Below are 225,027 nucleotides of genomic sequence, written 5' to 3' on the forward strand. Positions count from 1 at the left end.
GCAAAGACACCCGCTGCCAAGACGCCGGCAGCGAAGACGCCTGCTGCCAAGACCGCAAAGAAGTAATTCTTTCGCGCCTTGTGCCGCAAACGGCCCGCCTCGTGCGGGCCGTTTGCTTTTGTGCAGTGACAACCTCCCCTCATAATTTCCAGATGATCAAGCTCTTCGTCGGCCTCGGCAATCCGGGCCCGGAATACGAAGCCACGCGGCACAACGCGGGCTTTTGGTGGACCGATGCATTGGCGCGTGACCTCAAGGTGTCGCTGGTGCCCGAGCGCAGTTACCACGGCTTCGCGGCACGCGCGCAGGTCAACGGTCAACCGGTCTGGTTGCTCCAGCCACAGACCTTCATGAACCTGTCGGGCAAGTCGGTCGCGGCACTTACTCGCTTCTTCAAGATCGCGCCGGAAGAAATTCTGGTGGCCCACGACGAACTGGATGTGATGCCTGGCGAGGCCAAACTCAAATTCGGCGGCAGCCACGCCGGACACAACGGCCTGCGCGATATCCATGCGCAACTCGGCACTGGCGACTACTGGCGACTTCGCCTCGGCATCGGGCACCCCGGCGTGAAATCCGAGGTGGTGAACTGGGTGCTCAAGAAGCCATTGAAGGAGCAGCGCGAAGCTATCGACGATGCCATCGTGCGCACGCTACACGCGGCGCCGGCGCTGCTGGCCGGGCAGATGGAGAAGGCGACTTTGCTCATCCACACCAGCAAGCCGCCGAGACCCAAACCGCCGCGCCGTGAGCCGGATGGTGGCGGTGGAGGCGCTGGCAGCGAAGGCGGCGCTGCGCCAGCCGCAGCCTGACAAGCGACACGACACAAAGGGAGAACAAAAATGAAAGCAACGAAGTTACCGAAACAACGCATCACCGGTCTGCTCATTGCCGCGGGCCTTTTCGCAATGGCTGCAACGGCTGCAGCGGCTACCGCAGCATCCACTGCGCAGTCGAATGCACAAGGCACCTGGCGCTGCGGCAATACCTACACCGATCAACCCTGCAAGGGCGGCAGCGAGGTGAAGGTCGACGACTCGCGCAGCGAAACAGACCGCCGTGCGGCCGATGCGGCAACGCGACGCGATGAGCGCCGTGCCGACGAACTCGAACACAGCCGGCTCGGTCGAGAGAAAGCGGCAGCAGAAAGCGATCGTCGCGCTACAGCCGATGCGCGCCGCAACGCCATCGCAGAGCGCAAGCTGGCATCTGCCGAAAAGTTGCAACAAGCGCGCCTGCGCAAGCTCGCCACCGAGCCGCGCAAATCAACGCAGACTTTTAAGGGCCAGGCGAAGCCGTAGCACCGACAGTCGCCTTGTCGGCCGTCAGGCGCTCGAACTTCATCCACAGCGTCTCGCGTGTCTCGACGTGCCCAGGGTGGGTCGGTATGCACGCCACCGGACAGATCTGCACGCACTGCGGCTCATCGAAGTGGCCGACGCACTCGGTGCACTTGTTCGGATCGATCTCGTAGATCTCGACACCCATGTAGATGGCGTCGTTCGGGCACTCGGGTTCGCACACATCGCAGTTGATGCATTCGTCGGTGATCATGAGTGCCATGGGGTCAATTATCCGCGCGGCGGCATGGCGCTTGCGTGTGTCGGGTTATGCTGCGCCCCGCCTCATGAGTCTGTTTCTTCTAAAGCGCCTCGCCACACTGATCGGTACGCTGATCGGCGCTTCGGTCATCGTCTTCCTCGTACTAGAGATCCTGCCCGGCAATGCCGCGCAGTTGCTCATGGGCCCCGATGCCGCGCCTGAAGCGGTGGCGACGCTGGCCACCAAGCTCGGCCTCGATCCGCCGGCCTGGACACGCTACTGGCACTGGATCGGCGGCATCCTCACCGGCAATCTCGGCGACAGCTATGCCTACAGCTCACCGGTGCTCGACCTTATTCTCGAACGGCTTGCGCTTACCGTGCCGCTAGCCCTGATGGCGATGGCGCTCACCACCGTGCTCGCGCTGCTGGTCGGCGTGACTGCTGCAGCGCGTCACAACAAGCTCGGCGATGTTGGCCTGATGGGCATGACGCAGATCGGCATCGCGATTCCCAACTTCTGGTTCGCGATCCTTCTGATACTCGTCTTTTCGGTCAACCTCCAGTGGTTCTCGGCCGGCGGCTTCGACGGCTGGGGTGAAGGCATTGGCGGTGTGGCGGCCGGCATCAAGGCCCTTCTGTTGCCCGCGTTGTCGCTCGCAGTCGTGCAGGCGGCCATCCTTGCGCGCATCACGCGATCTGCCGTGCTCGAGGTCATGCGCGAAGACTTCGTCAGGACGGCCCGCGCCAAAGGCGTATCGCAACGCGCCGTGTTGTGGACCCATGTGCTGCGCAACGCCATGATCCCCGTCGTCACCGTCATGGGCATGCAGTTTTCGGAGTTGCTGGCCGGCACCATCGTGGTCGAAAACGTGTTCTACCTGCCCGGCCTCGGCCGCCTCATCTTTCAGGCCATCAGCAACCGCGATTTGATCGTCGTTCGCAACTGCGTGATGTTGCTCGCGGCCATGGTGGTCATCGTCAATTTCGTGGTCGACGTGCTGTACGCGGTCATCGATCCGCGCATCAAGGCCAGCGACATATGAACGCCATCGTCATTCCGAGCGGTGCGGCGCTCACAGTGCCGGGCTTCTGGCGCCGCGCATTGCACCACCGCAGCTTCATGCTCGGCGCTGTGCTCACAGCGCTGCTGCTGCTGGCGGCCGCCGTGTCTCTCGTGTGGACCCCGTGGTCACCGTACGAGATTGACCTCGCCGACAAGCTGAAGCCGCCTTCGGGTGCGCATTGGCTCGGCACCGACACCTATGGCCGCGACGTCGTCTCGCTGTTGCTGGTTGGCGCACGCGCGTCGATCCTGGTCGGCATGATCGCTGTCGGCATCGGCCTCACGGTGGGCACCGCCCTCGGCTTGCTCGCTGCGGCACGGCGCGGCTGGATCGAAGAAGCCGTCATGCGGTTTTCCGACTTCACGCTGGCCTTTCCTGCCATCCTGTCGGCCATCATGATGACGGCGGTGTTCGGCGCCGGCATCGTCAATGCGATCGTCGCGATCGGCATCTACAACATTCCGACCTTTGCGCGAATCACGCGCGCATCGGCCAACGCGATCTGGTCGCGTGAATACATTGCGGCCTCGCGCGCCTGCGGCAAGGGGTCGTTCGCAATCACCATGCAGCACGTGTTGCCCAACATCTCGGCCGTGCTGATCGTGCAGATCAGCATTCGCTTCGCCATCGCGATCCTTGCCGAGGCCGCCCTCTCCTACCTCGGCCTCGGCACGCAGCCGCCGCAACCTTCGTGGGGCCGCATGCTGAGCGAGGCGCAGACCATGATGTTCCAGGCGCCGTTGCTCGCGGTGTTTCCGGGCGTGGCCATCGCGCTGGCGGTGCTTGGGCTCAACTTGCTCGGCGACGGGCTGCGCGACCTGCTCGATCCACGTCTTGCGCGCGCTCGTTGAACACCCCGACGAGCACCCGATGAAGCCCCGCTGAAAAATCCCATGGCACTGCTCGAAGTCAACGATCTCCACATTCAACTGCAAACGCAACGCGGCCCGGCCGAAGCAGTGCGCGGCATCGGCTTTGCACTGGAGCGCGGCGAGACGATGGGCATCGTCGGCGAATCGGGCTGCGGCAAGTCGATTTCCGTGCAGTCGTTAATGGGCTTGCTGCCCTCGACCGCGAAGGTCACCGGCAGCATTCGCTTCGACGGCACCGAACTCGTCGGGCTCGACGAGGCTGCCATGTGCGAGATTCGCGGCAACCGCATCGGCATGATTTTTCAGGAGCCGATGACGGCACTGAACCCGGTGCACACCATCGCGCGGCAAGTGGGCGAGCCGTTGCGATTGCATCGCCGGTTGTCGGGTGCAGCGGCACGCAAGGAAGTGCTGGCACTGCTCGACCGCGTCGGCATCCCCGATGCAGCGTCACGGCTCGACGCCTATCCGCACCAGTTCTCCGGCGGACAACGGCAGCGCATCGGCATTGCGATGGCGCTGGCCTGCGGTCCCGATCTGCTGATCGCCGATGAGCCGACCACCGCGCTCGACGTCACCATTCAAAAGCAGATCCTCGACCTGATCCAGAGCCTGGTCGCGGAACGCGGCATGGCGCTGATCTTGATCTCGCACGACCTTGGCGTCATCGCGCAGAGCGTCTCGAAGATGATGGTCATGTACGGCGGCAGCATCGTCGAAAGCGGTGCGACTTCGGTCGTCTTCGCTGAACGTGCGCATCCGTACACACAAGGTCTGTTCGCAGCACGGCCTGCCCTCGGCGCACCGCGCGGCGTGCGGCTGGCGACTATCAAAGGCAGCGTGCCCGAGCTGGTCGACATGCCGCCAGGCTGCCCCTTCGCGGGGCGCTGTGCATACACCATCGATGCCTGCGTTTCGACGCGACCACCGCCTGTCGCATTGCCGAGTGGCGACGTAGTGCGTTGCATACGACTCGGCGATCTCACGCCCCTGCCACCTTCAAGCCCGATGGCTTTGGAGGCAGTGTCGTGAGCGCATCCGTGAGCACCTCTGCAACCAGTTCCATCGCACCCAAGCTGCTCGAAGTCACCGACCTGGTGCGCCACTACGCCATGCCGCGTGAGTCGTTGTTCGCTGCGCCCAAACTGGTGAAGGCGCTCAATGGCGTGAGCTTCTCGATCGAACAAGGCCGCAGCCTCGGCATCGTCGGCGAGTCGGGCTCTGGCAAGTCGACCATCGCGCGATTGGTGATGGCGCTCGACAAGCCGACTTCTGGCCGTGTCGAATTGCTGGGTCGCGATTTGCACACCTTGCCGCGTGCCGATTTGCGGACTGCGCGACGCGACATCCAGATGGTGTTTCAAGACCCGTACGGCTCGCTCGACCCACGTCAAACGGTCGCGCGCATCGTTGCCGAGCCGCTTGAGGCGCTGGCCGAAACGACGCGCGCCGAGCAGCGTGAACGCGCTAGTGAATCGCTTGCCGCGGTGGGTCTGCGCTCGACCGACATGAACAAGTATCCGCACGAATTTTCGGGCGGCCAACGGCAACGCATCGCGATCGCCCGTGCGCTCATCACGCGACCCAAACTCATCGTGGCCGACGAACCGGTGAGTGCACTAGACGTGTCGGTGCAGGCCCAAGTGCTCAACTTGATGAACGACCTGCAGCAGCAGTTCGGCATCAGCTATCTCCTCATCAGCCACGACCTCGCAGTCGTCAACCATCTGTGCGACGACGTGTGCGTGCTGCACCGTGGCGTCATCGTGGAACGCGGTGCGCCGCAGCAGCTGTTCGCGCACGCGCAACACCCCTACACGCAGGCGTTGCTGGCGGCCGTCCCCCGGGCGGAACCGGTGATGCCCGCATAAGCAAATGCTTGCCGGCCCACAGGCTGATCGCGCATGATGTAACTTTGTTTTTCCTTGATTTCATCAGTCCTTCTGGAGCCCCGACCATGCTGAACAGACGCACCGTCCTCACCTCATCTGCCGCGGCCGCACTGGCCTCGACCTTGCCAACGCTTGCCTTGTCGCAAGGCCGCAAGGATTCGATTGTGATCGGCATGGCGCTCGAACCGCCGGGGCTCGATCCGACCGTAGGCGCCGCCGCAGCCATTGCCGAGATCGTTCAATACAACGTGCTCGAAACGCTGACCAAGATCAACGCCGACGGCAGCGTGACGCCGATGCTGGCCGAAAGCTGGGAGGTTTCGCCCGACCTGAAGACGTACACCTTCAAGTTGCGCCGCGGCGTCAAATTCCAGAACGGCGAACCGTTCAACGCGACGACAGTCAAGTTCGCCTTCGACCGCGCCGGCGGTGAGAAGAGCACCAACAAGGACAAGCGGACGTTCGCCAACCTGAGCACGCAAGTGATCGACGACGCCACCGTGGTCGTGATCAACAAGGAGATCGATCCCGACCTGCCCTTCGTGCTGGGGCAAGCGACGGCCGTGATCGTCGAGCCCAAGAGCGCCGACACCAACGCGACCAAACCGATCGGCACCGGCCCCTACAAACTGGAGAGCTGGGCCAAGGGCTCGTCGCTCGTTCTGACCAAGTGGGAAGGCTTTCGCAGTCCCGGCAACGCCAAGATCAACAAGGTCACGTTCCGCTTCATCGCCGACACCGCCGCGCAGGCGGCGTCGCTGCTGGCCGGCGACGTCGATGCTTTCCCGCGCGCCGGCACACGCATCGTTCCGCAGTTCAAGAGCAACCCGCAATTCCAGGTGATCCTCGGCGGCTCGCGCGCCAAGACCATCGTCGCCATCAACAACAAGAAGAAGCCGCTGGACGACGTGCGCGTGCGCCGCGCCATCCTGGCTGCGCTCGACCGCAAAGCCTTTATCGAAGGCGCCGCCGATGGCTTTGGCGTGCCGATCGGAAGCCACTACGTGCCGGGCGCGGCGGGCTACATCGACACCACTGGCATCAACCCGTTCGACATCGAAAAGGCCAAGAAACTGCTGGCCGAAGCCGGCGTCAAGACGCCGCTCGAACTGACGATGACCTTGCCGCCACCGCCCTATGCGCGGCAGGGCGGAGAAGTGGTCGTGGCTCAGCTCGCCAAGATCGGTATCGTCGTCAAGGTGCAGAACGTCGAGTGGGCGCAGTGGCTCAGCAACACCTACGGCGGCCCGCACAACTACGACCTGTCGATCATTTCGCACGTCGAACCGTTCGACATCGGCAACTACGCCAAGCCGGACTATTACTGGGGCTACCAGTCGAAGGCTTTCGACACGCTGTTCGACAAGATCAAGAGCACCGGCAACGCGGCCGAGCGCCTCAAGCTTCTGGGCGAAGCGCAAAAGATGCTGGCGACCGATGCCGCCAACGGCTTCATGTACCAGCCGCAGTTCCCCACCATCGCCAAGAAGGGCGTGAAGGGACTGTGGAAAGAAATGCCGATTTCCGTCAACGATCTGTCGGCACTGAGCTGGTCGTGAGCCAGGCACTCAACGAACTGACTGCGCGCGAGCTGGTCGACGCCTATCGCGATCGCGCGCTTTCGCCGGTCGAGGTGACGCAGGCGGTGCTCGCGCACGTCGAGCGTTGGGAGCCGCACCTGCAGGCGACGTACCTGCTGCGTCCCGAGTCCGCGCTCGAGCAGGCGCGTGCATCGGAAACGCGCTGGCGCAACGGTTCACCGCTCGGCCCGCTCGACGGTGTGCCGACCACGATCAAGGAAAACATCGCGACGCGCGGTGATCCGCTGCCGGCCGGCACGGCGGCTGTCGAGCTGCGCCCCGCCCCCGCAGACGCGCCTCCCTCGGCCCGCCTGAAAGAAAGCGGCGCAGTCATCGTCTCGAAAACGACGATGCCCGACTACGGCATGTTGTCGTCGGGCCTGTCGAGCTTTCATACGCTGGCGCGCAACCCATGGGACTTGAGCAAGACGCCGGGCGGCTCAAGCGCCGGCGCAGGTGCTGCCGCAGCCGCTGGCTACGGACCGCTTCACGTTGGCACCGACATCGGCGGATCGTTGCGCCTGCCGGCCGGCTGGTGCGGCATCTTCACGCTCAAGCCGAGTCTGGGCCGTATTCCGATCGACCCGCCGTACATGGGTCGCTCGGCCGGTCCCATGACGCGCACCGTGGGCGATGCGGCGTTGATGATGGAAGTGCTGGCACTGCCCGATGCACGCGACAGCATGAGCTTGCCGGCGCAAGACATTGCATGGTCTTCCAGCGAAGTCGCTGTCGACTACTTGAAGGGACTGCGCATCGGCCTGCTGCTCGATGCCGGCTGCGGCCTGGCGGTCGAGCCCGAGATCAAGGCGGCCATCGAAAATGCAGCACGTCTCTTCGAACAAGCCGGCGCCATCGTCGAGCCGATGCAGCCCTTCATGTCGCAGGCCATGCTCGACGGTATGGATCACCTGTGGCGCATGCGCTCGCTTGTGGACATGAAGACGCTGCCGCCTGAGCGACACGCCAAGGTGCTGCCGTACATTCTCCAGTGGGCCGAGAGCGCCGCCGGGTTCAGCGGCGAACATGTGTTCCGTGCCCTCAGTCAGTTCCATGCGACCCGCGTGGCAACGGTCGATGCCTGTGCGAAGTACGACTACGTGATCTCGCCCGTTTCGCCCAACATGCCGGCCCCTGCCGACCATGCATCGCCGACCAACGATCCGTTGCGGCCGCTGGAGCACATCGGCTTCACGGTGCCGTACAACATGTCGGAGCAGCCGGCGTCATCGATCAACTGCGGCTACAGCGCGGCGGGTTTGCCCATCGGGCTGCAGATCGCCGGACAACGCTTCGACGACCTGGGCGTACTCAAGGTGTCGCGCGCTTTCGAGCTGATTCGCGAGCCGCAACGCGCATGGCCGCAACCGCCTAAAAACTGAGAACCCGGTCGATTCCGCGACTCGCACGCACATGCTCACGACAGACAGTCTCGGCAACCCGTTGACCCTCGACGACGAGGCCAGCCGGGCCTCGGTCGACGACTTCGTCATGGGCTTCATCTCGACCGAAGGCCGGGCCGTCAACTTGCTGGCCGTCGCCAACGCCGACCTGAGCCCGATCGTGCAGGCGTATGCGGCGACGCTGCATCTGTTCGCGGAGTCGCGCGATGCGGTCGCCAACGCGACGCCGTACCTCGACCGGGCGAAGGCGGGTGCGATCGACAATGCACGCGCCACACCGCGCGAGCGCCGCTACATCGCAGCCGTCGAAGCATGGGCTGCCGGCGACATCGCACGCGCCATCGCGCTGCACACCGAGCAGGCGCGCGAGCATCCACGCGACCTCGTGTCGCTCAAGCTCGGCCAATACCACTGCTTCAACACCGGCGACGGCCCCGGCATGCTGCGGCTGGCACTGGCTGCCCTGCCCGTTGCGGCCGATATTCCGTACATGCACGGCATGGCCGCTTTCGGCTACGAGCAGTGCCACCTGATGCGGGAGGCCGAGGCGAGTGCCCGCCGAGCCATCGCCATGTGCCGCAAGGAGCCATGGGCACATCACGCGCTGGGGCACGTCATGCTGACCGAGGGCCGGCTCACCGAAGGGCTGGCGTTCATGCAGGACGTGAGCGACACCTGGACTGGTCTCAACTCGTTCATGGTGACGCACAACTGGTGGCACGTGGCGCTGTTCCTCATCGATCTCGGCCGTGATGCCGAGGCACTGGATATCTACGACCGGCAAGTGTGGGGCGTAGCCAAGGACTACTCGCAGGACCAGATCGGTGCGGTGTCCCTGCTGGCCCGCTTCGAACTCGCGGGCATCGACGTCGGCCATCGGTGGAACGATGTGGCCGGCTACCTGCCGCGCCGGCTCGACGACCACGTGCTGCCGTTTCTGGACCTGCAATACCTTTACGGCCTGGCACGCGCCGATCGCCCCGAAGCCGACACGCTGCTGCGCAACATCGAAGCCTTTGCACCGCACGCGCCGGCGTCGACGCGCTCAGCCTGGCAACGCGTGTGCGTGCCGGCCGCCATGGGCTTGATGGCGCACGCACGCGGCGACTTCGTGACGGCCATCGAAGCACTCGGCCAGGCTTTGCCGCGACTGATCGAGATCGGCGGCAGCCATGCGCAGCGCGATCTGTTCGAACAGGTTTATCTCGACGCACTGGTGTGTTGCGGCACCGAGGCCACGCTGACAGGTGCGCAAGGCGTGCTGCAACAGCAGCTCAATGGACAACCCGAATCGCTCCGGTTGCGCCGGCAGACAGCGGCGGTGTACGTGCGCCTCGGCCTGGACACGATGGTCACTGCACCGGACAGCTAGCGAGTCCTGGTGCTGCTAGCGCTTGGGCAGGTGCCGCGTCTGGTCGTATGTCGGCTGCGCCGGCAGATCGTCGAGGTGACGCGTGTCGGCCCAGTCGAGAATCTCGATGCTTGTCGGCACCGCCGCATCGGCGATGCGAACACGATTGAACCCGGCATTCGGAATGTCGCTGCGACGCGGTCCGCCCAGGCCCAGGCCATTGGCGGTGCGCCACACCATGTCGAGCACGCCGCCGTGCGTCACGACCAGCACGCGCTGGCCCGCATGGAGCGCCGCGATGTCACCGAGCGCGCCCATGATGCGCGCATGAAAATCGCGCGCATTCTCGCCTTCGGGCATCGCGTGGTCCTCGCGAAACTCCAGCCACTGCTCCCATGCACGCGGATGCAGGTTCTGAATTTCATCGGCACGCATGCCCTCGACAAGGCCGAAGTTCTGCTCCCGCAGCGAGACACGCGTCACGACGGACAGGCTAAGTTGCTGAGCGGCCGGCGCAGCCGTTTGCTGCGCTCGCATGAGGTCGCTGCTGAGCAGATGCTGCACCGTCTCGCCTGCCAGTCGCAGGCCGAGACGACGCGCCTGCTCGTGCCCCATGTCGTTCAACGGCACGTCGATATGACCCTGGAATCGCAACTCGCGATTCCAGTCGGTCTCGCCGTGGCGGATGAGGATGATTTCGGTGGCGGAAGGAGATGCGGTGATGGGCGTTGGCATGAAGGTCTATTTTCCCTTGCAACTGCGACGACCGTGTTGCGCCTCTCCGAGGACTTCGACGACTTTCATCGGCATGCTCTATCGACCGCCAATGGCACGCCGCCGCTTCACCGAAAATCGTCTGATGACCTCGCTCACTCGCCCCGTTCGCCTTGTTCTTCTTCCCGGTCTTGCCTGCGATGCGCGCTTGTGGCGCGATCAACTTCCCGCGTTGCCGGCGGCGCTCGAAACAAAGGTCAGCGATGCAGCGACGCGATACGGCACCATCCCCTCGATGGCCGCCGCAGTGCTCCGCGAGAACGCCGGCCTGCTCATTTTGTGCGGTGCCTCGATGGGCGGAATGATCGCCATGGAAGCCGCGCGACAAGCGCCCGAGCGCGTCGTCGGGCTGGCATTGCTCGGCACCAACGCACAACCTGAAGGCGCTGAAACCTATGCATTGCGCGAAGCGGCCATCGAACTGTTCGAGCGCGGCGACGTGCGCGACGTGATCGAGCCGAACATCGTGTTCGCTTTTCATCGGGCACAGGCGACCGACCGCGAACTCACGCAGCGGTACCTGCAAATCGTGCTGGACGCGGGCGCCGTGCAACTCATCCGCCAGAACCGCGCCGTGATGCAGCGGCCCGATGCGCGCACGCACCTTCCTTCGTTGCGCTGCCCGGTGCTGGTGATGTGCGGTGACAGCGACACCTTGACGCCGCCTGCCTGCTCACGCGAAATCGCCGCGTTGGTGCCGCAAGCAGAGGTGGTTTGGGTGCCGCAATGCGGCCACATGCTGACGATGGAAAAGCCGGCGCTGGTCAACGCCGCCCTGGTCGACTGGCTCGAACGCGTCAGCGCAGCCTGAACACGCCATCAGGCGTGCACGGCAATGCCTTCTTCGAGCAGCCGCTCGCGGATGCGTTTGGCAAACGCCAGCGCATGCGCGCCATCGCCGTGCAGGCACACGGTCTGCGCATTGACCGCGACGATGCTGCCGTCGATGGCCGTCACCTGGTGGTCGCGCACCAGCGACAGGGTCTGCGCCAACGACTGTGCTTCATCTTCGATGAGCGCGCCGGGCTGGCTGCGCGGCACCAAGCTGCCATCGGGCTGGTAGCCGCGGTCGGCAAAGACTTCTTCGACCGGCGTCAGGCCGGCCTTTCGCGCCGCATCGATCATCCCGCTGCCCGCCAGCCCGAAGAACTTGAGCGAAGGATCGAAGCGGCGCACCGCCTCGCAAATGGCGGCGGCGAGTTCGGGCTCTTTCGCCGCCTGGTTGTAGAGCTGGCCGTGCGGCTTGACGTGGGCCAGCGTGCCGCCCTCGGCCTTGACGATCGCAGCCAGCGCGCCGATCTGATACAGCACGCCAGCGGTGATCTCGTCTGGCGGCAAGTGCATGGTGCTGCGGCCGAAGTTCTCTCGATCGGGGAAGCTCGGATGCGCGCCGATCGCGACGCTGTGCCGGATGGCCCAGCGCACGCATTGCTGCATGGTCTTTGCGTCGCCAGCATGCCAGCCGCATGCGATGTTGGCCGAACTCACCAGCGCGAGAAGCGCTTCATCGCTGCCGGCGCCTTCGCCAAGGTCGGCGTTCAAATCAATCTGCATGGCTTGTTCCTTCGATCACCTCTCGGGGCAATGGTTCGACCACCGCATTCTGGGACGACACCGGCCAGCCTGCAGAAGCGAGGCCTTGATCGACCTGCGCCAGATAACGTTGCTGTCCATCCCACGCCGCCAGCGCTTCGGTGGCATCGACTCGCACCATCTGCAGTTGGCCGTTGAGCGGCGCCTGCGCCAGCTTCCACAGGTCCGCGCGAATCACCACGCCGACGCACGGATAGCCGCCAGTGGTTTGCGCATCGCCCATCAGGATGATCGGCTTGCCCGACGGGGGCACCTGAATAGTCCCCGGAATCACGCCTGCCGACAGCATGTCGACGTTGCGCTTGCGCCTGAGTTCGGGTCCATCGAGCCGGCTGCCCATGCGGTTGCTCTGCGGCGTCACGCGCCATGTCGCGCTCCATAGCAACTCTCGCGAAGCGACGGTGAACTGATCGAACTCGGGGCCGGGCATCACGCGCAACGGGATCGGCGCATTGGCGCTCACGTGATGGCCGTCGATACCCCAGCCCGGCGCGCGCAACCCAAAAGCGCGACGCCTCAACAACGCCGGGGTCAACGTCGAAACGCCGATCGGCAAGCGGTCGCCCTTCTTCAATGCGCGGCCCTGATGACCACCGAACCCGGCCTTGAGATCGGTGCTGCGCGAGCCGAGTATCTGCACCACGTCGATGCCGCCGGCCACTGCGAGCCAGCTGCGCAGGCCCTGCTTGGCGCTCTTGGCGTTGGCGCCGGCGAGCACCAAGGTCTGCCCGGCGGACACCGGCACGCTCCAGTTCGGCCAGAGCGGAACGCCATCGAGCGTCGCACCGAAATCGTCACCCGCCAGTGCGATGCGTGTCGCGGCTTCGAAGCGGAATTCGCACCGGCCCATCGTCAGTTCGAGGCCGGCCGCGTTGTCGTCGTTGCCGACCAGCCGATTCGCCAGTGTGAGCGCCAGCGCATCGAGTGCGCCCCCAGGGCAAATACCGAACTGTCGATGGCCGTAGCGCCCCAGATCTTGAACCGACGACAGCATGCCGGGCCGCACGACGACAATCATGGTTGCACGCTTTCGGCGACGAAGCGCACGCGATCACCGGGACGCAGCAAGGTCGGCGGTTCGTTCTTCGGGTCGAACAGCTCGATCGACGTGCGGCCGATCAGCTGCCAACCGCCGGGCGACACCAGCGGATAGATGCCGGTCTGCTCGCCGCCGATGCCGACCGAGCGTGCCGGCACCGCGGTCCGCGGCTCTGCGCGACGCGGCGTTGCAAGCGATGCCGGCAGGCCGCCCATGAAAGCGAAGCCGGGCAAAAACCCGAGGAAGTAAACGATGTAGTCGGCAGCCGCATGGCGCTGCACCACCTCGGCCGGCGTGAGGCCCGTGTGAGCTGCGACGTCGGCCAGGTCGGGACCGTCTTCGCCGCCATAGCGCACCGGAATCTCGATCTGCCGGCCTTCGATGGCCGTGGCGGTGAGTTGCGGCCACGCAGCGAAGACCTGTATCTCGAGCTCGGAAGCCTCGATCTCGAGTGGGTCGAACAGCAGGGTCAGATTGTTCATGCCCGGCAGCACTTCATGCACACCGCGCCAGCGCGATGCTTCGCTGGCGAGCGCCCAGATTTTCTGTTGCTGCGCCAGCGTGGCCGGCGCGGGTAACTCGCAGAGCAAGGCTGCATCGCCGAGCGCGTGCAGGCGGGGTGGCTCGGCCGACGCCCCCATCTATTCGCGGCCCAGGCTGCGGACTTTGGCGATGAGTTCGGTCTGCACGCTGGGCGAAACGAACTTGTCGACTTCACCGCCGAGCATCGCGATCTCGCGCACGAAGGTGCTGGAGATGAACTGGTATTTGTCACTCGGCGTGAGGAACACGGTCTCGACGTTGGGCATGAGGGAGCGGTTCATGCCTGCGAGCTGGAACTCGTAGTCGAAGTCGGTGACGGCGCGCAGGCCGCGCACCATTGCCTTGCCGCCGCGCGCCACCACGAAGTCGCGCAACAGGCCCGAAAAACTTTCCACGGTCACCTGGTCGCTGTAGGGCTCGACGGCCTGTTGCGCCATCTGGATGCGCTCTTGCAGCGAGAACAGCGCCTTTTTGTGATGGCCGGCAGCAACCGCGACGATCACCTTCGAAAAAAGCTGGGTGGCACGTCGAACCACGTCTTCGTGGCCGAGAGTGATGGGGTCGAAGGTGCCGGGGTAAACCGCGATCACGTTGCTGGTCATGGGCTCCACTCCTTCGGCCTTTGCGGCCGGGTCGGCGGATTATGCAGCGCTGGCCGGGCCCTTTCGCAGCAGATGGGCGTGCACCGCGCCGGCCTTCAGGTGGCGGTAGACATGAAGACCGAGCGGCGCCAGCTCTTCGTCGTTCCAGAGACGCGCGGCTTCGAGATAGACCGCGCCATCGTCGTGTACCGCGCGCGCCGCGGCACGCAACGCCGGCTCATACAGCGCCGGGATTTCGAAAGGCGGGTCGAGAAACACCGCGTGCATTGAGTTGGCCGTCGTGCGCTCGAGTGCCGTGACGCCGTTGCCGCGCTCGATGCGCACCGCCTCGGCCGCAAGCTTGGTCTTAAGCTTGAGCAACTGGTCGACGAGCGCGGATTCCTGATCGACCAGCAGCACGCTGACGGCACCGCGCGACGCCGCTTCGAGCCCAAGCGCTCCGGTGCCGGCAAACGCATCGATGCAGTGCCAGCCGGGCAGAGCGCCGCCGGTAGCGCCGGATGAAGCGCCCGCAAGGCTGGCGAGCCAGTTGAACAACGTCTCGCGAACCCGGTCGGGCGTCGGACGCAGCCCCGGTTTGTCGGCGACGGCGAGGCGCGTGCGCTTCCACTGGCCGCCGATGATGCGGACCTCATGCGGTCGTTTGTCGGCGCGGCCAGTCGGCTGAACGCGTGCTTTGGTCTTGTCTGGTTTTTTCATGGCTTGGCGCCGACGATAACCGTGACCATGCGCTCTGGCTGCAATTTGCGGGCAAACGCGGCCTTGATGTCGGCCGCAGTGATCGCGTTCATGCGCGCGGTCCAGGTGTCGAGGTAGTCGAAAGGCAGGTCGTACCAGGCAATGTTGGCGATGTTGCCGAGCAGTTTCTTGTTGCTGTCGAGCAGCAAGGGGAAACCGCCGATCACGTTGTCCTTGGCGGCCTTGAGTTCGGCGTCTGTCGGACCGTCGGCGACGAACCTCGCCAGTACCTCGCGGGACACCTTCACAGCTTCGTCTGCTTGGTCGGGCCGCGTCTGGAAGCCGATGCGAAAAGCGCCGGCCTCGAGCCCTGGCGCAAAGCCGCTGTAGATGCTGTAAGTCAGGCCACGCTTCTCGCGCACCTGCTCCGTCAAACGCGAGACGAAGCCGCCGCCGCCCAGCACGTAGTTGCCTAGGTTCAACGCGAAGTGATCGGGATCGTCGCGCCGGTAGCCCGGCTGGCCAATAACGACCTGCGCCTGCGCGGACTCGAACGGGATGCGCTCCACTTTCGGTGCCGTGAGCGCAGCGACTTGCGGAATGATCGGCAGTGCGGCGCACGTCGCCGTTTGCGGCAAGCGAGCCAGCAATGCGGTCGCAATGGCGTCCGCCTGCGCTCGCGTCACTGCGCCGACGATGCTCAGCTTGGCGCGGCACGGCTGCATGAGCGCCGCGTATCGCGCGCGCATGGTCGCCACGTCGATGCGCGCCAGCGTGGTCTCGTCGGTCTCCTGGCCCAACGGATTGGACCCATACACCGCATGCGAGAAGTTGCGTGCCGCGACAACGCCGGGCTTGGTGTTCGCCTCCTTGATGGCCGCGCTGAGGCGCTCTCGCTCCCGCTGCCAGACGTCGTCGGGGAACGCCGGCTCGCCGATGACGCGTGCCGCCAGCGCAACGGCCTTGTCGAGCAACTTGGGATCGGAGAGGCTGCGCAGCGCGAAGCTCGTGCGCTCGCCGCCGGCGCCGACGTTGAACTCGGCGCCCAGATCGGCCCAGGCTTCGCCCAGCGCGTTCTGGTCCATGGCAGGTGCACCGTCCACGGCACGAATGCCCTTTTCGACCATGTCTGCAGTAACGCCGGCCAGGCCCGCTTGCGCATCCGGGTCGCGGCGGCTGCCTGCATCGAAGTCGAGCTGCACATCGACGATGGGCAAGGTGCTGACGGCGCCGAGGTACACCTTGGCGCCGTTTGGCAAAGTCCAGTGCTGGATCGGAATGGCGGCCTGTGCACTCGAAACGGAAAGCGTCGCAGCGGCGGTCAATGCGGTCATGGCGGCCACAGCCGCGATCTTCTTGAAGGTCAACATGGATTGCATTTCTTTCAGCGCAGTTCGCCCGCAGGCACGGCGGGCGCACGCGGGCGCCGGTTCTTGTCGACCGGCAGCGGCCGCAATGTGGCGACTGTAAGTTGATCGTCACCGAAGTATTTGGCGGCGACCGCCTGCACTTGCGCCGGCGCGATCGCCTGCAGCCGCGCGATGATCTTTTCGCTGGCATCGAGCGGCAGTCCCTCGACCCAGTTGCTGCCCAACTCACGCGCTTGCGCCATCACCGAATCGAGCTTGTAGGTTTCGCTGGCGACCCATTGCGTCTTGACGCGCGCCAGCTCGGCGGCGCCCACGCCATCGCGTGCCACGCGCGCAATTTCGGCGCGCAATGCAGCCTCGACCTGCTCGGGTGTCTTGCCGGCTGCCGGAACACCGTCGAGCATGAAGACCTGCGGACCGCGACCGACAAAGCCGGCCGATGCGCCGGCCGAGTCCGCTACGCGGTCGGGGCCTTGCGTGAGCGCGCGGTCGAGACGCGAGCCGGAGTAGCCGTCGAGCACGGCCGACAGCACGACCAGCGCCCACACGTCGCTTTCGGCGTCCAGGCTGGTGATTTGTGGCGAACGAAACGCGAGCGACACGTACGACTGCTCGGCGGGTGCCTTGAACTCGACGCGGCGAACGCCCTTCTGTTCCGGCTCGGTGCGCGGCTTGCGCACCGGCAACGCACGCGCCGGGATGCTGCCGTAGTATTTTTCGGCCAGTGCACGCACGCGCGCCACGTCGACATCGCCGGCGATCACGATGGCCGCGTTAGCGGGCACGTACCAACGCTGATGAAAATTGCGCACGTCATCGGGCGTCATCGCTTCGAGATCGCTCATCCAGCCGACAATCGGGCGGTGGTACGGCGACGCGGTCCAGATGGCGGCGTTTTGTTGTTCGCCGAGCAAGGCACGCGGCTGGTCGTCGGTGCGAAGCCGCCGCTCCTCTTTCACCACTTCGATCTCGCGCTTGAACTCGTCGTCGACCCACTGGCTGTTGGCGAAGCGGTCGGACTCGATCTTCATCACGTCTTCGAGCTTGCCTTCAGGGATCTGCTGGTAGTAGCCGGTGTAATCGCGCGTGGTGAAGGCGTTTTCGCGGCCACCGAGGGCTGCCACGCGGCGCGAAAATTCGCCGGGCTTGAGTGTCTTGGTGCCCTTGAACATCATGTGTTCAAGCGCATGGGCCACGCCCGAAGTGCCGTCGACTTCGTCGATCGACCCGACCCGCACCCAGACCATCTGTACCGCCGTCGGCGCGCGCCGGTCGGGCTGCACGATCAGCGTCATGCCGTTGGAGAGGGTGAATTGCTGAGGCTGCGTCGACGTTGATGCGGGGGTGGCGGTCGCGGTGGGAACAGAGGGTGAGGGCTGGGTTTGAGCCTGTGCAGGTGCCGTCCACAGCGCCATGAGCGCCATCGTCAGCACCGCACCGGACGCAGCACGGCGTGGCGAGGGGTGTTTCATAGAATGGGTCGGATTGTAAAAACCTCCCGAATGTTCAGTTTCTTCAAGAAAAAGCCTGCGGTCGAAAGTCCTGCGGCACCCATTGCCCCTCCCGCGCTGGAAAAGCCTGCCGAATCGCCTGCTCAAGCAGCGCCGGCGCGCTCGGTTTTTGCGCCCTCGACATGGTTCAAGGGCGAGACGGCGGTAGAAGTTCCGGTGGCGCCGCCGCCGGTTGCGGTGCCCACGACACCACCGGTGGTCGCTCCTGCGCCTCAGCCGGTGGTAGCGCCAACGCCCGTCTCCGCTTTAGCGGCAACGGTAGCGCCCCCCGCCACTCCCGCCTCCCGCGCCGGCTGGATGGACAAGCTCAAGTCCGGCCTCCGCAAGACGGGCACCAGCATTGCCGCGACCTTCGTCAATGCGCAGATCGACGACGCCTTGTACGAGGAACTGGAGTCGGCACTCCTGATGGCCGACACCGGCGTCAAAGCCACAGAATATCTTCTGGAAGACTTGCGCCGCCGGGTGAGAAGCTCCATGCCAAGCAATGCAGCGCAAGTCAAAGTGCTGCTGGCCGACGCTATCGCCGACCTGCTGAAGCCACTCGAAAAGCCGTTGGTCATCGGGCAGCACACACCCACGGTGATCATGGTGGCGGGCGTCAATGGCGCCGGCAAGACGACGTCGATCGGCAAGCTGACCAAGCACCTTGCCAACGAAGGCGCGTCCGTCTTGCTGGCTGCGGCGGATACCTTTCGGGCCGCGGCGCGCGAACAATTGCTGGTGTGGGCCGATCGCAACACGGTCGAGATCGTCAGCAACGCGGGCGGCGATCCGTCCGCCGTGAGCTTCGATGCCGTCAAGGCGGGCAAGGCGCGGGGCAAGGACGTGGTGCTGGTCGATACCGCAGGCCGGTTGCCGACCCAACTGCACCTGATGGACGAGTTAAAAAAGATCAAACGCGTCGTGAGCAAAGCCGATGCGACGGCACCGCACGAGGTCTTGCTGGTGATCGACGGCAACACGGGCCAGAACGCTCTGGCGCAGGTGAGGGCTTTCGACGAAATACTCGGTTTGACGGGCTTGATCGTGACCAAGCTCGATGGCACGGCCAAAGGCGGCGTGCTGTGTGCCATTGCGCGGGAGCGGCCGATTCCGGTCTATTTCATCGGCGTTGGCGAAAAGCTGGAAGACCTGGAAACGTTCGACGCCCGCGAATTCGCGCAGGCTTTGCTCGGATAGCAGCCGCTGAGTCAGCTGTCTCAGTCGGTAGTGAGCGACAAAACCTGGCCACTGAAGGCGGTCACGTCGCGTTCGAGAAATCGCAGTTCGTAGTCGCCGATGCGGATCACATCCTGATGGCGTAACTTTTGGCGCTGCACCTTGAGCCCGTTGACGAACGTGCCATTACTGCTTTCCAGGTCGCGGACAGAGAAAACTCCGTGATCAGAGGACAGCAGCGCATGCGCACGGCTGACCTGAGTGCCCTGCAGCACGATGTCGCTTTGGTCCGACCGGCCGACCGTGATCTGCGGCGATTCCAGCTCGATTTGTTTCGCACGTCCGTCGCTCGTGATCAGGATCACCTTGGCCATCGTTTCGCCCTCGTTGGTTGTTGAGCATGCTCAGCGCGTTGGCTGGCAGGGCTAATGTGACGCTGCCGACCTTAGTACAAAAGTGCAAATTCGACGAGGACGGCGTTTTTACCGGACGCTGCTCAACCATTTGACTCGAACGTGAAATAAATCGGTCGTCGGTTCGGTTGAACGACGGGAGCCCCAAAAACTGATGGCCAAGGAATGCGTCCGTGCCCTGGCCCACGGCCAAGACGGCCTGTTACCCGACAGCCAGACGCCATAAGCGAGGTAGAAACTAGTGGGAACCCTTACGTTAGCACTCGCTCTAACCGAGTGCTAATATGGTTTTAACGAAGGAGTTTCCCCAAATGACAACACTGTCTGGAGCCTCTGCAGCAAACCAGCTCGCCGTCGCCAACCCATGGTCGATGGTGCCCCCGCTGGGTAACCTGGACGCCTACATTTCTACAGCCAACCGGCTGCCGCTGCTCACACTCGAGGAAGAGCAGGGATTCGCGCGCAAGCTGCGCGACAACAACGACCTCGAGGCGGCCGGTGCCTTGATTCTTTCGCATCTGCGCTTGGTCGTGTCTATTTCCCGCCAATACCTCGGCTACGGTTTGCCTCACGGCGACCTGATCCAGGAAGGGAACGTCGGCTTGATGAAAGCGGTGAAGCGCTTCGACCCTGACCAAGGTGTGCGGCTGGTGAGCTATGCCATGCACTGGATCAAGGCCGAGATTCACGAGTACATCCTGAAGAACTGGCGCATGGTCAAGGTCGCGACGACCAAGGCCCAGCGAAAGCTGTTCTTCAACTTGCGCTCGATGAAGCAGGCCTACAAGGCCAACGATGCAGCCGCCAATGGCGACACACATCGCGCGACGCTGACTGAAAACCAGGTCACGCAAATGGCCGAGAAGCTGAACGTCAAGCGCGAAGAAGTGCTCGAGATGGAAATGCGTCTCTCGGGCGGCGACGTGTTGCTCGACCCGAGTCCGTCGGACGACGGCGAAGACCAGTTCGGCCCGATCGCCTATTTGGCCGACGCGACACAGGAACCGACGGCGCAGCTCGAATCGCGGGCTCGCGACCGGCTGTCGAGCGACGGCATCTCGACCGCGCTCGAAGCGCTGGACGAACGCAGCCGACGTATCGTGGAGGAGCGCTGGCTCAAGGTCAACGACGACGGTTCTGGCGGCATGACGCTGCATGACTTGGCTGCGGTGTACGGTGTCAGCGCCGAGCGCATTCGCCAGATCGAAGTGGCTGCGATGAAAAAGATGAAGAAGTCGTTGGTGGCTTACGCCTGATCTTCTTGCCCTCGCAAAGCAAAAAGCCCGACGGTGTCGGGCTTTTTTTTGGCTTTCAATCGGGGGGGCGGTGCCATGCGGGAACCCCGACAGGCTCAAGACGATTTCAGCAAAGCCTTCACGTCGGCCACCATCGCCGGAACACCCGAGCCGTAGCGCGCATAGAGGCGCAGCCGGCCCTGCGGGTCGTACAGGTAGCTCGCAGCCGAGTGGTCCATCGAATAGCTGGTCGGCGTGGTTCCGTCGACCTTCTTGTAATAAGCCTTGAAGTCTTTTGCCGTCACGGCGAGCTGCTCGGGAGTAGGAATCAGCGCGACGAAGCTGGGGTCAAACGCGCCCATGTACGCCTTCATAACGGTCGGCGTGTCACGCGCCGGATCGACCGTGATGAAGACCACTTGCAACTTGTCGGCATCGGCACCGAGCGCTTGCTTCACCTGTGCCATTTCGGTCATGGTCGTCGGGCAGACGTCGGGGCACTGCGCATAGCCGAAGAACAGCACGACAACCTTGCCCTTGAAGTCGGCCAGCGTGCGCACCTTGCCATCCGCGTCGGTCAGCGAAAAGTCCTTGGCATAGTCAGCGCCTGTCATGTCGACCGCATTGAACGTCTGCTTGGCTTCCTCGGTGCAACCTGAAATGCCAACGCTTGCAGCCATCGTCGCACCGGTCCACGCCGCGGCCAGTGCGATCGTTTTGAGCGCATTGCGCTTGTTCATGAAAAGGGTCCGTTTAAATCAGGTAGTGATCGACCAGCAGCGCCGCAAACAGCACGCTCAAGTGGATCAACGAAAAGCGAAATGTCTTGCGCGCCAACGCATCTGAATAGTTGCGCCACAGCGCGAAGGCATAGCCAGTGAAACCGATGCTGACCGCAATGGCCACCGCAAGATAAAGCCAGCCGCTCATGCCGTAGATGAACGGCATGAGACAGGCGGCGAACAACACGCAGGTATAGAGCAGGACCTGCAGCCGCGTGAACTCGTTGCCGTGCGTCACGGGCAGCATCGGCAAACCGGCCTTGCGATAGTCCTCGACGCGGTAGAGCGCGAGCGCCCAGAAGTGGGGCGGCGTCCACAAGAAAATGATCAGAAAAAGAATGAGTGCATCGGCGCTGACTTCGCCGGTCATCGCAGCCCAGCCCAGCACCGGCGGCATCGCACCCGAAGCACCACCGATCACGATGTTTTGAGGCGTCAGCGGTTTTAGGATGAGCGTGTAGATCACGGCATAGCCGACGAAGGTGGCGAAGGTCAGCCACATGGTCAGCGGATTGATGGCAAACCACAGTACTGCAGAGCCCGCTGCACACAACACCGCCGAAAAGATCAGCGCCTGCCGGTCGCTGAGCTGACCGCGAGCCGTCGGGCGCCATGCGGTGCGTTTCATCTTGGCATCGATGCCCTTTTCAACCAGACAGTTGAAGGCCGCGGCCGCACCGGCCACCAGCCAGATGCCGACACACGCCAGCACGCCGCGCTGCAGATCGCCCCAGCCCGGCACACCGGGAACCGCCAGCACCATGCCGATCAGCGCGCAGAAAACGATGAGTTGCACCACCCGCGGCTTGGTCAGCGCGTAAAACTGGCGGAACACGTTGGCAGTGCTGGTCTGCTCCAGGGGTAATGGGGTGCTCATGCAGCCTCCCAGTCTGGGCCGTTGTTCGATACCCGCGGCTGGGGGTGCAGGTCCGCATCGGAACGCGCAGGCGCGGCAGCCGTTTCGGGCTTGCTTTCACACAATGTCCATGTCAGGACGACTGCCAGCGCGGCCGCACCGCCGGTGTGCAGCACGGCGGCTGCCAATGGCCAGCCCAGCAGCACATTGCCAAGCCCGGTCGCCAACTGCAGCAGCGCGAGCCCCGCCAGCCAACGGCCTTGTGGCCGCAGCGCGGGGATGCGATTCAGGCGCCACGCCAGAATGCCGATCGCACCGAAGACCACGTAAGCCATCAGGCGGTGCACGTAGTGAATGGCCGTGAGCGCGGCGAATTCGATCGGCACCCCGTCCGATGTCATGCCGAGGTGACGCCAGATTTCAAAGCCCTGCGCGAAATTCATCGCGGGCCACCAACTGTCTTGGCAGGTAGGGAACTGCAGACAGGCAACCACTGCGTAGTTGGTGCTAACCCAGCCGCCGAGCGCAATCTGCAGCACCAGCAGGGCGGTCGTCGCAATCAACCCGATGCGGAGCGCTCGACCAAGGGCTGTCGGCGTGCGCCCGGAAGCTATTTGCTGGTAGCGCACAGCCTGCACGCACAACATGGCAAGCAACCCGATGGCCCCGAGCAAATGCAGTGTGACGATGGCCGGGTAGAGCTTCCAGGTCACCGTCAGGGCCCCGAACGCGCCCTGCATGCAGACCCATACCACTGTGACCGCCGGCCAGACGGTGCTGAGCGGAGCAGTTTCGTGCAACGGCATCGTGGCCTCCGATGCCCGCGTGACACGCAGCGAAAGACGCTGGCGCCTGCGCGCCACCAATGTCGCCAAGGCCAAAGCGACGATCAGCGCTCCCACGCCTGTGGCACCGTAGCGATGAATCATCTCGACCCACGCCTTGCCGTGCGTGACCGGTCCGGTGGGTTGCGCAGCCTGCGCTGCTGCGATGTCATGTCGCGCACCGACCGGGCTGGCATTGCCGTAGCAACCGGGCCAGTCGGGGCACCCCAGGCCGGAATCGGTCAATCGGGTGAACGCGCCGAACAGCGTCAGATCGAAGGTGAGAAACAGCGTGAGGACGGTGAGCGCGTGCAACCGCCGCGCTGCGCCCGCGCTGGCGTTGCGACGCCAAATCCACAGCAAGGGACCCAACGCAAGCAGCGCGCCGGCCACTATCAGCCAGACGATCGGTGTGAGGTCGTAGAGCGCTTGGGTGTTCATGGCATCGACGTCATCACGTCAGCGGTTGGGTTCATCCCAGGAAGCAGAGGCGCGAAGCAACCGATCGAGATCGCGCTTGGCACGCGTGGCGCCTTGCGTATCCATGCTCGCCGGAAAACGCATCATCCAGTTGCCCATCGGATCGACTACGTAAAGATGCTCGCTCAAGCCATGCCCGGCACCCGGTACCAGCCATTGCGCCAGCTCGGCGGCGGGCAAGCGAAGAACCGTCGCGCCGCGGAGTCCATTGTCGAGACGCTCTGGAATCGGCGCCGTATCGCTCACGAGCCAAACCCGGTCGAGGCGGTCTTTTTCGCGACCAAGGCCTTCGCGCATCTGGCGTTGCAAGTAGAGCTGCTGCTCGCACAAAGAATTGCACGCTGCATCAGCCACGGCAACGAGCAACCACTGCCCCTTGAGAGTCTGCAGGTCGACGCGCGCACCGTCACGCCCGGTTGCACTGAATGCAGGCAGCGGCTGCTGCGGATCGATCAGTTCGCCGTAAACGCTACGGCCTTCCGGCCGGACCACGTAATAAGTGAAGTAAGACGCAACGATCGGTGCGGCACAGCACAGCATGACTGCGATCATCTTCCAGCGCCCCTTGACCGTGCGGCGCGCGCCGTCGCCTTCCGGCTGCTGCGGCGAAGGCATCGAATGCACGGTGAGCGACAACGGTTCGTCAGCCATGCGGTGCACGACTGGTTTTGCGCCAGGGGGCGATGAGTTGAAACCAGACATAGAGAAGTGCGACAAGGGCCGAAAGGGCGAACCACTGAAATGCGTAGCCGTAGTGCCGTTCGATTCCCAGCGCCGGCGCCGGCCAATCGCGCTGCAATCCTTCGGAAGCCGACCCGGACTGCTGCAGCGAGAGATCGGTGCGGAGCGGCAACCCGGTTTCGACGCGAAACGCTTCAAGATCTAGATTCTGCCGGATCGCATAAGACCCTTCGGGCGCTGCCATGGCAGCGGTGGCAACCGATGAGGAGGCGACAGCCGATGCGGTACCGGAAGCGGTTGAACTGGCCGCAGCAGACGAAGCGGCCGCATCAGGTGGCACCACAACAGCGCTCTTGCCAAGTTCCATTAAATGCGACGGCGGCGGCGCGATGCGCCCGACCACTTCCACCAGGCCGGCAGGCGTTTGCACTGGCTGCAGTTGCGTACGGTTCTGGAAGTTGCGCTGGATCCAGCCGCGCTGCACCATGACTGTCTGATTGCTGCCCTCCAATGCAAAAGGTGTCAGCACATAGAAGCCAGGCACGCCGTGCATCTGCCGGTTGTCGAGATAGACGGTTTGGGCTCCGAGCCACAGGCCGCGCAACCGCACGGGCCGCAGCATCTCGTCAGAACCCTTGTCGGTCGACAGAAACGTCTGTTGATCGAGCTCTGGGCGCCGGCTCTGCGCCTCGCTTTCGGCCTGCATCGCTTCTTTTTGCGCTGCGCGCGACAGTTGCCAGCGCCCGAGCGACGCCGTCGCGGCAATGGTCAGGATGGCTGCGATGGCGATGACCCAGAAACGGCCTCTCCGTGCGCCTTTCCACTCCTCGCTGGAGCGGGTGGGGGCAGCGCGACCGCTAGTCTGCCCGCGCATATCGGCATCGTGGTCTGGATCGCCGTTCAGCACGGGAGAAGGGCTGGTCGGCCGATAATGTGAGTCATGAAATATGTCATCGCCTTGGCGTTCGTGGGCATCCTGGCGAGCTTGGGATTTGCGCTGTTCTTCATGCTGAAGGACGGTCGCGACGGCAGAGCCAAGGGGGGCGGCATGGTGCGCGCCCTGACTGTTCGGATCGGCCTCTCGGTGGTTTTGTTCCTGTGCATTCTGATTGCCTGGAAACTCGGGTACATCCAGCCAGGGGGACTGCCGGTCGGCAAGTAGGTCTTGCCGGCGAGCATCGCCGCTGTTGATACACCACGCCCATGAAAAAAGCGCCTTGCGGCGCTTTTTTGCTGTGCCGTCGTTACCCGTCAAAGCCAATAGACCAACGTGTAGAGGCCCAGCCAGACAACGTCCACGAAATGCCAGTACCAAGCGGCGCCCTCGAAGCCGAAATGGCGCTCTGGCGTGAAATGCCCTGAGCGAAGGCGCAGCGTGATGAACAGCAGCATCAACATGCCGATGAAAACATGCAGCCCGTGAAAACCGGTCAACATGAAGAAAGTCGAGCCATAGGCGCCGGAACTCAGCTTGAGGTTCAGCTCGGTATACAGATGGTGGTACTCGTAGCCTTGCACGCCCAGGAACAGCACCCCGAGCAGCACCGTTACCCACATGAAGCGGATGCATTGGGCGCGATGACCGGCGCGCAACGCATGGTGGGCGATGGTGAGGGTCACGCCGGAAGTCAGCAGCAGCGCGGTGTTGATCGTGGGCAGCCAGAACGGCCCGACAGTCTGAAAAGGCTCGACGAGATCGGCAGGAGCGCCGGTTGCGCCCGCAGCCATGCTGGGCCACACCGCTTTGAAGTCAGGCCACAGCAGCGCATTGTCCAAGCTGCCCAGCGCCGGAAGCGCGTGCGTGCGCGCCCACCACAGCGCCGTAAAGAAAGCGCCGAAGAACATCACTTCCGAAAAAATGAACCAGCTCATGCTCCAGCGGAAGGACAAGTCAACCTTGTGGCCGTACTGGCCGCTTTCGCTCTCCGCGATGGATTCGCGAAACCAGACGAACAGCGTGGCCAACCAGATCACCATGCCCATGGCGAGGACGTAAGCGCCCCACTCATGGCTGTTGATCCATTGCGTCGCGCCGAAGATCACGAACAGCAGGCCGAGTGAGGCCATGACCGGATAGCCCGAAGGCCCGGGCACGAAATAGTAGGGCGTGGTGCCGTGCGTGGTTGAGCTCATATCAGGTCCTGGCTTTTTCTCTCGATTCAAATTCTTATGAAAGTGGCGCCTCAGGGCGCGACCACGAAGCGCACCACCAAGATCAGGCCGCCGACAAAGACGATCACGCCCGCAAAGGCCACGACGATGATGTGCAAGGGGTTCAGCTTGGCCAAATCTTCCTGGTAGGCACTGTTCTTCCGAACGCCGAAGAATGACCAACCCACCGCCTTGATGGTGCCCAGGAGTGAACCTTTACGCGGCTGCGGCGGTGCTTTCACGAATTGGGCCCCAGCGAAATGGGGGCCGTAGCCACCGGTGCAGGTGGCGTCTTGCCACCCACTTCGAAGAAGGTATAGGACAACGTGATCGTCTTCACGTCCTTCGAGATCTTCGGATCGATAACGAAAGCGACTGGCCATTGCTTTTTTTCGCCCGGCTCCAACGTGTACTGATTGAAGCAAAAGCATTCGAGCTTGTTGAAATACTGGGCCGCTTGCTGTGGCGCATAGCTTGGAATAGCCTGCGCAGCCATACGCCGGTTTTGCGAATTCTGGAACTCGTACATCACAGTGTTCAATTCACCCGGATGGACCACCAGTGAATTGAGTGCGGGCTTGAATTCCCACAGTCCTCGCGCGTTGGCGTCGAACTCGACCGTGATGGTGCGGCTTTTGTCGACCTGCGTATTGTCGGGCAAGCGTACGTCGGCGCCTCCAGTGGCGCCACCGGGAACCCTGAGTTCGGCGACTGCCAGCACGTTGATTCCCGTGACCTCACAGATCGTTCGGTACAAAGGCACCAGTGCATAGCCGAACGCGAACATGCCAACTGCGATCACGGCCAGCTTGCCGACCATACGTGCATTTTCGCGGCGGGTGCGTAGCGGCAAGCCCATACGTCCTTCAGCGGCTGAACCACACCATGCGAACGATGAAACCCACGAAGAAAAGCACCGCGATGGAGGCCAGGGTCAGGCCCATCCTGCGGTTGTTCTTCTTTTGTTCAGGCGTCATGGTGCGGACAGATCAGGCCAAGATGCGGGTGGCGGTCGGATCAAGCCGCGGAGGCGTTTCGAAGGTATGGAATGGCGCAGGAGAAGGCACTTCCCACTCGAGTCCTTCAGCGCCTTCCCACGGTTTTTGCGTGGCCTTCTCGCCTTTGCCGCGCATGACAGGCAGCACGACGAAGAAGAAGAAGTAGACCTGCGCAAAACCGAAGAAGAATGCACCGACCGACGCCACAGCATTGAAATCAGCGAATTGCATCGGGTAGTCAGCATAGCGTCGAGGCATGCCCGCGAGACCGAGAAAATGCATCGGGAAGAAGGTAACGTTGAACGAGATCAGCGACCACCAGAAGTGGATCTTGCCGCGCGTCTCGCTGTACATCACGCCTGTCCATTTCGGGCTCCAGTAATAGAAGCCGGCGAACATGGCGTACAAGGAGCCGGCCACGAGAACGTAGTGGAAATGCGCAACGACGTAGTACGTATCGTGAAGCTGGATGTCGATGGGGGCGACCGCGAGGATCAGCCCACTGAAACCGCCCATCGTGAAGACGAAGATGAAGCCGACCGCGAACAACATCGGTGTCTCGAAGCTCATCGAGCCCTGCCACATGGTCGCGATCCAGTTGAACACCTTGACCGCTGTCGGCACCGCGATCAACATCGTCGCGTACATGAAGAACAACTGCCCTGTCAACGGCATGCCCGAAGTGAACATGTGGTGCGCCCACACGATAAACGACAGGATGGCGATCGACGAGGTCGCGTACACCATCGAGGCGTAACCGAAGAGCCGCTTGCGGGCAAAAGCCGGCACTATCTGGCTGACGATGCCGAAGGCCGGCAAGATCATGATGTAGACCTCGGGGTGACCGAAGAACCAGAAGATGTGCTGGTACATCACCGGATCACCGCCGCCAGCGGGGTTGAAGAAGCTTGTCCCGAAGTGCCGATCGGTCAACGTCATGGTGATCGCGCCGGCCAGCACAGGCATTACGGCGATCAGCAGGTAGGCCGTGATGAGCCACGTCCAGCAGAACATCGGCATCTTCATCAGCGTCATGCCGGGGGCGCGCATGTTGAGAATCGTCACGATGATGTTGATCGATCCCATGATCGAAGAGGCACCCATGATGTGCATCGCGAAGATGCCGGCGTCCATCGATGGGCCCATCTGCAACGTCAGTGGCGCGTACAGAGTCCAACCGGTCGACGGCGCTCCACCCGGCATGAAAAAGGAACTGACCAGCATGAGCGAGGCAGGGATCAGCAGCCAGAAGCTGAAATTGTTCATGCGCGCGAAGGCCATGTCCGAAGCGCCGATCTGCAGTGGCACCATCCAGTTGGCGAACCCCACGAACGCCGGCATAATCGCGCCGAAAACCATGATCAGACCGTGCATGGTCGTGAACTGATTGAACAATTCCGGATTAAGGAACTGCAGTCCAGGCTGAAACAGCTCAGCGCGGATCAGCAGCGCGAGCACGCCGCCGATCATGAACATCGTCAGGCTGAACAACAGGTACAGCGTCCCGATGTCCTTGTGGTTGGTGGCAAACACCCAGCGGCGCCAGCCGACTGGCGCTCCGTGATGTTCGTCGTGCCCATGGTCGTCGTGGCCGGCCGCGTGGCCGTGGGGATCGAGGACTGCGCTCATGAAATCTTCCTTGGCAATTCGGGGATCGGCCGGCTTACTTGCCGCGCTGCGCCAGCACTTCGGCCGGCTGGACCAACTGCCCTGTCTTGTTCGACCAGGTGTTCTTGGTGTATGTGATGACGGAGGCGATGTCGGTGTCGCTCAACTTGGCCCATGACGGCATCGCGCCGTTGTTCTGACCCTTCAACAATACTTGAATCTGAATCGCGTGATCAGGATTCAGCACCTTTTCGTCGCCGTCGAGCGCCTTGATCGGGCCGGCGCCTTTGCCATTGGCCTGATGGCAAGCAGCACAGTTGCCCGCGTAGACCTTTTCGCCGCGCGCCAGCATGTCGGGCAAGGTCCAGACCTTGGTCGGATCGTCGAGCTTGGCCGCCGCTTCTTTCTTCTTGCCGGCAACCCAGGTGGAGTAGTCCGCTGCCGAGACCACTTTCACATGAATGGGCATGTACGAGTGCTCTTTGCCACAGAGCTTGGCACACTGCCCGTAGTAGTCGCCCACCTCTTGCGCACGAAACCACGTATCCCGCACGAAGCCCGGAATTGCGTCCTGCTGGATTCCGAGCGACTGCACTGCGAACGCGTGGATCACGTCCTCCGCCGTCGTGATGATCCGGACCTTCTTGTCGACCGGAACGACCAGCGGGTTGTCGACTTTCAGCAGATAGTCGGCCGGCGGCGCTTCCCCGTTCGGGCCCTTGGCGCCGTTGTTGGACATGGCACGGTGCGAACTGTCTAGCGTCGAGATGAAGGCGAGGCCTTCGCCCTCCCCCTTGATGTAGTCGTAGCCCCACTTCCACTGGTAGCCGGTCGTCTTGATCGTGAGATCGGCGTTGGTCGTGTCTTTCTGGGCGACAAGCACTTTGGTGGCGGGCAGTGCCATTACGATCACGATGAGGAAAGGAACGATAGTCCAGATGACTTCGACCACCACCGACTCATGAAAGTTGGCCGCCTTGTGTCCTGCCGCTTTCCGGTGCTTCCAGATCGAATAGAACATGATCGCGAAAACGGCCACGAAGATGACGGTGCACAGCACCATCATTGCGTTGTGCAGAAAGTACTGTTCCTGGGCGATCTTGGTCACGCCGACCGGCAAATTGAGCTGGCGAACGGAAGGGCCGCCAGCCAGATCGCTGACTGCATGTGCCGCGCCGCTGAACGCCGCGCCGGCCGCCAGCAGCAGATTCGCCGGCTTGTACTTTTTGCGCCAATTGCTCTTCATCGTGTTCACTTCTTGAAAACCAGTTAACCCTGTGACCGCATGTCGATGCCCGCTTGCGCACGCCTGCCTATTCAGGCGCTGCGCAATGCCATGCGAATCTCGCGCGCCAGCGCCGCGCGCAGCTCGGGGCGCACATAGCGCCCCACCCTGACCGAACGACCTTGTCCTGAAACTTCGATCAGCGAGCGGTCGCCCGCCTGCGGCTCGATCCGTACTTGATGCGGCAAAAATTCTGCCCGCTCATAGTGGCCGCCGTTCTCCAGTTCGACCACCAGCCGGCCACCCTGCAAGGCAATCTTTTCTCCGTCGGTCGCATGCCGCGCATACAGCATGAAAGCAACGCCGACCGCTGTCAGTTCGAGCCACGCGAACGGCAACACCAGAGGCGCCCCGTTGACCCAAAACACCGTGCCGATGCCGAGCGAAATTACGCACAGCGACGCATAGAGCCAGCCGAGCTGGCTCGGCGTGACCGAGCAATTGCGCTTCAAAAACCAGTGGATGCTCTGGCCTGAAACAGTGGCAAATCGAAACACGGAATTCGTCAAGGGGCGAGTTCGGCAAATCGGTGCGCCGCGACTGTCAGACCGATGTCCGATTAGCCTCGATCACGGGCCAATTCCCGCGAGTTCACGCATCGGCGGATTGTAGCGGGTGGTTTGTGCGCTAATCCCATCAGCCCGGCCGTCCGCGCTGCAGCATGGTGCGCATCTCGCGCAACGAAACCGCGCTTTCGGACGAAAGCGAAACGCGTGGAGTCGGCTTGAAGGCATGGCCGTAGATGATCTCGAAGGTCAGCGTGATGCGCCCTTCGTTTTCGGCGATGCCATGCAATTCGCTTAAAGCATCGCCCAGCCGCCTGCGCCAGCCTTTGCCGCGCAATTGTGCAAACCGCGCAGGATGCAGGTTGCGCCCGAGCGTGCGAAGTTCGGCCAGCGCCGCCTCCGGTGTGGCCCAGGTCAGCACGATGCGCTCCATGTCCATGACAGGCTCGGCAAATCCAGCGCCGACCAGCATGTCACCCCAGTCGTGCATGTCGGTGAACTCATGGCCGGCTGGCGGCCAGCCATGGCGTGCATAGAGGGCACGAAGCTCATGCACCGTGTCGGGGCCGAAACACGAAAACATGAGGAAGCCGTTGGTGGCGACCGAACGATGCCATTCGCCGATGAGCGCTTGCGGATCGGCCGCCATATGCAGCGCCATGTTGGCCCATAGCAAATCGACGCCAGTCTCAGGCAAGCTATCGAATCGCGCGGCGCCGCCCTGCCAGCGGCGCGCGTTCCACCAGGGGACCGACACGGCCGCGGCGGTTCGCTCGACCAGCCCGCGCTCCTGCTCCACGACATAGGAAGCCGCCTTGGGATAGCGCTTCGACACCAGTGCGTGCGCCTCGAGCCCACCGTGCAGCGGCGACCAGTCGGCCCACGTCGCGGGCTGCGCCTTGATCCACTGCAATCGGTCCTCCATGCGTCGACCGATTTCTTCATGCAGCCAGGGCGATCCTTCTGCGGGAACCCAGCGCAACCAGCGTGCTGCCGCCGCGGGGTCGATGGTCGGCGGGCGTCGTTCGGGAGCAGTGGACATGGGTCGGCCAGTATATTGAGCGATGTCCGGCCCTTGGCTCGCAGGCCTTTTGCGGCCGATCTCTTCATTGCGTCCTGCCTGGCTCGAGCATCTGCCGAGCCAGTGCGCGGTGTGCCGCGCGTGGCCGTCGCGTCGCATGTGCGATGACTGCGTGATGCGCTTCGCGCCGCCGACGCTGCGTTGCCGGACCTGTGCGTCGCCGCTGCCCGATGGCCTTTCGCAGTGCGGCGACTGCGTAAAGCAGGCCCCGCCGCTCGATGCTTGCATGGCTGCGTGCGCCTACGTCTGGCCCTGGCCGGAATGCATCGCGCAGTTCAAGTTCAGAGGAGACGCCGGCTGGGCTGCTCCGCTCGCGACCTTGATGCGCAGCACACCTTGGGTCGAGCCGGCGCTCGATGCGTGCGACCTGGTGCTGCCGATGCCGCTGTCGCGCGAACGGCTGCGCGAGCGCGGTTTCAATCAGGCGTACGAACTGGCCTGTCGCCTGGCGCCCAAAAGGAAATGCGACGCGACCTTGCTGCTACGCACGCGTGAAACGACGGCGCAGAGCGGACTGACGCGCGCCGAGCGGCTGCGCAACCTTCAAGGCGCTTTCGCGTTGGAGCCCCTGCGCGCGACGGCGGTGCAAGGCAAGCGCATCGTGCTCGTCGACGATGTGATGACCAGTGGCGCATCGATGTTCTCGGCGGCGCAGGTTCTGCGAACGGCCGGCGCGGCGCACATCACGGCCGTCGTGCTGGCGCGCACCGATCCGCCTAGCTGATCGGCAGACCTTCGGGTGTCGCGCCCGTTGCGACAATGCGTGGATGTTTCATATCGTCCTGGTCGAGCCCGAGATTCCACCCAACACCGGCAATGTGATTCGCCTTGCCGCCAACACCGGCTGCATGCTGCATCTGGTCGAGCCGCTGGGGTTTTCCATGGATGACCGGCTGCTGCGCCGTGCCGGACTGGACTATCACGAGTACGCCGAAGTGCGCCGCTACGCCGGCTGGCAGCAATTGCTCGACAGCGAATCACCACCGCCCGATCGCATGTTCGCGCTCACGACGCGCGGCAGCCGTCCGGTCCATGAGGTGGCATTTGCAGACGGCGACTGGCTGGTGTTCGGTTCGGAAACCAAGGGACTCGACCCCGGATTGCGCGAGTCATTCCCCCAAGCGCAGCGACTGCGGCTGCCGATGCGAGAAGGCCAGCGCAGCCTGAACTTATCGAACGCGGTGGCAGTGACCGTGTTCGAAGCCTGGCGACAGATCGGGTTCAGATAACCCGATCTGCGCTGCATTACTTGTAGCGACGCACCACCGACTCGGCCACGCACGCCGGCTTGGGCGAGCCTTCCAGCTCGATCGTCGTTTCCCAGGTCATCTGCAGACCGTCGTTGGCAATCGGCTCCGATGTCAGAAGCTTCATGCGCCCGCGCAGCCGACCGCCGACAGGCACAGGCGCCATGAAGCGGACGCGATTCAAACCGTAGTTCACGCCCATGCGCGACTCGGTCACTTCGAAAGCCGCTTCGTAGAACTTCGGCAACATCGACAGCGTGAGAAAGCCGTGCGCGATCGGCCCGCCGAAAGGTCCAGCCTTGGCGCGCTCAACATCGACGTGAATCCACTGATGGTCGCCCGTCGCGTCAGCGAACCGATTCACCTGCTCCTGCGTCACGGTGATCCAGTCGCTCACCGCGACCTCCTGGCCAACGCAGTCGGCAAGATCCTGAAGGGTCTGGAATGTTTTCATGGCGGCACTCTAGCGCCGCGTCGGTCGGCGCGGCTGTCTGAAGCGTGACAGGGCTTGCCCCGATTGCGCTATGTTCGCGAGATGAGCTCAACCACCGCAACGGCTTCGAAGTCGCCCACCATTTATTTGCTGGCGGCGCATCCGCACTGGCGCGACTCGCGCGTCAATCGGCAGCTGGTGCGAGCCGCCCGCGGCGTCGAAGGAGTCGAAGTCAACGACCTCTACGACAGCTATCCCGACTATGCGATCGACGTCGAAGCCGAGCAAGCCAAGCTCGCTCGCGCCGATCTGGTCGTGCTCATGCATCCAATCCACTGGTATTCGATGCCGCCGCTTCAGAAGCTCTGGCTCGACGAGGTCTTGAGCTACGGCTGGGCTTATGGCACCGGAGGCACCGCGCTGGTTGGCAAGGACTTGTGGCTGGTCGCCACCACCGGCGGCCCTGAAGAGAGCTACCACCCGCAGAGCTACAACCGCTATTTCTTCGACGCGTTTTTGCCGCCCTATGAGCAGACCGGCGTCCTCTGCGGCATGCGCTTTTTGCCGCCGCTCATATTGCACGGCGCCCGCAGCGCAAGCGACGACGAGGTCCAGTCGCATGTCCAGACTTTCTCCGAGCGACTGGGCAGCTTTCCGAACTGGCCCGAGATCGACGCGCTCGGCGATTGCCCAACCTGCGTGGTACCGCCGACCGACCGGCCGCAAGAGGATGAGGATGCAGCGGCGATGTCGCGCGAATTCGGCAAGGCGCTGAGCAATGTTCCCGCTGCCATGTCCGGCACGGCAGAAAGCGCCTGAGCATGGAACACGCACCGGTCTGGCTGACGAGCAGCCTCATCTATCTGGGCGCCGCCGTATTGGTGGTGCCGCTTTCCAAAGCGCTGGGCCTCGGTTCGATCATCGGCTACCTGGTGGCGGGCATTGCCATCGGCCCCTGGGGACTCGGACTGGTGTCGAGCGTCGAGGACGTGCTGCACTTTGCCGAATTCGGCGTCGTGTTGATGCTCTTTCTGGTTGGGCTCGAACTGGAGCCCAAGCGGCTCTGGAACTTGCGACGACCGATCTTCGGCTGGGGCCTGGCGCAGGTCGCGAGCTGCGCCGTCGTGCTCTTCGGTATCGGCTGGTTGGCCGGCGCCGAATGGCGTGTCGCGCTGGTCGCCGCGCTGGGGCTCGCGTTGTCGTCCACCGCCATCGCCTTGCAGGTTTTCGGCGAGCGCAACCTGCTGAAGACCAGCAGCGGCCAGGCCGGCTTTTCGATCCTGCTGTTCCAGGACGTGGCCGCCATTCCGATCCTCGCGCTGCTGCCGTTGCTGGCCGGCGCTGCCGCTGGTGCACAGCAAGTGACAGGCCTCGACCGGCTCTTCGAAGGCCTGAAGATCGTCGGCGTGATCGCCGGCATCGTGTTGGGCGGCCGGCTCGCGTTGCGCCCCTTGCTGCGCTGGATCGCCCGCAGCAAAACGCCCGAAATCTTTACTGCCACCGCGCTGCTGTTGGTCGTCGCCATCGCGGCGCTGATGCAGTTCGTCCACCTGTCGATGGCCCTCGGCGCCTTCTTGGCCGGCGTGCTGCTGGCAGAAAGCGAATACCGACGCGAGCTCGAGACCGACATCGAGCCCTTCAAAGGCTTGCTGCTCGGACTCTTCTTCATCGCAGTGGGTATGTCGATCAACTTCGGCGTGTTGATCGCGCAGCCGCTGATGATGGCTTTGCTGGTCGTCGGCTTCATGGTCGTCAAGCTGGTGGTGATCTACGCGCTCGCCAAGGCGATGGGTATCCCGTACCAGCAGCGACCCGTGTTCACGTTGCTGCTGGCGCAGGGCGGCGAGTTCGCCTTCGTGGTGTTCCAGGCGGCCGGGCCCAACGTGTTGCCACCGGAAGTGACGTCGCTCCTCATCGGCGCGGTCGCGTTGTCGATGTTGTTGTCTCCATTGCTGCTGGTCGCAATCGACAAGTGGGTGCTACCCCGTTACAACGAATACGCGAAGAACGCAGGGCCGAAGATCGACGAAATTTCCGAGCAGCAGGAGCCCAAAGTGCTGATCCTCGGGTTCGGCCGCTACGGCCAGATCATTGGCCGCATGCTGTGGTCGCAAGGCCTGCCGCTCACCGTGCTCGATCACGATTCGGACACGGTCGAAGGCCTTCGTGAGTTCGGTTTCAGGGTGTTCTACGGCGACGCCACGCGGCTCGACCTGTTGCGCACAGCTGGCGCCGCCACGGCGCGGGTGGTGGTCGTGGCGGTCGACGACATCGAACAGTCGCTCACCATCGTCGACTTGTTGCGCGAGCACTTTCCCCAAGCCCGTGTGGTGGCCCGCGCACGCAACCTCAGGCACTTGTACCAATTGCGCGATCGCGGCGTGGAACACATCGAGCGCGAAGTGTTCGAGTCATCCCTGCGCAGCGCGCGCGCCACTCTTGAAGGGCTCGGCTGGCCGGCGTACGAAGCACGCGAAACGGCAATGCGGTTTCGCGCCCGGAACATCAAACTGATGGACGCGACCTATCCGCACTACAAGGACCGGGCCAAGGTGATCGCCGTGGCCAAGGAAGGCCGTCAGCAGTTCGAAGAACAGATGACGAAGGAACGCGAGGAGCGGCAGAAGCGGTCGGGAGTCGACTGGGGCAAGCTGGAATCGGAGGAAGAGCAGAGCTTGCCCTGAGGGATCCGGGACTGCGCGGACCGATCAGCGCACAGGGGCCCTCAGCTGGCAACCGCCTGATCCAGCCTCAACAACCGCACCGCATTCCCCTTCAAGATCCCGGGCACCACTTCCGGCTTGAACCCCGCCCCTTCAAAGTCTTTCAGCCACTTGTCGGGGGTGATGAGCGGGTAGTCGCTGGCAAAAAGAATCCGGTCTTTGAGCAGCGTGTTGGCGTATTGCACCAACTGCTTGGGAAAATACTTCGGGCTCCAGCCAGACAGGTCGATCCACACGTTGGGCTTGTGCGTCGCCACGCTCAATGCTTCGTCTTGCCACGGAAAACTTGGGTGCGCCATGACGATCTGCATGTCCGGAAAGTCGATGGCCACATCGTCCAGATGCATCGGGTTGCTGTACTCCAGGCGCAGTCCGCCACCGCAACGCATGCCCGAGCCGATGCCGCTGTGACCGGTGTGAAAAACGGCGGGCAAGCCGTACTCAGCAATGATTTCGTACAGCGGCCACGCCATCTTGTCGTACGGGTGAAACGCTTGCATCGTCGGGTGAAACTTGAAGCCCTTCACACCATAGTCTTCGATCAGTCGGCGTGCCTCGCGCGCGCCCATTTTTCCCTTGTGCGGATCGATGCTGGCGAAGGCAATCATGATGTCGCTGTTCTTCTGCGCAGCCTCGGCGATCTCTTCATTCGGGATGCGCCGGCGACCGGTGTTGGACTCGGCGTCGACCATGAACATCACCAGCCCGATCTTGCGTTCGCGGTAGTGGTCGATGCTCTCCTGGATGGTCGGCCGCTTGCCCGCCTTGAAGTACTTGTCTGCGGCGCGGTCGTACTCCTCGCCGTAGTTGTCGAACGGGTTCCAGCAGCTGATTTCGGCGTGCGTATGGGTGTCGATGGCAACGAGGTTGGCGTGGTCCATGGCGCTGTCTCCTATTTGTGGTCGGGCTGAGGGTAAGTCCCAATGTCGAGGTCGACTTTGCGCCTTGAATTGGTTATCTTGCATAACCATAATCGAAGCCAACACGGATTGCAATCATGACTCACCCCGATCTCCAGCTAGAAATCCTCGACGACGTCGCCGTGGTTCGCCTCACACGCATCGCCAAGCGCAACGCGCTGTCCGACGGCCTCATCCTGGCCTTGCGCGACGCCTTCGAGAGCCTGCCCGACACGGTACGCGCCGCAGTCGTCGACGGCGAAGGTCCGCACTTCTGCGCCGGCCTCGATTTGAGCGAGCTGAAAGAGCGCGATGCCGGCCAGGGTATGAAGCATTCGCGCATGTGGCACGCCGCTCTCGAGCGCGTGCAATACGGGCCGGTTCCCGTCATCGCGGCACTGCACGGCGCGGTGGTCGGCGGTGGGCTCGAGCTGGCCAGCGCCTGCCACATCCGCGTGGCCGACACCTCGACCTTCTATGCGCTGCCCGAAGGCTCGCGCGGCATTTTTGTCGGCGGCGGCGGCTCGGTGCGCATCCCCAAGCTCATCGGCGTGGCCCGCATGACCGACATGATGCTCACGGGCCGCGTCTACAACGCCGAAGACGGCGAGCGCGTCGGCTTCGCGCAGTACCTGGTGCCCGAAGGCACCGCATTCGACAAGGCGCTCGAACTCGCCAGGCGCGTGGCCAAGAACGCGCCGCTCACCAACTACGCGCTGATGCACGCGCTGCCGCGTATCGCCGAACAACCGGCCGACCAGGGCTTCTTCACCGAAGCGCTGATCGCCGGCATTGCACAGAGCGCACCCGAAGCCAAGGAACGCGTGCGCGACTTCCTCGAAGGCCGCGCTGCCAAGGTCGCCAAGTCATGAGCACGGGCGCAGCCCCCAGATATCGTTCGCTCGCCTTCGGCGTCACGCGCGGGGTGCTGCGCGAAGGCGCATCGGGTACGCGTTACCTGAGCGCCGAAGCACCGTTGGTGGCAAGCGCAGAACGCATGACCGACCGACTCGTCCATTGGGCCGAAGTCGCGCCCGATCGCACCTTTGTCGCGCGCCGCGAGCGCAAGGCCGATGGCAGCACCGGCGCATGGCGTCATGTGACCTTTGCGGAGGCGCTGCAGCATGCGCGGCGCATCGGGCAGGCGCTGCTCGACCGTGGGTTGCACGCCGATCGGCCGCTCGCCATCCTGAGCGAGAACGGCATCGAACACGCACTCCTCGCGCTGGGTGCGCTCTACGTCGGCGTGCCGCACTGCTCGGTGTCGCCGCCCTACTCCGTCGTCAGTCAGGACTTTGAAAAACTGCGCCACGTGCTCGACACGCTGACGCCCGGCCTGGTGTTCGCGAGCGATGCGGCACGCTTCGGCCGCGCCATCACCGCAGCGGTACCGGCCGACACCGAAGTCGTGCTGGGCGAAGGCTCGATCGAAGGGCGCGCTGCGCTGTCTTTCGCCGAGCTCGACGCCACCGTCGCGACGCCGGCGGTCGATGCCGCGATGCGCGCCACCGGGCCCGACACGATCGTCAAGTTCCTCTTCACCTCGGGCTCGACCAAGCTGCCGAAAGCGGTCATCAACACGCACCGCATGTGGTGCGCCAACCAGCAGCAGTTGCGCCAGTCGATTCCGGCGCTGGAAGACGAGCCGCCGGTGCTGATCGACTGGCTGCCGTGGAACCATACCTTCGGCGGCAACCACAACGTCGGCATCGTGCTGGCCAACGGCGGCACGCTCTACATCGACGACGGCAAGCCGACGCCGTCGGGCATGGCCGAGACGCTGCGCAACCTGCGCGAGATCGCGCCGACCATGTACTTCAACGTGCCGACCGGTTTCGAAGCCATCGCCAACGCGATGGAAACCGACACCGTCCTGCGCAAGAACCTGCTCTCGCGCGTGAAGATGTTTTTCTATGCCGGTGCCGCGCTGTCGCAGCCGGTCTGGGACAGCCTGCATCGCACGCAGGAAGCCGAAGTCGGCGAGCGCATCGTGATGGGCACGGGGCTCGGCATGACCGAGTCGTCGCCCTTCGCGCTGTACATCACGAGCCCGCAGGTGTCGTCAGGCGATCTGGGTCTGCCGGCACCCGGCATCGACTTGAAGCTCGTCGAGGTCGACGGCAAGACCGAGGTGCGCTACCGCGGGCCGAACATCACGCCTGGCTACTGGCGCGCGCCCGAAGCCACCGCCGAAGCCTTCGATGAAGAAGGCTTCTTCTGCACCGGCGACGCGGTGACCTGGATCGACCCTGACGACATCCACAAGGGCCTGCGCTTCGACGGCCGCATCGCCGAAGACTTCAAGCTGGCGACGGGTACCTTCGTGAGCGTCGGCCCGCTGCGCGCGAAGATCATCGCGGCCGGCGCGCCGTACATCCAGGATGTGGTGCTGACCGGCATCAACCTGAAGGAAGTAGGCGCGCTGATCTTCCCGACGCAAGCCGTGCGCAAACTCGCCGGCTTGCCCGCCGATACGCCGATGCAAGACGTGCTGCAGAGCACGCCGGTGCAGACCTACTTTCAAGGCGTGGTCGACACGCTGGCGCAGCACGCGACCGGCAGTGCCAATCGCATCGCGCGGGCGCACCTCGTGTCCGTGCCACCCTCGATCGACAAGGGCGAAGTGACCGACAAGGGCTCCATCAACCAGCGCTCGGTGCTGAAGCATCGCGCTGTGGAGGTCGAGGCGCTGCACACCGGCGCGCTGCTGTACACCTTGCAACCGAAATTGCAACCGACACCCCGAGGAGACAAGCAATGAAGATCGAAGGACAAGCCGCACTGGTCACGGGCGGCGCATCGGGCCTGGGCGAAGCGACCGCACGCGAGCTCGCGCGCCTGGGCGCCAAGGTCGCCGTGCTCGACCGCAATGCCGAGCTCGCAGCGAAGGTCGCAGCCGACATCGACAAAGAGTTTGGAGACGGCTGCGCCGTGGCGTGCGCGTGCGACATCACCGACACCGCGAGCGTCATCGCCGCGCTGGACAAAGCCGCCGCGGCGCACGGCCCGGCGCGCATTCTGATGAACGTCGCGGGCATCGGCAGTGCGAAACGCATCGTCGGCAAGGACGGCAATCCGGCGCCACTCGAAGACTTCGTGCGCGTGGTCAATATCAACCTGATCGGCGGCTACAACATGGCGCGGCTCTTCGCCGCGGCCTGCGCCAAGCTCGATCCACTCGACAACGGCGAGCGCGGGGTGATGCTCTTCACCGCTTCCGTCGCCGCCTTCGATGGCCAGGTCGGGCAGCAGGCTTACAGCGCATCGAAAGGTGGGCTGGTCGGCATGACCTTGCCGATGGCGCGCGACCTGGCGCAGCACGCCATCCGCGTGTGCACCATCGCGCCGGGCTTGTTCGCCACGCCGTTGCTGATGGAACTGCCCGAAGCAGTGCAAAAATCGCTGGCTGCATCGATCCCGTTTCCGCCGCGGCTGGGCAAGCCTTCGGAGTTCGCCGAGCTCGCCTGTCACATCGTCACCAACGGCCACCTGAACGGCGAAGTGATTCGCCTCGACGGTGCGCTGCGCATGGCGCCGCGCTGAGATTGCGGCCACCCGCTTCTCATTCCAATTCGCTCCCTTAGAGACAGTCAGATGAAGTTCACCAAAACCATCCTCGCTACCGCGTTCGCACTGATGACCATGGCCGCGCACGCCGACCTCACCATCGGCGTGGTGCAACCCCTGACCGGCCCGGCCTCGGGCCTCGGTATTCCCGTCAAGAACGCGGTTGCCCTCTGGCCCAAGACCATCGCCGGTGAAACCCTCAAGGTCATCGTGCTCGACGACGCGAGCGACCCGACGGCCGGCGTCAAGGCGACGCAGCGGCTCATCACCGAAGACAAGGTCGACGTGCTGGTCGGCTCGACCGCCACGCCGGTAGCGATTCCAATGGCCGAAGTGGCGGCCGAATCGGGCACGCCGCAGATCTCGACCGCACCGGCATCGCTGCCGCCCGGCAAGGACAAGTGGATGTTCCGCCTGCCGCAATCGAACGCGGTGATGGCGGTCGCGGTCGTCGGCCACATGAAGAAGATGGGCGTGAAGACGGTCGGCTTCCTCGGCTACACCGACGCTTACGGCGAAGGCTGGCTGAAAGACTTCACGGCAGAAGCCGAGAAGAACGGCATCAAGATCGTCGGCACCGAACGCTTCGCCCGCGCCGACACCAGCGTGACCGCGCAAGCGCTCAAGCTCACCTCGGCCAACCCCGACGCCATCCTGATCGTCGCCTCGGGCAGCGGTGCGGGCATGCCGCAAAAGGCCATCATGGAGCGCGGCTTCAAGGGCAAGGTCTACCAGACGCACGCCGCCGCCACGCAAGACCTGATGCGCACCGCAGGCAAGGATGCCGATGGCGCCTACGTGGTGTCCGGCCCGGCCGTCATCGCCGAGCAACTGCCCGACAGCCATCCTTCGAAGAAGATGGCGATCACCTTCGTCGAAACCTACGAGAAGGCTTACGGGCCGGGCTCGCGCAACCAGTTCGCCGGCCACGGATCGGACGCGCTCGTCGTGCTCGAAAAAGCGGTACCGATCGCGCTCAAGAAGGGCAAGCCCGGCACGCCGGAGTTTCGCGCTGCACTGCGCGATGCGCTCGAAACCATGGGCCGTACGGTGCTGGCGCACGGCGTCATCAACTGGTCGCCGACAGACCATTGGGGCTACACCAACGAAACCGGCGTGATGCTGAAAGTCGTCGACGGCAAGTTCAAGGTCGAGCAGTAAACACACACACGCAGAAAGCCGGCCCGTCACGTTATGGATTTTTCGATCGCCAGCATCCTGACGCTGGACGGGCTCACCAACGGCGCGATCTACGCGCTGTTGGGCATGGGCATCGTGCTCGTGTTCACCGTCACACGCGTCATCTTCATTCCCCAGGGCGAGTTCGTTGCGTACGGTGCACTGACCCTGGCGATCTTTCAAACCGGAAAGGTGCCGGGCACGGTGTGGCTGCTGATCATCCTGGCGGCGGTCGCGGCGCTGATGGAGCTGGTCACGACGTGGCGGCACCGTGGCGGCAACGCTGCAGCCGCAGCGCCCGCCCTCAAGGCGGCACTCAAGACCTTCGTCATTCCGGCGGTGATCTGCGCGGTGTCGGCCTGGGCCGGGCCGCGCAATTTGCCGCTGGCGGTGCAGGCGCTGCTCACCATCTGCATCGTGACCGCCTTCGGTCCGCTGGTGTACCGCGTGGCATATCAATCGCTGGCCGGATCGAGCTCGCTGGTTCTGCTGATCGTCTCGGTCGGCGTGCACTTCGCGATGACCGGACTTGGACTCTTGTTCTTCGGCGCCGAAGGCTTTCGCAATCCGTCGTTCTGGGATGTGCGCTTTGCACTGGGCCCGCTCAACCTGAGTGGGCAGACGATCATCATCTTCGGCGCGTCGGCGGCGTTGATCGTGCTGCTGTGGCTCTTCTTCGAGCGCAGTCTGTATGGCAAGGCGCTGCGCGCGACCGCGGTCAACCGCCTCGGCGCGCGGCTCATGGGCATCTCGACGCAGAACGCGGGGCAGCTCACCTTCGCGATGGCCGGCCTCATCGGCGCACTGTCGGGCCTGCTCATCGGGCCGACCACGACGATCTTCTACGACTCCGGTTTTCTGATCGGCCTCAAGGGTTTCGTGGCGGGCGTGATCGCCGGCCTGTCGAGCTATCCCGGCGCGCTCCTTGGTGCGCTGGCGGTCGGCATCATCGAATCGTTCGGCTCGTTCTGGGCCAGTGCTTTCAAGGAAGTAATCGTGTTCACCATCATCCTGCCGGTGCTGTTGTGGCGCTCGCTGGCCAGCGGTGGATCGGACGAGGAGCACTGACATGGCACTTGCTTCCACTCTCGATTCACTGCCCACCGGGCCGGCACGCAGGAACGTTGTGCGGGCCTGGGGGCCGCTGCTCGCCATCCTCGTCCTGGTCGCGCTGCCCCTGCTGCCGCTGCCCGACTTCTGGATCCTCCAGCTCAACTACATCGGCATCTACGCGTTGCCCGTACTCGGCCTGGTGCTGCTCACCGGCGTCGGCGGCCTGACCTCCTTCGGGCAAGCCGCCTTCGTCGGCATCGGCGCGTACACCACCGCCTATTTGACGGTGAACCTGGACATGTCGCCATGGTTGACGCTCTTCATCGGCCTGGGCCTGACCGCTCTCAGTGCGGCCTTCATCGGCGTCATCACACTGCGCATGTCGGGCCACTACCTGCCGCTGGCGACCATCGCCTGGGCGCTGGCGCTCTACTACCTCATGGGCAACCTCGATGCGCTCGGCAAATACGACGGCATCCTGGGCGTCAAGGGCCTGTCGCTGTTCGGCTTCGAGTTCGGCAAGCAGCGGATCTTCTACGCGCTGGTATGGGCGCTGGTGCTGATCGCTTCCTTCGCCGTCATACGGCTGCTCGATTCACGCAGCGGCCGCGCCATCCGCGCGCTGGCCGGTGGCTCGCAGATGGCCGAGGCGATGGGCGTCAACACGCTGCGCTTCAAGATCGGCATCTTCGTGCTGGCGGCGCTGTTCGCGTCGGTGTCGGGCTGGCTCTATGCGCACTTCCAGCGGACGGTGAACCCTTCGCCGTTCGGTCTGAAGATGGGCATCGAGTACCTCTTCATGGCCGTGCTGGGCGGCGCGGCGCACGTGTGGGGCGCAATCGCCGGCGCCGGCATCGTCAAGCTGCTGGAAGACCAGTTGCAGGTGCTGCTGCCGCGGCTGATCGGCACCAGCGGCAACTACGAACTCATCGTCTTCGGCATCATGATCGTGCTGGTGCTCAAGTACCTGCCGGACGGCGTTTGGGCCTTCGTCGACCGGCGCCTGCCGCGACCGCACCGGGCGCGAGACTGGGGTGACGGCGCTAACGTTACCGAGTTGCCCACACGCACCCGGCCGGCCGCCGGCGAAGTGGTGCTCGACGTGCAGGCCATCCGCAAGACCTTCGGCGGACTGGTGGCCGTCAACGACATCAGTTTTCAGACGCGCGCCGGGCAAGTCGTCGGGCTGATCGGGCCGAACGGTGCGGGCAAGTCGACCACGTTCAACCTGGTTACCGGCGTGCTCGGGTTGTCCGGCGGCACGGTCAAGTTCCGCGGTGAGCGCATCAGCGGCCTGCCCTCCCGCAAGATCGCCGAACGTGGCGTCGCGCGCACCTTTCAGCACGTGAAGATGGTGCCCGACATGACGGTGCTGGAGAACGTCGCACTCGGCGCGCATCTGCGCGGCCGCAAGGGCGCCATCGCCGCGATGCTGCGCACCGACCGCGGTGAAGAGCGCGCACTGTTCCGCGAAGCCGAGCGGCAACTGCAGCGCGTCGGCATGGGCGACATCACGAACGAGCTGGCCGGTAACCTCGCGATGGGCCAGCAGCGGCTGCTGGAGATCGCCCGCGCCCTCTGCGCCGACCCGGCCTTGCTGCTGCTCGACGAACCCGCCGCCGGCCTGCGCCACAAGGAGAAGCAGGCGCTGGCCGATGTGCTGCGCGGCCTGCGGGCGGGCGGCATGAGCATCCTGCTGGTCGAACACGACATGGGCCTGGTGATGGACATCTGCGACCACATCGTGGTGATGGAGTTCGGCACGCATTTGATGGAAGGCACGCCCGGCGAAGTGCAGCGCAGCGACAAGGTGCGCGCGGCTTACCTGGGCACGGAACACTGATGACCACACCTCTTCTCCAGATCCGAGACCTGCATGCCGGCTATGGCCGCGCCGAGGTGCTGCATGGCATCGACCTGCAAGCCGGCGAGGGCAGCGTCGTGACGGTGATCGGCCCCAATGGCGCGGGCAAGTCGACCTTGCTCAACGCGCTCATGGGGGTGCTGCCGGCCAAGGGGGTCATCGAGTATCGCGGGCAGTCGATCGCCGCGCTGTCGCTCGAAGAACGCGTGATGCTCGGCATCGCGCTGGTGCCCGAAAAGCGAGAGCTCTTCGGCACCATGCCGGTCGAAGACAACCTCGTGCTCGGCGCGTTCCGGCAGGTGCGCATCGGCAACCGGCAATGGCGCGACCAGATCGACCAGGTCTACACGCTGTTTCCCCGCCTCAAGGAGCGACGCACGCAATTGGCGGGCACGCTGTCGGGTGGCGAGCGGCAGATGCTGGCGTTGGGCCGCGCGCTGATGTCGCGGCCATCGCTCCTGATGCTCGACGAGCCGAGCCTGGGGCTGGCGCCGCTGGTGGTGCAGGAGATCTTCCGCACAGTGAGTGCGCTGCGTGCCACCGGCGTGACCATCTTGCTGGTCGAGCAGAACGCACGCGCTGCGCTCGAAGTGGCCGACCACGGGTATGTGCTGGAGATGGGCAGCGTGAGCCTCGAAGGCGCGGCGCGCGATTTGGCAGGGGATTCGCGGGTCATCGATACCTATCTGGGCGCTGCGCGGGCCTGAGCGCAAGCGCGATCACATGAACTACCAACCCAACCCCGAAGACGTCCGCTTCGTCCTGCACGCCGTGCTCGACGCGACGCCGCAACTCCGTGCCCTTGCACCATTCGCCGAGATCGACGAAGACCTGCAGATTCAGGTACTCGACGAAGCCGCGAAGTTCGTCGCCGAAGTCGTTGCGCCGGTGAACCGTGCGGGCGATGAAATCGGCTGCCGCCTGGTCGATGGCGAAGTCATCACGCCGCCTGGTTTTCGTGAGGCCTACGCAGGCTTTCAGCAAGGCGGATGGCCTGCCCTGTCGGCTGAAACCGAAGACGGCGGACAAGGCTTGCCGGGCGTGCTGGAAGCGATCGTGTTCGAGTGGTTGAGCGGTGCCAACCACGGCCTGACGATGGCGCCGGGCTTGCTGCACGGTGCCTATGAATGCCTGAAGCACCATGCCAGCGCTGAACTGAAGCAACGCTATCTGACGAAGATCGCGACCGGCGAGTGGCTCGCCACGATGTGCCTGACCGAAGCGCATGCCGGCAGCGACCTGGGCCAGGTGCGCACGCGCGCCGAGCCGCAACTCGACGGCAGCTATCGCGTCAGCGGCGCCAAGATTTTCATCTCCGGCGGCGAGCACGACCTGACGACCAACATCGTTCACCTGGTGTTGTGCCGGCTGCCGGATGCACCCGCAGGGCCCAAAGGGTTGTCTCTGGTCCTGATCCCGAAGGTGTTGCCCGACGGCCGACGCAACGCGGTGCAGTGCGACCGCATCGAAGAGAAGATGGGCCTGCATGGCAGCTCGACGTGCAGCATGCGTTTCGACGGCGCGGAAGGCTGGCTGATCGGCGAGCAGAACCGCGGTTTGGCCGCCATGTTCGTCATGATGAATTCGGCCCGGCTGCACTGCGCGATGCAGGGCATCGGCCTGCTCGACGCCGCCTGGCAAAAGGCCGATGCGTATGCCAGCGAGCGGCGACAGATGCGCGCGCCGGTGCAAGCGAACGTCGCAGCGCCAGCATCGCGCGGCGCTGAATCGGCTGACCTTATCGCCGAGCACCCAGCGATGCGCCGCATCCTCAATACGCAACGCGCCTGGATCGACGGCGCCCGCGCCATCGCCTACCGCACCGCCATTCAACTCGACGTTGCAAAGCACGCGTCGGACGTCAAGACGCGCGACCGCGCGCAGCGCTGGTGCGCCCTCGTCACGCCGGTGATGAAAGCCGCCTGTACACAGCAAGCCTTCAGCGGCGCGAGCGAATGCCTGCAGGTCTTTGGCGGCCATGGCTACGTGCGCGAGTGGGGCATCGAACAGGTGGTGCGCGATGCGCGCGTGACCATGATCTACGAAGGCACCAACGAGATCCAGGCGATCGATCTGCTGGTGCGCAAAGTGCTGGTCGACGGCGGCACCGGCATGTCGGGCGTGCTGATCGAGATGCGTGACCAGCTCGAGGCCTCGCGCGAAACCGATGCCAACGTGCAGCGGCGTCTCGCCCAGTTGCGCTATCTCACCACCACGCTGGCAATGGCCGCCCACATCGATCCGGTCCTGCCTTACGAGGTGGCCGACGACTACCTACGGGTCGTCATGATCGTGATGCTTGCATGGGCCTGGGCGCGCATCGACGTGGCGGCGGCGGTGGCCAATGTCGAGTCGAGCCGCTGGTCGCGACCTGCAGCGGCATTCCGGCGCTGGGTACTGCCCGAATTCGACATGCGGCTCGGCATCGTCAAGCGCGCGTGCGACGTGGTGATCGCGGCGCAGGCCGAGCGGACGACCGCTCCGACGACCGCGTGACGCAGGCAGATCGCGGCGCTACGCTCGGCACATGACCACCGCCCGAAAAAAATCAGCAGCGGTCGCTATGTCGCAAGCCGAGCATCCCGCCGCCGCCGCGTCGCGCCACGACCGCACCGATCGCCTCGACAGCCGGGTGCTCGAAGAACTGGTCGGCTACAACACGCGGCGCGCCTGGTCGATGATCAGCGCGGTGTTCTCCGAGCGCATGGCGCCGTACGGACTGAAGCAAGTCGATTTTTCAGTGCTGTCGCTGCTGGGGCACAACCCCGGCGCGACTTCACGCCAGCTCTGCAGCACGCTCGACATCCTGCCGCCGAACCTGGTGAGCCTGGTGGCGACGATGGACAGCCGCGGGCTGATCGAGCGGCGCCCGCATCCGCGCGATGGCCGTGCGGTCGGCCTCTACCTGACTCCCGCTGGCGAGAAGCTGGTGCACGAAGCCGAGCAGGCCGTGGTGCAGCTCGAACTGGAGGCCAGCGCCCGGCTCACCCCGCGTGAGCGGGACACGCTCATCAAGCTGCTGCAGAAAATCTATCTGTAGGCTGAAGCGGGCGCCGGCGCCGATCTCGGCCGCGTCTCAGGCCGGGTCGCGCACGTCGGCCACCGGCTTGCTGCCGAAATCCGGCCGTTCGAGGTAAGCCAGCACCTTCGTGGCGGCCGCATCGGGCGAGTCGAGCAGCCCTTTCTCCTGCAGATCGACGAAGCGACCACGGTCTGCGAAGAGGGCAGGATCGGTGGCGCGCATCTGCACCTGCATGTCGGTGTCGATCACGCCCGGTGCCAGCGACACGATGCGTGCGCCGTTCGGCGCTGCGGCTTCTTCGAGCGCCACGGCGCGCGTGAAGTGGTCCATGCCGGCCTTGGCGGCGCAGTACGAGGCCTGGCTCGCCATCGCGTTGCGCCCGAGGCCCGACGATATGTTCAGCACCTTGCGCACGCTGCGCCAGTCTTTGGTCGCATGCAAGAAAACAGAGGTCAGCAGCAACGGTGCCTCGAGGCCGACGCGCATGGCTTGCGCAAGCACCGCCACGTCGGCCGTGGCCAGCGGACGCGGATCGCCGATGGTGCCTGCGTTGTTGATGAGCGTCACCTCGTCGAACGCCTGCCCGTCTTGCAGCGCGAGCCACGCCGCCACGCGTTCGGCCGCAGCCACCGGGTCGGCCAGGTCTTGCTCCCATTGCTCGAGACCGGTGCCGCGTGAGCTCGCCTGCTCCGCGAGTGAGGGATCGCTGCGGCGCGAAATGCACAGCAGCTTGTTGCCCGGCTGCAGCAGGCGGCCGGCCATGGCGCGACCCATGCCGCGCGAGGCACCGGTAAGAATGATGAGACGTGATGTGGTCATGGGGTGAGCTCCGGGTCGGCGGTGCATGAAAAAGGAAAGCCGCCATCATGCACAAGCCACCGGCGCGCGTTACAGCGGCGAGCTGATCGGCAATCCGCCGCTCGGCTATGCGTCGCTCAGGCTGGGTGCATTGGGTGCGGCTTCAGGGTCCGACAGTGCCACGGACGGCACCGGTCCACAGCTCTCGGCGATCGTGCGGCTGCGGACTTCGTTAGTGGCTTTTTTCAGCGCGAGGCCGGTCCGGTCCATCCGCTTCGGCGCCCCGGGCTGCCGGCCGCTTCGAACTGGCGCGCGTTAGTGTCTATCGAGTCATCGAGCCTGCCCAGCAGCGTCACCGTTTCCTGAACCCGGTTCGCCATCTCGTCACCCAATTGCTTGGGCGACCGGCTGACCACTATGACGATCAAAATTCCGGCGCCGACGACAGAGAAAAGCCCTGCGAAAAACTCCGCTTGTGTAAACAGTTCCATGGTCATTTCTCCGTTGCTGACGCCGATGAGCAATTTGTCGAACAACGAGTCTCACATGTGACGCGCGGAGTTCCTATTCGCCTTTTGGCTAACTCGCCCGTATGCTTTTCGGCGCAGCCCGTCCGCATTAAAACTAAAGGCCTCAAACCTCGGCGTGAAGAACACGATATGGTCCTTTCACGCCGCACAAAGCGCGAGGGATAACACCGAGAAACAAAAACAACACGAAAAGGTCAGACGCGCTCGAGGATGACCGCGATGCCCTGACCGACGCCGATGCACATCGTGCACAGCGCATAGCGGCCGCCACCCTTGTGCAACTGGTTCACCGCAGTCGTTGCAAGCCGCGCGCCGCTGGCGCCCAACGGATGGCCCAAAGCAATGGCACCCCCGTTGATGTTGACGCGTGCGTCGTCGTCCTTCAAGCCGAGCAGCCGCAGCACCGCGAGGCCCTGCGCCGCAAAGGCTTCGTTGAGCTCGATCACGTCCATCTGGTCGATCGTCAAGCCAGTGAGCGCCAACACTTTTTGCGTGGCAGGTGCCGGGCCGATGCCCATCACGCGGGGTGGCACACCGGCCGTCGCCATGCCGACGACACGCGCACGGGGTATCAGACCGTTCTTGGCCGCCATCGACTCGCTCGCCAGCAGCAGAGCGCATGCGCCGTCGTTCACACCGCTGGCGTTACCTGCCGTGACGGTGCCATCGGGACGCACCACGCCCTTGAGCTTGGCAAGTGCTTCCATCGTCGTGTCGCGCGGATGTTCGTCCTTGCTCACAACGATGGCCTCTCCCTTTTTCTGCGGCACGGTGACAGACACGATCTCGCTGTCGAAGAAGCCCGACTTCTGCGAAGCGACAGCCCGCTGCTGCGATGCGAGCGCCATGCGGTCTTGCGCTTCACGCTCGATCTTGTAGTCGGTCGCAACGTTCTCGGCGGTCTCGGGCATGGAGTCCACGCCATAGAGCTCTTTCATTTTCTTGTTGATAAAGCGCCAGCCGATTGTCGTGTCGTACACCGCGTTGGCGCGACCGAAAGCGCTCTCGGCCTTGGGCATCACGAACGGTGCGCGGCTCATGCTCTCGACGCCACCGGCGATCATCAACCCCGCCTCGCCGGCCTTGATGGCACGCGCTGCGGAGCCGACTGCGTCGAGCCCCGAACCGCAGAGCCGGTTGATCGTGGCGCCGCCGAGTTCGAGCGGCAGTCCGGCCAGCAACGACGACATGCGCGCCACGTTGCGGTTGTCTTCGCCGGCCTGGTTGGCGCAGCCGTAGAGCACGTCGCCGACGGCTTGCCAGTCGACTTGCTTGTTGCGCTCCATCAAGGCGCGCAGCGGCACGGCGCCAAGGTCGTCGGTGCGAACGCTGCTGAGAGCACCGCCGTAGCGGCCGAAGGGCGTGCGGATGGCGTCGCAAATAAAGGCTTCGTTCTTGCTCATGGTCTTGTCTCTTTCAGGTAGTTGTCAGGCGGCGATCGGAAGGCCGACCAGCTTCTCTAATTCGTCGTGGGAGAGGCCTTCGACCTTGTCGATCAGCCTCAGCCCATCGGGCGTGCATTCCAGCGTAGCCAGGTCGGAATACACGCGCTTCACGCAACCGATGCCGGTCAGCGGGTAGGTGCATTCCTTCACCAGCTTGCTCGCGCCTTGCTTGGTCAGGAGATCCATCATCACCCAGGTCTGCTTGGCGCCGATGGCGAGGTCCATCGCACCGCCGACGGCCGGGATCGCGTCTTTTTCGCCGGTGTGCCAATTGGCCAGGTCGCCGGTGGCCGACACCTGGAAAGCCCCGAGCACGCAGATGTCGAGATGGCCGCCGCGCATCATCGCGAAGCTGTCGGCGTGGTGGAAGAAAGAGCCGCCGGGCAGCAGCGTGACGGGCTGCTTGCCGGCGTTGATGAGGTCGTAGTCTTCTTCACCGGCCGCGGGCGCGGGGCCCATGCCGAGGATGCCGTTCTCGCTTTGCAGGATGACTTCGCGGCCCGCAGGCAAATGATTGGCGACGAGCGTCGGCTGGCCGATGCCGAGGTTGACGACGGCGCCGTCGAAGATGTCTTGTGCAACGCGGGCAGCGAGCTGGTCTTTGGTGCGACGTTGGTAGGTTGCGGTTGTGGTGGTCATGATCATGCTGCCTTCTTGAAGCCACCGGCCTGCGTGGCGACACGCTCGATCTGGACGACCTGGTGAACGAAGATGCCCGGCGTGACGATGGTCTCCGGGTCGAGCGTGCCGAGTTCGGCGATCTCGTGCACGGTGGCGATTGTCTTTTTCGCGGCCATGGCCATCACCGGGCCGAAGTTGCGCGCGGCCTTGCGATAGACCAGGTTGCCCCAGCGGTCGCCGCGCTCGGCCTTGATGAGCGCGACGTCGCCTTGAATCGGGTACTCGAGCACGTACTGAACGCCATCGATGACGCGCGTTTCGCGGTCGCCCGACAACTGCGTTCCGTAGCCGGTTGGGCAAAAGAATGCGCCGATGCCAGCACCTGCTGCGCGAATGCGCTCGGCAAGATTGCCTTGCGGTACCAGTTCGAGCTCCAGCTTGCCGGTGCGGTACAGGCCATCGAACACCTGGCTGTCGGCCTGGCGCGGAAAGCTGCAGATGATCTTGCGCACGCGGCCCGCCTTGAGCAGCGCAGCAAGTCCCGCCTCGCCGTTGCCGGCGTTGTTGTTGACGATGGTCAGGTCCGTTGCGCCTTGCGCGATCAGGCCGTCGATCAGTTCGTTGGGAATGCCGGCGGTGCCGAAGCCGCCGATGAGAACGGTCGAGCCGTCCTGGATGCCGGCCATCGCTTCAGCGATGGAGCGGGCGATCTTGTTGATCATGGAATTTGTCTCCTGTGGGTTAGGGAACAGTGAGGGAACTTACCGAGAAATCCGTCTGCGTGTTCGCTCATTGTTCGACTGCCAACTTGTTCGCATATAGAACAATTGTTCTTATAATGAATTTTAGGAGATCCACTGCGCCATGGCAACCACCGCGAAACAAACCGACACGCCCCGCCCTGGCGATACCTATGTGCAGTCGTTCGCGCGCGGCCTCGAGGTCATTCGGTCGTTCAACGCCAGCGCACCGCGGCAAACACTCAGCGAGGTCGCCGCGGCCAGCGGGCTCACGCGAGCCGGCGCACGACGCATCCTGCTCACGCTGCAGACTTTGGGCTATGTCGAGAGCGACGGCAAGCTCTTCGCGCTGACGCCGCGCATCCTCGACCTCGGCTTTGCCTACCTGTCGTCGATGCCGATCTGGAACCGCGCCGAGCCGGTGATGGAGGCGTTGGTGCAGCAGGTGCACGAGTCGTGCTCGGCCGCCGTGCTCGACGCCACCGACATCGTCTACGTGATGCGCGTGGCCACGCAAAAGATCATGAGCATCAGCCTGGGCGTCGGCTCACGGCTGCCAGCCTGGTGCACGTCGATGGGCCGGCTTCTGCTGTCCGACCTGGACGATGCCAAAGTGCTCGCGCGGCTCGAAGCCGCACCGCCGGAAGCGCTGACCAAGCACACCGTGACCGATGTCGACGCACTGCTCGCCAAGGTGGTTCAGGCCCGCAAGCAACGCTGGTGCCTGGTCAATCAGGAACTCGAAGAAGGGCTCATCTCGATCGCCGCGCCCATCGTGAATCGCTCTGGCCGCATGGTCGCCGCGCTCAACATCAGCGGGCAGGCCAATCGCACCAGCGCCAAGGTGATGCAGGACACGATGCTGCCGGCGCTGCTTGCCTCGGCGCAGCAGATTTCGCGTTTGCTCTGAGCAGCTTCTATCGCAGCACCGCGCTCTATCAGCCGAGGCCGAGCATCCGCCGATTCATCGCGGCACCTGCGCCATCGCCACCGCCACCGCTTGACTTGTCACTTGCATCGCCAGCCGCGAAGTCATCGAAGGCTCGGTCCGCCACCCGAATGATGTGCTCGGCGATGAACGTCGCGCCCTCGCGCGCGCCGTCTTCAGGGTGCTTGATGCAGCACTCCCACTCCAGCACGGCCCAGCCCGGAAAGTCGTATTGCGCCATCTTCGAGAAGATCGCCTTGAAGTCGACCTGCCCGTCACCCAGCGAACGGAAGCGCCCTGCCCGGTTGATCCAGCTCTGAAAGCCGCCGTACACGCCCTGCTTGCCGGTCGGGTTGAACTCGGCGTCTTTCACATGAAAGATCTTGATGCGCTCGTGGTAGTGGTCGATGTAGGCCAGGTAGTCGAGCTGCTGCAGCACGAAGTGGCTCGGGTCGTAGAGCAAGCAGGCGCGCGGATGGTTGCCGACGCGCTCTAAAAACATCTCGTAGGTCACGCCGTCGTGCAGGTCTTCGCCCGGATGAATCTCGTAGCAGACGTCGACACCGGCATCGTCGAAGCGGTCGAGGATGGGCTTCCAGCGCCGTGCGAGTTCATCGAACGCGGTCTCGATGAGTCCCGGTGGGCGCGGCGGCCATGAGTACAGGTACGGCCAGGCGAGCGCGCCCGAAAAGGTCGCATGCGCGGTCAATCCCAGGTTCTGCGAGGCCTGCGCCGCGTACATCAGTTGCTGCACCGCCCACTGCTGGCGCGCCGCCGGATTGCCGCGCACTTCGGGCGCTGCGAAGGCATCGAAAGGCTCGTCGTACGCCGGATGCACCGCGACCAACTGGCCTTGCAGATGCGTCGACAGCTCGGTGATCTCGACGCCGTGACGCGCCAGCTTGCCTTTGAGTTCATCGCAATAGGTCTTGCTTTCAGCAGCGATCCTGAGGTCGATGAGCCGTGGATCGCACGGAATCTGAACGCCCTTGTAACCCAGCCCGGCAGCCCAGGCGCCGAGCGATTCGAGCGTGTCGAACGGCGCGGCATCGCCGAGAAACTGGGCCAGAAAAATGGCGGGGCCTTTGATGGTTCTCATGGTGTTTGTCTCATGGCTCTTGTCTCCTTGCAAAACCGCAAACGGGTCGCGGAATGGTAGGCAATGCTAGCCTCGACGTCATGTTCAATCCCTCTCAGGAAGAAGTTCGCCGCTTCTTCTGCGACGTCTACGCCAAGCAACGCCGGGGCTTGCCGATGGAGCCGCTCGAAACCATCGCCGCCGGCTGGATCGACGCGCACCCTGAATATGCTGACGACCTCGCCGATGCCGACGCGGCCGTGGCGCGCATCTACGACGGCGCGAACGGACGCGAAAACCCTTTCCTGCATCTGTCGATGCACCTGTCGATCAGCGAGCAATGTTCCATCGACCAGCCGCGCGGCATCCGGCAGGCGGTCGAGTTGCTGGCGGCAAGGCGCGACTCGTTGCTCGACGCGCACCACGAGGCGATGGAGTGCCTCGGTCAGATGATGTGGGAGAGTCAGCGCGCTGGCCGGCCGCCCGATGGCGATGCGTATATCGCCTGCGTGCAGCGCCGCGCCACGCGAGATTGACGGGCGTCGCGCCTAAAGCTGAACGCCGCGCGTGAGCGCGCCGTCGACCACCAGGTTGGTACCGGTGATGAAACTCGCCGCCGGGCTCGCGAGAAACGCTGCAGCGTTGGCCATTTCCTGTGGCGTGCCCATGCGTCCGGTCGGGTTGAGTGCCAGCGCCTGCGCGTAGAGCGTGGGGTTGCCCTGCTCGATCTGGTCCCACACGCCGCCTTTGAAGTAGGTGTTGCCAGGCGATACCGAGTTAGCGCGGATGCGCTTGGCCGCCAGTTGATGCGCCAGGCCCTGCGTGTAGTGCACGATCGCGGCCTTGAAGGCGCCATAGGGTCCGGCGGCGAAGTCGATCTCGCGGCCCGAGACGCTCGATATGGTGACGATGGCCGCGTGCGCGCTGCGCTCCAGTCGCGGCATTGCGGCGTCCACCAGCCGCACCGTGCCCATCATGTCGACCTCGAAGCCGCGCTGCCAGCCGGCCTCGTCGTTCGCAATGGCGAGGGCGCTCACGTTCGCGACCACGATGTCGATGCCGCCCAGCGCGTCGCCCGCCGCCAGTACCCAATCCTTGAGCGCGGGCCCGTCGCCGACGTCCACCGCATGGCCGAACACCTTGACGCCGTAGGCCGACAGTTCTGCGACGGTCTGCGCCACCTCGTCGGCGTTGCGAGCACAGATGCCCACGTTCGTGCCCTCTGCCGCGAAGGTCTGCGCAATGGCGCGGCCGATGCCTTTGGTGCCACCGGTGACCAGCGCGTTGAGTCCCTTGAGTCCGAGGTCCATGTGAATTCCTTTGGTTGTGGGCTTCAGCCCGGGGCGAGATAGGTCTTGGAAATGCCGGCGCCGACCGTGTACTTGGGGTCCACGAAATTGCCGAGTCGCACCTGGCCGCATTGGCTCAGCATCATGTAGGCGTCCCAGCGGTCGTATCCGTACTCCGCTTCCATCCACAGCACCAGCTCGCGATACGCGATGCGGGTGGCGTCTTCGAGCGGACGTGCGCTGCCGATGGCCATGATCACGCGTTCGTTCTCGAGCCGTGGCCAGTCGAGCCGCCAGCCCTTGATGAGATCGACCTGGATGGTGGTGGTGCTGGGGTACTCGACGGCAGTGCCGCAGACCTCGCCGTCGCCCTGGCAGGCATGCGCGTCGCCGATGAAGAGCCGCGCACCCGGGCTCTGCACCGGCAGGTAAGTGATGCTGCCCGGCCCCATGTCGGGCAGGTCCATGTTGCCGCCGTGCTGGTCGGGCGTGAGCGTATTGATGGAATCGATTTCGGGCGAGCAACTCAGCGTGCCGATGTGCGGCCGGTATGGCAGCGTGACGCGCTTGCTCCAGTAGACGCCCTGCTCGTCGAGGTCGATCTTGCGGACGATCTCGGGCAGCGGATCGGTCAGCAGCGCGGTGAACGCCGTGCCGCTGAGCGCACCGAAGTGCGGGATCATTGCGCAGGTGCCACGTGGATTGGGACCACGCGGTGCCATCGACTCGATGTACACCGCGACCACGTCGCCCTTCTCTGCGCCCTCGACCATGATCGGGCCGTTCTGCGGGTTCACGAAGGGCATGGTGAGCACGCGCGAAGGCAGGTCCTGCTCGGTCTTGATCGCACCCTCGAAGGCATCGCGCGTCTCGACCACGACACGGTCTCCGGGCCGAACGTGCAGCACCGGGTCGGAGTACGGACCGATGGTGTAGTGGTACTTGCCCTGCTTCGCTTCGGTCAGCTGGTGAAGGTCGGGCGCGCGGCCCTGCGCCACGCCGCGCGTTCGCATGATGGAGGTGTCGAGCCAGGTCATCGGTGTGCTTCTTTCAGGATGAATTCGGTCGCGCTGCGACTCTATGCTCCGGCCGCGGCACCGGCTTTCGGTATGGTGCGAAAAGCCCTGTCGACTCCCGTGTTGCGAAGTGCATTGCGCTCGGCCTCGAGCAGCCGCACCTTGCGCGTCGGGTCGGCCGACGGTCGGCTCGCCAGCACGGACGCTTAGAGTGCCGGGTGTCGCTGGTGCCAGTCGGTCGCCTGCTGGAAAGCCCAGCCGGCACGCACCAGCAACTCTTCCTCGAAATGGCGCGAAACGAACTGGAAAGCGACCGGCGTGCCGGCATCGGTGAAGCCACCGGGCAGCGTGATGGTCGGGCTGCCGCTGGTGTCGAGCGGGCAGGTGTAGCGCAGCATCGCCGACATCATCTCGGCGTCGGTGCCGAAGGTCAGCATGCGTTCGAGCGTGGGCGACGCCACGCCTTGCGAGGGCATGAGTAGCAGGTCGATGCCATCGAACATCGCGCGCACCTTGCCGGTGAAGGCCAGGCGGTTGAGCACGATCTTCTGGTAGTCCATGCCGGTCTGCGCGTGGCCCAGGTCGAGCAGGCCGGCGAGTGCCGGGCCGTACATCTCCTTGCGCGCCGGATAGGTCGACTCGTGCACCACCGCGGCTTCGATGCCGCAGAGCGGGAACCAGTCGACGATGACCTGAGCCGGATCGGGAAACGTGACCTCGCGCACCTCGGCGCCGAGCTCGCGCACGGCAGCCAGCGCGCCGGCCATCACCTTGGCGGTGGCGGCATCGACGCCCTCCTCGTTCCAGCGCGAATCGATGCCCACGCGCAAGCCACGCAGGCCGCGCTTCATGCCGGCGAGGTAGTTGGGCACGGCCGCCAGGCTGGCGGTCGGGTCTTTCGGATCGGCCCCGGCGATGGCCCCGAGCATCGCGCCCGCATCGGCTGCGCTGCGAGTCATCGGACCGATGTGGTCAAGCGTGGCGGCGAGCTCGAACGCGCCGTAGCGGCTGACACGGCCCCAGGTCGGCTTGAGGCCGGTGAGCCCGTTGGCGGACGAGGGGAAGCGGATCGATCCACCCGTGTCGGTGCCGAGCGAACCGTAGCAAAGCCCGGCGGCGGTGGCCACGCCCGAGCCACTCGACGAGGCGCCCGACCAGTGCGCTGCGTTCCATGGATTGACCGGTGGCGTGACGGTCGGATGATGGTCGGCGTAAGCGCTCTCCGTGAGCTGCAGCTTGCCGAGAATGACGGCGCCCGCTTCGCGAAGCTTGCGTACCGCCGTGCCGTCTTCGGTCGGCACGAAGTCCTTGTAGAGCGTCATGCCGGCGGCCGTGGCCACGCCTTCGGTCCAGCACAAGTCCTTGACCGCCACCGGCACGCCGTGCAGCGGCCCGCGAATCTCGCCCTTGGCAATCTCGGCCTCGGCCTTGCGCGCGTCGGCCATCGCCTGCTCGGCCATCACGGTCACGTAGCTCTTGAGCGCGCCGTCGACTTTGCCGATGCGGTCGAGTTGTGCCTGCGTCACCTCGACTGGCGAGAGTTCCTTCTTTTGAATGCGCTGGCCGATATCGACCAGCTCCAGGTAATGCAAATCGTTGGTCATCCGTGGACTCCTGTGTATTGACTCATGATTTCGAAATCGCCCAAGTGCTCGCGCGGGATCTCCTCGCCGATCTGGCCGCGCTTGATAACGAGCACGCGTTGCGACACTGCGGCGATGAATTCGAGGTTCTGCTCGACCAGCACGATCGTCAGTTTCATGCGGTCGCGCAGCGACGCCAATGTCTCGGCGATCTCTTCGATGATCGAAGGCTGGATGCCTTCGGTCGGCTCATCGAGCAGCAGCAGCGTGGGCTTGCCAGCCAGCGCGCGCGCCAACGCGAGCAACTGCTGCTCTCCACCGGAAAGCGAGCCGCCGGGCCGATCGAGCAGCGGTTTAAGCCTTGGAAAGTCCTGCAGCAATGCCTCGATCGTGTCGAGCGAGCGCTCGCCGGTCTTGACCAGGCCCATGCGCAGGTTGTCCATTGCGCTCAGCGTCGGAAATATCTCCCGCCCCTGCGGCACGTAGGCCATGCCGAGCTTGGCCCGCGCGTGCGGTGCGTAGCGCGTGACGTCGGTGTCGTTGAAGCGGACCGTGCCGGCCGTGGCGCGCAGTGCGCCGATCAGCGTGCGCAGCATGGTCGTCTTGCCCATGCCGTTGTGACCGAGGATGCCGACCGATTCACCCGCTGCGATGCGCAGCGAGATGTCGTGCAGCACGGGAATAGCGCCGTAGCCGGCGTGCAGACCAGAGACTTCCAGCATTGCGTCGCTCCGGTTCAGTGCGGCTTCTTGCCGAGATAGATCTGCTGGATCAGCGGGTCGCTCATGATGCGGTCCGGCGTGTCTTCCATGATCACTGCGCCCTGGTGCAGCACCGTCACCTTGCGCGCGATCATGCGGATGAAATTCATGTCGTGTTCCACCACCACCAGCGCGTGCTGGCGGTTGATCTCGAGGATGAGTTCGGCCGTGCGCGCCACCTCGGCGTCGCTCATGCCGGCGGCGGGCTCGTCGAGCAGGATCAGCGGCGGATCGGCCGCGATCACCACGCCGATCTCGACCCACTGTCGCATGCCGTGCGCCAGCAACCCAGCCTGCACGTTGCGGTACGCGGCCATGCCGACGCGCTCCAACGTTTCGCCGGTGATGCGATTGGCCTGCGCGGTGCTGTTGAGCCGGCGCGCCGACAGCCACACGTTCTCCCACACGCTGAGTCCGTTGAAGAGGCTCGGCACCTGCGTCTTGATGCCGATGCCGAGCCGCCCCGGCTCGTGCGGCTGCATGTTGGAGATGTCCTTGCCGCGGAAAAGGATCTGCCCGGAGGTCGGCTTGACCTGGCCGGTCAGCAGCTTAAAGAAGGTGCTCTTGCCGGCGCCGTTGGGACCGATCACGCAGCGCAGCTCGTTCTCGGCCAACGAAAAGTTGACGTCGCGCGTGGCATGCACGCCGCCGAAGCGCACGTTGAGACCGCGGGTTTCGATCAGCGGCGTCATGGCGTCTGCTCCGAAGGCGTCAGCGTGAGGGTCGGCTCGGCCGTCATGACTGCGACCGCAGCCGATGAAGCGGGCTTCTGCGCAGCGGTGACTGCAGGCCGCCGCGTGCGACGCCACGCGGACTCGAGCAACTGGCCGATGCTCGGCACGATGCCCTTGGGCACCAGCAGCACGAACACCACCAGGATGCCGCCCAGCACCAGGTTCGAGTTGAAGACCTGCTGCGTGCCGATCTGCGAGGTGAGCCACTGGATCGCGACCGCGCCGACTACCGGGCCCACCAATGTTCCCAGCCCACCGACGATGACCCAAATGATGATCTGCGCCGATTGCGCGAGCCCGAAAATCGTGGGGCTGGTGAACGCTCCCCAGTTGGCGAACAGGCAGCCGGCCAGGCCCGCGATGGCGCCGCCGAGCGTGAAGCTGAAGAGCTTGTAGGCCCGTGCGTCGTAGCCCAGCAGCAGCACGCGTTGTTCGTTCTCCTTGGCCGCGACGATGACGCGCCCAATCTTGGAAGCGATCAGCACACGCAACAAGAGATAAACCATCAGCAGGCAGGTGAAGGTGACGTAGAACAGGTCTTTGGGCGTCAGCACGTTGTCTTGCTGTCCGGGCCAATTGAGCGTTGGAATCGCAGGAATGCCGTTGAAACCGCCGAGCGGGGCGCTGCCGATTCGCCACTCCGGACCGGCCGTCGAGTTGATCAGGTTGAACAGGATCAGCGTGACGGTGAGCGTGATCACGCCCATGTACACGTCCGACAGCCGACCGTAGAAGATCACGTAGCCGAGCAGCGTGGCGAACAGCGCCGGCACGACGATGGCAAGCAAGAAGGGCACGGTGCTATCGCCCATGTTCACCACCGCGATGGCATAGGTGTAGGAGCCGAGCCCGAAGAACGCCGCCTGCCCAAAGCACAGGATGCCGCCGAAGCCCCAGATGAAGGCCAGGCTCACCGACAAGATGGCCATCACCGCATAGATCGTGACTTCGATCAGCGTGTAGTCGTCCATCATGCCGGGCAACCCGAACATCAGCGCGATACCGATCGCGAGGCACAACGCGGCACTCCCCCAGGAGTTGGCGAAACGGTTCACAAAGAGCCTTTGAAGAAGCGGCCGGTGATGCCTTGCGGCAGCAGCCGCAGCATGACGATGGCGGCCAGCAGCAGCGCCACCTCGCCCAGCACCGGCGTGGTGACAAAGGTGGCGAGTTGGTTGATGGCGCCGAACAGCGTCGACGCGCCGAGCAGGCCGGCGAGGATCGCCGGTCCGCCGCCGATCACGGTGATGAAGGCTTTGGCCACGAAGGCGGCGCCCATCGTCGGAACCACACCGGTCAATGGCGCGAGCAGTCCGCCGGCCAGCCCTGACAGCGCCGCGCCGACCGCGAAAGTGACGGAGTAGACACGGCTCGGACTGATGCCGAGTGCGTTGGCCATATCGGGTTTCTGCATGGTGCCGCGTGCGATCAGGCCGAACTGCGTGCGCGTCAGCACGAAGCGGATGGCGAGCGACAGCACGACGGCCACCGCGATGATCACCAGCGTGTAGCCACTGACCGAATACGCACCGATCGAAAAGCTGCCCAGCGGCGCCGAGACGCCAGCCGTGGTGTTGCCCGCCACCGATGTGACGATGCCCACCAGCAGCAGCGACAGACCCCAGGTCGCCAACATGGTGTCGACCATGCGGCCATAGAGGCGGCGAATGACCAGCCGCTCCAACACCACACCGACGATGCCGACCGCGATCGGCGCGACGATGAATATCGCGACCCAGAGGTTGATGCCCACCTTGAGCGCGGCGATCACGGCATACGCACCGAGCATCATGAACTCGCCATGTGCGAGATTGATGACCTTCATCATTCCAAAGATGACAGCCAGACCGGCCGAGATGATGACCAGGCTCGCCACCGCGTAGAGCACCTGGATGAAAACGATGAGTGCGAGATCCATGTCGGCGCGCGTCCCTTATCTCTTGATCTAGGCCTTGATCACGTACTGCTGGTTGTCCTTCGGATTCTTGATGAGATTACAGACCGCGCTGGTGTCGACCGGTGGCTGCTGCTGAAACGTCTCGACGATGTTGAGTTGCTTGTTGCGGACCTCGGCGATACGCACATTGAGCACGCAGTGGTGCGTCTCGGGGTCGATCGAGACTTTGCCGCTCGGGCCGTCGATGCTGATGCCGCTTTCCAGCGCCGTGATCATCTTCTCGCGGTCGATGGAACCGGCCTTCTTGACAGCCTCGGCCCACAGCTTGAAACCCTGGTAGGTGCCCATCGCGAGTTCGGTGATGTTCGGATAGTCGGCACCGAAACGCTTGTAGAAGCGCTCCTTGAAAGCCTTGTTCTCCGGCGTGTCGACGTTCTGGAAGTAGTTGTACGACACCAGGAAGCCATCCGCCTCGGCGGGCGACAGAACGATATGCTCGTTGCCGCCGGCAAAGGTGGTCGATGCGAGCGGAATCTTCTTGGTCAGGCCTGCTGCTGCCCATTGGCGGTAGAAAGCAATGTGTGCGCCGCCGACCAGCGCCGAGACGATCATGTCGGGCTTGGCCTGCTCGATCTTCGAGATGGTCGGGCCGAAGTTCGTGACGTCGAGCGGAAAGAAGTCGATGGAAGCAATCGAGCCGCCGTTCTCCTGTACGAATTTCTTGACCCACTGCGAGGTGATCTGGCCGTAGTTGTAGTCGGCCGCCACCACGTAGACCTTCTTGCCCCACTTCTTCATGGCGTACGGAATGAGCTTGGCGACCGTCTGGCCTGGCGTGACGCCGGTGCAGAAGGTGTTGCGGTCGCACACCCCGCCTTCGTACTGCGTGTTGTAAAAGTAGAGTGTCTTGTTGCGGGTGAGCACCGGGCGAATCACTTCGCGCGAGGCGGAGGTGATGCCGCCCATCACGACCGTCGACTTGTCCTTCAACGCCGACTGTTGCGCGAACTGCGCGTAGAGCTGCATGTTCGATTGCGGGTCGTACGCGGCGAGCTTGATCTTCTTGCCGAGCAAGCCGCCTGCCGCGTTCTGTTCTTCGACCGCGAGCGTCATGCAGTCCGCCATCGGCTTGCCGTAGATGTCGAGCCCGCCCGACATGTCGATGATGCTGCCGACGACGATTTCGTCGGCGGCCATGGCGGCCATCGGGAACAGCGGCAAGGCGGAACCGGCGAGTGCGGCGGCGGAACCGTGGATGAAGGAACGACGATCCATGAACAAACTCCTCGAAGATTGACGGCGGGTGCCGTCGTGGTTTTATTGAAAGAAGGACTGCGGAAAGAAAACTGGAAAGGCGAGGGTCGCGGTCAGATCGCTTTCCAATCGCCGGCCTGCTCGAATGCGAAGGCGGCGCGGTAGATCGTGGCTTCGTCGTAGAACTTGCCGACCAGCATCATCCCGACCGGCATGCCATCGACCAGCCCGCACGGCACGCTCATGGCCGGATGGCCGGTCACGTCGAACGGGCAGCAGTTGGGCAGCATCTCGAAGGCACGGCCGATCACTTCCTCGACCGGCGCACCAGCGGCGGGCAACGGCGTGGCGGTCATGGGCAGGGTGGGCATCAGCAGCAGGTCGAACTCTGCCAGCGAGCTGTCGTAGGCGGCCGTCAACTGGCGCGACAGGTTCTGCGACTTGGCGTAGAAGTGGCCGCGGTAGTGCTGGATGAAATACTCGCCCAGCACCATGGTGAGCTTGAGCGTTTCCGACAGCTCGTCGGCCCGCTGTTTCCAGCCCGCGTGGAAGTCGACCATGCTGGTGACGTACAGGCCCTTCCAATTGAAGCCGTGCCCGTTGTCCTTCATCATTTGCTGGGTCGCGCCCTCGGCCGCGATCGGCAACCAGATCGCCGGACCGACCGCATGCATGGGCACCGACACTTCGCTCACGATGGCGCCGAGGCCGGCGAACACCTCGGCCGCCTTGCGCACCTTTTCGTTCACCAAGGCGTCGGACTGCGGCCAGCCGAAGCCCTCAGTGACGATGCCGATGCGCATGCCCTTGACGCCGCCTTTCATGAGTTCGGCGTAGGGCTTGGATTCCTGGCCCGCATGCTGACGCGGGTCGAGCCCATCGGGCCCCGCCAGCACTTCGAGCATCAATGCGTTGTCGGTGACGTTGTTGGTCATCGGCCCGGTGTGGTCGATGGTCAGCTCGATCGGCATCACGCCGGTGTAGGGCACGAGGCCGTGCGTGGCCTTCATGCCGTAGATACCGCAGTAGGAAGCGGGCATGCGGATCGAGCCGCCCTGGTCGCCACCGATGGCGAGGTCGACTTCTCCAGCGGCGACCAACGCTGCGCTGCCGGACGACGAGCCGCCCGCCGAATACCCCATGCGGTGCGGGTTGTGCACCGGCCCCGAAGAACTGGTGTGCGAGCCGCCGGAAAAGCAGAAGTACTCGCAGACCGACTTGCCCACCACCGTGGCGCCGGCGTCGAGCAGCCGTGTGACGACCGTCGCATCGACGTTCGGCATGTAGCCCTCGAGCGTGGAGGCGCCATTCATCATGGGCACGCCGGCCAGGCACACGTTGTCTTTGAGCACGACCGTCTTGCCGTCGAGCTTGCCGCCCGGCTTGCCTTTGATCGTGGTCTTGATGTACCAGGCGCCGTACTTGTTTTCTTCGCCGGAGGGGCGGTAGCCGGGCGTGCGCGCGTAGCTGACGACGGGCTGGTAGTCGGGCATCGCATCGATCACATCGTAGGCATCGAAGTTGCCCTGGAGCAGCGCGTTGTAGCTGGACGCCTGCGATTCGGACAGATGGATGCCGAGACTCAATGCAACGTCTTGCAGCTGGTCGATGGTAGGGCGTTTGATGGCCATGGCTGACTCCGTCTTTTGCGTTGAATGTGGCTCGAATTCTGTAAGTTGATAGTTTTCACGTCAAGTATTTTATTTTCCTTGGAAAACAAAATTTGTCGGTCCACTTTGGTCAAAACCGCGTCAGAACACGAAAAGCATTGCCCTCGGCGCGGGCGAGATAGATCGGCACGCGGTTGATGCCGCTGCCTTCGTAAGCGGCGTCGCGGGCACTGCGGTAGACCAGCGGCGCGTGGCCCAGGTGCTCGCGGTCGATGCCCGTCTGCAGATGGCCGTCGAGCAGCGCCGCGAGGAAATGCATGCCTTCATAGGTCGACTGGCCGAAGGTATTGAGCGTGGGTGCGCGTTCGCCGAAGTGCGCGTGATAGCGCTCCTTGAACGCCAGGTTGGACTCGGTGTCGAGCGTGGCGAAATAGCCGCACGCGACATACAGCTCGTCTGCGTTGTCGGCGCCGATGCCGAGCAGCTCGTTTTCCCCCATGGCACACGAGAAGCGCAGCATGTCGCGGTGCAGACCGGCGCGGCCGAAAGCGCGATTGAATTCGATCGCATCCTGGCCTATAAGCGACACCAACACGGCGTCGGCGCGGCACTGACGCAGCGCGTCGAATGCCACCGAAAAATCGGTTGTGCCGAACGGGACATAGCTCTCGCCGACCATGGCGGCGCCCGCCTCGGCGATGTAGCCGCGCGCCATGCGATGCGACATGTGCGGCCAGATGTAGTCGTTGCCGATCGCGAACCAGCGCCGCGGACGCTTGCGCTGGCCGAGCCATGCAATGGACGGCTGAAGCTGGCGGGCGGTGGTCTCGCCGATCGCGAACACTCCGGCAGTGGACTCGCCCCCCTCATAGAGCGGGGTGTAGATGATCGGAATCTGGCCACCGACCGCGCGCAGGATGCGTTGCCGCACCCCGCTGGTATGCATGCCGATGATGGCGTCGATGTCGCCGGCCTGGACCAGTTCGGTCAGGGTGGCCTCGATGTCGGCCGAGTCGTCCGCCGCATTGACGGTGAGCAAACGGCAGGAGCGGCCGCCGATGCCCGCCTCGCGGTTGAGTTCGGCCACCGCCAGCTTCGCGGACGCGAGCGCCGACGGCCCCCATATGCCAGCCGAGCCACCGAGCGGCACGCAGAGCGCGATATTGAGTTCCGAACGCGCTAGCGGCGGGTGCGGGGGACGCCGCAAGTGCCAGGTGCCACCATACGGCGTGGGTTCGGGCGAGCGACGCATGACCGATCCAAGGGATAAAAACATCGGAACTCCCAAGCATTGCACCAAGATGGCAACAGGGATTGAAGTGTCGCAAAAATCGCGCCAACGCTTTCCAAGGAAAACGATCGTTGCTAAACTTGAAAGATACCCTGCGCACTCATGACAAAGCCTACCGCCCCACCCATGCCTGAGCAAGACATCTCGCAGTACCTTGCCTATCTGCTGGCCGCCGCCAACCGGCGCATGCGCATCGGGCTGGCCCAGTCGATCGCCGCAGAAGAAGTGACCGAGGAGCATTGGCGCATTCTTCAGGTGCTGGCAGACGAACAGGGGCGGTCGATGGGGGATCTGGCGGAGACGGTGTTGCTCAACCATCCGGCGCTGACCAAGAACGTCGACAAGCTGGTGGGCCGTGGCCTGGTGCAGCGGGCCGCGGATGCGTCGGACAGTCGCCGGGTGCTCGTTTACATCAGCGACCTCGGGCTCGAAACGGTGGCGCGCCTGAAGAAGAGCGTCGATGCGCACCACGGTCAACTGGAAGAGGCACTGGGGCCGCGCAAGACCAGTCAGCTCAAGAAGCTGCTCGAAAGCTTCATCGAGGAGTGCGAGACGCACTGAGCCGGCCGGTGCGCTTGGGCTTTTGGCCTTGCCGGGCCGACTCGCGCAGCAGCCCCACCATCGCATTGCAGGCGGCCGACGGCTCGGCTTCGCTGCGCAGCAGCAGCCCGACCGGTTCTTCGGTGCCGGATGTCTGGATGCGCAGCCGTGCCAGCATGCCGGCCTGCAGGTCGTCGTGGACAGCGCCGAGCGGCGTGATCCAGACCGCATCGGACTGCGCCACCAGCGCGCGCGCCACCATCAGGTCCAGCGTCTCCAATGCGTTCGGCGGCACTGCGAGGCCGCGCGCGGAAAAGAAACTCTCGGTGCTGTGGCGCGGGATCGTGCCCTCGGCGAACAACACGAACGGATAGGCGAGCACGGCCTGTACCGACGCTGCACGCCGGGCCAGCGGGTGCCCATTGCGCGCCACGAACACCAGCGGCTCGGCGTAGAGCAACTCGAAGCTCAGGCCCTTCATCAGCTGCGGATCGCTCATGCGGCCGGCGACGAGGTCGAGTTCTCCTGCGCGCAACGCGTCTAGCAGCACCGCGTTGGCAGCGCTCTTCACAGTCACCTGCAATGCCGGCCAATGGCTGCGCAGGCGGGCCAGCGCCAGCGGCAGCAGCGCCGGTGCCACGCTCGGCAGCGCGCCGATGCGCAAGCGCTCGAGTCGGTCACCCGCGGCGGGCGCGATCGCCTGCGCGCTGGCGTCCACCGCCTCCAGCACGCGCAGTGCGTGGCCCAGCAACTGTTCGCCCGTTGGCGTCAGGCCCTGAACGCCGCGCCGGCCGGCACTGCTGCGCTCGACCAGACGCGTGCCGGCAAGCGTCTCGAGCTCTGCCAATGTCTTGGAAATGGCCGGTTGGCTCAGCGCCAGTCGCTCCGCTGCGCGTGCCAAATGACGCTCTTGGGCGATCGCGACGAAGCATCGCAAATGACGCAGTTGCACGTTGCGGGCGAAGGCCAGCGAAGGAACAGCGGGAGCGGATTTCAATTACCGTTGATTATTGAAAAAGACGGAATCTTCAATTTACATGATCGAAGGCGACTTCTAAAGTAAAGCCCGCCGTTGAAATACCGACGAGACATCCTCAAGAAATTCAGACTGGACACAAAACATGCTGGACCGAACCCCAAAGCCCCTGGCGACGCTCTCACCGCGCGACTGGGCGAGCCACCCCTCGTACATTTACCCGGGCTACAAGTCGACCTTGAAGCGCGGCCCGCAACAGCCGCTGATTCCACTCAAGGCATCGCTCGGCGAACTGCAGCAACCGGTCTACGGTCACAACGCCATCGGCGAGTTCGACCACGACCTGACGCGCAACGCGCGCAAGAACGGCGAGCCGTTGGGCGAACGCATGATCCTGACCGGCCAGGTGCTCGACGAGCGTCGACGCCCGGTCGCCAACACGCTGGTCGAGCTGTGGCAGGCCAACGCGTCGGGCCGCTATGTGCACAAGGTCGACCAGCACGATGCGCCGCTCGATCCCAACTTTCTCGGTGCCGGGCGCTGCCTGACCGACAGCGAAGGCCGTTATCGGTTTCTGACCATCAAGCCGGGTGCCTATCCCTGGGGCAATCATCCCAACGCATGGCGCCCGCAGCACATTCACTTGTCGCTGTTCGGCCAGCATTTCGCGAGTCGGCTGGTGACGCAGATGTACTTTCCCGGTGACCCGCTGATGCAGCACGACCCAATGATCAGCGGCACGCCGGAGCGCTATCGCAACCGCTTGATCGCCGACTTCAGCCTCGACGCCACCCAAGAAGGCTACGCACTGGGCTACCAGTTCGACATCGTGCTGCGCGGCGCCGACGAAACGCCGTTCGAAAACCGTTGATGGCCCGACAGACAAAGACACCGACAAGGAGACTCGCACCATGATGAGCGCACTGGAAGCCGACTTCGGCCAGACCCCTTCCCAAACCGTAGGCCCCTACTTTGCCTACGGCCTCACCGCCTCGCAATACGGCTACGACTTCGACCAGCCTTTCGACGCCGTGCTGGCGCTCGAAAACGCCAGAGGCGAGCGCATTCGGGTCGAAGGCCGCGTGATCGACGGCGACGGCAATGTAATCGGCGATGCGCTGGTCGAGATCAGCCAGCCCGATGGCGAAGGCCGCTATCCGCAAACGGTCGACGAGGCGCGAAGCTCGGGCTTTCGGGGATTCGGCCGCTGCGGCACGGGAACCGAAAGCGGCAATCGCTTCGTATTCCATACGGTGAAGCCCGGCACCGAAACATCGGGCGAGGCACCGCACATCAACGTCATCGTGACGATGCGAGGGCTGTTGCTGCACACCTTCACGCGAATCTATTTCAGCGACGAAGCGGGTGCCAACGCGAATGACGCCGTGCTGCAAAGCGTACCCGCCGATCGCCGCGGCACGTTGATCGCGGAACGCGTGGCGCAAGACGGCGCGGTGCGATATCGCTTCGACATCCGTATGCAGGGCGATGGCGAAACGGTGTTCTTCGACGTCTGAACCCAGCTTGCCGTGCAATGACGCGCCGAGAGATCGCGTCGTGAGCTCGACCGTAAAAAAGCCCGCTGCGAGCGGGCTTTTTCAATGGTGCCGGGACGCCTGACATGGCGTCTTCACCGGCATCTTCAATCAGACCGGTGAAGGAGCGACTCGGGGACCGTTTTCACATCGCCCGGCAATGTGCTGATGTAGCTGGCCAGTACCTTCAGTTCAGCCACGCTATACCGCTTCGCCTGCCCGCCCATGATGGCGTTGGCACGGCCGACCATCGGATGGTTGTCGGCCTTGTACGCCTTGAGTGCGACGAAGAGATAGTCCGGATACTGGCCGGCCAGCTTGGGCACGGTGCCGTCGTTCGGCGTATTGAAATTGGCGCCGTGGCACTTGGTGCAGGCGTTGGCCGAATCCCGCGCGATAAGTGCTTCGACTTCCTTGCTGGGCGCCTTGGCCAACGCAGCCGGCGGCGCGTCGCCTTCTTTCAGGCCGAGCTGGCTGTAGTACGCAGCGAGGTCGACGATGTCTTGCGGCGCAAGGGTGTCGGCGATGGCACGCATCGTCGGGTGCTTGCGATCGCCGCCCTTGTAAGCAGTGAGTGCCGACACGATGTAGGTGGCGCTTTGGCCCGCAATCATCGGCACCTTGTGGATCTCGGGAAAGCTCGCCTGGTACCCGACGATGCCGTGGCAACCCACGCACATGGCGATCTTTTTGGAGCCGTCTTTCGCGTTGCCGGTGAGCGTTTGGGACTGGGCCGAAAACGTCACGCAAGCGACAGCGAAGGCAAATATCGTGGTCAACAACTTGTTCATTTTGCGCGCACAATCTCGTGGAAATTTCGGTTTCTCTATCAGCTTTCGATTATATGCGGCGGCTCATGGGGCGGCTCTCAGCAGCCCCGTGCGGAATGCGCCTCACAGGCCGCATAGCGACTCGACTGTCTTCTTTTATCCACCCTCCTGTTGCAGCTACATCCATGAAATTCAAGGGTTCAGACAACTACGTTGCCACGCAAGACCTGATGCTGGCAGTCAACGCCGCCATCACGCTCAAACGGCCCCTGCTCGTCAAGGGCGAACCCGGCACCGGCAAGACGATGCTGGCCGAAGAAGTGGCACAGGCACTCGAACTGCCGCTGCTCCAATGGCACATCAAGTCGACCACCAAGGCGCAACAGGGTCTGTATGAATACGACGCCGTCAGCCGCCTTCGCGATTCGCAACTGGCCGACGTCGACGGTGGCGAGCGCGTCAAGAACATACACAACTACATCCTGAAGGGCGTGTTGTGGCAAGCCTTCACGGCAGAAGAACCGGTTGCACTGCTGATCGACGAAATCGACAAGGCCGACATCGAATTTCCGAACGACCTGCTGCGCGAAATCGACCGCATGGAGTTCTATTGCTACGAGACGCGCGAGCTCATTCGCGCCAAGCACCGGCCGCTGGTGTTCATCACGTCGAACAACGAGAAAGAACTGCCCGACGCTTTTCTGCGCCGCTGCTTCTTCCACTACATCAAGTTTCCAGACGCCTCCACGATGAAGCAGATCGTCGACGTGCACTTCCCCGGCCTGAAGCAGGAGTTGCTCACCGCCGCGATGAAGACGTTCTACGACGTGCGCAACCTGCCTGGCCTGAAGAAGAAGCCTTCGACCTCCGAACTGCTCGACTGGCTCAAGCTGCTGGTGGCTGAAGACATTCCGCTCGAAGCGTTGCAGAGCAAGGAAGACAAGGTGGCAGTGCCGCCGCTGGTCGGCGCGCTGCTCAAGAACGAACAGGACGTGACGCTGTTCGAGAAGCTCGTCTTCATGCAGCGCAACAACCGCTGAGGCCCATGGCTCAAACACCGCACCCGACGAGCCAGTTGCTCATTCTCGGCGTCGCGCAGGCGGTGCTGTTCGTCGTGGGCGGCTTGTTGGGTCGCTGGATCGGCATGGCGTTCGGCATCGATGCCTTTGCCAGCGCCGGCTACAGCGCCCGCGAAATGATCGGCATCCTGCTCGTCGGCCTCGGTGCCGGTGGCGGGCTGCAGTTGGCGCGTGTCTGGTACGCGCGCCGGTATGGAAACCCCAGAGGCTGAACAGATGGCTTTCGTCGAACCGATCACTCTATCGTCGCGTGGCATCGCGTTGGTGCCGCTGGCGCTCTCGCACGAATTGGGCTTGCGCGCCGCAGCGGCCGATGGCGAGTTATGGAAATTGCGTATTACCTCGGTGCCCGAGCCGCAAGACACGCGCGGCTACATCGAGACCGCATTGCAGATGCGCGAGGCCGGCAATCGTTTCGCATTTGCGGTCACCGAGGAGGCCACCGGCACCGTGCTTGGCAGTACCAGCTATCACGACATCCTGCCCGCAGTGAAACGCGTCGAGATCGGCTACACCTGGTATGCGAAGCGCTGCCAGCGCACGCACGTCAACACGACCTGCAAGCTGCTGATGCTGAGCCACGCTTTCGACGTGCTCGGCTGCAATGTGGTCGGCTGGCGAACCGACAACTTCAACCACGCGTCGCAGCGCGCCATCGAGCGGCTCGGCGCCCGCAAAGACGGCGTGATCCGCGGCCATGCAATGCGCCGCGACGGCACCATCCGCGACACGGTGATGTACAGCCTGCGCTCGGGCGAATGGCCGGAGGTCAGGGCGCAACTGCTCTATCTGCTCGACAAGCCACGTTCGCAAGCAAACCACAAGGAGTGATCCGCCATGCTGATCGACTTTTTCTACACCCTGCGCTCGGCCAAGTTGCCGGTGTCGGTCAAGGAATACCTGGTCCTGCTCGAAGCACTGAAGGCCGACGTGGTCGGACCCAATTCCGACGATGCTTTCGGCCTCGATGACTTCTACTATCTGAGCCGCACTTCGCTGGTCAAGGACGAGAAGCACTACGACAAATTCGATCGCGCCTTTGCCAGCTACTTCAAGGGCGTCGACACGCTGACCGACTTCACCAAGGAAGTGCCACTCGACTGGCTGCGCAAAACGCTGGAACGCGAGTTCACCGCCGAAGAAAAAGCCAAGATCGAAAAGATGGGCTGGGACGAGCTGATGGAAACGCTGAAGAAGCGTTTCGAGGAGCAAAAGGAGCGGCACGAAGGCGGCAACAAGTGGATCGGCACTGGCGGCACATCGCCATTCGGCAACGGCGGCTACAACCCGCAAGGCGTGCGCATCGGCGGTGCCGGCAAGAACAAGAGCGCGGTCAAGGTGTGGGACCAGCGCGCTTACAAGGACTACGACGACAGCCAGGAACTGGGCACGCGCAACATCAAGATCGCGCTGCGGCGCCTGCGCAAGTTCGCGCGCGAAGGTCATGAAGAAGAACTCGACCTCGACCACACCATCCAATCGACCGCAGCCAACGCCGGCTATCTCGACATCAAGATGCGGCCCGAGCGCCACAACAACGTCAAGGTGCTGTTGCTGATGGACGTGGGCGGCACCATGGACGAACACATCCAGCGCGTCGAAGAGCTGTTTTCAGCTGTCAAGACCGAGTTCAAGCACCTCGAGTTCTATTACTTCCACAACTGCGTCTACGACTTCATGTGGAAGAACAACAAGCGGCGCTTCTCGGAAAAGTTCGCCACGGTCGACATCCTGCGCAAGTACAACAAGGACTACAAGCTCATCTTCGTCGGCGACGCCACGATGAGCCCCTACGAAATCCTGCAGCCGGGCGGCAGCGTCGAATACAACAACGAAGAGGCCGGTGCCGAATGGATGGCGCGCCTGACGCATGCCTTCCCTAAATTTGCCTGGATCAACCCGGAACCCCAGGGGGTCTGGCAGTACCGCCAGAGCATCGCCGTGATGCAGCAGCTGGTGTCCAACCGCATGTATCCGCTCACGCTCAAGGGGCTGGAAGAGGCGATGCGCCTGCTTTCCAAATAGCGTCGACCGGAACATTGATCCGGATCAAACTGAAAATTTGAGTATTTCGCTACTTTCAGATACATTAATACAAACGTACACACATTCGACCCTTAAGCCCAACACATCATGTCGATCAGCGTCCCGCCCGAAATCTTTACATCGGCCACGGAGGCTGCGTCCGTGGGACAGTTGGAGCGCGCTCCCGTTGCCAATACCGTAACCATCCGCGGCGTCCGGCTGCCATTGGATGAACTGGTCAACTACAAGCTCTTCGAGCCGGAGCAGCGGCAGCGCTTTCGCGATGAGCTGCTGGTCGCAAAGCCTTTTCCGCATCTGGTGATCGAAGGCATCTTCAATCCGCGCCTGCTGGAGCTGGTGCTCGAAGAGTTCGAAACGCTCACGACGGGCGGTTGGCTCGACGTCAAAAGCCGCTATGAATCGTTTCGCCGATCGGTGATCGGGGCCCGCCTCGGGCCGGCTTCGCAAATTTACTTCGACATCGTCAACTCGGGCTGGTTCACCGAATGGGTGTCGAGCATCACGGGCCGCCCGTACCTGCTGCCCGACCCGCAACTGCATGGCGGCGGTCTGCACGAAAGCCGCACCGGCGCCTCGTTCGCGATCCATCGCGACTTCGGCCGCCACACCGAGTCCGGACTGATCAACGAAATGGTGTTCATCACCTATCTCAACAAGGGTTGGGACCCGACCTGGGGCTCGGCACTCGAGCTATGGGACAAGAAGAAAAATGCCTGCATCACCAAGGTGCAGCCGGAATTTGGGCGCAGCATATTCATGCTGCACGGCAAGGCCAGCTACCACGGTCATACCGATCCACTCAACGCGCCCGACGGCCGGCCGCGGCGTTCGATCGCCGCCTACTACTACAGCAGTCCCGAGGCCGGCAAACCGAGTCGCGACATGCTCAACACGATCTTCATGGACCGTCGTCCCATCGACAAGGCCCTCGCGGTGGCACGTGTGCTGACGCCGCCGATCGTCTGGTCGACCATCAAGAAGGTCACCGGCCGCTGACCCTGCCGTTGCGCATGTGACCCTGCGGTGCTGTGGGGCATATCGGGCGGGCTGACCTTGCTGTCAGAATCGACCCGATGGTCAGGAGGGTGCTTTTTTTAACGCCGGCATGGATGCCGGCTTTGTTTTTTGCGAGTGTCCTTCTTCTGCAGGGATGCAGCGTGCTGTCGGGCCTCACTGGCCACACACCGCCCGCGGATGCACCTGAAGGCGCACCGGTCGCCAGCAGCACTGCGCAACGCGACAAGCGCGACGCCTTCGCCCTCGAAGTGCACGGCCCTGAAACGGTCCGTGACTACCTCAACCGGCACCTCGAAATTCAGCGCTATCGCCAAGTCGACGACCTTGGCGCCGCCGAACTCTCGCGCCTTATGGTGGCCGCCGAGGCCAACGCGCGCGAGCTGCTCGGCACGCTGGGTTACTTCACGCCCACGCTTACGCTCGAACTCAAGGAAACACCAATTGCTGGCGCCAAGGCTCCTCGCGAAGTGGTCATCACGGTCGACCCCGGCGAAGTGACGCATGTCAGTTCGGTGCAGATCGGCTTTGCCGGCCCCATCGAAAACGACCCGACGTCGCAAGCGCACCGTGACGCGGTACGGGTCGGTTGGTCTTTGCGTGCCGGGCAGCCGTTCAACCAACTGGCCTGGGACAACGCCAAGGCCGTGGCATTGCGCAACCTGACGGCCAAGCGCTACCCGACCGGCAGCATTCTGAAGAGCGTGGCCGATGTCGACGCCGACCGGCAGGAGGCGAAGTTGTCGGTCGATTACCAGTCCGGCCCGGCCTATCGCTTCGGCCCGCTGCAGGTGCGCGGAAGCGAACGCTACGACGCCAACGGCGCCCGCCGCATTGCCCGCGTGCCGACCGGCGCCGATTACGACCAGCAAAAACTGCTCGATGCGCAGCAACGTCTCGCCAGCAGCGGCTACTACGACTCGGTGTTCCTGACGCTCGACACCGAGTCATTGAACCCGCAGGCAGCGCCAGTGGTCGCGCAGCTGCGCGAAGCGCCCCTGCAAAAGATCGTGCTCGGCGCGGGCTTCACCACCGACAGTGGACCGCGCCTTTCCGTTGACCACATCGACAACAAGATGCCGGTGCTCGGCTGGCGTGCCGTGTCGCGGCTTTCGGTCGACCGCGAGACCCGCTCGCTCGGCTCGGAATGGAACAGCATCCCCGGCGACAACGGGTGGCGCTGGTTCGCGAGCGGTGAGCTCAAGCGTGAAACCGCAGGCACCTACGACGTGGACAGCGGCCGATTGCGCAGTGGCCGCAGCAAAGCAGGCGACCACATCGACCGCAGCTATTTCCTGCAATACGACTACGCGCAAAACCGCGGTTACGACGCACCGCCGTCAGCTTCGGCGATCAGTGCCAACTGGGGATGGACCGGCCGCTACTTCGACAACAACACCGCACCTGCGCGCGGCCAGGCGCTGGCGCTCGAAGTCGGCGCCGGCTACACGCTGACGGGCGAACAAACGCCCTTCGTGCGCACGTATGCGCGCTGGCTTGGCATCGTGCCGATCGGCACGGTGCCTGAGGACGGCACGCAGGCACGTCGCAGCCGACTGCAGTTGCGGCTCGAAGGCGGCGTGGTCGCGGCCAAAGACAGCGCGCAGATCCCGTCGACGCTGATGTTTCTGACCGGTGGCGACACCACGGTGCGTGGCTACAGCTACCGCCAGATCGGCAGCGTGCGCAGCGACGGCACCATCGTCGCCGGTCGCTATCTCGCGGTGGCCAGCGTCGAATGGCAACGCCCGGTCGTCTATGGCGGCAAGCTCACCGATTTCGAGAGCGTGACCTTCGTCGACGCCGGCGCCGTGGCCGACAAGCCCGGGCTGTTGAAAGCCAAGGTCGGCGTGGGTGCCGGCGTGCGCTGGCGCAGCCCGATCGGTCCGGTGCAGGCCGACGTCGCGTACGGCGTCGACACCAGGAAGTTCAGGCTGCATCTGCGGCTCGGCTTTACCTTTTGAGATCGCGCTAGCCGACAAGCACGATGAGCAGCGAAGCCGAATCCCCCTCGAACGCAACGACGACCGCCTTGCCGCCCGAAGCGCAGGTGGTGCGCCGCTCGCGCACCCGTCGTGCGCTGCGCGCGCTGGCGTGGAGCTTCGCCGGGCTGATCGCGCTGGTGCTCGTGCTGACCGCAGGCGCCTGGTGGTGGCTCGGGTCGAACCAGTCGCTGGCCTTCGCACTCACGCAAGCGGCGAATCATCTGCCGGCTGGCCAATCACTTGAAAGCCGCGACGTCAGCGGCTCGCTGCGCACCGGTGGGCGTATCGGCTGGCTGCGCTGGCAAGGCCCGACGTTGGCAGTCGAAGTGCACGGGGCCCAGATCGGTTGGGCACTCGCGCCACTCTTGAAACGCAAGGTACAACTGGGTGAAGTTCATGCGGCGCAATTGCTGATCGAGCGTCGTGGTCCACCGAGCAAAACGCCGACCGAACCATTGGAGCAACTGGCACTGCCGATCGATGTCGAGTTTCCATTTCGCATCGACGATTTGCGCTGGACCGGGCCACCTGCGCTGCAGGCCACGAACCTGTCGGGCCTCTACAAATACGCCAACGCGCAGCATGCGCTGGACGTCACCGGTGTCGACATCGCCGACGGGCATTACAGCGCCCGCGTTGCACTGCAAGGCCCGGCGCCGATGGCGATCGATGCAGCACTCGATGGTCGCGTGAAGGCGCCGCTGGCCGAAGGCCGCAGCATCGACGTGGCGGCCGATGCCACGATCAAGGGCACGCTGAGTGGCGCAGCCGCACGCTTGCGGGTGAGCGCGCAATTGAAGCCGGCCGATGCCACGACGCCGGTCGCGGGTGAGCTCATGCAAGCCGCGCTGCAAGCCCAGATCGCGCCATGGCAAACGCAGCCGGTGATAGATGCGCATGTCGATCTGCGAAACATCGACGCCGCGAGCCTCTGGCCCGGCGCACCTCGAACACAGCTGACCGGCACCATCGCGCTGCAACCCGACGCCGCCGTAGGCCCAGCCGCATGGCAGGCCCGGGGCAACATCCGCAACGCGCTGCCCGGCGCCTGGGACCTCGGCAAATTGCCGCTCGAACAGGTGGAGGCCGACGTCGGCTTCGACGGCACCGCCTGGAAGATCGCCGACGCCACGGTGCACGCTGGCGGCGGTCGCATCGATGCCGAAGGCGCCTGGGCTCCTGCCCCGGCGCCATGGCGAGCCACTGCCATAGTGAGCGGCGTAAAGCCCGGCGAGCTGCATACCGAGCTGGCTGGCGCGCCCATCAATGGCCGCGTTACTGCCGAGCAAAATGGCGATGCGCTGACCTTCGACGTGGCGCTGCAAGCCGAAGGCGGCGCCGGTACCAACTCGCTCAAGGGCTTGAAGCTCGATCGCGCCGTGGCCCGAGGTCAGTGGCTCTTTCAAAACCAGACACTCGACTTGCGCATGCTGCGCATCAATGCCGAGCGCGCGAGCGTCGACGGCAAGCTGCAATTGCGTGTGGCCGAGCAGGCGGGCAGCGGCAATCTGAACGTCGTCTTGCCAGGCGCCAGCGCGGAACTGCAGGGACGCATCGCGCCGAACCAGGGCGGCGGCGAACTCAAGGCACGCATCGACGATGCGGCGACGCTGCAGAAGTGGATCGAAGGACTGCCTGGGCTTGCATCGGCTTTTGCCGGCAGCAGCGCGCAAGGTGCCGCACGCCTCGATGCCAGCTGGCAAGGTGGCTGGCTGGCTGTGCAACGGCGCTTGCAAAGCGCAACGACGCCGTCGCCGCGCGGCAACGCGGAGCCGACCGTGCAAGCCACGCTGATCACGCAGAAGCTCGATCTTCGGTTGCCGGCGCCCGCCTCTTCTTCTTCTTCTTATGCTTCTGCTTCTGCTTCTGCTTCTGCTTCGTCGATCATTCAACTGCGCGGCATCCGCGCAGAGCTGGCCGGCAGCCTGGCGCAAGCCACCTTGTCGCTGCAAGGCGAGGCCAGCACCGGCACGCAAAAGATCACGCTCGACACACGCGCCAGCGGCGGCCTCGAGCGCGCCGATCAATGGCGCGCAACGATCGCCAGCCTGCATCTTCAAGCGCAGGACAGCACGCGGCCCGGCCCCTGGACGCTGGAGCTGAGCCGCGCCATCAGCGCCACGATCCGCAGCACGGCCGCGAATGGCAAGACGGCCGCGCGGCTCGACGTCGAAGCTTCGGCCGCAGGCGCGACGCTGCGCGGCCCGGTGCCGGGCACGGTGCGCATCGACTGGCAACCGTTGCGCTTCAGCCAGAGCGGCACGTCGACCAACCGCGTGTACCGCCTGCAATCGCAAGGCAAGCTGCAGGGCCTGCCGATGGCTTGGGCGAGCGCACTGGGCGCCAACACGGCACTGGCCGATGCCGGCGTCACCGGCGACTTGTTGTTCGACGGCGATTGGGACATCGACGCCGGCGACGCACTTCGCGCCCATGCGCGGCTTGCTCGGCAAAGCGGCGACATCCGCGTGCAGGCCGGCGAAGCGGCGCTCGTCACGCGCATCACGAGCCATGGCACCGGCACGGCCAGCGAGCGCACCATAACGGCGTCCGATGGCGACGCGGTCGGCCCCAGCACACCCGCCGGCCTGCGGCAGGCCGAACTCAAAGTCGACGCACAAGGCGATGCGATCAAGGCGACGCTGGCCTGGGACAGCGAGCGTGCCGGTCAGCTCAACGCCGAAGCGTCGAGCCGCGTGGTGCAGCACGACGGCGGCTGGCAGTGGGCTGCCGACGCGCCCCTCGCCGGCCGGCTCACGGCCAAACTGCCGAGCCTGGGCGTGTGGTCGATTCTTGCGCCACCCGGCTGGCGCGTGGCCGGCACGCTCGAAGCCGATGCCACGCTGTCGGGTCATCGCGCAGCACCGCGCTGGAACGGGACATTGAGTGCAGACCAGCTCGCCTTGCGCGCGCCCGTCGAAGGACTCGATTTGCGCGATGGGCGCTTGCGGGTCGCGCTCTCGGGCGACCGCGTCGAGATCACGGATTTCACGCTCAAGGGCGGCGCCGGCAGCACGGCACGCATCGCGGGCCAGAGCGGCAACAGGAGCACGGCCGCCAGCGAGGCTGCGAGCGATGGCGGCAGCTTGTCGGCCCGCGGCGAAGTCCGCTGGAACAGCGACGCGACCACCTCGGGGTCTGGCATCCGCATGTCGGTGCAAGGCAAGTTGACGCGCTTGCGTGTGTTGGTCCGCACCGATCGACAGGTGACAATTTCGGGTGAGGTGCAGTCGCGCCTCGATAACGGCCAGTTCACCGTGCGGGGCGACCTCAAGACCGATCGCGCAGTGATCATCCTGCCGGACGAGACCGCGCCAAGTCTCGGCAGCGATGTGGTGGTTCATTCAGCCGCCAAAGACCGCGAGGCGGCTGAGCAGCAAGCCAAGCGCGACGCTGCCGCGCGCGCTGCCGAAACGACCGCGGCAAGCAACAACGCCCGACCGCAAACTGCCAAGCCACCCGACATCGCAGTCACCTTCGACCTCGGCGATGACTTCGCGGTCCAGGGCCGCGGCATCACGACGCGACTCGAAGGCAAGCTCGACATCCGCAGTACCTCGCTTACAGCGCCGCCGCGAATCACCGGCGAGGTCAAGACCGTGCGCGGCCGCTATCGTTCTTATGGACAGGAACTCGACGTCGAGAGCGGCCTGGCGCGCTTCAACGGTCCGTTCGACAACCCGTCGCTCGACATTCTGGCCATCCGGCCGAACATCACCCAGCGCGCGGGCGTGCAGATCACAGGCACTGCGCAATCACCTCGCGTGCGGCTCTATTCCGAGCCCGCGCTCTCCGATGCGGAGACACTGTCGTGGGTGATCCTCGGACGCGCCCAGGCCAGCAGTGGCGGCGAATCGCTGCTGCTGCAGCAGGCCGCGTTGGCGGTGCTCGGCGGGCTGGGCAAAGGCGGCACCGGCGGCAGCCTTGCCAGCCGCTTCGGGCTCGACGAAATCGGCTTTAAAGGCCCTGGCAGCGGTGGTGACCTGCGCGAATCGGCGGTGACGCTCGGCAAGCGGCTGTCGTCGGACTTCTACGTGACCTACGAGCGCAGCATCGGAGGCACCTTCGGCACGCTCTTCATCTTCTACGATCTGACGCGGCGCCTGACCCTGCGCGGCCAGGCCGGCCAGAAGAGCGGGCTCGACCTGATCTACACGCTCAAATACGACTGAACTGTTAAAGTCGCCGCCGCTGCCCGAAGCCCCGAAACAAGCAAGTTTCGCGCGCTCAGTCCTCGTAGTTCAATGGATAGAACGGGGTCCTCCTAAGACTCAGATACAGGTTCGATTCCTGTCGAGGGCACCAAGGCCTCGGGCTCGAGAATTGTTTTTGTGTACTTAAGTGTGACCTAGTTCCTCCCGTCAAAAGGATGACGTAGGCACAATTGCTTACATGACACAGCGCGCACAAACCCCTCACGAATGGTGGAAAGACAAGTCCGATTCGACCGAACGGGCTGCTTTCACCCAGTCTTACCGTTCCGGCCAACGCGAGCAGCACGCCGCTGGCTGGCGCCGCAACGTCATGCTCGGGTTCCTGGTTATCGCCATTCCCGTGCTGGTTCGCCTGTTGATCGCAACATGATGTTCAACGTTTCCCCTCGCCCCGAGCGCCTGAGCATCGAGCAGATTCACGGGCTCGCAGACTCACTTCGAAGCGAATCGGCACACGATGGCCGCACGGCAGCTGCCGTCGCCGACGCACTCGAATCGGTCGCCCGCGAACGCGCATGCCGGGCGGCGCGACTGCAGCGCCAGTTCGGCCTGCGAAATTCAGCGTCGGTCCGTCGTGTTGCCGAGTGGGCCGTCACGAACTTCTGAGGAGCTCCACCGCTCGGCCACCACGCGATCCGGCGCGCTGGCTACTTCACCGAACCCGCCCACCGGCGGGTTTTGCTTTTTGCGCTCCGCTCGGGCATTACATTCGAGCGATGCATGATCTCGCCGTCTTCGTCGGCCGCTTCCAACCCTTCCACAAAGGTCACCTCGCCCTGTTGCAGCACGCGCTCTCTGAAGCGCAGCGCTGCATCGTGGTCATCGGCTCGGCCTTTCACGCGCGTTCGCCGCGGCATCCTTTCAGCTGGCAGCAACGTGCCGAGATGATTCGACGCGCTTTGCCTGAAACGGATCGAGAGCGGGTCAGTTTTGTGCCGGTGCGCGATCACCATGAAGACGCGCCGTGGATCGCCGAAGTTCGCCAAGCGATAACCAGCGCAAACAAGGCGAACACAGCGAAAGCGGCAACGACTTTCACGGCTGGTTCGACGGGCTCGACCGATGCGACCGGCTCCGCGCCGACCGCGGTGCTGCTGGTCGGCCACCGAAAAGACGCGACCACCGCCTATCTCGACTGGTTTCCCGAATGGCAGTTGACGACGCTGTCGGTCGCCTCGACCGCAACAGCCCGTGCGGCGCGCGACGCCTTGTTCGGTGCGACCGACGACGGCCCTCTGCGCGCAATGGTGCCGCTGCCGGCGTTCGACTTCCTGGCAATCTGGCGCAACGAGTCAACCTTCGCCGCGTTGCAAGAAGAGTGGACGATGCTGCGGGACTACCGTGCCACCTGGGCCGCGGCGCCCTGGCCGCCCACGCTGGTCACGGTCGATTGCGTCGTGAAGTGCCGCGACCATGTGTTGCTGATCCGCCGTGGCGAAGCACCAGGCAAAGGTTTGCTCGCCGTGCCGGGCGGCTTCATCGAGCAGCGTGAGACCACGCATCGTTCCGCCCTGCGCGAGCTGGAAGAAGAAACGCACCTCGACGTGCCAGACGCCGACCTGCGCGCCTGCCTGAGGGGCACTGCGGTATTCGACGCCCCCGATCGCAGCGAGCGCGGCCGCACGATCACGCACGCGCACTACTTCGACCTGGGCGATCGCCCTTGGCCGACGGTGCGCGCCGACGACGATGCGGCCTCGGCCAGTTGGACGCCCATCTCTGCACTCGTGGCGGAAGAAGCGCACTTCATGGACGACCACTTCGCCATGCTGCACCACTTCCTGCAATTCGAGTTGCCTGCGCCTCCCGCCTGAGCCCGCCCTCGCAGGCGCGCCCAACTTTCAGCTCATCGAAGCCACGCTCTCTTCTCGCGACAGCGCCGAACCTTGCGCGTTCTTGCGCCGCCCATCGATCTGCTCTGCGAGGTAGTACGCGTCTCGCGCGACACCTGAGAACCGGCCCGATCCCCAGGTGTGCAGCCACGGCAAGCCGAGGAAATACAACCCCGCCTGATGCGTCACGCCCCGCAGATGCACCGGCTCACCCTTGCCGTTGAACACCGGCGCATCGACCCATGCGAAGTCCGGCAGAAAGCCGATGCACCACACCACGCTGGTGATGCCCGAGGCACGCAGGCTGAGTGTCGTGCGCTCCTCTTTCGGCTCCCACACCGGCACGTAGCGCTCGGGCGGCGGCGCATCGATGCCGTTGGCTTCGATGTATTTGTCGATCGACGCGTTGATGCCGTTGTAGATCTTGTCGGCGTGGTCCAGGTGCTCGCGCAGGTTGGGCTGGAACTGCAGCGCATCGCCTTCCATGCCGGTCAGCAAACCATAGAGCTCCATGCCTTCGTTGGCGAACGCACGCAGGTCGATGTCGCGTCCACCATCGCGCCCGGTGAGGTAGTGGTTGGTGTTGTCGCGCACGCCTTCGCGCAACGGATGTGCAGTGACCGGCATGTCGTAGTACTTCATGTCGGCGAGCCAGTCGACCGCGTCCTTGCCGCGATAGAAGCGCGCGCAGCGCGGCGCGTTGCCCGTGGCAAGAAACACCTTGCGGCCGGCCAGATGCAGGTCTTCGGCGATCTGCGAACCCGACTGTCCGCAGCCCACCACCAGCACAGCACCCTCGGGAAATTGCGCGGGGTTACGGTATTGAGCCGAGTGGTATTGCACGATGCCGGCAGGCAGGCGCTCGGCCATGCGCGGGATCACCGGCTTGTGATAGCCGCCCGACGCCACCACCACCTGGTCGGCAGTGAACTGGCCGGCGCTGGTTTCGACCGTGTACCGGTCGGACTCGCCCGCGCGCGACACCTTGTTGACCGTGACGCCTTCCATCGCCGGCGCCTGCACCTGCTCGACGAAACCGGCCAGCCACGCGTTGATCTCGTCCTTGACCATGAAGCCGTGCGGATCGGTGCCCTTGTACGGCCAGCCCGGAAGATCGCACTGCCAGTTGGGCGTGACGAGGCAAAACGAGTCCCAGCGCTGCGTGCGCCAGCTGTGCACCAGGCTTCGTTTTTCGATGACCAGATGGTCGATGCCGCGCTGCTGCAAACAGTGGCTGAGCGACAGGCCGGACTGGCCGCCGCCGACGATGACGACGCTGTAGTGAGTGGTCTTGGTAAGCATGGTGTTTCTTTTATTCAATCAGTCGAAGGCGATGACGGTCACCTGGGCATCGGTTTGCGCGTCAAACCGGGTTGCGATGTGCTCGATCTCGGCCAGTTGGTCCATTGCCTGCGAACAGGCGAAGCCGTACTTGGCGCGCACGCGCTCCGACGCGATGCCGAGTGCATCGCGCGTACGCTGCATGAAGTCCGGAAGCGGGTAGCTTTGACCGACGGCGAGGAAGTCCTCGACGACCAGCGACGGCGAGTAGCAGCGCGTCTCGCTGAAGTCGGGCCATCGAACATTGAAGTGCATCACGGGCATACGGATTTCCTTGTGGTGTCGAGCGATTGCTCAACAGGTCGCGGCAGCGCGTTGCATTGCCGACGCCGGCTCGGCGGACAGGCCCTGCCGGTACAACGTCGCGTGTCGCTCGGCACTGGCGGCCCAGCTGAAGCGGGCGATGAGGCGCGCGGCGGAGCGAGCGATCGCAGCCGGGTCGCGGGAGTTCAGCGCGCGATCGATCGCGTCGGCAATCGATGACGGCTGCTCGGGGTCGGCCCACTGGCAATCGGCCTCGGTGAGGTATTCCGTGAAGGGCGCGATGCGCGACACCACCACCGGCGCGCCGCTCGCCAATGCTTCAAGCACGACCAAACCGAACCCCTCGTTGAGCGACGGCATGGCAACGACATCGGCCAGGCGATAGAGACCGGGCATGTCCGCATCGTCCAGCGGACCGGTCAGCACCACCGGCTGGTTGCGGCCGATGCGCAGTCCACTGGCATCGGCCAACGCCTTGAAGTCGCGCGTGTAGTGCGCGTGGTCGAGCAAGCTGGCACCGCCTGCGATCACCAGTTGCGCATCGGGCCTGCGCGCGCGCAGCAGCACGAAGGCTTCGAGCAGCCGCAGCGTGTTCTTGCGCGCTTCGACGCCGCCCACCGCCAGCACGACTGGCGCCCCCGTGCGCACGCCGAGCCGACGTGCCAGCGCCGCATCGGTGTCATGTGCGGAGGCGCTGAAGCGCTCGCTGTCGACGCCATTGCTCACCTCGGACGCATCGATGCCGTGCTGGCGCCGCAGGATGTCTTGCCACAACCGGCTCACGCAAAACATCTGGCGCGCACGACGAAAGCCGCGCGCCTGCCAGAACATCAACTGCGGCGACGCAAAGACTTCGAGGTGATGCACCGTCCGCGCGAAGCCATCGATCAGCCCTTCGTCTTGCAGGTTGGCCAGCGCGTTGCCGCCGATCGGGTCGTGCGTGTGCAGCACGTCGAACGGCTTCTTTTCGATCAGCGCAGACAAATGGGTGGTGAAGGCCTCGATGCGGCCACCGACCATCTCGACCATGTCGTGGGGCGTGCCACCGACCGGCACGAGTTGCGTCGCGCATCGCATCGGCCTGAAGAAACGTTGACCCGGCGTCGCGGGTGCCATCACCGTCACATCGTGGCCGGCATCGTGCAAGGCATGCGCCAGCTCGATGGTGTGGACCACGCCGCCGCGCGGGTTCACCGAGTGCGTCAACAGGCCGATGCGAAGCGGCTTCTTAAAGTCGAACGCTTCACGCATGGGCCACCTGCGCGTCAGACTCGGAGTCGGCAGCCTCGCAGATGAACGGGTCGCGCTGCAAGTCCCACAGCTCTTCGTGTTGCGAGCCCTGGCGCAACATGAGCTTGCGTGTGGCGTCGACATCGCCAACGACGGTGGCAGCCAGATCGCGCGCTGCAAAGCGCGCGAGCACCGCGTCGACCTTGTCGGGCCGAACGCTGAGCACGAAACCGTAGCTGGGGAACGATGTCAGCCAGCGCAGCAGCGGCACACCGCCAGGCCGCGGAATGGCATCGATGTCGATCGTCGCGCCGACGCCGGAGCATTCGAGCAGCATCAACGCCGTGCCGATGGCGCCGGCCATGCTGATGTCCTTGCCGGCATCGCACAGGCCTTCTTCTGCGAGCAACGGAAGGATCTCAAGATCGGCACGCAAGCGTTCACCGGGCGTCGCGGTCGAGGCGTTCCAGTAGGGGAACGGCTCCTCGTAGGCGCCGCGCAAGTCGATCGCCATCACGAGCCGATCGCCTGGCCGCGCATCGAAACTCGTCAGTAATTTTTTCGCGTGACCAAGGATGGACACGGCCAGCTGGGGACGCTCGCTTCGGTTGTTGCTGTGACCGCCGACGATCGGCACGCCATATTTCGCCGACGCCACCGCCATGCCCTTGAGCATTTCGTCCGCCGGCTGCATGCCCGCACTCCACAGCGCGTTGACGACGGCCGTCGGCCGGCCGCCCATCGCGTAGATGTCGCTCACGTTGACCATCACGCCGCAGTAGCCGGCGAACCACGGCATGCGGGTGATGAAGTCTTCGACCAGGCCCTCGATGGCGAAGAGAAGGTAGCCGCCATTGCCGTCGGGTATGGCTGCGCAGTCGTCGCCGATAGGCACTGCTTGCGACAGGTCGGTCGTCCCGCCCGGGAGCGCCCGGCCGAGTGCGGTGACGATGTCGCTGATGTCGCGCTTGTGCGCGAAGCCGCGCGAGTCGCGCAATGCAGCAACGATGGCGTGCAGCATGGGTGCCCTATTCAAGGCTGCTGCCCTCACCCTGGCCTCTCCCAGACGGAGAGGGAAAAGACGGACGACCCGCGCGGGAGACGAAGCCGCTGATCGGGTCATGGCACGGCGGATAAAAGCGCAAGTCCGGCTGCATCTCCGCATGGGGTCTTCCATGAACCATCAGCGCGCCCGTCGTACGCCAGTGCAGCTTCTGAAACAGCGCCTCGTTCTGCGACTGCACATGCGCCATGAACGTGTTGCACCCCTGCGCACGTGCACGCGTCACCGCCAGCTTGATCAGCGTCGCGCCCAGATGGCCCTGGTTCCTGAACGCCGCGTGCACCGCAAGTCGCGAGCCCCACCAAACGCCGGACGATGCTTCATGGATGCGCACCGTGCCGACCACCTGATCCGGCATGCCACCGATGCAAGACATCGCAACCAGCAACTGTGCGTGCTGATCGATGCCATCACGATCGTCGCCGATGAAGATGCCCTGCTCGATGCAAAACACCGCGCGGCGCAAGGCATGCGCTTCGTCGCGTTCCCAGCGTTGCGCAGCCTCGCGCACGAGGAATTCGACCGGCGCGTAGTGCACCACAGGGTCGACGATGTCATCGATGCAGCTCATGGTGGGCTCCTTCTTTCGAATGGTTTCGAGTCAGGACTCGTACACCGACAGCGAGGAGCAGGCGCCGCATTTTCCGCAGCCGGCCTTGATGTCGCTCGAACGCAGGTTGTGGGCGGCGACGCGCTGGCCCAGCGGCTGGAGGATCGACTTCATGAACTCCGGCGTCGGCGCGGGATGGTCTTCCAACGGGGTGCCACTGATCGGCACGAACGGCACCACGAACGGGTACACGCCCATCGTGAGCAGCGTGTCGCAGATCTCGAGGATGGCTTCGCGCGTGTCGCCGAGCCCGGCCAGGATGTAGGTGCTGACCTGGCCACGCCCGAACACGCCGACCGCTGCCTCGAACGCGCTCATGTAGCGCGAGATCGGCACGCTGGCCTTGCCCGGCATGATCTTCTCGCGCACCGACTGCGTCACCACTTCGAGGTGCATGCCGAGCGTGTCGATGCCAGCCGCCTTCATGCGGTGGAACCACTGGTCGTCGTCCGGCGGTTCGCACTGGCCCTGGATCGGAATGTCGACCGCGGCCTTGATCGCGAATGCGCTCTCGCACAGGATGGCCGCACCGCGGTCGGTCGCGTTGGGCGTGCCAGTCGTCAGCACCATGTGCTTGACGCCGTCGAGCAGCACCGCGGCACGCGCCACTTCGGCCAGCTGCTCGGGTGTCTTGCGCGCCACCGTGCGGCCGGCTGCGAGCGACTGCCCGATCGCGCAGAACTTGCAGGTCTTCTTGCGGCTCTCGTAGCGGATGCAGGTCTGCAGCACCGTTGTCGCAAGGACGTCGGAGCCATGCAGCGTCGCGATGTGCGAGTAAGGCACGCCGTCGAAAGTCTGCATCGAATAGAAACGCGGCTGCTTCGGAAAGCTGATGCTCGCGATGGGAATCGCACCACGCGTGATGGTGCTCATACCCTGCGCGTCGGGTGCCTGCGCGGTGAAGGGCGAGTTCCACGCGGTCGACGTATGCACCGGCACCATGATCGTGTGACCGTCCACCGTGACGGCCTTGTGGTCCGATGGGCCGGCACCGCCGCGGCGGCTGGCCGCGCCGGCCGAAGGATCAACCAGCCGCAACCCGAAGGACTGCAACTCGGTCATCAGTTGCCGGCTCGACGGGGAGGTTGGCGTGGCGGTCGGTATGGTCATAAGGATGTCCGGTGGAAGAAGAAGAACCGAAAGAACCGTTGGAAAGCTCGGCGGCGGCCGGCATGGCGAACGTGGTCGTGGCAGGACGCTCGTTGATCGCCAGGCTCAGCAGTTCGGGCCGCGCGTAGTGGCCGACGGAATCCATCATTCGTTTGCGCTTGGTGATCAGCGCCATGTCGAGGTCGGCGATGACCATGCCTTCGCCGTCGGTCAGCGGCGCTGCGAGGTGCTTGCCTTCGGGCGAGACGATGGCCGTGTGGCAACCGCCGCGCAGCGCCTTCTGCAAACCGGTGTCGGGCGTGATCGCGACGATCTGTTCATCGGTTAACCAGCCGGTCGCGTTCACCACGAAGCAACCCGACTCGAGCGCGTGATGGCGGATGGTCACTTCCATCTGCTCCGCGAAGATTGGCCCGACCAACGAGCCGGGGAACTGCGCGCAATGGATTTCTTCGTGCTGCGCCATCAGCGCATAGCGAGCCAACGGGTTGTAGTGCTCCCAGCAGGCCAGCGCGCCGACGCGGCCGACGGCGGTGTCGACCACCTTGAGGCCGGCCGCATCGCCCTGGCCCCAGATCATTCGCTCGTGGTACGTCGGCGTGATCTTGCGGCGCTTGAGCGCGAGCGTGCCGTCGGCGTCGAACACCAGTTGCGTGTTGTAGAGGCTGCCATGGTCACGCTCGTTGACGCCGAGCACCACCACCACGCCGCGCGCCCGCGCCCGCTCCGCCACGGCCAGCGTGACCGGGCCCGGCACCACCACCGACCGCTCCATCAGCCGGATGTGCGCCGGCCCCTGCTGCACCGGTGGCTGCACGAAGGAGAAGTACGGGTAGTACGGCACGAAGGTCTCCGGAAAGACCATCAGCTGCACGCCCTTGCCCGCGGCCTCATCGATCGCCTCGCACACCTTGTTCAGGGTGCCGTCATGGCTCTCGAAGTCGGGCGATATCTGTACCGCTGCGGCGCGGACGATGCGTGGCGATGTCATGGCAGCGCGACTCTTACAGGGTCCAGGTGTCGAGGATGAAGGCGTTGGCCTTGCGGTGCAGCAGCACGATGTCGAGCACGTCGAGCGGGCTGATCGGCACGATGCCCGGAATCAGCGAGCCTTCGCCATGGCCGTACAGGGCCTGCAGCGCGAAGCGGCAGGCGTAGACCTTGCCGCCCTCTTCCATGAACTTGGTGATCTGCTTGTTGAAGTTCTGATGACCGGGGAAAGCCTCGTCGCCCAGCGTCGGGAAACCGCGCTGCACGCCGAGCGTGACGCCGGGGCCGTACAGCAGGATGGTGGTGTCGAAACCCTTGCGCTTCAGCCGTGTGGCCTGCAGCAGATTGACGAAACCGATCGAGCCTTCGAAGGCGACGGTGTGGAAGGTGACCAGGGCCTTCTCGCCCGGTTCGGCCTTGACGTCTTCGAAGACTTTTTCTTCGTAGTCGACAAGGTGATCGCCAGTGACGTTCGGTGCTTTGGTGACTTTGGGCATGGTGTGTTCCGGTTGAAAATTGGACTGAAAAACGAGAGGGACGATGTGCTGCTCGCCCTTCGAATTCGCACGCTTTGTGCCACTCGAAACCCGTGTGGATGCGATCAACCTGCAATCAATCAATAACAGTGCGCCATCCGGGACATCGAAAGAATTTCAGGCACTGTTTTCAACGACTGGGCGCGCCCTGAAGACAGCCTTGGAGGCCTCGCCATGCACACCGTTGATGCGCTTTCGATGCGATCAATGCACCCGATCAATGGACTTGAATGCACACGTTCGAGGCATTGATCGCTCACCTAAGCCGCATAAGACTCGTTTTGGTCGGCACGGAACCTGCGTCCGCCAATCGCATTCACCGATCGCATCCGATGCGATCAATGGATGCGATCAACTCACCGTGAACCCGCCATGAGCAACACATGACCAAACTCTCGCAGCATTGGCAGCGCAAGCTCGACACGAGCAGCAAGCCCGCCTACCTGTTGCTCGCCGACCTGATTGCCGACGACATCCGTACAGGCCGGCTGACGGCGCGCGACCAGCTCCCCACGCTGCGCGACCTCGCGGTCGATTTGCGGCTCAACTACACGACCGTGGCGCGCGGCTACGCGGAGGCGCGCAAGCGCGGCCTCATCGACTCGCGCTCGGGCACCGGCAGCTTCATACGCGGCAGCAGCCCCGCGCTGCCCTTGCGCGGCGGCAGCGGTGCCGAGATGACGATGAACCTGCCGCCCGAGCCGCAGGACGCCGGCCTGCTCGGACGCATGCACGAGAGCGCCGCTCGCGTGATGGCCGATTCCGACCTGTGGGATCTGCTGCGCTACCAGGACTTCGGCGGCTCCGTGCGCGACCGCGAGGCCGGCATGCAGTGGCTGCGGCCGCGCGTACCCGATTGCCGGCTCGACCAGATGCTGGTGTGCCCCGGCATCCACAGCGTGCTGGCGGCGGTGTTCTCGCAACTCGCACGACCGGGCGAACTGATCTGCGTCGAGGCGCTGACCTATCCGGGCGTGAAGGCGATCTCGACGCAGTTGGGCATCCAGCTGCATGCGCTGCAGCTCGACGAAGAAGGCCCGATGGGCGATGCCTTCGAGCACGCCTGCAAAACGCTCAAGCCCAAGGCGCTCTACGTCAACCCGACCCTCAACAACCCGACCACCGCGACGATCTCTCGCGCGCGTCGCGAAGCGCTGGCCGACATCGCCTTGCGCTACGCCATTCCGATCATCGAAGACGACGCCTACGCGATGATTCCGCGCCAGGTGCCCCCGACGTTCGCCAGCATGGCGCCCGACCTCACCTACTACATCACCGGTTTTTCGAAGACGCTGGGTGCGGGGCTGCGCAACGCCTACGTGCGCTCGCCCAACGCGCGGCAATCGCAACGCCTGGCTGGCGCGCTGCGTGCCACCACCGTCATGGCCTCGCCCATCACCAACGCGCTCGCCACGCTGTGGGTCGAAGATGGCACCGCCGACGAAATGCTGGTCGCGGTACGCAACGAATCGAACGCGCGCCAGGCGCTGGCGGTCAAGCACCTGGCCGACCACGGCATCAACGGCTCCGATCAACAGACCGAGGGCTTTCATTTGTGGCTGCCGTTGACCTCGGCGTGGAGCACCGTCGAATTCGCTTCGTACCTGCGCAGCCAGAACGTCGGCGTGGTCGCGAGCGCAGCCTTCTCTACCGACGGCGCGCCGCCGGACGCGGTGCGCATCTGCCTCGGCGGGCCGATGTCGCGCGAAGAATGCGATCAGGCATTGCGGCTGGTCGCCGATACGCTGACGCATCCGCTGCATCCGCACGCAACGGTGACCTAAGGCACGGACTCGCGCCCAGCCCTGACCGCCTGTAGGCACACGCCGACGTGCGCGGGATGCGTTATCCGGCAGCAAAGGCCCAGGGCAGACCACTAAGGTCGTGGCTCACCAACACACGGAGACCTTCATGAAAAGCATCATCCTTTGGCTGTGCGGCGTCCCGCTCATCGTCATCATCGGTCTGAAGGTTTTCGGCGTCTTTTGAGATCCGACAGGTTCCTCCTCCCGGCGCCTCTCTGGCGTCGTTCCATAGCGCCCTTCGGGGCGCTTTTTTTTGGTCAGAACGTTTCGCGACGAAGTTGTTGAACGTCTTCATGCAGCGACCTCGCCCAACTGCGCCGCTCCCGTCCATACGCCGATTGCGGCTCGCCGAACCGGACGATGGCCAGCAACGGCGGCGCCGTCAGCGTGTTCCACAGCGAGGTAACGAGGTTGTCGTCGTCGATGTAGCGCGGCGCCTGGCTGGTCTCGCCGGTGGCGGCATCGGCAAAGCGAATCGCAGCGGGCTGGATCGGCGCATCGGCTGAGATAGCGGCCTGCATCAGGTTGGCATGGAACGGCAACAACCCGTGGCCATCGCTGGTCGTGCCCTCGGGAAAGATCGCGATCAGGTCGCCCTTGCGCAACGCGTCGGTCATGTGATGCACCACGCGCAGCGCGTCGCGTCGCCGCTCACGCTCGATATAGAGCGACCCCGCGCCGGTCGACAACATGCCGATGAGCGGCCAATGCCTGACGCCAGCTTTCGAGACGAAGCGCACGTGGCGTGCCGCGTGGATCGCGAGGATGTCGAGCCACGACAGGTGGTTGCACACCAGCAGCACCGGCCCGCCCGCAGGTGGCGTGCCCTGCACCGTGAGCTGCACTCCCATGAGCGCCAGCATGCGCGTTGCCCACTGCTGCACGGCCGCCTCGCGTTGCGCCGGGGTCATTGCCGGAAACTTGAAGCGGATGGTCCACCAGCCACCGAGCGCATGGCCGACGGCGCGAAGCAATTTCCAGGAAGCGGAGAGTTGACGCATGCGCGAAGTCGGCGCTTCAGCCGTGAACGAGGCGACCGGCGACGAGCGTATGGCGCGCCCGTCCTCGCAGCGCGTAGCCGGCAAACGGTGTGCTCTTGCCATGGCTGCGCAGCGTCTCGGGCTGCACCTGCCATTCGATCTCGGGGTCGATCACACAGACGTCCGCCACACCGCCTGTCGTCAACTGGCCGGCGCCGGCTGCAGTCAGCAGTCGGGCCGGCGCCGATGTCACGACACGCAACGCGCGCATGAGCCCGACACCGCTCTGCTCACCCCATTGCAGCGCCAGCGGCAGCAGCAATTCGAGCCCCGTCGCGCCCGCTTCGCTCTCAGCGAAGGGCAGCGTCTTGGCATCGGCATCGACCGGCGTGTGGTCGGACACCAGCGCATCGATGGTGCCGTCGGCCAGCCCTGCCGACAACGCATCGCGGTCGCGCTGCTGGCGCAGAGGCGGGTTGAGCCGCGCGCGACTGTCGAAGTAGCCGATGTCGGTGTCTATCAGCAGCAGCGAATTGATGCTGACGTCGCAGGTCAGCGGCAGGCCGGCCGCCTTGGCTTCGCGCACCAGTTGCACACCGGCCGCACTAGAGAGTCGGCACAGGTGCACGCGTGCGCCGGTGCTCTTCATGAGTTCGACGATGGTGAAGATCGCGATGGTCTCCGCCGCCACCGGCACGCCGGACAGGCCGAGCCGCGTCGCGAGCGGGCCGCTGGCCGCGACACCCTTGCCGAGGTCGCGGTCTTGCGGGCGCAGCCATACGGTGTAGCCGAAGGTGCTCGCGTAGAGCAACGCGCGCTGCAGCACTTGCGTGTCGGCCAGAGCCACGTCGGCCTGGGTAAAGCCGATGCAGCCGGCTTCGGTCAGCGCGGCCATCTCGGTCAGCACTTCGCCGGCCAGGTTGCGGGTGAGGGCGCCCAGCGGAAACAGGCGTGCGCCGTTTTGTTTGGATGCGCGAAACCGCAGCATCTCGATCAGGCCAGGCTCGTCGAGCACCGGGTCGGTGTCGGGCAGGCAGACCAGGCTGGTCACTCCGCCCGCGACCGCCGCGGCCATCTCGCTTTCGAGCATGCCCTCGTGCTCAAAGCCGGGCTCGCGCAGGCGCGCTGCGAGATCGACCAGGCCCGGCGCCACGATGCAGCCTGCGGCATCGAGGATGCGATCGGCCTTGAAGCCCGAAACGTCGCCGATGCCGAAGACCTTGCCGTCGGCCAGCGCGACGTCGGCCCGCTGGTCGAAGCCCGATGCCGGATCGATCACGCGGCCGTTTGTTATGAGGATGTTCATGCTTCATTGCCCGCAACGATGCTCATCACCGCCATGCGTACCGCGATACCGAAAGTGACCTGCGGCAGGATCACGCTCTGCCTGCCGTCGACCACAGCGGAGTCGATTTCGACACCGCGGTTGATCGGCCCCGGGTGCATCACGATGGCGTCCGGCTTGGCCAGCCGAAGCTTCTCCGGCGTGAGCCCGTAGGTCTTGAAGAACTCCTGACTCGACGGCAGCAGCGCGCCGCTCATCCGCTCGTTTTGCAGGCGCAGCATGATCACGACGTCGCAATCCTTGATGCCTTCTTCGAGCGTGTGGCACACGCGCACGCCCATCTGGGCCATGTCGTCGGGCACCAGCGTCCGGGGGCCGACCACCCGCACTTCGGCACAACCCAGCGTGGTGAGGCCGTGAATGTCGGAGCGCGCCACGCGCGAGTGCAGAACGTCACCGACGATCGCAACCGTGAGGTTGGTGAAGTCTTTCTTGTAGTGACGGATCGTGTACATGTCGAGCAGCCCCTGCGTCGGATGCGCATGGCGGCCGTCGCCGGCGTTGACCACATGCACATGCGGCGCGACATGTTGCGCGATGAGGTACGGCGCGCCCGATTCGCCGTGCCGCACCACGAACAGATCGGCGGCCATCGCGCTCAGGTTGGCGATGGTGTCGAGCAGCGACTCGCCCTTGGTCGCCGACGAGCGCGCGATGTCGAGGTTGATGACGTCGGCGCTCAGCCGCTTGGCCGCGATCTCGAAGGTGGTGCGAGTGCGCGTCGAGTTCTCGAAGAACAGGTTGAACACGCTCTTGCCGCGCAGCAACGGGACCTTCTTGACCTCGCGGTCGCTCACGCTGGTGAAGTTGGCGGCTGTGTCGAGGATGTGCGTAAGGATGCTCTTGGGCAGCCCTTCGATCGACAGCAGATGGATGAGTTCGCCGTTCTTGTTGAGCTGCGGATTGCGTTTGTAGAGCATCAGCGAGTGGCCTCAACTTGCAAGCTGAACACGCCTGATTCGCTGCGTGCCAAAGCCAGGAGTTGGGTGTCCGGCAACGTCAAATGCGTCGCTGCGAAGTCGGCTGCCACCGGCAGTTCACGCCCACCGCGGTCGACCAGCACCGCAAGCCGCACGCAGGCCGGACGCCCGAAGTCGAACAGCTCGTTGAGCACCGCGCGGATGGTGCGGCCGGTGTAGAGCACGTCGTCGAGCAGCAGCACATCGGCACCGTTCACTTCGAACGGCAACGCGGTTTGCGCGCTCGCAGCCAGGCCGCGGCGCGCGAAGTCGTCGCGATGCATGGCCGACGAGATCACTCCGGGGGCGCCGGGCAGGCCCAGGTCTTTTTGCAGCCGCTCCACCAGCCAGGCGCCGCCGGAAGTGATGCCGACCAGCCTCGTCTCGGGCCGCATCAGCTGCTTTACGCCGGATGTGAGCGCGGTGTAGAGCGCCTCGGCGTCGGGGATCGTGTTCAAGAAAGACTCCTCAGGAATTGCTCCAGGATGATGCAGGCGGAGGCGGCATCGGCATCGCGCGCGCCGGACGCGAGCGCCTCGGTCGTGCTGTAGCGCTCGTCGACTTCGTACACCGGCAGCTTGAAGCGTCCGTGCAGTTGGCGTGCGAACTTCTGAGCACGACGCGTGTTCTCGTGCGCTGCGCCATCGGGATGAAATGGCACGCCGATGACAAGTGCATCGGGCTGCCATTCGCGGATGCGGGCTCCGACCTGAACGAAGCGGGCATCGCCTTCGGCCTTGATGGTGGCCTGCGGCGACGCGGTCTTGAGCAGGCGACTGCCGGTAGCGACGCCCGTGCGCTTCAAGCCGAAGTCGAAAGCCAGGAAGCTCTGAAAATGCGAGGGGACCGGGTCAGCAGAAGGAGCGGAAACGTCACGGGATGAGGCTGTGTTGGCTGGCTCGTTCGACATGACCAAAGCGCTCAGGCGTGACCGGCGTCGGGCGACAGCTTCCAGGCTTCCAGCCCCAGCAACAACAGCGCGCGGTCGTAGCGCTGCTCGATCGGCGTGTCGAAGATGACCGCCGGATCGGCATCGACGGTAAGCCAGCTGTTCTCGGCCAGCTCGGACTCGAGCTGCCCCTGCTCCCAGGCCGCATAACCGAGCGACACCAGCACCTTGCGCGGCCCGGCGCCGGTCGCCAGCGCTTCGAGCACGTCTTTCGACGTCGTCATTTCAAGGCCACCCGGAATCGTCATGGTCGATGCATAGACCGACTCCTCGGGCTTGTCGCCTTCCGCGAACACCGGCTCGTGCAGCACGAAGCCACGTTCGGTCTGCACCGGGCCACCCTGGAAAACCGGCGCCTCACCCAGTTCGGGTCGACTCAGATGCAGCTCGATCTTTTCGAACAGACCCTTCAAATTCATGTCGCTGGGCTTGTTGATCACGAGGCCCAGCGCGCCGCGTTCGCTGTGTTCGCACAGGTAGATCACGCTGCGCCTGAATGCCTTGTCTGCCAGACCGGGCATCGCGATCAGGAAATGATGCGTCAGGTTCATCGGGGCAGAATCAGAAGCCATATGCCTCCCATTTTACTGGCCGTCGACAAAGCCTATCCCAAAGGGCTGATGTGGTTCCGTCGCGATCTGCGCGTGGACGACAACGCAGCGCTCTATCACGCACTGCGCAGCTGCCGGCAGGTGCTGTGCGTGTTCGTGTTCGATCGGGCCATCCTCGACGCCTTGCCGAGCGCCGATCGACGGGTCGAATTCATCCGCGAATCGCTGGTGGAGCTCGATGCGGAGCTGCGTACCCTGGGCAGCGGGCTGATCGTTCGGCATGCGGTCGCGGCCGACGAAATCGCGGCGCTGGCCCACGCACTCGAAGTGCAGGCCGTGTTCGCGAATCGCGACGATGAGCCGGCAGCGCTCGAACGTGACGCCAAGGTGTTCGGCGCGCTGGCCAACGCCGGCGTCACGTATCACACCTACAAAGACCAGACCATCTTCGAGCGCGACGAGGTGCTCACCAAGACCGGTCAGTCGTACACCGTGTTCACGCCCTACAAGCGCGCCTGGCTCGCCAAGCTCGAAGCTTTCTATCTGAAGCCGTATCCGGTACGCCACTACGCCGATGCACTGGCACCGCCGCCCGAATCGCATCGTGCCGGCGTACCGACGTTGAAGGCCATCGGCTTCGAGAAGACCAACCTCGCCGAGCTCGAAATCCCCACCGGCACCCAGGGCGGCGCAGCGCTGTTCGACGACTTCTTTCAGCGCATCGACCGCTACGACGCGTCGCGCAACTTTCCGGCGGTGCGCGGCCCGAGCTACCTGAGCGTTCATCTGCGCTTCGGCACGGTGTCGATCCGGCAACTGGCCGGCGTGGCACATCAACTCGCGCTGCAAGGCGACGTCGGGGCCGCGACCTGGCTCAGCGAACTGATCTGGCGCGACTTCTACTTTCAGGTGCTGGCGTTCAACCCGCGCATTGGCGAGGGCAAGAGCTTCAGACCCGAGTACGACAAAATCATCTGGCATCACGGCAAGCATGCCGACGGGCTCTTCGACGCCTGGTGCCAGGGCCGAACCGGCTACCCCTTGATCGACGCGGCCATGGCGCAGATCAACCAGACCGGCTACATGCACAACCGGCTGCGCATGGTGGTGGCGAGCTTTCTGTGCAAGGACCTGGGACTGGACTGGCGTCGCGGTGAGGCCTACTTCGCACTGCACCTGAACGACTTCGAGCTCGCCTCCAACAACGGCGGCTGGCAGTGGGCGAGCTCCAGCGGTTGCGATGCGCAACCTTACTTTCGAATCTTCAATCCGGTCACGCAGAGCGAACGCTTCGACCCGGAAGGCAAGTTCATCCGGCGTTATTTGCCTCAGATTTCAAAGCTATCGAACACGTCGATCCACGCGCCATGGAATGCCACGCCAGTGGAGCTCGAAGCCGCCGGCATCGTGCTGGGCGAGGGCTATCCGAAACCCGTCGTCGACCACGCCGAGGCGCGCGAACGCACGCTGCAGCGCTACGGCGTGGTGCGCAGCAAGGCCACTGCCGCGAACTGAGGCAGTCATGGGCATCCGGAGCAAGCAGAGCTGGCGGGTCGCCCGGCAAGGCCGCCTCGCTGGGTGCGGGTGCTTACCTATGTCGTACGAAAGATTGCATATCAGGCGATCTCAAGGTAATTTATCGGCCAGAGGGGATACAAAAACCGAGGAGATTTCATGGCGATGCTGTCCGCGTATCGACGCGCAGCGGCTGACCAGTGGCTGGCCTCCGCCGACGCGGCCTTCGGCGCACTCGACGAGGCCATTTGTCTGGTCAGCGGCAACGGTGCGCTCCTGCATCTCTCCGCCAAAGCGCGCGAGTGGCTGGAGCCGACGGGAGGCCTTCAAGTAAGGCAAGGTCGGCTCTGGCATCCAGTCGCAGGCATGCGCGACGCCTTGCAGGGCGCACTGCGACAAGTTGCAACGCGGCCCACCACCTCGCATCTGGCGACAACCGGAAGCCGCGACGGTGCCTGCCTCCACCTGGACCTCGCGCGCGCCGATGTGAGCTTGCGCATGGGCGATGAATCCATGGTGTTCGTTCGCATGCGCCGCGGCCGTCCCTCTGCCCTTGCAAGTGCCGACGGGCTTTGCACGACCTTCAACCTGACGCCGGCCGAGGGCCGCGTGCTCGCAGCGCTGATCGATGGCGAATCGCCAGCCGACCATGCGCGCTCCTACGGCACATCGATCCACACGGTGCGAAAGCAGATCGCGGTGCTGATGGAAAAGATCGGCTGCACGCGCCAGATCGATCTGGTGAGGACCGGGCTTGGGGCTCTTTAGCTTCGTATTCGGCGTCATCAGTTTGCGGGATGCCGGCGGCGGGTCGCAGCCCTAATGTGAGCCTCCCAACAAAGGAGAAGATGCATGACAACCGTTCGCCCTCTGGCCGCCTGTCCACGCGCGCCTGCCCGCTCTGATCGCTCCGGTGCCTTCGCCGAACCATCGCATCTCCGACGCCTCGGATGGGCGGTCACCGGCGCTGCAGCGCTAGCAGTTTCCGGATGCGGCGGCGGTGGCGGTGGCTACAACTTCCCGGTGATCGGCGCGACGCCAGCACCCTCTCCTGCACCGTCGCCAGTTCCCGCTCCGGCACCGGCACCGGCGCCTGCCACGTCCAGCCTGACCGGCGTTGCCGCCACCGGTGCCGCATTCGCGGGCGCGCATCTCACGGTGGTCGACAAGACCGGCACGACCGTGTGCGACACGACCACCACGCCACAAGGCACCTACAACTGCACCCTGCCGGCGACGACGCAGGCGCCACTGGTCATCACCGCGCGACGCGACGACCAGGTGCTCTACAGCGTGACCGCCAGCACCACGGGCGGCACTGCCAACGTGACGCCGCTCACCACCATCGTGGTATCGCGCCTGTCGCCTGTGGGGGATCCATCTCAATTGGCAGCGGCGATCAAGTCTGCAGCCAAGGTGGTCGACGAGGCCAGCATCAAGGCCGGCGTTGCCGAGTTGCTCTTGTTGTTGAAGCCGCTGCTCGATGTGCTCGGCGACAAGATCGACCCGATCACCGGCGCATTCAGCGCCGACGGCACCGGGCACGACCGCGTGCTCGATTCTGTATCGGTCAGCGTTCGGCCCGACGGCACTGCGGCCAACATCGAGATTACGCTGCGGCTGTTGCCGACCGGCGGCACCGACACGGCGCCGGTGTCGATCACCTTCCGCAGCAGCGACGCGACACCGCCCACGCTGCCTCCCATCACCCCGTCGCAACTGCCGACACCGGGCGTGGCCGAGGCCATCGCTTCGCTGCTGACGCGCTTGACCGCCTGCTACGCGCTGCCGCTGTCACAACGTGTGAATGCACCCAACGACACGGCGGCAGTGACGGGTGGACCTGCCAACGTCATCGCGCCGGCGTGCCGCACCGTGTTCTTAGGCGACGACCCGGCCAGCTACCTCAGCGGCGGCAGCAAAGTCGGGCGCGACATCAATAACGCCGGTTCGTTCGCAGGCCTGTTCCGCCCCGGTGCCACCGGCGTGGTGTTCGACCAGGGCGCCATCGGCTTCTACCGCCCCAACGGCGACGTGGTGCTGAAGTACCACACGATTGACGTGCTGGGCAACGCGACCTTCGACACGCTGGTCGCACGCTCGGTCGGTGGTGTGTTGAAGCTCATCGGCAACCAGTATGTCTACAGCGCCAGCGTGCGGCCGTCGGTCGAAGACAGGGAGTTCATCAACTCGCCGGCCTTCGATTACGTGGCGACGGGCTACAACCTGTTCGTCGCCAACATCAACGACAGCGGTGGCAATCCACTGTTCGCCAAGGTGCTGGTCACCGCGCCCGATGGTCAGGTCTACACGCTGAAACCGACGGTCGGCAACTCATACCTGGGGCTGACAAACTCGGTGGGCGTCCTTGTCAGCGTGACCTCGATCCTGCGTCTGGCAGCGCAGTACAGGAACAGCGCCACGACGGGCAATCCGGCGGACAAGGAAGCCAGTCTGTTTCTCGGTCCGGCGCAGTTGAACGACGCGCAACTGGTCGCGCTGCGCGACGAAGGCGTGTGGTCGATGGAGTTTTTCCACGTCGATACGACCAAGGCGAACGTGATGCAGAGCTACCGCACCCTCAAGCGTGCGCCGACGCGGGGCGAAACCCTGCAGCTCAAGTTCCTCGCGTTGACGCCGGAGGCGCGGTCCACGCTGGTGTCGATCACGTCGGTCAGCAAGTCGCTCACCTTCGGTGCACCCAGCGCGACGGTGCCCAACGTGTTCGACTTCAGCATCGCCGGCCAACCCGCCTGGTCTGTTCCCGAAGGCAGCGTGCCAGCCATCAACTTCACGATCTTTGGCCGCGCTCCGACCGTGGGCGGCGTAGCTGGCGCCCGATTCGACGATGGTGCAGGCCTAGCGTCCCAGGCACGCACGGCCAAGGTGTTCTGCACGCCGCAAAGCATTGGCGATCCACATTGCGACACCGCCACCACCGGCGTATTGCAGTACGCGCAGGGCACCAGCTTCAACTACATGCAACTGAACTCGCGCAGTCGGGACCAGCTCGAGCTGTTCAAGGGCATCGCGTTCTATACGTACACACCATGAAAGTTGCCATGCGCGCACCTTCGAATTCACCGCTTCAGATGGCCGGCCTCGCGCTGCTGTGGGCGCTGGGCGCTGGCGCCGCAGCAGCGGCCGAACCAATCATCAGCGCGCAGGAACTCATCGATAAAGGCGCTCTTCGGCTGCCGGCCGATGCGGTGAAGGCTCTACTGGCAGCAGGGGCGGGCATCGAAACGATCGCGCCGGCCAGCGGCAATACGCGGCGCTGGACCAACGAACCCGACGGCAACTTCGTTGCTTCGAGCAGGGGAAAGCTGGGAACGAACTCGACCGCCCAAGGAACCTGGAAGGTGACAGACAGCGGCCTCTACTGTGTCGAAATTGCGTGGAAGGGCGGCGGCGAGCAGTGGTGCCGTGCCGTCTATCGACTCGACTCCGCGACCTATCTGGCGCCAGCGGATCTGCCAAAGAACGCTGACAAACAGTACGGGATGTTGACGGTCGCTGGACAGGCCGGCGCGGTCGCTGCCGCAATGGCCAGCGCGCCCATCTCCGTTGCCGCGCCCGTCGCGGTGGCCGCGCCCGCCTCCACCGCACCGTCGGCCGCAGCAGCGGCCAAGGGCGCGCGAAGCTACCTGGACAAGGCACAGGTCGAACAGACATTCATCGGCAAGTCGATGGTCTTCAAACGCGGCAACGAAATGGTGCAGTGGGAGCTGCGGGCCGACGGCCAGCTGTTCGCAACCAATCGCACACGCGGGAGCCGGGACGCAGCCGCATGGCAGCTCGCCGACGACGGCAAGCTGTGCGTCAAGTGGCGCGGCAGCTCGCAGGACGGCTGCCGCTACTACTACAAAGAGGGTGACAAGTTTTCGATCACCGAAACCAATCAGCCCAATGCCGCAGCCGTAGCCGAGATACAGGAAATTCAGTAGCCGCGGCCGAGGCCGGGCCACCCAAGCGCACGCTCAGATTGCAGCCGCCAGCGCAGCCTCGCTGGTGTAGCTGCGCACCAGTCGCAGCAACTCGTCTTCGGAATATGGCTTGCCGAGGTAGTGGTTCACACCCAGTGTGCGGGCGTGGTCGCGGTGCTTCTCGGCGATGCGCGAGGTGATCATGATGATCGGCAGGTCGGCCAGCGACGCGTCGGCGCGAATGTTGCGCGCCAGGTCGAAGCCGTCCATCCGCGGCATCTCGATGTCCGACAGCACGACCGAGGGCCGCTCCTGCTGCAATCGTTCGAGTGCCTGCAGACCATCGGCCGCCAGCGCGACCCGATAGCCTTCGCGTTGCAGCAAGCGCTGCGTCACGCGGCGCACGGTGATCGAGTCGTCGACGACCAGCACCAACGGCACTTGTGCGGGTGCTTGCGGCAACATGACGACCTGCGCCGTACCGCCTTCGGCCGAGCCCGCAACACGGGCTGCTTCCGCACCGACGCCACCCGCAGCCTGCAGCTGCCGTGCCAACTCGCCATGCACCGCCGCCAGCGCGACCGGGTTGTAGAGCAGCGCGACCGCGCCCGATGCCAGCACCGAGATGCCCGCCATGCCCGGCAACCGCGAGAGTTGCGGGCCAAGGTTCTTGACCACGACTTCCTGGTTGCCCAGCACTTCGTCCACATGCAGCGCCACGCGTTGCGCCGCGCTTCGCACGATGACGATGGTGTTGTGTTTGCCCGGCGCCCGCTCGCTGCGTGCCGACGATTGCAACAACGCACCCGCCCAGTAGAACGGCACCTGCTCGCTACCGAACGGGTAGCTCTGCGACAGGTAGGCCGACTCGACGTCGGAACCACCCACGCGCTGCACCAGTTCGACCAGGCTCGACGGCACGCCGATCGACACCGCGCCGGCCCGCATCATCACCACGTGCGTCACCGCGGTGGTAAGCGGCAGCACCAGCTTGAAGCTCGTGCCGGCGCCCGTCGCGGTGCGCGTTTCGATGCGACCGCCGAGCGCGGCGACATTTGCGCGAACCACGTCCATGCCGATGCCCCGGCCCGCCAGTTCCGACACCTGATCGGCCGTGGAGAAACCGGCCTTGAAAATCATCTCGGACGCTTGGTCCACCGTAAGCTGTTGGCCTTCCTCGATCAGGCCGAGTGCGCGGGCGCGAGCAGTGATGCGCTCGTGGTCGAGGCCCGCACCATCGTCCTTGAAGGTGACCGACACGTCGTTGCCTTCATGCTGCAAGTCGATGAGGATCAGGCCGCTGGCTTCCTTGCCGGCTTTCTCTCGCAAGGCAGCGTCTTCGATGCCGTGGGCCACGCAGTTGCGCAGCAAATGTTCGAACGCCGGCGTCATCCGTTCAAGCACGCCGCGGTCCATCTCGATCGTGCCGCCGGTGATGTCGAGGCGCACCTGCTTGCCGGTGTCCTTGGAGGCCTGCCGCACCACGCGGTAGAGGCGGTCGGACAGACCCTCGAACTCGACCATGCGCGTGCGCAAGAGTCCGCGTTGCAGCTCGCGGGTTTGCCGTGCCTGCGCGCTCAAGTCGTCTTCCGTCGCCTGCACGGTTTTCTGCAGCGTGCGCTGCACCGTGGCCACGTCGTTGACCGACTCGGCCATCATGCGGGTCAGTTCCTGCACGCGGGTGAAGCGGTCGAACTCGAGCGGATCGAAGCCCTGTTGCGAATCCTTGGCCTGGGCCAAGCGAGACTGCATCTGGCTTTCGGCCTGCACTTCGATGTCACGCAACTGCTGACGCAAGCGGTCCAGGTTGCCGGTCAGGTCGCCGAGCGAACTGCGCAGCTGGCCCAGCTCGGCTTCCAGCCGCGAGCGCGTGATGATGACCTCGCCGGCCTGCGCGACCAGCCGATCGAGCAGTTGCGTACGGATGCGAACCTGCTGGGTCGACGAGGCGCGCAACGGCACCAGCGCAGACGGCGTAGGCAGTGCAGCCTTGGTTTTGACGAGCGCAGGCGTTTCGACCGCATTGACCGCATCGACCGTATCGATTCCTTCGGAGAACAGATCCGCGTCCGCTTCGTCAGCCGCGTTCGGCAACGGCTCGGCGGGCTTGGCAGCGCTGACCAGCGGCATCGCCGCAGCGGTCGCGGCCTTCTGTGCGATCTCCGCCTGCGTTGCCGCATCGTCTGCGCGCAAGGCATCGAAGGTGGCTTGCAAACCGTCGAAGCGACCCAGCAAACGCTCGACCGACTCGGTATCTGCACCGGCGCTGCCGACGTACTCGATCTCCGATTCCATACGGTGCGCGCGCTCGCCCAGGCGCATGGCGCCGGCCAGACGCGCGCTGCCCTTCAGGGTGTGCAGCGTGCGCAGCACCGACGCCCGCGGCGCCGTGTCTTCAGGCCGCTGAGCCCATTCGCGCAGCGCGGTGCCGAGTTGCGGAAGAAGCTCTGCCGCCTCTTCTTCGAAGATGGGGAACAGGTCGACGTCGACCGCGTCCGCCAGATCGATCGCGTCTTCAGAATCCTCCATCGCGACGTTGGGCACATGGGCTGCTGAGTCGGCTTCGGTCGAGGCCGAGAAGCCGGAGGGGCGATCGGCGTGCTCTGCCGGAGCCAAGACCTGTTCGACCCTGGCCTCCACAGGCTCTACCGGCATCAGCGACTCGGCCACTTCGCGCAGCGCCTTGACGGTTTCATCGGCAGGCTCTTTGAGGAAGCCGGCAGCGAATTGATGGAGCAGGCGCCGGAGCTCTTCGGCCGCAGCGACCAGCACCGCGCCTTGTGCCTCGGTGCCGCTGCCTTGCATGTGCAGATGCTGCAGCGCCGCTTCGAACAGGCGAGCCATGCCGGACAAGCTCTGAAAGCCGACGGTGGCCGAACTGCCCGCGAGCGAATGCGCCAATCCGATGGTCGAGTCGGCCACTTGCGTGTGCGGCTCCATCGCCCACTCGCCGACCTGGTTGGCGAGCTGGCGCGACCATTCGTCGGCTTCGTTCAGATAGACGTTGTAGAGCGCGATGCCGATGCGCAGCGGGCCGATCGCCTTGACCGCATCGTCGGCGCCCGAGGCATGGGCCGCATCGATATAGACGGAAGGCGGCACGATCTCAGGCAGCACCTCCGGCGCTTCGACCTTCGCCACGGGCTGGACGACCGGCTCGACCGGCAGCGCCATGGAGGGCTCGCCGGCCGACTTGAGCAACGGCTCGTCGGACGGCCCGGACAGCAATGGACTGAACACGGGTTCGACGCCGCGCTCGAATTCCGCGGTCGATGATTCGCCGAACTCGCGGGGCGCCGAGAAGGCCGTCGTTTCGCGGCTCGGCTCCAACGGCGACTGGGCTGTCGCGAAGAAATCGATCTCGTCGTTGCCGAGGAAAAAAGCCGGGTCGGCAACCCGCTCGCGATCGCGCTCTGGCGCCGGATCGAACTGCGTCGGCTTGGCGTCGAAATCGAGAAAGTCGGTCGATGCGAAGTCGTCGTCGGAGTGGTCGAGCCGCGGTGCAGCCGGACGATCTTCGGCGGCGTCCTTGGCTTCTTTGCCAGCTTCCTCGGCAGACGCAGGCTTCGAGAAATCGAACTCCAGCGGCGCGTCGTAGGCCGTTGTGAGGAAGTCGAGATCCGGCAATTCCGGCATCAATGCGTCGGGCTCGCTCGGCGTTGCTGTCGCTGCAGCCGGCGGCTCGGCAGCGATCTGTCGCGCCGCAATAGCCAGCGCATCGGCGTCGGCCGCACGCGTCGGCATTGCCGCGATCGGCTCGCCCGACCGCAGCGCCTCGGCCATTGTCCGGAAAGGAACAGCTTGCCAGTTGTGCGGTTCGCCGGAGGCAACGGCCTCGACCCACTTCGCGAAATCCTGCAGCGCCCTGCCGGTGCCTTCGATCAATTCCGGCGTTTCGGCGCGCTGGTCTGCGAGCCAGGTGTTCAGCACCTGCTCGAAGGCCCACGCGGCTTCACCGAAGTCCATCAACCCGACCATGCGCGAGCTGCCCTTGAGCGTATGGAACGCACGGCGCAGCACGGTCAGTTCTCCGCCTTCGGCCGCGTCGCGGCGCAATGCAGACACCGCGGCCAGGCCGTTGTGCAGCACTTCGCGCGCTTCGTCCAGAAAGATGTTTTGCAGGTCTTCTTCTTCGAGCTCGGTGACCTCGGTGTCGGGCATCGAATGTTCGAGCGGCGCCGGTCCGGTGATCTTCGAGGTCCAGCTGTCGGTGGCGCGGCTGAACTCTTCGAGCGGGGAAACTTTCTTGCGGCTCGGCGCTGCGAGTGCGGCCAGTTTGGCCGCAATTTGTGCGTCCACTTCTTCCACGCTGAGCTTGGCGTCGTACGCGGCTTTGGCGGCGACCGGCGCTGCAGGAAGCGTTACAGAGGGCGCTGGCGAATGCGACGAAACGTCGTGCAACACGGGCGCAGCAGCAGGCGCGATCGACACCGGCACCGGCGCTTCGGGCACCGAGTCGGTCCCTTGCCGGCCCATCAACGGCTTCAGCTCGCCGGTTGCCGCGTCGAACACGAACAAACGCTTTGCCAGCGCCGGCTGGTAGCCCAGCATGTCGATCAGAAAACCGAGCGCGCCGAGGTTGTTGCCGAGCGAATCGAAGCTGCGCGTCTCTTCGGCCGACGATTCTTCGATGGTCGAATCGCGGGCCATCAGGTTGTCGACGTTGTCCCGCATGCGCTGCACGGTTTGCGCAGCCTGGTCGAGCCCGAGCACCGAGAAGACACCGCGCATTTGCAGCAGCTGGCTCGGCACGGTGCGCAACGAACTCTTGTCGCCCGGCCGACGGAAAAACTGGTCGAGCGATTTTTCAAGCTCGCTCAAATGGGAGCGCAACTCATCGACCACGGTGCCCATGGTCTGCCGATCGCTCACGCGTCGGTAGAGCTCTTCCATCCACGGTTCGAGCGGCTCCGAATGGCCGCCTTCACGAGCACGGTCGATGCGACCCGCGAGCTGCACAGTGCGCGCGGTCAGTTGCCGATCATGCGGGTCGAGGTCTTCGAAAGCCGCTTCCAGGTACAGCACCGAGGTCGCGACTTCCATGGCGAGTTCGGTGGCCGGCGGCTGCCCGGCGCGGAGCGAATCTTCGACCGCGTTGTTCAGCGCCTGCACCATCGGTGCACTGGGCGGATGCAGCTTGCCGAGCGACTCTCCCAACTGCGCGAAGGTGTCTGCCACCTGCCGCATGCGGGTCATGTCGCCACCCGACAGCGCCGACCACATTTCCTTGGCGGCCTCGATGCGTTTGCGCGCCTGCACCAACACCAGCGGATCAAAACGACCGAACTGTTCGACGGTGTAGTCGACGTGTTGCTCGGCTTCGAGGCCCCAGGCCGCACGCACGGCGCGCAAGGTCAGGGCTTCGTCGCGGGCGGTGGGCACGGCCTGTCCACAGAAGAACAGCAGGTCTTGCCCGAGTCGGTCCGACACGGTGTTGTCACCACGGGCGAGCGTGGCGTACTGCAGCAGCACACGCGAGGCGGCGCGCTTGACGTACACATCGGCGGGCATCAAGGCCAGGGAAAGCGATTCGAAGAATGCAGCGGCCAACGTCCAGAAACTTCGAACGCGAGAAATGGTGGCGCCGCGCGCGAGCCCGAGGCACAGCGCACTCAAGCGACGCGCAGCAGCGTCGTCGCCGGTCTTGACGACCTTGAGCACTTCGCGGTCGAGCTTGGATCGCACCGCCGGGTCGTAAACCAGCGTGGGCTGCCGGTCAGATGCCTCGATGTCGACCCAGCGAAACGGCAGGCTCCAGAGGTCGGCCGGATGAACACGTTCATTGCCCACCAATTCGAGCACGTCGCGATACTGCGGAAACAGCGCGATCGGCGACACCGTCTTGCCCGACAACATGGCACTCAGAAAGTCAGTGACAGCAAAACCGGCCTTGTCGATTTTTTGTACAGCGGCTTCGTTGCAGCGCGTCGGCTCCGCGACGAAGCTCTGCACGGCGAACTCCATCGCGCCCAGCACCAGCGCCGGCGCGGCATGACCGACCATCTGCAACGCGCCCACGGCTTGATGCAGTTGCTGACGCGCGAGCCGCAGCGGCCCGGCATCGAGCTCGGGCACCGTGCCCGATTCGCGCGAGAAACGGCGCAGCGATTTGCTGACGCCGTCGATCGATTTCTGGATTTCACCCAAGACCCAGGCCAGCGGTCCAAGGTCTTCGGTGGCCGGCGCGTTGCCGGCGACATGAGCGGTGGCAGGGCTTAGGGTCGACACGATGTTTTCTCGGCGTGTATTTTTTTTAACGGGCGTCGGACGTCGAACGGCTTAAGCGATCTTGAAACGCGACACCGACTGGCGAAGTTCTTCAGCCATGTGCGACAGCTCGCGCACCTGTTGCGCGGTGGTGCGCGTGCCTTCGCCAGTTTGCTCGGTCACCGCAAAAATGTGCTGAATGTTGGCAGCCACCACGTTGGCCGAATCGGCCTCGCGCGATGCCGATTGGGAGATCTGCTCGATCAGCTCGGCAAGGCGACGCGACACGCGGTCGATCTCCGACAGTGCGGTGCCGGCGTTGTCGGACAACTTGGCGCCTTCGACCACACCCTGCGTGGAGCGCTCCATGGCGCCTACGGCATCCTGGGTGTCGGTTTGAATCGCCTTCACCAGCGCCGAGATCTGACGCGTCGCATCGGCAGACCGCTCGGCCAGCCGCTGCACTTCTTCGGCCACTACCGAGAAGCCGCGGCCGGCTTCACCGGCCGATGCCGCCTGAATGGCCGCGTTGAGTGCCAGCACGTTGGTCTGCTCGGTAATGTCGGAAATCAGCTCGGTGATTTCACCGATCTCTTGCGATGATTCGCCGAGCCGCTTGATGCGCTTGGACGTTTCCTGGATCTGGTCGCGAATCGAGTTCATACCGCCGATGGCGTTCTGCACCGCCTGCAAGCCGGACGATGCGGCCTGCAGCGACTGCCGCGCCACCGTGGCCGACTCTTGCGCCTGTGCCGACACGCCGTTGATCCGCTCGGCCATCGTCAGCACCGACTGCCCGGTCTCGCGAATCTCGCGCAGCTGCTCGGTCGAGGCTGCCAGCAGCTCGGTCGATGTGCTTTCCACTTGCGACGTCGTTGCGGCCACGCGGGTCGCCGTGTTCTGCACGTTGCCCACCAGCAAACGCAGTTCTTCCACCGTGTAGTTCACCGAATCGGCGATGGCGCCGGTGATGTCCTCGGTCACCGTGGCTTCTTGCGTCAAGTCACCCTCGGCCACCGTTTGCAGCTCGTTCATGAGCCGCAAAATTGCCGCCTGGTTGGCGGCGTTCACGCGGCTCGCGTCTTCGCGCATGCGCTCGGCCTCGACCCGTTCGTTCTCGGCCAAAGCGGCACGTTCGCGCCCTTCTCTCACTTGAACGAAACCGATCGCGCCAGCGAGCAGCAGTGCCGCCAGCGCCAGCACGAACAGCATCACCAGGGTGCCGGCGCCCAGGCCGGTGCGTTGCGACAGCTTGTCTTGCAGATCGCCGAGCGCGAGGCGCAGCGGTTCGCTGTCGGTCAAGATCATTGATTGCGCTTCGCGCGCCGCCACCAGGCCCTGCAGGTTTCCGAGAATGGCACCGGCCTGGCCGCGCGTCTGCTCATACGTCTTCAGGATGGCTTCGAGTTGCTGGCGGGTCTGCGCATCGCGCGAGCCGGGCAAGCGTTGTTGCGCATTGCCGTCGAGCAGGCCGCGCGTAATTTCCTGGAAAGTGTTCAGGTCTTTGCCAAGCAGGAACACCGCATCGGGGCTCACGCCTTCGACCGTCAGAAATTCATTGGCAGACTTGCCGATCCGCTGCGTCAGCATGACCAGCTGACCGGCAGCAGAGATCTCCGGCACGGTCGCGTTCTGCTGCATCTTGAGCGACGCCACCGTCTCGGTCATTTCAAGCAAATCGGACGACTGGCGGTTGATGTTGCGAAGCGCGGCACCGACCTGCGTCAGGATCTGCTGCTGCGCCAGCACGGCTTTGGCGCTCTTGTCGGCACGGTCGACCAGCGGATTGATTTTTTCGAGTTCCGCGTCGTACTGAGAACCGACACGCTCGAGCTTGAGCGAGTCGTCACCGGCCGTCAGGCCTTGTGCGCGACGCGCCAGATCGTCCGAACTTTCCTTCACTTCGGTGAAGGCCGGCACGTTGCCCACCAGCGCCTGCGAAACCGACTTGGCCAGACGCTGCGATTGCATCAGCGCCTGACCAGTCGAAGCCACCTGTTGTGCCAAACGCTCTGCGCGAAGAATGGCGGAACCCGCCACGAGAAGCAGCAGCAACACGACCGCCGCCAGCACGCCGGCCAGCACGCGCTGTTGGCGTTGCAGCCCACCGCGTGCCGCCAACGGCGCACCGGTGCCACTGCCCGCCGATGCCGCCAGGGGCTCAGGCACATCGTCGAAATTACGGCTGGGCGCAAAGTCGGCGTGGCCATCCGGAGACACAACGGTATCCGGAGGTTCGGGCGCGTGTGCAGGCACCGCAGCCGCCTCGTTCGCGGACTCACGGCGCAGCAGCACCGTTCGTTCTTCCGGCGGCTGAACCGTCTCGGTGTGCTCGAGCGACATGGCCGCGGCGTTGCTGGCGTGAACGGTCACGCCGTCTTCCCGCAAAGGTAGAAACTTCTTGAACTTGTCGGCGATCGAACTCACGGTCGGTCCTTCAGGTTGTTGTCTGGTCGACGCCCTCAGGCGCCGATGCTCAAAAACTGGGGTTGCTGCGACAGCGCCTGCAGGTTGACTTCCTGCCAGCGCTCTCCTGCAACGTCTGTGTAGGCATGCCCGAGCCACGCCGGCGCATCAGGCCCCGGCAGCTCGGCAGCGGTAAATGCTTCAACGCCACGCAGCCCGATCAGGCGATCGACGAGCAATGCGCAATTGACTTCGAGCAACTCGTTCAAGGCCACCATGCGCGACTGCGCACGAGCCGATTCGGTAGCGGCCAGCGGCGTCGCAACGCCCGATGCAAAACTCGACAACTGCACCACGCCATACAAGCCGCCGCGCAAGTTGGCGACGCCGAGGAACCACGGCTCGGTATAGGGCACTGCTTGCGGTGGCGTCCAAGGAAATATCTCGCCAGCATGGGAGAGGGGAAACAGGTACTTGCGGTCGCCTGCTTCGACTGCGAGCCAGGAGGCAGACACACCCGATGTGCGCGCTGCCTGCAGACGACTGGCAAGTCGGGACTGGAAAGCGCGCAGGGCGTCGCGGTTGGCCATGGACTCGTCGGGACGATCAGGCCAGCGCGCTGATCTTTGCCATCAGTTCGGCCGCGTTGACCGGCTTCACGATGTAGTCGCGAGCGCCCTGGCGCATGCCCCAGACGCGGTCCGTTTCCTGATTCTTGCTGGTGCACAGAATGATGGGCACGGACGCGTATTGCGGATTGCGCGCAATGGCGCGAGTCAGCTGAAAGCCGTTTTGACCGGGCATCACGACGTCCATCAGGATGAGGTCGGGTTGTTCTTCTTCGAGGCGGCGCATCGCGTCGTCCGCGTTCTCTGCGGTTTTGACGGCAAACCCATTCTTCTGGAGCAGGTCGGTCAAAAACAGCAACTCCGTCTTGGAGTCGTCGACGACCAGCACTTTGTGAATCGGCATTAAGGTGCTTCCTGTTGAACCAGACCGAACTGCTGCACGGCTTGCAGCAACTGGTCTTTGGTGAACGGCTTGGTGAGATAGTCCTGCGAGCCGACCATGCGGCCGCGCGCCTTGTCGAAGACGCCGTCTTTGGAAGACAGCATCACGACAGGGACGTTTGAAAAATGCGCGTTGCGCTTGATGATGGCGCAGGTCTGATAGCCGTCGAGGCGCGGCATCAGAATGTCGCAAAAGATGAGGTGCGGCTTGTGGTCGTTGATCTTCGAGAGTGCATCGAAGCCATCTTCGGCGAGCAGCACTTCATGACCACCTTGCTTCAGGAAGATCTCGGCACTGCGCCGAATGGTGTTGCTGTCATCGATGACCAGCACCTTGTAACCGGACCCGCTCGTGCTCATTCGCACTCCTCGTTGCACCCACACCGGGAAGACGACTGCGCGGACTTCTCAGCGCAGGAAGCACGACCCTATGCCATGCTTCACATCTCAACCATTTCGAAGTCTTCCTTGCGCGCCCCGCACTCCGGGCAAGTCCAATTCATTGGAACCTCTGCCCACGCCGTACCTGGCGCAATACCATCTTCTGGTACTCCCACCGCTTCGTCATAGATCCACCCGCAAATCAGGCACATCCAGGTTTTCGTATTCATCGCAGCTTAAAGTCCCTGTACATAGAATGCAACGATTGTATCTAGGCGTATCACGATTACACGTGACCAACGTCTCACATATGCCACCATCGCGTGACACCAAACGGCGTATGACAACTTACTTACTACCGCCCGAGAACGCCCGCCTTCCGGGTGATCTTAACGACCCCCCAACAACCGAAGAAGACGAGGGGCTAGAGGTCGAAGGCCTGGATCCTCCCTGCGTGCTGGTTTTTAATGCGAGCGACCCCAGCGGCGCCGGTGGATTGGGCGGCGATGCACTCGCCATGGCCTCCGTCGGCGCCCACATGTTGCCGGTCGTAACAGGCGCCTACGCACGCGACACCGCCGAAATCTTCGATCACTTTCCGTTCGATGAAGAAGCCGTTGCCGAACAAACGCGCGCCATCCTGGAGGACGTCGAAGTGCAATTGATCAAGGTCGGCTTCGTCGGCACGCCGGAGATCCTGAGCACAGTTGCCGAAACCGCGACCGACTATCCCGAGGTACCACTGGTGGCGTACATGCCCAACCTGTCGTGGTGGGACGAGAACCTCATCGAGCCGTACCTCGACGCTTTCCGCGAACTGCTGTTGCCGCAGACGACGGTTCTGGTCGGAAACCACAGCACCCTGTGGCGCTGGCTGTTACCCGACTGGTCCGGCGACCGGCCACCCGGAGCGCGCGACATCGCCAAGGCCGCGGGCGAGTTCGGCGTGCCCTACACGCTGGTGACCGGCATCATGCTGCCCGACCAGCACATCGACAACGTGCTGGCGTCACCGCAATCGGTGCTCGCGAGCGAGAAATACGAGCGGCTCGAAGCCGTGTTCTCCGGTGCTGGCGACACGCTGTCGGCTGCGCTCGCGGCACTGCTCGCCAGCGGTACCGACCTGGTCGCAGCTACCGGCGAAGCGCTGAGTTATATGGATCGCTGTCTCGACGCAGGCTTCAGGCCGGGCATGGGGCACGTGATTCCCGACCGCCTCTTCTGGGCGCAAGAAGAAGAAGAAGATCTCGACGATGACCCTCCCGAAATCGGAGACGCCTCCGATTTCGGCCTGCCTCCGCATGACACCCGACACTGATCTCTCGCACTGAAAAGCACCGACATGGCTACCGACCTCAACGAAACCCTCTTCGAGCGCGCTCGCGCCGTCATCCCCGGCGGCGTCAATTCGCCGGTCCGCGCATTCAAGGCCGTGGGCGGCACGCCGCGCTTCGTCAAGCGCGCGCAAGGCGCTTACTTCTGGGACGCCAACGACAAGCGCTATGTCGACTACATCGGCTCGTGGGGGCCGATGATCCTTGGACACGGCCATCCGGCAGTGGTCGAAGCGGTGCAAAAGGCCATGCTCGACGGCTTCTCCTATGGCGCACCGACCGAGCGCGAAATCGAACTGGCTGAAGCCATCCTCGCGCTGGTGCCGTCGATGGAAATGGTGCGCCTCGTGAGCTCCGGCACCGAAGCGGCGATGAGTGCGCTGCGGCTGGCGCGCGGTGCCACCGGCCGCAAGTACATCATCAAGTTCGAAGGCTGTTATCACGGCCACGCCGACGCGTTGCTGGTCAAGGCTGGCTCCGGTCTCGCAACCTTCGGGCATCCGACTTCCGCCGGCGTGCCGCCCGAAGTCGTGCAGCACACGCTGGTTCTCGAATACAACAACATCACCCAATTGGAAGAGGCGTTCTCGCTGCACGGCCACGAACTCGCTTGCCTGATGATCGAAGCGATCGCCGGCAACATGAACTTCGTGCGCGCCACGCCCGAATTTGCGAAGCGCTGTCGAGAACTCTGCACTCAGCACGGCGCGCTGCTGGTGTTCGACGAAGTGATGACGGGTTTTCGCGTTGGCCTGCATGGCGCGCAGGGCGTGCTCGGCGTCACGCCCGACCTCACTGTGCTGGGCAAAGTGATCGGCGGCGGTATGCCACTGGCTGCATTCGGCGGGCCGCGCGCCATCATGGAGCAGCTGGCGCCGCTTGGCCCGGTGTACCAGGCGGGCACGCTGTCGGGCAACCCGGTAGCCACCGCATGCGGTTTGGCGACGCTCAAGGAAGTGGCCAAGCCCGGCTTCTTCGAAGGGCTCGGCCGGAAGACGCGTTCGCTGACCGACGGCCTGCGCGCCGCTGCGAAGGCCGAGGGCCTGCCCTTCAACGCCGACAGCGAAGGCGGCATGTTCGGTTTCTTCTTGATGGATGCACTGCCGCAAAACTACGCGACGGTGATGACGACCGACAACGCCAAATTCAACGCGCTGTTTCACGGCCTGCTCGACCGCGGCGTCTACATCGCACCGGCTTTGTATGAAGCCGGGTTCGTCAGCGCGGCGCACAGCGAAGAAGACATTGCAGCGACCATCGTGTCTGCGCGCGAGATCTTCAGGACACTGGCAAATCGGTAAGCGCGCCAGCCGCTGCAGCTAAGCGCCGGATCCTGTGCATCGGCCAACGGTGCCGATGTCCGCCTTGCTCACGGCTGCGACGGCTGCGACAGTACCCATTTCGCGAGGAGCGCCGCATCGGCTTCGGTCACCTGCGGTTGCCGCGGCATGATGAGGCGACCCCAGACACCGACGCCGCCGCTGCGAATCTTGGCGGCCAGATGCGCCGGTGCGCCGGCATCGTCGCGGTAGCGCGCCGCGACCTGCGCGAAGCCCGGGCCGACCTGCGTGTGGACCAGCCCGTGGCACGACAGGCAGCCGGATTTGTTGGCCAACGCCTGTCCCTGCACTGACGCGGTCGCGACCGTGGTCGCCGCTGTCTGCGCCCACATCGCCGACCCGCTGCCTGCCACCACGACCGCAACCGAAACTGCGCCCCACCATCGCCCGGCTATCGGCCGCACTCGACACCCCTGCCAGTGGCGCATGTTTTCAATGCCGCTTCAATGCCGAAAGTGCCGCACGCCGCTGAGCACCATCACCACGCCGCGCTCGTCGGCTGCATCGATCACTTCCTGGTCGCGCATCGAGCCACCGGGTTGAATGACGCTGCTCGCACCGGCATCGACAACAACATCGAGCCCGTCGCGGAACGGGAAAAAGGCATCACTCGCAACCGCAGTGTTCTTCAACGACAGCCCTGCATGCTCGGCCTTGATGCTCGCGATGCGTGCCGAGTCGAGGCGGCTCATCTGGCCCGCGCCGACGCCCATCGTCATGCCACCGGCACAGAACACGATCGCGTTGCTCTTGACGAACTTGGCGACCTTCCATGCGAACAGCAGGTCTTCGAGTTGCTCGGCGGTCGGCTGCTTCTTGCTGACCACTTTGAGTTCGCTCGCGGCGAGCACGCGGTTGTCGGCGGTCTGCATCAGCAGGCCGGAGCCGACACGCTTGACGTCGACCGCGTTGCGCCCATTGTCCCAATCGGTCGCGCCACCCGGCGGCAGTGCGATCTCGAGCACTCGCACATTGAGCTTGGCCTTGGTCGCCTGGAACACCGCGAGCGCTTCGGCCGTGTAGCCGGGCGCCATCAGCACCTCGACGAACTGCTTGTTGATTTCTTGCGCGGTGGCTGCGTCCACTGGGCGATTGAACGCGATGATGCCGCCGAAGGCCGAAGTCGGATCGGTCTTGAACGCCTTTGCATAAGCCTCGGCCGCATCCTTGCCGACCGCCACGCCGCACGGATTGGCGTGCTTCACGATCACGCATGCAGGAACGTCGAAGCTCTTGACGCATTCCCAGGCCGCATCGGCATCGGCGATGTTGTTGTAGCTGAGCTCCTTACCCTGCAACTGCTTCGCGCTGACCAGCGATCCCGGCGCCGGGAACAGGTCGCGATAGAACGCGGCCTGCTGGTGCGGGTTCTCCCCGTAACGCAGATCCTGCAGCTTGACGAAGCGGCCGTTGGTCTGCGCGGGGAACAGCGCACGCGTCGGCGCGGGCTGGCCGATGCTGGCGTCGAAGTCGATGGCGGAGAGATAGTCGCTGATCGCGCCGTCGTATTGGCTGATGCGATTGAAGGCGGCCACCGAGAAAGCGAACCTGGTCTTGTCGCTCAGCTTGCCGTCTGCCCTGAGTTCGGCCAGTGCCTGCGGGTACTGCGCGGCATCGGTCAGCACGCCGACGTCTTGCCAGTTCTTGGCCGCGCTGCGCACCATCGCCGGCCCGCCGATGTCGATGTTCTCGATCGCGTCTTCCAGCGTGCAGCCGGGCTTGGCGACGGTCGATTCGAACGGGTAGAGATTGACCACCAGCAAATCAATCGCCTCGATGTCGTGCGCGTCGATGGCCGCCACATGCGCCGGCACATCGCGGCGCGCGAGCAGGCCCCCATGGATCTTGGGGTGCAGTGTCTTGACCCGGCCATCGAGCATCTCGGGAAAGCCCGTGTGGTCGGCGACTTCGGTCACCGGCAAGCCGGCATCGGCAAGAAGCTTGGCGGTGCCGCCGGTCGAGAGCAGCTTGATATCGAGCGCGTGCAACGCCTGGGCGAATTCGAGGATTCCGGTCTTGTCGGAAACGGAGATCAGTGCGGTGAGTGCCATGGGGTGCTTTGTTGCTTCGTGTTTTGTTCTTCTGCTGCGGTGTGCTTACGCACTTACTTGAGCAACTTGTGTTCGACCAGCTTCTTGCGCAGCGTGTTGCGATTGAGACCGAGCCACTGCGCGGCGCGCGACTGGTTGCCTTCGGCCCGCGTCATGACGACGTCGAGCAATGGTTTTTCGACCACGCGCACGAGCATCTCGTACATACCATCGGGCTCGGTGCCGCGCAGGTCGCGAAAGTAACTGTCGAGGCTGGTGCGCACGCAGTCTTCAATGTGTTTTTTGCTCATGCTTGTTCTCTGCTTCTCTTCTCATTCAGCGGTGGTGACCGCTTCCTCGTTCCCCATCGTCCCCATTGCGTCCGTCTGCTCTTCGGCAGGGCGGTACGTCGGCATGCGGTCCATGCGGACACCAAGCTCATCGAAATATTCGCCGACCGCGCGCAGTTGCAATGCGCTGTCTTCGATCGTATTCATGCGGGCCCGGAACGCCTCGCCATCCGGCAGGCCCCGAACGTACCAGCCGATGTGTTTGCGGGCAGTGCGCACACCGCTGTACTCACCGTACAAACCATGGTGCTCTTGAAGATGGTCGAGCAGCAATCGCCGTACTTCGGCAACGAGCGGTGGCGCCAGGTGCGTTCCGGTTTCCAGGAAGTGCGCGATCTCGCGAAAGATCCATGGGCGGCCTTGCGCGGCGCGGCCGATCATCACCGCATCGGCACCGGTTGCTGCCAGCACGTCGCGTGCTTTCTCCGGACTGGTCACATCGCCGTTGGCAACCACGGGCACACGCACCGCGGCCTTCACTCCCGCGATGGTGTCGTACTCGGCGGCACCCTTGTAGCCCTGCTCGCGCGTGCGGCCATGCACTGTCAGCATCTGCACGCCGGCTGCTTCGAAATCACGCGCCAGCTTCACCGCGTTGCGACGATCGTCGCTCCAACCGGTTCGCATCTTGAGCGTGACGGGCACGCCATGCGGCGCTGCAGCAGCCACCACCGCTTCGACGATTTGAAGCGCCAGCGGTTCGTCGCGCATCAATGCGGAGCCCGCCCATTTGTTGCATACCTTCTTGGCAGGGCAACCCATGTTGATATCGATGATCTGCGCGCCGCGATCGATGTTGTATTGCGCTGCTTCGGCCATCATTGCCGCATCGGTGCCAGCGATCTGCACCGAGATAGGACCGGGCTCACCCACATGATCGGCACGGCGCGACGTCTTGAGCGAGCCCCACAGATCCCTTCGCGAAGTGACCATCTCGCTCACTGCATAACCGGCACCGAGTTGTCGGCACAGCATGCGAAACGGCCTGTCGGTCACGCCGGCCATGGGCGCGACGAACAGGCGGTTTTCCAGCGTGATGTTGCCGATCTGCAGTGTCATGAAAGTGGAAGCGGATGTGCTGTCGGCTGCTGAAAAATGAGGCACGATTGTAGCCACGCTGCGTTTCAGTGACTGAAACGATTTGCACGAATATTTGCCTCGGGTTTGCGAGCCCGTTCGCGGCGTTGGTCGCCCGTCCTTCAGCCGTCCTGATCGGTGGCCGCCCGATCGCGCGTTTTTCCCACAACGTGCCCAAAGCACCGCTTCCTATACTGCGCGACCATGCAAGCCTGGCTCGACTCTCTTCTCGCACTGCTCGCGCTCCCGCAATACGGGCTGTCGACGCTTTTCATGGCCGCTTTCGTATCGGCCACGCTGGTGCCGGTCGGGTCCGAGCCGTTTCTATTCGGTCTTCTCAAGTTGAACCCGTCGATGTTCTGGCCGGCCATCGGCGTCGCGACCCTTGGCAACACTTTGGGCGGCGCCGTCGACTGGTGGATGGGTTATGGCGCGCACCAAGTCGCCGACAAGTATTCGAATTCCAAGCACCACACGCGCGTGCTCAAGTGGCTTGAAAAGCTCGGCCCCAAAGCGTGCCTCTTGAGTTGGCTGCCGCTGGTCGGCGATCCGCTTTGCGCCGTCGCCGGCTGGCTCAAGCTGTCGTTCTGGCCGTGTGTGTTCTACATGGCCATTGGCAAATTTGCGCGCTACGTGACGATGACAGTCGCGCTTCTCTACATCTGGCCGGAGTAACCGAGCGGCTCAGCCCAGCAGGGCGTACGGGCCGCCGCGTTCGAGTGCGCGCTTGTAAGCGGGGCGCGCATGGATGCGCTCGAGATAGGCCATGAGCTTGGGGCGAGTCGCATTGAGGCCGCCGCGCGCTTTTGCCGCTTCGACCGGGAAGCTCATCTGGATGTCGGCACCGGTAAAGTTCTCTCCAGCGAACCAGCGGCTCTTGCCGAGCTCGCCTTCCATGAAGTCGAGGTGCGCCTTGATGTTCGGCGTGATGAAGCCAGCCTTGGCCCTGGCAGCGATGGATTTGGCGATCGGCTTCACGAAGAAAGGCATCTTGCCGTTCTCGATTTTGTCGAAGATCAATTTCAACAGCAGCGGCGGCATGGCAGAACCCTCTGCGTAGTGCAGCCAGTAGCGATAACGCAGTGCTTCCGGCGTTCCCGCGGCAGGTGCCAATCGGCCTTCACCAAAACGCTCTATCACCGTCTCGACAATCGCTCCGGACTCTGCCAACGTCAAGCCGTCCTCGGTTGTCACGACGGGCGATTTGCCCAGCGGATGCACCGCGCGCAACTCGGGTGGCGCCAGCATCGTCTGCGGGTTGCGCTCGTAGCGAACGACTTCGTATGGCAGGGCGAGCTCTTCGAGCAGCCAGAGCACGCGTTGCGAGCGCGAGTTGTTGAGATGGTGAACGGTGATCATGAGCGTCGCAAAATGCGAATGAATTCTGGAAAGATCGGGAGTCTAACGACGCTGTTGCTGTGCGCCTTGGGCGGGCTGGCATCCGATGCCAATGCACTGGAACCCGAGGCGATTTTTCAACGTGTCTCGCCCGCTGTGTGGACGGTGAAGGCCGATCGTGGCAGGGGCGCGTTCTCCATCGGCAGCGCGGTCGCCGTTACGCCCGCTGCAATGGTCACCGCGTGCCATGTGGTCGACGCGCGTCTTTCTGATCACGAGAGACGGCCAGTACGGCACTGCCACCAGTTCAGCTGCACTCATCGGGCATGTCAAAGCATGCGCCGGTCGCAACGTGACCTGCGCGGTCTACGCTGTGGACAACACCGTCGTTTGGGGCATGCAACAGGCAGCGGCAAAGTAGCCCTGCCAGTGGCGCTGCAAACGGTTCAGGAGCTGAACAGGAAGTTCATCACGTCGCCATCCTTGACGACGTATTCCTTGCCTTCGCTGCGCATCTTTCCGGCGTCCTTGGAGCCCTGCTCGCCCTTGAAGGCGATGTAGTCGTTGAAGGCGATGGTCTGGGCGCGGATGTAGCCCTTTTCGAAGTCGCCGTGGATCACGCCCGCCGCTTGCGGGCCGGTGTCGCCGATATGAATGGTCCAGGCGCGCACTTCTTTCACGCCGGCGGTGAAATAGGTTTGGAGGCCGAGCAGCTGGTAGGCCGCGCGAATCAGCCGGTTCAGGCCCGGCTCTTCCTGGCCGATTTCGGCGAGGAACATCTTCTTGTCCTCGTCGTCCATCTCGGACAGGTCGGCTTCGATCTTGGCGCAGATGGCCACCACGGGCGCCTTCTGCTTGTCGGCGTATTCACGCAGTCGATCGAGGTACGGATTGTTCTCGAAGCCGTCTTCGGCCACGTTGCCGACGAACATCGCCGGCTTGGCGGTGATGAGCGTGAACGACCTGACCAGCGGTTGCTCGTCTTTCGTGAATTCGAGCGCGCGCACCGGAATGTTTTCGTTCAGGGCGGCCTGGCATTTCTCGAGCAGGGCGACCAGCTTGATGGACTCCTTGTCGCCCGAACGCGCCGTCTTGCCATGGCGATGCAGCGCCTTCTCTACCGTGGCGAGGTCGGCCAGGCACAACTCGGTCTGGATCACTTCGATGTCGGAGATCGGATCGATCTTGCCCGCCACATGAATCACGTTGTCATCGTCGAAGCAGCGCACCACGTTCACCGTGGCGTCGGTTTCGCGAATGTGCGCCAGGAACTTGTTGCCCAGTCCTTCACCGGTGCTCGCGCCGGCCACCAAGCCCGCGATGTCGACGAACTCGACGATGGCCGGAACGATGCGTTCTGGCTTCACGATCTCGCTCAGTTGCGCCAGCCGCGGGTCGGGCACTTCGACCACGCCGACATTCGGCTCGATGGTGCAGAAGGGATAGTTTTCCGCTGCGATGCCGGCCTTGGTCAACGCGTTGAAAAGGGTGGATTTACCGACGTTGGGCAGGCCGACGATGCCGCATTGCAAACTCATGGAGGTCCTCTGGAATCAACCCGCGATTTTAGGCGAGGACCTAGACGCTTCGACGTCGCGCAACTTCCGGCGGATTCCGGGCGCTTCGCATGCAACATAAGGGTAAAACCCGACGCGCAAACGTTTGCGCAAACGTTTGCTTTGGCTACGATCGGAGTCCCGGCAACAGACCGGAGCCCATCCATTTTCAGGAGACATACCGTGAAATTCACTCGCCGCACCATTCAATCCACCGCCGTTCTGGCACTGCTGGGCGCCCTCGCCGCGACGCCTGCGCTCGCACAGGACAAGCCCAAGGTCGCATTGGTCATGAAGTCGCTGGCCAACGAGTTCTTCCAGACCATGGAAGACGGCGCCAAGGCGCATCAAAAAGCACACGCATCCGACTACACGTTGATGGCCAGCGGCATCAAGGACGAAACCGACACCGCCGCCCAGATCAAGATGGTCGAGCAGATGGTGGCGCAGAAAATCAATGCGCTGGTGATCGCCCCGGCCGACTCGAAAGCGCTGGTACCGGTGATCAAGGCGGCCATCGACAAGGGCATCCTCGTCGTCAACATCGACAACCAGCTGGACGCCGCCGCGCTGAAGGAAAAGTCGATCCAGGTGCCCTTCGTCGGCCCCGACAACCGAGCCGGCGCCAAGCTGGTCGGCGACTACCTGGCCAAGAGCCTGAAGGCCGGAGACAAGGTCGGCATCATCGAGGGCGTCTCGACCACGTTCAATGCGCAGCAGCGCACGCTCGGCTACCAGGATGCAATGAAGGCCGCCGGCGCCACCGTTGTCGGCGTGCAATCCGGCCAATGGGAGATCGACAAGGGCAATACCGTGGCGGCCGGCATGATGCGCGAGCATCCCGACCTCAAAGCACTGCTGGTCGGCAACGACAGCATGGCGCTCGGTGCCGTGGCGGCGGTCAAGGCCGCCGGCAAGACCGGCAAGGTGCTGGTCGTCGGCTACGACAACATCGGTGCCATCAAGCCCATGCTCGCCGACGGCCGCGTGTTGGCCACAGCCGACCAGTTCGCAGCGAAGCAGGCGGTGTTCGGGATCGAGACCGCGCTCAAGGCGCTGGCCGCCAAGCAGCCCCAGTCGGCGATGCCCGCCGAGGTCAAGACCGACGTGGTGCTGGTCACCAAGACGACCAAGTAACCACGCCATGCCGCTGGCCGCCGTCGCGCCGCTCCTGACGCTGGAGTCACTGGGAAAGGACTACGCCACGCCCGTGCTCGACGACGTGTCGCTCGCGCTGCACGCGGGTGAGGTGCTGGCACTGACCGGCGAGAACGGTGCCGGCAAGAGCACTTTGTCGAAGATCGTCTGCGGCCTGGTGACCGCGACGCGTGGGACGATGGCCCTGGACGGCAACGTCTTTTCGCCGGCATCGCGGCGCGACGCGGAACGCCAGGGCGTCCGTATGGTGATGCAGGAACTCGGCCTGGTGGCAACGCTGTCCGTCGCCGAGAACCTGCTGCTCGATCGCTTGCCCCATCGCGCCGGCTGGGTCCGACGCAGCGAACTGCACGCACTCGCTGCGCGCCAGTTGGCCAAGATCGGGATGCAGGGCATCGATCCCGGCACGCCGGTCGCGCGCCTGGGCATCGGCCAGCAGCAAATGGTCGAGATCGCACGCAACCTGCAGGACGACACGCGCGTTCTGGTGCTCGACGAACCGACGGCGATGCTGACGCCGCGCGAAACCTCGCACCTGTTCGAGCAAATCGATTTGCTCAAAGCACGTGGCGTCGCCATCGTCTATGTGTCGCATCGATTGGAGGAGCTGCAGCGCATTGCCGACCGGGTCGCCGTGCTGCGTGACGGCCGGCTGGTCGACGTGCGCGCGATGGCGGGTGTCCGTGAATCCGAACTGGTGCAACGCATGGTCGGCCGCGCGGTCCATGAACACGAAGGACGTCCACGCCGCCCGGCCGGTCGGGTGCTGTTGCAGGCGACCGGCCTCGGCCGCGCGCAGACGGTGCGCGACGTCGATCTGACGCTGCATGCCGGCGAAATCATGGGGCTTGCCGGATTGGTCGGCTCGGGCCGAACGGAACTGGTGCGCCTGCTGTTCGGCGCAGACAAGGCCGACCGCGGCGAGATCGCCCTGCACGGCGAGACGCCGGCATCCGGCGGCACAGCGCCGGTGCAGCACATCCGGCCCGGTTGGCGTTCGCCCATGCAGGCCATTCGCGCCGGCATCGGGCTCGTGACCGAGGACCGGAAATCGCAAGGGCTGCTGCTGCCGCAATCGATCCGCGTCAACACGACCTTGAGCGACCTGCGCGCCGTGTCGCGAGGCGGGTGGCTGCAACCGGCCAAGGAACGATCGATCGCACGCCGGCTGGTCGACATGCTGCGCATACGCTCGCGCAGCATCGAACAGCCGGTGGCCACCTTGAGTGGCGGGAATCAGCAGAAGGTGGTGTTCGCGCGCTGGCTCCATCGCGAATGCCGTGTGCTGCTGCTCGACGAGCCGACGCGCGGCGTCGACGTCGGCGCCCGCGCCGACCTGTATACCGAACTCGACCGCATGACCGACGCCGGCAAGGCGTTGTTGATGGTGTCGAGCGATTTGCGCGAGCTGATGGCCATGTGCGATCGCATCGGCGTCATGAGCGCGGGCCGGCTCGTCGCGGTTTTCGAGCGTGGTCAGTGGACCGAACAGTCATTGCTCGCTGCCGCATTCAGCGACACGACGGCCAAGTCCGTCACACAACCTTCCAGCCTGCCGGCTTGACCGGTCTTGCCCCAACGCCATGAACCCGACTGCAGCCAAACCCGTTTCTGCGCCTGACGCGCAGCCCGCCGCCACGGAAGCGACCCGCGGCGCCACGCTGCGCGGCCAGCTCGGCACCTACCTCGGCCTCGCTGCGGTGCTGGTCGGCATGGTCGCCCTGTTCGGCAGCCTGAGCGAGTATTTCCTGACACGCGAAACCTTCATCACCATCGCCAACGAAATACCGGCATTGCTCGTGATGGCGGTGGGGATGACCTTCGTGCTCATCATCGCGGGCATCGACCTGTCGGTCGGCTCGGTGCTGGCGCTGAGTGCTGCGATCACCACCGCGGCGATCCTGCAATGGCACTGGCCCGTTCCGGCCGCTGCGGCGCTGGGGCTCTTCGCCGGTCTGGCCTGCGGCGCGGTCACCGGCTCGGTCTCGGTCGCTTGGCGGTTGCCGTCGTTCATCGTCTCGCTCGGCATGCTCGAAGCGGTCCGCGGCGGCGCCTATCTGGTCACCAACTCGCGCACCCAGTACGTCGGCGATGCGATCTCAGGGCTCGCGGCTCCCTGGATCGGCGGCATCTCGGCGGCGTTCGTGATAGCGGTGGTGCTGGTCGCGATCGCACAGGCGGTGCTGACGCGGACCGTGTTCGGTCGCTACGTGGTCGGCATCGGCACCAATGAAGAGGCGATGCGGCTGGCAGGCATCGACCCGCGGCCGATCCGAATCACCGTGTTTGCACTCACAGGCTTGCTCGCAGGTCTGGCGGGGCTGATGCAGTCGGCCCGCCTCGAGGCCGCCGATCCGAACGCCGGCGTCGGCATCGAGCTGCAGGTGATCGCCGCCGTGGTCATCGGCGGCACCAGCCTGATGGGCGGTCGGGGCTCGGTGGTCAACACCTTCTTCGGCGTGCTCATCATTGCGGTGCTCGAGGCCGGGCTGGCCCAGGTGGGCGCCAGCGAGCCGAGCAAACGCATCGTGACCGGCTGCGTGATCGTGGTCGCCGTCATCATCGATACGCTGCGCCAGCGCCGCGCCGGTGCGGTCTGACGGCAGAAACGACCATGGCCACCATCAGAGACGTTGCGCTGCACGCCGGGGTATCGATCACCACGGTGTCGCACGTGCTGAACGACACTCGCCACGTCAGCGAGCAAGGCCGCGAACGCGTGCAGGCCGCCATACGCGCGCTGGGGTATGTGCCGAGCGCCGTGGCGCGCAGCCTGAAAAGCAACACCACCTCCACCCTGGGGATGCTGATCCCGAACAGCTCCAACCCGTACTTCGCCGAGATCGTGCGCATCGTCGAAGACCGCTGCTTCGCCGCCGGCTACACGCTGATTCTCTGCAACACCGACGATGAGCCGCATCGGCAGAGCGTGTACATCAAGGTGCTGGCCGAGCGCCGTATCGACGGCCTGATCGTGGTGTCCACCGGAGACGACGATTCGCTGGTCACCCAACTGCGCGGCATCAGGTTGCCGATCGTGCTGGTCGATCGCGAGATCGCCGATCCGACGTGCGACCTCGTCGAGACCGCACACATGCAGGGCGGGTTGCTCGCCGTGCGGCATTTGCTGTCGCTCGGCCATCGGCAGATTGCCTGCATAGGCGGCCCAGCCGGCGTGATGCCGAGCGAGCAGCGCATCGAGGGTTGGCGCATGGCGCTGGCGGAGAGCGGTGCGGCGCCCGGCGCCACCACGCTGTTGTGGCGCGGCGGCTTCACCAGCCAAGGCGGCTATGAGGCGATGCATGCGATCCTGCGCACCGACCAGCCCCCTTCCGCTGTCTTCGCGTGCAACGACCTGATGGCGATCGGCGCGTTGCGCGCCGCGCACGAGACCGGCGTCCGGGTACCGGACGAACTGTCGATCGTCGGCTTCGACGACATCGAACTGTCGGGCTACACCAGCCCGCCGCTTACCACCGTCGCCCAACCCAAGGATCACATCGGCGCACTGGCGGTGGACATGCTGCTGGAGCGCGTCAGCCAGCGCCGGCAGGAGCCACGCAAGGTGGTGCTGCAACCCGAGTTGCGCGTGCGCGCATCGACGGCCAGGATGCTTGCAGGCCCGCAATGAATCCGACCTCATCCTCAGCACCGCCGCGCATCGTCGTGCTGGGCAGTCTCAATATGGACCTGGTGGTGCGGGTACCGCACGCGCCCGCAGCAGGCGAGACGCTGCAGGGCCATTCGATCCACAGCATTCCCGGTGGCAAAGGCGGCAATCAGGCAGTGAGTTGCGCGCGTCAGGGTGCGCTTGTCAGCCTGGTCGGCTGCGTCGGTGCCGACGCGAACGGCGAGGCGTTGCGCCAGGCGCTGCAGCAGGACGGCATCGACACCTCGGCGGTCGCCACCGATGCCTCGGCGCCCACCGGCACCGCACTGGTCATGGTCGAGGACACGGGCCAGAATCGCATCGTGGTGATTGCCGGCGCCAACGCGCGTGTGGAAATCGACGACGTGGCGCTGGCAGCACGGCTGCACGGTACGGCGTTCCTCATTGCACAGTTCGAAACCCCCATTGCGCAAGTCGCGCGTGCGATGACTGCGGCCCATCGCGCCGGCTGCCGCGTGCTGCTCAACCCGTCGCCGGTGCAACCGATCGATGACGCGCTGTGGCCGCTGATCGACACACTGGTGGTCAACGAGGTCGAGGCGCAAACGCTTTCGGGCCGACTGGTCGAGAGCCCGCGCGATGCCGCCATGGCTGGCGAGTCGATGCGTGCACGCGGCGTTGCACGCGTGGTGGTCACGCTGGGCGCCAGCGGCGCCGTGGCCGTCGATGCGGACGGTGCGCGCCACCATCCGACACTCCCCGTGGAGACGGTCGACACCACCGCAGCCGGCGACACTTTTCTAGGTGCGCTGGCGGTAACTCTCGCCTCCGGCGCGTCACTGGACGAGGGCGTTAGCCTGGGCATCCGGGCCGCAGCGCTGTGCATCACGCAGCCCGGCGCTCAACCTTCCATCCCGCTGCGCAGCGCCGTGTTGCGCAGTGCCTTGCCACCCGCCTGGACACCACTTTGAAACGCACTTTGCTACTCCATCCCGAACTGTCGCAATCGATCGCCCGCCTGGGTCACGGCGACATGGTCGTACTCGCCGACGCCGGTCTGCCGATTCCCGATGGCCCGCGCCGCATCGACCTCGCGGTCACACCGGGCGTGCCCCGACTCGCCGACGTGCTCAGGGCCGTGCTGTCGGAGATGCAGGTTGAGCGCGCCATGATCGCGCGGGAAGCGATCGACGCCGGTGCAGGCCACGTGCTGCCAGCCTGGTGTGCCGGTCAGTTGGCCATCGCGCCCGAAATGATCTCGCACGAGGAGCTCAAGCGCTTGTGCGCGCGCGCCAAGGTGGTGGTGCGCACGGGCGAGTGCACGCCTTACGCCAACATCGTGTTGTGTGCCGGAGTGACGTTCTGAGGAGTCGAGGCTGCGCCCGACCTATCCGAAGACGTAGTTGGCACCGACCGGCTGGCCCACTTTCAGCACCTGCTCGGCGCCCTCGGTCCCGCCCTGCAGCACGATGCAGTTCATGCCGAAAGTGATGGCGCCGTCGACCCGGTCGTTTTGCCGGTAGGTCGATAGCGTGTCGCCAACCTCGTGCGTCGACACGGCGGTGGCGGGGTCGATGTCCGGAATGGGACAGCGCGGGCACGGCTTCGCGGGCTGCAGCAAGGCCCGTGCGTCGGGTGCGGTAGCGACATGGAAAGTGTCGACCCGGTCTTCGTCCTGCGCCTCGATGCCGGCCAGCACGATGTTCGGGCGGAATCGCTCCATGCCGACCGCGCCATGCCCGGCGGCCACCAGCTTCTCGTTCAGTTCGGCAAGCGATGCTTCGCTGGTGATCAGCAGCGGGAAGCCGTCGGCGAACTGGTTGGTCGCTTCCACGCCTCGGGTCCACTTCATGTTCGACAGGCGCTTTTGCTCGGGGTCGAAGCGGACCATCCTGAGTTGCCGGGGCTTGCCGGGCTCCGACAGGAAGTCGCTGAACCACTGCGCGGCGATATCACCCATGTCGTAGGCGGCCACCTCGTCGTTCCAGACCGTGACCCGCACCGGACCTTCGACCCGATCGAATGCGATGTGGAGTGCCAGCATTCCGGGGGCGCGAAGCACCATTTCCATCTGCTTCATCTGCGGCCTGACGAGCGCCATCCGCGGCAGCTCGCGCTGTGTGACGAACACACCGGCGGCATCGACCACCATCCAGGCGCGGTCGAATTCAAGTCCCGCTTCGGTAAGCAGGACTTCGGGGAGTTCGACGCCGGCACAGGATTTGATCGGATAGACGAACAGGCGCGAGATGGTGGCGCGAACGTCGAAAGCCGCCAGGTCGGCAAGCGGAGCGGCGTTGGGTGAAGTCACGGCGGTTTCCTTGAAAACGTCACGAAAAGACGCGAATCTGCGATTGTCCCGCAGCGCACGGCAGCGGGAGGCAACTCCTACAATCCGCCGATGTCTCTTCCCCCCGAAGTCTGTATTCGCGGCGCCGGCATCGTCGGCCGCACGCTGGCGCTGTTGCTGGCGCGCGAACGCGTCAGGGTGGCGCTCGTGGCGCCGCAACTGCCGAACCCGCACGAAGACGTGCGCGCCTATGCGCTCAATGCCGCTTCCCGGACCTTGCTCGAAGAACTCCGCGCCTGGCCCGATGCGCAGCACGCGACCCAGGTCCGCGAGATGCAGGTCAACGGCGACGGGGGTGGTCGCGTGCAGTTCAGCGCCCCGAGCCAAAAGGTCGATGCGCTGGCCTGGATCGTCGACGTGCCGGCGCTGGAACGCCAGCTGAGCGATGCGGTCCGCTTTCAGCCACGCATCGACATCGTGGCCGAGCCGGTGGCGGCAGCGCTCACGGTGGTGTGCGAGGGCAAGGTCAGCACGACACGTGACGCACTCGGCGTGAGATATGAGGTCACGCGCTACCCGCAACACGCGATCGCCGCGCGACTCGAAGCCGAACAACCGCACGGGGAGATCGCCCGCCAGTGGTTCGACGACCGCGGCGAGGTGCTGGCATTGCTTCCGGTCGGCGGCCCCGGTAGTCGCTCGCTGGCGCTGGTATGGTCGGTCGACCAACTGCGCGCGCCGGCGTTGCTGGCCCTGAGCGCAGACGACTTCGCCATGGCGGTGCGCGAAGCCAGTCAAGACGCGTTGGGTGCTTTGACGCTCACGAGCGAGCGTGCCGCCTGGCCCCTGCAGCGCGCCATCGCCGATCGCTGGAGCGGCACGATGGCCGACGGCAAGGCATGGGCGCTGGCGGGTGACGCGGCGCACACGGTGCATCCGCTCGCGGGCCAGGGGCTCAATCTCGGCCTGGCCGATGCGGCCGAACTGGCCTCGGTATTGAAGGGCCGCGAGTATTGGCGGGGCGTCGGCGATGCGCGTCTGCTGCGCCGCTACGAACGTGCCCGTCGCACCGACGTGCTCTCGATGAGCCTCGCGACCGACGCGCTGCAGCAACTCTTCGCGCATCGCACCGAGCCGCTGCCGGCACTGCGCAACTGGGGCATGCGTGGATTCGATCGCACGCGGTTCGTCAAACAGTGGATAGCCCGGCAGGCAATGGGCCTTCCCTGACGCCTTCCGGCATCACACTCACTCAACGATTTAAACGGTTCTCTCATGAAACTCGCTTGCAAACTTCTTGCCGTCTTCGGCTTCGGGGCTGCCCTGCTCACCAGCTTCAATGCGCTGGCCGGCGAAGCCGAAATCCGAAAGAACCTCGCGGCGCGCATTCCGCAGTTCGCGAAGATCGACGAGGTTTCCAAATCGCCGATGTCCGGCGTGTACGAAGTCCGCATCAACGGCGCCGAAATCTTCTACACCGATGAGCAGGGCAACTACCTGCTTCAAGGCAATCTCATCGATGTGAAGGCGCGCAAGAACCTGACCGAAGCGCGGGTCGAAAAGCTCAGCGAGGTCGCATTCGACAAGCTGCCCGTAAACGACGCTTTCAAGATCGTGCGCGGCAACGGCAAGCGCAAGCTCGCAGTTTTCGAAGATCCCAACTGCGGCTACTGCAAGCACTTCGAGCGTGACCTGAAAACGGTCGACAACGTGACGGTCTATCTCTTCCTGTACCCGGTGCTCGGTGCGGATTCGACTGCCAAGGCGCGCAATATCTGGTGCGCCAAAGACAAGGCCAAAAGCTGGAACGACTGGATGTCGAGCGAGGTCAAGCCCGATGCGGCCAGCACCGATTGCGATGTCGCCGCCGTACAACGTAATGTCGAATTCGGCCGCAAGTACAACATCACCGGCACGCCGACGTTGATCTTCAGCGACGGCTCGCGCGCACCGGGGGCCATTCCTGCAGCGCAGGTCGAGCAGAAACTCAGCGCAGCCAACTGATGGGCGCTCCCCGGAGCGCGGCAACCGCAACCGCAACCGCAACTGCAGCGGCCATTCACTATCGCGTCGAATGCGCCGACCGCAATGCGCATCTGTTTGCGGTCACCCTCACCATCGATCGGCCAGCACCGCATCAACGCGTGTCGCTACCGGTGTGGATTCCGGGCAGCTATCTGGTTCGTGAGTTCGCCAAGAACCTGCAAGGCCTCAACGCGAAGCAAGGTCGCCGCAACATCGGCATCGCGCAACTCGACAAGTGCACATGGGAAGTCGATTGCACGCCTGGTCAGCCATTGGTGCTTCGCTATGAAGTGTGTGCATACGACAACTCGGTGCGCACCGCGTGGCTCGACGTCGACCGCGGCTTCTTCAACGGCACGAGCCTGTGCCTGCGGGTCGATGCCCAGACCGATACGCCGCATGCGATCGAAGTCCTCGCGCCCAAACTTTTGCCTGGACATGCGCGTTGGTCTTGCGTGACCGCGCTGGTCGGCGCAACGGTCGACAAGCAGGGCTTCGGCACTTACGAGGCTGCCGACTACGACGAACTGGCCGACTGCCCCTTCGAAATGGGCGCGTTCTGGAGCGGCGAGTTCGAAGCCTGCGGCGTGCCGCACCGCTTCGTCGTCGCCGGTGCGACAGCGTCGTTCGACAGCGAACGGCTCATCGCGGACACCAAAGCCATCTGCGAAACCGAGATGCGTTTCTGGCACGGCGACAAGGTCGGCAAGCGCGGTGGCACGAAGCTCCCGTTCAACCGCTACGTCTTCATGCTGAACGCGGTCGACGATGGTTATGGCGGCCTCGAACACCGGCACTCAACCGCTCTGATCTGCACGCGCCGCGATCTGCCGCAACTCGGCGCGAAGAAGCAGCCCGAGGGCTACACCACGTTGATGGGACTCATCAGCCACGAGTACTTTCACACCTGGAATGTGAAGCGCATGCGCCCCGCCGAGTTCGCGCGCTACGACTACACCCGCGAAAACCACACGCAGTTGCTGTGGCTCTTCGAAGGTTTCACCAGCTACTACGACGACCTGCTGCTGCGCCGTGCCGGCCGCATCGACGACACGACCTATCTGCGCCTCATCAACAAGACCATCAACCAGGTCATGCAGACGCCGGGCCGGCTGGTTCAGTCGGTCGCGGACGCCAGTTTCGACGCCTGGGTCAAGTACTACCGGCAGGACGAGCAGACACCCAATGGCACGGTCAGCTACTACACCAAGGGCGCGCTGGTCGCGATGTGCTTCGACCTGACGCTGCGCAGCGAAGGCAAGGGCACGCTCGACGACGTGATGCGTTCGTTGTGGACGAAAAGTGCTGGCGGCCCGATCGAAGAAGCCGATGTGGCAAAAGCGCTCGAATCAGTGGGCGGCCGTTCGTATGCAAGCGAGATCGCGCAATGGGTGCACTCGACCGACGAGCTGCCGTTGTCGGGCTTGCTGCGCGCACACGGCATCGCCACGCTCGATGACCCGGCGCAGCGCGCGCAGGAACTCGGCCTGCGCGTGACGGAGACCAACGGCAGCGTGCAGGTCAAGGTGGTGCTGCGCGGCGGCGCTGCAGAAGCCGCCGGCTTCGCGGCGCACGACGAATGGATCGGTATCGAATTGCCGACGCGCAAAGGGCAGCCGACGCAGGCCTGGCGCATCACGAAGATCGAAGACCTGGCGCTCTACCTCGGGCCGCAGAAAAAGATGATCGCCATCGTCGCGCGTGACCGTCGCCTGCTGCGTCTGCCGCTCACGCTGCCGACAGGCGTGACGACATGGCGCCTCTTCGCCAAAGATGCCGCGTTGACGACGAAGTGGCTGACCGGAAGCTAGGCGAACCGTCGACTTGAGTCGACCATGGCCAGCGTCGCCTACAAAACGCGGCCGACCACCGCGATCACGAACACGAGCACGCCCAGCGCGAGGTTGATCGCGACGAGCATGCGGATGGTGGCAAGCGCCTTGCCGGCGGCCGGCCAATCGCGTGACGCCACGAAACGCACCAGCTTCGGAAACCCGGCGAAGCGGATGTGGCCGTACATCGCCATCATCACCAGCCCCAACGCCAGCATCGCGTGAACGCTCCAGTGCACCCGCGCGAAACCACCGGCCATGGCGACCATCGCGAAACCGGTGAGCAGCAACAACACGATCGCGCCACCGACCCAGCCCAGAAAACGTCCGAGCGCTGCCGCCATGAACGGCAAGCGCAGCGGTGGTTCCAGCACGGCGACAGCGGCAGGACGGACGGCGAAGTGCATCGTCGCCATGCCGCCGACCCAAAACGCGGCGGCGAGCAGATGCACGCAAAGAAGGGAAGAGATAAGCAGGTTCATCGTGGTCGGTCTTGGTTGCCGGAGTGGTCTGGCAGTGTCGCATCCAACGCACGTGTTCGCAGAGGCTTCGCTATAGTGACCCGCAGCCTTTTCCCCGAAACTTTTTCATCGCCAACGGAGACACCATGAGCTACGAAAACATCGAAGTCCGCACCGAAGCCGGCAAGGTCGGCATCGTCACGCTGAACCGCCCCAAAGCCCTCAACGCACTCAACGACGCGCTCATGACCGAGCTCGGCGCGGCGCTCAAGGCGTTCGACGCCGACGAAGCCATCGGCTGCATGATCATCACCGGCAGCGAGCGAGCGTTCGCGGCCGGCGCCGACATCGGCGCCATGGCCAAATTCAGTTTCGTGGACGCCTACAAGAGCGACTACATCACGCGCAATTGGGAAACCATCCGCACCATCCGCAAGCCGGTGATCGCGGCAGTGAGCGGCTTTGCACTCGGCGGTGGCTGCGAGCTCGCGATGATGTGCGACTTCATCATCGCGGCCGACAACGCCAAGTTCGGTCAGCCTGAAATCAAGCTGGGTGTGATTCCCGGCGCGGGCGGCACGCAGCGTCTGCCGCGGGCGGTCGGCAAGAGCAAGGCGATGGACATGGCACTGACCGGCCGCATGATGGACGCGACCGAAGCCGAGCGCGCCGGGCTGGTAAGCCGCATCGTGCCGTTCGACAAGCTGGCCGACGAAGCACTCGGCGCCGCGTTGGTCATCGCCGATTTCTCGCAGATCGCGGTGATGGCAGCCAAGGAATCGGTCAATCGTGCTTTCGAGAGCGGGCTGTCGGATGGCGTGATGTTCGAGCGCCGGCTGTTCCATGCGCTGTTCGCGACGAACGATCAGAAAGAAGGCATGGACGCCTTCGTCGGCAAGCGCAAGGCCGACTTCAAGAACGCCTGAAGTCGGTACCGCCCGCGCCCTAAGGCAGTGCTCCGCCGCTTACCGCGGGGCTTCCGCTGATGTCGCACCGGGCGGTGACCCTGCCGCAGGAGCAGCAGGAGGTGCCGGATCGGCTCGCGGCGCTGGCGCAACCGCCTCCGCTAATGAGCGCACCAATGCCGCGAGCGACCCTGCCGACGGCGCACCCGTGGCCGGTGGCGCTGTACCTTCACGCCAACGCACCTGCTCTCGGGCGAGTTCGAGCACCGCCAATACTTTGCCGTCACGTTCGAACGTCAGCCGCCACTCGGCCCCGCCAACGAATCGCTGCGCGCCCACGGCAGTGATCGCCGCAGAGCCGATCAGCGGCAGCAATTCACGTCCTTCGGCGCGCGACAGGCTGCGCGTTTCGCCACCGCTTTGCGCGATGGTGAGCCGCGTCCACTGCGACAGCGCGGCGAAGGTCGGCGGGTCGGTGGCTTCGGTGCGTACCGTCGATGTCGGTGCGGCTTTGACCGCGCGTGCGGGAGGCGCTGCGGCGGCACCGGGCGTACCGGGCAGCCCGGGTGCTGCTGCACCGGCAGGCGGTGAGGCGCCTGCCGCCGGCTGATCGGCGGCGCTGGAATCCCGTGACTTCGCGGCAGAGGCAGGTGTTGCTGTTGGTGCAATGGATTGCGCCGGTGCCGTCGGTATCGGCTCCAGCTTGAGCACTGCGCGCGGCGGCGCTTGCTCGGCCTCCGCGCGCTTCGACGAACTCTCAAGGTCGGCCGCAGCCGCCTTCGGCTCGCGAGCCCGCACCGGTACCGGTGCCGGTGCCGGTGCCGGTGCCGGCAAAGCTTCGACTTTGGGTGGCGCAACGACTGCAGGCGCAGGCTCGGAAATCGCTGGTGGCGCAGGCGTAGCAGTTGCTGCGGCCGTCTCGGTCGACGTGCCTGGCGTTGGGGCCGGAACAGACGTCGTCGAAGGCTCCTGAGGCGCCTCGACCGGGGGTAGCGCGGGCGCTGCGTTGCGAGGCTCCAGTCCCGGCATCGGCGTGGTGTCTATGGGCTCCGGTGGAAGCGTGTTTGCAGCTTCGCGGGCCGTCGGCGCCGCACTCGACTTCGCCTCGCTGTCGAGCCGCGCTTCGGGCACCGGCTCGTGCTGCCACAGTGCGGTCACGATGACCCCAACAAGCACGGTCGCAAAAGCAGCGTTCCATGGCATGCGGCTGCGACCGCTTTCGCCACCGATACCCAGCAGGCGCTTCCACAGCGGAACCATCGGCGCCAGCGAAATGTCTTCGTCGCGCGGCTCGACCGCCTCCCGCGCGCGCTGCTGAATGGTCCGGCGAATCCGCCAGTCCGGCGCGACAGCGGCATCGGGAGCGTTCTGCAGCGCACGCCGGAGCACCGGATCATCGAACTCGTCGGGGAAGGCCACATTGCCCATCGGTTCGTCGCTCATTTGCGAACCCTCAGCACGGACAAGTAGCGCTCCATGCACTCCCGCAATTTCTTGATGCCATAGCGCAATCGACTCTTCACCGTTTCGAAGTGCGTGTCTAGCGCATCGGCCAGCGCCTCGACCGTGAAGCCATCTTCGTGATGCAACAAAAACGCAGCGCGTTGATCGTCGGGCAACTCATCCAGGCAGGCCAGCAGACGCCGGCCCGCAGCGCGCCAGAAAGCGATTTCTTCGGCCGACGGATGGGCCGCATCGGACGGCGACGCACCTTCGTTCAGCAAGCCGCGGCTGAACAGCCGTCCGGCTTCGAGGCCATCGCCGTCTTCGTCGTGGGCATAGAACTGCACCTCGCGTCCGCTCACGCGCAAGCGGTCCATCGCGAGGTTGTGGGCGATGGTGAAGGCCCAGGTACGCCACGCCGCGCCTTGCGGAGAAAAGCTGGCGCGCGCCGTCACTATGCGCAGCCACGTGTCCTGAAACACCTCGTCGACCTCGGCCGACAAACGCAACCCAAGCAAGCGCTTGACGAAGCGATACAGTGCGTTTTCATGACGTGCATAGAGCATGTCGAAAGCGGCCGCGTCGCCTGCCGCATAGGCGAGCATCAATTGATCGTCCCCCATCGCGTCGGGGGTGGACGGTGTAGCGGGGTCCGCTTCGAGGGTGGGAGCGAGCATCGGGCGATTTTCACCTGAGCTTGTACGGACGGCGATGCCGTTCGGGGTCGATTGTCGAAGAGTTCACGAGCCGGCTATAATGTTGGGCTCGGCTCTTTAGCTCAGTCGGTTAGAGCGATGGAATCATAATCCACAGGTCCGCGGTTCGAATCCGTGAAGAGCCACCAGACCCAGCAACGGAAGCCCGCTATCGAACTGATAGCGGGCTTTTTTTGTTTGCAGGCGCTTGTAGGCAATCTGTAGGCGACAGCTAAGCGTCTCCTCGAAGGGGCGATCAACGTGGCGATCCGGCCGCCAGCCTGCAAGGCTGCGCGCCCTCGGGCAAACTAGAAAACATGCCACGACGCAATTCCCCCAACGACATCCGCGACCTCGATGACCTGAGCCGCCTGGCCGACGTGGTGGTCGACAAACGCCAGGGTCAGCGCGCCGCGGCGAAGAAGAACCGCCGCAACCGGCACTACGAGAAGCAGTTCACCCGCAATACGCTCGCACATCTGCTTAGCGGTAAGGCTGTTGCGGCCCATGGCGCCGAACCCGCATGATCCAGGCGCTGGCGGTTCTCACCACAGCCTTGCTGTTCGGCGGCATGGCTCTGTATTCGTTCGGCTTCGCGGCCTTCCTGTTCACGGCCTTGCCCCCCGACGTTGCAGGCGCCACACTGCGGCGCGCGTTTCCAGCGTTCTATCTGTTCGTGATCGCGGCCGCGGCAATCGGCGCGGGCCTGCTGTGGCCTCTGGATGCGGTGGCTGCCGGGCTGATGGCGGCCATTGCCATCACGACAGTGCCCTCGCGCCAGTTGCTGATGCCGGCCATCAATGCCGCCACCGACCAAGGGATGCGCCAGCGCTTCAGGTGGCTGCACGGCATGTCTGTAGTAATTACGCTGGCGCACATCGTGGCTGCTGGCGCTGTGCTGGTGCGGCTGGTCTGAGTGAATCACGCCCTCAGAACTAACGGCGTTTCTTGGCGCCGTGCCCTGGTCACGTTACTTCGCACACGTCGATAGGCTGACTAACTGTCGATTTCTACTCGAAGGCATTGGGTGGCAAGTTGCCCAGTGTGGAGTGCAGCCAACACTGTTGTAGAAGCCGACGATGTAGTCGGCAATGTCACCCGTGGCCTCGGCATGGTTGGCGGAATCGCACTGTCAGACGCGCTCCATCTTCAGGTTCAGGAAGAAGCGCTCCATGACGGGTTGTCCCACCAATTTGCGTTGCGACTCATGCTGCCAACCATTCCGTGCTTTGCCAGAAGGGCTCAATGTGAACCACAGGCGTACTGACTTCCACGATCCGAATGCACTATCAAGCCCGGGCCTGGTTGACGCTGCGCAATGGCCAGCCGCAACGCCTCGCACACCCGCTTGCAGGGGCAGACCCGAGCTTGGCATGCCCTTGCTGTCTCGCACTGATCTGTGGGCGCAGAAGCTGATGGCAAATGCAGACCATGGCCTCGATAAAGTTACTGTTAGTCGTGACAATTGAATTGGGACAGATGCTCAAAGGTTGGGAGCCTGTGCCGCGTGGAGCCTTTGACATCCACATCTACCAACACACACGGACCCCAAGTAAGGAACCTCCATGGCCGCCGCCTCCCCCTTCGTGATTTTGCTGGTGCTTCTGCTGCTGGGCGCCTTCTACACCGTCAAGATCCTCGATCAGTTTCAGCGCGGCGTGGTGCTGACGCTGGGCAAATTCACTGGCGTCCGGGGGCCGGGTCTGACGATCCTGATCCCTTTCGCGCAGACCATGCGGCGCGCCGACATGCGGGTCAAGGTGATGCCGATTCCGTCTCAAGACGTGATCACCAGCGACAACGTTTCGGTGAAGGTGTCGGCGGTCGCATTCTTCAAGATCGTCGATCCGAGGATGGCCTTGCTTGACGTCGAGGACTACCTGAGCGCCATCGCCCAACTCGCACCGATCGCGCTGCGCGCCAACATCGGCAAGCACATGCTGGACGAGCTGCTCTCAAAGCAGGATGTGCTGAACAAGGCTTTGAGCGTGGCGCTGGAGGAACGCACGCAAAGCTGGGGCGTGCACATCATCAACGTCGAGATCCGTACCGTCGACCTCGACCAGACGATGATCCGGGCGATGGCCCAGGAGGCCGAAGCCGAACGCGGCGCACGGGCCCGGGTGATCACGGCCAACGGCGAATACGAGGCGGCCGCCAAGCTCGCTGAAGCTGCCGACATCCTGTCGAAAAATCCAGCTGCACTGACACTCCGCACGCTGGCGACCTTGAAGGAAATCGGCGCCGAGCAAAACACCACCATCATCTTCCCGGTCGCCCAGGAAAATCTGATGGCGCCGTCGCTTTCGGGCGTAGCGATGGCATACGCGTTGTCGCATCAAGCTCCACCGCCCGCCCGATCTGCCGCGTCCAATCCGACCTGAGCGCAGTCTTCCGGTCCCCGCGCAGGCTTCGTGGATGTCACCTGCATAGCTCTTCAGAGTGAAGGTACGCGCTCCCATTCCATCGCACTAAGGGCGGCACAGGCAAGCTGCGGCGAGCCGAAGGGCAGTGTCGCAATAAGTCATGACGAGTGAGCGAATGCGATGGCCGAGAGAACAAGTTGAACGAAGCGCTGCGCGTCTTTCTGCGACACAACCGCGAATTCGGGTTTGAGTTCTTGTTCGAGTGGGGAGCGGTGTGTCGTGAGCCGAGCAACTAATCGAGACCGATGTGCGGCTCGCATCACTTCAGAAGCTGCTCGCGAATCGTCAGTAACTCCTGCCGACGCATTGCGTCCGACTTCGGATAACTCATCTGAAGCGTCCCGAGTGTGTCGAGAACGATCTGGGACACGATCAGCCGCGCGTTCTCCTTGTCGTCAGCGGGTACGACATACCACGGTGCCGCCCGCGAAACTTGATGATCCGCGTGCCCTTGCGGGTGAGGCTCCTTCCAGACCGTCTTCGCGTCGAGCGGCGTTCCGGGCAGCGCTCGGATGTTTGAAGCTGAAGACCTGGCAGCCTTGTGGGTTGACGCCGGACATCACTTGCTGGATGACACCGTCTTTTCCCGCAGCGTCCATCGCCTGAAAAATCATCAACACCGCACGGCTGTTGGCGGCGTACAGAAGTTTTTGCAACGCGCTCAGTTGCGCGACATGCTCAGCCAGAACTCTTTGATATGCCCCCTTGGACTTGCAGACAGGCTTCACCCAGGTCGGCCGCTTCTCGAGCGTCACCTTTTTGCCCTGCGGCACGCGGAAGTCTTCGGTGTTCAGTTTCATGCTCGTCCTTTTGACCGTGAGCGCTGCGCCCACCGGCCATCACAGGGGTCGATCGACTACGCGATGGCGCATCGCTTGAAAACCGGCATCTTCACGGCCGCCGAACGACTCCGACGCCGACCGCCGCGGCCAGCGTGCCGGTCACAAGCGCAAGGGGCAGCGGTGTCATCAAGATGCCAACAACGGCCATCGTCGAGAAGATCAGCACATTGGCCAAGAACGACAGGTTGAGCCACAGGCCCGGGCGAGACCACAGGCGCCGGCGTTCGCGAAAGGCGTGGAGCGTTGTCTGGCTGCCGAACACCAGGGCGACAAGCGCGAGCGTATCGAGGGCTGCGGCGTCGAGCCCCATCCTGAAATGGCCGACAGCCACCGCGCCGATGATCCAGGCGTTTGGAATACTCACGTGACTACTTCGGCGTGAGCCGGTATAAGCCGCCCGCGTGGTCATCCTCAATCAACCACAGCGCGCCATCCGGCGCCTGCTCGACGTCGCGGACACGGAAGCCGACTCCCCAGTGCTCGGCCGGTGTCGCGATCGCGCCGTGCACCTCGATCCGATGCAGGGCGCGGCTTATGAGACCGCCCGCGAAAGCCGAGCCCTTCCAATCCGGAAACATCGCGCCGCTGTAAAACATCAGGTTGCCGGGCGCGAGGACGGGTGTCCAGTAGATCACGGGTTTGGCAAGGTCGGCGCGCGTGTCGGGGCTTGCGATGGGCACGCCGTCGTAGTTCACCGCATAGGAGACGAGCGGCCAACCATAGTTCTTACCCGGCTCGATCAGGTTGAGTTCGTCGCCGCCGCGCGGCCCGTGCTCGAGTTCCCAAAGCCGGCCATCCGGCGCGAACGCGAGCCCGTAGGGCGTGCGATGCCCCGAGGTCCAAGTCTCGGAGGGCGTCAGATTGGGGCCGTCAAAAACATAGGTGCCCACGACCGGCGCGGTTTTAGCGGACTCCGTATCTCTTGGCGGATCGATCACTGGGACGGACCGTGCGCCGGTCTTGCCCTCCATCGGGTTGCCGGGTGCGGGCTTGCCGTCCAGGGTCAAACGCAGGATCTTGCCTGCCGGTTGGTTCGGGTCCTGGGCGGGAGTAAATCGCTGTCGATCGCCCGCTGTGAGGAAGAGAAAGGTCTGATCCGGCGAAAAGGCCACAGCAGCGCCGACCTGGCCCCCCTTGCCCTTGATCGGGTCGCGCCAGACGACCTTCAGGTCCCCCAGCGAGGCGGTGCCAACGCCAATCTTGAGCGTCGCGCGGGCGAGCGCCAGGCTCGAAGTCCCCGGGTCCTGACCGGGCTCTGAATAGGTCAGGTAGATCGCCCCATCGCTCGAATAGGCCGGGGCCAAGTAGACGCCGAGCAGGCCGTTCTGCCCTTCGTGCAGCACGGGCGGCACGCCAGTAACTTCGAGCTTCTCCCCGGATTGGGTCACTAGAAAGAGCTTGCCGCTCTTCTCGGTGATCAGCATGCGTCCGTCCGGCAGAAAGGCGATGCGCCACGGCAGATCGAATTGCGCGAACTTCGTGAGCTTGAACGGAGGTGATGGGGTGGGAGGCAGAGATCCGGCGTTGATCTGCGCCACTACGGGCGTAGCACCGAGGAGCAACCAGGGGATGAGTCCGAACTTCGGGAATTGCATGCTTCGCTCGCCAGTGGCCAAGCAGGAGAGTATCCGGCGAGCGTGAAAGCAGCGCCGTGCACCGGGCTATCGGCGCGACGGGCGCGACGGGCGCGACGGGCGACGAGCGACGAGCCTTTCATCAACACCAGCTTGTGCTGCCAAGCTGCCGTGTCGTGCGCCGGCGCCACAGTGATTGCAGACGTTCAATTGCAGGTTGCCAATGACGTAAAAGGGCCCTTAGCAGACCTTCCTCCTGCTCTTAAGCAGTCGTTTTATGTAGCCATGCTGTGTTTCCGTTGAAGCTTAATGAGGCACCGTATGGATACTTGGCTTGAGCGGCAGGCGCCCTTTGACAAAGCCCTTGCAAATGCGCTGATCGCGGCAACGCCCGAGACATGGGCGCGAGCGGAAGTCGAGGTCAGTCGGGACGACGATGGCGCGACCGAAGAAATGTCGATCGTCATCACGTCGCCGGATGGACGGCCAGAAGTCGTAAGCGCGACAGAAGACCTGTTCGCCGCCCTCTATGGTCTCTCGGACTTCTTTCGGGAGCGCGGGACGGTCTGGAACAAGATCGTTTGCTCAGTCGCTGAAGAAGCCGGCGACTGGACCTTCAAGGTGAGTTACGAGTACTGAGGTCAGCTTCTGGCCGTTAGCGGCGTTACTCGGCAGCAAGAGCGGAGGGCCAGTGCGGCGCTTTTCGCCAGTGCACCCCTTGACCAAACGGTCGCCCATGCTTGAAGCAAAGAAACACATCGACGACCGCGGCAGCTTGAAACCATTCGTCCGCGCGAAGGGCCAATTCCCCGCCGCTAAACGCAAGCACCGTCCCATCTGGAAACACTGGACTCGGTTGGTTGTGAAAAGCACGCAGCCGTTCTGACGCCGCCACATCAAACTTTTCGATCATGCAGGTCACGCCACCGCCAGCTACTTGCAGATAGTTGCCTGCTTCGTCCGTCAGCGATGCGTAGGAGTTCGGGCCGTAGCTGCGCAGCTTCAAAAGCCGCTTTTCAAGCTGGCTGTCGGTGGGATCAACGAGAGCTTCGAGGCGCTCCATTTCAAGCTTCATGATGAGGTGATGGTCAATGTCTGCTGTTGGCACGATTGTTGTCCATCAATCGCCCAAGAACTTGAGGTATGTGTGGTTGCTGTGAACGGCTTGTTGAGCAAGCCGTATTACCTTCTCGAGGTGTCCAGACAGTTCTGCATCCGTGGAAGAGCTCCTGACCTCCGCCAGTTCAATGAGCAGGACAGGAATCTGTCTCTGATTGAACACGGTGACACCCCACGGATCGATGAAGCGCATACAGATCGGCGGAAGAGCGATCGACTGGTCAATGGCGAGCGATGTAAGACAACCCAGGGGATCAAAAATCGCCTGGATCTTTTCTTGCTTTTCGTTCACCCATACCGTATCGATTCCCAAGTTACCCCCTCGTAGCGGATGTCTGCTTCTGGCCCGATAGCAGCAGCTGGGGCGGGCTCTCAGGCGTCTTCGTTGCTCCAAGGAGCGGATTCCAGGGGCAAGGTCACTGACGCCATCAAATGGGGGAGCTGCGTCAGCACCAGATCGATCACCACCCGCACCTTCATCGGCAACGTCCGCACCCTCGGCCAGATCGCGTTGAGCTCATAGCCGAAGGGCGTGGCTTCCTCGAAAACGCGCACCAGTCGGCCCGCTTCGACTTCGCGCGCGGCCATCCAGACCGGTACCCGCGCCAAGCCCCAACCGGCAATGGCGCCGTTTATCACTATATCTAGCGAGTCGCAGACGAAGCGCGACTCGATCTCAAAGGGGAGGTGGATGTCTGCATTGTCGGCAGAGGCAGGGCTGCCGCCAGCCTTGGCGCGCATAGCCCACGAAACGATGCGACGTGCGCTGCGCCACAAGGTCTTCATAGGACGCAGGCCGCGAGTGCTTGGCCAGATACCCCGGCGACGCATAGACCCCCATCACCTGCCGGCCGAGAGCGCGCGCGGCTAGCGTCGTGCTGTCATCAAGCGCACCGCTGCGGATAGCTAGATCGATGCCTTCCTCGATCAAGTCGACGCGCCGGTCTCTGTAGGTGATGTCGAAGCTCAGTTGCGGATGCCGCTCACCCAAGTCGAACAGAAGTGGCGCGATCAGCAGTCGGCCGATGATGATGGGCATGGTGAGCCGCACGCGGCCCACTGGATCCCGCCGGCCGGCTTCGAGCTCTTCGCCCGCAGCGGCCAATTCGTCCCGCGCCCGTCGACACCGCTCGTAGTAGGACTGCCCTGGCTCCGTCAAACGATGGCTGCGCGTCGTGCGATGAAAGAGCCTTGTATCGAGCCGGGCCTCCAGCCGCGCCACGCTTTTGCCCACCGCAGAGCGGGTGAGCTTCAGCTTGTCGGCTGCCGCCGCGAAGTTGCCGGCTTCGACAACCGCCACGAAGACCTCGATGCTGTCCAGCCGTTCACTCATTAGAGAATTTTAGGATGCAATCTGGCGACTGAAATGTTCCATTGGTGATTCATGAGAGCCAAAAAAGCGCGACAAAGCGATGGCGCTCGGCGCTGCGCATGTCATCGCACGCGAAGCCGACTGGCCAGCCGAGGTCAAGCGCTTGACCGGTGGACGCGGCGTCGATCACTTGCTGGAGACCGTCGGCGTGGCCAATCTGGGACGCTCGCTGACCGTCGTGGCGCCAGGCGGCAGGATTTCCTTGATCGGCGTTATCGAGGGAGGCAAGGTCGAGGCCCAGGCCATCGACCTCATCCGCAGCTGGGCGGTCGTACAGGGCATCAGCGTGGGCCATCGTCGTGCACTGGAAGACATGATCCGCGCCATCGATACGACGCACATGCAGCCCGTCATCGACACGGTCTACGGCTTTGCCGATGTACGGGCTGCCTTCGCGCAATTGGAGCGTGGCGCTTTCGGCAAGGTGGTCGTCTCGATTTGAGATTTTGGTCAACCTGTGCGCGCCGTTCAGTGACCTTGTCTTGGCCTGAAGAGATCGACCCGGTCGCGACGTTGGTGCGGCAGTCGTTCGATTCGAACACCGTGCGTCGCGGTTCAGCAAGTGCAGCCTGCTAGCCGCCCAGATAGGCGTCTTGCACCTTCGGGTTACCGAGCAGCTCGCGCCCGCTGCCGGCCAGCGCGATGCGGCCGGTTTCGATCACGTAGGCACGGTCGGCGATCTTCAGTGCCTGACGCACGTTCTGCTCGACCAGAAAAATCGTCAGCCCGTTCTTGTTGATCTCGCGGAGCGTCCGGAAGATGTCCTGCACGATGATCGGCGCCAGCCCCATCGAAGGCTCGTCGAGCAGCAGCACGCGCGGCCTGGCCATCAAGGCGCGACCGATGGCCAGCATCTGCTGCTCACCGCCCGACAGGTTGCCCGCCAAGCCATCGGCACGGTCTTTCAGCACCGGGAACAGCGTGAAGATGCGGTCGAGGTCGTCGGCACGCTGCGCACGGCCATCGCGCCGCGTGTAGGCACCAAGCTCGAGGTTCTCGCGCACGCTCAGCGTGGTGAGCGTCGCGCGCCCTTCCGCCACCTGCACCATGCCCGCGGCGACGATCTTGTGTGGCGGCAGCGAGGTCAGGTCTTGCCCTTGCAGCTCGACCTTGCCGGCCGCCTTCTTGACGAGCCCCGACAACGCCAGCAGCGTCGTCGACTTGCCCGCACCGTTGGCGCCCACGAGCGTCGTGATCTGCCCTTCGTGCAGCTCCAGGTCGATGCCTTTGACCGCTTCGATGTGACCGTAGGCGACCTTGAGCCCGTCGACCTTGAGAAGCACGGCGCTCATTGTTCAACCTCCGTGCCGGCTTCGTCTTCTTCGCGGCCGAGGTAGGCCTCGATGACCTGCGGGTCGTTGCGAATCTCGTCAGGGCCGCCGCGCGCGATGATGCGGCCGAAGTTCAGCACGGCGATGTGCTCGCACAGGCCCATGACGAAACGCATGTCGTGTTCGATCATGAAGATGGTGTAACCGCGCGCAGCGATGTTGCGAATCTCGACCATCAGGTCGGTCTTCTCGGTGCTGTTCATGCCGGCGACCGGCTCGTCGAGCAACAGCAAAGTGGGATCGGTCGCGAGCGCGCGCGCCAGCTCGAGCTTGCGCTGTTCGCCGTAGGAAAGGTTGTCGGCGATGTCGCTGGCCTTGTGGTCCAGCTTGACCCACGACAGCAACTCGCGCGCACGGTCCCGCGCACGGCGCTCTTCGCTTCGAAAGAGTCCCGACGAGGTCAGCAGCCCGAACGCACCGTAGCCCAGGTTGGCGTGCATGCCGACCATCACGTTCTCCAGCAGCGACATTTCCTTGAAGACGCGGATGTTCTGAAACGTCCGCGCAATGCCGGCACGCGTGATCTCGTGCGGCTTCATGCCGGCGAGATCGTTGCCCTGGAAGCGGATCGTGCCGCCGGTCACAGGAAGCAAACCGGTCGTGAGATTGAACACCGTCGTCTTGCCGGCGCCGTTCGGACCGATGAGGCCGAACACGCCGCCCTTCGGCACATCGAGGTGCACTTCCTGCAGCACCCTGAGGCCGCCGAAGTGACGCGAAACGCCATCGAGTGTCAGCAGGCCCGCGCTCATGCCACCACTCCCTTGCGACCGAACCAATTCCGGATGCGCACCGGATCCCAGATGCCCTTGGGCAGGAACAGGACGATCAACACGAGGATGATTCCGTTGAGCACCAGGCGGAAATCGCCGAAGGCCCGCAGCGATTCGGGGAGGATCGTCAGGATGACGCCGCCGAGCACGGGCCCGGTGAGTCCATTGATGCCGCCGAGCACCGCCATCGTCAGGATGTCGACGCCGCGGTCGAAGCCGAACTCGTTCGGTCCGATAAAGAAGGTCAGGTGCGCGTTGAGCGTGCCGGCCAGACCCGCGATGGCTGCGCCGAGCACGAAGGCCAGCATCTTGTGGGCGCCGACGTCGATGCCCATAAGCCCCGCGGCCGTCTCGTCTTCCTTGATGGCTTCGAACGCGCGGCCGATTTTCGAGTGCCGCAAACGCCAGAGTGCCGACAGCACCAGCACCACCGCGAGCAGCACGTGCCACCACTCCGTCGAGGGCGGAATACCGTTCAAGCCGAGGGCACCGCCGGTGAGTGATTCGGCATTGAGGATCACGATGCGCACAACTTCGCCGAAAGCCAGCGTTGCCATGGCGAGGTACACGCCCGACAGTCGCAGCGTCGGCTTTCCGATGATGAAAGCCATCAATGCCGGTGCCGCCATGCCGGCCGCGATCGCGACCGGAAACGGCGCGCCGTAACTCATCGTGAGGATGGCCGAGGTGTAGGCGCCGATGCCCATGAACGCGGCGTTGGCCATCGCCAGCATGCCGCACGACAGCGTGAGCCAGATCGACAACGCCAGCAGCGCATTGGTGCCGAGCGACAGCACCACGTTGCTGTAGACCGACCAGAAGTTGGCGAGCGAGTCCATCAGACTTTGCGTTCCTGCAAAGTGCCGAACAAGCCTTTGGGGCGCACCAGCAGCACGAGGAACAACAAGCCGAAAGCGACCGCGTCACGCATGGTTGAACCGATATAGGCCACCGACAGCACTTCGGCAAAGCCGAGGAAGAGCCCCCCCAGCAGCGCGCCACGAATGTCGCCCATGCCGCCGAGGATGATGACCGCGATGCCCTTGTGCAGCATCGGCTGGCCCATCAGGGGAAACACCGCGTTCGAATAGAGCCCGATGAGTACGCCCGCCAAGCCACCCAACGCTGCAGCAGCGAACGAGGTCATGAAGAACAGGCCTTCGACGTTCACGCCGACAAGGTACGCAGCCTTGGGCGATTCAGCGATGGCGCGCAGCGCGCGGCCGAGCTGCGTGCGCTTGAGCGCCAGCAGCAGCACTGCCATCAAGGCGAACGACAGCAAGATGATGCCGAGCTCGAGCGCCGTCAGATGAATGCCGCCGAGGCTCAACGACTGGTCCGAAATCACGCCTTGCGGAAAGCGGATGTTCTGCGCACCGAATATGCCCTGAATGCCGTTGTTGATGATGATGGCCACGCCGATGGTGGCGATCATCGGGATCAGGTGCGGTGCGTTGCGCGCACGCAGCGGCTTGAGCACCAGAAAGTCGATCAGCAGCCCGAGCGCACCGCAAAAAACAAAGGCGAACAGCATGCCCGCCCATAGCGGCAGCGCGAAGCGCGCCATGACCTCGACCGCCGCGTAAGCGCCGACCATGAAGACCGCGCCATGCGACAGATTGATGACGCCCAAGACGCCGAAGATGAGCGTGAAACCCAGCGCGAAAAGCGCGTACACGCAGCCCAGCGACAGGGCGTTGACGAGTTGCTGTTCAAGCAAAGTGAAACCTCCGAGCCCGCGACAAGGCAGGCAATACAAACGCTGAAGTTGCTGTCGACAACAGGCCGTCGGCATCGCTTCTTCAGGTGAGACACCGAGGAACCGGCTTTGCCGGACCTCTGGTGTCGCCCCCGGCAGGGGGTGGGAGTCGCGACACGCAGTGCGCAGCGACCTGGGGGCGAGTTCTACTTCTCGATGACGAACTCAGCGCCCTTCGTCACGCTGACGATCGGGACTTGTTGCGCGTCGTAGCCAGCCGGCTTGCCCGCCTTGTCCGTGGCGCGGCGAAACTGGAATGCACCGGTAGCGCCGGTCCACTTCACCGCCGGCAGCGCGTCACGCAAAGCGGTGCGATCGGCCGCCAGGGTGCCCGACAGCTTCACGGTCTTGATGGCCTGCGCCGCGATGTACATCGCGTCGTACGCCTGCGCCGCGAACTGGTCGGGTGCCACCTTGTACTTGTCGTTGTAGCCCTTGATGAACTTGCTGTTCTCGGGCGTCGCATTGCTCAACGACCACGGGCTGCCGACATACAGGTTGTCGGACTGGCCCTTGGCCAGATCGAACACCTTGGCCGAGTTCATGCCGTTGCCGCCGATGAAGGGCACGGCGAGGCCGAGCTGGCGCGCCTGCACCATGATCGGGGCGCCTTCGGCCAGCAAGGCCGACAGCACGATCGCATCGGCACCGCTGGCCTTGATCTTGGTCAGTTGCGCCTTGAAGTCGACGTCGCCCTTGGCGAAGGTCTCGGTGGTCGTCACCGGGATCTTCAGGTCGTCGAGCGCCTTCTTGAAGTTGTCGTAGCCGCTCTTGGTGAACACGTCGTCGTTGCCGTAGAGGACAGCGACTTTCTTGATGCCGGCCTTCTTGACCGCCATCTTGATGGTCTCGGGCAGCACGTCGGCTTCGGTCACCGAGTTGCGAAAGACGTAGTCGCCGATCGAGGTGATGCCGTCGGCCGTATTGGATGTGCCGAAGGCCACCGTCTTGCCGGCTTGAGCGATCGGGTCGCCAGCTTGCGCCGAATTGGACAAGGTCGGGCCGAACACCATCAGGACCTGGTCCTGAAAAATCAGCTTCTTGAAGACGTTGATCGCTTCTTCTTTTTTGCCTTGCTCATCGGCGACGATGAGCTGGATCTTGTCGCCGTTGATGCCACCGGCGGCATTGATCTCATCGGCGGCCAGTTCGAGGCCGTTGCGGATCGCGACACCGTACTGAGCGGCACCGCCGGAAAGGGCTTCAGCCACGCCAATCTTCAGATCGGCGGCCTGCGCCGTGGCACAGAAAGCTGCGAAAGCCAACAGCGTGGCCTTGAATGGAAGTTGTCTCATTTGGAGTCTTTCGGGGGGAAAAAACGAGCGCCAAGCATAAATCAGCTTGGGGCCGGGCATTTGCTCGGGCTACATCGGCAGCCAGGTTCCCACTCGTGCCGCCTTCGCGCGGAGGTACAAAAGGCGCGCCGTCGCGACATCTTCGAGCGCCATGCCGAGCGACTTGAAGAGCGTCACTTCGTTTGCACCGCCACGCCCCGGATGCGCACCGATCACCAGTTCGCCAATCTCTGCACGCAAGCTCGCGGGGCTCACGAGGCCAGCACGCAATGCGTTCAGATAGTCGCCCGATTCGGCAAGCGTCGACTCGCGCCGATCGACGAACAGCGACGCCCGGCCCATCAGCGCCGGCTCGATCTCGCAATAGGCCGGCGTGCTGGAGCCGACCGCGTTGATGTGCGTACCCGGCGCGATCCAGGCATCGAGAAGGATCGGCTCGCGCGCATTCGTGACGGTAACGACGATGTCTGCGTCGCGCACCGCGGCCTCTGCAGACCCCACCGCTTCCATGACGAACCCATAGGCGGGCTGTTCCACCGCCACGAACGCCCGTGCGCTGGCCAGACTGCGGGCGGCAACCTTGACCGAAGTGAGCGGCCGGGCAGCCGCCACGGCCTGCAACTGCCAATGCGCCTGATGGCCGCTGCCGATCAAGGCGAGCTTCGAAGCGTCGGGCCTCGCCAGCAGGCGCGTCGCAAGGCCGGTCATCGCCGCGGTGCGGATGCCGGTGATTTCCGAGGCCGACATCACCGCCATCAATGCGCCGGTCTCGCCGCTGAACAGCAGTACGCAGCCCTGGTGCGGGTCCAGCCCGAGCGCGCTGTTGCCGGGGAAGAAGCCACCGGTCTTGGCGCCGTAGACCGGGTCGGCCCCGCCGATGTAAGCCGGCATCAATCCCAGCAGACCTTTTGCGCCGGGCGGACTGACGATCTGACGCAAGGGCTGGTGCACTTCGCCCTGCGCAAGTGCGGCCATGGCGTCCGACATCAGGTCGATGCAGTCGGGCACGCTCAGGAGTCGGGCGACTTCCTGCTGGGCAAGAAACAGTACAGGCTCGACGACGTCGACCGCACTGGCAGTCATGCCTGATTCATCCAGGACGCGTGCCGCGAATCATCCATGAGCGCGGGCCGCGTCCAGGTGCTTCGTCAACGTCGGAAGATCAGTGTTGGTGCCGCACAGCAGCACGCCCACGCGTTGGCCTTCGAGCTCCTCGCGCAACGGGCCGAGCAAGCCAGCCGTGGCGGCCGCGCAGGCAGGCTCGGGCGACAGTTTGAGTTCTTCGAACAGGTGCAGCATGGCCCTGCGGATCTGGTCGTCGGACACTGTCACGAGCCGGTCGATGCTGCGACTGCAAAGCTCGTAGCTGTAAGCCTCGGTGTGCGGCGCCATCAGGCTGTCGGCGATGCCTTGCATCGGGCCCATCTTGATCGGGTGACCGGCCCTGAAGCTCTGCGCCATGCCGTCAGCGCCTTCGGGCTCGACACCGTAGACCTTGCAGTCGGGCTGCACCAACTTGAAAGCCGTGGCCACGCCAGCTGCCAGACCACCGCCGCCGATCGGCAGGATGACCGCGTCGAGCGCAGGCGCCTGGGTCGCCCATTCGTAGCCGAGCGTCGCGGTACCGAGCACCGTGCGGTAGCCGTTGAACGGGTGCACGAAGAAGCGCCCCTCTTCCTGCTCAATCTGGCGCACGCGCTCGAACGCCGCCGCGCCGTTGTCGGCCATCACGACTTCAGCGCCGTACTGGTGGCACAGCGCCACCCGGAACGGGCTGGCGGTCTTGATCATCACGACCTTGGCGCCGATGCCGAGCTTCATGGCGGCGTAGGCCACCGCCACCGCATGGTTGCCGGCGCTCACGCAGGTCACGCCGGCCTGCCGCTGCTTGTCGTCGAGCGCCAGCATGTTGGAGAACGCGCCACGTGCCTTGAAGGTGCCGCTGGCTTGCAGCAGTTCGAACTTGAAGTTGAGGCGCGTACCGGCGAGGTCGGCCAGAGCGTCCTTGTCGAGCACCGGCGTCTTGAAGACGTAGGGCTCGAGCGCGGCGCTCAACTCGCGGATGGCTTCGAGCGTGGGTACGGGTTGGCCGTCGATCGTCATTTAAAACCCAGCCGGCTGCGCGTGAAGAGCAAGGCAATGATGCTGACGATGGCGGCAAAGATCAGGTAGTAGCTCGGCGACAGCTTGTCGTGCGTCACGCTGATGAGCCAGGTCAGAATGAAGGGCGCGAATCCACCGAAGATCGTCACCGCCGTGTTGTAGCTCAAAGAGAGTCCTGTGGTGCGGGTCTGGGTCGGAAACAGTTCCGACAGCAGCGCCGGTACCGGCGCGAAGTACGCCGTCATCAGGCAACCGAACACGATCTCGACGAGCAGCAGCGTGCCGAAGCTCGGGCTCGCGACCAGCAGCGCGAACATCGGATAGATCAGCACCAGCAGCAGCACCGCGGCGGTCAGCATGATGCGCACACGCCCGACGGTGTCCGACAGATGCCCGATGACGGGCGCGAAGATCATCTGGATGATGCCGACCATCATCGTGGCCGTGAACACGACCGACGCCGGCAGGCCGAGCTGCTTCACGCCGTAGGTCGGCATGAAGAGCACGAGGTAGGTCGCGACCGTGCCGAGGATCACGATGCCGATCGCGAGCAGCAGGCGTTCCTTCTGGTGCGCGAAGGTGTCGCGGATGGGGGTCGTCGTCGCTTCGATCTTCGCGAACTCCGGGCTCTCGTCGACATTGCGGCGGATGTAGTACGCCACCGGGCCGATGAGGAGGCCGAAGATGAACGGAATGCGCCAGCCCCACGCCGCCATCTGGTCACCCGTGAGCGTGCTCGTGAGCACCGCGCCGAAGCCGGCCGCCAGCAAGGTCGTGAGGCCCTGGCTCGCGACTTGCCAGCTCGAGAAAAAGCCGCGGCGCTTCGGCGCAAGCTCGGCGAGAAAGGCTGTTGCGCTGCCGAATTCGCCGCCGGCCGAGAAGCCCTGGATCATTCGCGCCACCACCAGCACCGCCGGCGCAAACAAGCCGATGCTGCTGTAGGTCGGCACGATAGAAATCATCAGGGTGCCGGTGAACATCAGGACGATCGACAAGGTGAGCGCCGCCTTGCGCCCGGCGCGGTCGGCGTAGGCGCCGATGACGATGGCACCGAGCGGTCGCAAGAAGAACGAGACGCCGAAGGTGCCGAGCGTGAGCAGCAGCGACACCGTGTCGTCGCCCGTCGGAAAAAAGAGCTTGGAGATGGTCGCGGCAAAGAAGCCGTAGACCACCAGGTCGAACCATTCGAGCGCATTGCCGATCGATGCTGCAATGACGGCGCGCCACGGTGGCGTTTCTGTTATCGCGGCGGGGTGGCGCAGCACGCCGGCGGTTACTTGGCTCATGTGTTTGTTCTTTCCAAAAATCAGCCCGGCAGCGACATGCTGCGAATCAGCTTGCGCATGAAGGACTCGCACTGTTCGATCTGCGCCAAGGTAACGAACTCGTTGGCCTTATGTGCGTCTTCGATGCTGCCCGGCCCGCACACCACAGAAGGGATGCCCAATTGCTGGAACAGTCCCGCTTCCGTGCCGTAGGCCACCTTGCGCACATCGCGGTCGCCGGTGAGCGCGCGAACCAGTTGCGTGATGGCCGCCTGCTCCGATGCATCGAGCGTAGGCGCGGTGGCCAGCAGTTCGAAGTCGATGGCCGCGCCCGCGTGCTCGTTTTTCATTCGCGGCAACAGCGTGTTGGTCGCGTAGTCCTTGATGCGCTCGATGATCGGCGCGCTGTCGACGCCCGGCAGGTTGCGGTATTCGAATCCAAACTCGCACTGCGAGGGAATCGTGTTGATCGCAATGCCGCCGCTGATGGTGCCGGTCTGTAGCGTGGTGAAGGGCACGTCGAACGCGTTGTCGAAAGGCCCATCGCGTCGATACTGATCGGCCTGGTCGCGGATGAAGCAGATCAGCCGTGCGGCGTACTCGATTGCGTTGAGGCCATGCGGCGTCAACGACGAATGCGCCGCATGCCCGTGCACACGGCAGCGGTACGCGTTGATGCCCTTGTGCGCCACGATGACGCGCATGTCGGGCGGCTCACCGACGATGCAGCCATTGGCATGGATGCCACGCGCCTTGAGGTCGGCCAGCATGTAGGGCGCGCCGACGCAGCCAAGCTCTTCATCGCACGAGAAGGCGAAGTGGATCGGCTCCTTGAGCCGCGCGGCTTTCATCTCCGGCAGCAGCGTGAGCGCCACGCCGATGAAGCCCTTCATGTCGCAGGTGCCGCGGCCGAAGAGCTTGCCTTCGCGCACCGTCGGCTCAAAGGGGCCGCTGTCCCATTTCTGCCCTTTGACCGGCACCGTGTCGGTGTGCCCCGAAAGCACGATGCCGCCTTGCGTCGAACCGTCGGCCGCGGGCAAGGTCGCGAAGACATTCGCCTTCCTGCCGGTGGCTTCGTAAGTGAGCGTCGACCTGGCACCATGCCGCTCGAGGTCGTCCCGGACCGTCTCGATGAGGCCCAGATTAGACTCAAAGCTGGTCGTATCGATGCGGATCAACTTCTCGATCCAGGAAAGAGAAATCGGCATTGGCGTCGGGTCCTTCAAGGTGGTCACAGAATTATCATATGCGAAAATTTTCAGATAAGAAAAGGAAAATGCAAGCATCCGATTCTGTTGTTCTCGACAAGTCGGAGCTCGGTGGCCGGCTGCGCAGCGCCCGGCTGGCACAGCGCTTGACGCTTTCCGACCTGGCTGCGAAATCGCAGGTTTCAGTGGCCTCGATCTCGAAAGCGGAGCGCGGCTTGCTGGCGCTCAGCTACGAAAAATTCGCCGCATTGGCAGCGGCGCTGCAGCTCGACTTGTCGACGCTGTTCGGCACGCAACCGTCAGGTTTCTTGTCAGGCAGTGTCGTCGTCACGCGCAGCAAGGACGTGGTCGAGTACCACTCCGAGCGCTACCTCTACGGCATGCTCGCAACGCAGGTCACGTCGAAAAAGATGACGCCGATGATGGGCCGCATCGAGGCCAACTCGGTGTTGCGGCCGGGCCAGTTCAGCAAGCATCCGGGAGAGGAGTTCATCTTCGTGCTCGACGGTGCACTCGAGATGCACTTTGCCGACGGCCGCGTCGAAAGGCTCGAGAAGAACGACAGCATCTACTTCGACAGCGGCCTCGGCCACCTCTACGTCAACGGCGGCAAGGAAGGTGCGCAGATCCTGGTGGTGTGCTGCAACGAGCCGGGACATCCGTCGATCGACGGCAGCCGCTGATCAGGCCGCGATCGCCGGTTCCGGTGCGAGCTGCGTCCCGGCAATCGTCTGCGCGCCCGATGGCATGTGCTGTGCCCACTCGATGATTTCGAGCCGTCCATCGGCGTGCTCCGCCAGCGCGGTCAGGCTCTCCACCCAGTCGCCGTCGTTGCAGTAGAGGATGCCGTCGATGTCGCGCATCTCGGCATGGTGGATGTGCCCGCACACGACGCCCTGCACACCGCGCTTGCGCGCCTCGCGTGCGACGGCAACCTCGAAGTCACCGACGTAGCTGACCGCCCGCTTCACCTTCTGCTTCAGATACTTCGAGAGCGACCAGTACGGCAGCCCCATGCGCGCGCGCAGTGAGTTCAGGTGCCGGTTGAGCTTCAGAGTGAACTCGTAGAGCGAGTCGCCGACATGCGCAAGCCACTTCGCGCACTGGATCACGCCGTCGAACAGGTCGCCGTGCATCACCCAGAGCTTGCGGCCATCGGCCATTTCATGAATCCATTCGTCGGCGACGTCGATGCCGCCGAAGTTGTGGTTCAGATACTTGCGCGCGAACTCGTCGTGGTTGCCCGGAATGAAGATCACGCGGGTGCCCTTGCGTGCCTTGCGCAACAGCTTCTGGATCACGTCGTTGTGCGCTTGGGGCCAGTACCAGTGCCGCTTGAGTTGCCAGCCGTCGATGATGTCGCCGACGAGGAACAGCGTCTCGCACTCGGTGTGCTTCAGGAAGTCGAGCAATGCGCGTGCCTGGCAGCCGGGCGTGCCCAGATGCAGGTCGGAGATCCACAGCGTGCGAAAGCGTTGCGACGGCCGCGTTGCGTCATCGTCGTCCGGCGCCGAAGTGCCGGTTGCGTTGTCGCGCCATGCGCGGAGAAAAGCATCGTCGCGTTGCATGGATGCGTAGCGTCGCGGTGCTGCGTGACGTCCGCATGGCAACGGCAAGACGGTTCGGTGACAACGGCTCAGCAGCCGCAGGCGCGTCAGATCAGCAGATCACTGTCGCTCGATCGATGTGACGGCGGAACGACCCCGAGATGCCGATAAGCCGCCAGCGTGGCGATGCGGCCGCGCGGCGTGCGCTGCAGGTAGCCTTGCTGGATCAGGTAGGGCTCGATCACGTCTTCAATCGTGTCACGCTCTTCGCCGATGCTGGCCGCCACGTTGTCGAGCCCGACCGGACCGCCGTCGAAACGATGGATCACGGCCTCGAGCAGCTTGCGGTCCATCAGGTCCAGGCCCTGGGGATCGACGTCGAGCATCGCCAGCGCCTTGTGCGCGATGTGTTCGGTGATGCGCCCGTCGCCCTTCACTTGCGCATAGTCGCGCACCCGCCGCAACAGTCGGTTGGCGATGCGTGGCGTGCCGCGCGAACGGCGCGCGATCTCGAAGCCCCCGGCCTCGTCCATCTCGACCTTGAGCAACCCTGCACTGCGCCGCACGATGCGCGCCAGTTCTTCGGGCGTGTAGAACTCCAGCCGCGCCACGATGCCGAAGCGGTCGCGCAGCGGATTGGTCAGCATGCCAGCGCGCGTGGTTGCGCCGACCAGCGTGAAGGGCTGCAGATCGAGCTTGATGCTGCGCGCCGCCGGGCCTTCGCCGATCATGATGTCGATCTGGTAGTCCTCCAGCGCGGGGTAGAGGATCTCTTCGACGACCGGCGACAGCCGATGGATCTCGTCGATGAAGAGCACATCGTTGCGCTCCAGATTGGTCAGCAGTGCCGCCAGGTCTTTCGGCTTCTCGAGCACTGGCCCCGAGGTCTGCCGCAAGTTGACGCCGAGCTCCGCCGCGATGATGTGGCTCAGCGTGGTCTTGCCCAGGCCGGGCGGGCCGAACAGCAGCACGTGGTCGAGCGCCTCGTTGCGCATGCGCGCCGCCCCGATGAAAATTTCAAGCTGCTCGCGCACCTTCGCCTGGCCGACGTATTCGTCGAGCAGCTTGGGGCGCAAGGCGCGCTCGATCGCTTCTTCGTTCGGCGAGGCGGGCGCCGCGGACACCACGCGTTGCGGGGCCGGGGCGAAGTCGTCGGTCTGGATGGTCATGGGCGGTTGGCTGTAAGGGCAGTTTAGTCGGCCCAAGTGCGCTCTGCGCGCCCGATACTTCCGGCGACGCAAGGCGCTTCTCGCGCCTGTCGATTACCGGGCCAATGCCTTCAGCGCCAGCTTGATGCCGTCACCCACCGCCACATCCTTGGGCAGTGCCTTCAATGCCGCGGCTGCTTCTTTGTCGCTGTATCCAAGTGCCACCAGCGCCTGGAGGATGTCGCCCTGGGCGTCGTTGGCAGCATGCGCTGGCAGCGCGATGTCGGCGCCGAGTTTTCCTTTGAGTTCCAACAGCAGGCGCTCCGCTGTCTTTTTGCCAACGCCCGGAATCTTCACCAGCCGACCTGTGTCCTGCAGCGTGACGACCTGCGCCAGCTCGCTCACGCTGAGCCCCGACAGCACACCCAGCGCCATGCGCGGGCCAACGCCTGAGATTTTGATCAACTGCCTAAACGCCATGCGCTCCTCGGCTGTGCCGAAGCCGTACAGGATCTGCGCGTCTTCACGGACCACGAAGTGCGTGAGCAGCGACACCCGCTCCCCCGTCGGCGGCAGGTTGTAGAAGGTGCTCATCGGCACGTCGACCTCGTAGCCGACGCCGTTGCAGTCCACCACCACCTGCGGCGGGTTGCGTTCGGCAAGAGTTCCTGTGAGCTTACCGATCATTTGATAGCCAGATTTGGGCCCGGGTGTGCGATTTGACTAGGGTCCAGTCCAAGCGTAATAGCCGACGCCCTCGAATGAATATTGCGGATACCGCTGCAATATGGTGTCGCGCTCTGTTGCATTGATTGTGTAGAAGTGAGTGCCGTTTTGCGTGTTGAAGAATCGGTACATCGCACTGGTCTGTTTGCCAGAAGCGATGTTGGCATACCAACTTGGCCCTTCAAAAGAAAGCCACGGAATGGTGGCCTTGATGTTGTCTCGCTCGGAAGAGTTGATCGTATAGAAGTGCTCACCAGTGTGTGCGTCGTAGAAACGGAAGACCGTGTCGCTGGCGGTACCGGCTGCCCCATAGGCATAAAACGCGATTCCGTCATAGCTGTAGTCCAGGGAGTGCTGGATAGCATTGTCACGCTCCGCGGGATCAGCCGTATAGAAATGGCTCTGCGCTCGGCGGTTGTAGAGGCGATAGATCGGGACACGCACGGTGCCCGACGTTGCGCCGAGCCATTGCGACAACCCCGCTTGATACGCTTTGTCGAATCGACCGTAGTAATCATTCCCCAAGGGGTTCTGGCAGGATCCGTAACCACCAAAAAGCTGTCCGACCAGATAGTCCTTTGTGTTGAGCTTAACAAAGAGTCCAGAGCCGCTACTTCCTCCCTCGGTCGCGCCCTGCGTCCACCGGACCCGCAGGAATTGGGCACTCGAAGCCGACGATGAGGCGCATGTTCCGCCAGTGCATTTGCCCGTGCCCAGGTAATCGCCAAGGGTGTATTTCTGCAAATCGCCTTTGGGGTGACTGACCCCATACACGTCGTCGTAGTAGCCGAGCGGGAAGGCGCTCGATCCTGCATAAACAGTGCCGGCCGGTGGCGTCGTATTGAGTCGCATGAAAGAGGTGTCTGTATCAGCGCTGCTGTACAGCAACGTGGCGCCCGAGACCATGGCTGCGAGCTTGGGGTCCACCTGCGTGCTATTGCACGAAGCAGATTTGTAGAACCACAGTGTGTACAACGTGGATGCCACCGTTTGGTTCGAAATGCAGTGATTGGCGCTGAGAAAATACGGTGTCCCCGAAGACGACCGGTCATTCAGCAGGGTGCCAGTGCAAACATAGTCGTCCCCGCTGTCGACGAAGTCCATCAGCGCGACCGACTTGCTCAATTCGTTGTAAGTCGACGAGCAAGACACGTCCATCGTGCAAGAACTCGCCTCTCCAACTTTTGCGATGGAGTCGAGTTTCCGGATGTCCGCGAGCACATGCGACAGCGATGGCACCGAAATTTGGACCGCGTCTGTCGGCGCTCCCGGTGGCACTTCAACCTCGATTGTGATGGCCTCGCCGCCCATATTGGGCGACCAATAGGTGTGCGCGGCATCGCTCGAATCCCCAGCATCTACGTTTTGTTGAATCGTCGTCAGAATTTCCTGGCCAGGAATTTCGTAGATTTTGCCGGCACTGTCGGCATAAAAGCGAACAGTGGCTCCGAGAGGAAAGCCCTTGATCAGCAGTCCCAACCGCACTCCTTTTGCATCTGGAGAGACGAAGCGCATTGCCGAGACCTTGTCGCCATTCGGTAGCGTGGTCCAACCCATCAACGCCGAGACCTGCAGTTGACTCGCCGTGTCAGAAATAGGCCGAGCCACGCCAATTTTTGTCGGCAGGCCTACAAGCGCAAGCGCTGACTTCTGGATTGTCGGAGCTTGAACAGTGAGCGCACCTAGGCTGATTTGTGCCGGAGTGGGCGCCATACCGGCCGCCCTCGTCTTGAACCGTTCAACTTCATGGCTCCCGCCAACGCTTATCTTGGCCTCGATGAGAATCGGGTCCTTGGAAGGTTCCGCGGGCTGCACGACGGCCTGTGCCGGGACGGCCGCTTTGCTTGAAGTCTGGTCTGCGGCTACGGGCAACACAACGGTACTGCCACCACTTGAGCCGCCAGAACCGCCGCATCCGGCGACAGAAATCAATAGCGCACATGCAAGCGCGCCCAATAGACGAATAGCTTTAATTTTTCTCTCCCTTTGACCACCTTGACCGCTCTGCATTCTGGCGCCAACCGATAGATTGCGCCCTGGTTTGGTCTGCCACAAAAGTCGTGCGCCACCGACTACGTCACAGTCGATTCATTTGATTTGGCCGCGTGTACCGCGTCAGCCACGCCTATGATTCACAGCCCAATCTTCCAGCCTGGTCACGCCTTGCTCCTTCGACACACCTTCGCCCCTCACAACAACACCCGCCTCGGCCACCTGTGCGGCCCGCTCGATGCCCATTTGCGCCGCATCGAAGAGGCGCTCGACGTGAAAATCGCGCACCGGCACGAGCAGTTCAAGATAGACGGCCCCAAGGTCAACGCGCAACGTGCAATGGATGTGCTGCAGGCCTTGTACGAGATCGCGCAACGATCGATCGATGCGGCGGTGGTGCAGCTCACGCTGGCAGGCGACAGTTCGATGGACGAAGCCGACGACGAAGGGATGACGCTGGTCACGCGCCGCGCCGACTTGCGTGCTCGCACGCCGACGCAAAGCCTTTACCTCGAAAACATCGCCAACCACGACATCACTTTCGGCATCGGGCCGGCCGGCACCGGCAAGACCTATCTGGCGGTGGCCTGCGCGGTCGATGCGCTGGAGCGCAGCAGCGTGCAGCGCATCGTGCTGACCCGCCCCGCCGTCGAGGCCGGCGAGCGGCTAGGCTTCCTGCCGGGCAATCTGAGCGAAAAAGTCGACCCGTACCTGCGTCCGCTGTACGACGCGCTTCACGACCTGATGGGCTTCGACAAAGTGCAGAAAGCCTTCGAGCGCAACGCGCTGGAGATCGCACCGCTCGCCTTCATGCGCGGCCGGACGCTCAACAACGCCTTCATCATCCTCGACGAGGCGCAGAACACGACGCCCGAGCAAATGAAGATGTTCCTCACGCGGATCGGCTTCGGCGCCAAGGCTGTGGTGACCGGCGACGTGAGCCAGATCGATTTGCCCAAGACGCAGCTGAGCGGACTCGTCGACGCCGAGCGCGTCATGAAACGGGTCAAGGGCATCGCGGTAACGCACTTCACCAGTGCCGACGTCGTGCGGCACCCCCTCGTGGCGCGCATCGTCGATGCCTACGACAGCCAGCGCAAACGCGCGACGCCCACGCGCTGACATGGCGCTCGCTGCCCTCTCACTCTCGTTGCAGTTCGTGCCGTTCAAAGGCGTCGAACGCCATCGCGCGGCGTTACCCCGGCACAGCGTGACGCGCTGGATTCGCCACGCGCTCGATGTCGACGGCGAGCTCACGGTGCGCATCGTCGATGTCGAAGAAGGTCAACGACTGAACCGCGAGTTTCGCGGCAAGGACTACGCCACCAACGTGCTCACCTTCGACTATGCGCAAGAGCCGATGGTGATGGCCGACCTGGTGCTGTGTGCGCCGGTGGTCGCGCGCGAGGCGAAAGAGCAGCGCAAAACGCTGGCTGCGCACTACGCCCATCTGCTGGTCCATGGCACGTTGCACGCACAGGGCTGGGACCATGAAACCGGCGAGGCCGATGCCGAAGAGATGGAAGCGCGCGAGATCGAAATCCTCGCCGGGCTGGGCATTCGCAACCCGTACTAGCGCCTTCTCAGCAGGCCAGCGCGGGCGTCATGCGCCGTCGAGCACCCGTCACGCACCCGGCGCCATCTGAACGGCGCGCGCTTCCATGTTGAGTGGCAGCAGCTGGATGGTCACCCGAAGACCCGGCACGTTGTCCATCAGCGCCTGCTCGAGTTCATCACGCAGAGTGGCCGCACGTTGCAACGGCCAGTCGCCCGGCACATGCATGTGCAGGTCGGCGAAGAGCCGTTGCCCCGCGCGCCGGGTCGCGATGTCGTCGAAGCGGATCGGCCCGGCCTTGACCGCACCAGCGCCACCACCGGCGCGCTCCAGAAAACCGTCGAGCGTGGCTTGCACCGCAGCCATGGATTCGGCCGGCATGGCCTCGTCCATCAGCCCTTGCGAGGAGCGCCAAACGAGTTTGCCGCCTTCGAAAATGATGTTGAGCGCCACGCCGATGCCCAGCAGCGGATCGAGCCACAACCAGCCGGTGAAATGCACGGCGACGATGCCGACGACGACTGCGACCGAAGTCCACACATCGGTGACGAGGTGCCGCCCATCAGCTTCCAGCGCGATCGAACGGTGCTCTCGTGCCGCCCTGAAGAGCGCCCACGCCAATGCGCCGTTGAAGCCTGTGCTGACGATGGACAGCGCCAGCCCCCAGCCCAGCTGCTCGATCGGTCGCGGCGCCATCAAGCGCTCGATCGAGACCCACATGATCGCCAGCGCTGCGCCGATGATGAGGATGCCTTCGAAGCCAGACGCGAAGTACTCGGCCTTGTGATGGCCGTAGGGATGGTCTTCATCGGCCGGCCGCGCGGCAATGGTCACCATCGCGAGAGCGAACATCGCGCTCGCGAGATTGACGAACGACTCCATCGCGTCGGAAATAAGCCCCATCGAATGCGTGATGTAGCCTGCCATTCCCTTCAGCACGATGGTGACGAGCGCCACCGCGATCGACAGGCGCAACAACACCTTTGGGGTCAGTAGACTTTGTATCGAAGAAGAGAAAGAGGAAGAAGGCAAAAGAGGCACCGAGCTTCAGCAATGCCGACGGGAGGTCAGCGGGGCGCAGGAATTATGGACGGCTCATGCGCGGAGCACGTCGCGTACCATCGGGCGCTCACCTTGATTCAGAAGAGGCCCGGATGAGATTCAGACCCTGGACGCGGCTGAGCGCCCTGCTGCTTGTGGCGGCCATCGCGTCGATCGCTTCGATCGCGCCGGCGGCAGCACAAGCCACCCCACCGCCAGAACGGGCTGGTTTCGTCAAAAGCGTGCGCGGCGACGTGCAACTGCTCAGCGCCACCGGCGTGATGCGTACCGCACATGCCGGCGACGAGGTTGCTCCCATCGAACGTATCGTGACTGGCACGGACTCGGCCGCGAGCCTGGTGCTGCGCGATGGCACCGTGCTCGTGCTCGGCCCTTCGTCGCGACTCGACATGAAGGAGTTCAGCTTCGATCCGACCGCCCAGGACGGCGGCCTGTTGATCTCGCTGCTGCGTGGCTCGCTGCGCATGATTTCCGGCCTGATCGGAAAGGCCCATCCGGACGCGGTTCGTATCGAGACACAGACCGCGACGATCGGCATTCGCGGCACCGATTTCATCGTTCAGGCGGATCCGCAACCATGAACATGCCACGCTGCGTCATCTGGTTTTCGCTCTGCTTTTCGCTCCTGTCAGCCGCGCTGCTCGCGGGCTGCTCGACGCCTGCCACGCGCGTCGTGTTGCTGCCGCAACCGGACGGGCGGCCCTCCGCAGTGGTGGTCAGAAGTAACGGCGGCGAAATCACGCTGGACAAGCCTTACCAGCGCGCCACCGTGAAAGCAGGCCGCACCGGCGCGCCTTCGCTCGACCACACCGATGCAGCACGGGTCCGCACCGACAACACCATGCTGTTCGACCTCGTTCCGCCCGCACCCCAGCGCTACGCGGTGTACTTCGACGCAGGCAACACGTCGCTGATGCCCGAATCTCAACGCGAGATGACCACCGCGTTGATGGTGGCAATGGCACGCGCCGGCAGCGATATCGTGATCACCGGCTACACCGACACGGTTGGGGCAGTCGTGTCTAACGACGAGTTGTCGATGCGCCGGGCGCAGCAAGTGCGTCAGATGTTCATCGACAGGCAGTTTCCGGCGGCACGGATCGAAGCGGTCGGCCGCGGCGAACGCGAACTCGCGGTACCGACCGCCGACGATTCGCCGGAGCCGCGAAATCGACGGGTGACGATCGAAGTGCGCTGAACGGCGGGCGGGGCTCGAACCCGGCGCAGCCTTTGCTCAGCGCAAGGTCAAGCGAACGAACTTGCGCTTCCCGACCTGCACCACATAACTGCCCGCTGGCAGTTTCAGCGCCTTGTCGTTGACGACGACCGAGTCGAGACGAACACCACCGCCTTCGATCAGGCGGTTGCCCTCTGAGGTCGACGGCGCCAGCCCGGCCTGCTTCAGCAGTTGGGCGATGCCGAGCGGCGCGCCTTCCAGCGTCAGTTCAGGAATGTCGTCGGGCACGCCGCCATTGCTGCGATTGACGAAATCCTGCTCCGCCGCGTCGGCTGCCGCGGCACTGTGAAAGCGCGCGGTGATTTCCTTGGCGAGCGCGACCTTGGCATCTTTCGGGTTGCGCCCGCCTTCGACCTCGGCCTTCAACGCCGCGATCTCGGCGAGCGATTTGAAGCTCAGCAAGGTGTACCAGCGCCACATCAGCACGTCGGAAATCGATAGCACCTTGGCAAACATGGTGTTTGGCGCTTCGCTGATGCCGATGTAATTGTTCTTGCTCTTCGACATCTTTTCGACGCCATCGAGCCCTTCGAGCAAAGGCATAGTGAGTATGCACTGCGGCTCTTGGCCATACTCCTGTTGAAGGTGACGCCCGACCAAGAGGTTAAACTTTTGGTCGGTGCCGCCGAGCTCGAGGTCCGACTTGAGCGCCACGGAGTCGTAGCCCTGCATCAACGGATACAGGAACTCGTGCACAGAGATCGACTGGCCCGCCTTGAATCGCTTGCTGAAATCGTCGCGCTCCATCATCCGGGCGACGGTGTATTTGGCCGCCAGCTGGATCATCCCGCGCGCGCCCAACGGGTCGCTCCACTCAGAGTTGTATCGAACCTCGGTTCTGGACGGATCGAGCACCAGGCTGGCCTGACGGTAGTACGTCTGCGCGTTCGCCTCGATTTGTTCGCGCGTGAGCGGCGGCCGGGTCGTGTTGCGTCCGGACGGGTCGCCGATCGTCGTCGTGAAGTCGCCAATCAAAAAAATGACGGTGTGGCCCAGATCCTGCAGCTGCCGCAGCTTGTTCAGCACCACCGTATGACCGATATGAATGTCCGGAGCCGTCGGATCGAGGCCGAGCTTGATGCGCAGCGTCTGGCCGGTGGCCTCGGCGCGCTGAAGCTTTTTGATCCACTCATCCTGGGGCAGCAATTCTTCAGCCCCACGCAGCGAGATTTCGAGAGCTCTTCCTACGCCATCGGAGAGGACTTGGGATGTAACAGAACCGGCATTCATTGGGCTTTTGTGGCTGATTTGGGTATTGCCGAAGCTATACTGAGCCCGACTTTGCAAGCGCCGGATTCTAAGCGGCGCTTTTTTCCGCGCCGTGTTGCCGCCTCCGTCTTGAGGCCTTCTGCTTCACGGATTCGCTGAAACCTGATCTGGATTTTTGAGCTTTGATTGACAGATTTCTTGCCGCCGAGGAGCTGTTTGCTTCCCGTGTGGCCTACACATTCCGGACGTACCCAAGGCAGATCACCGCAGTGATTGCAGCGGTCTTGATGTCCGCAGGCGGTGGTGCATTCGCGGTTGCTTCGCTTGGCCCCGACGCGGCCAAGATTCCGGTAAAGCAGGTGCTTGAAACGGTGACGCCGCTTGCTGTTTCAACACAGACCGAGGCGCTAGACGCTTTCAGCTTCACACTGTTCCGCAGCGAAACCACGCGCTCGAGCGACACCGCTGAAGCGCTGCTCGGGCGCCTTGGCGTAAGCGATCCGGCCGCATCGGCGTACATCCGCGGCAACGCCGAGGCGCGCTCCGCGCTGTTGAGCCGGGCCGGCCGTACTGTCACTGCCGAAGTCACGCACGAAGATCGGCTCAAGAAGCTGAGTGCACGCTGGATTCCTGACGGCGACGGCTTCAAGCGCCTCGTCGTCGAAAGCGCGGGCGTCGGCTTCATCCTGCGTTCCGAAGCCGACACACTGACCGCCGGTACACGCCTGGCGAGCGGCGTGGTCCGGACGTCGCTCTTTGCGGCAACCGACGATGCCAACATTCCCGATGCTGTCGCGAGCCAGTTGGCCGACGTCTTCGCGGGCGATGTCGACTTCCGTCAATTGCGCAAGGGCGATCGATTCGCTGTCGTCTACGAAACCTTCGAAGCCGACGGCCAGTCGATGCGCAGCGGCCGTATTTTGGCGGCGGAGTTCGAAAGCGGCGGCAACATCCACCAGGCGCTGTGGTTCCAGGAGCCGGGCCGCAAGGGTGGCTACTTCAGGCCGAACGGCGACAGCTTGCGTCACGCGTTCCTGAGTTCGCCGGTCGAGTTTTCGCGCATCTCTAGCGGTTTCGCGATGCGGATGCACCCGATTTTGAACACCTGGCGTCAACATAACGGCATTGACTTCGCGGCACCTTCGGGCACGGCGGTTCGAGCCGTCGGCGATGGCGTTGTCGAATTCGCTGGGCAGCAAAGTGGCTACGGCAACATCATCATCGTCAAGCACCGAAACGACCTGAGCACCGTGTATGCGCATCTGAGCCGCATGGACGTCAAGGTCGGGCAGAGCGTGGCCCAAAGCCAGTTCATCGGTGCTGTCGGCAGTACGGGCTGGGCGACCGGCCCGCATCTGCACTTCGAGTACCGAGTGAACGGTGAGTACACCGATCCGGCGGTCATCGCCAAACAGGACGGCGACATGACGCCGATCGCGGCAGCATCGCGTCCCGCGTTCGAGAAATTGGCGGTCGCAACGCGCACCGAATTGGCAGCCGCGTTCTCTGTGGTCCAGGCCAGCGCCGACTGACCGACCGCACCATCGAACACAACAAAATGGCCGATCTGCAGATGGCCAACCTGTTCATCGGCTTGATGTCGGGAACTTCACTCGACGGCGTCGACGGCGTCATCGCCGATTTCTCGGCCGGCGGCATTACGGTCAAGGCGCACGCCACGGCGCCTTTCTCGGTCGGACTGCGCACCGAATTGCTGGCGCTGAACACACCCGATGGCGTCAACGAGCTGCATCGTGCGGCGCTCGCGGGCAACGCGCTGGCGCGGGTGTACGCAGCGGTCACGCAGGATTTGCTCGACCAGGCCAACGTAGGTGCCGAAGCCATCGCCGCCATCGGGGCCCATGGCCAGACGGTGCGCCATCGGCCAGGCGAATTCGACGATATTGGCTACACGCTTCAGCTCAACAACCCCGCGCTGCTCGCCGAACTGACCGGCATCGACGTCGTTGCTGAATTCAGGACCCGCGATGTCGCAGCCGGCGGTCAGGGCGCACCGCTGGTGCCAGCGTTCCATCGCGCGCTGTTCGCGCTAGAAAACGACGCCGTTGCTGTTCTGAATCTCGGTGGTATTTCCAACCTCAGTTTGCTGCCTGCCACATCGGGCGAAGCGATCACCGTGCTCGGCTTCGATTGCGGCCCCGGCAATGCGCTGCTGGACCACTGGTGTCAAACCCACCTGGGCCAGCCATATGACGCTGGCGGCGCTTGGGCTGCCAGCGGGCGAGTGCTACCCGACTTGCTCGAGCGGCTGCTGCGCGATGCTTACTTTGCCAAGGCGCCTCCGAAAAGCACCGGGCGCGACCGATTCAATCCCACCTGGCTCGCCGCGCAGTTGCAGCACGCCAGCAGCGCTGATGCCGCGGATGTGCAGGCAACGCTTGCCGAGCTGACTGCCAGTTGCTGTGCCGCGGGCGTAATCCGCTACGGCACCGACAGCAAGACCTTGATCGTGTGCGGCGGCGGAGCGCTGAACGACCACCTGCTCGCCCGGTTGCGCGCACTGCTCCCCGGTGTCGAGCTGAAGTCGTCGGCTGAACGGGGACTGCCACCACAACAGGTCGAAGCGGCAGCATTTGCGTGGCTGGCCCGTTGTACGGTGCGCCGAGAGACGGGCAACCTTGCCAGCGTGACCGGCGCCAAGGGCGCGCGGGTGCTGGGCGCCATCTACCCTGCTTGACTGGAGGCCTGCCTGGCCTGGACTTGCTGGTGGACCCAAGGGGCGGCGTGGCGGGTAGCTTGTGCTGGTTGCTGGTTGCTGGTTGCTGGTTGCTGGTTGCTGGCCGCTGGTCGCTGGCCGCTGGTCGCAGCAGTCGGCGCTTCAGCCTTGGCCGGACACCTCGGGCTGTGCCGGTCGAATGGCCCTGGCTTCCGCGGGCAGATGCCAAAAGATCAGCGTCGATGCCAGCGTGATCAATCCCATGCTAGCGAACGTCGCCTGAAAAGCATGCAGCGTTTCGATCGACGTGATCGGCGCAGTGCCACCGAAGATGCCGGTGTAGCCCGCCAGCACCGCGCTTGCAGCGGCCACGCCGAGGCTCATGGCCAGCATCTGCACCATCGACAGCAGGCTGTTACCGGTGCTCGCCATGCTACCGTCGAGATCTTTCAAGGTGATCGTGTTCATGGCGGTGAACTGCAATGAATTGACCGCACCAAAAGCCAAGAGCTGCAAGATGTTCAGCACGATCGGCTGGCCCGGCGCGGCAAGCCCGAAGGACGCCATCGTCACGCCGACCAGCGCCGTGTTGACGACCAGCACCTTTCGGTAGCCATAGCGCGTGATGAGCAGCGTGGTGAAGCGCTTCATCGCCATGCCTGCCAGCGCGATCGGCAACATCATCAACCCCGCCTGCAGTGGCGAATAGCCCATCGACACCTGCAGCAGCAACGGCACCAGAAAGGGCATGCAGCCGCTGCCTAGGCGCGAAAACAGATTGCCGATCAAGCCAATGCTAAGTGTCTGGACCTTGAATAGCGACGGCGCAAAGAGCGGATCGGCGCGCCGGCTAGCGTGCAGCCAGTAAGCGACGATGCTGGCGAAACCGAAGATCAACAACATCAGCACGCCGACTTGCCGCATGCCGGCACCCGAGACGCCGTCGAGCGCCAGCGAAATCGCGACCATGCCAAAGGCGAGCATCGCGTAGCCTGCCCCGTCGAAGCGATGCCGTACGGCGCCGCGCAGATCGGGCATGAGCCTGAGCGTTGCAATGCAGCCGACCAGACCCACGGGTACGTTGATCAAGAAGATCCAGTGCCACGACGCGTACTGCACCAGCCAGCCGCCCAGCGTTGGGCCGAGCAACGGTCCGATGAGCCCCGGAATCGCGACGAAGCTCATCGCCTGCAAAAACTCGGCGCGCGGCACCGTACGCAGCAGCGACAACCGTCCTACCGGCAGCAGCAAGGCGCCTCCGAGCCCCTGCAGCACCCGTGACGCGACGAGTTGACCGATGCCATGCGATGCGGCGCAAAGCACCGACCCGAGCACGAACAACAAGATGGCGGAGAAGAAGACGCGGCGCGTACCAAAACGGTCGGCGATCCAGCCCGAGGCTGGGATCAGCATCGCCATCGTGAGCGCATAGGCCACCACGACCGACTGCATCCGCAACGGGCTTTCGCCCAGGCTCGCCGCCATGGCGGGCAATGCGGTGTTGATGATGGTCGCGTCAAGCGTCTGCATGAAAAAGCCGATGGCGACGAGCCAGAGCAGACTTTTGCGATAGCCCGGTGCTGGCGCCGAAGGGGGCACCGGAGAAATGGGCGTTGAATTAGATCCGACAGGAAGCGTCATCGCAAAAACTCAGGCAACAAAAAGCCGCCCTTAGGCGGCTGTTCAAACAAACGCGAAGAACTTCTGCAAATCTCAGGCTGAGAAGCTGGAGCCGCAGCCGCAAGTGCTGGTCGCGTTCGGGTTCTTGATGACGAACTGGGCGCCCTGCAAATCTTCCTTGTAGTCGATCTCAGCGCCCACCAGATACTGGTAGCTCATGGCGTCGATTAGCAGCGAGACGCCGTTCTTGGTCATCGTGGTGTCGTCCTCGTTGGTGATCTCGTCGAACGTAAAACCATACGAGAAACCAGAACATCCGCCACCCTGCACGAAGACACGCAGCTTGAGTTCAGGGTTGCCTTCTTCGGCGATCAAGTCAGCCACCTTCGCGGCGGCGCTGTCAGTAAACAAAATCGGTTCCGGCATATTCGGAACAGGCATTTCAGAAACGATATTTTCGGCAACGGCGCTCATGTGAGTACTCCTGTAAGTGCGGCCAAACGTGCGAGCACGTGCAGCCAATGAAGGCAATGCTACTGCAACAAACAAAAAACCGCCCGAAGGCGGCGTTTTGACTGCGAGGGCAGTAAGCCCAAACAGCAGCTCCAAAAGCGAATTAACGCTTCGAGAATTGCTTCCGGCGGCGAGCAGAGTGCAAGCCGACCTTCTTCCGCTCGACTTCGCGCGCATCGCGCGTCACGAAGCCAGCCTGGCTCAACACCGGCTTGAGCGTCGCGTCGTAGTCGATCAACGCACGGGTGATGCCGTGGCGCGCCGCGCCGGCCTGGCCCGATTCGCCGCCGCCATTCACGTTGATCATGATGTCGAAAGCTTCGACGTTGTTCGTCAGGAACAGCGGCTGCTTCGCGATCATGATGGATGTTTCGCGACCAAAGTAGGCCTGAATGTCCTTGCCATTGATCGTGATCTTGCCGGTACCCTTTTTCATGAACACACGGGCGACGCTCGATTTGCGACGGCCGGTGCCATTGTTCCATTCACCGATCATTTGGCGGCCTCACGTTGGGCGTTGGTGGACAAGCCTGCAATTTCCAGCACTTTGGGCTGTTGCGCGGTATGCGGGTGCTCTGCGCCACCGTAGACCTTGAGCTTCTTGATCATGGCGTAGCCGAGGGGCCCCTTGGGCAGCATGCCCTTGACGGCCTTTTCCAGCGCGCGGCCGGGATGCTTGGCTTGCATGTCGCGGAAGTTGGTAGCCGAAATACCGCCCGGGTAGCCCGAGTGACGGTAGTAGATCTTGTCGATCGGCTTGGCACCGGTGACACGAAGCTGGGCTGCGTTGATGATGACGATGAAGTCACCGGTATCGACGTGAGGCGTGTAAATGGCCTTGTGTTTGCCGCGCAAACGGAGAGCAACTTCGCTGGCTACTCGTCCGAGGACCTTGTCGGTCGCGTCAACCACAAACCACTCGTGCACCACGTCAGCGGGTTTGGCGCTGAAAGTTTTGGTCATGAGATTCTCTTTAAAAGAGGGTTTGGCGGGCCCTTTTCCACGGTCGGCGTTCCTCTGACGGGAATCTCTTAGGTGGGGTTCACGCTTCGCCGCGGGGCCACAAAAGCGCTGCGAAGCCTTCTATTATATAAAGATTCGGCGCTGGCGGGTACCATCGACCCATGTTCAGTTACCGCCACGCCTTCCACGCCGGCAACCACGCCGACGTGCTCAAGCACACGGTGTTGATCGCCACGCTCACTCATTTGCTCGAAAAAGACGCGGCGCTGACCGTGGTGGACACGCATGCCGGCGCCGGCTTGTACCGTCTGGATGGCGACTACGCCGACACCAGCGGGGAGGCGGCGGAAGGTCTGTTGCGACTGATGGCAGCCAAGCCGAAAGACGGCGCGCCCCTCGCGGACGCCATCGCCCGCTACCTCGGCGTCATCGCCGACTTCAACCCGAAAGGCGGCGCCAAGATCTATCCTGGCTCGCCTTTCATCATCCAGCATCTGTTGCGGGACCATGACCGGTTGAAACTATACGAGTTGCATCCCACCGATGCCAAAACCCTCGACGCCAACATCGCGCAACTCGACGCAGGTCGGCAGATTGCCGTCCTGCGCGAAGACGGTTTCTTGAGCGCCAGCAAATTCTTGCCCCCACCATCGCGTCGCGCATTGGTGCTGATGGACCCAAGCTACGAGATCAAAAGCGACTACGGCCGCGTGCTCGAGTTCGCGGCCGAAGCGCTCAAGCGATTCGCCACCGGCACCTACGCCGTCTGGTATCCGATCATTCCGAGGCCTGAAGCGCACGATTTGCCGCGCCGCCTCAAGACGATGGCGACCAAGGCCGGTAAGTCGTGGTTGCACGCGACGCTCACCGTAAAGTCCAGCAAGCTGACATCTACGCCCACTGGCGAGACTAAGCGACCCGGCCTGCCAGCCAGCGGCATGTTTTTGATCAATCCGCCGTTTACCTTGAAACCGCAATTGGCCGCGGCGTTGCCTCAGTTGGTAGAGCTTCTGGCGCAAGACCGCCATGCGGCGTTTTCGCTCGACAGCGGCGGCTGAGTTTCGGCGCCTCTGCGACCGTTCATTCAACGCCGATATCTAGCGGCGTTTGCGATTCGATGGCTTGACCGGTACCTTCCGCGTGCTCGAAGGCGACGCCGCAGAATCACCCGCCATCGGCGCATCGGCGAAGTCGACGGCCGCGCCGCTGCAACGCATGTCTTTCTTATCGATCACCGACAACGCAACCTGCTTGATCCCCATTGACGTCAGCCCGATCTGATCTGCCGCAGCGCGGCTCAGATCGATGATGCGACCCAGCGCATAGGGCCCCCGATCGTTGATCCGCACCAACACCTCCTTGCCATTCACCAGGCTTCGCACGCAGACACGCGTGTTGAATGGCAGTGTCTTGTGAGCGGCCGTGAATGCGGTCATGTCGAAGCGCTCTCCGTTGGCAGTCTTGCGCTGGTGAAACTGGATGCCGTACCAGGAAGCGCCACCGCGCTCGAAGATTTCGCGAGGGCTTCCGTCACCGGGGACGCCATCGTCCGGCGAGAGTTCGCCAGTTCCTGAGATGGAGAGCTCGTAGCGCACCGATGGCACTTGCGAACGTGGAGCGGCACCGGCCGGCACCGCAAGCTCGCGTGGCAACGGCCGTAACCGAAAGCGCCCCGATGAATCCGCTGACGCGTCAGGTTTGGGCGCATTGGCATCGGGCGGCGGTGTGCCGCAGGCCGCAAGCAGACACAGCAAACCGGCCAGCGCGCCTCGCAGCGCGCGACGCGATCCGGTCCACCCCGCATGGCGGGCGGCCGGGCACGCGACATTCACTCGATGCGCTCCAGAACTCCCAAGGTCGCAGCAGCCTGATTCATCGTGTAGAAATGAAGGGCAGGTGCGCCGCCGTCTCGCAGTCGCACGCACAGGTCGGTGACGACATCGAGTCCGAACGCCTTGATCGACGCCGTATCGTCGCCAAAACCCTGCAGCCGAAGACGAATCCAGCGAGGAATCTCAGCGCCACAGGCGTCCGAGAAACGCATGAGTTGGGTCGAGTTAGTGATCGGCATGACGCCCGGCACGACAGGCACGTCGAGCTTCAACTTGCGGGCTTCATCCACGAAGCGGAAGTAGGCCTCGGCACTGAAAAAATACTGCGTGATGGCCGAATCGGCGCCCGCTTCGACCTTGGCCGCATAAGCCCGCAAGTCGGCCTCGGGCGAGCGCGATTGCGGGTGCACTTCAGGGTAGCAAGCGACCTCGATATGAAAGTCGCGACCTGTCTCTTCGCGAATGAACGAGACCAGATCGCTTGCGTACAAAAACTCGCCGCCAACGCCGTAGCCGCTGGGCAAATCGCCGCGCAATGCGACCAGCCGCTTGACGCCCATCGCCTTGAGTTCGGCCAACTGCATGCGCACGGTTGCCTTGGTCGAACCGATGCACGAAAAGTGGCTCGCCGCATCCACGCCCTCGCCCAGAATTTCACGCACCGTGTTGAAGGTGCCGTCGTGCGTCGAGCCTCCGGCGCCATACGTCACCGAGCAGAATTCGGGCTTTCGCGTGTAGAGCTGCTGCCGGACTGCACGCAGCTTGGTCGCGCCCTCGACCGTCTTCGGCGGAAAAAATTCAAAGCTGAGCGGAAGGCGCATCGCCGGCTCCTGGAGCGCCGTCCGCGCGAACGGCGTGAATGAAAAACTCATGGTTGCCATCGCCGCCGACGATCGGACTGTCGAACCACTGCACAACACGCAGTCCCAGCGCAGCGCAGGCTTCGCGCAAGCGTGCCTCCACGATCGGGTACATCGCCGCATCGCGCACGATGCCGCCCTTGCCGACCTGGCCCGGCTGCAGTTCGAACTGCGGCTTGACCAGCATCAGCATGCGGCCATCGGCTGCTAGAAAAGGCACCACCGCCGGCAACACCAGCGTCAGCGAAATGAACGAGAGGTCACCCACGATCAGGTCGAAGCGCGGCTCGAATTCGATTTCCATCGTCTCGGGGTCGTCCTCGGCGTCGACACTCGAAGCGATCAGGTCGACCGCGGTCAGCGCTCGCGCATTGACCTTTTCGACCGCGATCACACGCTCGTCTTCGCGCAGCTTCGCGTGCAACTGGCCGTGACCGACGTCGACGCCGACCACCTTCGCCGCACCGTGCTGCAGCAGGCAATCGGTGAAGCCTCCGGTCGACTGGCCGATGTCGAGGCACTGCAGCCCCGTCGCATCGATGCCTGCGGTCTTCAAAGCCCCTTCGAGCTTGAGTCCTCCGCGCGAAACGTAGCGCGCTTCGGCGCCGTCGACCAGGTCGAGCTCGGCCGATTCAGGCAGGTCGTCGCGGTTCTTGGCCACGTCACGCCATGCGTCGCTGCTGCCCGCATCGCGCCAGCGCAAACCGCCCGCAATCAAGCGAACGGCCTGCGATCGAGACGCGGCCATGCCGCGCTCCACCAACAATTGATCAGCGCGCATGCGCTATCAATAGCGGTAGGTGTCAGGCTTGTAAGGGCCGTTTTTATCGACACCGATGTAGGCCGCTTGCGCTGGCGTCAGTTCGGTCAGCATGGCGCCGACCTTCTTCAGGTGCAGGCGCGCGACCTTCTCATCGAGGTGCTTGGGCAGCACGTAGACCTTGCCGGCTTCATACGCGTCGGGCTTGGTGAAAAGCTCGATCTGCGCGATGACCTGGTTGGCGAACGACGACGACATCACGAAGCTCGGGTGGCCCGTGCCGCAGCCCAGGTTCACCAGGCGACCCTTGGCCAGCAAAATGATCTTCTTGCCGTCCGGGAAGGTGATGTGGTCGACTTGCGGCTTGATCTCTTCCCACTCGTACTTCTCGATCGACACGACATCGATTTCGTTGTCGAAGTGACCGATGTTGCAAACGATGGCCTGGTCTTTCATGGCGACCATGTGGTCGTGCGTGATGACGGACAGGTTGCCGGTCGCCGACACGAAGATATCCGCCTTGTCGGCAGCGTATTCCATGGTCACAACCTTGTAGCCTTCCATTGCAGCCTGGAGCGCATTGATCGGATCGACCTCGGTGACCCATACCTGCGCCGACAGGGCGCGCAGCGCTTGTGCCGAGCCCTTGCCCACGTCGCCGTAGCCCACCACGACCGCCACCTTGCCGGCGATCATCACATCGGTCGCGCGCTTGATGGCGTCGACCAGAGATTCACGGCAGCCGTACAGGTTGTCGAACTTGCTCTTGGTGACTGAATCGTTCACGTTGATGGCGCGAAACTGCAGCGTGCCGTTCGCCGACATCTCGTTCAGGCGATGAACGCCCGTGGTCGTTTCTTCGGTCACGCCGATGATCTCGGCGGCTTTGCGGGTGTACCAGGTACTGTCGACAGCGATCTTGGCCTTGATCGCGGCGTACAGGATGCGCTCTTCTTCGCTGGTCGGGTTCGCGAGAACGCCCAGGTCTTTTTCAGCGCGCTGGCCCAGATGCATCAGCAACGTGGCGTCGCCGCCGTCGTCCAGGATCATGTTGGGGCCTTCGCCCTTAGAGCCCTTGGGTCCGAAGTCGAAGATGGCGTGGGTGTAGTCCCAGTAGTCGGTCAGCGTCTCGCCCTTGACGGCGAAAACCGGCGTGCCGGCGGCTGCGATGGCAGCGGCTGCGTGGTCTTGCGTCGAGAAGATGTTGCACGATGCCCAGCGGACGTCGGCACCGAGGGCTTGCAGCGTTTCGATCAGCACCGCGGTCTGAATCGTCATGTGGATCGAGCCGGTGATGCGCGCGCCCTTGAGCGGGTGCGACTTCGCGAACTCGGAGCGAATGGCCATCAGGCCCGGCATTTCGGTCTCCGCGATGCGGATTTCCTTGCGGCCCCAAGCGGCCAGCGTGATGTCGGCGATGGCCTGATCGGTCAATTTGAGAGGGATTGCGACGGCGGATGCGGATTCGAGAACAGCGCTCATGAGAACTCCAAAGCAAGTTTGAGAATTGCCGCCGCGCTCGGGAAGGTAGACCTGTAGATCGACTCACCGCGAGAACAGCGGTTGAGCGTGGTTGCGATGTGGTCCGAGCCTCACGCCTGATGGCGCTGCAACGCTCCTCGGAACGACGGATTTTAGCGCAGACGCCCGATTGCGTGCGTCACCGCCCGGAAGGGTCGGCGTTACCGCCGACAAGCCGAAATTCTCAGGTCGCATTAGGCTCTGGCGATGATCCAACCCCCCACCTCTTCCTTCCGCACGCTTTCACCGCTTGCCTCCCTCCTTCTGACTTCGGCGTCGTTGTTCGCTCTCGGGACGCTTCCCGTCACAGCTGCCGCTCAAAGCCCGGCGGCGGCACCTGCTGCGGCGCCGACAGTGCGCATTCGCGGCACCGTCGTCTACGCAGACCAGAAGCAGGTCATCGTCAAAGACCGTGGCGGCGAAGTCGTTTCGCTGGCACGGGTCGCCGACATGCCGATCTCCGAGGTCTACCGAATCCAGCTGAGCGACATCAAGCAAGGGAGCTTCATCGGCACGGCAGCGATGCCGCAGGCGGACGGCACGCAAAAAGCGCTCGAAGTGCTGGTGTTCCCTGAAGCAGCGCGTGGCACCGGCGAAGGCCATTTCCCATGGGACTTGCAGCCGCAGAGCACCATGACCAATGCGACGGTGGCCGACCTCGCCGCGGCGCCGAAGAACGTGCGCGGCGGCCAGCAGTTGAAGCTCAGCTACAAGGGCGGTGAAAAGACGCTCATCGTTCCGCCGAACGTGCCCGTCGTGACCTTTAAGCCCGTAACCGACGCCCTGCTGGTCCCCGGCGCGAAAGTGCTGATCAACGCGCAAGAGCGCAACGGCACCCCGACGGCACTGCGCGTGCTGGCCGGCCGCAACGGCTTCACGCCGCCGATGTAATCCAAGGGAAATCCCGGAAGTAAATTGGCGAAGAGAACCGCCGCAGCCGCGCCGCTGCGGCGTATCGTGGCAACGGATTTCCGCATCGACAGGCGCGGCGTCCGCCTTCCTCAAACCTCAGGAGACTCCCATGGCCACCGCCAAGAAAGCTGCCGCCCAGCCCACCGCTTCGCAGGGCAACACCAAAATCCCCAGCCCGGCCGACATGCTCAAGGGCATGGCCGAGCGTCTGCAGAGCGTCAACCTGACCGGCGCCGGCAGCAAGCTGCTCGACAGCGGTCGCAAGGACCTTCAGGCCGTGATGCAGGCCAACGAAAAGTCGTACAAGGGCCTGCAGACGGTGGTGCAGCGTCAGACCGAGATGATCAAGAGCGCGATTGCCGAATGGCAGTCCGCAGCCAAGGCGGCCCCAGGCAAAGACCCGAAAGAAAATCTTGCCAAGCTCGACGAACTGGGTCGCGCGTCGTTCCAGCGTGCCATCGACGACATCAAGGAGCTGGCCGACCTGGCGGCCAAGTCGCAGAAGGACGCTTTCGAAGTCGTGCGCCAGCGGGTGCAGGACAACGTCGACGAAGTGACCAAGCTGCTGCAGCGCAAGTGAGAGGGCTGCCGGCGCGCTCGACGCGACCGGCATGACTACGGCTTTGTGGCGTCGCGCTAGCCCCGTGCGGGAGAAGCCAGGAGCGCATCCGTAAAATCGGGCAATCCCCCCGCAGATTGCCCACTTTGTCTTTCGCCTCCGAAACCCGTCGCCGTCGCACTTTCGCGATCATCTCCCACCCAGACGCCGGCAAGACCACGCTCACTGAAAAGCTCTTGCTGTTCTCAGGTGCGATCCAGATTGCCGGTTCGGTCAAGGCGCGCAAGGCCACGCGGCACGCCACCTCCGACTGGATGGAGATCGAAAAGCAGCGCGGCATTTCGGTGGCCTCATCGGTCATGCAGATGCTGTACCGCGACCACGTCATCAACCTGCTCGACACGCCCGGCCACAAGGACTTTTCAGAAGACACCTACCGCGTGCTGACCGCCGTCGACTCGGCTTTGATGGTGATCGATGCGGCCAACGGCGTCGAAGCCCAGACGCGCCGCCTGATCGAAGTCTGCCGGCAGCGCGACACGCCCATCATCACGTTCGTCAACAAGATGGACCGCGAAGTGCGCGAGCCGCTTGACATCATGGACGAGATCGAACGCGAGCTCGGCATGCCCTGCGTGCCGATGACCTGGCCGGTCGGCCAGGGCAAATCCTTCGGCGGCATCATGAATCTGCGCACCCAGACCATGACGGTGTTCGACTCCGGCAAGGAGCGACTGCCGCAGGAGTTCGAAACCATTCGCCTCGACAACCGCGCCGAGCTCATCAAGCGCTTCGGCAGCGAGTTCGAATCTGCCGAGCAGAGCATGGAACTGGCAGCCGGTGCCTCGCCGACGTGGGATCGCGAAGCCTTTCTCGCGGGCAAGCAGACGCCGGTGTTCTTCGGCTCTGGCGTCAACAATTTTGGCGTGATGGAAGTGCTTGATGCGTTGGTCGATCTGGCGCCGCCGCCGCAGTCGCGCACCAGCACCACGCTGGTCAATCGCCAGCCTGTGGTGAAGGAAGTGCAGCCGGAAGACAAGGACTTCGCCGGCGTCGTGTTCAAAGTCCAGGCCAACATGGATCCATCGCACCGAGACCGCATCGCCTTCGTGCGCATGGCCTCGGGCAAGTACACGCCGGGCATGAAGCTGAAGGTGCAGCGCACGTCGAAAGAACTGCGGCCGACCAGCGTCGTCACCTTCATGAGCCAGCGCCGCGAGGCGGTCGAAGAGGCCTATGCCGGCGACATCGTTGGCTTCACCACGCATGGCGGCGTGCAGCTCGGTGACACCATCACCGATGGCGCCAACCTGATGTTCACCGGCCTGCCCTTCTTTGCGCCCGAACTCTTCATGACGGTGATCCTGAAGAACCCGCTGCGTACCAAGCAGCTTCAACAAGGCTTGGCGCAGCTCGGAGAAGAAGGTGCGATCCAGGTGTTCCGCCCCGAGATCGGCGGGCCGATGTTGCTCGGCGCTGTCGGCCAGCTGCAGTTCGAAGTGGTGCAGCACCGGCTGAAGGGCGAGTACGACGTCGACGTACGGCTCGAAGGTTGCCAGTACACCGGCGCCCGCTGGATCACTGCCGACACGCCGGCGGAACTTAAAGACTTCGTCAACGCCTACCCGGCACGCATGGCGCTCGACGCGGCCAACACGCTTGCGTACCTGTGCACGTCGCCGTACGACGTGCGGCTCGCGCAGGAACGCTTCCCCAAGGTCCACTTTCATCCGTTGCGCGAGCACGCCGGGCTGGCGCTGCAAAGCGCCGGCTGAAGCTGGCGCAGGCCGCCATGCTGCCGTTGGCGCGATGGTCGTGGAACGCCCGGCGCGGCCTGCTGGGTGTTTTGACCGACATCGACGACACGCTCACCACCGACGGCGCCATCACGCCCGACGCCTTGCAGGCGCTGCTCGACCTGAAGGCCGCCAGCCTGCAGGTCGTCGCCATCACCGGTCGCCCGGTCGGCTGGAGCGAGCCCTTCGCGGCTGCATGGCCGGTCGATGCGATCGTTGCCGAGAACGGTGCGGTGGCGCTGATTGCCGACCACGCGGGCGTGTTGAGCAAGCGCCACCAACAAGACGTCGCCACGCGCGCCGTCAACTTCACGCGCATGCAAGGCGTGCTGGCGCGCATCGAGCACGAGATCCCCGGCGCGCAGCGCGCCACCGACTCACCGGGCCGCGAGACCGACATCGCGATTGACCACAGCGAGTTCACGCGATTGAGCGAGACGCAGATCGCCGCCGTGGTCGCGCTGATGCGCAGCGAAGGCCTGCACGCGACGGTCAGCAGCATCCACATCAACGGCTGGTACGGTAACCACAACAAGCTGGTCGGCGCGCGCTGGATCGTGCGGGAGCTATGGGGCCGCGCGCTGGACCCAGAGATAAGCCGCTGGGCCTACGTCGGCGATTCGACCAACGACCAACTGATGTTTGACGCCTTTGCGAACAGCATCGGCGTGGCCAATGTGCAGCGCTTCGTGCCCAAGCTGACGCACCTGCCGCGCTACATCACGCAGGGAGAACGTGGGGCGGGGTTTGCCGAAGTCGCGCGGGCGGTGCTGGAGAGTCGGGTCGTGCGCTGAGGTTCGGACTTGGCCACGCATGGGGCCGAGTGGATCGGCCAAGCCAGGGCTTGTTGAGCGCACCCCGGCTTTGGCGTTCATGCAACGTCGCCCTGCAGGATCGCGGTGAGCGCCAGATTGACGTAGTAGTTGCTGCGACCGATCTTCTGCTTTTGCACGAACCCGCCCTCGGCCAGTGCGTCCAGGTACTTGGTCGCGGTCAGGCGTGACAGCTGCAAGTCGCGTTGGATGAAATCGATCTTGGTATACGGGTGCATGAACAGGTTGTTGATCAAATCCTGGCTGTAGAACTTGTAGCCTGCGCGGATGCGTTGCTTGTAGTCTGCCAATGCGGCCTTGATCGCGTTGATGGTCCCGATGGTCTGCGCCGCCGTCTGTTGCACCGCCTCCAGCAGGTAAAGCACCCATTCTTCCCAGCGGTTTTCGGTGCGCACTGTTTGCAACAAGCGGTAGTAGTCGGCCTTGTTGCGCATGATGTAGCTGCTCAGGTAGAGCACCGGGCTATCGAGCAGCCCCTCCTTGACCAGGTAGAGCACGTTGACGATGCGCCCGGTGCGGCCGTTGCCGTCGTAGAAGGGGTGAATGCTCTCGAACTGATGATGGATCAGCGCCATCTTGATCAGGGGATCGACAGCAAACAAGTCGGGCTCGTTGATGAAGCGCTCCAACCCACGCATCAGCGCGACGATCTCGGCCGGGTCTTGCGGCGGCGTGTAGACGGTGCGGCCGGCGCCATCTCTCAGGGCCGTGCCCGGCAGCTTGCGAAAACCGGCGTTGTTGCGCTCCAGTTCCGATTGGATCTCGACGATCTGATTGGAGGTGATCAACCCGCTGCTGCGCACCAGATCGAAGCCGATTCGTAGCGCCTGGCGATAGCGCAGCACTTCCTTGGCGGCCGGGTTGGCAAAGGCCTCGGGCAGCACATCGTCCTTGAACAGTTCATCGTGCGTCGTGATGATGTTCTCGATCTCGGAACTGGCTTTGGCTTCCTGCAGGCCCAGCGTGTTGATCAGAATATCTTGATTCGGGATCGCCGCCGCGATGCCTTTGAGTTCGGCCAGTTGCCGGCTCGCGCTGGCGAGCTTTTTCAGGATTGCCGGCGTGTCAAAACGCCCGGCATCGAGCTGCTCAAGGGGCGGGAGGCTGTGCATCAGACTGGATTAAAGTTTTCTTGCATGTTATCTCCAACATGCATAGAAAACTTGAATTTCTATACACGTTGGCGCCGACGTGTTTAAAGAACGGCTAAAGTTATGCACGTAACGCCCCCCCTACTGCCCCTTCGCCAGCCCCAGTTTCTCGATCAAGACCTTCTCCCGCGCCATCGTGTCCTGCGCAAATTGGGTGTACCGGGCCGAGGACATGAGGGAGACTCCTTGACTGGGCCCAAATTGGACCGAGCCAGCTTCCGGCCAGCAATCGGGAAGTCCCGCCCGCGACGTGCGCACCCTGATGCGCAGCGGCAGGTACGCCGCCGGCGCAAACCCCTCCAGCGCAGCGCCACCCAACGCGCCTATGCCCGCGCCAGCACAGGCGCCAGCGCCACGCCGGTGTGCGTGCCCAAACGCACCACTTCTTCCGGCGGTGCCGCCGCCACGACGCGACCACCAGCGTTACCACCTTCAGGCCCAAGGTCGATCACCCAGTCGGCCTCGGCGACGACATCCAGATCGTGCTCGATCACCACCACGCTATGCCCGCCGTTCACCAGCCGGTGCAGCACATGGATCAGCTTCTCGACATCGGCCATGTGCAGCCCGACGGTCGGCTCGTCCAGCACGTACAACGTGTGCGGCGCCTTCTGACCGCGCCGCGTGATGTCGTCGCGCACCTTGCTCAGCTCGGTCACCAGCTTGATGCGCTGCGCCTCGCCGCCGCTCAGCGTCGGAGACGGCTGGCCCAACGTCAGGTAGCCGAGCCCCACGTCTTTCAGCAACTGCATTGGATGGCTGATGTTCGGCATGGCCGCGAAGAATTCGACGGCATCGTCGACCTCCATCTGCAGCACTTCGCCGATGCTCTTGCCGCGCCAGCTCACCGCAAGCGTCTCGGGATTGAAGCGGGCGCCGTGACACACCTCGCACGGCACCTTCACGTCGGGCAAAAAGCTCATCTCGATGGTGCGCACACCAGCACCGTCGCATCCAGCGCAGCGGCCTTCGCCGGTGTTGAAGCTGAAGCGCGCCGGACCGTAGCCGCGGGCCTTGGCTTCCAGCGTGTCGGCGAACAGCTTCCGGATGGTGTCCCAGAAACCGATGTAGGTGGCAGGGCAGCTGCGCGGCGTTTTGCCGATCGGCGTCTGATCGACTTCGAGCACGCGGTCGATGGTTTCGTAGCCCTCGACCGCGCTGCAGCCGGCCCATCTGGCGCGCTTGCCTGCGGCATCGTTATCGCGGCCGGCCTTGGTCATTCGCTGCACCACGATCGCATACACGTTGGCCAGCAGCACGTCGCGCGCCAGCGTCGACTTGCCCGAGCCGCTGACGCCGGTGACCGCCACCAATCGATGCAACGGCAGCGACGCCGTCACCTCCTGCAGGTTGTGCAGATTGGCACCGCGCACCGTCAACCAGCCGGGGGCACCCACTTCGGGCGCCGGCACCGGACGGCGCTCCTGCAGCGGATGCTTGATGGCATTGCGCAGATAGCGGCCAGTCTGCGAATCAGCCGCGGCCTCGATGTCGGCGACCGAGCCCTCGGCAACCAATCGCCCACCGCGCTTGCCCGCGCTCGGGCCGATGTCGATGATGTGGTCGGCGCGCCGGATGGTGTCTTCGTCGTGCTCGACCACCACCAGCGTGTTGCCTTTTTCGCCGAGCTTGTGCAGCGCGTCGAGAAGGATCTGGTTGTCGCGTGCATGCAGGCCGATGGTCGGCTCATCGAGTACATAGCAGACGCCCTGCAGGTTGCTGCCAAGTTGCGCCGCCAGGCGAATGCGCTGTGCCTCGCCGCCGCTCAATGTGGGCGCGCCACGGTCGAGCGTGAGGTAGCCGAGTCCGACTTCCTTGAGGAACTCGAGGCGGCTCTTGATCTCCGGCACCAGGTCACGCGCGATCTCCGCTTCGCGCCCCACCAGCTGCAGTGTTTCGAACCACTCGCGCACTTCGATCACGCTCATGCGCGCGAGTTGCGTGATGCCGATCCCACCGATGCCGAACGGGTTCACGGCGCCTGTGGCCGGTGCGTCGGGCGCGGCTCCGAACAGCACGGCGCGCGCGATCGCATTCAGACGTGTGCCTTCGCAGGTCGGGCAGGCCACGTCACCGACGTCTTCGGCCTCCGGCTCCGCAAAGGTTTGCTCGCGGCCCTTCTGGTCGGCGCCGAGCACCGAGTCGTCGAACACCTTGCGCTGGTCCTTGTTCAGCTTGACACCGGTGCCGACGCAATCGGGGCACCAGCCGTGCTTGCTGTTGTACGAGAAGAGCCGCGGATCGAGTTCGGTGTAGCTGGTGCTGCAGATCGGGCAGGCCCGCAACGTAGAGAACACATGCACGTGGCCGATGCCATGGGTCGGCGCGTTGGCCATCATCGCGGCGCGCAGGCCGGTGAGTTCGCTCAACACATGCACCACGCCCTTGCCGTGCTCCAGCGCGCGGCGCAGCGCGTCGCGCAACTCGGCTTCGTTCTCCGGCAGCACATCGAGACTCGCCACCGGCAGTTCGATGCTGTGCTCCTTGAAACGGTCGATCCGCGGGAAACCGGTCGTCGGCAAGAACCCACCGTCGACACGCAGGTGCGTGAAGCCGCGCGGCCGGGCCCAATCGGCCAGTTCTGTGTACACGCCCTTGCGGTTGCTCACCAGCGGCGCGAGCAGGCCGATGTGCTGGCCGCGAAAGTTCTTGAGCAGTTGCGCCGCGATGCTGTCGGGCGTTTGCGGCTGCACGGCTGCACCGTCGTTGACGCAGTGCTGGATACCGAGCTTGACGTACAGCAGCCGCAAAAAGTGCCATACCTCGGTGGTGGTACCGACCGTGCTCTTGCGGCCGCCACGCGACAGGCGCTGCTCGATCGCCACCGTGGGTGGAATGCCATATACCGCGTCGACCTCGGGCCGACCGGCCGGTTGCACGATGCTGCGCGCATACGCGTTGAGCGATTCGAGGTAACGGCGCTGCCCTTCGTTGAAGAGAATGTCGAAAGCAAGCGTTGACTTGCCAGAGCCGCTGACGCCGGTGACCACGCTGAACTTGCCGCGCGGAATGTCGACGGAAAGATTCTTCAGGTTGTGCTCGCGCGCATTCACGATCTGGATCGCGTTGCTGCCCGGCGCCTTGGCTTTCGTCTTGCCCGAATAGCGGCGCGCATTGCGCTCGGCCACCTTGTAGGCGTCGGGACCGATCGCCAGTTCATAGTCGGCCAATGCTGCGCCGGTGAGCGATGCGCGGTCTTCGCGCAAGGCCTCGGGCGTGCCGGTCGCGACCACTTGCCCACCGCCCTCGCCGCCTTCGGGGCCGAGGTCGATCAACCAGTCGCTGGCGCGGATCACGTCCAGGTTGTGCTCGATCACGACCAGCGAATGGCCGGCGTCGAGCAGCTTGCGCAAGGCTCGCATCAGCCGCGCGATGTCGTCGAAGTGCAGGCCGGTGGTCGGCTCGTCGAACAAAAACAGCGTTCCCTTGCGCGCGACCGCCTGCTTGCTCGACGTCGCGCTCTTGGCAGCTTCGGCCAGGAAGCCGGCGAGCTTGAGCCGCTGCGCTTCGCCGCCCGACAAGGTCGGCACCGGTTGGCCGAGCTTCACGTAGTCGAGCCCCACGTCGATGATGGGTTGCAGCACGCGCAGCACTTCGCGGTCGACTGCGAACACGGTGGCCGCCTCGGCGACGGTCAGGTCGAGCACGTCGGCGACGTTGTAGTTCTTGCCGCCGCGCTCGATGGTCACCTCAAGGATCTCGGGTCGGTAACGCTTGCCATCGCAGTCCGGGCAACGCAGGTACACGTCCGACAGGAACTGCATCTCGACGTGCTCGAAGCCCGAGCCGCCGCAGGTCGGGCAGCGCCCGTCGCCTGAGTTGGAGCTGAACTTGCTGGCCGTGTAGCCACGCTGGCGCGACAACGCCGCCGTCGCGAAGATCTCGCGGATGGCATCCCACGCGCCGACATAGCTCGCAGGGTTGGAGCGCGCGGTCTTGCCGATGGGCGATTGATCGACGAAGACCGCGTCGCTCAGGTAGTCCGCACCGAGCATGCGGTCGAACGCCCCCGGCGATTCGGTCGTCTTGCCGAAGTACCGCATCAACGCGGGCGCCAGCACGTCCTGCACCAGCGTCGATTTGCCCGAACCGCTGACGCCGGTGATGCACACCAGCCGCTGCAACGGCAGCTCGACTGTGATGCTCTGCAGGTTGTGCTCGCGCACACCTTCAAGGATGAGCCGGTGCGTGTTCTCGCTCACCAGTCGCTTGAAGCCCATGCCGATCTTCTTGCGACCGCCGAGGTAGTTGCCGGTCAGCGTGTCGGCATCACGCAGCTGGTCGGTGGTGCCGTCGAACACGATCTGCCCGCCGCGGATGCCAGGGCCGGGCCCCATGTCGATCACGCGATCGGCCGCGAGCATGACGGCCGGATCGTGCTCGACCACCACCAGCGTGTTGCCCGCGTCGCGCAGCCGCAGCATGGCTTCGGTGATGCGGTTCATGTCGCGCGGGTGCAGGCCGATGCTGGGCTCGTCGAGCACGAACAGCGTATTGACCAGCGAGGTGCCGAGCGCCGTCGTGAGGTTGATGCGCTGCACCTCGCCGCCGCTCAGCGTGCGGCTCTGTCGATCGAGCGTGAGGTAACCGATGCCGACGTCGTGCAGGTAGCGCAGGCGGGTGGTGATTTCTTCGAAGAGGAGTTTGAGGGCCTGGGCATCACCGTGGCTTGCTCCTTCACCCTCTGGGGGAAGGTTGGCGAGGGGGCGTTCGGCCGAGGGCTGCTGCCCATCGAAAAACCGCCGCAGCCGCTCGATCGACAGCATCATCAGATCGTGCAGGCACAGCCCCGGCAGCGACTCGAGCTGCGCGCGCGACCACTTCACGCCCCTCGGCATGAAGCGCTTTTCGGGCGGCAGCTCGGCATCGGCATCGGCCTTGCTACCGATGCGCCACAACAGGCTGTCGAGCTTCAGCCGGGCGCCGGCGCACGTCGGGCATTGCGTGTAGCTGCGGTACTTCGACAACAAGACGCGGATGTGCATCTTGTAGGCCTTGCTTTCCAGATAGGCGAAGAAACGCTTGACGCCGAACCACTGCTGGTTCCACTTGCCCTTCCAGTTGGGCGAGCCTTCGATGACCCATTGCTTCTGCTCGTCGGTCAGTTTGTTCCACGGCGTGTCGCGCGGAATGCCGGCGGCTTCGGCGTGGCGCATCAGATCGTCCTGAGCCTCCTTCCACGCGGGCGTCTGGATAGTCTTGATCGCACCCGCGCGCAGCGTCAGCCGGTCGTTCGGAATGACCAGCCCGAGGTCGACGCCGATCACTCGGCCGAACCCGCGGCAGGTTTCGCAGGCGCCCACCGCAGAGTTGAACGAGAACATCGACGGGATCGGGTCGGTGTAACGAATGTCGCTCTCGGGGCAATGCAGGCCGGTGGAGAACTTCCAGATCTCTTGCGCCGGCTCGGGAACGACAGCGCCGTCGACGACGCCCTCTGCCGCGAGGACGGGCGCGGGCAGCGATGCATAAACCGTCAGCCGCCCAGCACCGCGTTTGAGCGCAGTCTCGATGGCTTCCAGCACGCGTGCCCGTTCGGCACCGGCGATGCGAAAGCGGTCGGCCACCACGTCGAGCACCTTGCGCGGGCCGGTCGGCGTCGCCACTTCACGCTCGGCCTGCACGCGGGTGAACCCGCTGGCCGAGAGCCATTGCGTCACTTCTTCGGTACTGGTCGCCGCCGGCAGTTCGACCGGGAACGTCAGCACCACGCGCGGGTCTCCAGCGGCGGCCGCGCGCACGGCCAACGCGGTGTAGATGGAGTCGGGCGAATCGTGCCGCACCGGCAACGAGGTCTCGCGGTCGAACAACTGCGACGCGCGCGCGTAGAGCAGCTTCAGGTGATCGTTCAGCTCGGTCATGGTGCCGACCGTCGAGCGCGACGACCGCACCGGGTTGGTCTGGTCGATGGCGATGGCGGGCGGCACGCCCTCCACCTTGTCGACCGCCGGCTTGTCCATGCGGTCGAGGAACTGGCGCGCGTAGGCAGAGAAGGTCTCGACGTAGCGGCGCTGCCCTTCTGCATAGAGCGTGTCGAACACCAGGCTCGACTTGCCCGAACCGCTGGGGCCGGTGACCACCGTCATCTCACCCGTGTGGATGTCGATGTCGATGTTCTGGAGATTGTGCTGGCGTGCGCCGCGGATGCGAATGGAGCCCTGTGTCATTGCTTGCCTGGAGGTGGGGCAAACATTATGGGCAGCGTGCCGTGGCAGCGCCGTGGCAGGGTCTTGCGCGCACCCCTGTCAGCCGCCACGCCATGAAAAAAGCCCCGCGGCCTTGTGGCTCGCGGGGCTTTTTGGGTTGCGACGAGTTAGTCGTTCGCGTAAATGTCGACGTCTTTCGTCTCGCGGACGAAGATCACGCCGATGACCAGCGTCACAAGCGCGATCACGATGGGATACCAGAGCCCGTTGTACATGTTGCCGGTCTGCGCCACGATGGCCAGCGCGGTAGCCGGCAGCAGGCCGCCGAACCAGCCGTTGCCGATGTGGTACGGCAGGCTCATCGAGGTGTAGCGGATGCGGGTCGGGAACATCTCCACCAGCATGGCAGCGATCGGGCCGTAAACCATCGTCACGTAGATCACCAGGATGGTGAGCAGCAGCACGATCATCGGCTTGTTCATCTTTTCGGGGTCGGCCTTGGTCGGGTAGCCATGCTCCTTCAATGCAGCGCCGATGGCGGCCTTGAAGTCGGCGTCCTTCTTCTTGGCTTCGTCGGCCGGCAGGCCCTTGCTGGCGTAAGACTCGATGACCTTGTCGCCGATCGAGATCTTGGCCGTGCCGGTGCCCTCAGCCGTGTCGTAGCTCACCGAGCGCGTGGCCAGCACCTGCTTGGCGATGTCGCACGAACTGGTGAACTTGGCCGTACCGGTCGGGTTGAACTGGAACGAGCATTCGCTCGGGTCCGCGGTCACGACAACCTTCGATGCGGCTTGCGCCTTCGCCAGATCCGGGTTGGCCGCTTCGGTCAGCATGCGGAAGATCGGGAAGTACGTCACCGCAGCGATCAGCAGGCCGGCCATGATGATGGGCTTGCGGCCGATCCGGTCGGACAACGAACCGAAGATCAGGAAGAAAGGCGTGCCGATCAAGAGGGACAGTGCCACCAGCACGTTGGTCGTCGCACCGTCGACCTGCAGCGAGCCGGTCAAAAAGAACTGCGTGTAGAACTGGCCGGTGTACCAGACGACCGCCTGGCCCATGGTCAGACCGACGAGCGCCAGGATGACGATCTTCAGGTTCTTCCATTCGCCGAACGATTCCGACAGAGGCGCCTTCGAGGTCTTGCCCTCGGCCTTCATCTTCTGGAACGCCGGCGATTCGGACAGCGACAGGCGAATCCACACCGACACCGCCAACAGAAGCACCGACACCAGGAACGGAATGCGCCAGCCCCAGGCAGCGAATTCGGGCTCGCCGAGCAGGGTACGCACGCCCAGGATGACCAGCAGCGACAGGAACAGTCCCAGCGTGGCCGTGGTTTGAATCCACGATGTGTAGGCACCCCGCTTGCCGTGCGGCGCGTGTTCGGCCACATACGTCGCAGCACCGCCGTACTCACCGCCGAGCGCAAGGCCCTGCAGCATGCGAAGCGCGATCAGGATGATCGGCGCGGCAACGCCGATGGTGCCGTAGCTGGGCAGCAGGCCGACGACGAAAGTCGACAGGCCCATGATCAAAATGGTGATCAGGAAGGTGTACTTGCGGCCGATCATGTCGCCCAGCCGGCCGAACACGATGGCGCCGAACGGACGCACCAGGAAACCGGCTGCAAAGGCAAGCAGCGAGAAGATGACTTGCGAGTTGGGGTCGAGATTCGAGAAGAACTGGCGACCGATGATGGCGGCCAATGTTCCGTACAGATAAAAGTCGTACCACTCGAACACCGTGCCAAGGGACGAGGCGAAGATCACCTTGCGTTCCTCGGGAGTCATGGGCCGGGGGGCCGGATGCGGAACCCCCTTCGAATCCAGTGTGGCTGCCATTGCGTCGTCTCCTGTTTGAAATTCGGATGCGGCCTCGTCACGAGACCGCACCGCATTCTTGAAGCGACGACTGACCCGAGACTTTCACCAAACTGAACCGACGCTGACAGTTCGAGGGGAAACCCGCGGGGTCGGTTTCAGGATGCAAGAAAACCCGCCTCGGCGGCGTCCTTCACGCTTTTATTTCGCGCGGACGATCCCGGGCCGGTCGGCCGCATCGCGCCATGCCGCGCTGTCGAACCAGGGGTCGCCCTCGACCATCGCGCGCAGCATCGGCAAGCTGTCGAAGCCCCACACCGCCTGACCCTCGACCGAGTACGCGGGCACGCCGAACACACCGGCAGTCGCCGCCTCTTCGGTATTGGCACGCAACTGAACCTTGGCCTCCTCGCCTCTGCTGTCTCGCACCAGCGTCAGCCGCGATGCCAATGAGGCCAGGCGTACCGGGTCCGCCGCATCGCCACCACCGCGCCACACGTCATGAAAAATCGTCTCTGCCACATAGCGGCTGATCTCGCCCGTGTGCGTCGTTGCCAGCGCGAGCCGCAGGTGCGGCAGCGGGTTGTACGGATGGCTGGCCGGCATGTCGATGGGAATGCCGTTCGCGCGGCCGAGCCACAGTGCCTGCCGATAGACCCAGGCGCGCTTGGACGGAACGTCGGCAGGCGCCACATGACCGTGGTGCATGAACAGCGCGCCGAGCAGCAGCGGCTTGTAGCTGACGCTGTAGCTGAGCCCTTCGAGCGCGTCGGGCAGTCGCTCGAACGCCAGATAGGCATAGGGCGAAATAAAGTCGAGATAGAAAGTGATGTGCTTCATGTCGATGTCTTGTCCTTCTCGTTCTCTTTTGCTTTCACTTCTGCTTCTGCTTGCGTTCTCGTTCCCGAGGAGCGTTGATCGATGAGTCCCCACACGGCGCACTTCTCGACGTCGCTCATGTGCCGCCACCCAGCGATCTCGGGAAGGGTCCGAAAACATCCTTCGCAGAGGGCCGTTTCGGTCACCATGCGACAGACCGAAACGCAGGGCGAAGGCACGACCGGCTCAGGCAGCACTTCGCGTACTTTCATTGCGCAGGCGCCGCGACATCCACCGCCGTCACCTGCACCGTCACGTCGGCCACTGGTGCACCGGTGAAGCGCTCGATGTCTTGCGGTGCCAGTCGCACCACCGAATGCGGATGGCCCGCGGCCGCCCACACTTCGTCGAAGCGAAACAGTTCGCGATCGATCAACGTCACGGACGGCGTGGCATGCGCGAAAGGCGACACGCCGCCAATCGAGAAGCCGGTCTTCGCCTTCACGAAATCGGCATCGGCACGCCCGGTCTTGCCGACGATGGCATCGACCTTTTTCTCGTCCACCCGGCGATCGCCCGAGGTGATGATCAGCACTGCTGCACCGTCGCTTTTGCGCCGGAAGATGATGCTCTTCGCGATCTGTCCGACCGCGATGCCGAGTGCATCGGCCGCCTGTTGCGCGGTGCGTGCAGCGTCGTCGAGCATCTGTGGCGCGTGCGCGTGACCGGCGTCCTGCAGCACCCGCGCGACGCGCTGTACCGACTCGGGCAGCGCGTGCAGTTCAGAGCCGCACATCACGCTTCCCGCTTTGTCCGGATCGCCTTGGACGCCCGCGAATTCGGCTCTCGCCCCAGCGCCTGGCTGATGTACACGCCGGCATCGATGAGCTTGTCCAGATCGATGCCGGTATCGATGCCCATGCCCTGCAGCATGTAGACCACGTCTTCGGTCGCGACATTGCCGGTGGCGCCCTTGGCATACGGGCAACCGCCGAGTCCGGCCGACGAAGTGTCGAACTGCCACACGCCCATCTCCAGACTGGCCAGCGTGTTGCCGAGTGCCTGTCCATAGGTATCGTGAAAGTGCCCGGAGATGTCGTCGATGCCGTAGTGCTGCAGCGTCGCTTCGATGGCGCGCTGCACCTTCACCGGCGTGCCCACGCCGATGGTGTCGGCCACGCCGAGGTGCTGCACGCCGATGCCACGCATCAGCCCGGCCAGGCGGCCCACCGCTTCGGGCGCGACCTCGCCTTCATAAGGACAGCCGACGGTGCACGACATCGCGCCGCGCACATAGATGCCGTGCTCGCGGGCGGCCGCGACCACCGGCGCAAAGCGCTCGATGCTTTCGGCAATCGAGCAGTTGATGTTCTTCTGGCTGAAGGCTTCGCTGGCGGCGCCGAACACCACGATCTCGTCGGGCCACTCGTTGCGCGGCGCCGCGATGGCGGCCTCGAAGCCTTTCATGTTGGGCGTGAGCACCGAGTAGCGCACGCCGGCCTTGCGCTGGATGCCGTGCATCACCTCGGCGTTGTCGGCCATCTGCGGCACCCACTTCGGGCTGACGAAACTGGTGACCTCGATCTCGCGCACGCCGGCGTCTTGCAGGCGGTGCACGAGGCCGATCTTGACCTCGGCCGACACCGGGCTTTTTTCGTTCTGCAAGCCGTCGCGCGGGCCGACATCGACGATTTTTACTTTGAGGGGAAGCTTCATGGGGTCTCCTGGAAAAGTCAGTATCCGCGTTCGAGGTCGACCACGCCCGCCATCCCGTCAAAACCCGCACCCCCTTCGACGGCACGGATTTTCGAGACGATCTGCGCGATAGATTCTTCGCGCAACGTGCGCGCCGACGCATGGGGCGTCACGGTGATCTTCGGATGCCGCCAGAACGGATGGTCGGGCGGCAGCGGTTCGGTCTCGAACACGTCGAGCGTCGCGCCGTCGAGCTGCCCTGCGTCCAGCAGCGGGATCAGGTCGGATTCGACCAGATGCGCGCCGCGTGCCACGTTGATGACGTAGCCGCCCGGCGCGCCGCCGTTCAGCTTGGTCAACGTCTCGCGCCGCAGGATGCCGCGGGTGTCGGGCGTGACCGGCAGCAGGCACACCAGCACCCGGCTCTCCGCCAGAAATGCATCCAGACTTTGGTGCCCCGCGAAACTGCGGACGCCGGCGATGTCCTTGGGCGAGCGGCTCCAGCCGTTGACCGGAAAGTCGAATTGCGCCACGGCCTTGGCGACCCGCTCGCCCAGCACGCCGAGCCCCATGACGCCGACCGAAAATTGCGAGCGCAGACGCGGCGCCCGATAGCCCCAGCGGCCTTGCCGTGCATCGACCTCGTAGGCATCGAACTCCCGAAAGTGACGAATCAGCGCGTGGCAAACGTACTCCGCCATCTGCACCGCCATGCCTGCATCTTCGACTCGCACGATGCGCGTGTGCGGCGGCATCCTGAGTTTGAGCAGTGCATCGACGCCGGCCCCGATGTTGAAGAGGCCCCGCAAGCCGGGCTGCTCGTCGAGCATGCGCTGCGGCGGTGACCAGACCACGGCATGGTCCGCCGGCGGGGCGCCGGATTGCCAGACGGAAACGTGAGCCTCTGGAAATTCGTGTTGCAGGCCCGAGACCCAGGCGTCGGGTTTGAGATCGGTAAGGCAGACGGTGATGTGCATGATCAGGAAGCCTCTGGAGTGGCGATGCGCAGCAGCTCCGACCCTTCAGTCACCTGATCGCCCGGCGCATACAGCAGCTCTTCGACCGTGCCATCGGCCGGTGCCGCGATGGTGTGCTCCATCTTCATCGCTTCCATCACGGCCAACGGCTGCCCCTTGGTCACCTTGTCGCCAGCCTTCACGGCGAACGACACCACCTTGCCCGGCATCGGCGCGGTCAGCCGGCCGCCTTCGGCTTGCGTTTCGCCCGCATGCGCCAATCGGTCGATGGTGGTGATCTTGCTCGCGCCCTGCTGCGCGAAAACGTGTGCAGTGCCCTGGCTCTCGTAGACATTCAGCGTGTGGCGCCCGCCGTTGAATTCGACTTCGAACTCGCCGGTTGGAAACTGGCCGATGACCAGCGCGCCTTCGACGTCGCCGACTTTCAGCCAGAGACTGCCGTCGCGCTTGTATGTCACGAAGGCCGACGCGTCTTCACCCCGAAATTCGAAATCGAAGTGACGCGTGTATTCGCCCAGCGCACGCCAGCCATCGCGACGCGCAAACGGGTCGGGCATCTTCGACGGCCATTCGCCGATCAACGTGCGTGTGATGGCCGCAGCGGCCGCCAGCGGCAGGCCGAGCGGTTCACAGTCGAACAGCACAGCGCGTTCGCGCTCGATCAATGCGGTATCGAGCTTGGCGTTGGCGAACGAATCGGTCGCCAGCACACCGCGCAGGAACTGCACGTTGGTCGCCACGCCGACGATGTGCACCTGCGCCAGCGCTGCATCGAGACGCGCCAGTGCTTCGGCACGGTCCGCGCCATGCACGATGAGTTTGGCGATCATCGAGTCGTAGAACGGCGAGATCTCGCCGCCTTCGCGCACGCCGTCGTCGATGCGGACCGCGACACGCGGGTCGCTCAGCTTCGTTCTCTCGAATGCCGTCGCCTGCGGCTTGCGATAGACCAGCAGCTTGCCGGTCGCGGGCAGGAAATTGTTGTCCGGGTTCTCAGCGCAAATGCGCGCTTCGATGGCATGGCCATGGATCTTGAGTTCGCTCTGCTTCAACGGCAACGGCTCGCCCGACGCCACGCGCAGTTGCCACTCGACCAGGTCGAGGCCGGTGATGGCTTCGGTCACGGGATGCTCGACTTGCAGTCGCGTGTTCATCTCCATGAAGAAGAAGTTCATTTCGCCACCGTCTCTCTGCTCGACGATGAACTCGACTGTCCCCGCCCCGACGTACTTCACCGCCTTGGCAGCAGCGACCGCCGCCGCACCCATTTCCTTGCGCATCGCCTCGGTCATGCCGGGTGCCGGCGCTTCCTCGAGCACCTTCTGATGGCGCCGCTGCACCGAGCAGTCGCGCTCGAAAAGATAGACGCAATCGCCTTGCGTATCGCCGAACACCTGGATCTCGATGTGGCGCGGACGCTGCACGTATTTTTCGATCAATACCGCGTCGTCGCCGAAGCTGTTGATCGCCTCGCGCTGGCACGACGCCAGCGCAGTTGCAAAGTCTTCGCTCTTGTCGACCACCCGCATGCCCTTGCCGCCGCCGCCTGCGCTGGCCTTGATGAGCACCGGGTAGCCGATGCGATCGGCTTCGCGCTGCAGCAGCGCCGGGTTCTGGTCGTGGCCGTGGTAGCCAGGAACCAGCGGCACGCCGGCCTTTTCCATCAACTGCTTCGATGCAGCTTTGAGACCCATCGCCTTGATGGCCGAGGGCGGCGGCCCGATGAAGACGAGGCCCGCATCAGCGCAGGCCTGTGCGAATTCTTCGTTCTCGCTCAGGAAGCCGTAGCCCGGATGCACCGCTTCAGCACCCGTGGCCTTGGCTGCTTCGAGAATCTTTTCCCAGCGCAGATAGCTGTCTTTGGGCGCGCTGCCGCCGAGGTAAACCGACTCGTCGCAAGCGCGTACATGGTTGGCATGCGCGTCGGCATCGGAGTAGACGGCGACGGTGCGAATCGCCATGCGGCGCGCCGTCGCGGCGACACGGCAAGCGATCTCACCTCTGTTCGCGATCAGGATCTTTTTAAACATGAGGGCTGTCTTCCGAAGGTTTCTTGTTGAACTGGAAAGCGGAGGTCACGCCCGGGTCGGACTTGCCGCTGAAGATGCGCGCAACGCGGCCGAAGAGCGACCTGAGAAAGCGCCAGCTCTTGCGAATGAGCCACACGCTGCCGATGAGCACGATGACGAACAGCACGCCGAACACCAGCGGATGCGCGACGGCGAGCCACAGACCGGTCGGCACCGCAGCGTCTTCAACCAACGACGCGCCGACATTGCTGAACGGCTCGGGCGAAGTGTTGATGGCGGCGCGCGTGGTCGCCTTGGCGGCATGCGCGGTGGCCGCGAAGCCACCGCCGAGCAGGGCCGCGACCAGCGCCAGCGCCGCATGGTCGCCGCCAAACACACTGGCCGCCAAGGCCGCGCCGGCCGGGATGCGGATGACGGTGTGCACCATGTCCCAGAGCGAATCGAGGCCCGGAATCTTGTCGGCGAAGAACTCGACAAAGACCATGAAGCCGCTGGCGATCAGCACCGCCGGATGCGCCAGCAGCTGCAACCCGCCGGGCAAGGCAAACCAGCCGAAGTAGCCAACGAGCCCGGTCAGCAACACCACCAGATACAGCCGGATGCCGCTGGCCCAGCCGATGGCGGCGGCCAACGCCAGCAGTTGCGGCATGTCGAGCGCGCTCATGTCAGCGGGTCATCCCATGCGGTTGTTGTGATTGCAGAAAGGTCGGCACGCCCGTCACGCTGCCGCAGCGGCGCGCCCAATGTCGCCGGCATCGGCCAAGTCCCAGGCTTTCCAGCACAACGCCATCAGTTGGCGGCTGCGTTCCGGGGCCAGGATGCCGTCGGTCAAACCGGTGAACTTGTCCTCCAGCTGGGCATCGGACATAGGATGGTCCTGACTGCCCACGGCGTGCTCGATGAACTGGTGCAACTTACGGCCGTCGGTGAGCGTCACGGTCATATCGACCTGGTCCGGCTTGATCGCGTTGTCGACGCTCACCGCCACTTTGTTGCGCACCGCCAGCACCGTCGGATCGTTGACGGCCGAGTCCCTGAACGCCTGGTCGCCGCCCCGCCCCGTCACCAGTGCCACGGCGACAGCGTGATAGACGCTGAACTTGCCTTCGAGGCCGGTGCGCGGTTCCGTCTTGCCCATCAGGTTGAGCACCAGCGGATGCGCCTTCAGTTCCACCGACGCGATCTGCTCGGGCTTGAGCGCATGGGCCGCGCGCAACTGGATCGCCGCATCGATGGCGGGATGCGCCACGATGCCGCACGCGAAGGGCTTGTAAGTGTTGAGCGCCAGCTCGTAACGCTCGCCCAATCCCCCGGTGACCTGGGTCCAGTCATGGCGCGTGCTCATGGCTTGGCCCCAGCCATCGAAACCCTCGATGGCGACTTCAGAGGCGGTGAAGCCTTGTTCTGCCAGCAGTGCCGACAGCATCCCGTTCTGCGCCGCCTTGCCAGGATGAAAACTCTTGGTGTCGGAACCGAACTGCACCTTGAGACCGACCGGTTGCGACGCGGCGTTGCCGAGCGCCCAAGCCATGCGTTTTTCGTCGAGCTTGAGCAGGCGCCCGATGGCGGCAGCAGCGCCGAACACGCCGGTGGTGCCGGTGATGTGCCAGCCCATCGCATAGTGTTCGGGATAGACAGCGTTGCCCATGCGGCATTCGATCTCGCAGCCCAGCACCAGCGCGTTCATGAAGTCGGCGCCGGAAACCGGCCGGTATTCGGCAAAGGCCGTCAACGCCGAAGCGACCGGACCGGCCGGATGGATGATGGTTTTCAGGTGCGTGTCGTCGTAGTCGAGCACGTGCGAGCTGATGCCGTTGACCAGTGCGGCCTGCATCGCGTCCAGACGTTCTGTTCGACCGAACAGGCTGGCCTGCGGCGGACCGGAGAACGGCTTGAGCGCCGCCGCTGCATGCGTGGGCGCATTCTGCTGCGAGCCGCCGACCGCGCAACCGACCCAGTTCAGCAGCGTCCGAGTCGCCTCCTTGCGCACCGCTGCCGGTATCTGGTCGACCGTGGCTGTTGCGGCGTAGCGCGCCAGGATGTGCGTCACCGGCGATGCCGCCGGACCCTTGGGCGCCGCGCTCAATGTCGGCGCGGGGGCTGGCGCCGGGACGCCCGTCGACGCTGCGGCCGGCTGGGCGCGCGATGTCGAAGCGGCCAAGCCGGTGAGCAATGCGGTACCGGATGCAAGCAGCAACTGGCGTCGGTCTTTCAAGATCATGCGATGTTCCCTAGGGCGTTTGATGTCATCGAGTGGGCGATGCTCACTTGCATCAGGCTTTGGCTTCGAGCCACGACGGTTTGCGCTTTTGCAGAAAAGCCTGCACGCCCTCGCGCCCCTCTTCGCTGGCGCGAATATCGGCGATGCACTCGACGGTTTTGGCGATCAGCGCAGCGTCGATGTCACGACCCGCCACGTCGGCGATCAGTTGCTTGCCGGCGCGCACGGCGGCCGGGCTGGCGCTGAGCAAGGCCTTGAGCAACTCGTCGACCTTGGCGTCGAGCGCATCGGCCGCCACCACCTCGTGCACGAAGCCGATGCGATGCGCCTCGGCGGCCGTGAAGCGCTCGGCCGTCAAGAAGTAACGCTGCGCCGCGCGCGTCCCCATGGCGCGAATCACGTAGGGGCTGATGGTCGCGGGGATCAGGCCGATCTTCACTTCGCTCAGGCAGTACCAAGCCGTGTCCACGCTCACCGCCATGTCGCAAGCCGCGACCAGCCCCATGCCGCCGGCGTACACATCGCCCTGCACCCGCGCGATGGTCGGCTTGGGGCACTCGGCGATCACGCGCAACATCTCGGCCAACTTGCCGGCATCGGTGACGTTTTCATCGCGCGAGTAGTCGGCCATGCGGCGCATCCAGTTCAGGTTGGCGCCGGCGCAAAACGCCGGTCCGTTGGCGCCGAGGACGATGGCCTTGACGTTCGCCATCGCGCCGGCTTCGGCGAAAGCTTGCGTCAGCTCGGCGATCACGGTGTCGTCGAAAGCGTTGCGCGTGTCGGGCTGGTCGAGCCAGATGCGGGCGATGGGGCCGTCCGTCGTGAGGGTCAGTTTGGTGAAATCGTTCATCTGCGCTGTTTCGCCTCGATTTGCAGAAGATGGGCCCAGTCGAGCGACGGGCCGGGATGACCCATCGCCGTCACGCCCGCAGTGAGCTGGCCGCGGTGGTGGGTTGCGTGGTTGAAAACGTGACCAAGGGCCGGCGCGTAAGGAATGCACACAGCCTCGCCGTCGGTACGGGTGTACACGAGATCACCGTCCAGACGCGTGGCATCCATCGTCTCCGCCCATGGCGCCCAACGGTCCACCGCAGCCGCCAGCGCGGCGCAGAGCTCGGCTCGCTCGGTGTGCAATTCGGCATCGAGCGCGATGCGCAGCGCTGTGCTTTCTGCGAAGCGCGCGTACCAGATCGTGTCGGCCACCAGCAGGTGGTTCACGGTGCGGTGCACAGAGCCGAAGAACAGGCGCAAGTCGCGATGCCACTCGTCATCGCTCAGTCGCGCGAGGTCGTCCGCCAACAGCTTGTGGGCGGCCCACGCGTGGTAGCGCGCGAGCTGGATGAAGTAGTCCGGGAGCCGCATTGCGAGACTACATCCGGAAGATGCCGAACTTCGGTTCCGGTATCGGCGCATTGCGCGACGCCGCCAGCCCGAGGGCAAGCACACGCCGCGTATCCGCCGGATCGATGATCCCGTCGTCCCAGATGCGCGCCGTCGCATAGTAGGGATGGCCCTGCACTTCGTATTGCTGGCGCAGCGGTGCCTTGAAGGCTTCTTCTTCGTCGGCGCTCCATGTGCCGCCTTTGGCTTCGATGCCGTCGCGCTTGACGGTCGCCAGCACGCTCGCGGCTTGCTCGCCGCCCATCACGCTGATGCGCGCGTTCGGCCACATCCACAGGAAGCGTGGCGAGTAGGCGCGGCCGCACATGCCGTAGTTTCCCGCGCCGAAACTGCCGCCGATGATGATGGTGAACTTGGGCACGTTGGCCGTTGCAACGGCCGTGACCATCTTGGCGCCGTGGCGCGCGATGCCTTCGTTCTCGTACTTGCGGCCGACCATGAAGCCGGTGATGTTCTGCAGGAAGACGATCGGCGTCTTGCGGTGGCAGCACAGCTCGATGAAGTGCGCACCCTTCTGCGCCGACTCGCTGAACAGGATGCCGTTGTTGGCGATGATGCCGACGGGCATCCCTTCGATCTCGGCGAAGCCGCAGACCAACGTCGCGCCGAAGCGCTGCTTGAACTCGTGGAACTCGCTGCCGTCGACCACGCGCGCGATGATCTCGCGCACGTCGAAAGGCTTGCGCGTGTCGGTCGGGATGACACCGTAAAGCTCTTCTCGCGGGAAGTCGGGCGCACGCGGCGTGGCCGGTTCGGGCATTGCAGGCCGCGCCGCTTTGGCATTCAAATTAGCCACCGCCGACCGCGCCAGCGCCAGCGCATGCAGGTCGTTCTGCGCCAGATGATCGACCACGCCCGACAGCCGCGTGTGCACATCACCACCGCCCAGGTCTTCGGCCGTCACGACCTCGCCGGTCGCGGCCTTCACCAGCGGCGGGCCACCCAGAAAGATCGTGCCCTGGTTCTTCACGATGATGGATTCGTCGCTCATTGCCGGCACGTAGGCGCCGCCCGCGGTGCACGAACCCATGACCACGGCGATCTGCGGAATGCCCTGCGCGCTCATCTGCGCCTGGTTGTAGAAGATGCGGCCGAAGTGATCGCGATCGGGGAACACCTCGTCCTGGTTCGGCAGGTTGGCGCCGCCGGAATCGACCAGGTAGATGCACGGCAAGTGGTTTTGCTCGGCGATCTCCTGCGCGCGCAGATGCTTCTTCACCGTCAGCGGATAGTAGGTGCCGCCCTTCACTGTCGCGTCGTTGCAAACCACCATGCAGTCGATGCCGGCGACGCGGCCGATGCCGGCGATGAGGCCTGCGCCGGGGGCGGACTCGTTGCCCTTGGCGTCGAGGTACATGCCGTACGCGGCAAGCGGTGCGATCTCCAGGAACGGCGTGCCGGGATCGAGCAGTTCAGCGACGCGATCGCGTGGCAGCAACTTGCCGCGCGCGACGTGCTTGGCGCGAGCGGCTTCTCCACCGCCGGCCTCGACTTTGGCGAACTGTGCGTGCAGGTCGTCGACCAATGCGCGCATCGCGACGGCGTTGGCCTGAAAGTCGGCGGAACGGGCGTTGAGTTTGGTTTCTAGCTTGCTCATGCGGTCTTCTCTTCGTTGAGGCCGAGGCGCTCTTTCATCTCATCGCGGATCTTGAACTTCTGGATCTTGCCGGTGACGGTCATCGGGAACTCGGTGACGAACTGGATGTACTTGGGCACCTTGTAGTGCGCGATCTGGCCTTTGCAGAAGTCGCGGATCTCGTCTTCGGTCGCGCTCTGGTTCGGCTTCACGATGACCCACGCGCACAGCTCTTCGCCGTAGCGCTTGTCGGGCAGGCCGACGACCTGCACGTCCTGCACCTTCGGGTGCCGGTACAGAAACTCTTCGATCTCGCGCGGGTAGATGTTCTCGCCGCCGCGGATCACCAGGTCCTTGATGCGACCGACGATGTTGACGTAGCCCTCGTCGTCCATCACGGCCAGATCACCGGTATGCATCCAGTGTTCGGCGTCGACGGCTTCGCGGGTGCGGGGTTCGTCTTCCCAATAGCTGTGCATCACCGAATAGCCGCGTGTCAGGAACTCACCTGACATGCCGCGCGGTACCGTCGCGCCGGTCTCCGGATCGATGATCTTGACTTCGATGTGCGGCTGCACCGTGCCCACAGTCGAAACGCGCTTGTCTTGCGGCGTGTCGGTGCTGCTCTGGCAACTCACCGGGCTGGTTTCGGTCATGCCGTAGGCGATGGTGATTTCGCCCAGGTGCATCTGGTCGACCACGCGCTTCATGACTTCGGTCGGGCACGGCGAGCCGGCCATGATGCCGGTGCGCAAGGTCGACAGGTCGAACTCGGCGAAGCGCGGATGGTCGAGCTCGGCGATGAACATCGTCGGCACGCCGTGCAGGCCGGTGCACTTTTCAGCCTGAACGGTTTCAAGCACCGTGAGCGGATCGAAGCCGTCGTTCGGATAGACGATCGTCGAGCCGTGAGTCAGCGCCGCCAGGTTGCCCAGCACCATGCCGAAGCAGTGGTACAGCGGAACCGGAATGCACAGCCGGTCGTGCGGACTGAGCTTCATGCACTCGCCGATGAAGAAGCCGTTGTTCAGGATGTTGCGGTGCGTGAGCGTCGCGCCCTTGGGGAAGCCGGTGGTACCGCTGGTGAACTGAACGTTGATCGGATCCGTAGCCTTCAACGTCTCGGCGATCTGCGCGATGCGCGGGTCGTCGGGGTTACCGCTGGCGAGCAGGGCTGAGAAGCGCTGCATGCCGGGTTGATCGGCATCGCTTGACTTGTCGATCCACACGGTGTGCTTCAGCAATGGCAGCCTGGCTGACCCAAGTTCGCGCAGCATGCCGAGGTAGTCGCTGGTCTTGAATTGCGCCATCGTGACCAGCGCCTTCACGCCGACCTTGTTGAGCGCGTATTCCAACTCCGACGTGCGGTACGCCGGGTTGATGTTGACCAGGATGAGCCCGACCTTGGCAGTCGCGATCTGCATCAGCACCCACGGCACGTTGTTGTGCGACCAGATGCCGATGCGGTCGCCCGGCACCAGGCCGAGGTTCAGCAGCGCGCTGGCGAGGCGGTTCGATTCGGTCTGCAGTTCGCGGTAGCTGAAGCGCCGGGCTTCGTGACGGCTGACCAGGGCTTCGTGGTCGGGTTGCGAAGCGACCATGTTGTCGAGGAACGCGCCGATGGGCTGCTCGATCAGCGGGACATCGGTCGCGCCTTTTGCATAACTCAGGTTCGATGTCATGGCCCGCCCTCAGGAGGTCTCTGCGAACAACTCGCGCCCAATCAGCATTCGCCGCACTTCACTCGTCCCCGCGCCGATCTCATACAGCTTCGCGTCGCGCCACAACCGCTCCACCGGAAAGTCCTTCGTGTACCCCACGCCGCCCAGCGCCTGGATCGCCTCGCCGGCCATCCACGTCGCCTTCTCGGCCGAATACAGAATCGCGCCGGCCGCATCCTTGCGAAAGGTGCGCGCGTGCTCGTTGCGGTCGCAGGCCTTGCCGACCGCATAGACGTAGGCGCGCGTGGCCTGCCAGGTCGAGTACATGTCGGCCAGCTTGCCCTGCATCAACTGGAACTCGCCGATGCTCTGGCCGAACTGCTTGCGGTCGTGGATGAAGGGCAGCACCGCGTCCATGCACGCAGCCATGATGCCGAGTGGGCCGCCGGACAGCACCGCACGCTCGTAGTCGAGGCCGCTCATCAGCACCTTGGCGCCCATGCCTTCGCCGCCCAGCACGTTCTCGGCGGGCACTTCGCAGTTGTCGAAGAACAGCGGGTAGGTGTTGCTGCCGCGCATGCCCAGCTTGTCGAGCTTGGTGCCGGCGCTGAACCCCTTGAAGTTCTTCTCGACGATGAAGGCCGTCATGCCGCGGGCGCCCATCTCGGGCTCGGTCTTGCCGTAGATAACCAGCGTGTCGGCGTCGCCGCCGTTGGTGATCCACATCTTGCCGCCGTTGAGCACGTAGTAGCCGTCCTTCTTCTCGGCCCTGAGCTTCATGCTGATGACGTCGGAGCCAGCGTTGGGCTCGCTCATCGCCAGCGCGCCGACGTGCTCGCCGCTCACCAGCTTGGGCAGGTACTTGTTCTTTTGAAAGTCGGTCCCGTTGCGGTGGATCTGGTTCACGCACAGGTTGGAGTGCGCGCCATAAGAGAGGCCAACGGACGCCGACGCGCGCGAGACTTCCTCCATCGCAACGATGTGCGCGAGGTAGCCGAGTTCGGTGCCGCCGTATTGCTCTTTGACCGTCATGCCGTGCAGGCCGAGAGCGCCGAGCTTTTGCCACAGGTCGTGTGGAAAAAGGTTCTCGCTGTCGATGGCCGCGGCGCGCGGCGCGATTTCTGCGGCGGCGAACGTCTGGATGGCGTCGCGCAGCGAATCGATGGTGTCGCCCAGGTCGAAATTGAGGCCGGGATCGTGCATGGGGTTTGTCTCCTGTGACACCGCAGCTTACGCCCGCACGATCCTCAATTGGCGCCACAATGGTTGCAAATCGTGCCACATGAAGGCATCCATACCATGTCCTCCCCTTCGTTCCTGAGCCCCGCCCGCGCCGCCACGCCGATGGCTTTCGTGCGAGCGATCGTACGAGGCTACGAGCGCTATGGCGTCGACTCGGCGGGCGCCCTGCGCGCGGCACAGATCGCGCCGCGCGATGTCGCCAGACCAGGTGCCCGCGTCACGGCAGTGCAGTTCGAAACGCTCAACGCGCACGCGATGCAGGAGCTCGACGACGAAGCGCTGGGATGGTTCACCCGCAAGCTGCCCTGGGGTAGCTACGGCATGCTGTGCCGTGCCTCGCTGGGCTCGCCCGACTTGGGCCTGGCCATCAAGCGCTGGTGCCGTCACCATCGGCTGTTGACCGACGACATCGCGCTCGACCTGCAGGTAACGGGCGGCGTGGCGACCTTGTCGATCACCGAACAGCGGCCGCTCGACAAGGCGTTCCGCGAGTTCTGCCTGGTGTCGAGCCTGCGCTTCCTGCATGGCTACGCTTGCTGGGCGATCGACTCGCGCATCTCGCTGCGCCACGCGACCTTCCCTTTCGCAGCGCCATCCCACCGCGACGCCTACGCGTTGATGTTCGCTGGCGACGTGCGGTTCGATGCGGCCCGTGCCAGCTACAGCTTCGACGAGCGCTACCTTGCGTTGCCCCTGCAACGCGACGAGCGCGCGCTGCGCACCATGCTCAAGCGTGCGCTCCCGCTGACGGTGCTGCAGTACCGGCGCGACCGCCTGCTGGGACAGCGCGTGCGCGAGCTGATGCGCGGGCCGGCCGATAGTGAAGCGGGATCGCACGCTACGGCGCCGCGTGCTGCATCGAACACCGCCGACGCGCTGGCATCTGCGCTCAACGTATCGGCCCGCACCTTGCATCGCCAGTTGAAGGACGAAGGCACGTCGCTGCAGTCGATCAAGAACGAGGTGCGTCGCGACGAGGCGCAACGGCAATTGCGCCGCACGACAAAGCCGATCAAGCAGATCGCGCTGGCAGTGGGCTTTCGCAACGAGAAAAGCTTCGCGCGCGCGTTCCGCGACTGGACCGGCATGACACCGGGAGCGTTTCGGCGACCCGCCGAATAGTCGGATTACTCCGTCCTGATGTCTTCAGGCGATCGGGTCGATGCCGGCGAGCGCGTCGGCGATCGGTTGCGCCTCGGTCGGCCGCACCAGTCGCGCCACTTCGCGTCCGTCCTGCAGAAAGATCAGCGTCGGCCAAAGCCGGACGTTGAACGAGCGGCCGAGAGGCCGGCCGCTGCCGTCTTCGACCTTGATGTGTTCGACATGCGGATGGCCGGCGAACGCTTCGACGATGACGGGCTGCGCCGCCTTGCAGATGCCGCACCAGTTGGTGCCGAACTCGACGACCGCAGCGCCCTTCAGCGCATCGATGGCGGTGCGCTCGGGTTGTTGGGTCTGGTAGGCGGAGGGGGTGGTCATGACGTTCCTTTCTGGCAACGAACTCATTGCACCAGAAAGGCGGGGGCTCCGCACGTCAGCGGGGCGCCCGCCAGGCGGCCAGCACATCGGGTAATTGCGACATGTCGGTGAACACCACGCTGGCGCCGACGGCGCGCATCGCGTCGGGGTCGCTGTGGCCGAGCCCCGCCATGCCGGGCGGGCTGTAGCCGAACACCGTGGCACCGGCCGCTACGCCCGCGGTCACGCCGGTGACGGTGTCTTCGACGACGGCGCAGCGGACCGAGTCGGCGCCCAGCGCGGCGGCCGCCGCCAGGTAGACATCCGGAAACGGCTTGCTGCGCGGCGTGTCGTGGCCGCTGAAGACGCGGCCGGCAAAGAAGTCGTGCAGACCGACCTTGACCAGCTGGAACTCGACCTTGTGCAGATCGGCCCCTGAAGCGCAGGCGATACGCCCGCCCGCCAGCGCATGCACCCGTCGCACAGCATCGACCGCGCCGGGGATGGCGAGCAGATCGGCATGCAGCGCGATGTTGCGGCGCTCGCGAAAGCCGGAGAGCCATTCAGGTGTGATGGCGAAACCGGTGCGCGCCTCGATCAGCGCGGCTTCATCCCTGACGGCCTTGCCAGTGAAAGTCCGCATCGATTCTTCGGTGCTGAGCTTCCAGCCCAGCTCGCCCAGCATTTCGGCGAGCACGCGATTGGTGATGGGCTCGGAGTCGACCAGCACGCCGTCGCAGTCGAACAGCACCGCATCGAAGGGGAGGTCACTCATGGAGCGATGACCGATCAGTACCGCGTGCCGTCGACGTAGTACCAGCGCTCTTCCTCGCGAACGAAGCGGCTGCGCTCGTGCAAACGGGTGGCGACGCCGGCAGCGTCGCGCTGGCGCGCCACGAACTCGACTTCGGCATGGTCAGCGTCGAGCACGGAGCGCGAGCGCACGTCGAGTCCGAGCCATTTGACGCCGGGCTCGAAGGTGACTTGCGACGGCCGGTGGCCCTGCGCCCACGTGGCGAGCAGGTAGTCGGCGCGTTCGTTGACGAAGGCGGTGTAGCGCGAGCGCATGAGCGATTCGGCGTCGGGCGCGGGCGTGATGTCGAAGTCGTCGAGGTAGCGCCCGCAGCACAGGGCGTAGGTAAACGGCTTCTCGCGGCGGTCGCGACGGCCGCAAGGACAGGGGGCGGGAGGGGGCGTGGTGGCGCTCATGAGGTCCTCCATTGGAACACCCCGCGCACCCTGCTCGCCAGCCACCCCGTCGGGCACCCGTTAAAGCTCAGGCCAATGCCCGCTGGATGATCAGCTTCTGGATGTCCGAGGTGCCTTCGTAAATCTGGCAAACGCGCACGTCGCGGTAGATGCGTTCCAGAGGAAAGTCGTTCACATAGCCGTAACCGCCGAGCGTCTGGATGGCCGCGCTACAGACTTTTTCGGCCATTTCGCTGGCGAAGAGCTTGGCCATCGCGGCTTCTTTCAGGCACGGCAGGCCGGCGTCGCGCAGGCTCGCTGCGTGCCAGATGAGCTGGCGCGCGGCTTCGAGCTGCGTGGCACATTCGGCCAGCCGAAAGCCCACGGCCTGCTGTTGGAAGATGCTGCCGCCAAAGGCCTGGCGATCCTTGGCATAGGCCAGCGCCACGTCGAACGCGCTGCGCGCCATGCCGACGCTCTGCGCGGCAATGCCGATACGGCCACCTTCGAGCCCGCCCAACGCGATCTTGTAGCCCTCGCCTTCTTGCCCGATGAGGTTTTCAGCCGGGATGCGGCAGCCGTCGAAATTGATCTGCGCCGTGTCGCTGGAGTGCTGGCCGAGCTTTTCTTCGAGCCGCGCGACGTTGTAGCCCGGCGCATCGGTCGGCACGATGAACGCGCTCATGCCGCGCTTGCCGGCACCCCTGTCGGTGACCGCGATGACGATGGCCAGCTGGCCGTTCTTGCCGCTGGTGATGAATTGCTTGACGCCGTCGATCACGTAGCCGTGGGCATCCTTGCGCGCGGTGGTGCGCAGGCTCGACGCGTCGCTGCCAGCCTGCGGCTCCGTCAGGCAAAAGGCGCCGAGCATGTGGCCCTGCGCCAGTGGCTGCAGCCACTTCTTTTTTTGCTGCGCGTTGCCGTAGCGCATGAGGATGGCGTTGACCGGGCAATTGGTCACGCTGATGGCCGTGCTGGTGCCGCCATCGCCAGCCGCGATTTCTTCGAGCACCAATGCCAGCGTGACGTAGTCGAGCCCGGCGCCGCCGTCTTCTTCGGGCACGCAGATGCCGTAGGCGCCGAGTGCGGCGAGGCCGGCGTGCGCCGCCTTGGGGAACGCGTGCTCGCGGTCCCATGCAGGCGCGTGCGGCCACAGTTCGGCCTGCGAAAAATCGCGTACCGCGTCGCGGATCGCTTCCTGGTCGGGGGTCAGCAGCATGTCGTGTCTCCGAGATCTGTTATTTGCCCGCGCCGAGATCCATGATCATCCGCGCGGTCATGTAGAGCCGACGCGGAATGGCGTCGATCATCACGTACTCGGCCTTGTCGCTGTGATACCCGGAGCCTGGCAGTCCCATGCTCTCGATCACCGGCTTGCCCGACAGCGCTGCGTAGGCCGCATCGGTGCCGCCGCCGGTACGCTCTTCGATTTCGACCATGCCGCCAGCTTCACGATAGAAGCCGGCAGCCTTTTCGACCAGCTTCCTGCCGCCCTCGCCCGCGTTGAACGCCGGGCGGCCGCGGGTGACGACGATTTCAACCTCGGAGCCGGACACCTTCTTGTTCTGCGCCCGCTCTTCGAGCGTCTTCATCGCCGCTTCGAAATCTTCGTTGCGCGCATAGCGCACGTCGGCATTCAGCGTGGCGCTGTCGGGGATGACGTTATTGACGGTGCCGGCCTTGGCGATGGTCCAGTTGAAGCGAAGGCCTTTGGATTTGTCGTCGATGTCCATCGTGCGCAGCACCAGGTCCGATGCCTCGACCAGCGCGTTGACACCCGCTTCTGGCGCCTCGCCCGCGTGCGAGGTCTTGCCCTTGATGTTGGCCTGCACATAGGCGATGCCCGAGGTGCCGAGCGTCATCTTTTCGACCTCGGCGCTGGTCGGCTCGAACGACAGCACGTAGTCGGCCAGCCGCGCCTCCTGCTCGATCAACTCGCGCGACCCGAAGGAGCCTTTTTCTTCGTCGGTATTGAATAGCACGGTGATGATGCCGTAGTCGCGCACGCCATAGTCCTTCAGCAGTTTGAGCGTGTGCAGGATGACAGCGGTGCCGCCCTTGTCGTCGGCGATGCCGGGGCCATAAGCGCGCGCGCCTTCGAGGCGAAACGGCGACTTGGCCAAAGTGCCTTTCGGGTAGACGGTGTCCATGTGCGAGAGCAGCAGAAGGTTCTTGCCGCCCTTGCCTTTCAGCTTGCCGACGAGGTTGTCACCGACCACGCCAGCGGCCGCCTTGCTGCGCGTCACGCTGAAACCCAGCGCTTTCAGTTCGCCTTCGAGCAGATTGCCGACCGCGGCGATGCCCTGGGCATCACCCGTGCCGGTCTCGATGTTGACCAGGCGCTGCAAGGTCTTGAGCACAGCCTGCTGCTCTGCCGTGGCGGCATCGAACAGTACGTTGTCTCGCCTCTGCGCGAACGCCGTTGTCTGCACGAACACGCCCGCAAGCACGATGGCGAGGATGGCGACCAGGCTTCGCTTCAAGCACGAACCCATTCAGATCAGTTCGATCGCGACCGCGGTGCCTTCACCGCCGCCAATGCACAGCGTCGCGACGCCGCGCTTCTTGCCGCGCGATTGCAGCGCATGGATGAGCGTGACCATGATGCGAGCGCCGCTCGCGCCGATCGGGTGGCCCAGCGCGCAGGCGCCGCCGTGCACGTTGACGATGTCATGCGCGACGTCGAGCTCTTTCATGAGCGCCATCGGCACCACGGCGAAGGCCTCGTTCACTTCCCACAGATCGACGTCTTTCACGCCCCAGCCGGTCTTCTTGAAAAGCTTGGCGACAGCACCGACTGGTGCGGTCGAGAACCACTCGGGTTGCTGTGCATGGGTCGCGTGACCGACCAGCCGTGCGATCGGCCTGGCGCCGATCTTCTTTGCATGTGACTCGGTCATCATGACCAGCGCCGCAGCGCCGTCGTTGATCGAAGAGCTGGATGCGGCGGTGATGGTGCCGCCGTCTTTCTTGAAGGCCGGCTTGAGCGTGGCGATCTTGTCGAGCTTGACCTTGCCCGGGCCTTCGTCGATGGCGACGATCGTTTCACCGCTGCGGCCCTTGACCGTTACCGGTGTGATCTCGGCCTTGAACAAGCCATCGGCCGTGGCGTGGCGCGCGCGCTCCACGCTGGCGGTGGCGAAGGCATCCTGCTGCTCTCGGGTGAAGTTGTACTTGGCTGCGCAGTCTTCACCGAAGGTGCCCATCGAGCGACCCGGCTGGTAGGCGTCTTCCAGGCCGTCGAGCATCATGTGGTCGAAGATGCGGTCGTGGCCCATGCGGTAGCCGCCACGACCCTTGAGCATCAGGTAGGGCGCATTGGTCATGCTCTCCATGCCGCCCGCGACCATGACGTCGTGCGTGCCGGCCAGCAGCATGTCGTGCGCGAACATCGCGGCCTTCATGGCCGAGCCGCACATCTTGCTGAGCGTGACGGCCCCCGCGCTATCGGGCAGGCCGCCCTTGTAGGCCGCCTGGCGTGCCGGTGCCTGGCCTTGGCCAGCCATCAGGCAGTTGCCGAAGAGCACTTCACCGACCGTGGCGGCGTCGATGCCGGCGCGCTCGACAGCTGCCTTGATGGCGGCACCACCAAGATCGTGCGCGGCGAGTGAAGAAAAGTCGCCTTGAAAGGCGCCCATGGGGGTGCGGGCGGCGCCGACGATGACGATGGATTCGGACATGAGGATCTCCTTGGAGGAACGGCCAGCCAGCCGCGGGTTTATGGATCGAGTAACAGGCCGCGTCGCGCTGATCGGCAGGATGAGGTCAGCCGAAAGAGCGCGAGTGCGTCGGCCGGCGGATCAGCCGGTCGCCTTGGCCGTGTCGGGCGCCGGCGCAGTGCTGGTCTCCGGCGGCCTGCTCCACTTGTAGCGAATACGCTGCACCGCAGCGCGGTACTGATTGTCGAGTGGCTTGCTGCCGTCGACGTCGAAGCCCAGGTCTTGCAGCAAGCCGTCGTGCACGCCGAAGGTCCAGCCATGCACCCGCACCGACTGGCCGCGGCTCCAGGCGTCGACCATCACGGTGCTGACCGACACGTTGACCACCTGCTCGGCGACGTTGAGTTCGCACAGCGCATCGGCCCGGACTTCCGGCGGAAAGGTTTCGAGCATCACGCGGTGCCGGTCGCGCACGTCCTGGATGTGGCGGATCCAGTTATCGGCAATGCCGATGCGCGCGCCCTCCAGCGCGGCCTGTACGCCCGAGCAACCGTAGTGACCCACCACCATGATGTGCTCGACCTTCAGACGCTCCACGGCGAACTGGATCGCCGACAGCGCGTTCAGGTCGGAGTGGACGACGATGTTGGCGACGTTGCGGTGCACGAAAACCTCGCCCGGCTCCAGCCCGGTGATCTGGTTGGCCGGCACCCGGCTGTCGGAGCAGCCGATCCACATGTAGCGTGGCGTCTGCTGCTTCACCAGGCCGGTGAAAAAGCCGGGCCGGTCGCGTTCCATTTGTGCAGCCCAGGACCGGTTGTGGGCAAAGAGGTCTTCGAGTGATTCAGGCATGGCGATATTGTGGCTAAGGTAAGGGTTCAACGGGAAGGTTCAGCGGCCAGGAACTTTGCGGGAACGTGCCAGGGTGGCCCGCGCTTTTTTCTCGTGGGCACGCACTTCTTCGAGGTTGGCCTGCAGCTCACCCAGTTGCGCTTCGAGCTGCTCCCGGTGGCTGCCGAGCACACCCAGGAACTTTTCGAGTTGCGCCTCGGTGTCGCGCGGGCTGTCGTACATGTCGAGAATGTCTTTGGCCTCCGTCAGGCTCAGGCCCAGGCGCTTGGCGCGCAGCGTGAGCGTGAGCCGGGCCCGGTCGCGCGCGCTGTAGATGCGTTGCAAGCCGGAGCGCCCCGGTGCGAGCAGGCCCAGGTCCTCGTAGAAGCGGATGGCTCGCGTCGTGAGGTCGAACTCCTTGGCGAGCTCGCTGATGGTGAAGGTCTGCGTCGGCATGAAGAGAAAAGGACGTTCCGGCGGCGACAGCGGGATGGTCGCGCACTGCCTACAATGTGGCGTCACATCATGACGTTTACGTAAACGTCAATCTTACATGAACCTCCTAGAACGCGAACTCCATTACACCCTGGGCGACACCCTCCCCGAAGTCGGCGAGGCGCTCGCAGTGGCGCCCGGCGTGCGTTGGATTCGCATGACGCTGCCCTTCGCGCTCAATCACATCAACCTCTGGCTGCTGCGCGATTCCATCGACGGGGTCGAGGGCTGGACGGTGGTCGATTGCTGCATCGCTCGGGACGAGTCCCGCGCGCAGTGGGAGCAGATCTTCGAGACGCAGTTGCAGGGTATGCCGATCCTGCGCGTCATCGTCACGCACATGCACCCCGACCACATCGGTCTGGCCGACTTCATCTGCAAGCGCTGGAACGCGCCGCTCTGGATCAGCGCCACCGACTACAACGTGGCCCGCTTGCTCACGAGCAAAACCAGCAGCGACAGCGGTGCCGGCGGCGACATGGCGGCTGACTTTCTCGTCATGCATGGCGTGACGAATGCCGAAGTCATCGCGGAGATTCGCAGTCGCAACAGCTACTACGCCGACATGGTGCCCGCCGTGCCGGACACCTACGTGCGGATGATGGACGGCGACACCGTGATGATCGGCGGGCACGCATGGCGCTGCATCAGCGGTTACGGCCACGCGCCCGAACACATCGCGCTGTACTGCGCCGACCTCAACCTGCTGATCGGCGGCGACATGATGCTGCCACGCATCTCGACCAACGTCAGCGTGCATGCGGGCGAGCCGGAAGCCAACTCGCTGCGGCTCTTTCTCGACAGCATCGTCAAGTTCAACGTCCTGCCGGCCGACGCGCTCGGCCTGCCTTCGCACGGCAAGCCGTTCACCGGCATTCATCGCCGTGTGGAGCAGTTGCAGGAGCACCATCGCGACCGGCTGGCCGAACTGATGGAGGGGTGCGCGGAGCGTCCGCTGAGCGCGGCCGAGGGCATGCTCATCATGTTCAAGCGCGAGCTCGATTCGCACCAGATGACCTTCGCGATGGGCGAGACGGTGGCGCATCTGAACATGCTGATGTTCGAAGGACAGCTCAAGCGCACGCGCGGTGCCGACGGCGTCTACCGCTTCGGGCTTCCGACCACTTGAGTCCGCGCAACGCAGCCACCTAAACTCGCGGCATGGACATGCTTGCTCAGTTGCGCGCGGGCCGGCTGGCAGGTGCGCAGCGGCTGGCTTTGTCGTGCGGACTCACCGAGTTTCCGCGCGAGATTTTTGCGCTTGCCGATTCGCTCGAAGTGCTCGACCTGTCGGGCAATGCGCTCGATTCGCTGCCCGACGACCTCGGGCGGCTGCACAAGCTGCGGGTGCTCTTCTGCTCGAACAACCGCTTCACGACGTTGCCGGAATCGATCGGGCAATGCAGTCAGCTCGACATCGTCGGCTTCAAGGCGAACCGCATTCGAAAGGTGCCCTCGCATGCGCTACCCCCCTCGCTGCGTTGGCTGATCCTGACGGACAACGCGATCGAGGCACTGCCCGCTTCGGTCGGCGCCTGCGCCCGCATGCAGAAGCTGATGCTGGCGGGCAACCGATTGAGCGCGTTGCCCGATTCGATGGCGTCGCTGCAAAACCTGGAGCTGCTGCGCATCTCGGCCAATGCGTTCGAGACGGTGCCGTCGTGGCTGCTCTCGCTGCCGCGCCTGTCGTGGCTGGCTGTTAGCGGCAATCCATTCTGCGAGCGTGCCGAGCATGACGTGGCGGCGAGCACTGCCATCCCGCAGGTCGACTGGCGCCGCCTGGCGCTGGGTGCCAAGCTCGGTGAAGGCGCATCGGGCGTGATCTACCAGGCCGCGCTCGGCGGCCAAGACGGTGAGCGCAACGACGGTGAAGGCAACGACCGAAAGCGACCCGTCGCGGTCAAGCTCTTCAAGGGCGCAGTCACCAGCGACGGCTGGCCGCACAGCGAGATGGCCGCCTCGCTCGCCGCCGGCTCGCACCCCAATCTCGTTTCGGCACAGGGGCAGATTACCGGGCACCCGGATGGCACCGACGGGTTGCTGATGGCGCTGGTAGATCCGGCGTATCGCAACCTCGCTGGTCCCCCCAGCTTCGCTTCCTGTACGCGGGATGTGTATTCACCAGATGCCAAGTGGTCGCTGCCGGCCGCGCACCGGATGGCACGGGGCATCGCGTCGGCGATGGCGCATCTGCACGCGCACGGCATCGTGCATGGCGACCTGTACGCGCACAACATCCTGTTCGAGGCTGATGGCACGGCGCTGCTCGGCGACTTCGGCGCAGCGGCCATGACCGGCAGTCTGGGTGTGGCGCAATCTCTCGCGCTGCAACGACTGGAGGTGCGCGCCTTCGGCTGCCTGCTCGAAGAGCTGGCGGAACGATGCGATGCGGCCGGCCCCTTGCCCGACGGCTTGCAGACGCTTGCAACACGTTGCTTGCAGCCCGACATCGGCGCGCGGCCGTCGTTCAGCGAACTGGAAACAGCACTCGCCGGGGCGAGCATGTGAAGCCCGCACTACCGCTGCCCACGCGCGACGGCGTCGGCCCGAGTTGTGTCGGTTTGCCGACCGGCCCGTGGCCGACCATCACCGACTTTCTGGTCGAGCGTTTTCCGGCCATCGACCGCGCGACATGGATCGGGCGAATGAACGCCGGGACCGTCGTCGACGAGCACGGAGAGCGAGTCACGGCCGACCGGCACTACCAGGCACCGCTGCGCGTCTACTACTACCGCACGCTCGATGCAGAGCCCCGTATTCCGTTCGACGAGGCGGTGCTGTTCCATGACGAACACCTTGTCGTCGCCGACAAGCCGCCCTTTTTGCCGGTCACGCCGGGCGGCAAGTTCCTGCAAGAGAGCCTTCTGGTCCGGCTCAAGCGCAAGCTGGGAATCGACGATCTGGCGCCATTGCACCGCATCGACCGCGGCACGGCGGGGCTGGTGTTGTTCTCTGTGCAGCCGCAGACGCGCGCCGCGTACACGAGCCTGTTCGCCGATCGCGCGGTCGAAAAGCGATACGAGGCAATCGTGACGTGGCCCGCAGGCGCATCGGTGCCAAGCGTGTATCGCAGCCAGCTGGTGGACGACGACGACCACTTCATGCGCGTGAAAGAAGTCGAAGGCGAGCCGAATTCCGAGACACATCTATCACTGCGCGAAGTGCGTGGCGAGCGCGCTTTGCTCGACCTCGCCCCCGTCACCGGCCGCAAGCACCAGCTACGGGTGCATTGCATGGCGCTGGGCGTGCCGATCGTCGGCGACCCGATCTACCCGACGCTGATGCCGGCGGACAGCGACGACTTCGACAAACCGCTGCAACTGCTCGCGAAATCCGTCGCCTTCCGCGATCCGGTGACTGGCGAGCCCCGACGCTTCGAAAGCCCGCGCGCGCTGGCGCTTTGAACGACGAGAACGACGCCCGAAACGGGGTCTCGGGGGAGCGCTCTGGCGCCAAGGTGACGCGCCAGCGCCGCATCGCGCACTAAGCTTTGCCGGCAAATTTTTCAAACAAGTTCAGGAGACATCAATGGACACCAGCAACCTCTTTTCGCTCAAAGGGCGCACCGCGCTCATCACCGGCGGCTCGCGCGGCATCGGCCGCATGATCGCCGAGGGCTATCTGGCTCAGGGCGCACGCGTCTATATCTCGGCGCGCAAAGCAGCGGCTTGCGACCAGACCGCCAAGGAGCTTTCGGCCTTCGGCACCTGCATTTCGCTGCCCGCCGATGTGTCGACGCTGGCCGGCGCGCAGGCGCTGGTCGATGCCTACGCCAAGCATGAAAGTTCGCTCGACATCCTGGTCAACAACGCCGGCGCTGCCTGGGGCGCGCCTTATGACGAGTTCCCGGAGAGCGGCTGGGACAAGGTGGTCGATCTCAACCTGAAGGCGCCGTTCTTTCTGACGCAGGCCCTGACACCGATGCTGAAGAAGGCTGCGACCGACCACTTGGCGAAGGTGATCAACATCGCGTCGATCGACGGCATTTCGGTCAACCCGCAGGAGACGTATTCGTACGCGGCGAGCAAAGCCGGCCTGATCCAGTTGACGCGCCGCATGGCATTGCGGCTCGCTCAAGACCGCATCGTGGTGAGCGCGATCGCGCCGGGCGCGTTTGCATCGGACATGAACAAGGATGCGCGTGACCACGGAGACGAGGTGAAGGGGCGCATCCCGGCCGGTCGCATCGGCACGCCGGAAGACATGGCGGGCGCTGCGATTTATCTGGCCTCGCGCGCGGGCGACTACGTGATGGGATCGACCCTCGTCGTCGACGGCGGCGTCACTCACGCCCGGTAGCCATAGGCGCTAAAGACGAGGGATCGTCTCGTCTTTGAGGTGCCGACGAAGCTGCTGGTAGTCGGGCATGACGCTCTCGACCGTCTCCCAGAAGCGCTGGCTGTGGTCCATCACGCGCAGATGACTCAGCTCGTGCGCGACCACGTAGTCGATCACGGGCAGGCGGAAATGGATGAGGCGCCAGTTCAGGCGGATCGAACCGTCGCTGCTGGCGCTGCCCCATCTTGTCGCAGCATTCGACAGTGACAGCTTTTTCCACCGCACACCGAGCTTCGGCGCGTAGGCATCGAGGCGCTCGGTGAACAGGCGGCGCGCCTGGCGCGTGAGCCACGCTTGCGCCGCGTCGCGGATCTGATCCGGATTGGCGTTGTTTGCCACCGCGAGACGCAAAGTTCGCGCGCCGTTCGCATCGAGTTCCGCATCGAGCACGGCGCCCACACCTTTGAAGCCGTGGCGCGGATCGAGTTGCACCACAACAGGCTCGCCTAGAAACGGAAAGGTCGCACCGTCTTTCCATTCGATGCGCGAAGCTTCGACGCGCGCGTGACGCTCTTGCGTTTCAGCCAGCTTGCGGACGATCCAGTCGGCTTTTTCCAGCACAGCCGCATCGACATCGCGCAGCGTGACCCAGCGCGGGGCGCGCACCGACAGTCCCTCGGCGCCGACCACGAAACCGATGGTGCCGCGCTTGCCACGGGTGAACTCGTAGCCGACGCGCGCATGGCCGACTACCACTTCGCGCGTGGCACGGGGGTGAATGAAACGGGCGTGGGACAACACGTCCTTGAGCGGCACAGAGGGAGCGACCGGTGCGTGTGGCACCGAGTTCGACGGCGACTGCGACTGCGACAGTGGAAGCAACGGTGTGGACTGCTGCAGCTTCGGCGCTTGGGTTGGCGGCAAGTCATCGACAACCAGATCGACGTCCGCCTCGGGCACGTTGAACAAATCGAGCGTGAACTGCAGGAGGCCGCGCATGGAGGTTCTTGTCAGGCGGCGGCTACGGCTGCGGCGTACGCTTCCGGGTCGAGCCGACGCATCTCGGATTCGATCCAGGCCTCGACCTCGCGCATCAGCTCGTCGGGCTTGCGGCCGACGCTCGGAATCGCCGGGCCGATCGACACATCGACGATGCCGGGCCGCTTGATGAAGGCCTTGCGCGGCCATACCCTGGCCGAGGTGACGGCCACCGGAATGACTGGAACGCCAGTCTCGCAAGCGAGTCGCGTACCGCCGTTTTTGTAGGTACCCTTCTGGCCTCGCGGAATGCGCGTGCCTTCCGGGAACATGATGATCCAGATGCCTTGTGCCAACAGCACACGCCCTTGGCTCACGACCTTGTTGAAGGCCTGCGTCTTCTGGCTCCGATCGATGTGGATCATGTCGAGCCGCGCCATCGCCCAGCCGAAAAATGGCACGTAGATCAGTTCCTTCTTGAACACGAAGGCGAGCGGATGCGGCATCAGCGTCGGCATCAAAAACGTCTCGAGCGTCGACTGGTGCTTGACCAGCAGCACGGCGCCGGCAAGCTGATCGGTCGGCAGGTTTTCCATGCCGGTGACGCGGGTGCGAATGCCGAGCAAAACCCGCGCTCCGCCGATCGCCCAACGCAGCCAGCGCTCGGCCATCCAGTACAGTGGAATGCCGCGTTTCCAAAGCGAGCTGACGCACATGATGATGCCCCAGGGGACCACGGTGACCAGCATCCAGAGGGCATGAAGCAGGGAGCGAACGAAAGCCATCAGATCGCCACCTGCAGTTCAGCCTGCTTCTTCGCTTCGCGCACCAGCAGGAAGTCTACGAAGGCGGCGAGATCGTCGTGCACCATCGTTTTGGCCGGGTACTCCGGCGGCAGTTCGACGCCGCGGCACGCAGCGCCCATGCCGGTCAACACCAGGTGTGGTTCGCAGCCGACCGACGCGCCGGCTTGCAGATCGCGCAGGCTGTCGCCGCAAGTCGGCACGTTGGCCAGGTCGACGCCGTAGCGGTCGCCGATTTGCCGGAACAGACCCGCCTTGGGCTTGCGGCAATTGCAGTTCTCGTCCGGGCTGTGCGGGCAATAGAAAACCGCATCGACACGACCGCCGACACTGGCCAGCATCTTGTGCATCTTGGCGTGCATCAGGTTGAGCGACGCCACGTCGAACAGACCGCGCCCCAGGCCCGACTGGTTCGATGCGATCACCACATGCCACCCAGCGTGGTTGAGTCGCGCCACCGCTTCGAGCGCGCCGGGCAGCGGCGTCCATTCGACGTCGCTCTTGACGAAGTCGTCGCGGTTCACGTTGATGGTGCCGTTGCGGTCGAGGATGACGAGTTTCATGGATTGGCTTTCGCCTCGCTGTGGCGTCGGTTGATCCAGACGCCGATGTGTTCAAGAGGATATTTGGCGCTGTCGAGCAGTGAGAGACGCTCTTTAAGGATCACGGCCGAAAGCAAATCGCTTCTCGGAAGTTCGCGAACGAAGTCAGCGTCCTTCTCGCGACCGGCGACGCATTTGGATAGCGCCAGATCGTGAAGGTCCGGGCAAGTCGCGGTGACCTCGCCGATGTAATGAAGGCTTGCCCTTTTCATCCAGTCCGCAGGCATCACAGCAGTCTCTGGCCCGACACCGTCGGCGAAATAGCCGAAGGTTTCATGAAAGCTCGAATGCATGCCGATCGCGCCGTCGATCAGGTCGGCACGCTCCGGATGCATGGCAGGGTAAAGGTCTACCTCGCGTGAAATCAGCAAGGCCGCCGGCGGCTCGTCCAGCAGCAGCAAGATCGCCTGGCTCCCGACCACCACCAGTGAGTTCTCTTGCGTGATAGCGGCCGCAGCCCGGAGGACATGTTGGAGTTCTTCCAGCTTCATTGCGACAGCGCTACATATCCGCGCGACTGCGAAAGCAACGCGGTGCGCTCGCGCTGCGTTACAAGCACGCCCAGCGGAGAAACACTTCGCATGAGCTGCCCGTGATCGGTTTCCGACAAAGCGGCCCGCGCCAATGCATCCGGCTCGTCAGACAGCAGTTGTTCCCATTCGGACCACAGAGCATCCGAGCGTGTTTCGCCGGCCTGTGAGCGCCAGCGCGTCAAAGTTTGCCGGACACGGGCGTTCAACGTCGGATCGGCGCGCAACGCATCGATGGCCCGCCTGTGCAAAGCGAGCGAAAAGTGGTCGAGTTGCAGTTGGCGGTTCATCGAGACGATTATCGAGCGCTCGGCCTTACGCCGCCAGCCGTTCCAGTTGCGCCACCCGGTTCATTGCCTCGTGCAACGACTTCAACAGGCCGAGCCGGTTGAGGCGCAGGTCGGCTTGCTCGGCGTTGACCATCACGCCGTCGAAGAAGGCATCGACCGGCGCGCGCAGCGCGGCCAGCGTCTGCAATGACGCGGTGTAGTCGCCTGCATCGAACTGGGCGTTGGCTGCCGGGACAACGTTTGCCATGGCGGCGTAGAGCGCCTTTTCTGCGGGCTCCTGCAGCAACAACTCGCTGACGTGCGCGTCTGCGTCGGGCGCCTTCTTCAGGATGTTGCCGATGCGCTTGTTGGCGGCGGCAAGTGCGGGGGCCTCAGGCAGCGCGGCGAAGGAGCGGACGGCGGCGAGTCGAGCGGGAATGGTCGACCACTCGCCGAGCTTGTGCGCGTGCAGCGCGGCGTCGACTTCGACCGCCGTATAGCCTTCATCCCTGAAGTAGCCCTTGAGCCGTTCGATGATGAATTGGTCCAACTCGACCGATCGGTCCTCGAGCAAGCCGGGCTTGAATGCAGCGAATGCGAGCCGCGTCAATTCGTAGAAGTGCAACGGCAATGCGCGCTCGACCAACATGCGTCCGACACCCAACGCATGCCGCCGCAGCGCGAACGGATCGCGATCACCCGTTGGCAAATTACCGATCCCGAACATGCCGACCAACGTCTCCAGCTTGTCCGCCAACGCGACCACCACGCCCACATCGCCACGCGGCAAAGTGTCGCCGGCGAAGCGCGGCTTGTAGTGGTCTTCGATGGCGTCTGCCACCGATGCGTCGAGTCCGTCGTGCAGCGCGTAATAGCGCCCCATCGTGCCTTGCAACTCGGGGAACTCGCCGACCATGTCGGTGACCAGATCGGCCTTGGCCAATTGGGCGGCCTGCACCGCGCGCGCCGGCAGCGTGGCGTCGCCGGTCGATGCAGCGAGCAGCTGGGCGATGCCCTCCGCGATCTGCATTACGCGCACGACTCGCTCGCCCTGCGTCCCGAGCTTGTTGTGATAGATCACCTTGCCCAGCGACTCGACGCGCGACGCCAGTGATTTCTTGCGATCCTGGTCGAAGAAGAACTTGGCGTCGGCCAGGCGCGGGCGAATCACGCGCTCGTTGCCTTGCACCACCGCGCTCGTGTCGTCCGGGCTGATGTTGCTGACGACGAGAAACTTGTTCGTCAACTTGCCGGCGCCATCGAGCAGCGGAAAGTACTTCTGGTTGGCCTTCATCGTGAGGATGAGGCACTCTTGCGGTACGTCGAGAAACTCCGGCTCGAAGCTGCAGACCAGCACGTTCGGCCGCTCGACCAGGGCCGTCACTTCATCGAGCAGCGCATCGTCGTCGATCGGCACCGAGTCGCTGCCGACCTTGACGGCCGCTGCGGCGAGTTGTCGCTCGATCTCGGCGCGGCGCTGGTCGAAGCCGGCGATGACCGCGCCTTCTTCGGCCAACTGTTGCGCATAGCTGTCGGCATCACGCAAGACAACCGGATCGGCCGAGGCTTCGAAGCGATGGCCATGCGTGTCGCGACCGGACTTGAGGCCGAGCGCTTCTATGGCGACCACATCCGCGCCGTGCAACGCCACCAGTCCATGCGCGGGGCGCACGAAGCTGACGCTGGTCCAGCCGGGCATCGCGCTGCCTTCTTTTAGCTGGTAGCTCATGACCTTGGGGATCGGCAGCTTGGCGATCGCTTCGGCCAGTGCCTTTTGCAGACCTTCGGCCAGGCTCGCACCTTTGGCGGTGCTTTCGTAGAACAGCGCTTCGGCCTTGCCGTCGACCGCGCGCTTCAATCCCGCCACGGCAGACGCGTCGGCGCCCAACGCGGCGAGGCGCTTCAGCAGGGCCGGTGTGGCATTGCCCGCGGCATCGATGCCGACCGCGACCGGCATCAGCTTCTGCGAGACAGCCTTGTCGGCGGCCACCGCGGCCACCTGCGTCAAATGCGCAGCAAGGCGGCGCGGCGAGGCGTAAGCCGTCAGGGTCGAAGCTGCCTCCGCCAAGCCCTGCAAGACCAGTTGATCGCGCAGCACGCCTGCGAACGCATCGCCAAGCTTCTTCAATACTTTCGGCGGCAGCTCCTCGACGAACAGTTCGACGAGCAGATTGCGTTTGTTGTCAGCACTCATTGCTCAGGCCGCCTTCTTCAGGACGGGCATCTGCGCGACCCATTCGCGCGGCGCCATCGGAAAACCGAGACGCTCGCGACTCTCGTAATAACTCTGCGCCACGCTGCGCGCGAGGTTGCGAATGCGGCCGATGTAGGCCGCGCGTTCGGTCACGCTGATGGCGCCGCGCGCGTCGAGCAAATTAAAGCTGTGTGCGGCTTTGAGTACTTGCTCGTAAGCCGGCAGCGCGAGCTGTTCGGTCATCAGATGTTTCGCCTGCTTTTCGTGCGCGTCGAATGCGGTGAACAAAAAGTCCGCGTCGCTGTGCTCGAAGTTATAGGTCGACTGTTCGACCTCGTTCTGCTTGTAAACATCGCCGTAGGTCAAGCCATCGGTCCATGTCAGGTTGTAGACGTTGTCGACGCCTTGCAGGTACATCGCAAGCCGCTCCAGCCCATAGGTGATCTCGCCGGTGATCGGCTTGCAGTCGATGCCGCCGACCTGCTGGAAGTAGGTGAACTGCGTCACCTCCATGCCGTTGAGCCAGACCTCCCAGCCCAGGCCCCAGGCACCGAGCGTCGGGTTTTCCCAATCGTCCTCGACGAAGCGAATGTCGTTTTTTTTCAGGTCGAAGCCGAGAGCGGTCAGCGAGCCCAAGTACAGCTCGAGGATGTTCGACGGGGCCGGCTTCAGCACGACCTGGTACTGGTAATAGTGCTGCAGCCGATTCGGGTTTTCGCCGTATCGACCGTCCTTCGGCCGCCGGCTCGGCTGCACGTACGCGGCCTTCCATGGCTCCGGCCCGAGCGCCCGCAAAAACGTGGCGGTGTGCGAGGTACCGGCACCGACTTCCATGTCGAGCGGCTGAAGCAACGCACAGCCCTGGTCGGCCCAGTACGACTGCAGTTTGAGAATGATTTGTTGGAAGGTCAGCATGTAGAACCGAGGCGCCCCGCGCGGTTGCGCAAGCAGCCACAGATTTTACGGGCCGGGCCAAACCGCGCCCGCCAAGCAAAAAGCCGCAGCGCAGTTGCGCTACGGCTTCGTCCATCCCGCATTTGTCAAAGACACCGCAGGACCGGCTTCGCCGGACTGCTGGTGTCGCCCCCGGTCAGGGGAGTGGGCGCTGTGACACGAAGTGCACAGCAACCTGGGGGGCGAGCTAATACTCCCAGAAGATGCGCTGCAATTCCTTGGTGTCCGTGGTCTTGGTCATTGCCACCATCGCCAGGATGCGCGCCTTCTGCGGGCGCAGGTCGTGCGCGACGACCCAGTCGTACTTGTCGTCCGGCTGCTCGGCATTGCGGATCACGAAGCCATCGGGCACGCGCGAAGAGCGGATCACGACGATGCCGTCGGAGCGCACCTTCTGCAGGTACGGCACGATGCGATCGGCCACCGAGCCGTTGCCCGGACCGCCGTGGATCAGCGCCTTGATTCCGCTCTTCCCGAGCGCCTCGATGGCGGTCGGCGACACGCCTTCGTAACCCATGGCGATCTCGACATTGGGGATCGTCGTGATGGCGTCGATGTCGAACTCGGAGTTCATCGTGTGGCGCTTGACCGGCGCGCGGAACCAGTAGTTCTTGCCTTCGACCACCATGCCGAGCGAGCCCCATTGGCTGACGAAAGCGCTCGGCTTGATGTTGAAGTTCTTGCTGACGTCACGACCGCTTTCGATGCTGTCGTTCATGGTCAGCAACACGCCCTTGCCCATCGCGTCCTTGCTGCCCGCCACGCTGACTGCGTCGTACAGGTTGAGCGCGCCATCGGCCGACAGCGCGGTGCCCGGACGCATCGAGGCGACCATCACGATCGGCTTGTTGGTGTGGACGGTCAGCGTCAGGAAGTACGCCGTTTCTTCCACCGTGTCGGTGCCGTGCGTGATGACGATGCCATCGACATCGGCTTGCTTGGACAGCGCCGACACGCGCTTGGCGAGCGTGACCAGGTTCTCGTTGGTGAGGCTTTCGGAAGCCACCTGGAAGACCTGTTCGCCACGAACATTGGCGATCTTCGACAGTTCCGGCAAACCGGCGATGAGCTTGTCGACGCCGACCTTGGCCGCCGCGTAGGTCGCGCTGTTGACGGCCGATGCACCCGCCCCGGCGATGGTGCCGCCGGTGGCGAGTATCACGACGTTGGGGAGTGCCTGGGCCTGGACAAGCGCGCTGGCGGCGAGCAGCGCAGTGCCGGCCGCGAAGGCACGAATTCGGGAAGACAGGTACATGAGTTGGCTCCTTGGACGTTGCAGGGTTGCGAAGCAGATTTGACGGCCAAAGCGATAGGGAAAGCGTGCCGATGGCGCGCGCGGCCCATGCCGGCGTCGCATGCCGTCATGCGTGGCACCGACCGATCGATCGAGGGTTTACCATCGCCGAGGTCAGGCCGCAGCCACCATCCCCATGAACCCGGAAATTGCCAATTCAACCGCCGTCGGCACGCAGCAGATGCCTGCGCCCGAAGGCCCGCTGTCGCGTGCGCGGCCGGGACGCGAGCGGATCATGTCGGCGATTCGCGGAGCGGCGGTGGCCGAGTTCAGCCTGCACGGACTCAAGGGCACGTCGACGCAAGCCATCGCGGCGCGCGCCGGGCTGACCAAGCCCCAGTTGCATTACTACATCGCCGGCAAGGAAGAGTTGTACGAAGAGCTGTTGATGCAGGTGCTGCACGACTGGAAGGTGGTGTTCGCTTTCGAGGACCATGCCAAGGACCCGGGGCCGGTGCTCGGCGACTACATCCGCAAGAAGCTCGACCACGCCTTCGACAATCCGGAAATCTCGCGCATCTTCACGCGCGAGGTGCTCGATGGCGGGCGCAATCTCGATCGCTACTGGCCCAACGCCCGGGCCTGGACGCAAAAAAAGGTCGACATCATCAACGGCTGGATCGCACGCGGCCAGATGCGCCCACTCGATGCACGGCTGCTGCTGATGCACATCTGGGCGATGACTCAAAGCTATGCCGACTACGCACTGCAAACGCGCGTGATGCTGGGCCTGCCGCCAGATGCGCCGATCGATCGGGAGCCGATCGCGCGCGAGCTGGTGGCGTTCGTCTTGCACGGTTGCGGCCTGAACGAGACTTAAAGCCCCGGGACTTGGGGGCTCGTCAGCCCGGCGCTTGCCCCGCTTCGGTGCGCCCATCCTGGCACGGTGTTTGCGTAAACCTGACCGATTGCTCTGATTAATCGGTCAAATTCACCATGCGCGTGCTTGTCGTCTATTGCCACCCAGTCGAAACCAGCTTTCATGCGGCCCTGCACCAGGAGGTTCTGAAGAATCTGCGCGCAGGCGGGCACGAAGTCGATGACTGCGATCTGTATGCCGAGCGGTTCGATCCGGTGTTGTCGCGCGAAGAGCGACTCGGCTATCACGAGGTGCCGAGCAACCAATTGCCGCTCAAGCGCTACGTCGAGCGACTGCAGTGGGCCGAGGCCATCGTTTTCTGTTTCCCGACCTGGTGCTTTGGTCTGCCGGCCATGCTGAAGGGTTACTTCGACCGGCTCTTCATGCCGGGAGTGGCCTTCGACATCAGCGATCCGGCCAACGTGAAGCCGATGCTGACCCACATCAAGCGGATTTCGGCCGTCGTGACTTACGGACGGCCTCGCTGGGTCGCATGGTACATGGGCGATCCGCCACGCAGGATCGTCACGCGCTACATGAAGCGGCTGACCGGCCAGCAGGCACGCATCGACTACCACGCCCACTACCACATGAACGTGGCGACCGAGCCTCAACTCAAGCGCTTCATGGCGCGGGTCGGCAGCGCTATGGCTCGCTTCGCCTGAGGCTTGCAACGTTCCGAGATCGCACGCCCTTCTTCAAATTTTCGACACCAGGACAGTCACCATGCTGCACGGCTACATCCCTCCCCATCGCTTCCTGCCCTACCTGAGCTGGACCCAGATCAATGCGCTGCCGGACCGCGAGAACACGGTCATCGTGCTGCCTTGCGGCGCCATCGAGCAGCACGGGCCGCACCTGCCCTGCTCGGTCGACAGCGTGATCTCGTCGGGCGTGATGGGCAAGGCGCTGGAGCGCCTGCCCGCCGAGGTGCGCGCCTTCGCGCTGCCCACCATCACCTATGGCAAGTCGGAAGAGCACCTTCACTTTCCCGGCACCATGACGCTGACGGGCCCGACGCTGCTCGCCACGGTGACCGAGATCGGCGAGTCGGTGTACCGCTCCGGTTTTCGCAAGCTGCTGTTCGCCAACGGCCACGGCGGCCAGCCGCAAGTGCTGGAAATGGCAGCGCGCGAACTGCGCTTGCGCCATGGCGACTTCGTGGTGGTTCCGCACGGCGTGTCACGCCTGCCCAATGCGTCGAGCAAGCAGATCAGCGACCAGGAAAAGCGGCTGTCGATGCACGCCGGTCATTCCGAAACAGCGTTGATGCTGGCGTTGGCGCCCGACACCGTGCACATGGAACATGCGGCGGCCAATTACCCGCCGCCCTTCCCCATCAAGCTCCTGTCGCCCGATGGCCGTCCGGCCTGCGCCTGGACCGCGCGCGACTTCGGCCCGAGCGGCGTGATCGGCGACCCGACCAGCGCCACCCGGGAGCAAGGTGAAGAGATTCTCGACACGCTGGCGGCAAGTTGGGTGCAGGCGCTCACCGAGCTGTACGCATTGCGCTGGGTGGTGCGCGAAGAGGCGACCTGGGGCCGCGGCCACGAGCAGGGCTTCATTCAGTCGACGCCTCCGTCGATGGCACCTTCCGCTGCGCCGCTCGCTCACGCGCTCTGAGGCGCATTCCTTGCATTGCAGATTCGCTTCAAGTCCGCTTTTTTTCCACGCTCGAGAGGTTCACACCATGCGTAAGCAAATTGTTTTCCGTTCCGCATCGCTCGCCGGCGCCATCGCGCTGGCTGTCTGCGGCTTTGCCAATCCCGCGCAGGCGCAGGCCACCGAACCGTTCACCTATATGACCAACTGGTTCGCACAGGCCGAGCATGGCGGCTTCTACCAGGCGGTGGCGGAAGGCACCTACAAGAAGTACGGGCTGGACGTGACCATCAAGATGGGCGGCCCGCAGGTCAACATCACGCAGATGATGGCGGCCGGCCAGGCCGACTGCATCATGGGTTCCAGCGACATCCAGATGATGCAGACGCGCGAAGGCGGCGTGCCGGTGGTCAATGTCGCAGCCTTCTTTCAGAAGGACCCGCAGGTGCTGATCGCGCACGAGGACGTCAAGAAGTTCGAAGACCTGAAGGGCAAGACCCTCCTGATCGGCGCGCAGGCCAACCGCGGCTACTGGCCGTGGCTCAAGACCAAGTTCGGCCTCACCGACGAGCAGACCCGACCTTACACATTCAACATTCAGCCCTTCGTGGCCGACAAGAACACGGCCCAGCAGGGTTACCTGACCTCCGAGCCGTACGCCATTCAGAAGGCAGGCGTGAAGAGCACCGTTCTGATGTTCAGCGACTTCGGATTTCCCGCCTATGCGACCACCGTGTCGTGCATGGAAAAGACGGTGAAGGACCGCAGCAAGCAGGTCGCCGCCTTCGTCAAGGCCTCCGCCGAAGGGTGGAAAAGCTACCTCGCCGATCCGGCACCTGCCAATGCGCTCATCAAGAAAGACAACCCCAACATGACCGACGACCAGCTCGCCTACAGCGTGGCCAAGCTCAAGGAAATGGGGATGGTCACCGGTGGTGATGCAGCCACGATGGGCATCGGCGTGATAACCGACGTGCGCGCCAAGGCGAGCTACGACTTCCTGGTCAGCACCAAGTTGCTCGACCCGACCAAGGTCGAACTGTCGAAGACGTACACCACCAGTTTCGTCAAGGATGCCAAGGTGCTTCCCTGAACGGGACGCGTGCGGCAATGAAAGACATGTCCTCTACAGCTGAAGCGGCAGCGGTAACGACTGCAGTACCGACTGAGGTACCGGCGGTGGAAATCCTGTCCGCCGAAAAGACGTATCCGAACGGCACGCAAGCGTTGTTGCCGGTCGACCTGACGATCGCCGAGGGCGAGTTCGTGACCCTGCTCGGACCGTCGGGTTGCGGCAAGAGCACGCTGCTGAAGATGGTGGCGGGCATGCTCGAGCCCAGTGACGGTCGCTTGCTGGTCTGGCGTAAGCCGGTGGCGCAAATCGATGCGAGCGGCCGCAAGATGGCTTTCGTGTTTCAGGCGCCGACGCTCATGCCCTGGGCCAGCGTGCAGACCAATGTGCGGCTGCCGCTCGACCTGGCGGGCGTGTCGCGCAAGGAAGCAGACGGCCGGGTGACCGAGGCGCTCGCGCTGGTCGGCCTCGACAAGTTTGCCGGCGCGTTGCCGAGGGCACTTTCGGGCGGCATGCAGATGCGCGTGTCGATCGCGCGCGGCCTGGTCACGCAGCCCGACCTCCTGCTGATGGACGAGCCCTTCGGCGCGCTGGACGAGATCACGCGGCACCGCCTCGATGCCGATCTGCTCGAGCTGTGGCGCAAGAAAAAGCTCACGGTGATCTTCGTCACGCACTCGATCCACGAGGCGGTGTTTCTGTCGAGCCGCGTGATCATGATGGCGGCACGGCCAGGACGGGTAGTGGAACAGTTCGAGATCGACGAGCCCTATCCGCGCAATGCCGACTTCATGGTGTCGCCACAGTTCAGCCGTCACGCCAAGCGACTGCAAGACAGCTTGCTGCGTGCCAGCCAGGCGCACGAGGAGCTGGCGCCATGAGCGCGGTCATCAGCGAGTCTTCGACTGCGGGCAAGACCACGCTGGCTCCGGCTGCCGCCGCGTCGCCGACCTTGCGGGCGGGCCCCGCAGCACCCGCTCGCAAGGCGGTGCCGCTGCGGCACGTGCCCCTGCTCCGGCAACCGCGGGTGCAGCGGGTGTTCTATCCGTTGCTGGTGGGCGTGGTGCTGGTCGCGCTCTGGCAATGGCTCGTGACGGCGATGGAGCTGCCGGCCTATCTGGTGCCCTCGCCGTTCCTCATGATGCAGACGCTGGTGCACGACTGGGTGCCGCTCGGCATGGCGCTGCTGGTCACGTTGAAGATCACGGTGCTATCTTTTATCGTGGCGACCATTGCGGGCGTTCTGATCTCGTTTCTGTTTGTGCAGAGCAAGCGAATCGAGACCGCGCTGTTCCCGTATGCGGTGTTGCTGCAGGTGACGCCGATCGTGGCGGTAGCGCCCCTCATCATCATCTGGGTCAAGAACCCGACCGCGGCGATGACGGTATGCGCGGCCCTCGTGGCGCTGTTTCCCATCATCGCCAACACGACGCTCGGCTTGCGCAGCATCGACCCCGATCTGCAGAGCTACTTCAAGCTGAATCGGGCGACGCGCTGGCAGCAACTGGTGCGGTTACGCATTCCGAGCGCACTGCCGTACTTTTTTGGCGGCTTGCGCATCTCCAGCGGTCTCGCGCTCATCGGCGCCGTGGTGGCGGAGTTCGTCGCAGGCACCGGCGGCTCGGGTGCAGGGCTGGCTTACCAAATTCTTCAGGCTGGCTTTCAGCTCAACATTCCGCGCATGTTCGCCGCGCTGCTGCTGATCTCGCTGACTGGCGTGGCGCTGTTCGCCCTGATGGCCTGGCTCAGCAAGCTGGCGCTGGGCTCATGGCACGCCAGCGAACTTTCTCAAGATTGAAATGACGACCATGAACGCTCCTGTTTCCGCTGTCGAACAACTGCTGCTCGCACTGCCCGAACTCGACTGGATCACCGACGAGAGCCGCGTCGCGCGCCTGTCGCAAGACTTCGCCTGGTTCAGCCCGGTGCTGAACCGCCAGCTGAAGGACAAGCGCGCCGATGCCGTGGTGCGGCCGCGTACCGAAGACGAATTGCGCGCCGTGGTGAGCGCCTGCGTGCAACGCAACGTGCCGATCACGATTCGCGGGAGCGGTACCGGCAACTACGGCCAGACCACGCCACTGGCCGGCGGCGTCGTGCTCGACATGACGAGCTACAACGCGCTGCAGTGGGTGCGGCCGGGCGTCGCTCGGGCGCAGGCCGGGATGCGGCTCGGCGAGCTCGAAAAACACACTCGCCCGACCGGACAGGAACTGCGCTGCATCCCGTCGACCTATCGCAGCGCCACGCTCGGAGGTCTCTTCGGCGGTGGCTTCGGCGGCATCGGCTCGATCAATTACGGCCCTTTCGGGGCGCCGGGCAACGTTCTCGGCGTGCGGGCGATGACGATCGAGGCCGAACCGCAAATCATCGAGCTGCGTGGCGCCGAGGCGATGCGAATGCACCATCTGTGGGGCACCAACGGCCTGGTGCTCGAGCTCGAAGTCGGCTTGGCGCCAGTACACGCCTGGCTCGAAACGCTGGTCACTTTTTCAGACTTCGACAAGGCGTTGGCGTTTGGCAATGCACTGGCGCATGCGCCCGGCATCGTCAAGCGCGAAGTGGCCTTCTTTGCCAGCCCCATACCCGACTATCTGACGCAGTTGGCCGAGTATTTGCCGAAGGGCTGCCACGCGGTGCTGTCGCTCGTCGCCGAATCAAGCGAAGAAGCGATGCACGAACTTGCCGCCCTGCACGCCGGCTCGATCACGTATCGCAAGAGCGCGGCCGAAGTGCAAAAAAGCAATCGCACCCTGATGGAGTTCACCTGGAACCACA

Annotated in this window: 224 protein-coding genes, 2 tRNA genes, 2 pseudogenes and 1 riboswitch (2 of these 229 cut by a window edge); of the genes and pseudogenes, 91 read left to right on the plus strand and 137 right to left on the minus strand. The window is 64.2% G+C overall.

The genetic code is table 11. The annotated features are described in order from the left end of the window. From QN413_RS05415 to QN413_RS05425, 3 genes are all read left to right on the plus strand, one after another. Positions 1-66, plus strand: the 3' end of a protein-coding gene (locus QN413_RS05415; RefSeq protein WP_187052978.1) for a 50S ribosomal protein L25/general stress protein Ctc. 645 nt of this gene lie to the left of the window's left edge; 66 of the gene's 711 nt are visible here — the last part of the coding sequence; its start codon lies beyond the left edge, outside the window; the stop codon is at positions 64-66. 86 nt (positions 67-152) lie between these two features. After that, the gene (gene pth / locus QN413_RS05420; RefSeq protein WP_323495615.1) at positions 153-812 is read left to right on the plus strand and encodes an aminoacyl-tRNA hydrolase; all 660 of its coding nucleotides are present in this window, start codon (positions 153-155) and stop codon (positions 810-812) included. A gap of 30 nt (positions 813-842) precedes the next feature. Next, the gene (locus QN413_RS05425; RefSeq protein ID WP_323495616.1) at positions 843-1,301 is read left to right on the plus strand and encodes a hypothetical protein; all 459 of its coding nucleotides are present in this window, start codon (positions 843-845) and stop codon (positions 1,299-1,301) included. On the opposite strand, the gene QN413_RS05430 is transcribed toward QN413_RS05425, so the two are convergent. Next, entirely contained in the window at positions 1,279-1,563 is a 285-nt protein-coding gene (locus QN413_RS05430; RefSeq protein WP_187052981.1) for a YfhL family 4Fe-4S dicluster ferredoxin, read from the minus strand. The genes QN413_RS05425 and QN413_RS05430 overlap by 23 nt on opposite strands. Before the next feature lie 64 nt (positions 1,564-1,627). On the opposite strand from QN413_RS05430, the gene QN413_RS05435 reads away from it, so the two are divergent. The 7 genes from QN413_RS05435 (at position 1,628) to QN413_RS05465 (ending at position 9,727) form a co-directional block, all read left to right on the plus strand. Next, a complete protein-coding gene (locus tag QN413_RS05435; RefSeq protein WP_323495617.1) occupies positions 1,628-2,587 on the plus strand; it encodes an ABC transporter permease in 960 nt (319 codons plus the stop codon). Further along, positions 2,584-3,459, plus strand: a complete 876-nt coding sequence (locus tag QN413_RS05440) for an ABC transporter permease (RefSeq protein WP_323495618.1) — start codon at positions 2,584-2,586, stop codon at positions 3,457-3,459. The genes QN413_RS05435 and QN413_RS05440 overlap by 4 nt, the downstream gene beginning before the upstream one ends. A gap of 42 nt (positions 3,460-3,501) precedes the next feature. Next, complete coding sequence (locus tag QN413_RS05445) at positions 3,502-4,512, plus strand: ABC transporter ATP-binding protein (protein WP_323495619.1); 1,011 nt, start codon at positions 3,502-3,504, stop codon at positions 4,510-4,512. 80 nt (positions 4,513-4,592) lie between these two features. Then, positions 4,593-5,351 carry an ATP-binding cassette domain-containing protein gene (locus QN413_RS05450; protein WP_323495814.1) on the plus strand — a complete coding sequence of 253 codons (759 nt, stop codon included), beginning with the start codon at positions 4,593-4,595 and terminating at the stop codon, positions 5,349-5,351. 86 nt (positions 5,352-5,437) lie between these two features. Further along, positions 5,438-6,931: an ABC transporter substrate-binding protein gene (locus QN413_RS05455; protein ID WP_323495620.1), complete on the plus strand. Its 1,494-nt coding sequence runs from the start codon at positions 5,438-5,440 to the stop codon at positions 6,929-6,931. After that, positions 6,928-8,334, plus strand: coding sequence for an amidase (locus QN413_RS05460; protein WP_323495621.1), 1,407 nt, complete (start codon positions 6,928-6,930; stop codon positions 8,332-8,334). The genes QN413_RS05455 and QN413_RS05460 overlap by 4 nt, the downstream gene beginning before the upstream one ends. 31 nt (positions 8,335-8,365) lie before the next feature. After that, the gene (locus tag QN413_RS05465; protein WP_323495622.1) at positions 8,366-9,727 is read left to right on the plus strand and encodes a tetratricopeptide repeat protein; all 1,362 of its coding nucleotides are present in this window, start codon (positions 8,366-8,368) and stop codon (positions 9,725-9,727) included. A gap of 15 nt (positions 9,728-9,742) precedes the next feature. Here the strand turns inward: QN413_RS05465 and QN413_RS05470 are convergent, their stop codons facing one another. Further along, positions 9,743-10,441: a histidine phosphatase family protein gene (locus QN413_RS05470; protein WP_323495623.1), complete on the minus strand. Its 699-nt coding sequence runs from the start codon at positions 10,439-10,441 to the stop codon at positions 9,743-9,745. 124 nt (positions 10,442-10,565) lie between these two features. On the opposite strand from QN413_RS05470, the gene QN413_RS05475 reads away from it, so the two are divergent. Then, a complete protein-coding gene (locus QN413_RS05475; protein ID WP_323495624.1) occupies positions 10,566-11,291 on the plus strand; it encodes an alpha/beta fold hydrolase in 726 nt (241 codons plus the stop codon). A gap of 8 nt (positions 11,292-11,299) precedes the next feature. Here the strand turns inward: QN413_RS05475 and pxpA are convergent, their stop codons facing one another. From pxpA to QN413_RS05510, 7 genes are read right to left on the minus strand one after another with little or no spacing between them, the layout of a single operon-like run. Then, positions 11,300-12,034 carry a 5-oxoprolinase subunit PxpA gene (gene pxpA, locus QN413_RS05480; RefSeq protein WP_323495625.1) on the minus strand — a complete coding sequence of 245 codons (735 nt, stop codon included), beginning with the start codon at positions 12,032-12,034 and terminating at the stop codon, positions 11,300-11,302. Further along, the gene (locus tag QN413_RS05485) at positions 12,024-13,091 is read right to left on the minus strand and encodes a biotin-dependent carboxyltransferase family protein (RefSeq protein ID WP_323495626.1); all 1,068 of its coding nucleotides are present in this window, start codon (positions 13,089-13,091) and stop codon (positions 12,024-12,026) included. The genes pxpA and QN413_RS05485 overlap by 11 nt, the downstream gene beginning before the upstream one ends. Then, a complete protein-coding gene (gene pxpB, locus QN413_RS05490) occupies positions 13,088-13,753 on the minus strand; it encodes a 5-oxoprolinase subunit PxpB (RefSeq protein ID WP_323495627.1) in 666 nt (221 codons plus the stop codon). Before pxpB ends, QN413_RS05485 begins: the two co-directional genes overlap by 4 nt. Further along, positions 13,754-14,257 carry a pantetheine-phosphate adenylyltransferase gene (gene coaD, locus QN413_RS05495; RefSeq protein WP_187052993.1) on the minus strand — a complete coding sequence of 168 codons (504 nt, stop codon included), beginning with the start codon at positions 14,255-14,257 and terminating at the stop codon, positions 13,754-13,756. It lies immediately after the preceding gene. Positions 14,258-14,296: 39 nt separating this feature from the next. Continuing rightward, complete coding sequence (locus tag QN413_RS05500; RefSeq protein WP_323495628.1) at positions 14,297-14,956, minus strand: RsmD family RNA methyltransferase; 660 nt, start codon at positions 14,954-14,956, stop codon at positions 14,297-14,299. Continuing rightward, positions 14,953-16,305: a pitrilysin family protein gene (locus tag QN413_RS05505; RefSeq protein WP_323495629.1), complete on the minus strand. Its 1,353-nt coding sequence runs from the start codon at positions 16,303-16,305 to the stop codon at positions 14,953-14,955. Before QN413_RS05505 ends, QN413_RS05500 begins: the two co-directional genes overlap by 4 nt. 14 nt (positions 16,306-16,319) lie before the next feature. After that, positions 16,320-17,777, minus strand: a complete 1,458-nt coding sequence (locus QN413_RS05510; protein WP_323495630.1) for a pitrilysin family protein — start codon at positions 17,775-17,777, stop codon at positions 16,320-16,322. Positions 17,778-17,807: 30 nt separating this feature from the next. On the opposite strand from QN413_RS05510, the gene ftsY reads away from it, so the two are divergent. Further along, positions 17,808-18,998 carry a signal recognition particle-docking protein FtsY gene (gene ftsY, locus QN413_RS05515; protein ID WP_323495631.1) on the plus strand — a complete coding sequence of 397 codons (1,191 nt, stop codon included), beginning with the start codon at positions 17,808-17,810 and terminating at the stop codon, positions 18,996-18,998. Positions 18,999-19,018: 20 nt separating this feature from the next. On the opposite strand, the gene QN413_RS05520 is transcribed toward ftsY, so the two are convergent. Next, a complete protein-coding gene (locus tag QN413_RS05520) occupies positions 19,019-19,351 on the minus strand; it encodes an FHA domain-containing protein (RefSeq protein ID WP_323495632.1) in 333 nt (110 codons plus the stop codon). Between the two features lie 350 nt (positions 19,352-19,701). Between QN413_RS05520 and rpoH the strand changes: the two genes are divergently transcribed. Then, positions 19,702-20,646, plus strand: coding sequence for an RNA polymerase sigma factor RpoH (gene rpoH / locus QN413_RS05525; protein ID WP_323495633.1), 945 nt, complete (start codon positions 19,702-19,704; stop codon positions 20,644-20,646). A 95-nt stretch (positions 20,647-20,741) separates the two neighbouring features. Here the strand turns inward: rpoH and QN413_RS05530 are convergent, their stop codons facing one another. From QN413_RS05530 to QN413_RS05550, 5 genes are read right to left on the minus strand one after another with little or no spacing between them, the layout of a single operon-like run. After that, a complete protein-coding gene (locus QN413_RS05530; protein ID WP_323495634.1) occupies positions 20,742-21,365 on the minus strand; it encodes an SCO family protein in 624 nt (207 codons plus the stop codon). Between the two features lie 13 nt (positions 21,366-21,378). After that, entirely contained in the window at positions 21,379-22,284 is a 906-nt protein-coding gene (gene cyoE / locus QN413_RS05535) for a heme o synthase (RefSeq protein WP_323495635.1), read from the minus strand. Then, complete coding sequence (locus tag QN413_RS05540) at positions 22,281-23,528, minus strand: COX15/CtaA family protein (RefSeq protein ID WP_323495636.1); 1,248 nt, start codon at positions 23,526-23,528, stop codon at positions 22,281-22,283. The genes cyoE and QN413_RS05540 overlap by 4 nt, the downstream gene beginning before the upstream one ends. An 18-nt stretch (positions 23,529-23,546) precedes the next feature. Continuing rightward, a complete protein-coding gene (locus tag QN413_RS05545; protein WP_187053002.1) occupies positions 23,547-24,218 on the minus strand; it encodes an SCO family protein in 672 nt (223 codons plus the stop codon). Beyond that, entirely contained in the window at positions 24,211-25,122 is a 912-nt protein-coding gene (locus QN413_RS05550) for an SURF1 family protein (RefSeq protein WP_416352142.1), read from the minus strand. The genes QN413_RS05545 and QN413_RS05550 overlap by 8 nt, the downstream gene beginning before the upstream one ends. A 66-nt stretch (positions 25,123-25,188) precedes the next feature. Here QN413_RS05550 and QN413_RS05555 point away from each other — a divergent pair, with 66 nt between their 5' ends. Then, positions 25,189-25,410, plus strand: coding sequence for a twin transmembrane helix small protein (locus tag QN413_RS05555; protein WP_323495637.1), 222 nt, complete (start codon positions 25,189-25,191; stop codon positions 25,408-25,410). A gap of 89 nt (positions 25,411-25,499) precedes the next feature. On the opposite strand, the gene QN413_RS05560 is transcribed toward QN413_RS05555, so the two are convergent. The 8 genes from QN413_RS05560 to QN413_RS05595 all read right to left on the minus strand — a co-directional run bounded on the left by QN413_RS05560 (position 25,500) and on the right by QN413_RS05595 (position 31,838). Then, positions 25,500-26,381: a cytochrome c oxidase subunit 3 gene (locus QN413_RS05560; RefSeq protein WP_323495638.1), complete on the minus strand. Its 882-nt coding sequence runs from the start codon at positions 26,379-26,381 to the stop codon at positions 25,500-25,502. Between the two features lie 50 nt (positions 26,382-26,431). Next, a complete protein-coding gene (locus tag QN413_RS05565; RefSeq protein ID WP_323495639.1) occupies positions 26,432-26,641 on the minus strand; it encodes a DUF2970 domain-containing protein in 210 nt (69 codons plus the stop codon). Beyond that, positions 26,638-27,258, minus strand: a complete 621-nt coding sequence (locus tag QN413_RS05570) for a cytochrome c oxidase assembly protein (protein WP_416352143.1) — start codon at positions 27,256-27,258, stop codon at positions 26,638-26,640. The genes QN413_RS05565 and QN413_RS05570 overlap by 4 nt, the downstream gene beginning before the upstream one ends. A gap of 7 nt (positions 27,259-27,265) precedes the next feature. Next, complete coding sequence (locus tag QN413_RS05575) at positions 27,266-27,376, minus strand: cytochrome oxidase small assembly protein (RefSeq protein ID WP_222620422.1); 111 nt, start codon at positions 27,374-27,376, stop codon at positions 27,266-27,268. Positions 27,377-27,388: 12 nt separating this feature from the next. Beyond that, positions 27,389-29,026, minus strand: a complete 1,638-nt coding sequence (ctaD, locus tag QN413_RS05580) for a cytochrome c oxidase subunit I (RefSeq protein ID WP_187053007.1) — start codon at positions 29,024-29,026, stop codon at positions 27,389-27,391. Positions 29,027-29,060: 34 nt separating this feature from the next. Beyond that, the gene (gene coxB, locus QN413_RS05585) at positions 29,061-30,251 is read right to left on the minus strand and encodes a cytochrome c oxidase subunit II (protein ID WP_323495641.1); all 1,191 of its coding nucleotides are present in this window, start codon (positions 30,249-30,251) and stop codon (positions 29,061-29,063) included. A gap of 71 nt (positions 30,252-30,322) precedes the next feature. Beyond that, complete coding sequence (locus tag QN413_RS05590) at positions 30,323-30,799, minus strand: DUF2244 domain-containing protein (protein WP_187053009.1); 477 nt, start codon at positions 30,797-30,799, stop codon at positions 30,323-30,325. 127 nt (positions 30,800-30,926) lie between these two features. Continuing rightward, positions 30,927-31,838 (minus strand): biotin synthase, encoded by a 912-nt coding sequence (locus QN413_RS05595; protein WP_323495642.1) that lies wholly within the window; start codon positions 31,836-31,838, stop codon positions 30,927-30,929. Between the two features lie 22 nt (positions 31,839-31,860). Here QN413_RS05595 and QN413_RS05600 point away from each other — a divergent pair, with 22 nt between their 5' ends. Together QN413_RS05600 and QN413_RS05605 are read left to right on the plus strand one after the other, a co-directional pair. Next, entirely contained in the window at positions 31,861-32,601 is a 741-nt protein-coding gene (locus QN413_RS05600; protein ID WP_323495643.1) for a ComF family protein, read from the plus strand. A 43-nt stretch (positions 32,602-32,644) separates the two neighbouring features. Beyond that, positions 32,645-33,106, plus strand: coding sequence for a tRNA (cytidine(34)-2'-O)-methyltransferase (locus QN413_RS05605; RefSeq protein ID WP_323495644.1), 462 nt, complete (start codon positions 32,645-32,647; stop codon positions 33,104-33,106). Positions 33,107-33,122: 16 nt separating this feature from the next. On the opposite strand, the gene QN413_RS05610 is transcribed toward QN413_RS05605, so the two are convergent. Further along, complete coding sequence (locus QN413_RS05610; RefSeq protein ID WP_323495645.1) at positions 33,123-33,578, minus strand: MaoC family dehydratase; 456 nt, start codon at positions 33,576-33,578, stop codon at positions 33,123-33,125. Between the two features lie 81 nt (positions 33,579-33,659). Here QN413_RS05610 and QN413_RS05615 point away from each other — a divergent pair, with 81 nt between their 5' ends. Next, on the plus strand, positions 33,660-34,376 hold the full coding sequence (locus QN413_RS05615; RefSeq protein WP_187053014.1) for an NAD(P)H-dependent oxidoreductase: 717 nt from the start codon (positions 33,660-33,662) through the stop codon (positions 34,374-34,376). Between the two features lie 2 nt (positions 34,377-34,378). Beyond that, on the plus strand, positions 34,379-36,241 hold the full coding sequence (gene kefC / locus QN413_RS05620) for a glutathione-regulated potassium-efflux system protein KefC (protein WP_323495646.1): 1,863 nt from the start codon (positions 34,379-34,381) through the stop codon (positions 36,239-36,241). Between the two features lie 41 nt (positions 36,242-36,282). On the opposite strand, the gene QN413_RS05625 is transcribed toward kefC, so the two are convergent. Then, positions 36,283-37,161, minus strand: a complete 879-nt coding sequence (locus QN413_RS05625; protein WP_323495647.1) for an amidohydrolase family protein — start codon at positions 37,159-37,161, stop codon at positions 36,283-36,285. A 116-nt stretch (positions 37,162-37,277) separates the two neighbouring features. Here QN413_RS05625 and QN413_RS05630 point away from each other — a divergent pair, with 116 nt between their 5' ends. From QN413_RS05630 to QN413_RS05670, 9 genes are all read left to right on the plus strand, one after another. After that, entirely contained in the window at positions 37,278-38,051 is a 774-nt protein-coding gene (locus QN413_RS05630; RefSeq protein ID WP_323495648.1) for a crotonase/enoyl-CoA hydratase family protein, read from the plus strand. Then, positions 38,048-39,940: a feruloyl-CoA synthase gene (locus QN413_RS05635; RefSeq protein WP_323495649.1), complete on the plus strand. Its 1,893-nt coding sequence runs from the start codon at positions 38,048-38,050 to the stop codon at positions 39,938-39,940. The genes QN413_RS05630 and QN413_RS05635 overlap by 4 nt, the downstream gene beginning before the upstream one ends. Beyond that, on the plus strand, positions 39,937-40,722 hold the full coding sequence (locus QN413_RS05640) for an SDR family NAD(P)-dependent oxidoreductase (protein WP_323495650.1): 786 nt from the start codon (positions 39,937-39,939) through the stop codon (positions 40,720-40,722). Before QN413_RS05635 ends, QN413_RS05640 begins: the two co-directional genes overlap by 4 nt. A gap of 51 nt (positions 40,723-40,773) precedes the next feature. After that, a complete protein-coding gene (locus QN413_RS05645) occupies positions 40,774-41,907 on the plus strand; it encodes an ABC transporter substrate-binding protein (RefSeq protein WP_323495651.1) in 1,134 nt (377 codons plus the stop codon). A gap of 33 nt (positions 41,908-41,940) precedes the next feature. Then, a complete protein-coding gene (locus QN413_RS05650; protein WP_323495652.1) occupies positions 41,941-42,993 on the plus strand; it encodes a branched-chain amino acid ABC transporter permease in 1,053 nt (350 codons plus the stop codon). Position 42,994: 1 nt separating this feature from the next. After that, positions 42,995-44,821 (plus strand): branched-chain amino acid ABC transporter ATP-binding protein/permease, encoded by a 1,827-nt coding sequence (locus tag QN413_RS05655; RefSeq protein ID WP_323495653.1) that lies wholly within the window; start codon positions 42,995-42,997, stop codon positions 44,819-44,821. Beyond that, a complete protein-coding gene (locus tag QN413_RS05660) occupies positions 44,821-45,549 on the plus strand; it encodes an ABC transporter ATP-binding protein (RefSeq protein ID WP_323495654.1) in 729 nt (242 codons plus the stop codon). Before QN413_RS05655 ends, QN413_RS05660 begins: the two co-directional genes overlap by 1 nt. 16 nt (positions 45,550-45,565) lie before the next feature. After that, positions 45,566-47,338, plus strand: a complete 1,773-nt coding sequence (locus tag QN413_RS05665; protein ID WP_323495655.1) for an acyl-CoA dehydrogenase family protein — start codon at positions 45,566-45,568, stop codon at positions 47,336-47,338. 67 nt (positions 47,339-47,405) lie between these two features. Beyond that, a complete protein-coding gene (locus tag QN413_RS05670) occupies positions 47,406-47,882 on the plus strand; it encodes a MarR family winged helix-turn-helix transcriptional regulator (protein ID WP_323495816.1) in 477 nt (158 codons plus the stop codon). 36 nt (positions 47,883-47,918) lie between these two features. Here the strand turns inward: QN413_RS05670 and QN413_RS05675 are convergent, their stop codons facing one another. The 5 genes from QN413_RS05675 to QN413_RS05695 form a co-directional block, all read right to left on the minus strand. Further along, entirely contained in the window at positions 47,919-48,683 is a 765-nt protein-coding gene (locus QN413_RS05675) for an SDR family NAD(P)-dependent oxidoreductase (protein ID WP_323495656.1), read from the minus strand. A gap of 224 nt (positions 48,684-48,907) precedes the next feature. Further along, a complete protein-coding gene (locus QN413_RS05680; protein ID WP_323495657.1) occupies positions 48,908-49,198 on the minus strand; it encodes a hypothetical protein in 291 nt (96 codons plus the stop codon). Between the two features lie 188 nt (positions 49,199-49,386). Beyond that, positions 49,387-50,595 carry a 3-oxoadipyl-CoA thiolase gene (pcaF, locus tag QN413_RS05685; RefSeq protein ID WP_323495658.1) on the minus strand — a complete coding sequence of 403 codons (1,209 nt, stop codon included), beginning with the start codon at positions 50,593-50,595 and terminating at the stop codon, positions 49,387-49,389. 24 nt (positions 50,596-50,619) lie between these two features. Then, complete coding sequence (locus tag QN413_RS05690) at positions 50,620-51,276, minus strand: 3-oxoacid CoA-transferase subunit B (protein WP_323495659.1); 657 nt, start codon at positions 51,274-51,276, stop codon at positions 50,620-50,622. A 2-nt stretch (positions 51,277-51,278) separates the two neighbouring features. Beyond that, on the minus strand, positions 51,279-51,980 hold the full coding sequence (locus tag QN413_RS05695) for a 3-oxoacid CoA-transferase subunit A (protein ID WP_323495660.1): 702 nt from the start codon (positions 51,978-51,980) through the stop codon (positions 51,279-51,281). 142 nt (positions 51,981-52,122) lie between these two features. Between QN413_RS05695 and QN413_RS05700 the strand changes: the two genes are divergently transcribed. Continuing rightward, positions 52,123-52,908, plus strand: a complete 786-nt coding sequence (locus QN413_RS05700) for an IclR family transcriptional regulator domain-containing protein (RefSeq protein WP_323495661.1) — start codon at positions 52,123-52,125, stop codon at positions 52,906-52,908. A gap of 28 nt (positions 52,909-52,936) precedes the next feature. On the opposite strand, the gene QN413_RS05705 is transcribed toward QN413_RS05700, so the two are convergent. Next, entirely contained in the window at positions 52,937-54,025 is a 1,089-nt protein-coding gene (locus tag QN413_RS05705; RefSeq protein ID WP_323495662.1) for a sugar phosphate isomerase/epimerase, read from the minus strand. An 80-nt stretch (positions 54,026-54,105) separates the two neighbouring features. Between QN413_RS05705 and QN413_RS05710 the strand changes: the two genes are divergently transcribed. Beyond that, positions 54,106-54,540: a DUF1841 family protein gene (locus QN413_RS05710; protein ID WP_323495663.1), complete on the plus strand. Its 435-nt coding sequence runs from the start codon at positions 54,106-54,108 to the stop codon at positions 54,538-54,540. A gap of 12 nt (positions 54,541-54,552) precedes the next feature. On the opposite strand, the gene QN413_RS05715 is transcribed toward QN413_RS05710, so the two are convergent. The 10 genes from QN413_RS05715 to QN413_RS05760 all read right to left on the minus strand — a co-directional run bounded on the left by QN413_RS05715 (position 54,553) and on the right by QN413_RS05760 (position 65,355). After that, positions 54,553-55,314 (minus strand): SDR family NAD(P)-dependent oxidoreductase, encoded by a 762-nt coding sequence (locus QN413_RS05715; protein WP_323495664.1) that lies wholly within the window; start codon positions 55,312-55,314, stop codon positions 54,553-54,555. A 23-nt stretch (positions 55,315-55,337) separates the two neighbouring features. Next, positions 55,338-56,330 carry an acetamidase/formamidase family protein gene (locus QN413_RS05720; RefSeq protein ID WP_323495665.1) on the minus strand — a complete coding sequence of 331 codons (993 nt, stop codon included), beginning with the start codon at positions 56,328-56,330 and terminating at the stop codon, positions 55,338-55,340. Between the two features lie 185 nt (positions 56,331-56,515). After that, on the minus strand, positions 56,516-57,913 hold the full coding sequence (locus tag QN413_RS05725) for an amidase (RefSeq protein WP_323495666.1): 1,398 nt from the start codon (positions 57,911-57,913) through the stop codon (positions 56,516-56,518). Next, positions 57,910-58,614: an ABC transporter ATP-binding protein gene (locus QN413_RS05730; protein WP_323495667.1), complete on the minus strand. Its 705-nt coding sequence runs from the start codon at positions 58,612-58,614 to the stop codon at positions 57,910-57,912. The genes QN413_RS05725 and QN413_RS05730 overlap by 4 nt, the downstream gene beginning before the upstream one ends. 14 nt (positions 58,615-58,628) lie before the next feature. Beyond that, on the minus strand, positions 58,629-59,345 hold the full coding sequence (locus tag QN413_RS05735) for an ATP-binding cassette domain-containing protein (protein ID WP_323495668.1): 717 nt from the start codon (positions 59,343-59,345) through the stop codon (positions 58,629-58,631). Beyond that, the gene (locus QN413_RS05740) at positions 59,342-60,442 is read right to left on the minus strand and encodes a branched-chain amino acid ABC transporter permease (RefSeq protein ID WP_323495669.1); all 1,101 of its coding nucleotides are present in this window, start codon (positions 60,440-60,442) and stop codon (positions 59,342-59,344) included. Before QN413_RS05740 ends, QN413_RS05735 begins: the two co-directional genes overlap by 4 nt. Further along, complete coding sequence (locus QN413_RS05745; RefSeq protein ID WP_323495670.1) at positions 60,439-61,305, minus strand: branched-chain amino acid ABC transporter permease; 867 nt, start codon at positions 61,303-61,305, stop codon at positions 60,439-60,441. Before QN413_RS05745 ends, QN413_RS05740 begins: the two co-directional genes overlap by 4 nt. 27 nt (positions 61,306-61,332) lie before the next feature. Further along, positions 61,333-62,559, minus strand: coding sequence for an ABC transporter substrate-binding protein (locus QN413_RS05750; protein WP_323495671.1), 1,227 nt, complete (start codon positions 62,557-62,559; stop codon positions 61,333-61,335). A gap of 92 nt (positions 62,560-62,651) precedes the next feature. Beyond that, positions 62,652-64,169: an amidase gene (locus QN413_RS05755; RefSeq protein ID WP_323495672.1), complete on the minus strand. Its 1,518-nt coding sequence runs from the start codon at positions 64,167-64,169 to the stop codon at positions 62,652-62,654. A gap of 109 nt (positions 64,170-64,278) precedes the next feature. Continuing rightward, on the minus strand, positions 64,279-65,355 hold the full coding sequence (locus tag QN413_RS05760) for a substrate-binding domain-containing protein (RefSeq protein ID WP_323495817.1): 1,077 nt from the start codon (positions 65,353-65,355) through the stop codon (positions 64,279-64,281). Positions 65,356-65,565: 210 nt separating this feature from the next. On the opposite strand from QN413_RS05760, the gene QN413_RS05765 reads away from it, so the two are divergent. Continuing rightward, positions 65,566-66,000, plus strand: a complete 435-nt coding sequence (locus QN413_RS05765; protein ID WP_323495673.1) for a MarR family winged helix-turn-helix transcriptional regulator — start codon at positions 65,566-65,568, stop codon at positions 65,998-66,000. Here the strand turns inward: QN413_RS05765 and QN413_RS05770 are convergent. Further along, complete coding sequence (locus QN413_RS05770) at positions 65,975-66,976, minus strand: LysR substrate-binding domain-containing protein (protein WP_323495674.1); 1,002 nt, start codon at positions 66,974-66,976, stop codon at positions 65,975-65,977. The genes QN413_RS05765 and QN413_RS05770 overlap by 26 nt on opposite strands. Before the next feature lie 124 nt (positions 66,977-67,100). Here QN413_RS05770 and pcaH point away from each other — a divergent pair, with 124 nt between their 5' ends. Then, positions 67,101-67,826 carry a protocatechuate 3,4-dioxygenase subunit beta gene (pcaH, locus tag QN413_RS05775; RefSeq protein WP_323495675.1) on the plus strand — a complete coding sequence of 242 codons (726 nt, stop codon included), beginning with the start codon at positions 67,101-67,103 and terminating at the stop codon, positions 67,824-67,826. Positions 67,827-67,866: 40 nt separating this feature from the next. Then, positions 67,867-68,472, plus strand: a complete 606-nt coding sequence (gene pcaG / locus QN413_RS05780; RefSeq protein WP_416352144.1) for a protocatechuate 3,4-dioxygenase subunit alpha — start codon at positions 67,867-67,869, stop codon at positions 68,470-68,472. 125 nt (positions 68,473-68,597) lie between these two features. On the opposite strand, the gene QN413_RS05785 is transcribed toward pcaG, so the two are convergent. Continuing rightward, a complete protein-coding gene (locus QN413_RS05785) occupies positions 68,598-69,281 on the minus strand; it encodes a c-type cytochrome (protein WP_323495676.1) in 684 nt (227 codons plus the stop codon). Positions 69,282-69,445: 164 nt separating this feature from the next. On the opposite strand from QN413_RS05785, the gene QN413_RS05790 reads away from it, so the two are divergent. From QN413_RS05790 to QN413_RS05840, 11 genes are all read left to right on the plus strand, one after another. Further along, on the plus strand, positions 69,446-70,300 hold the full coding sequence (locus tag QN413_RS05790) for an AAA family ATPase (RefSeq protein WP_187053044.1): 855 nt from the start codon (positions 69,446-69,448) through the stop codon (positions 70,298-70,300). A gap of 5 nt (positions 70,301-70,305) precedes the next feature. Beyond that, complete coding sequence (locus tag QN413_RS05795; protein WP_323495677.1) at positions 70,306-70,551, plus strand: hypothetical protein; 246 nt, start codon at positions 70,306-70,308, stop codon at positions 70,549-70,551. Positions 70,552-70,555: 4 nt separating this feature from the next. After that, positions 70,556-71,170, plus strand: a complete 615-nt coding sequence (locus tag QN413_RS05800; RefSeq protein ID WP_323495678.1) for a GNAT family protein — start codon at positions 70,556-70,558, stop codon at positions 71,168-71,170. Between the two features lie 6 nt (positions 71,171-71,176). Then, the gene (locus QN413_RS05805; RefSeq protein WP_187053047.1) at positions 71,177-72,364 is read left to right on the plus strand and encodes a vWA domain-containing protein; all 1,188 of its coding nucleotides are present in this window, start codon (positions 71,177-71,179) and stop codon (positions 72,362-72,364) included. Between the two features lie 108 nt (positions 72,365-72,472). Further along, entirely contained in the window at positions 72,473-73,381 is a 909-nt protein-coding gene (locus tag QN413_RS05810) for a 2OG-Fe(II) oxygenase (RefSeq protein WP_323495679.1), read from the plus strand. Between the two features lie 113 nt (positions 73,382-73,494). Next, complete coding sequence (locus tag QN413_RS05815; RefSeq protein WP_416352145.1) at positions 73,495-75,363, plus strand: autotransporter assembly complex protein TamA; 1,869 nt, start codon at positions 73,495-73,497, stop codon at positions 75,361-75,363. A 23-nt stretch (positions 75,364-75,386) separates the two neighbouring features. Further along, entirely contained in the window at positions 75,387-79,556 is a 4,170-nt protein-coding gene (locus QN413_RS05820; RefSeq protein ID WP_323495682.1) for a translocation/assembly module TamB domain-containing protein, read from the plus strand. A 58-nt stretch (positions 79,557-79,614) separates the two neighbouring features. Beyond that, a tRNA-Arg gene (locus QN413_RS05825) sits at positions 79,615-79,689 on the plus strand. 87 nt (positions 79,690-79,776) lie between these two features. Next, positions 79,777-79,968, plus strand: coding sequence for a hypothetical protein (locus QN413_RS05830; protein ID WP_323495683.1), 192 nt, complete (start codon positions 79,777-79,779; stop codon positions 79,966-79,968). After that, entirely contained in the window at positions 79,968-80,204 is a 237-nt protein-coding gene (locus QN413_RS05835; RefSeq protein ID WP_323495684.1) for a hypothetical protein, read from the plus strand. The genes QN413_RS05830 and QN413_RS05835 overlap by 1 nt, the downstream gene beginning before the upstream one ends. A 110-nt stretch (positions 80,205-80,314) precedes the next feature. Continuing rightward, a complete protein-coding gene (locus QN413_RS05840) occupies positions 80,315-81,412 on the plus strand; it encodes an NUDIX domain-containing protein (protein ID WP_323495685.1) in 1,098 nt (365 codons plus the stop codon). Between the two features lie 27 nt (positions 81,413-81,439). On the opposite strand, the gene QN413_RS05845 is transcribed toward QN413_RS05840, so the two are convergent. The 8 genes from QN413_RS05845 to QN413_RS05880 are packed head-to-tail and all read right to left on the minus strand — an operon-like array spanning position 81,440 to position 88,535. Then, positions 81,440-82,732, minus strand: a complete 1,293-nt coding sequence (locus QN413_RS05845) for an MSMEG_0569 family flavin-dependent oxidoreductase (protein ID WP_323495686.1) — start codon at positions 82,730-82,732, stop codon at positions 81,440-81,442. A gap of 18 nt (positions 82,733-82,750) precedes the next feature. Further along, entirely contained in the window at positions 82,751-83,035 is a 285-nt protein-coding gene (locus QN413_RS05850; RefSeq protein WP_323495687.1) for an MSMEG_0570 family nitrogen starvation response protein, read from the minus strand. Between the two features lie 30 nt (positions 83,036-83,065). Then, positions 83,066-84,286: an MSMEG_0565 family glycosyltransferase gene (locus QN413_RS05855; protein ID WP_323495688.1), complete on the minus strand. Its 1,221-nt coding sequence runs from the start codon at positions 84,284-84,286 to the stop codon at positions 83,066-83,068. Further along, on the minus strand, positions 84,279-85,286 hold the full coding sequence (locus QN413_RS05860; protein ID WP_323495689.1) for a sll0787 family AIR synthase-like protein: 1,008 nt from the start codon (positions 85,284-85,286) through the stop codon (positions 84,279-84,281). Before QN413_RS05860 ends, QN413_RS05855 begins: the two co-directional genes overlap by 8 nt. Before the next feature lie 7 nt (positions 85,287-85,293). Beyond that, positions 85,294-85,899 carry an MSMEG_0567/Sll0786 family nitrogen starvation N-acetyltransferase gene (locus tag QN413_RS05865; RefSeq protein WP_323495690.1) on the minus strand — a complete coding sequence of 202 codons (606 nt, stop codon included), beginning with the start codon at positions 85,897-85,899 and terminating at the stop codon, positions 85,294-85,296. 30 nt (positions 85,900-85,929) lie between these two features. Beyond that, entirely contained in the window at positions 85,930-87,000 is a 1,071-nt protein-coding gene (locus QN413_RS05870) for an MSMEG_0568 family radical SAM protein (protein ID WP_323495819.1), read from the minus strand. Further along, positions 86,963-88,039 carry a Nit6803 family nitrilase gene (locus tag QN413_RS05875; RefSeq protein ID WP_323495691.1) on the minus strand — a complete coding sequence of 359 codons (1,077 nt, stop codon included), beginning with the start codon at positions 88,037-88,039 and terminating at the stop codon, positions 86,963-86,965. Before QN413_RS05875 ends, QN413_RS05870 begins: the two co-directional genes overlap by 38 nt. 13 nt (positions 88,040-88,052) lie before the next feature. Further along, positions 88,053-88,535, minus strand: coding sequence for an MSMEG_0572/Sll0783 family nitrogen starvation response protein (locus QN413_RS05880; protein ID WP_187053060.1), 483 nt, complete (start codon positions 88,533-88,535; stop codon positions 88,053-88,055). 422 nt (positions 88,536-88,957) lie between these two features. Between QN413_RS05880 and QN413_RS05885 the strand changes: the two genes are divergently transcribed. Then, on the plus strand, positions 88,958-90,358 hold the full coding sequence (locus tag QN413_RS05885; RefSeq protein ID WP_323495692.1) for a PLP-dependent aminotransferase family protein: 1,401 nt from the start codon (positions 88,958-88,960) through the stop codon (positions 90,356-90,358). A gap of 278 nt (positions 90,359-90,636) precedes the next feature. Here the strand turns inward: QN413_RS05885 and QN413_RS05890 are convergent, their stop codons facing one another. From QN413_RS05890 to QN413_RS05915, 6 genes are read right to left on the minus strand one after another with little or no spacing between them, the layout of a single operon-like run. Then, entirely contained in the window at positions 90,637-91,380 is a 744-nt protein-coding gene (locus tag QN413_RS05890) for a lysophospholipid acyltransferase family protein (protein ID WP_323495693.1), read from the minus strand. A gap of 16 nt (positions 91,381-91,396) precedes the next feature. After that, positions 91,397-92,665: a dihydroorotase gene (locus tag QN413_RS05895; protein ID WP_323495694.1), complete on the minus strand. Its 1,269-nt coding sequence runs from the start codon at positions 92,663-92,665 to the stop codon at positions 91,397-91,399. Further along, entirely contained in the window at positions 92,662-93,624 is a 963-nt protein-coding gene (locus QN413_RS05900) for an aspartate carbamoyltransferase catalytic subunit (RefSeq protein ID WP_323495695.1), read from the minus strand. Before QN413_RS05900 ends, QN413_RS05895 begins: the two co-directional genes overlap by 4 nt. After that, positions 93,624-94,121 carry a bifunctional pyr operon transcriptional regulator/uracil phosphoribosyltransferase PyrR gene (pyrR, locus tag QN413_RS05905; protein ID WP_187053065.1) on the minus strand — a complete coding sequence of 166 codons (498 nt, stop codon included), beginning with the start codon at positions 94,119-94,121 and terminating at the stop codon, positions 93,624-93,626. The genes QN413_RS05900 and pyrR overlap by 1 nt, the downstream gene beginning before the upstream one ends. Next, complete coding sequence (gene ruvX, locus QN413_RS05910) at positions 94,118-94,573, minus strand: Holliday junction resolvase RuvX (protein WP_323495696.1); 456 nt, start codon at positions 94,571-94,573, stop codon at positions 94,118-94,120. The genes pyrR and ruvX overlap by 4 nt, the downstream gene beginning before the upstream one ends. Before the next feature lie 11 nt (positions 94,574-94,584). Continuing rightward, on the minus strand, positions 94,585-95,184 hold the full coding sequence (locus tag QN413_RS05915; protein ID WP_323495697.1) for a YqgE/AlgH family protein: 600 nt from the start codon (positions 95,182-95,184) through the stop codon (positions 94,585-94,587). Between QN413_RS05915 and QN413_RS05920 the strand changes: the two genes are divergently transcribed. From QN413_RS05920 to QN413_RS05935, 4 genes are all read left to right on the plus strand, one after another. Next, on the plus strand, positions 95,185-96,678 hold the full coding sequence (locus QN413_RS05920) for a deoxyribodipyrimidine photo-lyase (protein ID WP_323495698.1): 1,494 nt from the start codon (positions 95,185-95,187) through the stop codon (positions 96,676-96,678). A 159-nt stretch (positions 96,679-96,837) separates the two neighbouring features. Further along, on the plus strand, positions 96,838-97,446 hold the full coding sequence (locus tag QN413_RS05925) for a hypothetical protein (protein WP_323495699.1): 609 nt from the start codon (positions 96,838-96,840) through the stop codon (positions 97,444-97,446). An 84-nt stretch (positions 97,447-97,530) separates the two neighbouring features. Then, positions 97,531-99,732 carry a carboxypeptidase regulatory-like domain-containing protein gene (locus tag QN413_RS05930; RefSeq protein ID WP_323495700.1) on the plus strand — a complete coding sequence of 734 codons (2,202 nt, stop codon included), beginning with the start codon at positions 97,531-97,533 and terminating at the stop codon, positions 99,730-99,732. An 8-nt stretch (positions 99,733-99,740) separates the two neighbouring features. Beyond that, a complete protein-coding gene (locus tag QN413_RS05935; protein ID WP_323495701.1) occupies positions 99,741-100,625 on the plus strand; it encodes a hypothetical protein in 885 nt (294 codons plus the stop codon). A 33-nt stretch (positions 100,626-100,658) separates the two neighbouring features. Here QN413_RS05935 and QN413_RS05940 read toward each other — a convergent pair whose 3' ends face one another. From QN413_RS05940 to QN413_RS05965, 6 genes are all read right to left on the minus strand, one after another. After that, on the minus strand, positions 100,659-106,832 hold the full coding sequence (locus tag QN413_RS05940) for a hybrid sensor histidine kinase/response regulator (protein WP_323495702.1): 6,174 nt from the start codon (positions 106,830-106,832) through the stop codon (positions 100,659-100,661). A 51-nt stretch (positions 106,833-106,883) separates the two neighbouring features. Then, entirely contained in the window at positions 106,884-109,238 is a 2,355-nt protein-coding gene (locus QN413_RS05945) for a methyl-accepting chemotaxis protein (RefSeq protein WP_323495703.1), read from the minus strand. Positions 109,239-109,273: 35 nt separating this feature from the next. Beyond that, a complete protein-coding gene (locus QN413_RS05950; RefSeq protein ID WP_187053074.1) occupies positions 109,274-109,807 on the minus strand; it encodes a chemotaxis protein CheW in 534 nt (177 codons plus the stop codon). A 16-nt stretch (positions 109,808-109,823) separates the two neighbouring features. After that, the gene (locus QN413_RS05955; RefSeq protein WP_187053075.1) at positions 109,824-110,189 is read right to left on the minus strand and encodes a response regulator transcription factor; all 366 of its coding nucleotides are present in this window, start codon (positions 110,187-110,189) and stop codon (positions 109,824-109,826) included. Beyond that, positions 110,189-110,587 (minus strand): response regulator, encoded by a 399-nt coding sequence (locus tag QN413_RS05960; protein WP_187053076.1) that lies wholly within the window; start codon positions 110,585-110,587, stop codon positions 110,189-110,191. Before QN413_RS05960 ends, QN413_RS05955 begins: the two co-directional genes overlap by 1 nt. Positions 110,588-110,667: 80 nt before the next feature. Continuing rightward, entirely contained in the window at positions 110,668-110,838 is a 171-nt protein-coding gene (locus QN413_RS05965; RefSeq protein WP_187053077.1) for a rubredoxin, read from the minus strand. Between the two features lie 110 nt (positions 110,839-110,948). On the opposite strand from QN413_RS05965, the gene thiD reads away from it, so the two are divergent. Continuing rightward, entirely contained in the window at positions 110,949-111,926 is a 978-nt protein-coding gene (thiD, locus tag QN413_RS05970) for a bifunctional hydroxymethylpyrimidine kinase/phosphomethylpyrimidine kinase (protein WP_323495704.1), read from the plus strand. A 24-nt stretch (positions 111,927-111,950) separates the two neighbouring features. Continuing rightward, positions 111,951-113,243, plus strand: a complete 1,293-nt coding sequence (hemL, locus tag QN413_RS05975) for a glutamate-1-semialdehyde 2,1-aminomutase (protein WP_323495705.1) — start codon at positions 111,951-111,953, stop codon at positions 113,241-113,243. A gap of 68 nt (positions 113,244-113,311) precedes the next feature. Here hemL and QN413_RS05980 read toward each other — a convergent pair whose 3' ends face one another. From QN413_RS05980 to dusB, 4 genes are all read right to left on the minus strand, one after another. Beyond that, positions 113,312-113,614: a c-type cytochrome gene (locus QN413_RS05980; protein ID WP_323495706.1), complete on the minus strand. Its 303-nt coding sequence runs from the start codon at positions 113,612-113,614 to the stop codon at positions 113,312-113,314. A 111-nt stretch (positions 113,615-113,725) separates the two neighbouring features. Continuing rightward, positions 113,726-115,333, minus strand: coding sequence for a bifunctional phosphoribosylaminoimidazolecarboxamide formyltransferase/IMP cyclohydrolase (gene purH / locus QN413_RS05985; RefSeq protein ID WP_323495707.1), 1,608 nt, complete (start codon positions 115,331-115,333; stop codon positions 113,726-113,728). A gap of 53 nt (positions 115,334-115,386) precedes the next feature. Then, on the minus strand, positions 115,387-115,623 hold the full coding sequence (locus tag QN413_RS05990; protein WP_187053082.1) for a Fis family transcriptional regulator: 237 nt from the start codon (positions 115,621-115,623) through the stop codon (positions 115,387-115,389). A gap of 21 nt (positions 115,624-115,644) precedes the next feature. Beyond that, positions 115,645-116,721 carry a tRNA dihydrouridine synthase DusB gene (gene dusB, locus QN413_RS05995; RefSeq protein WP_323495708.1) on the minus strand — a complete coding sequence of 359 codons (1,077 nt, stop codon included), beginning with the start codon at positions 116,719-116,721 and terminating at the stop codon, positions 115,645-115,647. Between the two features lie 222 nt (positions 116,722-116,943). Between dusB and QN413_RS06000 the strand changes: the two genes are divergently transcribed. Continuing rightward, a complete protein-coding gene (locus tag QN413_RS06000) occupies positions 116,944-117,414 on the plus strand; it encodes a YqaA family protein (RefSeq protein ID WP_323495709.1) in 471 nt (156 codons plus the stop codon). Between the two features lie 9 nt (positions 117,415-117,423). Here the strand turns inward: QN413_RS06000 and QN413_RS06005 are convergent, their stop codons facing one another. Both QN413_RS06005 and ychF read right to left on the minus strand, forming a co-directional pair. Continuing rightward, a complete protein-coding gene (locus QN413_RS06005; protein WP_323495710.1) occupies positions 117,424-118,098 on the minus strand; it encodes a glutathione S-transferase in 675 nt (224 codons plus the stop codon). 425 nt (positions 118,099-118,523) lie between these two features. Next, positions 118,524-119,615 carry a redox-regulated ATPase YchF gene (gene ychF, locus QN413_RS06010; RefSeq protein WP_323495711.1) on the minus strand — a complete coding sequence of 364 codons (1,092 nt, stop codon included), beginning with the start codon at positions 119,613-119,615 and terminating at the stop codon, positions 118,524-118,526. Positions 119,616-119,816: 201 nt separating this feature from the next. Here ychF and QN413_RS06015 point away from each other — a divergent pair, with 201 nt between their 5' ends. The 6 genes from QN413_RS06015 to rbsD are packed head-to-tail and all read left to right on the plus strand — an operon-like array spanning position 119,817 to position 125,767. Beyond that, on the plus strand, positions 119,817-120,770 hold the full coding sequence (locus QN413_RS06015; RefSeq protein WP_323495712.1) for a sugar ABC transporter substrate-binding protein: 954 nt from the start codon (positions 119,817-119,819) through the stop codon (positions 120,768-120,770). 7 nt (positions 120,771-120,777) lie between these two features. Continuing rightward, on the plus strand, positions 120,778-122,355 hold the full coding sequence (locus QN413_RS06020; RefSeq protein ID WP_323495713.1) for a sugar ABC transporter ATP-binding protein: 1,578 nt from the start codon (positions 120,778-120,780) through the stop codon (positions 122,353-122,355). A 19-nt stretch (positions 122,356-122,374) separates the two neighbouring features. Continuing rightward, positions 122,375-123,391 carry an ABC transporter permease gene (locus QN413_RS06025; protein ID WP_323495714.1) on the plus strand — a complete coding sequence of 339 codons (1,017 nt, stop codon included), beginning with the start codon at positions 122,375-122,377 and terminating at the stop codon, positions 123,389-123,391. A 14-nt stretch (positions 123,392-123,405) separates the two neighbouring features. Continuing rightward, the gene (locus QN413_RS06030; RefSeq protein ID WP_323495715.1) at positions 123,406-124,422 is read left to right on the plus strand and encodes a LacI family DNA-binding transcriptional regulator; all 1,017 of its coding nucleotides are present in this window, start codon (positions 123,406-123,408) and stop codon (positions 124,420-124,422) included. Next, on the plus strand, positions 124,419-125,372 hold the full coding sequence (rbsK, locus tag QN413_RS06035) for a ribokinase (RefSeq protein ID WP_323495716.1): 954 nt from the start codon (positions 124,419-124,421) through the stop codon (positions 125,370-125,372). The genes QN413_RS06030 and rbsK overlap by 4 nt, the downstream gene beginning before the upstream one ends. Next, the gene (gene rbsD / locus QN413_RS06040; RefSeq protein ID WP_323495717.1) at positions 125,369-125,767 is read left to right on the plus strand and encodes a D-ribose pyranase; all 399 of its coding nucleotides are present in this window, start codon (positions 125,369-125,371) and stop codon (positions 125,765-125,767) included. Before rbsK ends, rbsD begins: the two co-directional genes overlap by 4 nt. 21 nt (positions 125,768-125,788) lie before the next feature. On the opposite strand, the gene QN413_RS06045 is transcribed toward rbsD, so the two are convergent. After that, a complete protein-coding gene (locus tag QN413_RS06045; RefSeq protein WP_323495718.1) occupies positions 125,789-126,712 on the minus strand; it encodes an MOSC domain-containing protein in 924 nt (307 codons plus the stop codon). Positions 126,713-126,802: 90 nt separating this feature from the next. On the opposite strand from QN413_RS06045, the gene QN413_RS06050 reads away from it, so the two are divergent. The 3 genes from QN413_RS06050 to QN413_RS06060 are packed head-to-tail and all read left to right on the plus strand — an operon-like array spanning position 126,803 to position 130,527. Further along, positions 126,803-127,921, plus strand: a complete 1,119-nt coding sequence (locus QN413_RS06050; protein WP_323495719.1) for an FAD-dependent monooxygenase — start codon at positions 126,803-126,805, stop codon at positions 127,919-127,921. Positions 127,922-127,966: 45 nt separating this feature from the next. Further along, positions 127,967-128,695 carry a DsbC family protein gene (locus QN413_RS06055; RefSeq protein ID WP_323495720.1) on the plus strand — a complete coding sequence of 243 codons (729 nt, stop codon included), beginning with the start codon at positions 127,967-127,969 and terminating at the stop codon, positions 128,693-128,695. Then, positions 128,695-130,527 (plus strand): peptidase M61, encoded by a 1,833-nt coding sequence (locus tag QN413_RS06060; protein WP_323495721.1) that lies wholly within the window; start codon positions 128,695-128,697, stop codon positions 130,525-130,527. Before QN413_RS06055 ends, QN413_RS06060 begins: the two co-directional genes overlap by 1 nt. A 38-nt stretch (positions 130,528-130,565) precedes the next feature. Here the strand turns inward: QN413_RS06060 and QN413_RS06065 are convergent, their stop codons facing one another. Continuing rightward, complete coding sequence (locus QN413_RS06065) at positions 130,566-131,030, minus strand: CopD family protein (RefSeq protein WP_323495722.1); 465 nt, start codon at positions 131,028-131,030, stop codon at positions 130,566-130,568. Between the two features lie 125 nt (positions 131,031-131,155). On the opposite strand from QN413_RS06065, the gene QN413_RS06070 reads away from it, so the two are divergent. After that, positions 131,156-131,935, plus strand: a complete 780-nt coding sequence (locus QN413_RS06070; protein WP_323495723.1) for an enoyl-CoA hydratase — start codon at positions 131,156-131,158, stop codon at positions 131,933-131,935. Positions 131,936-131,974: 39 nt separating this feature from the next. Here the strand turns inward: QN413_RS06070 and QN413_RS06075 are convergent, their stop codons facing one another. Beyond that, positions 131,975-133,357: a hypothetical protein gene (locus QN413_RS06075; protein WP_323495724.1), complete on the minus strand. Its 1,383-nt coding sequence runs from the start codon at positions 133,355-133,357 to the stop codon at positions 131,975-131,977. Further along, complete coding sequence (locus QN413_RS06080) at positions 133,354-134,034, minus strand: sigma-70 family RNA polymerase sigma factor (protein WP_323495725.1); 681 nt, start codon at positions 134,032-134,034, stop codon at positions 133,354-133,356. Before QN413_RS06080 ends, QN413_RS06075 begins: the two co-directional genes overlap by 4 nt. A 90-nt stretch (positions 134,035-134,124) precedes the next feature. Between QN413_RS06080 and QN413_RS06085 the strand changes: the two genes are divergently transcribed. From QN413_RS06085 to QN413_RS06095, 3 genes are all read left to right on the plus strand, one after another. After that, positions 134,125-134,201 (plus strand) — tRNA-Met (locus tag QN413_RS06085). Between the two features lie 168 nt (positions 134,202-134,369). Continuing rightward, positions 134,370-134,579, plus strand: coding sequence for a hypothetical protein (locus QN413_RS06090; protein WP_323495726.1), 210 nt, complete (start codon positions 134,370-134,372; stop codon positions 134,577-134,579). After that, the gene (locus QN413_RS06095; protein WP_323495727.1) at positions 134,576-134,968 is read left to right on the plus strand and encodes a DUF4149 domain-containing protein; all 393 of its coding nucleotides are present in this window, start codon (positions 134,576-134,578) and stop codon (positions 134,966-134,968) included. Before QN413_RS06090 ends, QN413_RS06095 begins: the two co-directional genes overlap by 4 nt. Before the next feature lie 94 nt (positions 134,969-135,062). Here the strand turns inward: QN413_RS06095 and QN413_RS06100 are convergent. Further along, positions 135,063-135,420, minus strand: a pseudogene (locus QN413_RS06100) (IS3 family transposase); the annotation flags it as partial. A gap of 197 nt (positions 135,421-135,617) precedes the next feature. On the opposite strand from QN413_RS06100, the gene QN413_RS06105 reads away from it, so the two are divergent. Then, on the plus strand, positions 135,618-136,436 hold the full coding sequence (locus QN413_RS06105) for an SPFH domain-containing protein (protein ID WP_323495728.1): 819 nt from the start codon (positions 135,618-135,620) through the stop codon (positions 136,434-136,436). 301 nt (positions 136,437-136,737) lie between these two features. Here the strand turns inward: QN413_RS06105 and QN413_RS27320 are convergent, their stop codons facing one another. The 4 genes from QN413_RS27320 to QN413_RS06120 all read right to left on the minus strand — a co-directional run bounded on the left by QN413_RS27320 (position 136,738) and on the right by QN413_RS06120 (position 138,915). Next, positions 136,738-136,992 carry a hypothetical protein gene (locus QN413_RS27320; protein WP_416352148.1) on the minus strand — a complete coding sequence of 85 codons (255 nt, stop codon included), beginning with the start codon at positions 136,990-136,992 and terminating at the stop codon, positions 136,738-136,740. Beyond that, positions 136,874-137,278, minus strand: coding sequence for a hypothetical protein (locus QN413_RS06110; RefSeq protein WP_323495729.1), 405 nt, complete (start codon positions 137,276-137,278; stop codon positions 136,874-136,876). The genes QN413_RS27320 and QN413_RS06110 overlap by 119 nt, the downstream gene beginning before the upstream one ends. A gap of 91 nt (positions 137,279-137,369) precedes the next feature. After that, positions 137,370-137,684: a hypothetical protein gene (locus QN413_RS06115; protein ID WP_323495730.1), complete on the minus strand. Its 315-nt coding sequence runs from the start codon at positions 137,682-137,684 to the stop codon at positions 137,370-137,372. Between the two features lie 4 nt (positions 137,685-137,688). Then, a complete protein-coding gene (locus QN413_RS06120) occupies positions 137,689-138,915 on the minus strand; it encodes a PQQ-dependent sugar dehydrogenase (protein ID WP_323495731.1) in 1,227 nt (408 codons plus the stop codon). A gap of 300 nt (positions 138,916-139,215) precedes the next feature. On the opposite strand from QN413_RS06120, the gene QN413_RS06125 reads away from it, so the two are divergent. Continuing rightward, positions 139,216-139,533, plus strand: coding sequence for a hypothetical protein (locus QN413_RS06125; protein ID WP_323495732.1), 318 nt, complete (start codon positions 139,216-139,218; stop codon positions 139,531-139,533). Between the two features lie 25 nt (positions 139,534-139,558). Here QN413_RS06125 and QN413_RS06130 read toward each other — a convergent pair whose 3' ends face one another. The 4 genes from QN413_RS06130 to QN413_RS06145 are packed head-to-tail and all read right to left on the minus strand — an operon-like array spanning position 139,559 to position 141,346. Further along, positions 139,559-139,969 carry a hypothetical protein gene (locus QN413_RS06130; RefSeq protein ID WP_323495733.1) on the minus strand — a complete coding sequence of 137 codons (411 nt, stop codon included), beginning with the start codon at positions 139,967-139,969 and terminating at the stop codon, positions 139,559-139,561. A 45-nt stretch (positions 139,970-140,014) separates the two neighbouring features. Then, complete coding sequence (locus tag QN413_RS06135; RefSeq protein ID WP_323495734.1) at positions 140,015-140,326, minus strand: hypothetical protein; 312 nt, start codon at positions 140,324-140,326, stop codon at positions 140,015-140,017. A 59-nt stretch (positions 140,327-140,385) separates the two neighbouring features. Beyond that, positions 140,386-140,799, minus strand: coding sequence for a LysR substrate-binding domain-containing protein (locus QN413_RS06140; RefSeq protein WP_323495735.1), 414 nt, complete (start codon positions 140,797-140,799; stop codon positions 140,386-140,388). Next, positions 140,690-141,346 (minus strand): LysR family transcriptional regulator, encoded by a 657-nt coding sequence (locus QN413_RS06145; RefSeq protein WP_323495736.1) that lies wholly within the window; start codon positions 141,344-141,346, stop codon positions 140,690-140,692. Before QN413_RS06145 ends, QN413_RS06140 begins: the two co-directional genes overlap by 110 nt. Positions 141,347-141,416: 70 nt before the next feature. Between QN413_RS06145 and QN413_RS06150 the strand changes: the two are divergent. Next, positions 141,417-141,827: pseudogene (locus QN413_RS06150) on the plus strand (zinc-binding dehydrogenase); the annotation flags it as partial. 130 nt (positions 141,828-141,957) lie between these two features. On the opposite strand, the gene QN413_RS06155 reads toward QN413_RS06150, so the two are convergent. The 9 genes from QN413_RS06155 to argE all read right to left on the minus strand — a co-directional run bounded on the left by QN413_RS06155 (position 141,958) and on the right by argE (position 151,119). Next, complete coding sequence (locus tag QN413_RS06155) at positions 141,958-142,677, minus strand: ABC transporter ATP-binding protein (protein ID WP_323495737.1); 720 nt, start codon at positions 142,675-142,677, stop codon at positions 141,958-141,960. Beyond that, positions 142,674-143,468 (minus strand): ABC transporter ATP-binding protein, encoded by a 795-nt coding sequence (locus tag QN413_RS06160; protein WP_416352146.1) that lies wholly within the window; start codon positions 143,466-143,468, stop codon positions 142,674-142,676. The genes QN413_RS06155 and QN413_RS06160 overlap by 4 nt, the downstream gene beginning before the upstream one ends. Then, the gene (locus QN413_RS06165) at positions 143,465-144,328 is read right to left on the minus strand and encodes a branched-chain amino acid ABC transporter permease (RefSeq protein WP_323495738.1); all 864 of its coding nucleotides are present in this window, start codon (positions 144,326-144,328) and stop codon (positions 143,465-143,467) included. Before QN413_RS06165 ends, QN413_RS06160 begins: the two co-directional genes overlap by 4 nt. Beyond that, complete coding sequence (locus QN413_RS06170; RefSeq protein WP_187053119.1) at positions 144,328-145,209, minus strand: branched-chain amino acid ABC transporter permease; 882 nt, start codon at positions 145,207-145,209, stop codon at positions 144,328-144,330. The genes QN413_RS06165 and QN413_RS06170 overlap by 1 nt, the downstream gene beginning before the upstream one ends. A gap of 185 nt (positions 145,210-145,394) precedes the next feature. Continuing rightward, a complete protein-coding gene (locus tag QN413_RS06175) occupies positions 145,395-146,543 on the minus strand; it encodes an ABC transporter substrate-binding protein (protein WP_187053120.1) in 1,149 nt (382 codons plus the stop codon). Positions 146,544-146,612: 69 nt separating this feature from the next. Then, positions 146,613-147,626, minus strand: a complete 1,014-nt coding sequence (locus tag QN413_RS06180) for an ornithine cyclodeaminase family protein (RefSeq protein ID WP_323495739.1) — start codon at positions 147,624-147,626, stop codon at positions 146,613-146,615. 30 nt (positions 147,627-147,656) lie between these two features. Next, positions 147,657-148,646, minus strand: a complete 990-nt coding sequence (locus QN413_RS06185) for a threonine/serine dehydratase (protein WP_323495740.1) — start codon at positions 148,644-148,646, stop codon at positions 147,657-147,659. After that, positions 148,643-149,932, minus strand: coding sequence for an MFS transporter (locus QN413_RS06190; protein WP_323495741.1), 1,290 nt, complete (start codon positions 149,930-149,932; stop codon positions 148,643-148,645). The genes QN413_RS06185 and QN413_RS06190 overlap by 4 nt, the downstream gene beginning before the upstream one ends. Positions 149,933-149,952: 20 nt before the next feature. Continuing rightward, complete coding sequence (argE, locus tag QN413_RS06195) at positions 149,953-151,119, minus strand: acetylornithine deacetylase (protein ID WP_323495742.1); 1,167 nt, start codon at positions 151,117-151,119, stop codon at positions 149,953-149,955. Positions 151,120-151,187: 68 nt separating this feature from the next. Here argE and QN413_RS06200 point away from each other — a divergent pair, with 68 nt between their 5' ends. Further along, positions 151,188-151,802 carry an XRE family transcriptional regulator gene (locus tag QN413_RS06200; RefSeq protein WP_323495743.1) on the plus strand — a complete coding sequence of 205 codons (615 nt, stop codon included), beginning with the start codon at positions 151,188-151,190 and terminating at the stop codon, positions 151,800-151,802. Here QN413_RS06200 and QN413_RS06205 read toward each other — a convergent pair whose 3' ends face one another. The 4 genes from QN413_RS06205 to QN413_RS06220 all read right to left on the minus strand — a co-directional run bounded on the left by QN413_RS06205 (position 151,803) and on the right by QN413_RS06220 (position 156,550). Continuing rightward, a complete protein-coding gene (locus QN413_RS06205; protein WP_187053126.1) occupies positions 151,803-152,687 on the minus strand; it encodes a UDP-2,3-diacylglucosamine diphosphatase in 885 nt (294 codons plus the stop codon). Between the two features lie 86 nt (positions 152,688-152,773). Beyond that, positions 152,774-153,835, minus strand: a complete 1,062-nt coding sequence (gene ruvB / locus QN413_RS06210) for a Holliday junction branch migration DNA helicase RuvB (protein ID WP_323495744.1) — start codon at positions 153,833-153,835, stop codon at positions 152,774-152,776. A gap of 93 nt (positions 153,836-153,928) precedes the next feature. Then, complete coding sequence (ruvA, locus tag QN413_RS06215; RefSeq protein ID WP_323495745.1) at positions 153,929-154,501, minus strand: Holliday junction branch migration protein RuvA; 573 nt, start codon at positions 154,499-154,501, stop codon at positions 153,929-153,931. A gap of 36 nt (positions 154,502-154,537) precedes the next feature. After that, a complete protein-coding gene (locus QN413_RS06220; RefSeq protein ID WP_323495746.1) occupies positions 154,538-156,550 on the minus strand; it encodes a serine protease in 2,013 nt (670 codons plus the stop codon). Between the two features lie 153 nt (positions 156,551-156,703). On the opposite strand from QN413_RS06220, the gene QN413_RS06225 reads away from it, so the two are divergent. Both QN413_RS06225 and ybeY read left to right on the plus strand, forming a co-directional pair. Further along, positions 156,704-157,654, plus strand: coding sequence for a PhoH family protein (locus QN413_RS06225; RefSeq protein ID WP_323495747.1), 951 nt, complete (start codon positions 156,704-156,706; stop codon positions 157,652-157,654). Position 157,655: 1 nt separating this feature from the next. Beyond that, entirely contained in the window at positions 157,656-158,108 is a 453-nt protein-coding gene (gene ybeY / locus QN413_RS06230) for an rRNA maturation RNase YbeY (RefSeq protein WP_323495748.1), read from the plus strand. A gap of 48 nt (positions 158,109-158,156) precedes the next feature. Here ybeY and QN413_RS06235 read toward each other — a convergent pair whose 3' ends face one another. After that, a complete protein-coding gene (locus QN413_RS06235; protein ID WP_323495749.1) occupies positions 158,157-159,119 on the minus strand; it encodes a cation diffusion facilitator family transporter in 963 nt (320 codons plus the stop codon). Positions 159,120-159,241: 122 nt separating this feature from the next. Between QN413_RS06235 and QN413_RS06240 the strand changes: the two genes are divergently transcribed. Together QN413_RS06240 and QN413_RS06245 are read left to right on the plus strand one after the other, a co-directional pair. After that, on the plus strand, positions 159,242-159,730 hold the full coding sequence (locus tag QN413_RS06240; protein ID WP_323495750.1) for a FecR family protein: 489 nt from the start codon (positions 159,242-159,244) through the stop codon (positions 159,728-159,730). Next, positions 159,727-160,347: an OmpA family protein gene (locus QN413_RS06245; RefSeq protein ID WP_323495751.1), complete on the plus strand. Its 621-nt coding sequence runs from the start codon at positions 159,727-159,729 to the stop codon at positions 160,345-160,347. Before QN413_RS06240 ends, QN413_RS06245 begins: the two co-directional genes overlap by 4 nt. 36 nt (positions 160,348-160,383) lie before the next feature. Here the strand turns inward: QN413_RS06245 and tyrS are convergent, their stop codons facing one another. Continuing rightward, a complete protein-coding gene (tyrS, locus tag QN413_RS06250) occupies positions 160,384-161,616 on the minus strand; it encodes a tyrosine--tRNA ligase (RefSeq protein WP_323495752.1) in 1,233 nt (410 codons plus the stop codon). A 161-nt stretch (positions 161,617-161,777) separates the two neighbouring features. Between tyrS and QN413_RS06255 the strand changes: the two genes are divergently transcribed. Both QN413_RS06255 and QN413_RS06260 read left to right on the plus strand, forming a co-directional pair. After that, positions 161,778-163,127 (plus strand): M23 family metallopeptidase, encoded by a 1,350-nt coding sequence (locus QN413_RS06255; RefSeq protein WP_323495753.1) that lies wholly within the window; start codon positions 161,778-161,780, stop codon positions 163,125-163,127. A gap of 41 nt (positions 163,128-163,168) precedes the next feature. After that, positions 163,169-164,293, plus strand: a complete 1,125-nt coding sequence (locus tag QN413_RS06260; protein WP_323495821.1) for an anhydro-N-acetylmuramic acid kinase — start codon at positions 163,169-163,171, stop codon at positions 164,291-164,293. A 141-nt stretch (positions 164,294-164,434) separates the two neighbouring features. Here the strand turns inward: QN413_RS06260 and mdtD are convergent, their stop codons facing one another. From mdtD to rplM, 4 genes are all read right to left on the minus strand, one after another. After that, a complete protein-coding gene (gene mdtD / locus QN413_RS06265; protein WP_323495754.1) occupies positions 164,435-165,913 on the minus strand; it encodes a multidrug transporter subunit MdtD in 1,479 nt (492 codons plus the stop codon). Between the two features lie 72 nt (positions 165,914-165,985). Then, positions 165,986-166,366 carry an iron-sulfur cluster insertion protein ErpA gene (gene erpA, locus QN413_RS06270; protein ID WP_323495755.1) on the minus strand — a complete coding sequence of 127 codons (381 nt, stop codon included), beginning with the start codon at positions 166,364-166,366 and terminating at the stop codon, positions 165,986-165,988. 142 nt (positions 166,367-166,508) lie between these two features. Beyond that, positions 166,509-166,901 (minus strand): 30S ribosomal protein S9, encoded by a 393-nt coding sequence (gene rpsI, locus QN413_RS06275; RefSeq protein ID WP_187053137.1) that lies wholly within the window; start codon positions 166,899-166,901, stop codon positions 166,509-166,511. Further along, complete coding sequence (gene rplM, locus QN413_RS06280) at positions 166,898-167,368, minus strand: 50S ribosomal protein L13 (protein WP_187053138.1); 471 nt, start codon at positions 167,366-167,368, stop codon at positions 166,898-166,900. The genes rpsI and rplM overlap by 4 nt, the downstream gene beginning before the upstream one ends. A gap of 161 nt (positions 167,369-167,529) precedes the next feature. Between rplM and QN413_RS06285 the strand changes: the two genes are divergently transcribed. Then, entirely contained in the window at positions 167,530-168,426 is an 897-nt protein-coding gene (locus QN413_RS06285; RefSeq protein WP_323495756.1) for a 23S rRNA (adenine(2030)-N(6))-methyltransferase RlmJ, read from the plus strand. Positions 168,427-168,465: 39 nt separating this feature from the next. On the opposite strand, the gene QN413_RS06290 is transcribed toward QN413_RS06285, so the two are convergent. The 4 genes from QN413_RS06290 to ahcY are packed head-to-tail and all read right to left on the minus strand — an operon-like array spanning position 168,466 to position 172,302. Further along, positions 168,466-169,200, minus strand: a complete 735-nt coding sequence (locus QN413_RS06290) for a septal ring lytic transglycosylase RlpA family protein (RefSeq protein ID WP_416352147.1) — start codon at positions 169,198-169,200, stop codon at positions 168,466-168,468. Continuing rightward, the gene (gene metF / locus QN413_RS06295) at positions 169,197-170,021 is read right to left on the minus strand and encodes a methylenetetrahydrofolate reductase [NAD(P)H] (RefSeq protein ID WP_323495757.1); all 825 of its coding nucleotides are present in this window, start codon (positions 170,019-170,021) and stop codon (positions 169,197-169,199) included. The genes QN413_RS06290 and metF overlap by 4 nt, the downstream gene beginning before the upstream one ends. Further along, positions 169,999-170,841, minus strand: coding sequence for a TlyA family RNA methyltransferase (locus QN413_RS06300; RefSeq protein WP_323495758.1), 843 nt, complete (start codon positions 170,839-170,841; stop codon positions 169,999-170,001). Before QN413_RS06300 ends, metF begins: the two co-directional genes overlap by 23 nt. Positions 170,842-170,847: 6 nt before the next feature. Beyond that, positions 170,848-172,302: an adenosylhomocysteinase gene (ahcY, locus tag QN413_RS06305; protein WP_323495759.1), complete on the minus strand. Its 1,455-nt coding sequence runs from the start codon at positions 172,300-172,302 to the stop codon at positions 170,848-170,850. A gap of 76 nt (positions 172,303-172,378) precedes the next feature. Continuing rightward, a riboswitch (S-adenosyl-L-homocysteine riboswitch) is annotated at positions 172,379-172,447 on the minus strand. A gap of 101 nt (positions 172,448-172,548) precedes the next feature. Here ahcY and QN413_RS06310 point away from each other — a divergent pair. From QN413_RS06310 to QN413_RS06325, 4 genes are all read left to right on the plus strand, one after another. Beyond that, complete coding sequence (locus QN413_RS06310) at positions 172,549-173,232, plus strand: hypothetical protein (RefSeq protein ID WP_323495760.1); 684 nt, start codon at positions 172,549-172,551, stop codon at positions 173,230-173,232. 130 nt (positions 173,233-173,362) lie between these two features. Further along, entirely contained in the window at positions 173,363-173,833 is a 471-nt protein-coding gene (phaP, locus tag QN413_RS06315) for a TIGR01841 family phasin (RefSeq protein WP_323495761.1), read from the plus strand. A 125-nt stretch (positions 173,834-173,958) separates the two neighbouring features. Further along, positions 173,959-175,587 (plus strand): peptide chain release factor 3, encoded by a 1,629-nt coding sequence (locus tag QN413_RS06320; protein WP_323495762.1) that lies wholly within the window; start codon positions 173,959-173,961, stop codon positions 175,585-175,587. Positions 175,588-175,604: 17 nt separating this feature from the next. Beyond that, complete coding sequence (locus QN413_RS06325) at positions 175,605-176,402, plus strand: HAD-IIB family hydrolase (RefSeq protein ID WP_323495763.1); 798 nt, start codon at positions 175,605-175,607, stop codon at positions 176,400-176,402. Positions 176,403-176,479: 77 nt separating this feature from the next. Here the strand turns inward: QN413_RS06325 and QN413_RS06330 are convergent, their stop codons facing one another. The 16 genes from QN413_RS06330 to QN413_RS06405 form a co-directional block, all read right to left on the minus strand. Next, positions 176,480-177,553: a Fic family protein gene (locus QN413_RS06330; protein ID WP_323495764.1), complete on the minus strand. Its 1,074-nt coding sequence runs from the start codon at positions 177,551-177,553 to the stop codon at positions 176,480-176,482. 362 nt (positions 177,554-177,915) lie between these two features. Continuing rightward, positions 177,916-183,759: an excinuclease ABC subunit UvrA gene (uvrA, locus tag QN413_RS06335; protein WP_323495765.1), complete on the minus strand. Its 5,844-nt coding sequence runs from the start codon at positions 183,757-183,759 to the stop codon at positions 177,916-177,918. A 146-nt stretch (positions 183,760-183,905) separates the two neighbouring features. Next, positions 183,906-185,582 (minus strand): MFS transporter, encoded by a 1,677-nt coding sequence (locus QN413_RS06340; RefSeq protein ID WP_323495766.1) that lies wholly within the window; start codon positions 185,580-185,582, stop codon positions 183,906-183,908. Between the two features lie 180 nt (positions 185,583-185,762). Continuing rightward, positions 185,763-186,401 carry a 2-hydroxychromene-2-carboxylate isomerase gene (locus tag QN413_RS06345; protein WP_187053147.1) on the minus strand — a complete coding sequence of 213 codons (639 nt, stop codon included), beginning with the start codon at positions 186,399-186,401 and terminating at the stop codon, positions 185,763-185,765. Beyond that, positions 186,398-186,652: a DUF1289 domain-containing protein gene (locus QN413_RS06350; RefSeq protein WP_323495767.1), complete on the minus strand. Its 255-nt coding sequence runs from the start codon at positions 186,650-186,652 to the stop codon at positions 186,398-186,400. The genes QN413_RS06345 and QN413_RS06350 overlap by 4 nt, the downstream gene beginning before the upstream one ends. Then, complete coding sequence (locus QN413_RS06355; RefSeq protein ID WP_323495768.1) at positions 186,649-187,176, minus strand: YbaK/EbsC family protein; 528 nt, start codon at positions 187,174-187,176, stop codon at positions 186,649-186,651. The genes QN413_RS06350 and QN413_RS06355 overlap by 4 nt, the downstream gene beginning before the upstream one ends. Beyond that, positions 187,176-188,096, minus strand: coding sequence for a hydroxymethylglutaryl-CoA lyase (locus tag QN413_RS06360; protein WP_323495769.1), 921 nt, complete (start codon positions 188,094-188,096; stop codon positions 187,176-187,178). The genes QN413_RS06355 and QN413_RS06360 overlap by 1 nt, the downstream gene beginning before the upstream one ends. A gap of 17 nt (positions 188,097-188,113) precedes the next feature. After that, positions 188,114-189,052, minus strand: coding sequence for a glyoxylate/hydroxypyruvate reductase A (locus tag QN413_RS06365; protein ID WP_323495770.1), 939 nt, complete (start codon positions 189,050-189,052; stop codon positions 188,114-188,116). 2 nt (positions 189,053-189,054) lie between these two features. Then, positions 189,055-191,082, minus strand: a complete 2,028-nt coding sequence (locus QN413_RS06370; protein ID WP_323495771.1) for an acetyl/propionyl/methylcrotonyl-CoA carboxylase subunit alpha — start codon at positions 191,080-191,082, stop codon at positions 189,055-189,057. After that, positions 191,075-191,746 carry a DUF4126 domain-containing protein gene (locus QN413_RS06375; protein WP_323495772.1) on the minus strand — a complete coding sequence of 224 codons (672 nt, stop codon included), beginning with the start codon at positions 191,744-191,746 and terminating at the stop codon, positions 191,075-191,077. Before QN413_RS06375 ends, QN413_RS06370 begins: the two co-directional genes overlap by 8 nt. Before the next feature lie 54 nt (positions 191,747-191,800). After that, on the minus strand, positions 191,801-193,303 hold the full coding sequence (locus QN413_RS06380; RefSeq protein WP_323495773.1) for an MmgE/PrpD family protein: 1,503 nt from the start codon (positions 193,301-193,303) through the stop codon (positions 191,801-191,803). A 52-nt stretch (positions 193,304-193,355) separates the two neighbouring features. Next, positions 193,356-194,153, minus strand: a complete 798-nt coding sequence (locus QN413_RS06385; RefSeq protein ID WP_323495774.1) for an enoyl-CoA hydratase/isomerase family protein — start codon at positions 194,151-194,153, stop codon at positions 193,356-193,358. Continuing rightward, the gene (locus QN413_RS06390) at positions 194,150-194,665 is read right to left on the minus strand and encodes a DinB family protein (RefSeq protein WP_323495775.1); all 516 of its coding nucleotides are present in this window, start codon (positions 194,663-194,665) and stop codon (positions 194,150-194,152) included. Before QN413_RS06390 ends, QN413_RS06385 begins: the two co-directional genes overlap by 4 nt. A gap of 7 nt (positions 194,666-194,672) precedes the next feature. After that, positions 194,673-196,301 (minus strand): carboxyl transferase domain-containing protein, encoded by a 1,629-nt coding sequence (locus tag QN413_RS06395; RefSeq protein ID WP_323495776.1) that lies wholly within the window; start codon positions 196,299-196,301, stop codon positions 194,673-194,675. Beyond that, on the minus strand, positions 196,298-197,962 hold the full coding sequence (locus QN413_RS06400) for an AMP-binding protein (RefSeq protein WP_323495777.1): 1,665 nt from the start codon (positions 197,960-197,962) through the stop codon (positions 196,298-196,300). The genes QN413_RS06395 and QN413_RS06400 overlap by 4 nt, the downstream gene beginning before the upstream one ends. Positions 197,963-197,971: 9 nt before the next feature. Continuing rightward, positions 197,972-199,144 carry an isovaleryl-CoA dehydrogenase gene (locus tag QN413_RS06405; protein WP_323495778.1) on the minus strand — a complete coding sequence of 391 codons (1,173 nt, stop codon included), beginning with the start codon at positions 199,142-199,144 and terminating at the stop codon, positions 197,972-197,974. Between the two features lie 96 nt (positions 199,145-199,240). Here QN413_RS06405 and QN413_RS06410 point away from each other — a divergent pair, with 96 nt between their 5' ends. After that, positions 199,241-200,305 carry an AraC family transcriptional regulator gene (locus QN413_RS06410; protein WP_323495779.1) on the plus strand — a complete coding sequence of 355 codons (1,065 nt, stop codon included), beginning with the start codon at positions 199,241-199,243 and terminating at the stop codon, positions 200,303-200,305. Positions 200,306-200,329: 24 nt separating this feature from the next. Here the strand turns inward: QN413_RS06410 and QN413_RS06415 are convergent, their stop codons facing one another. From QN413_RS06415 to QN413_RS06450, 8 genes are all read right to left on the minus strand, one after another. After that, positions 200,330-200,662 (minus strand): thioredoxin family protein, encoded by a 333-nt coding sequence (locus QN413_RS06415; RefSeq protein ID WP_323495780.1) that lies wholly within the window; start codon positions 200,660-200,662, stop codon positions 200,330-200,332. 55 nt (positions 200,663-200,717) lie between these two features. Then, complete coding sequence (locus QN413_RS06420) at positions 200,718-201,416, minus strand: HAD family phosphatase (RefSeq protein ID WP_323495781.1); 699 nt, start codon at positions 201,414-201,416, stop codon at positions 200,718-200,720. Between the two features lie 14 nt (positions 201,417-201,430). Beyond that, on the minus strand, positions 201,431-201,850 hold the full coding sequence (locus tag QN413_RS06425; RefSeq protein ID WP_323495782.1) for a YchJ family protein: 420 nt from the start codon (positions 201,848-201,850) through the stop codon (positions 201,431-201,433). A gap of 67 nt (positions 201,851-201,917) precedes the next feature. After that, positions 201,918-203,048 carry an acyl-CoA dehydrogenase family protein gene (locus tag QN413_RS06430; RefSeq protein ID WP_323495783.1) on the minus strand — a complete coding sequence of 377 codons (1,131 nt, stop codon included), beginning with the start codon at positions 203,046-203,048 and terminating at the stop codon, positions 201,918-201,920. Between the two features lie 19 nt (positions 203,049-203,067). Then, positions 203,068-204,324, minus strand: a complete 1,257-nt coding sequence (locus QN413_RS06435) for a glutamate carboxypeptidase (protein WP_323495784.1) — start codon at positions 204,322-204,324, stop codon at positions 203,068-203,070. Further along, positions 204,325-205,509, minus strand: coding sequence for an acetyl-CoA C-acyltransferase (locus QN413_RS06440; protein ID WP_323495785.1), 1,185 nt, complete (start codon positions 205,507-205,509; stop codon positions 204,325-204,327). It abuts the gene before it with no gap. A 120-nt stretch (positions 205,510-205,629) separates the two neighbouring features. Next, positions 205,630-206,340 carry a carbonate dehydratase gene (gene can / locus QN413_RS06445; protein ID WP_323495786.1) on the minus strand — a complete coding sequence of 237 codons (711 nt, stop codon included), beginning with the start codon at positions 206,338-206,340 and terminating at the stop codon, positions 205,630-205,632. Between the two features lie 39 nt (positions 206,341-206,379). Then, on the minus strand, positions 206,380-206,775 hold the full coding sequence (locus tag QN413_RS06450) for a MerR family DNA-binding transcriptional regulator (protein WP_323495787.1): 396 nt from the start codon (positions 206,773-206,775) through the stop codon (positions 206,380-206,382). A 97-nt stretch (positions 206,776-206,872) separates the two neighbouring features. Here QN413_RS06450 and QN413_RS06455 point away from each other — a divergent pair, with 97 nt between their 5' ends. The 4 genes from QN413_RS06455 to QN413_RS06470 all read left to right on the plus strand — a co-directional run bounded on the left by QN413_RS06455 (position 206,873) and on the right by QN413_RS06470 (position 211,113). Next, positions 206,873-207,943 (plus strand): MBL fold metallo-hydrolase, encoded by a 1,071-nt coding sequence (locus QN413_RS06455; RefSeq protein WP_323495788.1) that lies wholly within the window; start codon positions 206,873-206,875, stop codon positions 207,941-207,943. A 32-nt stretch (positions 207,944-207,975) separates the two neighbouring features. Then, positions 207,976-209,322, plus strand: a complete 1,347-nt coding sequence (locus QN413_RS06460; RefSeq protein ID WP_323495789.1) for a leucine-rich repeat-containing protein kinase family protein — start codon at positions 207,976-207,978, stop codon at positions 209,320-209,322. Beyond that, complete coding sequence (locus QN413_RS06465) at positions 209,319-210,218, plus strand: pseudouridine synthase (protein ID WP_323495790.1); 900 nt, start codon at positions 209,319-209,321, stop codon at positions 210,216-210,218. The genes QN413_RS06460 and QN413_RS06465 overlap by 4 nt, the downstream gene beginning before the upstream one ends. Before the next feature lie 124 nt (positions 210,219-210,342). Continuing rightward, positions 210,343-211,113, plus strand: a complete 771-nt coding sequence (locus tag QN413_RS06470; protein WP_323495791.1) for an SDR family oxidoreductase — start codon at positions 210,343-210,345, stop codon at positions 211,111-211,113. A gap of 9 nt (positions 211,114-211,122) precedes the next feature. Here QN413_RS06470 and QN413_RS06475 read toward each other — a convergent pair whose 3' ends face one another. The 8 genes from QN413_RS06475 to QN413_RS06510 all read right to left on the minus strand — a co-directional run bounded on the left by QN413_RS06475 (position 211,123) and on the right by QN413_RS06510 (position 218,677). Further along, entirely contained in the window at positions 211,123-212,091 is a 969-nt protein-coding gene (locus QN413_RS06475; protein WP_323495792.1) for a SprT family zinc-dependent metalloprotease, read from the minus strand. An 11-nt stretch (positions 212,092-212,102) separates the two neighbouring features. After that, on the minus strand, positions 212,103-212,855 hold the full coding sequence (locus QN413_RS06480) for a lysophospholipid acyltransferase family protein (RefSeq protein ID WP_323495793.1): 753 nt from the start codon (positions 212,853-212,855) through the stop codon (positions 212,103-212,105). Further along, positions 212,855-213,436: a D-glycero-beta-D-manno-heptose 1,7-bisphosphate 7-phosphatase gene (gene gmhB, locus QN413_RS06485; protein WP_323495794.1), complete on the minus strand. Its 582-nt coding sequence runs from the start codon at positions 213,434-213,436 to the stop codon at positions 212,855-212,857. Before gmhB ends, QN413_RS06480 begins: the two co-directional genes overlap by 1 nt. Then, positions 213,433-213,966, minus strand: coding sequence for a DUF6036 family nucleotidyltransferase (locus tag QN413_RS06490; protein WP_323495795.1), 534 nt, complete (start codon positions 213,964-213,966; stop codon positions 213,433-213,435). Before QN413_RS06490 ends, gmhB begins: the two co-directional genes overlap by 4 nt. Further along, positions 213,963-214,295, minus strand: a complete 333-nt coding sequence (locus QN413_RS06495) for a hypothetical protein (protein WP_323495796.1) — start codon at positions 214,293-214,295, stop codon at positions 213,963-213,965. The genes QN413_RS06490 and QN413_RS06495 overlap by 4 nt, the downstream gene beginning before the upstream one ends. Positions 214,296-214,320: 25 nt before the next feature. After that, on the minus strand, positions 214,321-216,468 hold the full coding sequence (glyS, locus tag QN413_RS06500) for a glycine--tRNA ligase subunit beta (RefSeq protein ID WP_323495797.1): 2,148 nt from the start codon (positions 216,466-216,468) through the stop codon (positions 214,321-214,323). Between the two features lie 3 nt (positions 216,469-216,471). Continuing rightward, positions 216,472-217,383 (minus strand): glycine--tRNA ligase subunit alpha, encoded by a 912-nt coding sequence (gene glyQ, locus QN413_RS06505; protein ID WP_323495798.1) that lies wholly within the window; start codon positions 217,381-217,383, stop codon positions 216,472-216,474. 226 nt (positions 217,384-217,609) lie between these two features. Continuing rightward, positions 217,610-218,677, minus strand: a complete 1,068-nt coding sequence (locus QN413_RS06510) for a type II asparaginase (RefSeq protein ID WP_323495799.1) — start codon at positions 218,675-218,677, stop codon at positions 217,610-217,612. Positions 218,678-218,897: 220 nt separating this feature from the next. Between QN413_RS06510 and QN413_RS06515 the strand changes: the two genes are divergently transcribed. The 7 genes from QN413_RS06515 to QN413_RS06545 form a co-directional block, all read left to right on the plus strand. Continuing rightward, the gene (locus QN413_RS06515; protein WP_416352149.1) at positions 218,898-219,536 is read left to right on the plus strand and encodes a TetR/AcrR family transcriptional regulator; all 639 of its coding nucleotides are present in this window, start codon (positions 218,898-218,900) and stop codon (positions 219,534-219,536) included. Between the two features lie 116 nt (positions 219,537-219,652). Then, positions 219,653-220,240 (plus strand): NAD(P)H-dependent oxidoreductase, encoded by a 588-nt coding sequence (locus QN413_RS06520; RefSeq protein ID WP_187053177.1) that lies wholly within the window; start codon positions 219,653-219,655, stop codon positions 220,238-220,240. 61 nt (positions 220,241-220,301) lie between these two features. Next, positions 220,302-221,198, plus strand: a complete 897-nt coding sequence (locus QN413_RS06525; protein WP_323495801.1) for a creatininase family protein — start codon at positions 220,302-220,304, stop codon at positions 221,196-221,198. Between the two features lie 67 nt (positions 221,199-221,265). Continuing rightward, entirely contained in the window at positions 221,266-222,270 is a 1,005-nt protein-coding gene (locus QN413_RS06530; RefSeq protein ID WP_323495802.1) for an ABC transporter substrate-binding protein, read from the plus strand. Positions 222,271-222,296: 26 nt separating this feature from the next. Beyond that, positions 222,297-223,130: an ABC transporter ATP-binding protein gene (locus QN413_RS06535; protein ID WP_323495804.1), complete on the plus strand. Its 834-nt coding sequence runs from the start codon at positions 222,297-222,299 to the stop codon at positions 223,128-223,130. 113 nt (positions 223,131-223,243) lie between these two features. Continuing rightward, the gene (locus tag QN413_RS06540; protein ID WP_323495823.1) at positions 223,244-224,047 is read left to right on the plus strand and encodes an ABC transporter permease; all 804 of its coding nucleotides are present in this window, start codon (positions 223,244-223,246) and stop codon (positions 224,045-224,047) included. A 10-nt stretch (positions 224,048-224,057) separates the two neighbouring features. Further along, positions 224,058-225,027: the 5' portion of an FAD-binding oxidoreductase gene (locus tag QN413_RS06545; RefSeq protein WP_323495805.1), read on the plus strand. The gene runs 392 nt beyond the window's last position; the window shows 970 of its 1,362 coding nt (coding positions 1-970); its start codon is at positions 224,058-224,060; its stop codon lies beyond the right edge, outside the window.

Source organism: Variovorax sp. LG9.2 (assembly GCF_035018885.1).
GTDB lineage: Bacteria > Pseudomonadota > Gammaproteobacteria > Burkholderiales > Burkholderiaceae_C > Variovorax.

Coding starts and splice junctions, on each gene's coding strand:
- QN413_RS06165 (WP_323495738.1), bottom strand. CDS start 144,328: ATGGACTCGCTCGCCAACTTCTGGTCGGTCTACAGCAACGTGGTGCTG.
- QN413_RS05475 (WP_323495624.1), top strand. CDS start 10,566: ATGACCTCGCTCACTCGCCCCGTTCGCCTTGTTCTTCTTCCCGGTCTT.
- purH (WP_323495707.1), bottom strand. CDS start 115,333: ATGGCACTCACCGCACTGATCTCCGTTTCCGACAAGACCGGAATCCTC.
- cyoE (WP_323495635.1), bottom strand. CDS start 22,284: ATGAGCACCCCATTACCCCTGGAGCAGACCAGCACTGCCAACGTGTTC.
- QN413_RS06355 (WP_323495768.1), bottom strand. CDS start 187,176: ATGTGCGGCTCTGAACTGCACGCGCTGCCCGAGTCGGTACAGCGCGTC.
- QN413_RS05840 (WP_323495685.1), top strand. CDS start 80,315: ATGCATGATCTCGCCGTCTTCGTCGGCCGCTTCCAACCCTTCCACAAA.
- QN413_RS05610 (WP_323495645.1), bottom strand. CDS start 33,578: ATGAAAACATTCCAGACCCTTCAGGATCTTGCCGACTGCGTTGGCCAG.
- QN413_RS05450 (WP_323495814.1), top strand. CDS start 4,593: ATGCCGCGTGAGTCGTTGTTCGCTGCGCCCAAACTGGTGAAGGCGCTC.
- pth (WP_323495615.1), top strand. CDS start 153: ATGATCAAGCTCTTCGTCGGCCTCGGCAATCCGGGCCCGGAATACGAA.
- pcaF (WP_323495658.1), bottom strand. CDS start 50,595: ATGAGCAAGAACGAAGCCTTTATTTGCGACGCCATCCGCACGCCCTTC.
- QN413_RS05810 (WP_323495679.1), top strand. CDS start 72,473: ATGTCGATCAGCGTCCCGCCCGAAATCTTTACATCGGCCACGGAGGCT.
- mdtD (WP_323495754.1), bottom strand. CDS start 165,913: ATGACGCTTCCTGTCGGATCTAATTCAACGCCCATTTCTCCGGTGCCC.
- QN413_RS05485 (WP_323495626.1), bottom strand. CDS start 13,091: ATGATTGTCGTCGTGCGGCCCGGCATGCTGTCGTCGGTTCAAGATCTG.
- QN413_RS05835 (WP_323495684.1), top strand. CDS start 79,968: ATGTTCAACGTTTCCCCTCGCCCCGAGCGCCTGAGCATCGAGCAGATT.
- QN413_RS06155 (WP_323495737.1), bottom strand. CDS start 142,677: ATGAGCGCCGTGCTTCTCAAGGTCGACGGGCTCAAGGTCGCCTACGGT.
- QN413_RS06105 (WP_323495728.1), top strand. CDS start 135,618: ATGGCCGCCGCCTCCCCCTTCGTGATTTTGCTGGTGCTTCTGCTGCTG.
- ruvA (WP_323495745.1), bottom strand. CDS start 154,501: ATGATCGGTAAGCTCACAGGAACTCTTGCCGAACGCAACCCGCCGCAG.
- QN413_RS06080 (WP_323495725.1), bottom strand. CDS start 134,034: ATGCTCGCTCCCACCCTCGAAGCGGACCCCGCTACACCGTCCACCCCC.
- QN413_RS05550 (WP_416352142.1), bottom strand. CDS start 25,122: ATGCGCGGGCAGACTAGCGGTCGCGCTGCCCCCACCCGCTCCAGCGAG.
- QN413_RS05955 (WP_187053075.1), bottom strand. CDS start 110,189: ATGCCGATTCACAAAGTGCTGGTCGTCGACGACTCCAAGACGGAGTTG.
- QN413_RS06375 (WP_323495772.1), bottom strand. CDS start 191,746: ATGAGCGCGCTCGACATGCCGCAACTGCTGGCGTTGGCCGCCGCCATC.
- QN413_RS05725 (WP_323495666.1), bottom strand. CDS start 57,913: ATGACCAACGATTTGCATTACCTGGAGCTGGTCGATATCGGCCAGCGC.
- glyS (WP_323495797.1), bottom strand. CDS start 216,468: ATGAGTGCTGACAACAAACGCAATCTGCTCGTCGAACTGTTCGTCGAG.
- QN413_RS06480 (WP_323495793.1), bottom strand. CDS start 212,855: ATGGCTTTCGTTCGCTCCCTGCTTCATGCCCTCTGGATGCTGGTCACC.
- QN413_RS06110 (WP_323495729.1), bottom strand. CDS start 137,278: ATGAAACTGAACACCGAAGACTTCCGCGTGCCGCAGGGCAAAAAGGTG.
- QN413_RS06385 (WP_323495774.1), bottom strand. CDS start 194,153: ATGAACGATTTCACCAAACTGACCCTCACGACGGACGGCCCCATCGCC.
- QN413_RS06240 (WP_323495750.1), top strand. CDS start 159,242: ATGAGATTCAGACCCTGGACGCGGCTGAGCGCCCTGCTGCTTGTGGCG.
- QN413_RS05595 (WP_323495642.1), bottom strand. CDS start 31,838: ATGTCCACTGCTCCCGAACGACGCCCGCCGACCATCGACCCCGCGGCG.
- QN413_RS06175 (WP_187053120.1), bottom strand. CDS start 146,543: ATGAGACAACTTCCATTCAAGGCCACGCTGTTGGCTTTCGCAGCTTTC.
- QN413_RS06450 (WP_323495787.1), bottom strand. CDS start 206,775: ATGCCGACGCAGACCTTCACCATCAGCGAGCTCGCCAAGGAGTTCGAC.
- QN413_RS06470 (WP_323495791.1), top strand. CDS start 210,343: ATGGACACCAGCAACCTCTTTTCGCTCAAAGGGCGCACCGCGCTCATC.
- QN413_RS05795 (WP_323495677.1), top strand. CDS start 70,306: ATGGCTCAAACACCGCACCCGACGAGCCAGTTGCTCATTCTCGGCGTC.
- QN413_RS05750 (WP_323495671.1), bottom strand. CDS start 62,559: ATGGATCGTCGTTCCTTCATCCACGGTTCCGCCGCCGCACTCGCCGGT.
- QN413_RS05555 (WP_323495637.1), top strand. CDS start 25,189: ATGAAATATGTCATCGCCTTGGCGTTCGTGGGCATCCTGGCGAGCTTG.
- QN413_RS05615 (WP_187053014.1), top strand. CDS start 33,660: ATGAGCTCAACCACCGCAACGGCTTCGAAGTCGCCCACCATTTATTTG.
- QN413_RS05605 (WP_323495644.1), top strand. CDS start 32,645: ATGTTTCATATCGTCCTGGTCGAGCCCGAGATTCCACCCAACACCGGC.
- QN413_RS05855 (WP_323495688.1), bottom strand. CDS start 84,286: ATGCGTGAAGCGTTCGACTTTAAGAAGCCGCTTCGCATCGGCCTGTTG.
- QN413_RS05890 (WP_323495693.1), bottom strand. CDS start 91,380: ATGCGTCAACTCTCCGCTTCCTGGAAATTGCTTCGCGCCGTCGGCCAT.
- QN413_RS05445 (WP_323495619.1), top strand. CDS start 3,502: ATGGCACTGCTCGAAGTCAACGATCTCCACATTCAACTGCAAACGCAA.
- QN413_RS06220 (WP_323495746.1), bottom strand. CDS start 156,550: ATGCAGAGCGGTCAAGGTGGTCAAAGGGAGAGAAAAATTAAAGCTATT.
- QN413_RS06495 (WP_323495796.1), bottom strand. CDS start 214,295: ATGAACCGCCAACTGCAACTCGACCACTTTTCGCTCGCTTTGCACAGG.
- QN413_RS05575 (WP_222620422.1), bottom strand. CDS start 27,376: ATGACGCCTGAACAAAAGAAGAACAACCGCAGGATGGGCCTGACCCTG.
- QN413_RS05990 (WP_187053082.1), bottom strand. CDS start 115,623: ATGAGCAAAAAACACATTGAAGACTGCGTGCGCACCAGCCTCGACAGT.
- QN413_RS06410 (WP_323495779.1), top strand. CDS start 199,241: ATGTCCTCCCCTTCGTTCCTGAGCCCCGCCCGCGCCGCCACGCCGATG.
- QN413_RS05845 (WP_323495686.1), bottom strand. CDS start 82,732: ATGCTTACCAAGACCACTCACTACAGCGTCGTCATCGTCGGCGGCGGC.
- QN413_RS06200 (WP_323495743.1), top strand. CDS start 151,188: ATGCAAGCATCCGATTCTGTTGTTCTCGACAAGTCGGAGCTCGGTGGC.
- QN413_RS05920 (WP_323495698.1), top strand. CDS start 95,185: ATGCCTCCCATTTTACTGGCCGTCGACAAAGCCTATCCCAAAGGGCTG.
- QN413_RS05670 (WP_323495816.1), top strand. CDS start 47,406: ATGTCGCAAGCCGAGCATCCCGCCGCCGCCGCGTCGCGCCACGACCGC.
- kefC (WP_323495646.1), top strand. CDS start 34,379: ATGGAACACGCACCGGTCTGGCTGACGAGCAGCCTCATCTATCTGGGC.
- QN413_RS05850 (WP_323495687.1), bottom strand. CDS start 83,035: ATGCCCGTGATGCACTTCAATGTTCGATGGCCCGACTTCAGCGAGACG.
- QN413_RS05675 (WP_323495656.1), bottom strand. CDS start 48,683: ATGACCACATCACGTCTCATCATTCTTACCGGTGCCTCGCGCGGCATG.
- QN413_RS05830 (WP_323495683.1), top strand. CDS start 79,777: ATGACACAGCGCGCACAAACCCCTCACGAATGGTGGAAAGACAAGTCC.
- QN413_RS06145 (WP_323495736.1), bottom strand. CDS start 141,346: ATGAGTGAACGGCTGGACAGCATCGAGGTCTTCGTGGCGGTTGTCGAA.
- QN413_RS05505 (WP_323495629.1), bottom strand. CDS start 16,305: ATGTTGACCTTCAAGAAGATCGCGGCTGTGGCCGCCATGACCGCATTG.
- QN413_RS06460 (WP_323495789.1), top strand. CDS start 207,976: ATGGACATGCTTGCTCAGTTGCGCGCGGGCCGGCTGGCAGGTGCGCAG.
- QN413_RS06125 (WP_323495732.1), top strand. CDS start 139,216: ATGGATACTTGGCTTGAGCGGCAGGCGCCCTTTGACAAAGCCCTTGCA.
- QN413_RS06005 (WP_323495710.1), bottom strand. CDS start 118,098: ATGATCACCGTTCACCATCTCAACAACTCGCGCTCGCAACGCGTGCTC.
- QN413_RS05560 (WP_323495638.1), bottom strand. CDS start 26,381: ATGAGCTCAACCACGCACGGCACCACGCCCTACTATTTCGTGCCCGGG.
- QN413_RS05650 (WP_323495652.1), top strand. CDS start 41,941: ATGGATTTTTCGATCGCCAGCATCCTGACGCTGGACGGGCTCACCAAC.
- QN413_RS05655 (WP_323495653.1), top strand. CDS start 42,995: ATGGCACTTGCTTCCACTCTCGATTCACTGCCCACCGGGCCGGCACGC.
- QN413_RS05700 (WP_323495661.1), top strand. CDS start 52,123: ATGGCAACCACCGCGAAACAAACCGACACGCCCCGCCCTGGCGATACC.
- QN413_RS05860 (WP_323495689.1), bottom strand. CDS start 85,286: ATGCTGCACGCCATCGTTGCTGCATTGCGCGACTCGCGCGGCTTCGCG.
- QN413_RS06260 (WP_323495821.1), top strand. CDS start 163,169: ATGGCCAACCTGTTCATCGGCTTGATGTCGGGAACTTCACTCGACGGC.
- QN413_RS06490 (WP_323495795.1), bottom strand. CDS start 213,966: ATGAAGCTGGAAGAACTCCAACATGTCCTCCGGGCTGCGGCCGCTATC.
- QN413_RS05785 (WP_323495676.1), bottom strand. CDS start 69,281: ATGAACAAGTTGTTGACCACGATATTTGCCTTCGCTGTCGCTTGCGTG.
- QN413_RS05645 (WP_323495651.1), top strand. CDS start 40,774: ATGAAGTTCACCAAAACCATCCTCGCTACCGCGTTCGCACTGATGACC.
- QN413_RS06415 (WP_323495780.1), bottom strand. CDS start 200,662: ATGACCACCCCCTCCGCCTACCAGACCCAACAACCCGAGCGCACCGCC.
- QN413_RS06190 (WP_323495741.1), bottom strand. CDS start 149,932: ATGAGCCAAGTAACCGCCGGCGTGCTGCGCCACCCCGCCGCGATAACA.
- QN413_RS05735 (WP_323495668.1), bottom strand. CDS start 59,345: ATGACGCCGCTGATCGAAACCCGCGGTCTCAACGTGCGCTTCGGCGGC.
- QN413_RS06530 (WP_323495802.1), top strand. CDS start 221,266: ATGCGTAAGCAAATTGTTTTCCGTTCCGCATCGCTCGCCGGCGCCATC.
- QN413_RS05925 (WP_323495699.1), top strand. CDS start 96,838: ATGGCGATGCTGTCCGCGTATCGACGCGCAGCGGCTGACCAGTGGCTG.
- ftsY (WP_323495631.1), top strand. CDS start 17,808: ATGTTCAGTTTCTTCAAGAAAAAGCCTGCGGTCGAAAGTCCTGCGGCA.
- QN413_RS05895 (WP_323495694.1), bottom strand. CDS start 92,665: ATGAACATCCTCATAACAAACGGCCGCGTGATCGATCCGGCATCGGGC.
- QN413_RS06090 (WP_323495726.1), top strand. CDS start 134,370: ATGCCACGACGCAATTCCCCCAACGACATCCGCGACCTCGATGACCTG.
- QN413_RS06330 (WP_323495764.1), bottom strand. CDS start 177,553: ATGCACAGCCTCCCGCCCCTTGAGCAGCTCGATGCCGGGCGTTTTGAC.
- phaP (WP_323495761.1), top strand. CDS start 173,363: ATGGCCACCGCCAAGAAAGCTGCCGCCCAGCCCACCGCTTCGCAGGGC.
- thiD (WP_323495704.1), top strand. CDS start 110,949: ATGACAACTTACTTACTACCGCCCGAGAACGCCCGCCTTCCGGGTGAT.
- QN413_RS05540 (WP_323495636.1), bottom strand. CDS start 23,528: ATGAACACCCAAGCGCTCTACGACCTCACACCGATCGTCTGGCTGATA.
- QN413_RS06140 (WP_323495735.1), bottom strand. CDS start 140,799: ATGAAGACCTTGTGGCGCAGCGCACGTCGCATCGTTTCGTGGGCTATG.
- QN413_RS06000 (WP_323495709.1), top strand. CDS start 116,944: ATGCAAGCCTGGCTCGACTCTCTTCTCGCACTGCTCGCGCTCCCGCAA.
- QN413_RS05745 (WP_323495670.1), bottom strand. CDS start 61,305: ATGGATCTCGCACTCATCGTTTTCATCCAGGTGCTCTACGCGGTGGCG.
- QN413_RS05695 (WP_323495660.1), bottom strand. CDS start 51,980: ATGATCAACAAGATCGCCCGCTCCATCGCTGAAGCGATGGCCGGCATC.
- QN413_RS06050 (WP_323495719.1), top strand. CDS start 126,803: ATGTCTCTTCCCCCCGAAGTCTGTATTCGCGGCGCCGGCATCGTCGGC.
- QN413_RS05545 (WP_187053002.1), bottom strand. CDS start 24,218: ATGGCTGACGAACCGTTGTCGCTCACCGTGCATTCGATGCCTTCGCCG.
- ybeY (WP_323495748.1), top strand. CDS start 157,656: ATGGCGCTCGCTGCCCTCTCACTCTCGTTGCAGTTCGTGCCGTTCAAA.
- QN413_RS05930 (WP_323495700.1), top strand. CDS start 97,531: ATGACAACCGTTCGCCCTCTGGCCGCCTGTCCACGCGCGCCTGCCCGC.
- QN413_RS05805 (WP_187053047.1), top strand. CDS start 71,177: ATGCTGATCGACTTTTTCTACACCCTGCGCTCGGCCAAGTTGCCGGTG.
- QN413_RS05435 (WP_323495617.1), top strand. CDS start 1,628: ATGAGTCTGTTTCTTCTAAAGCGCCTCGCCACACTGATCGGTACGCTG.
- QN413_RS06440 (WP_323495785.1), bottom strand. CDS start 205,509: ATGTCCGAATCCATCGTCATCGTCGGCGCCGCCCGCACCCCCATGGGC.
- pcaG (WP_416352144.1), top strand. CDS start 67,867: ATGATGAGCGCACTGGAAGCCGACTTCGGCCAGACCCCTTCCCAAACC.
- hemL (WP_323495705.1), top strand. CDS start 111,951: ATGGCTACCGACCTCAACGAAACCCTCTTCGAGCGCGCTCGCGCCGTC.
- QN413_RS06065 (WP_323495722.1), bottom strand. CDS start 131,030: ATGAACCTGCTTATCTCTTCCCTTCTTTGCGTGCATCTGCTCGCCGCC.
- QN413_RS05465 (WP_323495622.1), top strand. CDS start 8,366: ATGCTCACGACAGACAGTCTCGGCAACCCGTTGACCCTCGACGACGAG.
- QN413_RS06340 (WP_323495766.1), bottom strand. CDS start 185,582: ATGGCAGCCACACTGGATTCGAAGGGGGTTCCGCATCCGGCCCCCCGG.
- QN413_RS06025 (WP_323495714.1), top strand. CDS start 122,375: ATGAACCCGACTGCAGCCAAACCCGTTTCTGCGCCTGACGCGCAGCCC.
- QN413_RS05470 (WP_323495623.1), bottom strand. CDS start 10,441: ATGCCAACGCCCATCACCGCATCTCCTTCCGCCACCGAAATCATCCTC.
- QN413_RS06325 (WP_323495763.1), top strand. CDS start 175,605: ATGCTGCCGTTGGCGCGATGGTCGTGGAACGCCCGGCGCGGCCTGCTG.
- coaD (WP_187052993.1), bottom strand. CDS start 14,257: ATGACCAGCAACGTGATCGCGGTTTACCCCGGCACCTTCGACCCCATC.
- QN413_RS05880 (WP_187053060.1), bottom strand. CDS start 88,535: ATGCCCAAAGTCACCAAAGCACCGAACGTCACTGGCGATCACCTTGTC.
- rbsK (WP_323495716.1), top strand. CDS start 124,419: ATGAATCCGACCTCATCCTCAGCACCGCCGCGCATCGTCGTGCTGGGC.
- QN413_RS06310 (WP_323495760.1), top strand. CDS start 172,549: ATGATCCAACCCCCCACCTCTTCCTTCCGCACGCTTTCACCGCTTGCC.
- QN413_RS05440 (WP_323495618.1), top strand. CDS start 2,584: ATGAACGCCATCGTCATTCCGAGCGGTGCGGCGCTCACAGTGCCGGGC.
- QN413_RS05765 (WP_323495673.1), top strand. CDS start 65,566: ATGCCTGAGCAAGACATCTCGCAGTACCTTGCCTATCTGCTGGCCGCC.
- QN413_RS05510 (WP_323495630.1), bottom strand. CDS start 17,777: ATGAAACACCCCTCGCCACGCCGTGCTGCGTCCGGTGCGGTGCTGACG.
- coxB (WP_323495641.1), bottom strand. CDS start 30,251: ATGAAGAGCAATTGGCGCAAAAAGTACAAGCCGGCGAATCTGCTGCTG.
- QN413_RS06180 (WP_323495739.1), bottom strand. CDS start 147,626: ATGACTGCCAGTGCGGTCGACGTCGTCGAGCCTGTACTGTTTCTTGCC.
- QN413_RS05710 (WP_323495663.1), top strand. CDS start 54,106: ATGTTCAATCCCTCTCAGGAAGAAGTTCGCCGCTTCTTCTGCGACGTC.
- can (WP_323495786.1), bottom strand. CDS start 206,340: ATGCCTGAATCACTCGAAGACCTCTTTGCCCACAACCGGTCCTGGGCT.
- QN413_RS05815 (WP_416352145.1), top strand. CDS start 73,495: ATGCCGGCTTTGTTTTTTGCGAGTGTCCTTCTTCTGCAGGGATGCAGC.
- QN413_RS05900 (WP_323495695.1), bottom strand. CDS start 93,624: ATGCTCTACAAACGCAATCCGCAGCTCAACAAGAACGGCGAACTCATC.
- ychF (WP_323495711.1), bottom strand. CDS start 119,615: ATGAGTTTGCAATGCGGCATCGTCGGCCTGCCCAACGTCGGTAAATCC.
- QN413_RS06070 (WP_323495723.1), top strand. CDS start 131,156: ATGAGCTACGAAAACATCGAAGTCCGCACCGAAGCCGGCAAGGTCGGC.
- QN413_RS05530 (WP_323495634.1), bottom strand. CDS start 21,365: ATGAACAAGCGCAATGCGCTCAAAACGATCGCACTGGCCGCGGCGTGG.
- QN413_RS05755 (WP_323495672.1), bottom strand. CDS start 64,169: ATGGCCATCAAACGCCCTACCATCGACCAGCTGCAAGACGTTGCATTG.
- QN413_RS06400 (WP_323495777.1), bottom strand. CDS start 197,962: ATGACATCGAACCTGAGTTATGCAAAAGGCGCGACCGATGTCCCGCTG.
- QN413_RS05455 (WP_323495620.1), top strand. CDS start 5,438: ATGCTGAACAGACGCACCGTCCTCACCTCATCTGCCGCGGCCGCACTG.
- QN413_RS05660 (WP_323495654.1), top strand. CDS start 44,821: ATGACCACACCTCTTCTCCAGATCCGAGACCTGCATGCCGGCTATGGC.
- QN413_RS05630 (WP_323495648.1), top strand. CDS start 37,278: ATGACTCACCCCGATCTCCAGCTAGAAATCCTCGACGACGTCGCCGTG.
- QN413_RS06515 (WP_416352149.1), top strand. CDS start 218,898: ATGCCTGCGCCCGAAGGCCCGCTGTCGCGTGCGCGGCCGGGACGCGAG.
- QN413_RS05865 (WP_323495690.1), bottom strand. CDS start 85,899: ATGAGCTGCATCGATGACATCGTCGACCCTGTGGTGCACTACGCGCCG.
- QN413_RS05800 (WP_323495678.1), top strand. CDS start 70,556: ATGGCTTTCGTCGAACCGATCACTCTATCGTCGCGTGGCATCGCGTTG.
- ruvX (WP_323495696.1), bottom strand. CDS start 94,573: ATGTCGAACGAGCCAGCCAACACAGCCTCATCCCGTGACGTTTCCGCT.
- QN413_RS06205 (WP_187053126.1), bottom strand. CDS start 152,687: ATGCAACGCGACGATGCTTTTCTCCGCGCATGGCGCGACAACGCAACC.
- QN413_RS06285 (WP_323495756.1), top strand. CDS start 167,530: ATGTTCAGTTACCGCCACGCCTTCCACGCCGGCAACCACGCCGACGTG.
- ahcY (WP_323495759.1), bottom strand. CDS start 172,302: ATGAGCGCTGTTCTCGAATCCGCATCCGCCGTCGCAATCCCTCTCAAA.
- QN413_RS05500 (WP_323495628.1), bottom strand. CDS start 14,956: ATGAAAAAACCAGACAAGACCAAAGCACGCGTTCAGCCGACTGGCCGC.
- QN413_RS06475 (WP_323495792.1), bottom strand. CDS start 212,091: ATGCGCGGCCTCCTGCAGTTCACGCTCGATTTGTTCAACGTGCCCGAG.
- erpA (WP_323495755.1), bottom strand. CDS start 166,366: ATGAGCGCCGTTGCCGAAAATATCGTTTCTGAAATGCCTGTTCCGAAT.
- QN413_RS06535 (WP_323495804.1), top strand. CDS start 222,297: ATGTCCTCTACAGCTGAAGCGGCAGCGGTAACGACTGCAGTACCGACT.
- uvrA (WP_323495765.1), bottom strand. CDS start 183,759: ATGACACAGGGCTCCATTCGCATCCGCGGCGCACGCCAGCACAATCTC.
- QN413_RS05965 (WP_187053077.1), bottom strand. CDS start 110,838: ATGAATACGAAAACCTGGATGTGCCTGATTTGCGGGTGGATCTATGAC.
- QN413_RS06060 (WP_323495721.1), top strand. CDS start 128,695: ATGGGCGCTCCCCGGAGCGCGGCAACCGCAACCGCAACCGCAACTGCA.
- pxpA (WP_323495625.1), bottom strand. CDS start 12,034: ATGCAGATTGATTTGAACGCCGACCTTGGCGAAGGCGCCGGCAGCGAT.
- QN413_RS06020 (WP_323495713.1), top strand. CDS start 120,778: ATGCCGCTGGCCGCCGTCGCGCCGCTCCTGACGCTGGAGTCACTGGGA.
- QN413_RS05870 (WP_323495819.1), bottom strand. CDS start 87,000: ATGACCGAGTTGCAGTCCTTCGGGTTGCGGCTGGTTGATCCTTCGGCC.
- QN413_RS05635 (WP_323495649.1), top strand. CDS start 38,048: ATGAGCACGGGCGCAGCCCCCAGATATCGTTCGCTCGCCTTCGGCGTC.
- QN413_RS06395 (WP_323495776.1), bottom strand. CDS start 196,301: ATGAGCAAGCTAGAAACCAAACTCAACGCCCGTTCCGCCGACTTTCAG.
- QN413_RS06425 (WP_323495782.1), bottom strand. CDS start 201,850: ATGAGCGCCACCACGCCCCCTCCCGCCCCCTGTCCTTGCGGCCGTCGC.
- QN413_RS05690 (WP_323495659.1), bottom strand. CDS start 51,276: ATGACCACCACAACCGCAACCTACCAACGTCGCACCAAAGACCAGCTC.
- QN413_RS06390 (WP_323495775.1), bottom strand. CDS start 194,665: ATGCGGCTCCCGGACTACTTCATCCAGCTCGCGCGCTACCACGCGTGG.
- QN413_RS06510 (WP_323495799.1), bottom strand. CDS start 218,677: ATGTACCTGTCTTCCCGAATTCGTGCCTTCGCGGCCGGCACTGCGCTG.
- QN413_RS05730 (WP_323495667.1), bottom strand. CDS start 58,614: ATGCTGGAAGTCTCTGGTCTGCACGCCGGCTACGGCGCTATTCCCGTG.
- QN413_RS05520 (WP_323495632.1), bottom strand. CDS start 19,351: ATGGCCAAGGTGATCCTGATCACGAGCGACGGACGTGCGAAACAAATC.
- QN413_RS06520 (WP_187053177.1), top strand. CDS start 219,653: ATGCGCGTGCTTGTCGTCTATTGCCACCCAGTCGAAACCAGCTTTCAT.
- QN413_RS05570 (WP_416352143.1), bottom strand. CDS start 27,258: ATGGGCTTGCCGCTACGCACCCGCCGCGAAAATGCACGTATGGTCGGC.
- QN413_RS06130 (WP_323495733.1), bottom strand. CDS start 139,969: ATGAAGCTTGAAATGGAGCGCCTCGAAGCTCTCGTTGATCCCACCGAC.
- pcaH (WP_323495675.1), top strand. CDS start 67,101: ATGCTGGACCGAACCCCAAAGCCCCTGGCGACGCTCTCACCGCGCGAC.
- ctaD (WP_187053007.1), bottom strand. CDS start 29,026: ATGAGCGCAGTCCTCGATCCCCACGGCCACGCGGCCGGCCACGACGAC.
- QN413_RS06405 (WP_323495778.1), bottom strand. CDS start 199,144: ATGCACGATCCCGGCCTCAATTTCGACCTGGGCGACACCATCGATTCG.
- gmhB (WP_323495794.1), bottom strand. CDS start 213,436: ATGAAACTCGTCATCCTCGACCGCAACGGCACCATCAACGTGAACCGC.
- QN413_RS05950 (WP_187053074.1), bottom strand. CDS start 109,807: ATGGCCAACCGCGACGCCCTGCGCGCTTTCCAGTCCCGACTTGCCAGT.
- QN413_RS06430 (WP_323495783.1), bottom strand. CDS start 203,048: ATGCTGCTGACCCCCGACCAGGAAGCGATCCGCGACGCGGTACGCGAT.
- QN413_RS05715 (WP_323495664.1), bottom strand. CDS start 55,314: ATGGACCTCGGACTCAAGGGACTCAACGCGCTGGTCACCGGTGGCACC.
- QN413_RS06370 (WP_323495771.1), bottom strand. CDS start 191,082: ATGTTTAAAAAGATCCTGATCGCGAACAGAGGTGAGATCGCTTGCCGT.
- tyrS (WP_323495752.1), bottom strand. CDS start 161,616: ATGAATGCCGGTTCTGTTACATCCCAAGTCCTCTCCGATGGCGTAGGA.
- QN413_RS06300 (WP_323495758.1), bottom strand. CDS start 170,841: ATGCGCGCTGATCAATTGTTGGTGGAGCGCGGCATGGCCGCGTCTCGA.
- QN413_RS06075 (WP_323495724.1), bottom strand. CDS start 133,357: ATGAGCGACGAACCGATGGGCAATGTGGCCTTCCCCGACGAGTTCGAT.
- QN413_RS05430 (WP_187052981.1), bottom strand. CDS start 1,563: ATGGCACTCATGATCACCGACGAATGCATCAACTGCGATGTGTGCGAA.
- metF (WP_323495757.1), bottom strand. CDS start 170,021: ATGCGCCTTCCGCTCAGCTTTGAATTTTTTCCGCCGAAGACGGTCGAG.
- QN413_RS05790 (WP_187053044.1), top strand. CDS start 69,446: ATGAAATTCAAGGGTTCAGACAACTACGTTGCCACGCAAGACCTGATG.
- QN413_RS05820 (WP_323495682.1), top strand. CDS start 75,387: ATGAGCAGCGAAGCCGAATCCCCCTCGAACGCAACGACGACCGCCTTG.
- QN413_RS05665 (WP_323495655.1), top strand. CDS start 45,566: ATGAACTACCAACCCAACCCCGAAGACGTCCGCTTCGTCCTGCACGCC.
- QN413_RS05980 (WP_323495706.1), bottom strand. CDS start 113,614: ATGTGGGCGCAGACAGCGGCGACCACGGTCGCGACCGCGTCAGTGCAG.
- QN413_RS06120 (WP_323495731.1), bottom strand. CDS start 138,915: ATGCAATTCCCGAAGTTCGGACTCATCCCCTGGTTGCTCCTCGGTGCT.
- argE (WP_323495742.1), bottom strand. CDS start 151,119: ATGCCGATTTCTCTTTCCTGGATCGAGAAGTTGATCCGCATCGATACG.
- QN413_RS06245 (WP_323495751.1), top strand. CDS start 159,727: ATGAACATGCCACGCTGCGTCATCTGGTTTTCGCTCTGCTTTTCGCTC.
- QN413_RS05960 (WP_187053076.1), bottom strand. CDS start 110,587: ATGAGCACGAGCGGGTCCGGTTACAAGGTGCTGGTCATCGATGACAGC.
- QN413_RS06435 (WP_323495784.1), bottom strand. CDS start 204,324: ATGGGTTCGTGCTTGAAGCGAAGCCTGGTCGCCATCCTCGCCATCGTG.
- QN413_RS06380 (WP_323495773.1), bottom strand. CDS start 193,303: ATGATCTTGAAAGACCGACGCCAGTTGCTGCTTGCATCCGGTACCGCA.
- rpoH (WP_323495633.1), top strand. CDS start 19,702: ATGACAACACTGTCTGGAGCCTCTGCAGCAAACCAGCTCGCCGTCGCC.
- QN413_RS06360 (WP_323495769.1), bottom strand. CDS start 188,096: ATGAAGCTTCCCCTCAAAGTAAAAATCGTCGATGTCGGCCCGCGCGAC.
- QN413_RS06365 (WP_323495770.1), bottom strand. CDS start 189,052: ATGCACATCACCGTCTGCCTTACCGATCTCAAACCCGACGCCTGGGTC.
- QN413_RS06160 (WP_416352146.1), bottom strand. CDS start 143,468: ATGAGCGCGGGCCTGCTGACACTCGATGGCGTTTCGCGTCACTTCGGC.
- QN413_RS06185 (WP_323495740.1), bottom strand. CDS start 148,646: ATGACGATCGACGGCCAACCCGTACCCACGCTCGAAGCCATCCGCGAG.
- QN413_RS05425 (WP_323495616.1), top strand. CDS start 843: ATGAAAGCAACGAAGTTACCGAAACAACGCATCACCGGTCTGCTCATT.
- QN413_RS05915 (WP_323495697.1), bottom strand. CDS start 95,184: ATGGCTTCTGATTCTGCCCCGATGAACCTGACGCATCATTTCCTGATC.
- QN413_RS05885 (WP_323495692.1), top strand. CDS start 88,958: ATGACCAAACTCTCGCAGCATTGGCAGCGCAAGCTCGACACGAGCAGC.
- QN413_RS06055 (WP_323495720.1), top strand. CDS start 127,967: ATGAAACTCGCTTGCAAACTTCTTGCCGTCTTCGGCTTCGGGGCTGCC.
- pxpB (WP_323495627.1), bottom strand. CDS start 13,753: ATGGGGGCGTCGGCCGAGCCACCCCGCCTGCACGCGCTCGGCGATGCA.
- QN413_RS06455 (WP_323495788.1), top strand. CDS start 206,873: ATGAACCTCCTAGAACGCGAACTCCATTACACCCTGGGCGACACCCTC.
- ruvB (WP_323495744.1), bottom strand. CDS start 153,835: ATGACCATCCAGACCGACGACTTCGCCCCGGCCCCGCAACGCGTGGTG.
- rplM (WP_187053138.1), bottom strand. CDS start 167,368: ATGACCAAAACTTTCAGCGCCAAACCCGCTGACGTGGTGCACGAGTGG.
- dusB (WP_323495708.1), bottom strand. CDS start 116,721: ATGACACTGCAGATCGGCAACATCACGCTGGAAAACCGCCTGTTCGTC.
- QN413_RS06095 (WP_323495727.1), top strand. CDS start 134,576: ATGATCCAGGCGCTGGCGGTTCTCACCACAGCCTTGCTGTTCGGCGGC.
- glyQ (WP_323495798.1), bottom strand. CDS start 217,383: ATGCTGACCTTCCAACAAATCATTCTCAAACTGCAGTCGTACTGGGCC.
- QN413_RS05640 (WP_323495650.1), top strand. CDS start 39,937: ATGAAGATCGAAGGACAAGCCGCACTGGTCACGGGCGGCGCATCGGGC.
- QN413_RS05935 (WP_323495701.1), top strand. CDS start 99,741: ATGCGCGCACCTTCGAATTCACCGCTTCAGATGGCCGGCCTCGCGCTG.
- QN413_RS06030 (WP_323495715.1), top strand. CDS start 123,406: ATGGCCACCATCAGAGACGTTGCGCTGCACGCCGGGGTATCGATCACC.
- QN413_RS06345 (WP_187053147.1), bottom strand. CDS start 186,401: ATGAAGCACATCACTTTCTATCTCGACTTTATTTCGCCCTATGCCTAT.
- QN413_RS05705 (WP_323495662.1), bottom strand. CDS start 54,025: ATGAGAACCATCAAAGGCCCCGCCATTTTTCTGGCCCAGTTTCTCGGC.
- QN413_RS05600 (WP_323495643.1), top strand. CDS start 31,861: ATGTCCGGCCCTTGGCTCGCAGGCCTTTTGCGGCCGATCTCTTCATTG.
- QN413_RS05720 (WP_323495665.1), bottom strand. CDS start 56,330: ATGACCTGGCTCGACACCTCCATCATGCGAACGCGCGGCGTGGCGCAG.
- rpsI (WP_187053137.1), bottom strand. CDS start 166,901: ATGATCGGTGAATGGAACAATGGCACCGGCCGTCGCAAATCGAGCGTC.
- QN413_RS06350 (WP_323495767.1), bottom strand. CDS start 186,652: ATGAAAGTACGCGAAGTGCTGCCTGAGCCGGTCGTGCCTTCGCCCTGC.
- QN413_RS05625 (WP_323495647.1), bottom strand. CDS start 37,161: ATGGACCACGCCAACCTCGTTGCCATCGACACCCATACGCACGCCGAA.
- QN413_RS06525 (WP_323495801.1), top strand. CDS start 220,302: ATGCTGCACGGCTACATCCCTCCCCATCGCTTCCTGCCCTACCTGAGC.
- QN413_RS05875 (WP_323495691.1), bottom strand. CDS start 88,039: ATGACATCGCCACGCATCGTCCGCGCCGCAGCGGTACAGATATCGCCC.
- QN413_RS06420 (WP_323495781.1), bottom strand. CDS start 201,416: ATGAGTGACCTCCCCTTCGATGCGGTGCTGTTCGACTGCGACGGCGTG.